205 protein-coding genes, 9 tRNA genes, 1 other RNA gene and 2 pseudogenes (2 of these 217 running past the window's edge) are annotated in these 229,426 nt (G+C 70.2%); 113 read left to right on the top strand and 104 right to left on the bottom strand.

Annotation, left to right across the window (positions count from 1 at the left end):
- From ABEA82_RS13515 to purS, 5 genes are all read right to left on the bottom strand, one after another.
- Positions 1–479, bottom strand: the 5' portion of a protein-coding gene (locus ABEA82_RS13515; protein ID WP_345661647.1) for an META domain-containing protein. The gene continues 295 nt to the left of window position 1, outside the view; the window shows 479 of its 774 coding nt (coding positions 1–479); it begins with the start codon at positions 477–479; the stop codon falls past the left edge of the window.
- 37 nt (positions 480–516) lie between these two features.
- The gene (locus ABEA82_RS13510) at positions 517–1,314 is read right to left on the bottom strand and encodes a maleylpyruvate isomerase family mycothiol-dependent enzyme (protein ID WP_345661646.1); all 798 of its coding nucleotides are present in this window, start codon (positions 1,312–1,314) and stop codon (positions 517–519) included.
- Positions 1,315–1,434: 120 nt separating this feature from the next.
- Positions 1,435–3,693, bottom strand: a complete 2,259-nt coding sequence (gene purL, locus ABEA82_RS13505; RefSeq protein WP_345661645.1) for a phosphoribosylformylglycinamidine synthase subunit PurL — start codon at positions 3,691–3,693, stop codon at positions 1,435–1,437.
- On the bottom strand, positions 3,690–4,370 hold the full coding sequence (gene purQ, locus ABEA82_RS13500; RefSeq protein ID WP_345661644.1) for a phosphoribosylformylglycinamidine synthase subunit PurQ: 681 nt from the start codon (positions 4,368–4,370) through the stop codon (positions 3,690–3,692). The genes purL and purQ overlap by 4 nt, the downstream gene beginning before the upstream one ends.
- Positions 4,367–4,630, bottom strand: coding sequence for a phosphoribosylformylglycinamidine synthase subunit PurS (purS, locus tag ABEA82_RS13495; RefSeq protein ID WP_030251612.1), 264 nt, complete (start codon positions 4,628–4,630; stop codon positions 4,367–4,369). The genes purQ and purS overlap by 4 nt, the downstream gene beginning before the upstream one ends.
- 324 nt (positions 4,631–4,954) lie before the next feature.
- Between purS and ABEA82_RS13490 the strand changes: the two genes are divergently transcribed.
- The 8 genes from ABEA82_RS13490 to ABEA82_RS13455 all read left to right on the top strand — a co-directional run bounded on the left by ABEA82_RS13490 (position 4,955) and on the right by ABEA82_RS13455 (position 9,581).
- Positions 4,955–5,272 carry a histone-like nucleoid-structuring protein Lsr2 gene (locus ABEA82_RS13490; protein WP_345661724.1) on the top strand — a complete coding sequence of 106 codons (318 nt, stop codon included), beginning with the start codon at positions 4,955–4,957 and terminating at the stop codon, positions 5,270–5,272.
- A gap of 135 nt (positions 5,273–5,407) precedes the next feature.
- A tRNA-Gly gene (locus ABEA82_RS13485) sits at positions 5,408–5,479 on the top strand.
- An 83-nt stretch (positions 5,480–5,562) separates the two neighbouring features.
- Positions 5,563–5,635, top strand: a tRNA-Gly gene (locus tag ABEA82_RS13480).
- Between the two features lie 151 nt (positions 5,636–5,786).
- A complete protein-coding gene (locus ABEA82_RS13475; RefSeq protein WP_345661643.1) occupies positions 5,787–6,758 on the top strand; it encodes an ABC transporter ATP-binding protein in 972 nt (323 codons plus the stop codon).
- The gene (locus ABEA82_RS13470; RefSeq protein ID WP_345661642.1) at positions 6,755–7,558 is read left to right on the top strand and encodes an ABC transporter permease; all 804 of its coding nucleotides are present in this window, start codon (positions 6,755–6,757) and stop codon (positions 7,556–7,558) included. The genes ABEA82_RS13475 and ABEA82_RS13470 overlap by 4 nt, the downstream gene beginning before the upstream one ends.
- A gap of 24 nt (positions 7,559–7,582) precedes the next feature.
- On the top strand, positions 7,583–8,866 hold the full coding sequence (locus ABEA82_RS13465; protein ID WP_345661641.1) for a sensor histidine kinase: 1,284 nt from the start codon (positions 7,583–7,585) through the stop codon (positions 8,864–8,866).
- The gene (locus ABEA82_RS13460) at positions 8,863–9,483 is read left to right on the top strand and encodes a response regulator (RefSeq protein WP_345661640.1); all 621 of its coding nucleotides are present in this window, start codon (positions 8,863–8,865) and stop codon (positions 9,481–9,483) included. The genes ABEA82_RS13465 and ABEA82_RS13460 overlap by 4 nt, the downstream gene beginning before the upstream one ends.
- Before the next feature lie 22 nt (positions 9,484–9,505).
- Positions 9,506–9,581, top strand: a tRNA-Gly gene (locus ABEA82_RS13455).
- A 46-nt stretch (positions 9,582–9,627) separates the two neighbouring features.
- Here ABEA82_RS13455 and ABEA82_RS13450 read toward each other — a convergent pair.
- The 6 genes from ABEA82_RS13450 to ffs all read right to left on the bottom strand — a co-directional run bounded on the left by ABEA82_RS13450 (position 9,628) and on the right by ffs (position 18,666).
- On the bottom strand, positions 9,628–10,527 hold the full coding sequence (locus ABEA82_RS13450) for a phosphoribosylaminoimidazolesuccinocarboxamide synthase (protein ID WP_345661639.1): 900 nt from the start codon (positions 10,525–10,527) through the stop codon (positions 9,628–9,630).
- A 78-nt stretch (positions 10,528–10,605) separates the two neighbouring features.
- Positions 10,606–12,084 carry a N,N-dimethylformamidase beta subunit family domain-containing protein gene (locus ABEA82_RS13445; RefSeq protein WP_345661638.1) on the bottom strand — a complete coding sequence of 493 codons (1,479 nt, stop codon included), beginning with the start codon at positions 12,082–12,084 and terminating at the stop codon, positions 10,606–10,608.
- Between the two features lie 302 nt (positions 12,085–12,386).
- Entirely contained in the window at positions 12,387–14,267 is a 1,881-nt protein-coding gene (locus ABEA82_RS13440; RefSeq protein WP_345661723.1) for a hypothetical protein, read from the bottom strand.
- A gap of 416 nt (positions 14,268–14,683) precedes the next feature.
- On the bottom strand, positions 14,684–15,934 hold the full coding sequence (gene purD / locus ABEA82_RS13435) for a phosphoribosylamine--glycine ligase (protein ID WP_345661637.1): 1,251 nt from the start codon (positions 15,932–15,934) through the stop codon (positions 14,684–14,686).
- Positions 15,935–16,056: 122 nt separating this feature from the next.
- Complete coding sequence (locus ABEA82_RS13430; RefSeq protein WP_345661636.1) at positions 16,057–18,498, bottom strand: DNA polymerase III subunit gamma and tau; 2,442 nt, start codon at positions 18,496–18,498, stop codon at positions 16,057–16,059.
- 73 nt (positions 18,499–18,571) lie between these two features.
- An RNA gene (gene ffs / locus ABEA82_RS13425) (signal recognition particle sRNA small type) lies at positions 18,572–18,666 on the bottom strand.
- A 73-nt stretch (positions 18,667–18,739) separates the two neighbouring features.
- Between ffs and ABEA82_RS13420 the strand changes: the two genes are divergently transcribed.
- Positions 18,740–18,827 (top strand) — tRNA-Ser (locus ABEA82_RS13420).
- 79 nt (positions 18,828–18,906) lie between these two features.
- Here ABEA82_RS13420 and ABEA82_RS13415 read toward each other — a convergent pair.
- From ABEA82_RS13415 to ABEA82_RS13370, 10 genes are all read right to left on the bottom strand, one after another.
- The gene (locus ABEA82_RS13415) at positions 18,907–20,145 is read right to left on the bottom strand and encodes a tyrosine-type recombinase/integrase (protein ID WP_345661635.1); all 1,239 of its coding nucleotides are present in this window, start codon (positions 20,143–20,145) and stop codon (positions 18,907–18,909) included.
- Positions 20,146–20,155: 10 nt separating this feature from the next.
- Entirely contained in the window at positions 20,156–20,389 is a 234-nt protein-coding gene (locus tag ABEA82_RS13410) for an excisionase family DNA-binding protein (protein WP_345661634.1), read from the bottom strand.
- On the bottom strand, positions 20,382–21,683 hold the full coding sequence (locus ABEA82_RS13405; protein WP_345661722.1) for a replication initiator: 1,302 nt from the start codon (positions 21,681–21,683) through the stop codon (positions 20,382–20,384). Before ABEA82_RS13405 ends, ABEA82_RS13410 begins: the two co-directional genes overlap by 8 nt.
- A gap of 139 nt (positions 21,684–21,822) precedes the next feature.
- Complete coding sequence (locus tag ABEA82_RS13400; protein ID WP_345661633.1) at positions 21,823–22,071, bottom strand: SpdD protein; 249 nt, start codon at positions 22,069–22,071, stop codon at positions 21,823–21,825.
- Between the two features lie 24 nt (positions 22,072–22,095).
- Complete coding sequence (locus tag ABEA82_RS13395; protein ID WP_184598030.1) at positions 22,096–22,290, bottom strand: hypothetical protein; 195 nt, start codon at positions 22,288–22,290, stop codon at positions 22,096–22,098.
- Between the two features lie 14 nt (positions 22,291–22,304).
- Positions 22,305–22,496, bottom strand: coding sequence for a mobile element transfer protein (locus ABEA82_RS13390; RefSeq protein WP_345661632.1), 192 nt, complete (start codon positions 22,494–22,496; stop codon positions 22,305–22,307).
- 14 nt (positions 22,497–22,510) lie between these two features.
- Positions 22,511–23,137, bottom strand: a complete 627-nt coding sequence (locus ABEA82_RS13385) for a DUF2637 domain-containing protein (protein ID WP_345661631.1) — start codon at positions 23,135–23,137, stop codon at positions 22,511–22,513.
- Between the two features lie 84 nt (positions 23,138–23,221).
- Positions 23,222–24,598, bottom strand: a complete 1,377-nt coding sequence (locus tag ABEA82_RS13380) for an FtsK/SpoIIIE domain-containing protein (RefSeq protein ID WP_345661630.1) — start codon at positions 24,596–24,598, stop codon at positions 23,222–23,224.
- Complete coding sequence (locus tag ABEA82_RS13375) at positions 24,598–24,954, bottom strand: SCO3933 family regulatory protein (RefSeq protein ID WP_345661629.1); 357 nt, start codon at positions 24,952–24,954, stop codon at positions 24,598–24,600. The genes ABEA82_RS13380 and ABEA82_RS13375 overlap by 1 nt, the downstream gene beginning before the upstream one ends.
- Positions 24,955–25,119: 165 nt before the next feature.
- Positions 25,120–25,911 carry a GntR family transcriptional regulator gene (locus ABEA82_RS13370; RefSeq protein ID WP_345661628.1) on the bottom strand — a complete coding sequence of 264 codons (792 nt, stop codon included), beginning with the start codon at positions 25,909–25,911 and terminating at the stop codon, positions 25,120–25,122.
- Between the two features lie 109 nt (positions 25,912–26,020).
- Here ABEA82_RS13370 and ABEA82_RS13365 point away from each other — a divergent pair.
- From ABEA82_RS13365 to ABEA82_RS13345, 5 genes and pseudogenes are all read left to right on the top strand, one after another.
- Positions 26,021–26,425 (top strand): annotated as a pseudogene (locus ABEA82_RS13365) (NUDIX hydrolase); the annotation flags it as partial.
- Positions 26,426–26,473: 48 nt separating this feature from the next.
- Positions 26,474–26,899 (top strand): ATP-binding protein, encoded by a 426-nt coding sequence (locus ABEA82_RS13360; RefSeq protein ID WP_345661721.1) that lies wholly within the window; start codon positions 26,474–26,476, stop codon positions 26,897–26,899.
- Complete coding sequence (locus ABEA82_RS13355; protein ID WP_345661720.1) at positions 26,899–27,279, top strand: hypothetical protein; 381 nt, start codon at positions 26,899–26,901, stop codon at positions 27,277–27,279. Before ABEA82_RS13360 ends, ABEA82_RS13355 begins: the two co-directional genes overlap by 1 nt.
- Before the next feature lie 551 nt (positions 27,280–27,830).
- Positions 27,831–32,414: a tetratricopeptide repeat protein gene (locus tag ABEA82_RS13350; protein ID WP_345661626.1), complete on the top strand. Its 4,584-nt coding sequence runs from the start codon at positions 27,831–27,833 to the stop codon at positions 32,412–32,414.
- Between the two features lie 344 nt (positions 32,415–32,758).
- The gene (locus ABEA82_RS13345; protein ID WP_345661625.1) at positions 32,759–33,151 is read left to right on the top strand and encodes a hypothetical protein; all 393 of its coding nucleotides are present in this window, start codon (positions 32,759–32,761) and stop codon (positions 33,149–33,151) included.
- Between the two features lie 371 nt (positions 33,152–33,522).
- Here the strand turns inward: ABEA82_RS13345 and ABEA82_RS13340 are convergent, their stop codons facing one another.
- The 3 genes and pseudogenes from ABEA82_RS13340 to ABEA82_RS38660 form a co-directional block, all read right to left on the bottom strand.
- A complete protein-coding gene (locus tag ABEA82_RS13340) occupies positions 33,523–34,212 on the bottom strand; it encodes a formylglycine-generating enzyme family protein (protein ID WP_345661624.1) in 690 nt (229 codons plus the stop codon).
- A gap of 542 nt (positions 34,213–34,754) precedes the next feature.
- Complete coding sequence (locus tag ABEA82_RS13335) at positions 34,755–35,570, bottom strand: hypothetical protein (RefSeq protein ID WP_345661623.1); 816 nt, start codon at positions 35,568–35,570, stop codon at positions 34,755–34,757.
- A 505-nt stretch (positions 35,571–36,075) separates the two neighbouring features.
- A pseudogene (locus ABEA82_RS38660) lies at positions 36,076–36,392 on the bottom strand (DUF6415 family natural product biosynthesis protein).
- Between the two features lie 401 nt (positions 36,393–36,793).
- Between ABEA82_RS38660 and ABEA82_RS13325 the strand changes: the two are divergent.
- Both ABEA82_RS13325 and ABEA82_RS13320 read left to right on the top strand, forming a co-directional pair.
- Complete coding sequence (locus tag ABEA82_RS13325; protein ID WP_345661620.1) at positions 36,794–38,017, top strand: NsdA family TPR-like regulatory protein; 1,224 nt, start codon at positions 36,794–36,796, stop codon at positions 38,015–38,017.
- Positions 38,018–38,337: 320 nt separating this feature from the next.
- Positions 38,338–38,529, top strand: a complete 192-nt coding sequence (locus tag ABEA82_RS13320; RefSeq protein WP_345661619.1) for a hypothetical protein — start codon at positions 38,338–38,340, stop codon at positions 38,527–38,529.
- A 249-nt stretch (positions 38,530–38,778) separates the two neighbouring features.
- On the opposite strand, the gene ABEA82_RS13315 is transcribed toward ABEA82_RS13320, so the two are convergent.
- Positions 38,779–39,495, bottom strand: coding sequence for a tectonin domain-containing protein (locus ABEA82_RS13315; RefSeq protein WP_345661618.1), 717 nt, complete (start codon positions 39,493–39,495; stop codon positions 38,779–38,781).
- Positions 39,496–40,001: 506 nt separating this feature from the next.
- On the opposite strand from ABEA82_RS13315, the gene ABEA82_RS13310 reads away from it, so the two are divergent.
- Positions 40,002–40,463, top strand: a complete 462-nt coding sequence (locus tag ABEA82_RS13310; protein WP_345661617.1) for a DUF4231 domain-containing protein — start codon at positions 40,002–40,004, stop codon at positions 40,461–40,463.
- A gap of 282 nt (positions 40,464–40,745) precedes the next feature.
- Here the strand turns inward: ABEA82_RS13310 and ABEA82_RS13305 are convergent, their stop codons facing one another.
- Genes ABEA82_RS13305 through ABEA82_RS13295 form a run of 3 tightly spaced genes read right to left on the bottom strand, consistent with a single transcriptional unit; the run spans position 40,746 to position 42,662 of the window.
- A complete protein-coding gene (locus tag ABEA82_RS13305; RefSeq protein WP_345661616.1) occupies positions 40,746–41,165 on the bottom strand; it encodes an arsenate reductase ArsC in 420 nt (139 codons plus the stop codon).
- Positions 41,158–42,258 (bottom strand): ACR3 family arsenite efflux transporter, encoded by a 1,101-nt coding sequence (gene arsB, locus ABEA82_RS13300; protein ID WP_425588514.1) that lies wholly within the window; start codon positions 42,256–42,258, stop codon positions 41,158–41,160. The genes ABEA82_RS13305 and arsB overlap by 8 nt, the downstream gene beginning before the upstream one ends.
- Positions 42,255–42,662 (bottom strand): ArsR/SmtB family transcription factor, encoded by a 408-nt coding sequence (locus tag ABEA82_RS13295; RefSeq protein WP_345661614.1) that lies wholly within the window; start codon positions 42,660–42,662, stop codon positions 42,255–42,257. Before ABEA82_RS13295 ends, arsB begins: the two co-directional genes overlap by 4 nt.
- Before the next feature lie 79 nt (positions 42,663–42,741).
- Between ABEA82_RS13295 and ABEA82_RS13290 the strand changes: the two genes are divergently transcribed.
- The 3 genes from ABEA82_RS13290 to ABEA82_RS13280 all read left to right on the top strand — a co-directional run bounded on the left by ABEA82_RS13290 (position 42,742) and on the right by ABEA82_RS13280 (position 44,217).
- The gene (locus ABEA82_RS13290) at positions 42,742–43,194 is read left to right on the top strand and encodes an ArsI/CadI family heavy metal resistance metalloenzyme (protein WP_345661613.1); all 453 of its coding nucleotides are present in this window, start codon (positions 42,742–42,744) and stop codon (positions 43,192–43,194) included.
- 166 nt (positions 43,195–43,360) lie between these two features.
- Positions 43,361–43,582 carry a hypothetical protein gene (locus tag ABEA82_RS13285; RefSeq protein WP_345661612.1) on the top strand — a complete coding sequence of 74 codons (222 nt, stop codon included), beginning with the start codon at positions 43,361–43,363 and terminating at the stop codon, positions 43,580–43,582.
- 374 nt (positions 43,583–43,956) lie between these two features.
- Positions 43,957–44,217, top strand: a complete 261-nt coding sequence (locus tag ABEA82_RS13280; RefSeq protein WP_345661611.1) for a hypothetical protein — start codon at positions 43,957–43,959, stop codon at positions 44,215–44,217.
- Here ABEA82_RS13280 and ABEA82_RS13275 read toward each other — a convergent pair.
- The 4 genes from ABEA82_RS13275 to ABEA82_RS13260 form a co-directional block, all read right to left on the bottom strand.
- Entirely contained in the window at positions 44,206–45,828 is a 1,623-nt protein-coding gene (locus tag ABEA82_RS13275; protein ID WP_345661610.1) for an ABC transporter substrate-binding protein, read from the bottom strand. The two genes, ABEA82_RS13280 and ABEA82_RS13275, sit on opposite strands and share 12 nt — an antisense overlap.
- Before the next feature lie 5 nt (positions 45,829–45,833).
- Positions 45,834–48,059, bottom strand: a complete 2,226-nt coding sequence (locus tag ABEA82_RS13270; RefSeq protein ID WP_345661609.1) for a hypothetical protein — start codon at positions 48,057–48,059, stop codon at positions 45,834–45,836.
- 214 nt (positions 48,060–48,273) lie between these two features.
- Complete coding sequence (locus ABEA82_RS13265) at positions 48,274–48,741, bottom strand: MSMEG_6728 family protein (protein ID WP_345661608.1); 468 nt, start codon at positions 48,739–48,741, stop codon at positions 48,274–48,276.
- A gap of 15 nt (positions 48,742–48,756) precedes the next feature.
- The gene (locus ABEA82_RS13260; RefSeq protein WP_345661719.1) at positions 48,757–51,417 is read right to left on the bottom strand and encodes a SpoIIE family protein phosphatase; all 2,661 of its coding nucleotides are present in this window, start codon (positions 51,415–51,417) and stop codon (positions 48,757–48,759) included.
- Positions 51,418–51,588: 171 nt separating this feature from the next.
- Here ABEA82_RS13260 and ABEA82_RS13255 point away from each other — a divergent pair, with 171 nt between their 5' ends.
- The gene (locus ABEA82_RS13255; RefSeq protein ID WP_345661607.1) at positions 51,589–52,596 is read left to right on the top strand and encodes a DUF72 domain-containing protein; all 1,008 of its coding nucleotides are present in this window, start codon (positions 51,589–51,591) and stop codon (positions 52,594–52,596) included.
- Here ABEA82_RS13255 and ABEA82_RS13250 read toward each other — a convergent pair.
- The 4 genes from ABEA82_RS13250 to ABEA82_RS13235 form a co-directional block, all read right to left on the bottom strand.
- Complete coding sequence (locus ABEA82_RS13250; RefSeq protein WP_345661718.1) at positions 52,496–54,418, bottom strand: copper resistance CopC/CopD family protein; 1,923 nt, start codon at positions 54,416–54,418, stop codon at positions 52,496–52,498. The genes ABEA82_RS13255 and ABEA82_RS13250 overlap by 101 nt on opposite strands.
- A 147-nt stretch (positions 54,419–54,565) precedes the next feature.
- A complete protein-coding gene (locus ABEA82_RS13245; RefSeq protein WP_345661606.1) occupies positions 54,566–55,045 on the bottom strand; it encodes a cupin domain-containing protein in 480 nt (159 codons plus the stop codon).
- Positions 55,042–55,653, bottom strand: a complete 612-nt coding sequence (locus tag ABEA82_RS13240) for a GNAT family N-acetyltransferase (protein WP_345661605.1) — start codon at positions 55,651–55,653, stop codon at positions 55,042–55,044. Before ABEA82_RS13240 ends, ABEA82_RS13245 begins: the two co-directional genes overlap by 4 nt.
- On the bottom strand, positions 55,646–57,988 hold the full coding sequence (locus ABEA82_RS13235; RefSeq protein ID WP_345661604.1) for a penicillin acylase family protein: 2,343 nt from the start codon (positions 57,986–57,988) through the stop codon (positions 55,646–55,648). The genes ABEA82_RS13240 and ABEA82_RS13235 overlap by 8 nt, the downstream gene beginning before the upstream one ends.
- A gap of 81 nt (positions 57,989–58,069) precedes the next feature.
- On the opposite strand from ABEA82_RS13235, the gene ABEA82_RS13230 reads away from it, so the two are divergent.
- The 5 genes from ABEA82_RS13230 (at position 58,070) to ABEA82_RS13210 (ending at position 60,482) form a co-directional block, all read left to right on the top strand.
- Positions 58,070–58,792, top strand: coding sequence for a siderophore-interacting protein (locus ABEA82_RS13230; RefSeq protein WP_345661603.1), 723 nt, complete (start codon positions 58,070–58,072; stop codon positions 58,790–58,792).
- Positions 58,793–58,843: 51 nt separating this feature from the next.
- Positions 58,844–59,437, top strand: a complete 594-nt coding sequence (locus tag ABEA82_RS13225) for an HhH-GPD-type base excision DNA repair protein (RefSeq protein WP_345661602.1) — start codon at positions 58,844–58,846, stop codon at positions 59,435–59,437.
- A gap of 208 nt (positions 59,438–59,645) precedes the next feature.
- A complete protein-coding gene (locus ABEA82_RS13220; RefSeq protein WP_345661601.1) occupies positions 59,646–59,954 on the top strand; it encodes a hypothetical protein in 309 nt (102 codons plus the stop codon).
- Positions 59,954–60,295, top strand: coding sequence for a hypothetical protein (locus tag ABEA82_RS13215; protein WP_345661600.1), 342 nt, complete (start codon positions 59,954–59,956; stop codon positions 60,293–60,295). The genes ABEA82_RS13220 and ABEA82_RS13215 overlap by 1 nt, the downstream gene beginning before the upstream one ends.
- A gap of 55 nt (positions 60,296–60,350) precedes the next feature.
- Positions 60,351–60,482 carry a hypothetical protein gene (locus tag ABEA82_RS13210; protein ID WP_345661599.1) on the top strand — a complete coding sequence of 44 codons (132 nt, stop codon included), beginning with the start codon at positions 60,351–60,353 and terminating at the stop codon, positions 60,480–60,482.
- A gap of 94 nt (positions 60,483–60,576) precedes the next feature.
- Here ABEA82_RS13210 and ABEA82_RS13205 read toward each other — a convergent pair whose 3' ends face one another.
- Complete coding sequence (locus tag ABEA82_RS13205; RefSeq protein ID WP_345661598.1) at positions 60,577–62,187, bottom strand: helicase HerA-like domain-containing protein; 1,611 nt, start codon at positions 62,185–62,187, stop codon at positions 60,577–60,579.
- 105 nt (positions 62,188–62,292) lie between these two features.
- On the opposite strand from ABEA82_RS13205, the gene ABEA82_RS13200 reads away from it, so the two are divergent.
- Both ABEA82_RS13200 and ABEA82_RS13195 read left to right on the top strand, forming a co-directional pair.
- Positions 62,293–62,589 (top strand): type II toxin-antitoxin system VapB family antitoxin, encoded by a 297-nt coding sequence (locus ABEA82_RS13200; protein ID WP_003991361.1) that lies wholly within the window; start codon positions 62,293–62,295, stop codon positions 62,587–62,589.
- A 121-nt stretch (positions 62,590–62,710) separates the two neighbouring features.
- Complete coding sequence (locus ABEA82_RS13195; RefSeq protein ID WP_345661717.1) at positions 62,711–63,334, top strand: LytR C-terminal domain-containing protein; 624 nt, start codon at positions 62,711–62,713, stop codon at positions 63,332–63,334.
- Positions 63,335–63,358: 24 nt separating this feature from the next.
- On the opposite strand, the gene upp is transcribed toward ABEA82_RS13195, so the two are convergent.
- Positions 63,359–63,994: a uracil phosphoribosyltransferase gene (upp, locus tag ABEA82_RS13190; protein ID WP_345661597.1), complete on the bottom strand. Its 636-nt coding sequence runs from the start codon at positions 63,992–63,994 to the stop codon at positions 63,359–63,361.
- A 264-nt stretch (positions 63,995–64,258) separates the two neighbouring features.
- Between upp and ABEA82_RS13185 the strand changes: the two genes are divergently transcribed.
- From ABEA82_RS13185 to ABEA82_RS13150, 8 genes are all read left to right on the top strand, one after another.
- A complete protein-coding gene (locus ABEA82_RS13185) occupies positions 64,259–64,456 on the top strand; it encodes a hypothetical protein (protein WP_345661716.1) in 198 nt (65 codons plus the stop codon).
- A gap of 287 nt (positions 64,457–64,743) precedes the next feature.
- Complete coding sequence (locus ABEA82_RS13180; RefSeq protein ID WP_345661715.1) at positions 64,744–65,283, top strand: tRNA adenosine deaminase-associated protein; 540 nt, start codon at positions 64,744–64,746, stop codon at positions 65,281–65,283.
- A gap of 56 nt (positions 65,284–65,339) precedes the next feature.
- Positions 65,340–65,771: a tRNA adenosine(34) deaminase TadA gene (gene tadA / locus ABEA82_RS13175; RefSeq protein WP_345661714.1), complete on the top strand. Its 432-nt coding sequence runs from the start codon at positions 65,340–65,342 to the stop codon at positions 65,769–65,771.
- A 45-nt stretch (positions 65,772–65,816) separates the two neighbouring features.
- Positions 65,817–65,901, top strand: a tRNA-Ser gene (locus ABEA82_RS13170).
- Between the two features lie 116 nt (positions 65,902–66,017).
- On the top strand, positions 66,018–66,194 hold the full coding sequence (locus ABEA82_RS13165) for a hypothetical protein (protein WP_039933072.1): 177 nt from the start codon (positions 66,018–66,020) through the stop codon (positions 66,192–66,194).
- Complete coding sequence (locus ABEA82_RS13160) at positions 66,194–66,487, top strand: Dabb family protein (RefSeq protein WP_345661596.1); 294 nt, start codon at positions 66,194–66,196, stop codon at positions 66,485–66,487. The genes ABEA82_RS13165 and ABEA82_RS13160 overlap by 1 nt, the downstream gene beginning before the upstream one ends.
- Positions 66,488–66,651: 164 nt before the next feature.
- A complete protein-coding gene (locus tag ABEA82_RS13155; RefSeq protein ID WP_345661595.1) occupies positions 66,652–67,584 on the top strand; it encodes an RNA polymerase sigma factor SigF in 933 nt (310 codons plus the stop codon).
- Between the two features lie 268 nt (positions 67,585–67,852).
- Complete coding sequence (locus ABEA82_RS13150; RefSeq protein WP_345661594.1) at positions 67,853–68,758, top strand: RNA polymerase sigma factor SigF; 906 nt, start codon at positions 67,853–67,855, stop codon at positions 68,756–68,758.
- 352 nt (positions 68,759–69,110) lie between these two features.
- Here the strand turns inward: ABEA82_RS13150 and ABEA82_RS13145 are convergent, their stop codons facing one another.
- Entirely contained in the window at positions 69,111–69,308 is a 198-nt protein-coding gene (locus ABEA82_RS13145; RefSeq protein ID WP_345661593.1) for a hypothetical protein, read from the bottom strand.
- 215 nt (positions 69,309–69,523) lie between these two features.
- Between ABEA82_RS13145 and ABEA82_RS13140 the strand changes: the two genes are divergently transcribed.
- The 3 genes from ABEA82_RS13140 (at position 69,524) to ABEA82_RS13130 (ending at position 73,494) form a co-directional block, all read left to right on the top strand.
- On the top strand, positions 69,524–70,012 hold the full coding sequence (locus tag ABEA82_RS13140) for a MarR family winged helix-turn-helix transcriptional regulator (RefSeq protein WP_003991372.1): 489 nt from the start codon (positions 69,524–69,526) through the stop codon (positions 70,010–70,012).
- A gap of 97 nt (positions 70,013–70,109) precedes the next feature.
- Entirely contained in the window at positions 70,110–72,584 is a 2,475-nt protein-coding gene (locus ABEA82_RS13135; RefSeq protein WP_486389419.1) for an MFS transporter, read from the top strand.
- An 88-nt stretch (positions 72,585–72,672) separates the two neighbouring features.
- Positions 72,673–73,494 (top strand): YceI family protein, encoded by an 822-nt coding sequence (locus ABEA82_RS13130; protein ID WP_345661591.1) that lies wholly within the window; start codon positions 72,673–72,675, stop codon positions 73,492–73,494.
- Here ABEA82_RS13130 and ABEA82_RS13125 read toward each other — a convergent pair.
- Together ABEA82_RS13125 and ABEA82_RS13120 are read right to left on the bottom strand one after the other, a co-directional pair.
- Entirely contained in the window at positions 73,477–74,178 is a 702-nt protein-coding gene (locus tag ABEA82_RS13125) for a GAF and ANTAR domain-containing protein (RefSeq protein ID WP_345661590.1), read from the bottom strand. The two genes, ABEA82_RS13130 and ABEA82_RS13125, sit on opposite strands and share 18 nt — an antisense overlap.
- Positions 74,179–74,235: 57 nt before the next feature.
- Positions 74,236–74,958, bottom strand: coding sequence for an ANTAR domain-containing protein (locus tag ABEA82_RS13120; RefSeq protein WP_345661589.1), 723 nt, complete (start codon positions 74,956–74,958; stop codon positions 74,236–74,238).
- Between the two features lie 214 nt (positions 74,959–75,172).
- Here ABEA82_RS13120 and ABEA82_RS13115 point away from each other — a divergent pair, with 214 nt between their 5' ends.
- A complete protein-coding gene (locus ABEA82_RS13115; RefSeq protein ID WP_425588516.1) occupies positions 75,173–75,526 on the top strand; it encodes an STAS domain-containing protein in 354 nt (117 codons plus the stop codon).
- A 9-nt stretch (positions 75,527–75,535) separates the two neighbouring features.
- Positions 75,536–76,006 (top strand): PPOX class F420-dependent oxidoreductase, encoded by a 471-nt coding sequence (locus tag ABEA82_RS13110; protein ID WP_345661587.1) that lies wholly within the window; start codon positions 75,536–75,538, stop codon positions 76,004–76,006.
- A 25-nt stretch (positions 76,007–76,031) separates the two neighbouring features.
- On the opposite strand, the gene ABEA82_RS13105 is transcribed toward ABEA82_RS13110, so the two are convergent.
- The 8 genes from ABEA82_RS13105 to ABEA82_RS13070 form a co-directional block, all read right to left on the bottom strand.
- Complete coding sequence (locus tag ABEA82_RS13105) at positions 76,032–76,790, bottom strand: TetR/AcrR family transcriptional regulator (RefSeq protein WP_345661586.1); 759 nt, start codon at positions 76,788–76,790, stop codon at positions 76,032–76,034.
- Between the two features lie 144 nt (positions 76,791–76,934).
- Positions 76,935–78,431, bottom strand: coding sequence for an MFS transporter (locus tag ABEA82_RS13100; protein WP_345661585.1), 1,497 nt, complete (start codon positions 78,429–78,431; stop codon positions 76,935–76,937).
- 110 nt (positions 78,432–78,541) lie between these two features.
- Positions 78,542–80,776 (bottom strand): ArnT family glycosyltransferase, encoded by a 2,235-nt coding sequence (locus ABEA82_RS13095; RefSeq protein ID WP_345661584.1) that lies wholly within the window; start codon positions 80,774–80,776, stop codon positions 78,542–78,544.
- On the bottom strand, positions 80,773–82,152 hold the full coding sequence (locus tag ABEA82_RS13090; protein WP_345661583.1) for a bifunctional glycosyltransferase family 2/GtrA family protein: 1,380 nt from the start codon (positions 82,150–82,152) through the stop codon (positions 80,773–80,775). Before ABEA82_RS13090 ends, ABEA82_RS13095 begins: the two co-directional genes overlap by 4 nt.
- 14 nt (positions 82,153–82,166) lie before the next feature.
- Positions 82,167–83,771: a sensor histidine kinase gene (locus ABEA82_RS13085; RefSeq protein ID WP_345661582.1), complete on the bottom strand. Its 1,605-nt coding sequence runs from the start codon at positions 83,769–83,771 to the stop codon at positions 82,167–82,169.
- Complete coding sequence (locus ABEA82_RS13080; protein ID WP_039933088.1) at positions 83,768–84,508, bottom strand: response regulator transcription factor; 741 nt, start codon at positions 84,506–84,508, stop codon at positions 83,768–83,770. The genes ABEA82_RS13085 and ABEA82_RS13080 overlap by 4 nt, the downstream gene beginning before the upstream one ends.
- A gap of 130 nt (positions 84,509–84,638) precedes the next feature.
- Complete coding sequence (locus ABEA82_RS13075; RefSeq protein WP_345661581.1) at positions 84,639–85,511, bottom strand: DUF2797 domain-containing protein; 873 nt, start codon at positions 85,509–85,511, stop codon at positions 84,639–84,641.
- A gap of 61 nt (positions 85,512–85,572) precedes the next feature.
- Complete coding sequence (locus tag ABEA82_RS13070) at positions 85,573–86,010, bottom strand: HGxxPAAW family protein (protein WP_345661580.1); 438 nt, start codon at positions 86,008–86,010, stop codon at positions 85,573–85,575.
- A 102-nt stretch (positions 86,011–86,112) separates the two neighbouring features.
- Between ABEA82_RS13070 and ABEA82_RS13065 the strand changes: the two genes are divergently transcribed.
- The 4 genes from ABEA82_RS13065 (at position 86,113) to ABEA82_RS13050 (ending at position 91,055) form a co-directional block, all read left to right on the top strand.
- Complete coding sequence (locus ABEA82_RS13065; RefSeq protein WP_345661579.1) at positions 86,113–86,589, top strand: MarR family winged helix-turn-helix transcriptional regulator; 477 nt, start codon at positions 86,113–86,115, stop codon at positions 86,587–86,589.
- Between the two features lie 497 nt (positions 86,590–87,086).
- Entirely contained in the window at positions 87,087–88,034 is a 948-nt protein-coding gene (locus ABEA82_RS13060) for an MIP/aquaporin family protein (protein ID WP_345661578.1), read from the top strand.
- Between the two features lie 1,256 nt (positions 88,035–89,290).
- Complete coding sequence (locus tag ABEA82_RS13055; RefSeq protein ID WP_345661577.1) at positions 89,291–89,860, top strand: hypothetical protein; 570 nt, start codon at positions 89,291–89,293, stop codon at positions 89,858–89,860.
- Between the two features lie 217 nt (positions 89,861–90,077).
- Positions 90,078–91,055: a hypothetical protein gene (locus tag ABEA82_RS13050; protein ID WP_345661576.1), complete on the top strand. Its 978-nt coding sequence runs from the start codon at positions 90,078–90,080 to the stop codon at positions 91,053–91,055.
- Positions 91,056–91,350: 295 nt separating this feature from the next.
- On the opposite strand, the gene ABEA82_RS13045 is transcribed toward ABEA82_RS13050, so the two are convergent.
- On the bottom strand, positions 91,351–92,736 hold the full coding sequence (locus ABEA82_RS13045) for a hypothetical protein (RefSeq protein WP_345661575.1): 1,386 nt from the start codon (positions 92,734–92,736) through the stop codon (positions 91,351–91,353).
- A gap of 9 nt (positions 92,737–92,745) precedes the next feature.
- Positions 92,746–94,779: an HNH endonuclease gene (locus ABEA82_RS13040; RefSeq protein WP_345661574.1), complete on the bottom strand. Its 2,034-nt coding sequence runs from the start codon at positions 94,777–94,779 to the stop codon at positions 92,746–92,748.
- Positions 94,780–95,058: 279 nt separating this feature from the next.
- On the opposite strand from ABEA82_RS13040, the gene ABEA82_RS13035 reads away from it, so the two are divergent.
- Complete coding sequence (locus tag ABEA82_RS13035) at positions 95,059–95,592, top strand: NUDIX hydrolase (RefSeq protein WP_345661573.1); 534 nt, start codon at positions 95,059–95,061, stop codon at positions 95,590–95,592.
- Here ABEA82_RS13035 and ABEA82_RS13030 read toward each other — a convergent pair.
- Positions 95,570–96,910: an NsdA family TPR-like regulatory protein gene (locus ABEA82_RS13030; RefSeq protein WP_345661572.1), complete on the bottom strand. Its 1,341-nt coding sequence runs from the start codon at positions 96,908–96,910 to the stop codon at positions 95,570–95,572. The two genes, ABEA82_RS13035 and ABEA82_RS13030, sit on opposite strands and share 23 nt — an antisense overlap.
- Positions 96,911–97,023: 113 nt before the next feature.
- On the opposite strand from ABEA82_RS13030, the gene ABEA82_RS13025 reads away from it, so the two are divergent.
- The 3 genes from ABEA82_RS13025 to ABEA82_RS13015 all read left to right on the top strand — a co-directional run bounded on the left by ABEA82_RS13025 (position 97,024) and on the right by ABEA82_RS13015 (position 98,827).
- On the top strand, positions 97,024–97,266 hold the full coding sequence (locus ABEA82_RS13025; protein WP_345661571.1) for a hypothetical protein: 243 nt from the start codon (positions 97,024–97,026) through the stop codon (positions 97,264–97,266).
- Between the two features lie 204 nt (positions 97,267–97,470).
- A complete protein-coding gene (locus tag ABEA82_RS13020) occupies positions 97,471–97,914 on the top strand; it encodes a glycine-rich domain-containing protein (protein WP_345661570.1) in 444 nt (147 codons plus the stop codon).
- A gap of 70 nt (positions 97,915–97,984) precedes the next feature.
- Entirely contained in the window at positions 97,985–98,827 is an 843-nt protein-coding gene (locus tag ABEA82_RS13015; RefSeq protein ID WP_345661569.1) for a protein kinase domain-containing protein, read from the top strand.
- An 893-nt stretch (positions 98,828–99,720) separates the two neighbouring features.
- On the opposite strand, the gene ABEA82_RS13010 is transcribed toward ABEA82_RS13015, so the two are convergent.
- Positions 99,721–100,206, bottom strand: coding sequence for a GntR family transcriptional regulator (locus ABEA82_RS13010; RefSeq protein WP_345661568.1), 486 nt, complete (start codon positions 100,204–100,206; stop codon positions 99,721–99,723).
- A 170-nt stretch (positions 100,207–100,376) separates the two neighbouring features.
- Here ABEA82_RS13010 and ABEA82_RS13005 point away from each other — a divergent pair, with 170 nt between their 5' ends.
- The 7 genes from ABEA82_RS13005 to ABEA82_RS12975 all read left to right on the top strand — a co-directional run bounded on the left by ABEA82_RS13005 (position 100,377) and on the right by ABEA82_RS12975 (position 106,197).
- Positions 100,377–100,727, top strand: a complete 351-nt coding sequence (locus ABEA82_RS13005; protein ID WP_031104037.1) for an SCO3933 family regulatory protein — start codon at positions 100,377–100,379, stop codon at positions 100,725–100,727.
- An 83-nt stretch (positions 100,728–100,810) separates the two neighbouring features.
- Entirely contained in the window at positions 100,811–100,936 is a 126-nt protein-coding gene (locus ABEA82_RS13000; protein ID WP_345661567.1) for a hypothetical protein, read from the top strand.
- On the top strand, positions 100,933–102,354 hold the full coding sequence (locus ABEA82_RS12995) for a cell division protein FtsK (protein ID WP_345661566.1): 1,422 nt from the start codon (positions 100,933–100,935) through the stop codon (positions 102,352–102,354). The genes ABEA82_RS13000 and ABEA82_RS12995 overlap by 4 nt, the downstream gene beginning before the upstream one ends.
- A 47-nt stretch (positions 102,355–102,401) precedes the next feature.
- Complete coding sequence (locus tag ABEA82_RS12990; RefSeq protein WP_345661565.1) at positions 102,402–103,130, top strand: DUF2637 domain-containing protein; 729 nt, start codon at positions 102,402–102,404, stop codon at positions 103,128–103,130.
- Positions 103,131–103,274: 144 nt separating this feature from the next.
- Positions 103,275–104,735, top strand: coding sequence for a replication initiator (locus ABEA82_RS12985; RefSeq protein ID WP_345661564.1), 1,461 nt, complete (start codon positions 103,275–103,277; stop codon positions 104,733–104,735).
- The gene (locus ABEA82_RS12980; protein WP_345661563.1) at positions 104,732–104,914 is read left to right on the top strand and encodes a helix-turn-helix domain-containing protein; all 183 of its coding nucleotides are present in this window, start codon (positions 104,732–104,734) and stop codon (positions 104,912–104,914) included. The genes ABEA82_RS12985 and ABEA82_RS12980 overlap by 4 nt, the downstream gene beginning before the upstream one ends.
- Complete coding sequence (locus tag ABEA82_RS12975) at positions 104,914–106,197, top strand: site-specific integrase (protein ID WP_345661562.1); 1,284 nt, start codon at positions 104,914–104,916, stop codon at positions 106,195–106,197. Before ABEA82_RS12980 ends, ABEA82_RS12975 begins: the two co-directional genes overlap by 1 nt.
- Positions 106,198–106,288: 91 nt before the next feature.
- Here the strand turns inward: ABEA82_RS12975 and ABEA82_RS12970 are convergent.
- Both ABEA82_RS12970 and ABEA82_RS12965 read right to left on the bottom strand, forming a co-directional pair.
- Positions 106,289–106,361 (bottom strand) — tRNA-Arg (locus ABEA82_RS12970).
- A 175-nt stretch (positions 106,362–106,536) separates the two neighbouring features.
- Positions 106,537–106,627 (bottom strand) — tRNA-Ser (locus ABEA82_RS12965).
- A gap of 328 nt (positions 106,628–106,955) precedes the next feature.
- Here ABEA82_RS12965 and ABEA82_RS12960 point away from each other — a divergent pair.
- Both ABEA82_RS12960 and ABEA82_RS12955 read left to right on the top strand, forming a co-directional pair.
- Positions 106,956–107,438 (top strand): SSI family serine proteinase inhibitor, encoded by a 483-nt coding sequence (locus tag ABEA82_RS12960; protein WP_425588515.1) that lies wholly within the window; start codon positions 106,956–106,958, stop codon positions 107,436–107,438.
- Positions 107,439–107,737: 299 nt separating this feature from the next.
- Positions 107,738–112,597 (top strand): hybrid sensor histidine kinase/response regulator, encoded by a 4,860-nt coding sequence (locus ABEA82_RS12955; protein ID WP_345661561.1) that lies wholly within the window; start codon positions 107,738–107,740, stop codon positions 112,595–112,597.
- 15 nt (positions 112,598–112,612) lie between these two features.
- Here the strand turns inward: ABEA82_RS12955 and ABEA82_RS12950 are convergent, their stop codons facing one another.
- The gene (locus ABEA82_RS12950) at positions 112,613–113,191 is read right to left on the bottom strand and encodes a TetR/AcrR family transcriptional regulator (RefSeq protein ID WP_345661560.1); all 579 of its coding nucleotides are present in this window, start codon (positions 113,189–113,191) and stop codon (positions 112,613–112,615) included.
- Between the two features lie 129 nt (positions 113,192–113,320).
- On the opposite strand from ABEA82_RS12950, the gene ABEA82_RS12945 reads away from it, so the two are divergent.
- Positions 113,321–114,520, top strand: a complete 1,200-nt coding sequence (locus ABEA82_RS12945; RefSeq protein WP_345661559.1) for an MFS transporter — start codon at positions 113,321–113,323, stop codon at positions 114,518–114,520.
- A gap of 34 nt (positions 114,521–114,554) precedes the next feature.
- Here the strand turns inward: ABEA82_RS12945 and ABEA82_RS12940 are convergent, their stop codons facing one another.
- The 7 genes from ABEA82_RS12940 to ABEA82_RS12910 form a co-directional block, all read right to left on the bottom strand.
- Positions 114,555–115,442: a hypothetical protein gene (locus ABEA82_RS12940; protein WP_345661558.1), complete on the bottom strand. Its 888-nt coding sequence runs from the start codon at positions 115,440–115,442 to the stop codon at positions 114,555–114,557.
- A 99-nt stretch (positions 115,443–115,541) separates the two neighbouring features.
- A complete protein-coding gene (locus ABEA82_RS12935; RefSeq protein ID WP_345661557.1) occupies positions 115,542–117,221 on the bottom strand; it encodes a long-chain fatty acid--CoA ligase in 1,680 nt (559 codons plus the stop codon).
- Positions 117,222–117,346: 125 nt separating this feature from the next.
- Positions 117,347–117,907, bottom strand: a complete 561-nt coding sequence (locus ABEA82_RS12930) for a SigE family RNA polymerase sigma factor (RefSeq protein ID WP_345661556.1) — start codon at positions 117,905–117,907, stop codon at positions 117,347–117,349.
- 133 nt (positions 117,908–118,040) lie between these two features.
- A complete protein-coding gene (locus ABEA82_RS12925) occupies positions 118,041–119,213 on the bottom strand; it encodes a lipid-transfer protein (RefSeq protein WP_345661555.1) in 1,173 nt (390 codons plus the stop codon).
- On the bottom strand, positions 119,210–119,605 hold the full coding sequence (locus ABEA82_RS12920; protein WP_345661554.1) for a MaoC family dehydratase: 396 nt from the start codon (positions 119,603–119,605) through the stop codon (positions 119,210–119,212). Before ABEA82_RS12920 ends, ABEA82_RS12925 begins: the two co-directional genes overlap by 4 nt.
- Positions 119,602–120,516: a bifunctional MaoC family dehydratase N-terminal/OB-fold nucleic acid binding domain-containing protein gene (locus ABEA82_RS12915; protein ID WP_345661553.1), complete on the bottom strand. Its 915-nt coding sequence runs from the start codon at positions 120,514–120,516 to the stop codon at positions 119,602–119,604. The genes ABEA82_RS12920 and ABEA82_RS12915 overlap by 4 nt, the downstream gene beginning before the upstream one ends.
- A 167-nt stretch (positions 120,517–120,683) precedes the next feature.
- The gene (locus ABEA82_RS12910; protein WP_345661552.1) at positions 120,684–121,010 is read right to left on the bottom strand and encodes a hypothetical protein; all 327 of its coding nucleotides are present in this window, start codon (positions 121,008–121,010) and stop codon (positions 120,684–120,686) included.
- A 337-nt stretch (positions 121,011–121,347) separates the two neighbouring features.
- Here ABEA82_RS12910 and ABEA82_RS12905 point away from each other — a divergent pair, with 337 nt between their 5' ends.
- The 4 genes from ABEA82_RS12905 to ABEA82_RS12890 all read left to right on the top strand — a co-directional run bounded on the left by ABEA82_RS12905 (position 121,348) and on the right by ABEA82_RS12890 (position 124,064).
- On the top strand, positions 121,348–122,214 hold the full coding sequence (locus ABEA82_RS12905; RefSeq protein WP_345661551.1) for a bifunctional DNA primase/polymerase: 867 nt from the start codon (positions 121,348–121,350) through the stop codon (positions 122,212–122,214).
- A 100-nt stretch (positions 122,215–122,314) separates the two neighbouring features.
- Positions 122,315–122,779, top strand: a complete 465-nt coding sequence (locus tag ABEA82_RS12900) for a hypothetical protein (protein WP_345661550.1) — start codon at positions 122,315–122,317, stop codon at positions 122,777–122,779.
- Between the two features lie 9 nt (positions 122,780–122,788).
- Positions 122,789–123,334: a DinB family protein gene (locus ABEA82_RS12895; protein ID WP_345661549.1), complete on the top strand. Its 546-nt coding sequence runs from the start codon at positions 122,789–122,791 to the stop codon at positions 123,332–123,334.
- Positions 123,335–123,491: 157 nt separating this feature from the next.
- Positions 123,492–124,064, top strand: coding sequence for a GNAT family N-acetyltransferase (locus tag ABEA82_RS12890; protein ID WP_345661548.1), 573 nt, complete (start codon positions 123,492–123,494; stop codon positions 124,062–124,064).
- Positions 124,065–124,230: 166 nt separating this feature from the next.
- On the opposite strand, the gene ABEA82_RS12885 is transcribed toward ABEA82_RS12890, so the two are convergent.
- Positions 124,231–128,904 (bottom strand): nSTAND1 domain-containing NTPase, encoded by a 4,674-nt coding sequence (locus tag ABEA82_RS12885; protein WP_345661547.1) that lies wholly within the window; start codon positions 128,902–128,904, stop codon positions 124,231–124,233.
- 386 nt (positions 128,905–129,290) lie between these two features.
- Between ABEA82_RS12885 and ABEA82_RS12880 the strand changes: the two genes are divergently transcribed.
- Complete coding sequence (locus tag ABEA82_RS12880; RefSeq protein ID WP_345661546.1) at positions 129,291–129,758, top strand: hypothetical protein; 468 nt, start codon at positions 129,291–129,293, stop codon at positions 129,756–129,758.
- 54 nt (positions 129,759–129,812) lie between these two features.
- Positions 129,813–130,574: a PIG-L deacetylase family protein gene (locus ABEA82_RS12875; RefSeq protein WP_345661545.1), complete on the top strand. Its 762-nt coding sequence runs from the start codon at positions 129,813–129,815 to the stop codon at positions 130,572–130,574.
- Here the strand turns inward: ABEA82_RS12875 and ABEA82_RS12870 are convergent.
- Positions 130,569–131,363: a glycosyltransferase family 2 protein gene (locus tag ABEA82_RS12870; protein ID WP_345661544.1), complete on the bottom strand. Its 795-nt coding sequence runs from the start codon at positions 131,361–131,363 to the stop codon at positions 130,569–130,571. The genes ABEA82_RS12875 and ABEA82_RS12870 overlap by 6 nt on opposite strands.
- Positions 131,364–131,534: 171 nt before the next feature.
- On the opposite strand from ABEA82_RS12870, the gene ABEA82_RS12865 reads away from it, so the two are divergent.
- Positions 131,535–131,870, top strand: coding sequence for a hypothetical protein (locus ABEA82_RS12865; protein WP_345661543.1), 336 nt, complete (start codon positions 131,535–131,537; stop codon positions 131,868–131,870).
- Between the two features lie 394 nt (positions 131,871–132,264).
- Here the strand turns inward: ABEA82_RS12865 and ABEA82_RS12860 are convergent, their stop codons facing one another.
- Together ABEA82_RS12860 and ABEA82_RS12855 are read right to left on the bottom strand one after the other, a co-directional pair.
- Positions 132,265–133,170 carry a diacylglycerol/lipid kinase family protein gene (locus tag ABEA82_RS12860; RefSeq protein ID WP_345661542.1) on the bottom strand — a complete coding sequence of 302 codons (906 nt, stop codon included), beginning with the start codon at positions 133,168–133,170 and terminating at the stop codon, positions 132,265–132,267.
- Positions 133,171–133,419: 249 nt separating this feature from the next.
- Entirely contained in the window at positions 133,420–134,106 is a 687-nt protein-coding gene (locus ABEA82_RS12855) for an HdeD family acid-resistance protein (protein ID WP_345661540.1), read from the bottom strand.
- A 260-nt stretch (positions 134,107–134,366) separates the two neighbouring features.
- Here ABEA82_RS12855 and ABEA82_RS12850 point away from each other — a divergent pair, with 260 nt between their 5' ends.
- Positions 134,367–135,599 (top strand): SpoIIE family protein phosphatase, encoded by a 1,233-nt coding sequence (locus ABEA82_RS12850; RefSeq protein ID WP_345661538.1) that lies wholly within the window; start codon positions 134,367–134,369, stop codon positions 135,597–135,599.
- Positions 135,600–135,886: 287 nt separating this feature from the next.
- Here the strand turns inward: ABEA82_RS12850 and ABEA82_RS12845 are convergent.
- A tRNA-Ser gene (locus tag ABEA82_RS12845) sits at positions 135,887–135,973 on the bottom strand.
- 63 nt (positions 135,974–136,036) lie between these two features.
- A complete protein-coding gene (locus tag ABEA82_RS12840) occupies positions 136,037–137,425 on the bottom strand; it encodes a S1C family serine protease (protein WP_345661536.1) in 1,389 nt (462 codons plus the stop codon).
- 305 nt (positions 137,426–137,730) lie between these two features.
- Here ABEA82_RS12840 and ABEA82_RS12835 point away from each other — a divergent pair, with 305 nt between their 5' ends.
- The 3 genes from ABEA82_RS12835 to ABEA82_RS12825 all read left to right on the top strand — a co-directional run bounded on the left by ABEA82_RS12835 (position 137,731) and on the right by ABEA82_RS12825 (position 140,442).
- On the top strand, positions 137,731–138,558 hold the full coding sequence (locus tag ABEA82_RS12835) for a glycerophosphodiester phosphodiesterase (protein ID WP_345661534.1): 828 nt from the start codon (positions 137,731–137,733) through the stop codon (positions 138,556–138,558).
- Positions 138,559–138,727: 169 nt separating this feature from the next.
- Positions 138,728–139,366, top strand: coding sequence for an ATP-binding protein (locus ABEA82_RS12830; protein ID WP_345661532.1), 639 nt, complete (start codon positions 138,728–138,730; stop codon positions 139,364–139,366).
- A 110-nt stretch (positions 139,367–139,476) separates the two neighbouring features.
- Complete coding sequence (locus tag ABEA82_RS12825) at positions 139,477–140,442, top strand: DUF5926 family protein (RefSeq protein ID WP_345661530.1); 966 nt, start codon at positions 139,477–139,479, stop codon at positions 140,440–140,442.
- Between the two features lie 237 nt (positions 140,443–140,679).
- Here ABEA82_RS12825 and ABEA82_RS12820 read toward each other — a convergent pair whose 3' ends face one another.
- Both ABEA82_RS12820 and ABEA82_RS12815 read right to left on the bottom strand, forming a co-directional pair.
- A complete protein-coding gene (locus ABEA82_RS12820; RefSeq protein ID WP_345661529.1) occupies positions 140,680–141,321 on the bottom strand; it encodes a hypothetical protein in 642 nt (213 codons plus the stop codon).
- A 55-nt stretch (positions 141,322–141,376) separates the two neighbouring features.
- Positions 141,377–142,042: a bifunctional DNA primase/polymerase gene (locus ABEA82_RS12815; RefSeq protein ID WP_345661528.1), complete on the bottom strand. Its 666-nt coding sequence runs from the start codon at positions 142,040–142,042 to the stop codon at positions 141,377–141,379.
- 502 nt (positions 142,043–142,544) lie between these two features.
- Between ABEA82_RS12815 and ABEA82_RS12810 the strand changes: the two genes are divergently transcribed.
- Both ABEA82_RS12810 and ABEA82_RS12805 read left to right on the top strand, forming a co-directional pair.
- Positions 142,545–144,059, top strand: coding sequence for a PP2C family protein-serine/threonine phosphatase (locus ABEA82_RS12810; protein WP_345661527.1), 1,515 nt, complete (start codon positions 142,545–142,547; stop codon positions 144,057–144,059).
- Positions 144,060–144,134: 75 nt separating this feature from the next.
- The gene (locus ABEA82_RS12805; RefSeq protein WP_345661526.1) at positions 144,135–145,634 is read left to right on the top strand and encodes an aminopeptidase P family protein; all 1,500 of its coding nucleotides are present in this window, start codon (positions 144,135–144,137) and stop codon (positions 145,632–145,634) included.
- Here ABEA82_RS12805 and ABEA82_RS12800 read toward each other — a convergent pair.
- Positions 145,624–146,496, bottom strand: a complete 873-nt coding sequence (locus ABEA82_RS12800) for a triphosphoribosyl-dephospho-CoA synthase (protein ID WP_345661525.1) — start codon at positions 146,494–146,496, stop codon at positions 145,624–145,626. The two genes, ABEA82_RS12805 and ABEA82_RS12800, sit on opposite strands and share 11 nt — an antisense overlap.
- Complete coding sequence (locus tag ABEA82_RS12795) at positions 146,483–146,737, bottom strand: hypothetical protein (RefSeq protein WP_486389418.1); 255 nt, start codon at positions 146,735–146,737, stop codon at positions 146,483–146,485. Before ABEA82_RS12795 ends, ABEA82_RS12800 begins: the two co-directional genes overlap by 14 nt.
- 139 nt (positions 146,738–146,876) lie before the next feature.
- Here ABEA82_RS12795 and ABEA82_RS12790 point away from each other — a divergent pair, with 139 nt between their 5' ends.
- Positions 146,877–149,906 (top strand): glycine--tRNA ligase, encoded by a 3,030-nt coding sequence (locus tag ABEA82_RS12790; RefSeq protein WP_345661524.1) that lies wholly within the window; start codon positions 146,877–146,879, stop codon positions 149,904–149,906.
- A 74-nt stretch (positions 149,907–149,980) separates the two neighbouring features.
- On the opposite strand, the gene ABEA82_RS12785 is transcribed toward ABEA82_RS12790, so the two are convergent.
- On the bottom strand, positions 149,981–150,451 hold the full coding sequence (locus ABEA82_RS12785) for an ATP-binding protein (protein WP_345661523.1): 471 nt from the start codon (positions 150,449–150,451) through the stop codon (positions 149,981–149,983).
- A 246-nt stretch (positions 150,452–150,697) separates the two neighbouring features.
- On the opposite strand from ABEA82_RS12785, the gene ABEA82_RS12780 reads away from it, so the two are divergent.
- From ABEA82_RS12780 to ABEA82_RS12740, 9 genes are all read left to right on the top strand, one after another.
- Positions 150,698–151,510: a hypothetical protein gene (locus ABEA82_RS12780; RefSeq protein ID WP_345661522.1), complete on the top strand. Its 813-nt coding sequence runs from the start codon at positions 150,698–150,700 to the stop codon at positions 151,508–151,510.
- Between the two features lie 145 nt (positions 151,511–151,655).
- Entirely contained in the window at positions 151,656–152,396 is a 741-nt protein-coding gene (locus tag ABEA82_RS12775; RefSeq protein ID WP_345661521.1) for a YcnI family copper-binding membrane protein, read from the top strand.
- Between the two features lie 95 nt (positions 152,397–152,491).
- Positions 152,492–153,145: an SCO family protein gene (locus ABEA82_RS12770; protein WP_345661520.1), complete on the top strand. Its 654-nt coding sequence runs from the start codon at positions 152,492–152,494 to the stop codon at positions 153,143–153,145.
- Positions 153,142–153,621 carry a copper chaperone PCu(A)C gene (locus ABEA82_RS12765; RefSeq protein WP_345661519.1) on the top strand — a complete coding sequence of 160 codons (480 nt, stop codon included), beginning with the start codon at positions 153,142–153,144 and terminating at the stop codon, positions 153,619–153,621. Before ABEA82_RS12770 ends, ABEA82_RS12765 begins: the two co-directional genes overlap by 4 nt.
- 13 nt (positions 153,622–153,634) lie before the next feature.
- Complete coding sequence (locus ABEA82_RS12760) at positions 153,635–155,746, top strand: copper resistance CopC/CopD family protein (RefSeq protein WP_345661518.1); 2,112 nt, start codon at positions 153,635–153,637, stop codon at positions 155,744–155,746.
- A gap of 6 nt (positions 155,747–155,752) precedes the next feature.
- Complete coding sequence (efeB, locus tag ABEA82_RS12755) at positions 155,753–157,045, top strand: iron uptake transporter deferrochelatase/peroxidase subunit (protein WP_345661517.1); 1,293 nt, start codon at positions 155,753–155,755, stop codon at positions 157,043–157,045.
- Between the two features lie 61 nt (positions 157,046–157,106).
- Positions 157,107–158,039, top strand: a complete 933-nt coding sequence (gene pheA, locus ABEA82_RS12750) for a prephenate dehydratase (RefSeq protein WP_345661516.1) — start codon at positions 157,107–157,109, stop codon at positions 158,037–158,039.
- A gap of 517 nt (positions 158,040–158,556) precedes the next feature.
- Positions 158,557–159,834, top strand: coding sequence for a serine--tRNA ligase (serS, locus tag ABEA82_RS12745; protein ID WP_345661515.1), 1,278 nt, complete (start codon positions 158,557–158,559; stop codon positions 159,832–159,834).
- Positions 159,831–160,649: an HAD family hydrolase gene (locus tag ABEA82_RS12740; RefSeq protein ID WP_345661514.1), complete on the top strand. Its 819-nt coding sequence runs from the start codon at positions 159,831–159,833 to the stop codon at positions 160,647–160,649. The genes serS and ABEA82_RS12740 overlap by 4 nt, the downstream gene beginning before the upstream one ends.
- 93 nt (positions 160,650–160,742) lie before the next feature.
- Here ABEA82_RS12740 and ABEA82_RS12735 read toward each other — a convergent pair.
- The 6 genes from ABEA82_RS12735 to ABEA82_RS12710 form a co-directional block, all read right to left on the bottom strand.
- Positions 160,743–160,847, bottom strand: a tRNA-OTHER gene (locus ABEA82_RS12735).
- Between the two features lie 268 nt (positions 160,848–161,115).
- Positions 161,116–161,352, bottom strand: coding sequence for an SGM_3592 family protein (locus ABEA82_RS12730; protein WP_345661513.1), 237 nt, complete (start codon positions 161,350–161,352; stop codon positions 161,116–161,118).
- Positions 161,353–161,474: 122 nt separating this feature from the next.
- The gene (locus ABEA82_RS12725) at positions 161,475–162,194 is read right to left on the bottom strand and encodes an ABC transporter permease subunit (RefSeq protein WP_345661512.1); all 720 of its coding nucleotides are present in this window, start codon (positions 162,192–162,194) and stop codon (positions 161,475–161,477) included.
- A gap of 9 nt (positions 162,195–162,203) precedes the next feature.
- Positions 162,204–163,115 carry an ABC transporter ATP-binding protein gene (locus ABEA82_RS12720; RefSeq protein WP_345661511.1) on the bottom strand — a complete coding sequence of 304 codons (912 nt, stop codon included), beginning with the start codon at positions 163,113–163,115 and terminating at the stop codon, positions 162,204–162,206.
- Positions 163,112–164,029, bottom strand: a complete 918-nt coding sequence (locus ABEA82_RS12715; RefSeq protein WP_345661510.1) for an ABC transporter permease — start codon at positions 164,027–164,029, stop codon at positions 163,112–163,114. Before ABEA82_RS12715 ends, ABEA82_RS12720 begins: the two co-directional genes overlap by 4 nt.
- Positions 164,019–164,987 carry an ABC transporter ATP-binding protein gene (locus tag ABEA82_RS12710; protein WP_345661712.1) on the bottom strand — a complete coding sequence of 323 codons (969 nt, stop codon included), beginning with the start codon at positions 164,985–164,987 and terminating at the stop codon, positions 164,019–164,021. The genes ABEA82_RS12715 and ABEA82_RS12710 overlap by 11 nt, the downstream gene beginning before the upstream one ends.
- Positions 164,988–165,168: 181 nt before the next feature.
- Between ABEA82_RS12710 and ABEA82_RS12705 the strand changes: the two genes are divergently transcribed.
- The 4 genes from ABEA82_RS12705 to ABEA82_RS12690 all read left to right on the top strand — a co-directional run bounded on the left by ABEA82_RS12705 (position 165,169) and on the right by ABEA82_RS12690 (position 169,575).
- Positions 165,169–166,926 (top strand): SDR family oxidoreductase, encoded by a 1,758-nt coding sequence (locus tag ABEA82_RS12705; RefSeq protein ID WP_345661509.1) that lies wholly within the window; start codon positions 165,169–165,171, stop codon positions 166,924–166,926.
- 139 nt (positions 166,927–167,065) lie between these two features.
- Positions 167,066–167,614 (top strand): RNA 2'-phosphotransferase, encoded by a 549-nt coding sequence (locus tag ABEA82_RS12700; protein WP_345661508.1) that lies wholly within the window; start codon positions 167,066–167,068, stop codon positions 167,612–167,614.
- 84 nt (positions 167,615–167,698) lie between these two features.
- The gene (locus tag ABEA82_RS12695) at positions 167,699–168,601 is read left to right on the top strand and encodes an LLM class flavin-dependent oxidoreductase (RefSeq protein WP_345661507.1); all 903 of its coding nucleotides are present in this window, start codon (positions 167,699–167,701) and stop codon (positions 168,599–168,601) included.
- A gap of 86 nt (positions 168,602–168,687) precedes the next feature.
- Positions 168,688–169,575 (top strand): HAD family hydrolase, encoded by an 888-nt coding sequence (locus ABEA82_RS12690; RefSeq protein ID WP_345661506.1) that lies wholly within the window; start codon positions 168,688–168,690, stop codon positions 169,573–169,575.
- 26 nt (positions 169,576–169,601) lie between these two features.
- On the opposite strand, the gene ABEA82_RS12685 is transcribed toward ABEA82_RS12690, so the two are convergent.
- From ABEA82_RS12685 to hisC, 5 genes are all read right to left on the bottom strand, one after another.
- A complete protein-coding gene (locus ABEA82_RS12685) occupies positions 169,602–170,660 on the bottom strand; it encodes a M23 family metallopeptidase (protein ID WP_345661505.1) in 1,059 nt (352 codons plus the stop codon).
- A 164-nt stretch (positions 170,661–170,824) separates the two neighbouring features.
- Positions 170,825–174,316, bottom strand: a complete 3,492-nt coding sequence (gene cydD / locus ABEA82_RS12680) for a thiol reductant ABC exporter subunit CydD (protein ID WP_345661504.1) — start codon at positions 174,314–174,316, stop codon at positions 170,825–170,827.
- A gap of 12 nt (positions 174,317–174,328) precedes the next feature.
- Positions 174,329–175,333: a cytochrome d ubiquinol oxidase subunit II gene (gene cydB / locus ABEA82_RS12675; protein WP_345661503.1), complete on the bottom strand. Its 1,005-nt coding sequence runs from the start codon at positions 175,331–175,333 to the stop codon at positions 174,329–174,331.
- 20 nt (positions 175,334–175,353) lie between these two features.
- A complete protein-coding gene (locus ABEA82_RS12670; protein WP_345661502.1) occupies positions 175,354–176,862 on the bottom strand; it encodes a cytochrome ubiquinol oxidase subunit I in 1,509 nt (502 codons plus the stop codon).
- Positions 176,863–177,061: 199 nt separating this feature from the next.
- Complete coding sequence (hisC, locus tag ABEA82_RS12665) at positions 177,062–178,141, bottom strand: histidinol-phosphate transaminase (RefSeq protein WP_345661501.1); 1,080 nt, start codon at positions 178,139–178,141, stop codon at positions 177,062–177,064.
- Between the two features lie 431 nt (positions 178,142–178,572).
- On the opposite strand from hisC, the gene ABEA82_RS12660 reads away from it, so the two are divergent.
- The 3 genes from ABEA82_RS12660 to ABEA82_RS12650 all read left to right on the top strand — a co-directional run bounded on the left by ABEA82_RS12660 (position 178,573) and on the right by ABEA82_RS12650 (position 182,107).
- Complete coding sequence (locus ABEA82_RS12660; protein WP_345661500.1) at positions 178,573–179,685, top strand: LacI family DNA-binding transcriptional regulator; 1,113 nt, start codon at positions 178,573–178,575, stop codon at positions 179,683–179,685.
- A 277-nt stretch (positions 179,686–179,962) separates the two neighbouring features.
- Positions 179,963–181,054, top strand: coding sequence for a metallophosphoesterase family protein (locus tag ABEA82_RS12655; protein ID WP_345661711.1), 1,092 nt, complete (start codon positions 179,963–179,965; stop codon positions 181,052–181,054).
- Positions 181,055–181,237: 183 nt separating this feature from the next.
- Positions 181,238–182,107, top strand: a complete 870-nt coding sequence (locus ABEA82_RS12650; protein WP_345661499.1) for a hypothetical protein — start codon at positions 181,238–181,240, stop codon at positions 182,105–182,107.
- Between the two features lie 41 nt (positions 182,108–182,148).
- On the opposite strand, the gene thiC is transcribed toward ABEA82_RS12650, so the two are convergent.
- Positions 182,149–183,933 (bottom strand): phosphomethylpyrimidine synthase ThiC, encoded by a 1,785-nt coding sequence (gene thiC, locus ABEA82_RS12645; RefSeq protein ID WP_345661498.1) that lies wholly within the window; start codon positions 183,931–183,933, stop codon positions 182,149–182,151.
- 254 nt (positions 183,934–184,187) lie between these two features.
- On the opposite strand from thiC, the gene ABEA82_RS12640 reads away from it, so the two are divergent.
- Positions 184,188–185,843, top strand: a complete 1,656-nt coding sequence (locus ABEA82_RS12640; protein ID WP_345661497.1) for a YibE/F family protein — start codon at positions 184,188–184,190, stop codon at positions 185,841–185,843.
- Positions 185,844–186,011: 168 nt separating this feature from the next.
- On the opposite strand, the gene ABEA82_RS12635 is transcribed toward ABEA82_RS12640, so the two are convergent.
- From ABEA82_RS12635 to ABEA82_RS12620, 4 genes are all read right to left on the bottom strand, one after another.
- A complete protein-coding gene (locus ABEA82_RS12635) occupies positions 186,012–186,446 on the bottom strand; it encodes an SsgA family sporulation/cell division regulator (RefSeq protein ID WP_345661496.1) in 435 nt (144 codons plus the stop codon).
- Between the two features lie 99 nt (positions 186,447–186,545).
- Positions 186,546–187,280: an IclR family transcriptional regulator gene (locus ABEA82_RS12630; protein ID WP_345661710.1), complete on the bottom strand. Its 735-nt coding sequence runs from the start codon at positions 187,278–187,280 to the stop codon at positions 186,546–186,548.
- 317 nt (positions 187,281–187,597) lie between these two features.
- Positions 187,598–187,810, bottom strand: a complete 213-nt coding sequence (locus tag ABEA82_RS12625; RefSeq protein ID WP_003991465.1) for a DUF5326 family protein — start codon at positions 187,808–187,810, stop codon at positions 187,598–187,600.
- A 154-nt stretch (positions 187,811–187,964) separates the two neighbouring features.
- Positions 187,965–188,282 (bottom strand): cupin domain-containing protein, encoded by a 318-nt coding sequence (locus tag ABEA82_RS12620; protein ID WP_031115217.1) that lies wholly within the window; start codon positions 188,280–188,282, stop codon positions 187,965–187,967.
- Between the two features lie 60 nt (positions 188,283–188,342).
- Between ABEA82_RS12620 and ABEA82_RS12615 the strand changes: the two genes are divergently transcribed.
- The 5 genes from ABEA82_RS12615 (at position 188,343) to ABEA82_RS12595 (ending at position 192,142) form a co-directional block, all read left to right on the top strand.
- Positions 188,343–188,720 carry a phage holin family protein gene (locus ABEA82_RS12615; RefSeq protein WP_345661495.1) on the top strand — a complete coding sequence of 126 codons (378 nt, stop codon included), beginning with the start codon at positions 188,343–188,345 and terminating at the stop codon, positions 188,718–188,720.
- Between the two features lie 6 nt (positions 188,721–188,726).
- Positions 188,727–189,218, top strand: coding sequence for a low molecular weight protein-tyrosine-phosphatase (locus ABEA82_RS12610; RefSeq protein WP_345661494.1), 492 nt, complete (start codon positions 188,727–188,729; stop codon positions 189,216–189,218).
- Complete coding sequence (locus tag ABEA82_RS12605; protein WP_345661493.1) at positions 189,215–190,435, top strand: cystathionine gamma-lyase; 1,221 nt, start codon at positions 189,215–189,217, stop codon at positions 190,433–190,435. The genes ABEA82_RS12610 and ABEA82_RS12605 overlap by 4 nt, the downstream gene beginning before the upstream one ends.
- A 196-nt stretch (positions 190,436–190,631) precedes the next feature.
- The gene (locus ABEA82_RS12600) at positions 190,632–191,537 is read left to right on the top strand and encodes a LysR family transcriptional regulator (protein WP_345661492.1); all 906 of its coding nucleotides are present in this window, start codon (positions 190,632–190,634) and stop codon (positions 191,535–191,537) included.
- 122 nt (positions 191,538–191,659) lie between these two features.
- Positions 191,660–192,142, top strand: a complete 483-nt coding sequence (locus ABEA82_RS12595; RefSeq protein WP_003991471.1) for an NUDIX domain-containing protein — start codon at positions 191,660–191,662, stop codon at positions 192,140–192,142.
- A gap of 14 nt (positions 192,143–192,156) precedes the next feature.
- Here the strand turns inward: ABEA82_RS12595 and ABEA82_RS12590 are convergent, their stop codons facing one another.
- Positions 192,157–193,671, bottom strand: coding sequence for a globin domain-containing protein (locus ABEA82_RS12590; RefSeq protein WP_345661491.1), 1,515 nt, complete (start codon positions 193,669–193,671; stop codon positions 192,157–192,159).
- A 533-nt stretch (positions 193,672–194,204) separates the two neighbouring features.
- On the opposite strand from ABEA82_RS12590, the gene ABEA82_RS12585 reads away from it, so the two are divergent.
- Positions 194,205–195,071, top strand: a complete 867-nt coding sequence (locus tag ABEA82_RS12585) for a GNAT family N-acetyltransferase (RefSeq protein WP_345661490.1) — start codon at positions 194,205–194,207, stop codon at positions 195,069–195,071.
- 71 nt (positions 195,072–195,142) lie between these two features.
- Here the strand turns inward: ABEA82_RS12585 and ABEA82_RS12580 are convergent, their stop codons facing one another.
- Positions 195,143–195,562 (bottom strand): GlcG/HbpS family heme-binding protein, encoded by a 420-nt coding sequence (locus tag ABEA82_RS12580; RefSeq protein WP_345661489.1) that lies wholly within the window; start codon positions 195,560–195,562, stop codon positions 195,143–195,145.
- Between the two features lie 77 nt (positions 195,563–195,639).
- A complete protein-coding gene (locus tag ABEA82_RS12575) occupies positions 195,640–196,848 on the bottom strand; it encodes an MFS transporter (RefSeq protein ID WP_345661488.1) in 1,209 nt (402 codons plus the stop codon).
- 143 nt (positions 196,849–196,991) lie between these two features.
- Between ABEA82_RS12575 and ABEA82_RS12570 the strand changes: the two genes are divergently transcribed.
- On the top strand, positions 196,992–197,456 hold the full coding sequence (locus tag ABEA82_RS12570) for a MarR family winged helix-turn-helix transcriptional regulator (RefSeq protein WP_345661487.1): 465 nt from the start codon (positions 196,992–196,994) through the stop codon (positions 197,454–197,456).
- Between the two features lie 54 nt (positions 197,457–197,510).
- Positions 197,511–197,963 (top strand): GNAT family N-acetyltransferase, encoded by a 453-nt coding sequence (locus ABEA82_RS12565; RefSeq protein WP_345661486.1) that lies wholly within the window; start codon positions 197,511–197,513, stop codon positions 197,961–197,963.
- 57 nt (positions 197,964–198,020) lie between these two features.
- On the opposite strand, the gene ABEA82_RS12560 is transcribed toward ABEA82_RS12565, so the two are convergent.
- Complete coding sequence (locus ABEA82_RS12560; protein ID WP_345661485.1) at positions 198,021–199,406, bottom strand: serine hydrolase domain-containing protein; 1,386 nt, start codon at positions 199,404–199,406, stop codon at positions 198,021–198,023.
- A gap of 71 nt (positions 199,407–199,477) precedes the next feature.
- Positions 199,478–200,959 carry a replicative DNA helicase gene (dnaB, locus tag ABEA82_RS12555; RefSeq protein ID WP_345661484.1) on the bottom strand — a complete coding sequence of 494 codons (1,482 nt, stop codon included), beginning with the start codon at positions 200,957–200,959 and terminating at the stop codon, positions 199,478–199,480.
- A gap of 460 nt (positions 200,960–201,419) precedes the next feature.
- On the opposite strand from dnaB, the gene ABEA82_RS12550 reads away from it, so the two are divergent.
- Positions 201,420–202,757, top strand: a complete 1,338-nt coding sequence (locus ABEA82_RS12550) for an MATE family efflux transporter (protein WP_345661483.1) — start codon at positions 201,420–201,422, stop codon at positions 202,755–202,757.
- 122 nt (positions 202,758–202,879) lie between these two features.
- On the opposite strand, the gene rplI is transcribed toward ABEA82_RS12550, so the two are convergent.
- The 4 genes from rplI to rpsF form a co-directional block, all read right to left on the bottom strand.
- Positions 202,880–203,326: a 50S ribosomal protein L9 gene (gene rplI / locus ABEA82_RS12545; protein ID WP_003991484.1), complete on the bottom strand. Its 447-nt coding sequence runs from the start codon at positions 203,324–203,326 to the stop codon at positions 202,880–202,882.
- A gap of 18 nt (positions 203,327–203,344) precedes the next feature.
- Complete coding sequence (gene rpsR, locus ABEA82_RS12540; protein ID WP_003949403.1) at positions 203,345–203,581, bottom strand: 30S ribosomal protein S18; 237 nt, start codon at positions 203,579–203,581, stop codon at positions 203,345–203,347.
- Positions 203,582–203,626: 45 nt separating this feature from the next.
- Complete coding sequence (locus tag ABEA82_RS12535; protein WP_345661482.1) at positions 203,627–204,217, bottom strand: single-stranded DNA-binding protein; 591 nt, start codon at positions 204,215–204,217, stop codon at positions 203,627–203,629.
- A gap of 78 nt (positions 204,218–204,295) precedes the next feature.
- On the bottom strand, positions 204,296–204,586 hold the full coding sequence (rpsF, locus tag ABEA82_RS12530; RefSeq protein ID WP_003991486.1) for a 30S ribosomal protein S6: 291 nt from the start codon (positions 204,584–204,586) through the stop codon (positions 204,296–204,298).
- A 263-nt stretch (positions 204,587–204,849) separates the two neighbouring features.
- On the opposite strand from rpsF, the gene ABEA82_RS12525 reads away from it, so the two are divergent.
- From ABEA82_RS12525 to ABEA82_RS12515, 3 genes are all read left to right on the top strand, one after another.
- A complete protein-coding gene (locus ABEA82_RS12525; protein WP_345661481.1) occupies positions 204,850–205,167 on the top strand; it encodes a hypothetical protein in 318 nt (105 codons plus the stop codon).
- A gap of 167 nt (positions 205,168–205,334) precedes the next feature.
- On the top strand, positions 205,335–206,456 hold the full coding sequence (gene femX, locus ABEA82_RS12520) for a peptidoglycan bridge formation glycyltransferase FemX (RefSeq protein ID WP_345661480.1): 1,122 nt from the start codon (positions 205,335–205,337) through the stop codon (positions 206,454–206,456).
- 97 nt (positions 206,457–206,553) lie between these two features.
- On the top strand, positions 206,554–207,585 hold the full coding sequence (locus ABEA82_RS12515) for an alanine racemase (RefSeq protein WP_345661479.1): 1,032 nt from the start codon (positions 206,554–206,556) through the stop codon (positions 207,583–207,585).
- Positions 207,586–207,687: 102 nt separating this feature from the next.
- On the opposite strand, the gene ABEA82_RS12510 is transcribed toward ABEA82_RS12515, so the two are convergent.
- Together ABEA82_RS12510 and ABEA82_RS12505 are read right to left on the bottom strand one after the other, a co-directional pair.
- The gene (locus tag ABEA82_RS12510; protein WP_345661709.1) at positions 207,688–209,196 is read right to left on the bottom strand and encodes a glycosyltransferase family 87 protein; all 1,509 of its coding nucleotides are present in this window, start codon (positions 209,194–209,196) and stop codon (positions 207,688–207,690) included.
- A 120-nt stretch (positions 209,197–209,316) separates the two neighbouring features.
- Positions 209,317–211,962: a transglycosylase domain-containing protein gene (locus tag ABEA82_RS12505; RefSeq protein ID WP_345661478.1), complete on the bottom strand. Its 2,646-nt coding sequence runs from the start codon at positions 211,960–211,962 to the stop codon at positions 209,317–209,319.
- A 403-nt stretch (positions 211,963–212,365) separates the two neighbouring features.
- Between ABEA82_RS12505 and ABEA82_RS12500 the strand changes: the two genes are divergently transcribed.
- The 4 genes from ABEA82_RS12500 (at position 212,366) to ABEA82_RS12485 (ending at position 216,156) form a co-directional block, all read left to right on the top strand.
- The gene (locus ABEA82_RS12500) at positions 212,366–213,040 is read left to right on the top strand and encodes a PadR family transcriptional regulator (protein WP_345661477.1); all 675 of its coding nucleotides are present in this window, start codon (positions 212,366–212,368) and stop codon (positions 213,038–213,040) included.
- A 44-nt stretch (positions 213,041–213,084) separates the two neighbouring features.
- Positions 213,085–214,167, top strand: a complete 1,083-nt coding sequence (locus ABEA82_RS12495) for an inositol-3-phosphate synthase (protein ID WP_003991493.1) — start codon at positions 213,085–213,087, stop codon at positions 214,165–214,167.
- Positions 214,168–214,256: 89 nt separating this feature from the next.
- Complete coding sequence (locus tag ABEA82_RS12490; RefSeq protein WP_345661476.1) at positions 214,257–215,519, top strand: MFS transporter; 1,263 nt, start codon at positions 214,257–214,259, stop codon at positions 215,517–215,519.
- Positions 215,520–215,643: 124 nt separating this feature from the next.
- Positions 215,644–216,156 carry an LppU/SCO3897 family protein gene (locus ABEA82_RS12485; protein ID WP_345661475.1) on the top strand — a complete coding sequence of 171 codons (513 nt, stop codon included), beginning with the start codon at positions 215,644–215,646 and terminating at the stop codon, positions 216,154–216,156.
- Positions 216,157–216,269: 113 nt separating this feature from the next.
- Here ABEA82_RS12485 and ABEA82_RS12480 read toward each other — a convergent pair whose 3' ends face one another.
- Complete coding sequence (locus ABEA82_RS12480; protein WP_345661474.1) at positions 216,270–217,715, bottom strand: CCA tRNA nucleotidyltransferase; 1,446 nt, start codon at positions 217,713–217,715, stop codon at positions 216,270–216,272.
- A gap of 258 nt (positions 217,716–217,973) precedes the next feature.
- Between ABEA82_RS12480 and ABEA82_RS12475 the strand changes: the two genes are divergently transcribed.
- The 7 genes from ABEA82_RS12475 to trxA all read left to right on the top strand — a co-directional run bounded on the left by ABEA82_RS12475 (position 217,974) and on the right by trxA (position 227,713).
- Complete coding sequence (locus tag ABEA82_RS12475; RefSeq protein ID WP_345661473.1) at positions 217,974–220,370, top strand: DUF6049 family protein; 2,397 nt, start codon at positions 217,974–217,976, stop codon at positions 220,368–220,370.
- Positions 220,371–220,413: 43 nt separating this feature from the next.
- Complete coding sequence (gene murJ, locus ABEA82_RS12470) at positions 220,414–222,711, top strand: murein biosynthesis integral membrane protein MurJ (protein ID WP_345661472.1); 2,298 nt, start codon at positions 220,414–220,416, stop codon at positions 222,709–222,711.
- Between the two features lie 119 nt (positions 222,712–222,830).
- Positions 222,831–224,531 carry a protein kinase family protein gene (locus ABEA82_RS12465; protein ID WP_345661471.1) on the top strand — a complete coding sequence of 567 codons (1,701 nt, stop codon included), beginning with the start codon at positions 222,831–222,833 and terminating at the stop codon, positions 224,529–224,531.
- 27 nt (positions 224,532–224,558) lie between these two features.
- A complete protein-coding gene (sigM, locus tag ABEA82_RS12460; RefSeq protein WP_345661470.1) occupies positions 224,559–225,284 on the top strand; it encodes an RNA polymerase sigma factor SigM in 726 nt (241 codons plus the stop codon).
- Positions 225,281–226,198 carry an anti-sigma factor family protein gene (locus tag ABEA82_RS12455; RefSeq protein WP_345661469.1) on the top strand — a complete coding sequence of 306 codons (918 nt, stop codon included), beginning with the start codon at positions 225,281–225,283 and terminating at the stop codon, positions 226,196–226,198. The genes sigM and ABEA82_RS12455 overlap by 4 nt, the downstream gene beginning before the upstream one ends.
- 167 nt (positions 226,199–226,365) lie before the next feature.
- Positions 226,366–227,334: a thioredoxin-disulfide reductase gene (gene trxB, locus ABEA82_RS12450; RefSeq protein WP_345661468.1), complete on the top strand. Its 969-nt coding sequence runs from the start codon at positions 226,366–226,368 to the stop codon at positions 227,332–227,334.
- Between the two features lie 46 nt (positions 227,335–227,380).
- On the top strand, positions 227,381–227,713 hold the full coding sequence (trxA, locus tag ABEA82_RS12445) for a thioredoxin (protein ID WP_003991504.1): 333 nt from the start codon (positions 227,381–227,383) through the stop codon (positions 227,711–227,713).
- A gap of 94 nt (positions 227,714–227,807) precedes the next feature.
- Here trxA and ABEA82_RS12440 read toward each other — a convergent pair whose 3' ends face one another.
- Together ABEA82_RS12440 and ABEA82_RS12435 are read right to left on the bottom strand one after the other, a co-directional pair.
- Positions 227,808–228,425 carry a GNAT family N-acetyltransferase gene (locus tag ABEA82_RS12440; protein WP_345661467.1) on the bottom strand — a complete coding sequence of 206 codons (618 nt, stop codon included), beginning with the start codon at positions 228,423–228,425 and terminating at the stop codon, positions 227,808–227,810.
- Positions 228,426–228,746: 321 nt separating this feature from the next.
- Positions 228,747–229,426 carry the 3' portion of a ParB/RepB/Spo0J family partition protein gene (locus ABEA82_RS12435; RefSeq protein WP_345661466.1) on the bottom strand. It continues 427 nt past the right edge of the window, so the window shows 680 of its 1,107 coding nt (coding positions 428–1,107); the start codon falls outside the window, past its right edge; the stop codon is at positions 228,747–228,749.

The following is a 229,426-nucleotide window of genomic DNA, read 5'->3' as shown; positions in this document are numbered from 1 at the left end:
GTCCACCTGGTGCCGCTCAGCGGGGTGTCCCCGGCCTTGGTCAGGCGGACGGTGTCGCCGCGCTCGGTGGTGAGGGTGAGGCGGTCGCCGGCCACCCGGGCCCTGAACTCCTGGTCGGAGAGCGTGCGCGCGAGGGTCTGCTCGAACTCCATGGGCTTGTTCTCGCAGGCCATCTCCGTGGCCCGGGTCTTGCTGAGCCTTACGCGGTCGCCGTCGACGGTGGCCTCGGCGCCGAAGTTGTTGCAGCCGAAGCTGCCCTCGGCCCGGCCCTTGTCGATGGTCACGTGGGCGCCGGTCGGGGCCTTCTGGGTCCTGCCGTCGGCGGTGACGCTGTCCACGTTCCACCGCACGCCGGTCACCGGCTTCCCGGCACCGACCGAGGTGCTTCCGCCGTCCGCCTTCTCACTGCCGCAGGCCGCCACGACCGGGACGAGCATGGCGGCGGCCGTCAGGGTGATGCGCTGCTTCTGCCTGTCCATGCCGCTTCGACGGGGCACCCGGGGGGATCGGTTCCCCTTATGTCATCAGCGGCAGGTAGGCCGACAGGTCCGCGCGCTCGCCGCTCGCGCTGACCTCGGCGTCCTGGAGCGCCTGCTGCCAGGTCAGCCGCCCGGTCGCCAGCCGGATCCAGGTGAGCGGGTCCGTCTCGACGACGCTGGGCGGGGTGCCGCGGGTGTGCCTCGGCCCCGCCACGCACTGCACCACCGCGTACGGCGGCACCCGCACCTCGGTGGAGCCGCCGGGCGCCTTCGCGGCCAGCGCGTCGGCGAGCAGCCGGGTGCAGGCGGCCAGGGCCTGACGGTCGTAGCCGATGTCCAGGCCGGGGACGGCGGCGTCGAGGTCGTCGGTGTGGACGACGAGTTCGACGGTCCGGGTGACGACGTAGTCGGCGAGGGGGAGGGCGCCGGCGCTGGTGGGGAGCAGCCGGCCCGCTGGGTGCGCGTCGAGGTTCGCCGTGAAGCGGTGCTCGGCGCCGGTGAGGTGGGCGTCGAGGTCCTGGTGTTCCTCGGCCAGGCGGCGGGCCGTGTCGGCGATGGCGGGGGCGTCGGCGGCGATGGCGAACGGCCAGTCGAGCAGGCGGGCGTCCTGCGCCGCGGGTTCCGGCTCCTCGAGCAGCCGGTCCACGGCGTCCAGGGCCATGGCGCAGTGCGCGGCCAGGTCTCGCACGGTCCAGTCGCCGAGGCGCGTGGGCAGGGCGAGCTGCTCGGGCGTCAGGGTGGCCACGGCGGCCCGTATGTTCCCGAACTGGGCGAGCACGGCCGCGCGGATCTTGGCGGGGTCGTAACTACGGGTGCGCTTCTTGGCCGGTGGCATGGGGTCAGCCTAGGACGGCGGCTCCGGAGGGCTTCTCGAAGGTCTCCTCGTGAGGGCGACCTGCACGGACAGGCCCCGCACGTCACCGTGCGGGGCCTCGTCGTCGAACTGCCTCGGCGGCTACGCCAGCAGCGCCGGGATCGTCGCCTCGTGCTTCTCACGCAGCTCGGCCAGGGAGAGCGCGAACTCGCCCTGGACGTCCACGGAGTCACCGTCCACGACACCGATACGGGTGGCCGGGAGGCCCCGCGCCCCGCACATGTCGTTGAAGCGGACCTCCTCCGACCGCGGCACGGCGACGACCGCACGGCCCGCCGACTCGGAGAAGAGGAAGGTGAAGGCGTCCAGACCGTCCGGGACGATCAGGCGGGCGCCCTTCTCCCCGAGCAGCGCCGACTCGACCACGGCCTGGATCAGACCGCCGTCGGACAGGTCGTGCGCGGAGTCGATCATGCCGTCGCGGGAGGCGGAGATCAGGATCTCGGCGAGCAGCCGCTCACGCTCCAGGTCCACCTGCGGCGGCATCCCGCCCAGATGGTCGTGGACGACCTGGGACCAGGCCGAACCGCCGAACTCCTCACGCGTGTCGCCGAGGAGGTAGAGCAGCTGGCCCTCCTCCTGGAAGGCGACCGGGGTGCGGCGGGCCACGTCGTCGATGACGCCGAGGACCGCGACCACCGGGGTCGGGTGGATGGCCGCCTCGCCCGTCTGGTTGTAGAGCGAGACGTTGCCGCCGGTCACCGGGGTGCCCAGCTGCTGACACGCGTCCGCCAGACCGCGCACGGCCTCCGCGAACTGCCACATCACCGCGGGGTCCTCGGGCGAGCCGAAGTTCAGGCAGTCGGACACGGCGAGCGGCTTGGCGCCGGTGGTGGCGACGTTGCGGTACGCCTCCGCCAGGGCCAGCTGGGCGCCGTGGTACGGGTCCAGCTTCGCGTACCGGCCGTTGCCGTCCGTCGCGATGGCCACGCCGAGGCCGGTCTCCTCGTCGATCCGGATCATGCCGGAGTCCTCGGGCTGGGCGAGGACCGTGTTGCCCTGCACGAAGTGGTCGTACTGGGAGGTGATCCAGGACTTGGAGGCCTGGTTCGGGGAGCCGACCAGCTTCAGGACCTGGTCCTTCAGCTCCTCGGACGTCTGCGGGCGCGGCAGCTTGTTCGCGTCGTCGGCCTGGAGGGTGTCCTGCCAGTCGGGACGGGCGTACGGGCGCTCGTAGACCGGGCCCTCGTGGGCGACCGTGCGCGGGTCGACGTCGACGATCTTGCCGCCGTGCCAGTAGATCTCCAGGCGGTCGCCGTCGGTCACCTCACCGATGACGGTGGCGATGACGTCCCACTTCTCGCAGATCTCCAGGAAGCGGTCGACCTTCTCCGGCTCGACGACAGCGCACATGCGCTCCTGCGACTCGCTCATGAGGATCTCCTCGGGCGAGAGCGTGGAGTCGCGCAGGGGGACGTCGTCCAGGGTGACGCGCATGCCGCCGGAGCCGTTGGAGGCGAGCTCGGAGGTGGCGCAGGACAGACCGGCGGCGCCGAGGTCCTGGATGCCGACGACGAGCTTCTCGGCGAAGGCCTCCAGGGTGCACTCGATGAGGAGCTTCTCCTGGAAGGGGTCGCCGACCTGCACGGCCGGGCGCTTCGACGGCTTGGCGTCGTCGAAGGTCTCCGAGGCGAGGATCGACGCGCCGCCGATGCCGTCGCCGCCGGTCCGGGCCCCGTACAGGATGACCTTGTTGCCCGCGCCGGACGCCTTCGCGAGGTGGATGTCCTCGTGCCGCATGACACCGATGGCACCGGCGTTGACCAGCGGGTTGCCCTGGTAGCAGGCGTCGAAGACGACCTCGCCGCCGATGTTGGGCAGGCCCAGGCAGTTGCCGTAGCCGCCGATGCCGGCGACGACACCCGGGAGGACGCGCTTGGTGTCGGGGTGGTCGGCCGCGCCGAACCGCAGTGGGTCGACGACCGCGACCGGGCGGGCGCCCATGGCGATGATGTCGCGGACGATGCCGCCGACACCGGTGGCCGCGCCCTGGTAGGGCTCGACGTACGACGGGTGGTTGTGCGACTCGACCTTGAAGGTGACCGCATAGCCCTGGCCGACGTCCACGACACCGGCGTTCTCGCCGATGCCGACGAGCATCGCGTCGGACTGGGGGGCCTTCTCGCCGAACTGGCGCAGGTGGACCTTGCTGCTCTTGTACGAGCAGTGCTCCGACCACATCACCGAGTACATGGCGAGCTCGGCGCCCGTGGGGCGGCGGCCGAGGATCTCGACCACGCGCTCGTACTCGTCCTTCTTCAGGCCCAGTTCGGCCCAGGGCAGCTCGACGTCGGGGGTCGCGGCCGCGTGTTCGACCGTGTCCAGAGGCGTCCGGCTCATGCGTTGACCAGCTTCTTGAGGATCGAGGTGAAGAACGGGAGACCGTCGGTGCGGCCGGTGCCGATCAGCGGCTCCACGGCGTGCTCGGGGTGCGGCATGAGGCCGACCACGTTGCCGGCCGCGTTGGTGACGCCGGCGATGTCCCGCTGCGAACCGTTGGGGTTGAAGTCCAGGTACCGGAAGGCGACCCGGCCCTCGGCCTCCAGCTCGTCGAGCGTGTACGCGTCGGCCACGTACTGCCCGTCGTTGTTCTTCAGCGGGATGTGGATCTCCTGGCCGGCCGCGTAGTCGGTGGTCCAGGCGGTCTCGGCGTTCTCCACCCGCAGCTTCTGGTCACGGCAGATGAAGTGCAGGTGGTCGTTGCGCAGCATCGTGCCGGGCAGCAGGTGGGCCTCGGTGAGGATCTGGAAGCCGTTGCAGATGCCGAGCACCGGCAGACCGGCCTTCGCCTGCTCCAGCAGGGGCTCCATCACCGGCGAGAAACGGGCGATGGCGCCGGCGCGCAGATAGTCGCCGTAGGAGAAACCACCGCACAGCACCACGGCGTCGACCTGCTTGAGGTCCTTGTCCTTGTGCCACAGGGCGACCGGTTCGGCGCCCGCGACGCGGATCGCGCGCTGCGTGTCGCGGTCGTCCAGACTGCCGGGGAAAGTGACGACGCCAATACGAGCGGTCACTTCACGGCCTCCGCGACTTCCTCGACCCGGACGGTGAAGTCCTCGATGACGGTGTTCGCGAGGAAGGACTCCGCAAGATCATGAATGCGGGCGAGGGCGGCCTCGTCGACCGGCCCGTCAACTTCCAGTTCGAAACGCTTTCCCTGGCGGACGTCCGAGATCCCGTCGAAACCCAGCCGCGGCAGTGCGCGCTGCACCGCCTGGCCCTGGGGGTCGAGGATCTCCGGCTTGAGCATGACGTCGACTACGACGCGTGCCACTGGCACTCCCGGTGTGTGGTGCTGAGCAGGTCCCTTCAGACTACCCGCACAAAATTTCTACGCGCGTCGACTTGTAGGAATCTACGTGACCGTCATCACGATCCGGCATCGACGGGCGCACACACGAGAATTTCCGGGAAAGATTCCGACTCGATACCCGAAACCTATTGCGCCCACCCGTCTCCCGCCACCACGCTTCCAACGAAGTCGCTCCGCTCGCCCCTTGATTTTGGACACGCGGAAGGATTTAGTCGGGCTTCACAATGCATTGCCGGGCACTGTACAAACTAATTGGCAAAGTGCCGCATGAAGGGACCGATATTCGTGGCGCAGAAGGTCGTGGTCACTCTCTTTGACGACATCGACGGCTCGGAAGCGACGGAAACGATCGCCTTCGGACTGGACGGCAGGTCGTACGAGATCGACCTGAGCGAAGTCAACGCCGGAGAACTGCGGAAGGCGCTCGCGCCCTACGTGGAGGCCGGCCGCAAGCGGTCCCGCTCGGGCCGGGCGTACCGGCAGACGGAGGTCGCCCCCGACCCGTCGGCCGTACGGGCCTGGGCCCAGGCCAACAAGATGGAGGTCCCCGCGCGCGGGCGCATCCCCAAGAAGGTCTACGAGGCGTTCACCGCCGCGCAGTGACGGCCCGGTGAGCCCGGGCCCCACGGCCGGTCACCCGCCCCTCGCGGCAACCGACTTGCGCAGCACCCCTGCTGATCAGTTAGAGTCTGGAGCACGCCGAGGGGCGAAGCCGAAAGGCCCAGCTCACGGAAACATGCGGGTGTAGTTCAGTAGTAGAACATCCCCCTTCCAGGGGGAAGGCGCAGTGTGCGATTCCTGTCACCCGCTCTGCACCGCCGTACCGACCACGCTTGTGGATCAGGTAGGCTGGTGCTCGCACCGGCCAGTGAAAGCTGGTCGGGGGCAAAAATGCGGACGTAGCTCAGTTGGTAGAGCGCAACCTTGCCAAGGTTGAGGTCGCGAGTTCGAACCTCGTCGTCCGCTCGGGAATGAGACCCCGGTCCTGATGGACCGGGGTCTTTTCGTGTCCGCCGAGCGTCCCTCGGATGTCTTCGGGCGTCCGTCTGACATTTGTCATGCCGAGTGATGACAGCGCGCACTGCAACCGGCCCCGGCGGGCCGGGACGCTGAAGGCATGGAGACGAACGAACACGAACACGTGATTGAGGTCACTGACCTGCGACGTGTCTACGGGGGCGGGTTCGAGGCGGTACGCGGAATCGACTTCTCCGTACGGCGCGGAGAGATCTTCGCCCTGCTGGGCACCAACGGCGCGGGAAAGACGTCGACCGTCGAACTGCTGGAGGGCCTCGCGGCACCCGCGGACGGCCGGGTGCGGGTCCTCGGGCACGACCCGTACACCGAGCGGGCCCTCGTACGGCCCCGCACCGGCGTGATGCTCCAGGAAGGCGGCTTTCCGTCCGAGCTGACCGTCGCGGAGACCGCGCGCATGTGGGCGGGCTGTGTGAGCGGGGCCCGGCCTCCGGCCGAGGTGCTGGCACTGGTCGGCCTGGAGTCGAAGGCCCGCGTCCGGGTGAAGCAGCTGTCCGGCGGCCAGAAGCGCCGCCTGGACCTGGCGCTCGCGCTGCTCGGCGACCCCGAGGTGCTCTTCCTCGACGAACCGTCCACCGGCCTGGACGCCGAAGGCCGCCGGGACACCTGGGAGTTGGTGAGCGCACTGCGCGACGGCGGTACGACGGTGCTGCTGACCACGCACTACCTGGAGGAGGCGGAGTACCTCGCCGACCGCCTCGCGATCATGCACGAGGGCCGGATCGCCGCCACCGGCACACCGGCCGAGGTGACCGCCGCACAGCCGTCGCGGATCTCCTTCGAGCTCCCCGAGGGCTACTTCGTCGGCGACCTCCCGCCGCTCGACGAGCTGGGCGTGGGCGGGCACGACACCGACGGCCGGATCGTCCGGCTGCGCACCCGCGAACTGCAGCGGACGGCCACCGGACTGCTGACGTGGGCCGCACAGGCCCGGGTCGAACTGCGCCGCCTGGACGTGCGGTCGGCCTCCCTGGAGGAGGCGTTCCTCGGGATCGCCAAGGAGGTCTCCGCCGAGCGGACCACCGGCACGAACGCGAAGGAGTACGCGGCATGAGCGCCACCCACACGACAGCCCGCCCGGCATCGGCGGCGACCACTGCGCTGAGCCGGATGACGGCTCTGGCGCGCGCCGAACTGACCCTCCTCGGACGGACCAAGGGCGCGCTGGTCGCCGCCGTGTTCGTGCCGCTGGTGATGCCGGTCAGCGTGCGGGCGGCGGCCAAGGACATGGACCTCGCCGGAGCCGGGCTGAACACCGGCACCCTGGTGCTCCCCGCCTCGATCGGCTTCTCCCTGCTCTTCGCCGTCTACTCGGTGCTCGTCGGCAGCTACGTCGTCCGGCGCGAGGAACTCGTCCTCAAGCGGCTGCGCACCGGTGAGCTGCGGGACTTCGAGATCCTGGCCGGTTCCGCGCTGCCCGCCGTCCTCACCGGGCTCGTGCAGTGCCTGGTGCTGACGGCGGCCTGCACCACGCTGCTGGACCTGTCCGCGCCGTCGGCGCCCCACATGGTCGTCGCCGGCGTGCTGTTGGGGCTGGTGCTGTGTGCCGCCCTCGCCGCGGCCACCGCGGCCTTCACCCGGACCGGCGAGAGCGCCCAGGCCACACCGATGCCCCTGATGCTCGTCTCGATGATGGGCTCCGGCATGTTCATCCCGCTGGAGCTGCTGCCGGACAAGCTGGCCTCCGTCTGCGAACTGCTGCCGCTGACGCCCGTCGTCAGCCTGGTGCGCGGCGGCTGGACCGGAGACCTGTCCGCCTCCGACGCACTGGGCGCCGTCGCCACCGCGGTGGCCTGGATCGCCATCGCCGTGTTTGCTGTACAGCGGCGGTTCCGCTGGGAACCGCGGCGCTGAGACCGGAGGGGGAGGGGCGGGCTGATGCGCGGGCCGGGCAGGTGGTGGCGGCGGAAGACCACGCCGGAGAAGGTCGAGACGTACACGCGGTGGTCGTTCCACCTCTTCGGAGTGATGGAGTTCCTCTCCGCCGGGGTCACGTCCTTCGCTCCCCTGGGGCCACGGCTGGGCGGCTGGGTCCTGCTGATGGTGGGCGTGCACGCCGCGGTGTGCTTCGCCACCGTGTCCCGCGCGCTGGACTGGACGCGTGGCCGCAGGCCCCAGCCCGTGGGACTGCTGTGCACCCTGGCGGCCGTCACCGCCGCGATATCGGCCGCCGCGCTCGGCATCGCCGAGCACGGACCGGACCGTGAGGGTGTCGACACCGCCGCGGGTGGTGTCTTCGGCGTCGTCCTGATCTTCGGTCCGGGCATCATCGCGCTCGGCGTCCGCAACCGGCGGCGCGCTTTCGGGATCGCGGGCGGCTTCGCGGCGGGCGCCTGGGCCGTGGCCGTCGCATTCGGTGCCTCCCCGTTCGCCGCGCTCGTCACCGCGTTGATCGTGCTGCTCGGCGGCACGTTCATCGCCTTCGTAGCCGTCTTCTCCGTGTGGTTGCTCGACGCCGTCTACGAACTCGACGAGGCCCGCGAGACCCGGGCCCGGCTCGCCGTCGCCGAGGAACGGCTCAGGTTCGGGCGGGATCTGCACGACGTCATGGGACGCAACCTCGCCGTGATCGCGCTCAAGAGCGAACTGGCCGTGCAGCTCGCCCAGCGGGGACGGCCGGAGGCCGTGGCGCAGATGGTCGAGGTGCAGCGGCTCGCGCACGAGTCGCAGCGGGAGGTACGGGAGGTCGTCCGCGGCTATCGCGAGGTCGACCTCGGGGCGGAACTCGCCGGGGCGCAGGGTGTGCTGACCGCGGCCGGCATCGACTGCACGGTGACCGGACGGCCCCCGGCGGGGCTGCCGGCCGGGGTGCAGTCCGCCCTGGGGTGGGTCGTCCGGGAGGCGGCCACGAATGTGCTGCGGCACGGGGATCCGCGACGGTGCGGGATACGGCTGCGGGTGTCGGAGGAGCGGGTGGTGTTGTCCGTGGAGAACGACGGGGTGCTCCCGGAGGCTGAGGCCGGGGTGTCCGGATCTTCCGGCTCGGGACTCGCCGGGCTGCGGGAGCGGCTGGCGGAGATCGACGGGACGTTGGAGGCGGGGCCTGCGGGAAAGGGGATCTTCCGGCTGACGGCGGAGATTCCCCTGCCGTCCGTGCCTGCCCCCTCCGGCCTCGTCCCGTCCAACGCCGCCGTGCGATCCGTGAGTGAGGTCACTCCATGACGGCCGTGGAGCCCGTACGGCTGCTGCTCGCCGACGACGAGCACCTCATCCGTGGGGCGCTCGCCGCGCTGCTGGCGCTGGAGGACGACCTCATGATCGTCGCCGAGGCGGCCACCGGGCCGGAGGCGATGGCGATGGCCCGGGCGCACAAGCCCGACGTCGCGGTACTGGATCTCCAGATGCCCGGCGCCGACGGTGTGAAGGTCGCCACATCCCTGCGCGCCGAACTGCCCGCCTGCAAGGTACTCATCGTCACCAGCCACGGGAGGCCCGGGCATCTGAAGCGGGCGCTGGCGGCCGGGGTGCGGGGGTTCGTGCCGAAGACCGTGAGCGCGCAGCGGCTCGCGGAGATCATCCGCACGGTGCACGCGGGTAACCGGTACGTCGACCCGGAGTTGGCCGCCGACGCGATCGCCGCCGGGGACTCGCCGCTGACCGTGCGGGAGGCCGAGGTGCTGGAACTGGCCGCCGACGGTGCGCCCGTGGCGGAGATCGCGGAGCGGGCCGCGCTGTCGCAGGGGACCGTGCGGAACTACCTGTCGTCGGCGGTGTCGAAGCTCGGGGCGGAGAACCGGCATGCGGCGGTGCGGCTCGCGCGGGAGCGAGGTTGGGTATAGTGGGTCTCGCGCCACGGCGCATGCGAACGTAGCTCAGTTGGTAGAGCGCAACCTTGCCAAGGTTGAGGTCGCGAGTTCGAACCTCGTCGTTCGCTCCAGTGAGAAGCCCCCCGGTTCCGGCCGGGGGGCTTCCGCGTTTCCTGCCTACGTCCAGGTCGTGCCGGTCAGGCGCTCGTACGCCTCCACGTACTTGGCGCGGGTGGCGTCGACGACCTGCTGGGGCAGCGGGGGCGGCGGCTGCTCGCTCTTCCGGTCCCAGCCGGACTCCGCCGAGGTCAGCCAGTCCCGCACGAACTGCTTGTCGTACGACGGCTGCGCACGGCCCGGCTGCCACTGGTCGGCCGGCCAGAAGCGGGAGGAGTCCGCCGTGAGGACCTCGTCCGCGAGGATCAGATCGTCGCCGTCGAAGCCGAACTCGAACTTGGTGTCCGCGAGGATGATGCCCCGCTCCCGGGCGATGTCCCGGCCCCGCGAGTAGACGGCGAGGGTCGCCTGGCGCAGCCGGGCCGCGGTGTCCGCGCCGACCTGGCGGGCGACCTCCTCGTAGGAGACGTTCTCGTCGTGCTCGCCGACGGCGGCCTTGGTGGCCGGGGTGAAGATCGGGGCGGGCAGTTCGCTGCCGTCGACCAGGCCCTCGGGGAGGGCGAGGCCGCAGACCGTCCGGGTCTCGTTGTACTCGACGAGGCCCGAGCCGGTGAGGTAGCCGCGGGCCACGCATTCCACGGGGACCATCTGGAGTGACTTGCAGACCAGCGTGCGGCCCGCCCAGTCGGCCGGGGCTCCCGCGGGCAGCTCGGTGCTCAGGACGTGGTTCGGGATCAGGTCGGCGAGCTGGTCGAACCACCACAGGGAGAGCTGAGTGAGGACCCGGCCCTTGTCGGGGATCTCGGTCGGCAGCACCCAGTCGTACGCGGACATGCGGTCGCTGGCGACCATCACGAGGTCGCCCGCCTCGTTCTGGTACAGCTCGCGCACCTTGCCGGTGTGCAGGTGCACCAGACCCGGAACCTGGAGCGGCTCGGGCTTTTCTACGAATCCGGACACGGTTCCTCCCCGTGGTTCTGTCCAATGTGCTGATTCTCCCGTATGCGGGCTTGATCACGGACAGTGGGGCGGTCGAGGTCAGTCGCGTTTGCAGATGCGGTCCAGCAGGTTCGCGGTGGCGCGCTGGATGCGGGCGTCGACGTGGCCGGGGCGGTCCAGGGCGGGTGTCCAGGCGAAAGTCCCGGATGCGAAGACCCAGGCGCCGGAGGGCGCGCGGTAGAGGGACGTCTCCTGGTGGCGGGTGGCGCCCTCCCTGTCGGTGTACGGGGAGTGGGCGAGCAGCACGCGCTCCTCGTGCTCGGGCAGCGGGGTGCGCGGGAAGTAGCGGTCGGCCTCGCCCGCCACCAGACCCTCGATCTCGTCCCCCTCCTCCGCACCGGTCGCCTCCCACAGCCAGTGGCCGGCGTTGCGCACGATCAGCGGGTGCGGCTGGGGGACCTGTCCGGCGTACTGGATGCCGATCAGCTGCTGCTCCGCCCGGTCGATCTCCCGCCACAACACCGGCTTGCCCGGGCCTTTGCGCTTGCGGCAGGTCAGCAGCCGGTCGGGCACGCCGGAGGGGGACGGGCCCAGTTCCACCTGCCAGTACATGGAGTTGGCGGAGAGGAAGACGAGCGAGGTGCCGGCGTCGCGTGCGAGCTCCGCGGTGGCGCGCATCGCGGCCGACCAGTACTCGTCGTGGCCCGGGAAGACCAGGCCGCGGTAGTGGGTGGGGTCGACACGGCCCGCGTGCAGGTCGCCGGCGGTGGCGTAGGCGACGTCGTAGCCGTAGCGCTCGGCCCAGCGGACGAAGTCGTAGGCGTGGCCGACGTGCAGGGGGAGGCCCGCGCCCGCGTACGGGCGGTCGAAGGAGACCGTGGTCGCCGCGTCGGCCTCGCTCAGCAGCCGCCCCTTCTCGTCCCAGGCGTGGTAGAGGCTGGCGCCGGTGCGGCCGTCCTCCGGGTAGAGGTTGTACGCCTGCCAGGTGATGTCGGGCAGGACGAGGAGCAGGTCCGCGGGCTGGTCGTGGCGGACCGTGAAGGGGACGTGGGAGCGGTAGCCGTCGGCGGTGGTGAGGACGGCGACGTACGCGCCGATGTTCCAGTACGAGGGGATCTGGAGCCGCCAGGACAGCCACCAGTGGTGGCAGGAGACCGTACGGTCCGCGGTGAGCGGCGTGGGCTGCACGATGCCGGACAGGCGCGGGCTGGTGGTGATCTTCGCGGCGCCGTCACCGCCGTAGTGGCCGATGCGGTAGATGTCGACGCCGAACTCCTGGGGCGGGTCGACGGTGATGTGGAAGTCGATGGCCTCGCCGGGGGCGACCGCGCCGGTCGAGGTGAAGCCCTTGATCTGACGGTGGATGTCGTCGGCCGCGCGGGGGCCGCCGGAGCGGGTGCCCTTCTTCGACGCGTGGGGCTGGTCCTGGTCCACGTACCAGGGGACGACCTGGCCGGTGTCGTCGAAGTACGTCACATTGCCGCGCAGCCACGGGACGGGGCCCTGTCCGAAGGGATCTGTCACGGCGTGCGCCTGCGCTCCCGACTCCCAGCGGCGGGTGGTCTGCTCCGAACCCATGGTTGCTTCCCCTCCCCTTCGCCCCCGTGGTGGTGCGTACTCGTGTGGTGTGGTGCGTACTCGTGTGGTGTGCGCACTCATGTGGTGGGTGCGCTGTATGCGCTGTGTGCGGTGCCTGCGTGCCTTGCGGTCCGAGCGGTAGTGGCGCGCTTATGTGTTTGTCGTATGTCGCACGCCTTTGCCATGCACGAGAACGGTCCAAGCACATCACATAACGCGCGCACTTCGTTACTGTTCGTTTCGAATTGGCCAGAAGCGGAAGCTGTAGCTCCGGGCTGGGTGGCTCGGCCGGGGGAGGCGGGTCAGGCGAGCCGGACCGGCTTCTCCGGCCGTATCCCCAGCTCGGCGAGCCAGGCACGCAACGGGGTGGGGTCGCCCTCCTCGATCAGGGTGAGCACCTTGGGTGTCAGATCGGCGGTGCGTTCGCCGTTGTGGAGGAGGGTCGGGCCGTCCAGCCAGTCCAGGCCCGGCGTCGCGTCGGCGGTGTCCATCGCGGCACAGCAGACCATCGCGGTGAGGTGGTCGGCGAGCAGTTCGCGGGCCGTGCGCGGGGGCTGGAGCGGGAAGAGGGGGAGGTCCCGGTCGTCCCAGAGGGCGGGGTCCGCGTGGGTCTGGGAGCCGACGGGCGATGAGGGGCCGGGCGATGAGGGGGCGGAGGGGTCGGAGGCTGTGGACCGGCCGGTGGTCGCGGCGGCCTCCTCGCGGGCCAGCTCGGCGCTGAGTCCGGCGGCCAGGGCGGCGCTGTGGGGGGTGGTGCCGGAGAGGTCTTCCTCGTCGTCGGGGGGTGGCTCCGGGGATCTGGCGGGGAAGGGGGTGGTGGTCGGGGTGTGGTTGGTGTGGTCGGACGGGTCCGTCAGGTGGTCGGTCTGTTCCGCCAGGTGATCAATCCGGCCCGTCAGACGGTCGGTCCGGTCCGTCAAGTGGTCGAGGACGCGGGACAGGGTCGGGCCGCCGGTGTCCGACGCCGCGCCCCCCGGGGCCGGGCGGACGCCCATCGCGTCCAGGACGCGGTGGAGGCGGGCCGCGTCGATGCGCCACTTGCGGTCCACCACCTCGTCCGGATACTCGCTCCAGCCCACCGGCGACCAGTCGGGTCCGGGCCCGGCCGGGCCCCCGTGGAAGAGGCGGGCGGCGAGCAGGGAGGCGGCCTCGTCGATCGTGCCCGGCTCCTCCAGCAGATCGCAGGCGGGACGCTCCCCGAGCCGGGACGCGAACCCCTCGGCCAGGCGGTCGCGCCGGGACAGCTCCGTCAACGCCGCGACGACACCCGCGTCCAGCCGGGAGGGCCAGCGGCCCATCCGCCAGGCGGGCAGCGCGACCCGGGTCAGCAGCCGGTCCCAGCCCGCGTACGCCAGGCCCACCTGCTCCTGGGCGACGATCCGCAGTCCGTAATCCACAGCCTGTGCACGCTCCGCGGCCGCGGCCGCGACCCCCCGTTCCATCTCGCCGGCAGGAACGCGGCAGCCCCGCAGCAGCAGCCGCGCCGCCCAGCCGACCCCCGCCAGCACACCCCGCGACACCGGCCCGCGCTGGGGCGCCGAGGCCACGGCGACCGCGGCGTCCAGCCCCCGGAGGAAGCGCCGGGCGGCGGCTATGTCCGGGTGGGCCGCAGGGCCCGTGCCGGCCACGACCGGGGCCAGGACCGCGCGCAGTTCGCCGACCCGCATCCACCACAGGAACGGGGAGCCGATGACCAGGACCGGCGCGACAGGGTGCCGGCGGTGCGGGTGTCTCCCCGCGCCCGCTATCTCGTCGTGCTGCTCGGCGGGGGGCGGTCCGTGGGCCCGGTGGGTGCGGTCCTCCAGCCAGCTGTCGCAGTCCGGGGTGAGCGCTATCGCGGAGGGCGCGGGGACCTCGAGGCGGTCGGCGAGGTCGCGCACCATCCGGTACAGGTCGGGAGCCGCCTCCTCGGCGATCGCGACCGTCGGACTCATGGCGGGACGGGCTCGGGCGATGACCAGCGCGACACCGGCGGCGGCGAGCAGCACCAGCGCGGCGAGCGGCGTCACGACCCAGCGGGCGGCCTCCCAGCCGGGGCCGACGAGACGGTCGGTGGCGGCGCCCGCGAGCAGGATCACCGCCACGGCGGCGGGCAGCAGGGCGACGGCCAGCGCGCGGCTGCGGATGCGCAGCACCATCAGCGCACGTGCCCGCGCGATCTGCGCGCCTGCCTCCACACCCATACCGGTCACGACCGACCTCACCCCCTCCCCGTTGACCTGACCCTTGCCTTGCTCACTCCCCCACTGTGGCACCCGTCACTGACATCGCAATGCCGATGGGCCAAGTGCCGGAACGCTTGCGCGGCACCCTAGTTGGGGCCTCGCTCCCCGTCAGCCGGATAGGACATCGGTCACTCGATGGAATGGCTTTGGGGAGAGGTGAATGACAGACAGCGAAGGTCAGGCCCACGAATACCGAAAACTTCAGGCCTCGGATCCTGAGACGGATCCGAGGCCTGTGAGGTTCACCGAACGGGGGCGTTTACCCCCTTCGGGCGACGGGCGAACTACCGCGCGAATGGCCGGTTACGCGCCTTCCTGTTGGGCGCCTGCCGCCCTGTTCGCGCCTGCCGCCCTCTTACGCACCTGCTGCCCTGTTACGCGCCTGCCGCCTTCGCGGCGATGTCCGTGCGGTGCTGGGAGCCGTCGAGGTGGATGCGGCCGACGGCGGTGTAGGCGCGGTCACGGGCCTCGGCGAGGTCCTGGCCGGTGGCCGTGACGGACAGGACGCGGCCGCCCGCGCTGACGATCGCGTCACCGGACCGCTTGGTCCCGGCGTGCAGCACGTACGCGTGCGGGGCGTCCTGCGCGGCGACCTCGTCGAGACCGGTGATCGGGTCGCCGGTGCGGGGAGCACCCGGGTAGTTGTGCGAGGCGACGACGACCGTCACGGCCGCGTCGTCGCTCCAGCGCAGGGGCTCGAGGTGGGCGAGGTTGCCGGTGGCGGCGGCCATCAGGACACCGGCCAGCGGCGTCTTCAGCCGGGCCAGGACCACCTGGGTCTCCGGGTCTCCGAACCGGGCGTTGAACTCGATCACACGGACCCCGCGCGAGGTGATCGCGAGTCCCGCGTAGAGCAGACCGGAGAACGGCGTGCCGCGGCGGTTCATCTCGTCCACGGTCGGCTGCAAAACGGTCTGGAGGACCTCGTCGACCAGCTTCGGGTCGGCCCAGGGCAGCGGGGAGTACGCGCCCATGCCGCCGGTGTTCGGGCCCGCGTCGCCGTCCAGCGCGCGCTTGAAGTCCTGGGCGGGCTGGAGCGGCACGACCGTCTCGCCGTCGGTGACGGCGAACAGGGAGACCTCGGGGCCGTCCAGGTACTCCTCGATGACCACGCGCTCGCACGCGGCGGCATGCGCCTTGGCGGCTTCGAGGTCGTCGGTGACGACGACGCCCTTGCCGGCGGCGAGTCCGTCATCCTTCACGACGTACGGGGCGCCGAAGGCGTCGAGGGCCGTGGCGACCTCTTCCGGGGTGGTGCAGACGTACGACCGTGCCGTGGGCACCTCGGCCGCCGCCATGACGTCCTTGGCGAAGGCCTTGGAGCCCTCGAGCTGCGCGGCCCGGCCGGACGGCCCGAAGACCGGGATGCCCGCCTCGCGTACGGCGTCGGCGACACCGGCGACCAGCGGCGCCTCCGGGCCGACGATCACGAGGTCCACGCCGAGCTTCGTGGCCAGCGCGGTGACGGCCGTGCCGTCCAGGGCGTCGACCGGGTGCAGCTCGGCGACCTCGGCGATGCCGGCGTTGCCGGGGGCGCAGTACAGCGCGGTGACGTCGGGGTCGTGGGACAGGGAGTGGCACAGGGCGTGTTCGCGGGCGCCGGTGCCGATGACGAGGACCTTCACGGGGTCAGCCTAACGGGAGGCGCCGGGTTTCCTTTGTGCGGGCTTCCGAGGGGGGTGGGGGTGTGGGCTTGGAGGTTTCTCCAAGAGAGGGTGGCCGAGCTGGGCTGCTCGCTGGCTCCGGGCTACTCGTTCGAGAATTCCTCGACGACCGTCGCGCCCAGTTCCCGGACGATCAGCTCCTGGCCGGAGAGGGCCGACTCGTCGAGGTCGGGGTCGTCGTCCTCGGGGATGTCGTCCTCGACGGACACGTGCCGTGGCTTCGGGGCGGCGGGCTGGGCAACGGGTGGTGCGGTCGGGGCGGGAGCGGGTCTGCTCGACTCCTGGGCGGGGGCGGACGGGGCCGTCGACTGGGCCGGGGCCGGGCGCTGGGCGGTCGCCGTACCGCCGCCGGTGCCACTGCCACCGCCGGTGTCGTAGCCACCCCCGCCGGCGTTGTAGCCGCCACCGCCCCCGCTGCCGCCGCCGGTGTAGCCGCCACCGCCGCCGTAGCCGCCGTTGCCTCCGCCCTGGCCGCCGCCGAAACCGGAGGGGCCGGCGCCCTGGGCCGGGGCGGGCGCGGAGCCGCCGGAGGGGTCGACGACCGCCTCGATCTTCCACTGCACGTTGAACTGCTCGCCCAGCGCCTGCCGCAGCACGTCCTCGCTGCCGCTGCTCAGGAAGTTGTCCCGCGCGCCCGCGTTGACGAAGCCGATCTGGAGGGTCGTGCCGTCGAAGCCGGCCACCTGCGCGTTCTGGCTGAGCAGGATCCAGGTGAAACGACGGCGGTTCTTGACGGCTTCCAGGATGTTCGGCCACAGCTGGCGGGGGTCGAGACCGCCGGTGGGGGCCCGGGCGGCCGGGGGTGAGGGCGGGGCGGCGGCCGGTGGGGTGCTGGGTGCGGAGGCGCTCGGGGCGGACGGGGCCGGGGCGTTCGCCGCCGGTGCATTCGCCGCCGGGGCGCTCGCGCCGGGTGCGCCCGGGGCCGCCGTGGGCCAGCCGCCGGGGCGACGGCCGCTGCCTGCGGAGGCCGCGGTGGGCCAGGCGCCCGGGGCCGGGGCGGACGGGGCCGACGGGGCGCCGGGAGCGGACGCCGGCTGAGACGGCTGGGAGGGCTGGGCAGGCTGGGAGGGCTGGTTTGCCGCGCTGGTGGCGGGGTCGGAGGCGGCCGGGGCGTCGGCGGAAGCACCGGGACCGCCCGGGCTCCCGGAAACACCCGGGGCGTGTCCCGCAGGTGTGCCCGGCACCGACGGCGTCGCACCCGGCCCTGGCGCGGCGGGGCCACGGACGGCCGCCCGGGCCGCGGCCGGGCCGCCACCCGGCGGAACGGGCGCGCCCCCCGGAGCGGCGGCGGCTGCCGCACCATGTCCCTCGGGCCCCGGCACGTACCCCATGGAGGGCATACCGGCAGGACCCTGGGCGGAGAAGCTCACACCGCGCTCGATGCGATCCAGACGCGCCATGACGGACCGCTCGTCGCCGTAAGCGGCGGGGAGCAGGACGCGGGCGCAGATCAGCTCCAGCTGGAGACGGGGCGAGTTGGCGCCGCGCATCTCCGTCAGCCCCTCGTTGACGAGGTCGGCGGCCCGGCTCAGCTCGGCGGCGCCGAAGGTGCCCGCCTGGGCCTGCATGCGCTCTACGACGTCGGCGGGGGCGTCGATGAGCCCCTTCTCGGCGGCGTCCGGCACGGCGGCGAGGATCACCAGGTCGCGCAGTCGCTCCAGCAGGTCGGCGACGAACCTACGGGGGTCGTTGCCGCCCTCGATGACGCGGTCGACGACCTCGAAGGCGGCGGCTCCGTCTCCGGTGGCGAAGGCCTCGACGACGGAGTCGAGGAGGGAGCCGTCGGTGTACCCGAGGAGGGCGGTGGCCATGGCGTATGTCACACCGTCCGCCGTGGCACCGGCGAGCAGCTGGTCCATGACGGACATGGAGTCACGCACGGATCCGCCGCCGGCCCGCACGACGAGCGGGAGCACGCCGTCCTCGACCGGGTTGTTCTCCTTCTGGCACACCTCGGCGAGGTAGTCCCGCAGGGTCCCGGGCGGGACGAGCCGGAACGGGTAGTGATGGGTCCGCGACCGGATCGTCCCGATGACCTTCTCGGGCTCGGTGGTCGCGAAGATGAACTTGAGATGCTCCGGCGGCTCCTCGACGACCTTCAGCAACGCGTTGAAGCCGGCCGACGTGACCATGTGGGCCTCGTCGATGATGTAGATCTTGTACCGGCTGCGGGCGGGCCCGAAGAAGGCCTTCTCGCGCAGGTCACGGGCGTCGTCCACGCCACCGTGGGAAGCGGCGTCGATCTCGATGACGTCGATGGAACCGGGTCCGTTGCGCGCGAGGTCCTGACACGACTGGCACTCACCGCACGGCGTGGGCGTGGGCCCCTGCTCGCAGTTCAGGCACCGGGCCAGGATCCGCGCGCTGGTCGTCTTGCCACAGCCACGGGGCCCGCTGAACAGGTACGCGTGGTTGACCCGGTTGTTCCGCAGCGCCTGCTGCAACGGGTCGGTGACATGCTCCTGCCCGATGACCTCGGCGAAGGTCTCCGGGCGGTAGCGGCGGTACAGAGCGAGAGACGACACGCTTACGAGGTTATAGGCGCCCACTGACAACGGAACCCGCCCGAGGTACCCGGCCCGGCCGAGTCCCTGGAACGCAGACGCCCCCCACGCACCCGCCAGAGCCAACCTACCCTTGCTGCCTTCCGGCCCTGGGGGAGTTCAGTCAGATAGCGCCGCGTGAGGGGCTGCGCCAAGGCTACCTGATGTCAGGGGCGGGGAACGAGTTCGCGAGCACTCCTCTCGGTCATGTAATGTTTCCGGCGGAGGATTCGCCTAGAGGCCTAGGGCGCACGCTTGGAAAGCGTGTTGGGGGCAACCCCTCACGAGTTCGAATCTCGTATCCTCCGCCAGTGCCTCACCGGGCACGATGTCGAAGGGCCCCACCGTTCGCGGTGGGGCCCTTCGACGTTGTCCGTCTCAGTTTCCGTCTCAGTTGGTTTCCGGGAGCTCCCACAGCGCGTCGCCGACCTGCTGCGCGACCTTGCGGAGCATGGTCCCCGTCACGTGCATGTAGCGGGCGCGCATCCGAGCCGCTCCCCCAGGCTCCCAACCCATAATCGAGTCGATCACGACGTCCGGGACGCCGAGGATCAGGAGCACGGTCGCCGCAGTGTGACGAGCGTCATGGAGACGGCCGTCCCGCACGCCAGCGTCCCGCAGGAGCCGCTTCCAGGTGTGGAAGTCGGTGTTGGGGCTCAGCGGCCCGCCGGTCGGGGAGGCGAACACGTAGCCCTTACCCTCCCAGTCGGCACCGGCCGCGATCCGTTCCCGTTCTTGCGTCTCCTGGTGCTGGCGGAGAATCTTGATCAGCGGGTCGGGCAGACCGATGGTGCGCCGCCCAGCACGCGACTTGGTGGACTTGTGCTCGCGGCGGGTCTGCTGCTTCTGAGGGCAGTAGCCAGCCTTCCGACCGCAGGGATCGTCCCCACAACCGTGGGCGTACTTGGGGCGTAGACGGTTCTTGCGGATGCGGACGTATCCCGCGTCCAGGTCGACGTCTTCCCAGTGGAGCCCGAGCGCCTCCCCTTGCCGGAGGCCGAGCGCCAGGGCGACGACCCAACGCGCGCTGTTGCGGAGTTTGGCGGCCTCGACCAGGACGCTCTGAACCTCTTCGATCGTGAACGGCTCGATGTCCTCTTCTTCGAGTCTCGGAGCCTTGGCGATCTCAGCGGCGTTGGTGGCGACATGCCCGCGCCTCTTGGCCTCACCGAGGGCGACCCGGATCGTCCGGTGAGCGTGGTGAGCGGTGCCGGCGGAACTCCCGGCTTCCTGCATCCGCTGGTAGAAGCGCTCCAGATGTTCCGGCTCCAGGCGGTCGAGCTTGTGAGCACCGAGGCCGGGGACCAGGTGCACGCGTACGTCGACCTCGTAGCCGTCGTACGTGTTCTCGGAGACGTACGGCTTGGCGATGTTCTCGACCCAGTGCTCAAGCCAGGCCTGGACGGTCCAGCTCTGCCCCGGCTTCCGGAGCTTCTTCTCGTCCCGCGCCCGCTCCATCTCGCGGACGGCCTTGGTCACGGCGGCCTTGGTCTTGCGCTCGATGTGACGACGGTCCGGCTTGCCGTCATCGCGGAGGCCGACCGTCACTCGTCCGTGCCATTTCCCGTCCTTGCCGAAGTAGATCGACGAAGCGCCGTTGGGCTGTCGTGTGCGCTTCTTCTCTGCCATGACTTCCCCCTCAGGCCGCTTGGGCGGGTCGGTGGCGCAGCTTGGCCACGTAGGCGGGTACGGCGTCAGCAGGGATACGGCGAAGCCGCCCGACCGTCACCGACTCGATCTCTCCGGCCAGGACCAGCCGGAAGCACGTCGTACGGCCGATGCGGAGCCGCCGGGCCGCCTCCTCGACGGTCAGCAGGACCAAGGCAGGATCGTGGCGCTCAAGGGCGGTGGCAGGGGTGCGGGGCTCATCCATGGGTCGGTTCTCCTTCCGTGCCGGGGGCGGGTTCGAGGGATGCGGCCAGCCAGGCTTCGGTCTCCGAGAGGCCAGTACCGGCGAAGACCCAGTGCGCGAGGACGTACGTCGTGTCGAGCTCGGGGCCGGTGGCTGCGGCGGCTTGGGCGCGGCGCCATTCGGCGCGGGCGTCGCGGAGGGCGCCGAGGGTGGTGGAGTAGCGGCGGGACTTGGTGGAGAAGTGGCCGCGGAATCCGAGCATGTGGGCCCAGGCCCGCAGGCGGAGGTGTTCGAGGTCCTTGCGTGCGCCGAGGAACCAGGCGGTGCGGATCATGCGGCGGGCGTGGTTGTTGATGTCGAACTGGGCCAGCTCGGCAGCGAACTTGAGCGGTCGGTCGAGAGCTCCCGTGGCAGTCTCGGCGCCCTTGGTGGCGTACTTGGCGATGTACGCCGCTACGGCCCGCTCGGTCAGCTCCTGGCCGCCGTCGAAGTCGGCCGAGCGGATGGTGCGTACGTCGAGTTGGCGGCCGAAGGTGAAGGCGTGGGCGCGGCCGTCGATGATCGGGCCGTCCACGTGAACCTTGGCTGCCGCAGCGCGGATGGCGTCGGTGAGCAGCTCGGCCGTGGCCCAGGGCGGGGGCGGGGTGTCGCCGCCGCTGGGGCCGTCGATGCGGATGACGGCGTGGAAGTGGACGGCACCGCGCTTCTGGTACTCGGCGACCTTGGCGAAGGACACGCGGGCGTGCTCGCGGAAGCGCCGCTGGGAGAGGCCGGCGCGCTTGGCGACCTCTCGGCGCAGGTAGGTGGAGAAGCGCCGCCAGAGTGGACCGGCGTGGGCGTTCCAGAGGACGGCGGCTTCGTAGTCGTAGGTGTCCGGGTCGAGCGCGGTGCCGAGTGCCTCGTCGTCCTGGTCGTGGTGCGTGCCGCAGCGGCAGGGGCGCCCGCTGGAGGGGCGGTTGTGGACCGGGCCGAAGCTCGGTGCGGTGAAGGTGGCGAAGACGCGAGGGTGGGCGGCGACATGTTCCGGGATGCCCTTGCCACCGCGCAGGCCGGAGGCGATCAGGTGGAAGGTGTCGCGGCGGTAGACCTCGGCGCAGGCGGCGCAGCGGGTCGTGCGGCGGTTGTTGCAGCGGACGAGGAGCTGCCCGGCCGGGAGGCTTGACGAGTCGAGGCGGTGGAGGACGTTGCCGATCTCGCCGGTGCGGGTGTCGACGTCGTACTCAGTGCGGTGGCCGTCGAGGCGGATCGGGTGGGTGCAGCCGCCGAGTCCGGAGAGCTGGCGGAGGATACCCGGCAGTGTGCCCTGCGCGGCCAGGTTCACGAGTTCCGGAAGTGGGGCCGGAGTGGTGCGGGTGAAGATGACGATTCCCCTTCTGACTGGCTCGGTCTGGAGGAGCGGCCCCGGGGCGGCGTAATGCTTGGTCGTGTGCCGCCGCCCCGGAGGCCAGCGCGTTTCAGCCGCGGTGGTGGTCGCGGAGCATGGAGCGCAGGACGACGGCGGCCACGGCAACGGAGATGGCCGTGACGGCTACGGCGGCCAGGAGCGCGGTGAAGACGACCCCGCCAACGACCAGGGCGACGACGGTCTTCTGATCGATGGAGACCGACGGGAGCGAGCGCCGTACGGGCACAGGTGTGTCGGTCGGGGTGTGGGTGTGTGCGGGCGGCGGGGTCGGGCTGTCGGGGTACTTGGGCAGGAACACGGCCGGGACTCCTTATCTACTCGTCTAGGTGTGTGAGCCGTTTATGACGGTCACGCCGGAGCGCGTGCCGGACTCGATGGCGGGGGCGAGGAAGGTCTGCGAGAGCCAGAAGCCGAAGAGCGCGATAAGCACGACGACCCAGGTCCGGACGCCGAGGAACTTGATCGCTCCCCAGGCGAAGAAGCCGAGGACGACGACGAGCGGCAGGCTGACGGTCACGAGGGCGGGTCCTTTCAGCGGACGGGGCAGCGGTGGGTGCGGGCGGCCAGTTCGGCGGCGGCGCGACTGTCGTAGTCGGCGGAGAAGCCGCAGCGAGGGGCCGTGCAGGCGGCGGTGTGCTTCTCATGGCCTCGGCCGTCGAAGGAGGTGCCGACCTGGACAGGGCCGATGCGGTTGATGTCGCGGAAGCGGCGGTTGGCTGCCATGAGCTGGTCTCCCATCAGAGGTGTGCGGCGATGGCTTCCGCCATGGGCGCGGGTACGCCGAGGCGGGCGCGGAGAGTCGGTGCGTCGATCGGGGCGCCGGTACGGGTGTGGTGTTCCGCGGCGACCTTGCGGGCGTGCTCGACGAGGGCGGCAGGGACAGGGACGGCAGGCCGTTCGGGCGGCGGCTCGATGGCCGGTTGCGTGGGCGGTTCGGGTTCGGGGACGTCCTCTTGGTCCTTGAACTCCCTCGGCTCTTCCACGTCGTTGACGGTCGCTGTGGGCGTGGAGTGGGCAAGGAGGGTGCCTCCGAGGAAGGCAACCGCAGGCCAGCCCGCGACGAGGATGCGTAGCCAGGCCGGAACCTGGCCCAGGTCGAGCAGGCCGGCGGTGGCCACGTTCGCGCCCAGGGAGGCTGCGAGCGCGATGACGAACCAGCACCACCCAGCCGCTTTCGCCTCCCCCGAGCGCAGCCGACGCCAGGCAGCGACAAGCAGCAGGTCGACCGAGATCGGGTAGGCCCACGCTTTCCATCCGTCCTGCCCGGCGGCCGAGGCGACGTCGTGCAGGTGGGCGAAGGACAGCGCGGCAGCGATGACGGCCTGGATGAGCACCGCGTCAACACGGGCCAGTTGGGCACGCACGAAGCGACTCCTTCCGGATTCGGGCTGGCGGGGGTAGGGACTTGGCGCGAGACGGTCACGCCGACCGGGGTTGGTGGAAGAGGGTCAGCCCGTGGCGGGACGCGGCTCGTCGATCAGCGCCGGACCTTCGACCGGACGGGCGGCCACGTCGGGCCGGAAGGGCTTGAGCGCGGGCATGTCGGGGACCAGGTGCGCGGACTCGCGGCAGGTCTCGGCGGCATTGCCGAGGGACAGGTACGGCGTACGGATGCGGGACCAGCCACCGGAGGTATCGCCCGCCACGGCCAGACCGGGCCGTTCCGGAGCGATGGCACAGGCGGCCGAGACCGCTTCGGGTGCGATGTCGCCGAGCGCCATCTTCGCGGAGGCTTCATCGTTCACTCGGTGGCAGACGCGGCCGGTCAACTGGGCTCGCAGCATGGTCGCGCCCTTGCCCAGCTCGGCGCCGAAGCGCTGTCCGCAGACCTCCAGGTAGATCCCGGCAGCCCGGCCGAGTTGGGCGAGCCGGATGAGTTGGGTGACCATCTCGTCCCGCCGTTCCTCGTCCTTCCTGGTGGCGACTAGGAAGAGTTCGGCCACCTCGTCGACGAACAGCACGACCGGCATCGGGCGTTCGTGCTCGGGCAGCCCCCAGATGTCTGAGGTGATCTCCTCGTCCGGGGTGTCGGGGGCGATGCCTTGCCGGGCCTTGATCAGGTCGTATCGGTCCTCCATTTCCTTCACGAGTACGGGCAGCAGCTCGGCAGCCTGTTCCGGATCGGTCGCCAGCGCGGAGAGACGGGAGGCGAAGGGCGCCAGCTCCACACCGCGCTTGCAGTCGATGCCGACCAGGGCAACCGGCTGAGGGGCGAGTCCGGCGATCAGGTGCCGGAGGTACATGGACTTGCCCGACAGGGTCGCGCCGAGGGTGAGTTGGTGAGGGACGGTTCGGTAGTCGCGTACAAACGGCATGGCGTCTTCCCCCAGCGCCACAGGCACCCGAAGGAACCCGGCGTCCGCCTTGCGAGGCATCCGCACCCGCCGCAGCACGTCGAAGCCGACCAGCCTCAGTTCGACCACACCAGGCTTGACCGTCGAGACGTACACGGCGTGAACGCCCCAGGCATGCCGCAGCCGTTCCGCCGAGGCGGCGACGTCTGCCGGTTCCTGCCCCGGCGCGAGCCGCAGACGGAGCCGCAGCCCGGTCGAGGTGGGCCGGATGATGCCCCGACGCGGCGGTACGGGCCGGACCTCACGGCGAGTGGTGGCCTTGACCGCCAGCATCCGCAGCCGGGACGGAGCCACCGTCAGCCCGCAGGCCTCCATGACCGAGCCGTACGAGCTGAGGAGCCGGGCCGTGGATATCGGCAAGCCGACCGTGGACCAGTACACCCCGGGATGCTTGGCCCGGGCGTAGGCGGCCCCGCCGCCGAGCGCGGCGACAGGACCACCCACCTCCAGGAACGTCGTCAGATCGGACATCAGGCAGCGGCCCCGGAGGCGGCCGGGAACGCGGCCGGAGTCACGGCAGCGGCGCGGAACGCGATGCCGTGACGCTGCTGCCCGTTGAACACGCTCTCCCACGGACGGGCCACCAGACCCGGCAGCGAGACCGGAGCACCGAGCGTCAGCCCTTCCGCCACTCCGCTCTCAGGGACAGTGACCTTGATCAGCGACGACTCGCCGTCCTCCAGGTAGACGACGCCCATCGTCATCAGGGCTTCACCGCTCATGGCGTCCTTGGCGATCTCGCCCGTCTGCCGGTCACGGACCTTGGGCTCGGGCGCCTCGGTCAGCAGGATCGTTGCGGCCGAGGTCTCCACACGGATGGTGCGCAAGATTCTTTCCCATCTACTCGTCTATACAAGATGCGGCGTTCGAACCCGATCTCCGGGAACGATGACCACCTTGCCACACCACTTGCCCACTCGTCTATACGAGTATGCCTGTGGAGGTGTACGAGTTCGGAGAAGCGTCCCCGCGCACCACCTCTGACCATGCGATCAGGTCGCCGGGAGCTGATACGACAGCACGTACGCGTCGGCCGCCATGACCGTGTCGCAGACCTCCACGGGCCGCCCCTCGGCGTCGAAAGCAGTCCGGATCAGGTGAATGACCGGCACGCCGGAAGCCAGCCGGAGCGTCTTGACCTCGTCGGGCGAGGGCATCCGGGCGCGGATCTCCTCCTCAAAGTGGTCCAGGCGGTGGCCCAGTTCTTCGAGGCGGGCGTAGATGCCGCCGGGGCCGGGGTTGGGTTCGGCGATCTGCGTACCACGTGCGATGTCGAGCGGGAGGTAGGAGGTCGCGAACTCGACCGGCCGACCGTCGAGCAGGTACCGCCGCCGACGGGCCAGGACCCGGCGCACGGACCCGAGCCGAGTGGAGATGTCCGGGCTGGCCTTCTCTTCCTTGACTTCCAGGCTGTCGACCTGAGGGTGCCCGCCGGCCGCGTCGGCCTCGACGATGAACGCGGACTTGCCCTGCTCGCGATGGCGTCGGGCGAAGCGGTAGGATGCGAGCCGCCGCACAGGCGGCCGTGGTCGCACGAACACCCCCTTGCCGTGCTCGGCGTGTACCAGGCCCTCGCCCTGGAGGATGGAGAAGGAGTTTCGAACCGTCATACGGGAAACCCCGTAATGCTCGACAAGCTCCGCCTCCGAGGGCAGCTTCTCACCCTCACGAAATCGCCCACGGTCGATGGCTTCGCGCAGCTGGTCGGCGATCTGCCGGAAGACCGCACGATCGCTCGTGGGGTCGAGATCACCGAGGATGCCCGAAGGAAGAGAAGGGCTCACGCGTGTACTCCTTTAGGTATCTAGACGAGTGGGCGAGCGTTGTTGCTACGGTGGAGAGCCTAGCTATCCGAGAGGGCCGAGGTACGTGAGCACAGAACGCCCGCACTCCGTGAGCGTCGCCGGGGTCGTCGTCGACGACCAAGGCCGTGCCCTCTTGATCCAGCGCCGTGACAACGGCCACTGGGAACCCCCGGGCGGAGTCCTCGAACGAGAGGAAACCGTCCCCGAAGCCCTGCAACGCGAAGTCCTCGAAGAGACCGGAATCAAGATCGCGCTTCCCGCGACCCTGACCGGCGTCTACAAGAACATGACGGGCCTGATCGTCTCCCTGGTTTTCCGATGCCAGGCAGCCGACGGCACGCCTACCACCGGGGACGAGACCCGTGCTCTGCGCTGGGCCACCCGTGAAGAGGTCTCCGAGCTTGCCGACGAGGCGTACGCGATTCGCGTTCTGGACGCGCTCGACGCGACGTCCCCGCCGGCCATCCGCGCCCACGACGGCGTGAAACTCGTCTACCCGAACCCGCTGCACATGGCGGCCTACCTGCATAAAGGAACTTGTATGCACGAGTATACGAGTACAGCCCGGGTCTGGGGGCTCAGTTGCCCAGGTTTTCCGGAAGAGGTGAGCCGGGCCCGCCGCTGGACGCGAGACATCCTGCGCGGATGTCCCCTGGCCGACGACGCCGAACTGATCGTGAGCGAGCTGAGCGCGAACGCGATCCTCCACACGGCGAGCGGTGGGGCAGGCAGCTTCCATCTGGCCCTGGCGGTCTCCCCCAAGGTGGTCGCCCTGTCGGTCACCGATGAGGGAGGGACGGGCACGGCCCCGAAGGTCGAACAGCCGAGCATGGATGCGGTACACGGCCGCGGCTTGGGCATGGTCAGCGTCATCGCTCACCGGGTCGTCGTCCACGGCAGCCACAGCGGCTACACCGTCACCGCCGAACTCTTCACGGACACCCAGCCGGGAGGACACCCGTGCTGATGGACAAGCCCCAGCGGGGCTTCTGGTGCGAGTGCTGGACGCAAGACGTCAACGACGATGCAGGGTGGCCGGCACTCCGGGGATCCTTCGACGCCTACTCGGCACCACAGGCCGACAGATGGGTAGCGGTCGCCCTGCGCACCATTTCACCGGCACTCGACCCGGACGCCTCTGACGAGGCTTGGGCCTGGCTCTATGACGGCCGCATCGGTACCCGACGAGCCCTCTTACGCATGGAACCCTGCACGGTCTCTGTGACCCATGCCAGCACCCGCATCACATGGACGATCCGGCCAGTGGTCTTCCTGCCGTTGGCTCACCGCCAAGGTGCCGATCTCCCAGCCTGTGCGTACGACTTCAAGCCCCACGCCACAGACTGAGTTACAACTTTCTCTACTGGTTCAAGGCGGCTCGCTCCGCTCACCGCGCGCGGCCCGGCCCCCGGCCGGGCCTGCGCTCCTGTCTCCGCCCCGCTCCAGCCCGGCCGGCGCCCGTGCCGCGCTCAGAGCAATCGGCCGCCTGATGCCAGAGAGAGGGGTTCGTCGTGGCTGGGGCGGTCGGCTCCACGGCTTTACGGAGCCACTTTGGCGCGAGCCTCGAAGATCATGGCCCCAAACGTCGTGCTTTACCGGGCAGGTCCACAGACTGCCCGACTCGCCGGAAGCTTACGGGGCCATGATCACTCGCGCCAAAGCAGCGCCACCCCAAAGCCGCTGCACCGACCTTGCGCAGGACCGCCCAGCAGCCCGTCGCGTCCGGTTCGCGCGGTTTTGCGAGGTTGTGGTTCGTATCGCGGGCCGCCGATGGGTAGAGGGCAATGAGGCCATTCCAGGCGTAGGGGTCCTTGGAGTCCTCTAGCGTGTGGTCGGCGTGAAGACCAGTTGCCGTGGCGCTCATCTGGTGCAGGGGCGCCCGGTTCGGGGGGTGCAGTGTGGCTGAGGTCGGCCGATTCGACGCGTTCGTGTCGTATGCGTATGAGGATGAGCCGCTGGCGAAGACCCTGGCGGAGAATCTGCATCGACTGGGTCTTGATGTGTGGCTGGATCAGTGGGAACTAGCCGGGGGCCAGCGGGTCGCGTCGCGATTGCAGGACGGGCTGGCGAGAGCTGGGGCCGTGGTCACTGTCGTCAGCCGGCACTGGGTGGAGTCCGGGTGGTGCGGTGAGGAGTTCGATGCCGCCGTGGCCGCCGCAGTGAAGCGAGGACAGCGCCTGATCCCGATCCTGGTGGGCGAGGTGGAGCTGCCACCTTTCATCGCATCGCGGCTGTACATCGACTTCCGTTACGTGGCTTCCCCGGAACAGTACGTGGAGCGTGTGAGGCAGGTGGAGCGGGCGGTGCGGGGGCTGTCGTCGGCGCAGCGCCCGGAGCGGGGTGGGGCACTGGTGGTGCCCGATGCGGTTGGCTACCGGCCGGACGGGCCCACGCATGCGGAGTTACGTGTAGCCACGGGGGCGGTGACGTTCTCCGCCGCGGGCAGTGAGGTGTCCTGTGTGCCGCGTGGGGTGGATCGTAGTCTCGAGCAGCGGCTGTGGATGCTGCAGAGGGCCCGTACCCGGGCCACGAGTGGCCTGGTCACGCGACGATTGCCCTCCCTGGAGGAGGCAGCCGCTTCCGGGGGTTTGACGGGGGCGCTGGTTGCCGTGGGTGGGGAGCTGGGTAAACGGTTCGTGTGCGGTGACGTGGCGGCGGCTCTGACCCAGGAGGAGCAGCTGGCCCAGGCGCGTCATGCCTCGTTGCGGATCGGGTTGAGGGTGGATGACCCGGGGTGGGTGGATCTGCCGTGGGAGACCCTGACCGTTCCGGGTGCAGTACGGCCACTGGTTCTGTCGGAGCAGGTGGAGCTGTACCGCACAGTGCGGCGAGAGAGTGCGCCGGTCGCGGTGCAGGTGCCGGGTCCGTTGCGGATTTTGGCGGTGGTGGCCAGCCCGGAATCCAGCGGGGGTGAACTCCTTGACTACGAGCGGGAGCTGGGCCGGATCCTGGATGCGGTCGACCCGGCGCGGTCCGGGCAGGGCACGTATGTGCGGGTACTGAACTGGGGCAGTCTTGCCGAGATCCGCGCGGCTCTGGAGCAGGAGCGCTTCCATGTCCTGCACCTGTCGTGCCATGCCGAGCCGGGTGTCCTGTTGCTGGAAGGCGAGCAGGGCCAGGTCGACGAGGTCGATGCGCAGCGGTTCATCGCAGAGGGCCTGCCAACAGATCGGGGGGTTCCGTTGGTGGTGCTGGCTGGCTGTTCCACCGCCCGCACCCCCGTGACACAAGATGCGGAGAAACCGGAAGCGCTGCCCTCAGGTGACGAGGGGGGCTCGGACTCCGACGCTGAAGGGCCTGGCGCTGATGCTGTGAGTGCGGTGGGGCGGGTCCGGGCCGGTCTGGCGCGCGCGTTGCTGGAGCGCGGGGTGCCAGCGGTGCTGGCGATGAGCGAGGCTGTCACGGACCACTACGCCACCGAACTGGCTGCAGAGATGTACGAGGCGCTGGCGCGGGCCGAGCACCCCAACCCCCTGACCGCTCTCTCCCAGGCCCGCCGCACCCTGGAGACCCGGCGCCGACAACTGCCGGACAACGATCCGCGCGCCGCGTGGCCGGAGTGGGCGACCCCGGCGCTGTTCCTGGCGGGCCCCCCGCTGCCCTTGTTCGACCGCGCCACCGGCGCCGACCGGGTGCCAGTCGTGCCGGAGATAACGCTGGATGAGGCCATGGTGGTGCGCAAGGTCGGCGAGTTCGTCGGCCGACGCGCCGAGTTGCGCCGGCTGCTGTCCGCTCTGCGGGATCCCCAACGGGCGGGGGTGCTGGTGCATGGCATCGGCGGGGTCGGCAAATCCACGCTGGCTGCCGAGCTCCTGCACCACTACGGCGCCCAGGACCGGCTGATCGTGCCAGTTGCGGCCAGCACGACCCGTACCGTTGACGACCTCCTGGAAACCCTGCGGCAGCGCCTGAACACCCACTGCGTGACCGAGGATCTGGCGGAGAGAGACCCGTTGCGACGCGTTGTGGCGGTCTTGGCGGACGCCAGTTCACCGTGGCGGGAGCGATGGCAGCTGGTCCGCCAGACCGTGCTGCCGCGGCTTCCTGTCCTGATGGTCGTGGACAATGCCGAAGATCTGCTCGTTCGGGCAGGCGATGGTTGGGAGCTGTCCGACCCAGCGTTGGCGGCTTTCCTGGCAGCGTGGGCGGCGGCGAGTCCGCGTACCGGGCTGCTGGTCACCAGCCGGTACCCTTTCAGCCTCCCCCAGCGCGCACACAAACGACTCACCACCCATCACCTGGGGCCGCTGTCGCTGGCCGAGACCCGCAAACTCATCTGGCGGCTGCCCGGCCTCGACGCCCTCACCCCCGCCGAGCGGCAGCGTGCGTACACCGACGTCGGGGGCCACCCCAGGGCCCTGGAATACCTCGACGCCCTGTTGCGCGGCGGCCACGCTCGTTTCCCCGACATCGCCGACCGCATGGAAGCCGCCCTGGAGGACCGCGGCATTCCCGATCCCGAGCGCTGGCTGGCAGAGGTTGCGGGCGACCTGGACACGGGACTGGCCGAGACCATCACCCTCGCAGTCGACGACGTCCTCCTCGACACCCTCCTCGACCAGCTCGAAGACGTGCCCGGCGCACGGCGGCTGCTGGACGGGATGGCCATCTACCGCACCCCGGTCGACTCCACCGGGGCCGCCTGGCAGCTGTCACAGCTGACCACACCCCCCGAACCCGACCTCGCCCTCCACCAGCGCCTCCAAACGATGAATGCGCGCATCGCCGAGGCCCGCGCGGCTGGAGCAGGACCTGACAACAACTATGGCCTGACACCCGAAGCGATCACCGAATACGAAACCCTCTGGAGGGAGCTTCAGCGGCCGCCTGTCGACCTGAACGGCCAAGGCGGGAACGCGTTGCAGCGGCTGCTCGATCTCGGGCTGGTCTCCCCGGCCCCCGCACCCCAGGACGAACCGGGCAGTCCGCCCAGCGGCTTAGCAGTGCACCACTGGACCGCCGACGCCCTCCGCGGGCGCGCCCACCACGACACCCTCAAAGCCGCTCACCAACGTGCCGCTGCCTACTGGCAATGGCGCGTTAACCTCCGGGCCCAGCCTCCCACCGACGACATCAAACAACTCATCGAGGCACGCCATCATCACCACCAGGCCAGCGACCTCGACCAAGCCAACGCTGTCACAGCGTGGGTGTGCACCCAACTGCACACCTGGGGAGCCTGGGACTGGGAACAACACCTGGTAGAGGAATCCCTCACCTGGGTCCCCGACCGCTCCGGCTCTGCTGCCTCCTACATTCACCAGCTCGGCATCATCGCGCAGGAGCGGGGGGACTACCAGCAGGCCGAGGAACACTACCGCGCCTCCCTCACCATCAGCGAGGAGCTCGGCGACCGCTCCGGCATCGCCGACAGCTACCACCAGTTCGGCATCATCGCGCAGGAGCGGGGGGACTACCAGCAGGCCGAGGGACACTACCGCGCCTCCCTCACCATCAGCGAGGAGCTCGGCGACCGCTCCGGCATCGCCACCAGCTACCACCAGCTCGGCATCATCGCGCAGCTGCGGGGGGACTACCAGCAGGCCGAGGAACACTGCCGCGCTTCCCTCACCATCAGCGAGGAGCTCGGCCACCGCTTCGTCATCGCCAACAGCTACGGTCAGCTCGGCATCATCGCGCAGCGGCGGGGGGACTACCAGCAGGCCGAGGAACACTGCCGCGCCTCCCTCACCATCAGCGAGGAGCTCGGCAACCGGCCCGGCGTCGCCACCAGCTACCACCAGCTCGGCATCATCGCGCAGGCGCGGGGGCACCACCAGCAGGCCGAGGAACACTACCGCGCCTCCCTCACCATCAGCGAGGAGCTCGGCCACCGCTCCGGCATCGCCAACAGCTACGGTCAGCTCGGCATCATCGCGCAGCTGCGGGGGGACTACCAGCAGGCCGAGGAACACTACCGCGCCTCCCTCACCATCTGCGAGGAGCTCGGCGACCGCTCCGGCATCGCCACCAGCTACCACCAGCTCGGCATCATCGCGCAGGCGCGGGGGCACCACCAGCAGGCCGAGGAACACTACCGCGCCTCCCTCACCATCAAGGAGGAGCTCGGCAACCGACCCGGCATCGCCAACAGCTACGGTCAGCTCGGCAACATCGCGCACGAGCGAGGGGACTACCAGCAGGCCGAGGAACACTACCGCGCCTCCCTCACCATCAGCGAGGAGCTCGGCAACCGGGCCGGCATCGCCAACAGCTACGCTCAGCTGGGCATGCTCCGCACTGAGCGGCAGCGCCCCGCCGAAGGCGTGCCATACACGCTCGAGGCACTGGTCCTTCAACTGAAGATCGGAAGTCCGCCCGATACGACCCTTTACTGGCTCGGCCGGCAAAGGGCTCTCCTCGGCGACGACGCCTTCCAATCCATCCTCGACGCCCTTGTGCCGGACGATGTAGCGGCATCGATCATGAACGCCACACCACCCCAAAACGAGCCTCCGCCACATGAAGAGTCAACCAGATGAAGCCCCACAAAGCACAGATCAGTCGTCGACCGTGGTGCAGTACTTCGCCGGACGATCCGCAGATTCTTCGGCGTGACAGCCGATGATCGGCCACGGTGCCGCAGCATCTCGAGCCTGCCAAACCTAGCTGACTGATCTTCCCTAGTAACTTGAGTCAACGAGACCACGAGGACAGGACATTCCGTCAGAAGCCGAGGGGAACGGTCATGGTGCGCGCGCCCAAGAGTGTGGACGTGAAACTGAACCTGCACGTGTTGGAGATCTCCGGCACCTGGGAGCCGAACGATGCGGAACGGCGTGCAGCCTGGGAAGTCTACGTAGAGCTCGTAACCCGAGTCTCGGTCGTGCCCCTGCGAGCCGACGAGGGCCTCCTACGGGAGGCCCTGACCAGCCTGTACTCGCTATTCGCGACGACCCGCGATGTCCTACGCCAGCACGGCCCGGACGTGGCCGAGCCCAAACGCAACGGGCAGTACAACTTCGGCTACCTCGCCGTCGCCATGCTCAACTTCGGAATCCGTCCCATGGTCGCCCGCTGGCACCCCGCCCTGGAGGACTGGGAAGACCTGCGCCCCGCCGACCGCTCCCGCCGCGACCACGAACAACTCTGGTCCCACGCCGAGGAGCTCCGAACAGCCCTCAACGACACCCGCCGTATCCTCACCGCCTACGCCGACCTCCTCGCCGCCGCGTGCGGCGTCCCCAACCTCCTGCAAGCCGTACCAGCCGGCGACTAACTACCCCCCGGGACGCTTTGGCGCGAACTCGTCATGCCCCTACGCGACCAAAGAGGAGGACCACGGAGGTCTGTGGTGGTGCAGCGAGGCATACGCGCGCCTGGTCGTCGGCGCGCCCGCCGTCGTGGCTGACTGTCGTCGGCTGAGGTGTGCCACAACCGTGCCAAAAGCAGGGGTCAGCAACGGTCAACACCGGTGCCCTGCGGAGGAGTAGCTGGCCGCTTCCTCGGCGGATGAAGCCGCAGCTCAGCCCGCAAATCACCCACCCTCTCTCCTAAAGCGGGTGTCGCAGGTCCGAATCCTGCCGAGGGCACCAGCCGAAAGGCCCCGGACCGATCATGGTCCGGGGCCTTTGACATGTACTTCTGGCATCAACGAGGGCAGTCACTCTCGGATGCGGCACTGGTTGGCACACGTGCTGCCGGGCGGATCGCGGTGAAGTCCTGGACCTCGTCGCGGGTAGCGGAGAGCAACAGCAGCCACTCGTCGCAGCCCTGCCACGGATGGAGGTCGCCGCCGCCTCCGCGCGCCACCCGCGGTCCGTCCCCGGTGCGGGGGCGTGCGTCCGCAGGTGCGTCCGTGAGATGAGGGACCCACACGTCGGCGCAGATTTCGTTCGCCGATCCCATCGCCGCCAGCCCGAAAGCGTTCTCCGCTGCGGCCGTGCGCTCCTCGTCGGCGAAGTCACCGAGCACCTGATCCTTGTCCGGCCTCCCGTCCCCGCCGAAGGTCAGGGTCGTCGTGCCCGCCCGGGCCGCATACTCCCACTCCGCCTCGCTGGGCAGCCGGAACGGCAATGCTCCGAGCAGGTCGTCCAATTCGTCCTCAATCCGGGCCGTATTCGAAGCCGATTCGGCGAAGCTGTCCTCGTACTCGGGCAGCCAATGCCGTACTTGCGCCACCGTGAGCGGATGCCGGGCGATCAGAAACGGCTCGACCCGCACTTCTCGCACCGGCCGGGCCCGGACGGCACCGGCGAAGAATGCTTCGAGGTCGTCATCGGCGCCGTCGGCCCGCTCGATGGCACGAACCGCCTCCAGTTCCGCGTCGGACAAGCCCATCCGGAACGTCCCACCGGGAACGGCCCGGAAGACCACACTGGAAGGGACGTGCCGCCAAGCCGGTCGGCCAGCCACGATCTCTTGAGCCCACATGGTGCCGGACGCTAGCAGTCGGGCACCCCGGACGGACCCGGGAAGGGATCGTGGTCAACGATCACCTCCTGGGCGCCGCAGCTCTGCACCACTACCGCACCAGATCGAGCGGGGACCAGCGGGGAACCACGGTGAAGACGGTCGAGCCCAGAAAGGGCGCGGACTGTACGTTCGCCCAGATCAGCGCCCGAACCGTCCGCAAGTGCCCGCAGTTTCCCAGGCTGAGGGCTTCCAAAAGGAGACCGTCCGCGTCGTACATACGGTCCGGCCGCCGCACCTTGCTTTGGTCGACAGCATGGCCAGCGCGACTGACGCCGGCGGGGTGCAGCGAGGCATACGCGTGCGCCGCCTGTCGGCAAACCCGCCGTCGTGGCGGGCTGTCGCTGGCTGAGGGTTCGGGCAGGGTGCGTCGAAGGTTGCTGCTGGAAGGTGACCGGCGGGGGGCAGGATCAACTCCGTGCAGTCCCTGGGTCGTGCGAGTCGTTCGGGCCGACGGTGAGGCCGAAGACGTAAGGCGAACCCTTGGTGTTGCCTACGCGAGCGAGGTATTCAGCCTCCACATCCTGAAGAATGGTGAGCATTTCAACATATAGATTTTCACCCGGGTTGGTCGCATCGAAAATCAAATTCGTCCATAGATTGTTGCGAGCCGACCACAATGTGAGGTGTCCTGGCACCCAAAGCACCCAAATACTATCTAGGTCTTGAACGTCGTCCAGGGGGTCCAAGTGGTGAGCGATGATGTACTCCTGTAGGCATTCAACGGTCGGATGCTCCAGCAGATGCACCACGAGGAAGATGTTCCGAGACGTCCCCTCTTCTGTCTTGCGAAGCAGTTGCGCTCTGGCATGTTCGATCTGTGGGCGAGCCTGCTGGAGTACATTGTTCACCGAGGTGATGACGGCACCGTGCTGGTCGCCTGGCTTCGCTCTCGCGTTGAACTCGCGGAATCCGCCTGGGAGCGACTTCACCTCGAAGGCCGCGCGGCCATCCCCGTTTACCCCGTAAGGCTCCATGGAGTTCTTCTGCCGAGTGCCGTGGGGGATCCGGAACAGGAGATCTGTTCCGCCCGAGAAGTCGACCTCTTCCGGGGCCACATGCAAGAAGGCGGTCGTGATTATGGCGGCCAGGTGTTCACCAGAGCCGACCTTGAGCTTACTCAGTTGGCTCGGGCTTAACTGCCGCACGATCTCGTCAACAGCCCATGCAAGCGTGCGGTGCCCCGTCGCGAGCACGTGACTGCCGATGGGTCCAGGGTCTGTCATGGTCCAAGTGTGACCGGGGTGCCCACAAGGTGGAAGGGTCCAGGACACTGCCTGGCAGTAGGTCGGCGTACGGCGAGCCCATTCCCACCGTCCGTCTCAGTTTCCGTCTCATTCAGCGCCGTTCACGGCCGTTCAGATGAGACCGAAGGCGGTAGCCGCTCCCACGACCGACCGCGCATGAACCAAGGTGAACGGCCCCGTTCAATGCCCCTGAGGTCACCACCACAGTTGGAAAGCGTGTTGGGGGCAACCCCTCACGAGTTCGAATCTCGTATCCTCCGCCAGTGCCTCACCGGGCACGATGTCGAAGGGCCCCACCGCTTGCGGTGGGGCCCTTCGACGTTGTCCGTCTCACTTCCCGTCTCGGCCGGCCCGCCGTCCTACGACGGACGGCGCCGTGCCTGCCGGTATTCCTCGTAGAGCCGGCCCCCGGCCGCGCATGTGCCGAGAGCCCTTCCCTTGTCGTCCTTGGCCCGGCACCCTCGGCATGCCGGGTAGTGCTGCATCATGCGCAGGTACGCGGCTCGCTCGGGCGCGCTCGGGCACTGGGGTCGCTGCGCGCGTAGTGATCGCAGAGGACACGGACGGACCGGGCGAGGCGACGCGCGTACGCGACCCGGGGAAGGTGGCTGGGTCCGGGCTCGGCGCTCAGCCGCAGGCGCGCCTCCGCGATGCAGAAGAGGCCACAGTTCGCGGCACCGCGTCCTCGGGCAGGGCCCGTACGGCCGCCTCGACCTCGGGAAAGGCCACAAGGATGTGTCCTCGTAGCTGAAGCGTGAGCGTCCCGAGTTCCGCTAGCGAGGGCTCCACGGCGTCCCGCATGAGGAGACGTTCGGCACAGGCCCGCATCGTCTCCAGGTCCAGCGGCGCAGCCTGGCCTGTTGCCGTGGTCATGCCTCGGCCTCGCTTTCGAGCGAGCGCCCCGCCGAGGCCAGAGCCAGGACGTCGGCTGCCGTGCACAGCCGTCCCGGGCGGACCAGGGGCACCGCCCAGTGCGACGCTCGTGTCCTTTCATCGAACTCGGTGCGGTCACCTCGGGGCACACCGAGATACGTGCCCTCGCCCAGGCACTGGGCGACCGGCTCTCACCATGTCTGTGCGGTGCCGGGCGGCACGAGGACGTAGTAGCGGCGGAAGCCGGGATCATGGAAGACAGGGGCGCCGGCAAGGCAGCGGGCCAGCCGATCGCTCACCGTGTAAGGATCAGCGTCGGCCACTGCCCGATGGACAATCCGCTCGGGCAGGCGAACCGCCTCGAAAAAGACTGGGGCCAGGCCCTCCGTACCTTCCGGAAGCTCACCGACCTGAGCCAGACCAAGCTCGGCGAACTCGTCGGCCTGGTACGGCCCGACGTCTCCGACATCGAACGAGGCCGGCGCCGAGTGACCTCGCTCGAGGTGCGGCAGCGCATCGCAACCGGGCTGGGTATCCCACCGTCCCTGCGCTCTCCAAGAGAGCGACCGACGACGACACCGGTCCCAGCGCTCGCCGTCGCCGGTGCCGGCCCCGACGAGGACCTCTTGGCCCGTGTCACGAGTGTCGTCGGCACGACGCATCGCGTCGACGCCCCCACGCTGGACTGGCTGGACCGCCTGCTCGCCGAACACCGCCGCGCGGAGGACGTGATCGGCTCCCGCCCTCTCGTCGAGGTCATGCGCCGACAACTCAACACCGTTGTCGACCTCTACGCGGCCGCCCGTGGCCCGCTCGCCGACCGTGTCGTCCGCCTCGCCTCCGAACACGCCCAGTTCCTGGCCTGGATGGCCCAGGACCAAGGCCAGACGGCGGCCGCGCTGGCTTGGTACGACCGGAGCCACGAATGGGCCCTGGAAGCGGGCGACCTCAACATGGCCGCGACCACACTCAGCATGAAGGCCCACATGGCCTGGTCCGGCGGACGCGGCACCAGATGCGTACGACTCGCCGAAGCCGCCCGCTGGTCGGCACCCGGCACATCCCTCGGCGTGCAGGGCATGGCCGCACAGATGGCCGCCCGCGGCCACGCCCTGGGCGGCAACGCCGACGACGCCGAACGCCTCCTGGACGAAGCGCAGAACTTGATCGGCCGAGCCGCCGAACGCCCGGAGGACGAGCCCCCGTGGATGTACTTCTACGGAGAAGACTGGTTCACCCTGCAACGCGGCATGGCCGCACTGCACTTACGGAACTGGCAGACAGCCATCGATCACCTCACGACCGGCCTGAACGCCTTGCCGGAGGAGTACCGGCGCGACAGAACCTGGTACCGGTCCTGCCTCGCACACGCCCTCGCCGCAGCCGGTGAAGCGCCCCAAGCCCTCTCGGTGGCCGTGACAGCAGTCCCGGACGCCTCCGCCATCGGTCGTCCCCACTCCTGGAACGAACTCCACACCACGGCAGCAGTTCTCCTGCGACACGGAGCCAACGAGGGACACCAACTGGTCGCCGCACTGAGAGAACACGACTGAACGGACTCCCATAGGGACTGAGTTACAACTTTCTCTACGGGTTTCAAGCCCCGGCTCCGCTCCGGGCGCCGCTCCTGCCTCCGGCGGGGGCGCTCAGGCTCCGAGATTGCGGGGGCGCCCCTTGCGAGTGCCGGCCGGAGAGTGGCGTGCGCGGGGAGCTCCCATCCCGCCTGCCATCGACCCAGGCAGAGCCGAGCAGACGCGGCCCCTGGCCGCTCCACGGTGTGTGGGTCGACGGCAGACGGGATGGGAGCTGGGGTGAGTGGTGGGCTGAGGAAAGAGCTTCGACCGCGCCTTCTATGCTTCGGGGCAGGGGTGCCATGACCAATCGAGACTGGTACGACGACAGCGACTACGAGAACGCGGTCGAGCGGGCCGAGCGGATGACCCGGATCGGTTGGAAGGCGATCACGGGCGTGACGGGGCTGATGGTTGTAACTGCGATTACGGCCGCCGTTTTCTGCATGGTCGTTGTCGTCGGCATGGTGTACATCGTGGCTGTCGCGCTCTAGCAAGCCGTTGAGCTTGTCAAGGGCGTCCCGAGGCCCTGACATCATCACCTGACATCAACAAGTGCGGACAGCGGCGATCGGTGCCGGATTCTGGCGACCGATAACGAAGGGCCAGCTCGGGAAGGTTTCCTTCCCAGGCTGGCCCTTCGGCGTTTCAGAGGTCGCGTCACACGCGGGCCACTACGGCCCCCGCAGGGTGACGAGGTGCCGTGCCCTCTGGCGGCGTTGCATGGCGCCCGAGGAGGGGGGTCAGCCGGGCAGGTCGCCGGTGTAGCGGTAGATCTGGTTGGCCGCGTTCACACCCCAGACAGTGCCGTCGGCGCCTACGCCGATGTCGGACAGCGACCCGGGGATGTTGAGCCACGGATTGGCCGGAGTGGTGTCGCTGTAGGAGTAGTGGTAGATCGCGTCGCCGGGGTCGCAGCCCCACACGGCGGTGCGGGAGCCGACGTCGATCGCTTTGAGCGTCCCGTTGAGGCCCTTCCAGTTGTTGGCGTCCCAGTCGCCGGTGTAGCGGTAAATCTGGTTGGCCGCGTTCACACCCCAGACAGTGCCGTCGGCGCCAGCGCCGATGTCGGACAGCGACCCGGGAATGTTGATCCAGGGATTGGCGGGGTTGGCGTCGCTGTTGCTGTAGCGGTAGATCGCACCCGCAGGGTCGACGCCCCAGACGTTGGTCCTGGACCCCACTGTGATCCGCTTCAGCGAGCCGTTGATCTGCTTCCAGTTGTTGGTGTCCTGGTCGCCGGTATAGCGGTAGACCTGGTTGGCTGCGTTGCATCCCCAGACGGTGCCGTCGGCGGCCGCGCCGATGTCGGACAGCGACCCGGGGATGTTGATCCAGGGGTTGTCGTCGTTGTTGGTGTAGCGGTAGATCGCACCGGCGGCGTTGACGCCCCAGACGTTGGTCCTGGATCCCACCGCGATCCGGACCAGTGATCCCTTGATGTGCTTCCAGTCGGCCATGCTGGCGACACCCTCTCAGTCGGGGTTGCTTCGCCTTCACGCTGCCCTAGCGGAACGATTCGCCATTGAAAGGGATTTGAGCGGTGATCGGAGTTATTGGCTTAATAAAGCGGTTTGTCCGAAGAGTCGCCGCTTCCGGGCTGGCCTTACACAGGTCGCCCCAGCCGTCGAGATGACGCGATCATGGCCACTCGTGCAAGTGATTGACAAAAGTGGACCGCCCCCACCAGTGCCTCCAGGCGTGATGTGCGCACCATGGCCGCACCACAAGCGCACCAGAACGAGCGGGGAACGGCGCGGAACCACGGTGAACGCGAAGTGGCCCGGCAAGCCCCCTCCGGGACCGTTCACACAGGTCAGCACCCGCACCGTCATAGAGGGGTTACCCCACGAGAGGGAACACACCGCGTGTTGCGGAGGCACGTGGGCTTCGCTCTGGTGTGATGTCGCGCCAAGCCGCAGGTTGAACGCCTCGGTCCGTAGGGGCGTGCGGAAGGTAGACCTCGTTGGGATCACGAGCCTGGTGGGAGGACCTGCCCAAGGTCGAGTGGCCCGACGTTCCGCCGAGCGTTGTCACGCGCGGGACGTGGTACCGGCAGAACATGCACAATGCCCGCTGGAAGGCCAAGCTCCTGGATCTGACGATCCTGGTTCTAGCTGCGGGGGTGCCCTTCGCCGTCGCGATCAAGGCTAACAACTGGATTGTTGCGCTTCTAGGGTCCCTTACCTCGCTCCTGACAGGGATGCGCCATGTCTTCGACCCGCAAGGAGACTGGATCTCGTTCAGCCGGGCGAACGTGCAGATCGAAACCGAGGTAGTCCGCTACAAGCAAGCCTTGGATGAGTACGGGGACCCGGCTGCCGCTCCAGGGATTCTTGCCGCCCGCGTTGAAGAGATCTGCGCCGAGGAGACGGGCGCCTGGGCTCAGCGCCTCCCTCGTCCCGCCATCCCGGGAACGAACCACTAGCTGGCTGCTGAGCAGCACGAGTGAGAGGGGCGACCCGTCTCAGTTTCCGTCTCATTCAGCGCCGTTCACGGCCGTTCAAACGAGACCAAGGGCTGTGGCTACCCCTTCAACCGGACTTCCCTGAACGTGGCTGAACGGCCCCGTCCGAGACCGCTGAGCCCACCAGCTACTCAGGGGTCCCCTCGCTCGCCGACTGCGTGGTCCGAGTCGGTCAAGAAGGTCGGCCGGATCGCCGGCAAGTCCATCCTCTACTTCGAGCGCTGCGAACTGCGCCCGCGGCACTCACGCTCGGCTCGCCGGGGTGATCTCGGCGACCAGGCCGCGGATGCGCTTCTCGATCTCGTCGCGGATCGGACGAACCGCTTCAACGCCCTGCCCGGCCGGATCGGGGAGCTCCCAGTCGAGGTAGCGCTTCCCGGGGAAGACGGGGCAGGTGTCCCCGCAGCCCATCGTGATGACGACGTCGGACGCCTGGACCGCCTCCACCGTGAGCACCTTGGGCACCTCGGCGGTGATGTCGATCCCCACCTCCGCCATGGCTTCGACGACGGCCGGGTTGACGGTGTCGGCGGGGGCGGAGCCGGCGGAGCGGACCTGGACGCGGTCGCCCGCGAGGTGGGTGAGGAAGGCGGCGGCCATCTGTGAGCGTCCTGCGTTGTGGACGCAGACGAAGAGGACGGACGGGGTGGCTGTGTCAGGCATGGGCTGCGTTTTCCTGAGGTGCGGGGACGGCGGCTGGGGCGGTGAAGTAGCGGCGTGCGTACAGGGCGACGTACACCAGGCCGATGAGTGCGGGCACTTCGATGAGCGGGCCCACGACGCCGGCGAGTGCCTGGCCGGAGGTGGCTCCGAAGGTGGCGATGGCGACGGCGATGGCCAGCTCGAAGTTGTTGCCCGCAGCGGTGAAGGCCAGCGTCGTGGCGCGTGAGTAGTCCAGACCGACGGCGCGGCCCAGGGCCATGGACCCGGCCCACATGACGGCGAAGTAGACCAGCAGCGGCAGGGCGATGCGGGCGACGTCCAGCGGCTGTGAGGTGATCGCGTCGCCTTGCAGGGCGAAGAGGATGACGATGGTGAAGAGCAGCCCGTAGAGGGCGAAGGGGCCGACGCGCGGAATGAGCTTGGCTTCGTACCAGGTGCGGCCCTTGGTCTTCTCGCCGATGCGGCGGGTGAGGTAGCCGGCCGCGAGCGGGATGCCGAGGAAGATGAGCACGCTGCGGGCGATCTCCCACACCGACACGTCCAGGCCGGTCTGTTCCAGGCCGAGCCAGCCGGGCAGGACTGAGAGGTAGAACCAGCCCAGCGCCGAGAAGGCGATCACCTGGAAGACGGAGTTCAGGGCGACCAGGACGGCGGCGGCTTCGCGGTGGCCGCAGGCCAGGTCGTTCCAGATGATGACCATGGCGATGCAGCGGGCCAGGCCGACGATGATCAGGCCCGTGCGGTAAGCGGGCAGGTCCGACAGGAACAGCCAGGCCAGCACGAACATCAGCGCCGGGCCGACGACCCAGTTCAGCAGCAGGGACGGCAGCAGCAGGCGGCGGTCGCGGGTGACGGTGTCCAGGCGGTCGTAGCGGACCTTGGCCAGCACCGGGTACATCATCACGAGCAGGCCCAGGGCGATCGGCAGGGACACGCCCGTCACCGTCACCTTGGCCAGCGCGTCACCCAGCCCCGGGACCAGACGCCCCAGACCGAGCCCCACGGCCATGGCCGCGAGGATCCAGACAGCCAGGTAGCGATCCACGAAGGACAAGCGTCCCGCCACGTTCCCCTCAGCAGCCGCAGTGCTCACGAGGTGGCCCCGGCAGGCGCCGTGCGGTCGGGCAGTGGTTCTCCTGCCGGGCGGGTCAGGATCGCGGCAAGTCGGTCGGTCATCTCCGGGACCAGCCAGTAGTAGACCCAGGTGCCGCGCCGCTCGCAGTCGATCAGACCTGCCTGCCGGAGCAGCTTGAGGTGGTGCGAGATCGTCGGCTGGGACAGCTCGAAGGCCGGGGTCAGGTCACACACGCAGACCTCGCCGCCCGCGCGTGAGGCGATCATCGACAGCAGACGCAGCCGCACCGGATCACCCAGTGCCTTGAACACCTTGGCCAGCTCTACCGCCTGGCCCTCGTCCAAGGGGGTCGTCAGCAGCTCTGGGCAGCAGCCGCCGGCCGCATCGTCCTGACCCAGCACCACGAACTCTTGATTCGACATCTTTCTATGTTGACATTCTTCGATTCAGGGCGCAACGTTGAATCGACAGACATCAATGCAACCTGTTGGGAGTCGTGCCATGTCTCGCGCTCAGCTCGCCCTCCGTGTCAGCGACCTGGAAGCGTCGATCACCTTCTACTCGAAGCTGTTCGGCACCGAACCGGCCAAGCGTCGCGAGGGCTACGCCAACTTCGCCATCGCAGAGCCCCCGCTCAAGCTCGTCCTGATCGAGGGGCAGCCGGGCGAGGAAACGCGCTTGGACCATCTCGGCGTCGAGGTCGAGTCCACCGACCAGGTCAACGCCGCCGCCTCTCGCCTCAAGGACGCCGGCCTGGCCACCTTCGAGGAGAACGACACCTCCTGCTGCTACGCCCTCCAGGACAAGGTGTGGGTCCACGGCCCCGGCAAGGAGCCCTGGGAGGTCTACGTGGTGAAGGCCGACGCCGACAACCTCGGCAAGAGCGCCGATCCCCACACCACCGGGGACGCCTGTTGCGCCAGTCGGGCGACCGAGAGGGTGAGTGGAGCGTGAGCGGGGACCGAGCACTGGCTGCGGCGGTTGCCGGTCTGATCCGGGGGAACTCGTGACGAGTTCGAATCCCGTGTCTTCCCAGGTCACGGGTGTGCAGTGGGTGCTGCCGTCCCGGTATGTGCCGACGGCCACAGCGGGCAGGGTGCCTGGAGGCGCATACTGAGCCATGACAAAGCCTGCGGCACCCAAGCGTCATCTGCCCACCAGCCCCTTCAAGGCCCCCGTCACACCGGCCCCCAAGCACTTCGCCATGGGCGACCAGGTCACCCACGATGTCTACGGCCTCGGCCGGGTGATCGGTATCGAGGACGGGATCGCGGCGCTCGTCGATTTCGGCTCGGCGCAGATGCGGATCTTGAGCCCGTACGCCAAGATGACCAAGTTGTAGAACCGTCGTGCCCGGTCACGGCACGCCGGGTCCCATCGGGGACCTGTAACGAAAGGCAGACCTCTCATCGAACCGACTTCGCTGTTCTCCGCCCTGGAAGGGCAACCCCGCCGTTCCAGCGCAGCGTCGCCGCCTCCGGCGACCAACCCCTTCCAGGCCCCGGACTTCGGAGAGGACGAGATCTTCCGGTCCGGGAACGCTTCCGGGGACGTCTCCGAGGGCGCGCAGGTGCCCGCCCGCGGCACGCGTGCCGCTCGGTCCAAGGCTGCCTAGCGGCTGCTCGCGCATGGCGCGGGTGGCGAGGGTGGCGCGGGTGGCGCGTCACCTGGGGAGAGAGGACGCTGGGTGCGGGGGCAACATGAGGGAGACGCCCCATGGCACAGACCACCCCGCACCACAGAGCACGTACGCCGTTCCTTTCCCGCCCCGGCGTCCGCCGCGCCCTACCGTTCGTCCTGATCACCGCGGTCGCTCTGATCTTCATCTTCGAGAACCGCGCACATGTGGAGATCCGCCTCCTCATTCCGCTGGTGACCATGCCGCTGTGGGGCGCCCTCCTGATCGCCTGGGGGCTCGGCATGCTCGCCTGTGTCGTCACCGTGCGCCGACGGTCGCACCGGCATTCACGGCAGTGAGTTGCTCGGGATCACGCAGTTCTTCGGCTGCGGCTTGCCCGTCGGCCAGCCCAGACCCACGAACTTGAGGGTGCCGGGGCCCTGGCGGCCCGGGTCGAGTTCGACGATCGCGGCCGGTTTGTCGTAGGCGTTGCCGCCTGTGGTGAGGCAGATCAGGCCGCTGGTGGCCTGGACACGGTGGCGGGACTGGAGGAGGGACCACTGACGGCCCACGTCCTCGCGGCTGGGGACCGTTTCGGAGTCGCCCTTCTGCGCCTGGTGGAGGGCCTTGCCGATGGTGAGCAGGCCGTCGTGGACCAGCATCGTGCGGGAGTCGTCCAGGGCGGGGACGGAGCCCAGTTTCGTGCCCTCGTTCGTCGTCGTCTCGATCAGCTTCCTGAGGGTGTCCAGGGCCGCCTTCGGCTCCGTGAGGTACTGGGGGAGGTCCCGTTCGGCTGGTTTCCTGTGGTGGGCCGCCGTCCAGCGCTTCGTCCAGGCCCTCAGTTCCGTCGTCCAGGCGTCGGGGTGGGCGGGGGCGGCGTACTGCACCGTCACCTTCGGCCTGCCGCCGTCGCCGCGGAGCCGGGCCCAGTCCTTGTCCGTCATGTCCTGGCGCAGGGACGCGGCGTCGGAGCCGCTGACGATGGTGTAGTGGCGGTCCTTGCAGCCGACCTGGGCCAGCTTGAGGGCGAAGATGCGCAGGTGGAGGGTGCGGCCGGCGAAGTAGACCGTGTCGGCCTCGGAGTCGCAGATGTTGTTGGCCGTCTGGGTGAACTGGTTGCCGGTCGAACCCGCCTCGTCGATCGACGGGGACTCGAACGACATCGCCGCCGGACCGGCCGGGCCCTTCTCCTCGATCCTGCTGAACGCCTTCGCCAGTGACTCGTTGTAGCCGTCGGGGCGTTTGTCGTAGACCAGGACCGTCCTGAGGTTCTGCCGGCCCCGTTCGCCGTTGAAGTTGGCCAGGGCCTGGGCCGCGTCGTAGTTCGTGGGGAGGATGCGCGCCAGGCCGGGGAAGCGGAGCTTGGCCATGCCGTCCGGCCGGTCCTCGTTCGCGATCCGGTCGCCGCTGATGCGGGCGGCCAGCACCGGGATCCTGTTCTCCGTCAGGCGTTGGACCGCCGCCTCCGTGGCCGCGAGGCTCAGATTGAAGCCGGTGACCGCGCGCAGCCGGTCCTCGGGCGAGGCGGCCATCCGCAGCAGCATGTCGACGACCTTCTCCTGACGGCCGTAGTCCTGCCCGGGGTTGGCCAGCACCAGGCGGATCTTGGGCGGTTCGCCCTCGCCCTCGTTGGCCTGCCGCTGCCCCAGGTACGCGCCCTGGAGGTCGCTGCGCATCTGCCGGCGCAGGGCCTCCCGGTCCGACTGGAGCGGCAGCATCATCGCCACCGTCACATGCGGCTGCTTCGCGATCCGTTCGTTCTCGCGCGCGATGGCCCGGGCCACGTCGGCTATCTCCTTGGTGCCGAAGTCGTAGCCCTCGCCGTTGACGCCGACGCACTCGCCGTCGATCCGCTCCACACCGTCGGCGCAGGTGTCCGGCTTGCGGATGAGGGAGGTGGTGAGCGCCACGCCCGCGACGATCGCCACCGCGGCCAGCAGTGAGAAGAGGATCTTCCGCCATCTGGGCATGCCCGTTATCTCCTTCGCCGGAGCTGTTCGGTGCAGGTGCAGCGCAACAGGGGCTGTTCGTTCTCCGCGAGGCCGCTCCAGTCGGTCGCCGTCCTGCTGAGCCGGCCCGCGCCCTCGAAGTCCATGATCGAGAGGAGGTCCAGCAGCTTGGCCAGCGTGCGGGCCGTCTCCTTGCCGGTGGGCCGGGTGCGTTCCTCGCACAGCCATACGGCGTGCAGCAGCTGGTCGACGGTGCGGCGCAGGGGCGGGCCGTCCGCGGTGACCAGGCCCTGGGCGCGGTCCCGCCGGGCGTCCACGCCGCCCGGGTAAGGGGCCTGGGCGATCTCCAGGAGGTCGGCGCACCACTCGCGCGGGCGGCCGGGCAGGGTCGCGGCGAGGTGGCTGACGACGTCGTCGGCGCCGCCCGAGACCAGGTGGTGGTTCATCCGGTGTGCGGTGAGGGAGCGGAAGGCCCCCTCGTCCGGGCCTCCGTTGTCCGAGAGGCCGTGGTCCGGGCCTCCGTCGCCCTGGACGCCTTGCTCCCCCGCCGCCCGCCGGGCGTAGTGGTCGCGCAGCAGGTGGTGGTCGGCGTACCAGGCGGCGCCGCCGGGGCGTAGTCCGTACAGCCGGTGCACCAGCAGCTGGCGGAGGCCGAAGTCGCCTATGAAGTGGCGTTCGCAGGTGGGCCAGCCGGTGTCGGTGAGGAGCTGGGAGACGTGATGGGCGGTCAGGTGGTGGACGTGGCCCGACTGGTGATGGCGGAGCAGGACGTCCGCGCACTCCGTGTCGTGGGCCACCGACAGGTGGGTGAGGAGGTCGAGCCAGTGGGCGTGGTGCTCGGTCGGGAGCCGTACCGGTAACTGGTCCAGGATCAGTTCCCGCAGGAGCACGTCCGCGACCGGGTGTTCGGGGGCGTCGTCGCCGGGGAGTCCCGGCAGCCGTAACGGGGCGTCGAGGATGTCCCGGTCATTGGCGTCCGCCGGCATGCGGAAGGCGGCCGCTGCCGCGGCCAGCCGGATCACCGTGTGCGGCCGGCCGCCGCTCAGCCGGGCCACGGCGGCGTCGATACGGCGGCGGTTCGTGCCGCCCTCCGGCTCGGCGCGCTGCTGTCTTCGCACGGTCTCCCGTCGGAGCTGGTCGCCCGTGAGCAACGGCATCCGCAGCAGCAGCACGCCGTCGGCCAGCGGGGCCCGGTCCGCGCCCGCGTCGGTACGGCGGGACCAGGCGGGCGGGGCGCCGTCGGCGGGACGGTACTCCGCCGGTGGTGTCACCTCCTGCGACGGCAGGCCGCCGTGCAGGAAGGCGCCGCCGTCACGGCGGCGTGCCGTGCCGACGATCACCACGCGGTCGCGCTGCCCGGCCCGGCGGTCGGTGAGCACGGCCCGCAGCACCTGCTCGCCCAGGGACGACTCGGCGTGGTCCAGCAGCAGACCGGGGCGGCCGACCCGGCGCAGCCAGCCGGAGGGCGACGCGTACGCAGCCTCGAGGTCCTCGCGCAGGGCCCGGAAGAGAAAGCTCTCCGCCACCTCCCGGGCCTCGCCGCCGGCCCGGAAGTCGGCGGCGAGGATGCGCAGGCCGATCCGGGGCTGGCCGGCCGCGCCCGGGTACGCGCCGTAGATCCGTTCCAGTTCCGCCCTGCCCCGGGGCGCCAGACGCTCGAAGAGGGCGTCCAGGAGGGCGTTGCTCACGGCCGCCGAGTACGGGTCGAAGGCCTGCCCGGACAGGGTGGTCAGCAGGTTGCGGATGGTGCCGCGCAGCACGCCGCGCCAGAAGTCGCCGGTGCCCAGGCCGCGCAGGCGCTGCCGCTGGGCGAGGCCCTCGTAGCGTTCGGCCTCCGTCGCGACCGCCTCGGGCGTGCCCTCCGCGACACCGGTGGCGATCATGGCCACGCCCGCGAAGAAACGCGGAAAGGCGAACGAGCCGCCCGTGCCCTGCCAGGTGCACAGCCGCCGCGCCACCTCCACCAGGGCCTCGGTCGTGGCCGAGCGGGCGCCGGGCTCCGGGTCGGCACGGTCCGCGTACACCGGGGAGGCGCAGTCCAGGTGGATCAACGGCACCTTGGCGGCGAAACGGTCCCGCACGGCCCGCAGCAGCCGTCCCTTGCCCATGCCCGGGCCGCCGGTGAGCAGCACGACGGGCAGGTCGGGGCCGTACAGCGGCTCCCGGCCGGCACCCGACGGTGACCGGCCGAGCAGACGGGCGAAGAAGCCGTCCTCGTCGAGGAGTCTCTCGAACCCCAGTTCTTCACACACGGACCCCCCATGGTGTGCCTGCCCGCCCGGGGCGGGTGACCGTGACCGATGTGCCAGAAAAGATCCAGTGGAACACGGAATCATCCGGTCGGACAACGGGGGTTACATGGAAGGAAGTTGCGAAAAATTCCCGGGCCGATCCCGGCGACGACCGCCCGCTCCGGTCCGGCCGATCCCGGCTACGCCCGCCCGCTCCGGTGCCCGCCGACCCGGGCTACGTCTGCCGGTCCGAGGCGGGCCAGACGTAGGGGAGGTCGTCGGGGACCTCCGGGAAGTGCCGCGTGTAGGTCGTCGGGTCCTTGCGGACCAGGGCCGAGCGGTGGCTGCGGTGGAAGGAGTCGTCGCCCAGCCAGGGCGGCAGCTCGCCCTCGGCCGCCAGTGCCGGCTGGTCCCGGACCGGCGCGTGGGGTCGGGCCGTCGCGAGGTCGGCGACCAGCGTGGCCGCGCAGCTGTCCTGGTGGCCCAGTTCGCACCAGACGCGGCAGATCTCCAGGCCGTAGCGGGCCAGGGCCTCCTCGTACCCGGCCCACATCCGTACGGCCGGGTGCCTGCGCCACCCGTAGTCCGGCACGACCAGACCGCGCAGGACCTGGAGGGCCTCGACGCGCTGTTTGCCGAGCCGGCGGCGGTCCAGGACCAGGGCCGACTCCCGGAAGCCGGGGTAGGGGAGGAACGTCTGCACGCCGTCGTCCCCGGGTCAGCGGGCCACGCCCGTGGGGAGGGCCTGTTCCGCCCAGATGGTCTTGCCCGTGGCGCTCTGGCGGGTGCCCCAGCGGTCCGTCAGCTGGGCCACGAGGAGCAGGCCCCGGCCGCCCTCGTCGTAGGTGCGTGCGCGCCGCAGGTGGGGTGCGGTGTTGCCGCCGTCGGAGACCTCGCAGATCAGGGTGGTGTCGTGGATCAGGCGGAGCTGGATCGGCGGCTCGGCGTGGCGGATGGCGTTGGTGACGAGTTCGCTGACGACCAGTTCGGTGACGAAGACCGCGTCGGACAGCCCCCACCTCTCCATCTGCTCCACCACGTCCTTGCGGGTCTGGGCGACCGCCGACGGTTCGGCCGGCACCGACCAGGTGGCGAACTGGCTCGCGTCGAGCGCCCGGGTGCGGGCGATGAGCAGGGCCACGTCGTCGGCCGGGCGCTGTGGCAGCAGGTCGGCCAGCACCGTGTCGCACAGGGCGTCCAGCGAGGGCGCCGGGCGGGACAGGGCCTCCCGCAGCCGGTGCACCCCGGTGTCGAGGTCCCGGTCCCGGGTCTCCACCAGGCCGTTGGTGTAGAGCGCGAGGAGGCTGCCCTCGGGGATGTCCACCTCGGTGGCCTCGTACGGCAGGCCGCCCACGCCGAGCGGGGTCGCGGCCGGCAGGCCGACGAGGTCGACGCTGCCGTCGGGGCTCACGACGGCCGGCACGGGATGCCCGGCTCCGGAGAAGCAGCAGCGGCGCGTCACGGGGTCGTAGACGGCGTACAGGCAGGTCGCGCCCACGTCCCCGGAGGTTTCGGCAGGCCCGGTGGGGCCCAGGTGACCGGTTGGGTCCAAGTGACCAGTGGGGTTCAGGTGACCGGTGGGGTTCAGGTGACCGGTGGCCACCGTGCTCCCCCCGGCTGTTCCGGCCTCTCCGGCCTCTCCGGCCACCCCGGCCTCCCCGGCCACTCCCGCCGCCCTCGCCTCCGAGGGCCCGGTCCGCTCCTCGCCCTCCTCCTCCAGGTTCAGGCGGGCGACCAGGTCGTCCAGGTGGGTGAGGAGTTCGTCGCAGGGCAGGTCGATGTCGGCGAGGGTGCGGACGGCCGTCCGCAGCCGGCCCATGGTCGCGGAGGCGTGCAGACCGTGGCCGACGACGTCGCCGACGACCAGCGCCACCCGCGCCCCGGAGAGGGGGATGACGTCGAACCAGTCCCCGCCGACACCCGCGTGCCCGCCCGCCGGGAGATAGCGCGACGCGACCTCCACCGCCGCCTGCCGGGGCAGTCGCTGCGGCAGCAGGCTGCGCTGGAGCGTGACCGCAGTGGCGCGTTCCCGGCTGTAGCGGCGGGCGTTGTCGATGCTGACGGCGGCCCGGGCGGCCAGTTCACCCGCGAGGACCAGGTCGTCGTGGCGGAAGACGTCGGCGGTGGCGTACCTGACGAAGAAGGCGACGCCCAGGGTGGTGCCGCGGGCGGCGAGCGGCACGGTCATCACCGAGTGGATGCCGAACGCCCGGACCCGGGCGGCGCGGGCCGGGTCGCGCGCGAGCCAGGCGGTGAACGCCGGGTCGGTCGTCTCGTGCAGGGTGGCCCGTCCGGCGCGCAGGCTCTCGAAGGGCGTCGAGCCCTCCGGGTAGGACGCCACCTGGCCGGCCGCGACGGCGGCCTCCGGCGCGCCCGGGGTCACGGATCGCATCGCGACCCGCCGGAGCAGCAGCGGCCCGTCCGCGGGGAGGGCATGCGCGGGCGGTTCGTGCAGATCGTCCAGCGCGGCGAGCAGGTCTACGCTGACGAAGTCGGCCAGGGCCGGGACGGTCACGTCCGTGAGCTCCTGGGCCGTGCGGGTCACGTCGAGCGTGCTGCCGATGCGGCGGCCGGCCTCACCGATCAGCTGGAGCCGTTTGCGGGCCCAGAACTGTTCCGTCATGTCGTGCGCGGAGAGGCAGATGCCCTGGATCGTGCCCTCGGCGTCCCGCAGCGCGGAGGTGAAGACCGACCAGGCGCGCTCGCGGGTCTCCCCGGGGGCGAGCAGGAAGTTCTCCTGGTACTGCGGTTCGCCGGTGCGCAGTACCCGGACCATGCTGCGTTCCGCCCGCTCGCCGGCCTCGTCGTCGACGATCTCGGACACCCGCAGGCCCAGCATCTCCGCCTCGGTGAGCGCCGCGGCCCGTTCCATGTCCGCGTTGGCCCGCACCAGCCGGAGCCGGGTGTCGTAGATCGCCAGGGCACAGCACGGGGACTGGGCGAAACTCCAGGTCACGAGGGATTCGTCGAGGCCCGGCCGGGGCTGTCGGGGGCTCAGGGCAGAGAGGACGAGCCAAGCGGGGGCGTCGGTGCCGGGCGGCCTGTGGTGCGCGAGGACCCGGACGGTCAGCTTCCGGCCGTCACGGTGCCTGAGCGCGATGTCGCCGCTCCACCGGGGCAGCCCGGCGAGGGTGGGCAGACCGCCCCGCACCGGGATCGGCTCGGCCAGCAGGTCCCCGGCACGGCGGCCGGTCATCTCCGCGGCCGAGTACCCGAGCAGGCGCTCGGCGCCCGCGTTCCAGCCGGTCACCCTGCCCTGTTCGTCGAGGGCGACGCGGGCCGTGAGGGCTTCGCCGACCAGGTCGGCGAGTGCTTCCAGGGCTTCGGGTCCCCCTCCGCCCGACCGGGTGGCCCGGCCGACGGTGACGGGCTGCTCCATGATGGTCATCTCGCTCTCGTGGAGGTTTCAGCCATGACCCGGAAAATGTGCACTATCTCCCTGATTACCCCGATTGAGTGAAGTGTCAACTCCAGGCGGCGGGGGGCGGCGCGTGTCACCGTCGGCCGGGAGGTGAGCCTGCCGGGGCCCGGCCCGGGTAACCGGTCCCCCATGGGCGAGATCCTGGTGGGCACGTGCTCGTGGACCGACCGGGCGCTGGTCGGCAGCGGCTGGTATCCGGTGGGGCGGCGGGACGCCGAGGGGCGGTTACGGCACTACTCCGAGCGGTTCCCGGTAGTCGAGGTCGACGCGTCGTACTACGCGCTGCCGGGCGAGCGGAACAGCCTGCTGTGGGCCGAGCGGACACCGGACGGGTTCGTGTTCGACGTGAAGGCGTTCTCGCTGCTCACCGGGCATCCCACCAGGGAGTCGGCGATGCCGGAGGGGCTGCCGGCCGACCACCGGGACCCGGCGGTGCTGGACGAGGTGTGGGACCGGTTCCGCGCGGGGATCGAGCCGCTGCGGCGGGCCGGGCGGCTCGGGAGCGTGCTGTTCCAGTTCCCTCCGTGGTTCCGGCCCGGGGAGCGGGCGGAGTCGTTCCTGCGGGAGTGTGCCGAGCGGACGGACGGTTGGCCCCTCGCCGTGGAGTTCCGGCATCCCTCGTGGTGGGAGCCGGGCCGGGCCGGGGCGACGTGTTCGCTGCTCGCCCGGTACGGCATGGCCGCGGTCGCCGTCGACATGATTCAGACGCTGCCCTCCTCCGTCCCGCCGGTCACGCCCGTCACCTCGCCCCGGCTGTCCGTCGTGCGGTTCCACGGACGCAGCAGCGCGTGGGGAACCGGGAGCAAGGAGGACCGGTTCCGGTGGGAGTACGGCGAGGACGAACTCGCCGAGTGGCTCCCCCGGGTGCGGCGGCTGGCCGAGCGGACCGAGCGGGTGCACGTGCTGTTCAACAACTGCTGCGGTGACGCGGCCGTACGCGCCGCCGAGCGCATGACACGGCTTCTCGACGGCGACGCGCCGGCGGCGGACCGGGCGGACCCGGGCGGCCTGGAGGGCCTGGAGGGTCCCGGGGTGCCTAGGGCACGATCCGCACCTGCTTCGACACCGTCACCTGATCGACGTCCGACACCCGCACGGTCGTCTTCATCGTCCAGTTCCCGGCGAGGGGCAGGTTGACGGAGTTGGTGCTCCAGTAGCCGCCCACGTCGGTGAGTTCGGCGTCGATCGGGCCGATCTTCCGGGACGGGAGGGTGAAGGTGATGCGGACCTCGGGGACCACGATCAGGCCCGTGTCGCCGCCGAAGACCACGGCCTGGACACCGTTCTCGCCCACGCGGGCCGGATCCAGGGTGACCTCCACCTTGCCGCGGCCGGACAGCGTGGTACCGGTGCTTCCCCCCGTGTCGAAGGGCACCGAGATGAGGGTCGTGGGCGGCAGCGCGCCCGCCGGGGCCTGCTGGGCCGCCTCGGCCTGCGCGCGGCCGGGCAGCGTGGTGGTGAGCAGGGTGGTGATCAGCAACACCACGGCTGCCACGGCGACTTCGACGAGGACGGAGCGGCGCAGTCCGCGACGCTCGGCGTCCGCGTCACCTCCCTCGGACGCCGAGGTCGTCGCCGAGGTCGACGCCGAGGTCGACGCAGATGCCGACGACTCGTCCGGCTCGTCCGGCATCCCCGGCTCCCCCTGGTTTTCCGACGCCCTCGTGTTCTCCGGCTCCCCCGTGTTCTCCGGCTCCCCGTCCTCCCCGGGCGCCGGTGCGCCCACCGGCTGCGGTACCCGTTCCCGTACGGCGGCCGTCCGGGTGGCGGCGGCCGTACGGGCGGCGGCCGCCGGTATCGCGAGGCGAGCCGTCCAGCGCCGCGAGTAGCCGGCCGCCAGCACCAGCACGGTCACCGCGGCCAGCTTGGCCAGCAGCAGCCGCCCGTACGACGTGCCCGTCAGCGCGTCGAGGGAGCCGAGGCCGCGCCAGGACTGGTAGAGGCCGGTCACCGCCAGGACGGTCACCGAGACGAAGGCGATCCGGGAGAAGCGGGGCACGACCTCCCGCAGGGCCTCGCCGGACGCCCTGCGGATGGTCAGGAGCAGCGCCACCAGACCACCGAGCCAGACCCCGGTCGCCACCAGGTGCAGCACCGACGACGTCATCGCCAGCGGCACCTGGATCCCGGCGGAGGCGTGCTCGGCCGCCGCCCAGGTCAGCGCGAGTGCGACGGCCAGGGTCGTACCGGCCACGAGCACGGCCGGGGTCGGCTGCCGGGGCTCTTCCCGCTTGGCCAGCCGTAGCAGGAACACGGCGGTCAGGAGCAGGACGGCCAGCCGGGCGAGCAGGGCGAGGCCCGGGCCGCTGGTCAGGGTGCGTTCGACGGCCGAGACGTCGAACGCCGCCGCGGGGCCCTCGCCCGTCTCGTACGGGGCGCGCAGCAGGAGCAGGACGACCGTCGAGCCCAGCAGCGTCCACCAGGCCGCCACCAGTGGCCTGCGCAGCGGGGACGTGTCCGCCGGCCGGCACAGCAGCGCGAACGCCACCGTGCCGACGAGCAGCGCGGCGGCGAGGTAGGCGAGGTAGCGGGCGGCGTCGTGGAGGCCGTCGGTGAGCGGGTCCTCGGCGGGGCCGGTGTCGATCTGTGCGCTGGTCGCGGACCGTTCGCCGACGGAGAAGGTGAACGCGCCGGAGACCGGGTGGCTGTCGGCGGACACCACCCGCCAGGCCACCGTGTACGTGCCCCGGGCGAGCTTCCCGGGCAGGCCGACCCGGGCCGTGTCGGAGCGGCCGTCCGCGTGCCGCGCCTCGCCGGTGTGGACGCGGCGCTGGTCCGGGCCGAAGACGCGGAAGGAGTCGTCGAGCAGGCCGACGGACTCCGTGAAGGTCAGGGTGACGTTGCGGGGAGCCCGCTGGACGACTGATCCGTCGTCGGGGTCGGTGCTGCGGAGGGCGGCGTGGGCCGAGGCGGGGGTTGCTCCGCCGAGGAGCAGTACCAGCAGGGTGCCGAGCAGCACCAGGGCTTGTATGCGCCGGGGGTGTCCGACATTGGGCTCCTCGTTCCGCCGTTGGTCCACGTGGGTCTCCGGGGTCGGGCTGTACGGCTCCGGGTTATGTACGGATGGGATCGGTGTAGCGCTCACCGGCGGACGGGCCCCGCGCCCCTAAGAAGAAGGCCGGGACAGTTCTGCGATCTTGTCTGCCTCCGCTGTATAGCTTGCCGTCAGCTCTGCCGCGTCTCCGTGTTCGTAGCCCTGGAACGTGAAGCCGGGTGCCATCGTGCAGCCGAACAGGGTCCATGAGCCGCCCCCGTGGACTCTGCCGCCCATCCAGGTGCCTGCCGGCACGGTGAACTGCACGTGCTGGCCGCCGAGGACGTCCGGGCCCAGTACGACCGTCCGGGTGCTGCCGTCCGGGGCGAGCAGGAGGAGCTCCAGCGGATCCCCCAGGTAGAAGTGCCAGATCTCGTCCGTGGGCAGGCGGTGCAGGGCGGAGAAGTCGTCCGCTGTCAGGAGGGCGACGATCGCCGTGCCCTCCGGTCTGCCGTCGGGGCGTTCGGGGCCCGCCCAGGTCTGGCGGAACAGGCCGCCCTCGCGGGGGATGGGCTCCAGGCCGTAGTGCGCGATGAGGTCGTCGGGCGTCACCCGGGGAAGAGTATCTCCCGGTCCAGGAAGGCGAGCTGGGCCTTCTTCTCGGGCAGGTACACGTCCGGGAGGTCGATCTCCGGCAGGACGACCACCGGCCCTTGTGCGAAGCCCAGGGCGAGGAAACGGGTGACCGCCTTCTCGTTGCGTACGTCCGGGTCGACCACGACCCGCCGGCGGTCCAGGCCCAGCAGCACGTACCCGGCGATGACCGCCACCAGCTGGGCGGTCCAGCCGGAGCGCGCGCCGCCCGGGCCGGGGGGTGCCAGCAGCAGGTGGACGCCGATGTCGCCGGGCTGGACGTCGTAGCACTCGCTGACGCGGTCGGCGCCGGGTTCGTAGGTCTGGAGGAGCGCGACCGGTTCGTCGTCCCGGACGAGGAGGAAGGCGTGGTGCGTGGTGAGCGTGGCCATGTGGGCGTAGATCTCGGCCACCTGCTGCTCGGTCAGGTCGTTCATGCCCCAGAAGACGGCACGGTCCTCGCTCACCCAGCGGTGGATCACCCCGGCGTCGGCCTCCGGGTCCAGCGGCAGGACACGGACGGTGCCGAAGCCGTCGGTCGCCTGCTCGTGGACGGCCGTGCGGGAGGCGTACGGGTGGTCAGACATCGGTCTCCTTCTTCAGCCGGTCCCAGTCGGTGACGACCGGGACGAGGTCTCCGGCCAGCCACAGGGGGAGCTGGTCGCGGTGGTGGGGCGAGCCGGGGACGCCCGAGGCGCCGAGGGGGACGATCCAGCGGCTGTCGTCGCGGCGGGCCAGGTCCCAGACGTAGCGGGCCGCCGGGCCGCGCGCCGCCCGGTCGGTGAGGCCGGGCACGCCCGAGGTGCACAGCACACAGTCGTGGTCGCCGGAGAGGCCCGGCTCGTCGTACGGCGTCTCGGGCTCCAGCGAACGCCAGGGGGCGAGCCGGTGGGTGTCGCCCCAGACCCCGGTGGGGAGATGGGCGGCCACCTCCTCGATCGCCGCGCGGACGGCCGACGGGCGGTCGACGCCGTACAGTTCCTCGGCCCGCAACAGGTGTTCGAGGGCGAAGCCGACGCGGGGGAGGAGGGCCAGCCAGGGCTGGAACACCTCCGGGTACAGCGGTGGGGTGGCGAGGGCGGCGAAGGCCTGGTGCGCCGCCAACTGCCGTACGAGCGCGCCGCGCACCGCCGCGTAGTGGGCCGCGTCGGTGCTGTCCGCGTCCATCCGGCGGTCCCAGGCGAGGAGACGGTCCCTCAGGGCGGCGGCCTTCGGGGTGAGGCCGTCGAGGGAGCGGAGGTGGTCCAGGAGGGCGGAGGCCGAGGCGAGGTGGGTGTCCGTGTGGATGGCGGGCATGTCGGCGGCGGACCAGCGCTCCTTGCCGGCGAGCAGCGCGGTGATGCGCTCGGCGCGGTGCGGCGGGGCGAACTCGACGCCGAGAGGTTCGGCCGGGCCGCGCTGGTTGGCCATGACGGCGACGCCGTCGGTGAGTCCGGCCCGGGGCGTCTCCTGGCGGCCGTGCCACTCGTGGCCGGGCTCCCAGGCGGGCACCAGGCGCAGGCGGTTGGCCTCGGCGCGCAGCGGCACCCACCCGGCCACGCGGTGCAGGACACCGCCCTCGGTGTCGGCGGCCTGGACGACGTTGACCGGCTCGGCCCACCGGTCGAACGCCCGGTCCACGTCACCGACCCGGCGGGCCCGCAGCAGCGGCAGCAGCGCGCCGAAGCCGAGGTCGCCGGTGACGCGGGGCGGGTAGCGGAGGCTGATCGCCACGGGCGGGGCGACGGGGTCGGCCGGGCCGTCCGGATACTCCGGGTCTGACAGGCCATGCGGATTCGCCGGGTCGGCCGGACCACCCGCGTATCTCCCGTCCGCCGGGCCATGCGGGTACGCCGGGTCTGACAGGCCACCCGGACGCACCGGGTCACCCGAACCACCCGCACACCCCCCGTCCACCGAGCCACCCGGATACGCCGGCTCGCCCGAACCACCCGCATGCCTCGGACCCGCCCGGCCACCACTCCCCGACGCCGGCAGGTCCGCCGGATCGCCGTCGATCCCCTCGGGCCCCCCGATGACCACCGGCCCCCGCTCGGTCTCGATCACCTCGATCTCGACGGGCTCCTCGCCCGCCACCTCGACGACCTCCGTGTGCCGGGATGCCCGGTGCCAGACCCCGTCCGGGCCGAGGGCCTCCACTCCGGCCCCGGTGCGCCGCAGCCGCTCCCGGTACAGGTCCTGGTAGTCGGCCATGGCGTTGGTGATGGCCCAGGCGACCGTGCCGGTGTGGCCGAAGTGGGCGATGCCGGGGACGCCCGGCACGGCGAGGCCCACGACGTCGAACTCCGGGCAGGACAGGTGGATCTGCTGGTAGACGCCCGGGTCCTCGATCCAGCGGTGCGGGTCACCGGCGATGACCGCCTCGCCGGTGACGGTCCGCTCCCCGCTCACCAGCCAGCCGTTGCTGCCGGAGGTGCCCGGCCCGTCGGCGGCGAACAGCCCGACGGCGTCCGCGCCCAGGTGGGCCACGACCTGCTCCCGCCAGAGCTTGGCCGGGAACCCGGCGAAGAGGATGTGCGTGGCGAGCCAGACGCCGAGGGGGGTCCAGGGATGCCAGGTGCCGGGGGTGAGGCCGGTGCGGCGGAACTCGGGGGCGTCCTCGGCGCCCCGCGCCAGCCCCGCGTTCACCCCGGCCACATACGCCCGCACCCAGTCCGCCGTCTCCGGGTCCCGTCTCTCCAGGTCCGTGAAGCAGCGTCTGGCCGTGTCGTCGAGTCTCGCGCGTCGGGCGAAACCGTCCCAGGCCAGGGCGCTCGCGCCGAGGAAGGACGCCGAGGTGCCCTCGGCCCGGTGCCGCTCGGTCTCCAGCTGCCAGGCCCGGTCGCGGGCCGTGACAAGGCCCTGCGCGTGGGCGAGTTCGGCCGCGCCGCCCGCGCGCAGATGGGGGATGCCCCAGGCGTCGCGGTAGATCTCGATGGCCACCCTGTGCCCCCACTTCCTTTTAGGTTAGCCTTGCCTAAGTCAAAGCTGTGGCCGGAATCGTACGCGAAGGACTGAAACGTGATGGGGCAGGGGCGGGGTTGGGAGGGCGCGGTCCTCAGACTGCTGCGCGCGAAGGATTTCGAGTTCACCGTGACCGACGCGCAGGACGTCACCCCGGACTACCGCAGGCTGCGCTTCACCGACGGCGGCCTGCTCGCGGCGACCGGTGTCCATCCCACCATGTGGGTACGCCTGTGGTTCGACAACGCGGGCAAGCCTCACCAGCGGGCTTACACCCTGGTCGACCCGGACCCGGCGGCCGGGACCTTCAGCCTGGAGTTCGCCCTGCACGAGGGCCGCGCCAGCGACTGGGCCAGGGCGGCGAAGCCGGGCGACACCGTCGAGGCGACCGTGCAGGGCACCGGTTTCGAACACCCCAGCCCCGCGCCCTCCCACGTCTTCGCCGTCGGCGACCCGGCCTCGCTGCCCGCCATCAACTCCCTGCTGGACGCGCTGGGGCCCGCCCCGGCCACGGTCTGGTTCGAGGGCGGCGACGACGACCTGCCGTTCCGCACGGACCCGGACCGGCACGAGGTGCGCAAGGTGCCGCGCCAGGACTCCGGCGCCCGTCTCGTCGGCCAGGTGCGCGAGGACCTGCCCGGCCTGCTCCAGGGCACCTCCGACCCGTACGTCTGGATCGCCTGCGACACGGCGACGACCCGGACCCTGTCGGCGTACGTCCGCAGGGAACTGGGCCTGCCCAAGCAGCGGGTGCACGCGCTGGGGTACTGGCGGGCCACGTGACCGGGCCGGGCTCCGGACGCGGCCGGGCCCGCCCCGGGGGATGATCGGGGCATGGACGTCACTCTTCACCTCGCCCAGGACCCCGAGGCCGACGCGCTGCTCGGCCGCAGTCCGCTCGCCGCGCTGGTCGGGATGCTGCTGGACCAGCAAGTCCCGATGGAGTGGGCGTTCAAGGGTCCGGCGACGATCGCCCAGCGGCTCGGCGCGGACGACCTGGACGCGCACGAGATCGCCCTGCACGAACCCGAGGCCTTCGCCGCGCTGCTCTCCCAGAAGCCCGCGGTGCACCGCTACCCGGGCTCCATGGCCAAGCGGATCCAGCAGCTGTGCCAGTACCTCGTCGAGCACTACGACGGTGACGCCGAGGCCGTCTGGAAGGACGTCGGCACCGGCAAGGAGCTGCTGAAGCGGCTGTCGGAGCTGCCGGGCTTCGGCAAGCAGAAGGCACAGATCTTCCTCGCCCTGCTCGGCAAGCAGCTCGGAGTGCAGCCAACCGGATGGCGGGAGGCCGCGGGCTCGTACGGCGAGCCGGGCTCCTTCCGCTCGGTCGCCGACATCACCGGCCCCGAGTCGCTGACCAAGGTACGGGCGCACAAGCAGGAGATGAAGGCGGCGGCCAAGGCCGCGAAGGCCGGCGGGAGGTAGGGGGACTCCGGCGGCGGCAGGTAGCGGGACCCCTGCCGGCGGCAGGTAACAGGACCCCGGCCGGCAAGCAGGGCACCGGCACACACAGGCCCCTGGCAGGGCCCCGGCAGGACCCTCGCAGGACCCCGCCAGCACCCCGGCACACAGGCGTCAGCCACCTGGCCCGCCCCGGGTGGCGGGCCCGTCCGGCCCGGTCCGAGCATGGACCATGACCGAGCCACCGAGCGGCTCCCTCCGGGGCCGGAGCGAGCCCCCTCCCACGGCCCCGCTCCGCGTCCTCGCCGTCAGCGGCGGCGCGCATCCGCTCCTGCTCGGCCTCCGGCCCCTCAGCGGCCGGCCGTCCCGCGGCACTGCCCGCCCCCTGGCCGTCGTCCACGACCCGGCGCCGCCCGTCCTCAGGCGGCGGATCGGGCTCCCCGGCCCCGGACCCGAGCGTCCGGGGCCGCCCTGCGCCGACCGGGCGGATCTCGCGGCACCGGGGATGAACGGCCCGCGCGCGACGGGAATCGACCTCTAGTGAGCCCCGCACGACAGCAGCCGGTCCCCCGCGGCACACGCCCGAACGCGTGGCTGCGGGTGCTCGTCCTGCTGCTCGCCCTGCTCGTGCCCGGCGCGCACGCCGAGGCGCACACGGGGACGGTGGCCGCCGTCTCCGGGGAGAGCACGGCCGTCGAGTGCGACGTCCTCGACACCGTCCTGCGTCCGTCGGCCCGGGGCTTCCGGCGCACCGCCGTCCCGCCGCGCCCCGCCCCGCTCCCGTCTCCCGGGCCCGCGTACACCGCCCGGCACGCCGTGCCCGTACCGCCGGACACGCCGCACGCCCCGCGCCCCCCGCGTTCCGAGGTCCTGCGCTGCTGACCGGACCCGCCACCGGTCCATCACCCCCGCACGGAACCAGAAGGAACGACACGCCATGCTTCAAGACCCGTACGCGGTCCTGCGCGCCCTCCTGCGTGCCGAGGCCGTTCGCAGCGCCCCCAAGCCGCCCCGGCCCGAACGGGACACACGCGAGCAGCAGCCCGCCAGGAAACGGGAACGCGACTGACCCACCCACGGCGACGGAGGCGCCGGGCCCAGGACCTGCCCGGACGACCAGGACCTGTCCGGACGACCAGGACCTGCTCGGACGACGACAGCCCCTAGCGCCTCCGCCGCCCCGGACGCCGCGCGGTCCCGAACAAGGAGCGCGTGATCTCCCGCCCGATCTGCGTCCCCACCGGCCGGGCCGGCGACGTGAAGACCCCGCTGCCGACCACCTGCTCGACCGCGGACGGCTGCTCCCGCGCGGGCTCCCCGGGCGTCTCGCGCCGCGCGGCGTCCCGCATCTCGTCCGGCCCCTTCGCTCCCCGGCCACCACCCGCCGGCCGCTCGTACGCCGACTCCCGGTCCACGGCCCGCGCGTACCGCCCGCACAGCGGCGAGTCGGCCACCGCCCGCTCCAGGGCCTCCTGCCCGACCGGCCCCATCAGGGACTCGGGCGCCCGCAGCCGGGTCACGGCGACCGGCGTCGGGACGCCCTTCTCGTTGAGCACCGTCACCACCGCCTCGCCCGTCCCCAGGTTCGTCAGCACCTCCCCGAGGTCGTAGGGCGCCCTCGGGAAGGTCCTCACCGTGGCGTTCAGGGCCTTCCGGTCGTCCGGCGTGAAGGCGCGCAGCGCGTGCTGGACGCGGTTGCCGAGCTGCGCGAGGACATCGGCGGGCACGTCCTTCGGAGTCTGCGTCACGAAGAAGACGCCGACCCCTTTCGAGCGAATCAGCCGCACGGTCCGCGTGATCGACTCCAGGAACACCTCGGAGGCGTCGTCGAAGAGCAGGTGGGCCTCGTCGAGGAAGAAGACGAGCCGGGGCTTGTCGACGTCGCCGACCTCGGGCAGATCGTGGAAGAGGTCGGCGAGCAGCCACATCAGGAACGTCGAGAACAACCGCGGCCGGTCCTGTACGGCGTTCAGCTCCAGGACCGAGACGATGCCGCGTCCGTCCTCACCCCTCCGCAGCAACTCGGCCGTGTCGAACTCCGGCTCCCCGAAGAAACCGGACGCGCCCTGCGCCTCGAAGGCCGTGAGGGACCGCAGGATCACCCCGGCCGTGGCGACCGACAGACCGCCGACCGTCTTCAGCTCCTGCCGGCCCTCGTCCGAGGTCAGGAAGGTCACCACCGCCCTGAGGTCCTTGAGGTCGACCAGCTCCAGGCCGTTGGCGTCGGCGTAGTGGAAGATCAGGGCGAGGGACTGCTCCTGGGTCCGGTTCAGCCGCAGCACCCTGGCCAGCAGCACCGGGCCGAACCCGGTCACCGTGGCCCGGATCGGGATGCCCCGGCCGATGCCGCCGAGGGCGTAGTACTCGGCCGGGAACCCGGTCCCCGTCCAGCCCTGGTCGACGTCCCGCGCCCGGCCCTCGACCCGGGCGTCGGCGCGGCCCGGCGCGCCGATCCCGGAGAGGTCACCCTTGATGTCGGCGAGGAAGACCGGCACGCCCTGGGCGGACAGTTGCTCGGCGATCAGCTGGAGCGTCGTGGTCTTGCCGCTGCCCGTGGCGCCCGCGACCAGTCCGTGGCGGTTGAGCATCGCCAGCGGCACCCGGATCCGCGCGTCCGGCAGGCACCGCCCGCCCCACAGCAGGGCGCCCAGATGCAGGGCCGGGCCGGAGAAGGCGTAGCCCGAGGCGATCCCCAGAGCCTCCCGGGGGAGGGCGGCCGCGCGGGCGGACACCTGGGGCGCGGGGGCCTGCGACGTGGTCTCGCGGTCAGGCATGTCACGCCCCTGTTCCCGGTTCGTACCGCCTTGCGGGTATTTTTTCAGCGTCGCACTCCGTCGCCACGGCTGCGCCCGGAAGGTCCCGCCCGGTAGGCTTTCCGTGTGATCTTCAAGCGCATCGGAAACGGCCGGCCGTACCCCGACCACGGCCGGGACAGCACCCGGCAGTGGGCGGACGTCGCGCCGCGCCCGGTCCGCCTCGATCAGCTGGTGACGACGAAGCAGCAGCTCGACCTGGAGACCCTGCTCGCCGAGGACTCGACGTTCTACGGCGACCTCTTCGCGCACGTCGTGAAGTGGCAGGGCGACCTGTACCTGGAGGACGGCCTGCACCGCGCGGTGCGGGCGGCGTTGCAGCAGCGCCAGGTACTGCACGCGCGCGTGCTCGAGCTCGACTGACCCTCACCGGTGACGGGTTGGCCCTTTCGGGTTCTGCTGGGCGACGTCGAATGATCATCTAGTAGGCATCGTCGCCCGGGCGCACTACGCTGCGCTCATGAGCATGCTGACTCCCCCCGGCATGGGCGGCAAGTACCGCATCACGGGCAACAAGTACCCCCGGATGCGCAGGCCCCGGCGGCACGGCAGGCTCGTCGTCCTGGTCGTCTCCTCCGCTGCTGTGCTCGGCGTGGGCGGCTGGGGCACCTTGCAGCTCATCGACGTCTTCACCGGGGGCGGCAGAAAGGCTTCGGCGGCCGCCGACGGCACGGACTGCGCGCCCACGACCAAGGCGAGCCCGAGCCCCTCGCCCAGCGCGAAGCCCCTGCCCGAGCCGCGCACGATCACCGTCAACGTCCTCAACGCCACCACCCGCAGCGGTCTGGCGAAGAAGACCGCCGACGAGCTGAAGAAGCGCGGCTTCAAGATCGGCGACGTGGGCAACGCGCCCAAGGAGTACGACAAGAAGGTGAAGGGCGCCGGCATGCTGCTCGGCCCCGCCGCCGCCCTCGACACCTCACTGCCCGTCCTCGGCACCCAGCTCCCCGGCGCCGAGCGCCGCACCGAGGCGGCCCGCGAGGGCGACGCCGTCGACCTCGTCATCGGGGACACCTTCAAGACGCTGGCCAAACAGCCGGACGCCGACCGGGCCCTGACCAAGCTGGCCAGTCCCGAGCCGGCGCCCACGTCGAAGAAGGGGTGCTAGGGCCCGACATCGGGCCCCGGGGGCTTACTCGGCCGCCCCGTACATCCGGTCACCCGCGTCGCCGAGGCCCGGGACGATGTAGCCGTGCTCGTTCAGGCGCTCGTCGACCGAGGCGGTCACGACCGTCACCGGCGTGCCGGCCAGCTCGCGCTCCATGACCTCGACGCCCTCCGGCGCGGCCAGCAGCACCACGGCGGTCACGTCGTCGGCGCCGCGCCGGATCAGCTCCTGGATCGCCGCGACCAGCGTGCCGCCGGTGGCGAGCATCGGGTCCAGCACGTACACCTGACGGCCCGACAGGTCCTCCGGCATACGCGTGGCGTACGTGGACGCCTCGAGCGTCTCCTCGTTGCGGATCATGCCGAGGAAGCCCACCTCGGCGGTCGGCAGCAGCCGGACCATGCCGTCCAGCATGCCGAGGCCGGCCCGCAGGATCGGCACCACCAGCGGACGCGGGTGGGACAGCTTGACGCCCGTGGTCACGGCCACCGGCGTCTGGATGTCGACCTGTTCGGTGCGTACGTCGCGCGTGGCCTCGTAGGCGAGCAGGGTGACCAGCTCGTCGGCGAGACGACGGAAGGTCGCGGAGTCGGTGCGCTGGTCGCGCAGCGTGGTGAGCTTGTGGGCGACCAGGGGGTGGTCGACGACGTGGAGACGCATGTCCACAACAGTAACCGGGCCGGATGACGCCGGCCGCACGGTGAGCCCCCCGCCCGGCCGCCACCCGTTCGCCTGCGTCAACCGCCCGTCCGGGGGAAAACGAGAAGGACGCGCACTGGGGTGGTGAGACTGATGCCCGACCGGGCTTACCGAGACGATCCGTCGCCGCGCGCACGGCGCGGGACGGACCTGGCGGCCGACAAGGCCGACAACAGGGGCCGGAGCGGGGAGACCGCCCGGACCGACGAGAGCATCCGGAGCTCGCTGACCGGGCTCACCGGACGGCCGGGACGGGCCGGGCCGGACGGCACCGGCGAGACCGACGCCGAGCGCCGCAGGCGCCGCGCCCGGTTCCTGCGCGACCTCGCGGAGGCCCGGGAGCTGCGCGACCGCGTCCAGCCGCGCCGCGTCAAGGTGGCCCGGCTGCGGCACGCCATGCGCATGCGCACGTTCCGCTGGTAGGAAAGCTGGTAGGAAACGAGTGAGGAAACCCCCGGGGAAGATCACGAACCGCGTGGACGTTGTCGGGGTGACCGTGCGTGGAGCAGGGGAAAGCCGCGTACGATCCGCTGGTGGCGGCAACGAGCGTGCGGGCAGAACTGCCGGACACAGGGTGCCGAAGACGTCCCCTGAACGCCTTGTTTCTGCCACGATTCCGAGTGGGCGGGGCTCGGAGCAGCACTCCCCGCCCGCAACCTCCGCCGGGGGGACCTCCAACCGGCACGCCTATGACCAGTGGGAGAGTCACGGTGTACTTCGCCGCACTGCTCGCGCGCACCGAAGACGGGTGGGAAGCGAGCGACACAGAGCTGGACGATGTGGAGACCCTGTCGGATCTGGCCGACCTGGCCCGTGAAGCCTCCCCCGACGAGGACACGGTGCTCGTGCTCATCGAGCAGGAGGACGCCTGGTTCGGCGTCGTCCGCGTGGACGGCGAGGACGACCCTCGCATCTACGTCTCGGACGCCGCCGCGGCTGCCCGCAGCAGCTACGGCGAGATCCTGCTCACCGACGAGCTGCTCGGCCGGGACCCGGACGACGGGGACGACCTGGACGCCCTCGACCTCGACGGCACCGAGGACGGTGAAGCCGACGGGGACGACGAGTCCGACGACGGTGACGGGGCCGCCGGTGCCGCCGAGCTCGTGCCGCACGGCCCGGTCGGCGACGCCCAGGTCCTCGACGACCTCGGCGTGAGCGAGAAGGAGCTGCGTTCGATGTCCACGGACGCCGTCACCGAGATCGCCGAGTCCCTCGGCGCCTCGGAGACCCTGGAGACCGTCCGCTGACCGCTCGCACCACTCCAGGACCGCCGGACCCGGTGCGGGACCCCTGGCGGCCCGCGATGCGGCTCGCCCTGGAGGAGGCCGCCAGGGCCGTCCAGGGCGGGGACGTCCCCGTCGGAGCCGTCGTACTCGCCCCGGACGGCACCACGGTGCTCACGTCCGGGCACAACGAACGCGAGGCCGGCGGCGACCCGACGGCCCACGCGGAACTCCTCGCCCTCCGGCGGGCCGCCGCCGAGCTCGGCGCGTGGCGACTCGCCGGCTGCACCCTCGTGGTGACGCTGGAGCCCTGCACCATGTGCGCGGGCGCGATCCAGCAGTCCCGCGTCGACCGGCTCGTCTACGGGGCCCGCGACGAGAAGGCCGGTGCGGTCGGCTCCCTGTGGGACCTCGTGCGCGACCGGCGGCTCAACCACCGGCCCGAAGTGATCGAGGGCGTCCTCGCCGAGGACTGCGCACGGCTGCTCACGGAGTTCTTCCGGGCCCGCTGAATACCGATTTCAAAGCACGCGGCACCTTGCTGTAAGGTCTCCCTCGGTAGCGTGTCCGAGCGGCCGAAGGAGCTCGCCTCGAAAGCGAGTGTGGCGCAAGTCACCGAGGGTTCAAATCCCTCCGCTACCGCTTGAGAAGGGCCCCGTCCTAGGACGGGGCCCTTCGTGCGATCTGCCCCTTCGTGTCCTCGGACCTTCGTGCGATCATGTGCGCTGTTTGAGACAACAGTGACAGGGGAGGCCGCGATGGCGGTGAACGCGAAGAAGGTCGCCGTCTACGTGCTCGTGGTCTTCGCGCTGTACGTGATCGTGACGGACCCGGCCAAGGCCGCCGACTACGTCCAGATAGGGTTCCAGGGCGTATCGGACGCCGCCCAGGCCCTCGGCGACTTCGCCACGTGGGTCGCCAACGGAGGAAAGTGATGATCCGCCACCTGGTCCTCTTCAAGCTCAACGAGGGCGTCGAGCGCGACGACCCGCGGGTCCTGGCGGGCGTCGAGGCCTTCCGTGCGCTCGACGGCAAGATCCCCGAGCTCCGCTTCTGGGAGCTCGGCTGGAACGTCAGCGACCGCCCCATCGCCTACGACTTCGCCATCAACTCGGCCTTCGACGACGCGGAGGCGCTGCGCCGGTACGTGGAGCACCCCGACCATCAGGCGGGTGTCGCGCTGTGGCGGGAGTTCGCCACCTGGGTGATCGCCGACTACGAGTTCTGACGCGTTCCGGCGCATACCGGTGCTTTCCGGCGCGTTCCGGCGCGTTCCGGCGCCCGGAGTCCCGAAGCGCTTCGAGCCCCCGTCATTCCGACGGGGGCTCTGTGCTTGCCCCTCAACACGTAGTTATGAGGTGCTTGCACACAGTGCACATCTCTTGTGATGCTATGACCGCTTTTAGTAGAAGCGTGGACGGTGAGTTGTCGGATGACGAGGTGGAGTTGACCGTGCTGGCCAGTACCGCACCTCAGGCACCGTCCTCGCCTCAGGCACCGCCCTCGCCACAGGAGCAGCCCTCACCTCAGGAGCAGCCCTCGGAAGCGGCTCCACGGAGGAGCCGGGGGGCCGACACCCGTGCCCTTACGCAGGTGCTGTTCGGGCAGCTCAAGGAGCTCCAGCCGGGCACGCCGGAGCACGACCGGGTGCGTGGGGCGCTCATCGAGGCCAATCTGCCGCTGGTGCGCTACGCGGCCGCTCGTTTCCGCTCCCGCAACGAGCCGATGGAGGACGTCGTCCAGGTCGGCACGATCGGGCTCATCAACGCCATCGACCGCTTCGACCCCGACCGGGGCGTGCAGTTCCCGACGTTCGCGATGCCGACGGTCGTCGGAGAGATCAAGCGGTACTTCCGCGACAACGTCCGTACCGTCCACGTGCCGCGCCGGCTCCACGAGCTGTGGGTACAGGTCAACAGCGCGACCGAGGACCTGACCACCTCGTTCGGGCGGTCCCCGACGACCGCGGAGATCGCCGAGCGGCTGCGGATCACCGAGGACGAGGTGCTGTCCTGCATCGAGGCCGGGCGGTCGTACCACGCGACCTCGCTGGAGGCCGCGCAGGAGGGCGACGGGCTGCCGGGGCTGCTGGACCGGCTCGGCTACGAGGATCCCGCGCTGGACGGGGTGGAGCACCGGGATCTCGTACGGCATCTGCTCGTGCAGCTGCCCGAACGGGAGCAGCGGATCCTGCTGCTGCGGTACTACAGCAATCTCACGCAGTCTCAGATCAGCGCGGAACTCGGTGTCTCGCAGATGCATGTGTCGCGGCTACTCGCGCGTAGCTTCCAGCGGTTGCGGTCTGCCAACCGGATCGACGCGTAATCGGAAACCCGCTCGAAGGGTCACCGGGGCGGGGGAATCGCAGGTCAGCGTGGTTCCCGGCAGTTTTGGCCCGACGCGGCGTCAGACCCCTTGTTTGCAGGGCGGATTCGCGTCTCAGATGTCGACATGTCACTACAGCGTGTTGCCGACATGTGACATTCTGCGGGAAGCGCGTTTGCCGGGGCTTCGGCGCCGGTATTCAGGTGAAGGCTGCGTTCCTCGCACGAGGGGCGTCGCCGCGACCGTCCCGCGACCCAAAGGGGGTGGCATGTCCGCAGAACAGGGCAGCTCGAAGGTGCTCACGCTCGCGGAGAGCGAGTCAGCTCCCCATGCTCTCGACTCACTCGGCCCCATCGACGATGTTCCGGCCGAGCTCGCGACCGAGCCCGCCCCGGTGCTTCCGGCCGCGGGCGCCATCGACACCCGCACCCTGTCCCGCTCCCTGTTCCTGCGGCTGGCCGCGCTGGATGAGGACAGCCCCGAGCGTGCCTACGTTCGGGACACGCTGATCGAGCTCAATCTGCCGCTGGTGCGGTACGCGGCGGCGCGGTTCCGGTCCCGCAACGAGCCGATGGAGGACATCGTCCAGGTCGGCACGATCGGGCTGATCAAGGCGATCGACCGGTTCGACTGCGAACGGGGTGTCGAGTTCCCGACGTTCGCGATGCCAACCGTGGTCGGTGAGATCAAGCGGTTCTTCCGCGACACGTCGTGGTCGGTGCGGGTGCCGCGCCGGCTTCAGGAACTGCGGCTCGCGCTGACCAAGGCGAGTGACGAGCTGTCGCAGAAGCTGGACCGCTCTCCGACCGTGACCGAACTCGCCTCCGTGCTCGGGGTGTCCGAGGAGGACGTGGTCGACGGGCTGGCGGTGGGGAACGCGTACACGGCGTCCTCGCTGGACTCTCCGGCGCCGGAGGACGACGGTGGCGAGGGGTCGCTGGCGGACCGGCTGGGGTACGAGGACACCGCCCTGGAGGGTGTCGAGTACCGGGAGTCGCTGAAGCCGCTGCTGGCCAAGCTGCCGCCTCGGGAGCGGCGGATCATCATGCTGCGCTTCTTCGCGAACATGACGCAGTCGCAGATCGGCGAGGAGGTGGGCATCTCGCAGATGCACGTCTCCCGTCTTCTGACGCGGACGCTGGCGCAGCTGCGGGAAGGTCTCATCTCGGACTGAGCCGCACCACCGGCCGCGCGTGCCGGTTGGGGGGGTGGGTCGGGGCCGCGCCGGGGGGTGTCCGTCCTCGGAACGGCGCGACCAAGTGGGTGACCGACAAACTGGCGTCACACGCGCCGCCCACTGCGGGCGAACACCCCCCGACACGGCCCCTCACGCGCGTCGGCGCCTGCGGGTGCATCCGCCCCCGCTGCGGGCAGTCGTGCCCCTAGCTGCGGGCAGTCGTGCCGCTGGGGCGGCACGGGTGGGCGCAGCGGCACCCCGCCACGCCGGGCTGCGCAACACCCCTCCCCGGTCACCAACGCCGAGCACCCGGCACCGACGCCAGGTTCCGGAGAACCCGCCGTACGGGTTACGCCAGCGCCAGCCAAGCCACCGCCGCGACAATCGCGACGGCGACGACGACGCCGAGGATGAGACCGACACGCGGACCACTGCTGCCGGTCGCCGCGGCCTGCCGCCCCCGCGGCTCCTCGTCGACGAACGCGCGGAACATCTGGGTGCTGCCGGCGGGGTCGTGATTGCCCTGCGGGGCCTGGTTGTTAGCCATGGCCCGAGACCCTAGCGAAAACGCCGGGGCTCCCCAAGTGGGGGTTGGCGTTCCGTTTGGTCCCACCTGACCCGTACCGCCAGGCTCGCCACCAGCACATTTACTGTCGCAATACTTGCCTTTGCCAAGTTTTTATGCCGCACCCTCCCCTTTTATTTGCCTTCAGCAACCAACAGCTTCTATGGTTGCCCTAAGCAACGAAAGCGGGAGGTGTCATGGCCGAGAGGGCGCAGTACGAAGAACTGGTCCGCCAGTTCAGTGCCTTCGGCGCCGTGAAGCGGGAACTCGGCCGCATCATGCCGGCCGAGTGCCCCGGCGGGTCGGCGGCCGTGCTGACCCTGCTGGGCCGCCATGGCGACATGCGCATGAGCAAGCTCGCCGAGCTGCTCGCGGTGGACATGTCGGTCACCAGCCGCCATGTCGCGCACGTCGTGGCGCGCGGCTGGATCGAACGCTCGCCCGACCCCGCGGACAAGCGCTCGCGCATCCTGCGCCTCACCCCCGCGGGCCACGCGCAGCTCGACGAGCTGTCCCGGCGGACCACCGAGGTGCTCGAAGAGCGCCTGAGCGACTGGTCCGACGAAGACGTCCGTCGGCTCACGCAGCTGATGGCACGGCTGCGGGAGAGCTTCGACTGCCGGCCCGCGGCCCGGGCGGCACCACCCGCTGTCGAACAGACCACCCGTACACCCGCAAGCACGTAAGAAAAGGAAGCCCATGGCAACGACCACACCAGCCGGTGTGCGGGCTCATGCCAAGCACGGAGGAGGCTCCCACGGCCCCTCCGGCGGCGGCGCTCCGATGACGCACCGGCAGATCATGGAGGCCCTCACCGGCCTCCTGCTCGGCATGTTCGTCGCGATCCTGTCGTCGACGATCGTCTCCAACGCCCTGCCCCGGATCATCGGCGACCTCGGCGGCGGCCAGAGCGCCTACACCTGGGTCGTCACCGCGTCCCTGCTGACGATGACCGCGTCCACGCCGCTGTGGGGCAAGCTCGCCGACCTGTTCTCCAAGAAGCTGCTGATCCAGCTCGCGCTGGTCGTCTTCGTACTGGGCTCGGCGGCGGCCGGCATGTCGCAGAACCCCGGCATGCTCATCACCTTCCGCGCGGTCCAGGGCATCGGCATGGGCGGCCTGTCCGCGCTGGCCCAGATCATCATGGCGGCGATGATCTCGCCGCGTGAGCGCGGCCGTTACAACGGCTACCTCGGTGCCGTCTTCGCCACGGCCATGGTCGGCGGTCCGCTGGTCGGCGGTGTCATCACCGACACCGACTGGCTCGGCTGGCGCTGGTGCTTCTACGTCGGCGTGCCCTTCGCCGTGATCGCCCTGATCGTGCTGCAGAAGACCCTGCACCTGCCCGTGGTGAAGCGGAAGGTCAAGGTCGACTGGGCCGGCGCCTTCTTCATCACCGCGGCCGTCTGCCTGCTGCTGATCTGGGTCACCTTCGCCGGTGACAAGTACGACTGGGTCTCCTGGCAGACCTACGCGATGGTCGGCGGCTCGGTCGCGCTGCTGGCGCTGTTCGTCCTCGTCGAGGCGAAGGCCAGCGAGCCGATCATCCCGCTGCGGCTGTTCCGCAACCGCACCATCACGCTGGCCTCCGTGGCCTCGCTGTTCGTCGGCGTCGCGATGTTCTCCGGCACCGTCTTCTTCAGCCAGTACTTCCAGCTGGCGCGGGACAAGTCGCCGACGATGTCCGGTGTCATGACGATCCCGATGATCGCGGGCCTGTTCGTCTCCTCCACCGTCTCCGGCCAGGTCATCACCCGGACCGGACGCTGGAAGGGATGGCTGCTCGGCGGCGGTGTGCTGGTGACGGCCGGACTCGGGCTGCTCGGCACGATCCGCTACGACACCGAGTACTGGCACATAGCGATCTTCATGGCGCTGATGGGTCTCGGCATCGGCATGATGATGCAGAACCTGGTGCTCTGCACGCAGAACCAGGTGGAGCCGGGTGACCTGGGTGCCGCCAGCTCCACGGTGACCTTCTTCCGGTCCCTGGGCGGTGCCGTCGGCGTCTCGGCGCTGGGCGCGGTCCTGGGCAACAAGATCACCGACTACGTCAAGGACGGCCTCGCCGGCCTCGGGGCGAAGGGCGCGGCCATGGGCCACGCCGGCACGGGCGGGGGCGGCATCCCCGACCTGGACGCGATGCCCGCGCCGATCCGCACCGTCGTGGAGAGCGCCTACGGCCACGGTGTCGCGGACGTGTTCCTCTACTCGGCTCCGCTGGCGCTGCTCGCCCTGCTCGTGTCGCTCTTCATCAAGGAGGTCCCGTTGAAGACGAAGGGTGGGCTGGCCCAGGCGGCGGAGACGGGCGCCCCCGCGGACGCCCCCGCAGAGGTTCCCGCCGAGGTCGCGGCCGAGGCTCCCGCCGGTGAGAAGGCCGTGCCGAGCTGGGCCGTGTCGGAGACCGGGGCCGCGGGCGAGACCGGGCCCGAGGGGACGCAGCGGCTCGCCGCCGTCGCGACCGTGGCCCGGGCCGAGGGGTCCGCGTCCGGTGGGGGCGGTGTGCCGGTCCGCGGCTTCGTGCGCGGCGCCGAGTCCGCGCCCGTGCCGCAGGCCGCCGTCACCCTGATCTCCCTGGCAGGCCGGCAGTTGGGCCGGTCCGTGGCCCAGGCCGACGGGTCCTACACCCTCGACGCGCCGGGCGCCGGGTCGTACGTCCTGATCGCCTCGGCGGACGGCTTCCAGCCGCAGGCGTCGACGGTCGTGGTGAACGACGAGCCGGTCGCCTACGACATCCTGCTCAGCGGCACCAGCGGGCTCACCGGCCTGGTGCGGGCCGCCGGGAGCGGGCAGCCGGTCAAGGACGCGATGGTCATCGTGACCGATGTGCGCGGGGACCTGCTGGCCACCGGGACCACCGGTGAGCAGGGCGAGTTCTCCTTCGCCGAACTGGTGCCGGGTGCCGTGACCGTCGCGGTGAACGCCGCCGGCTACCGGCCGCGCGCCCTGCCCGTCGAGGTGGGCGGCACCGGGGTCACCCGGGTCGAGATCGACCTGGACGCGGGCGCCAGCGTCCAGGGCGTCGTCCGCGCCCCGCACGGGCCGCTGGCCGACGCCCGGGTGACGCTGGTCGACCAGGCCGGCAACGTCGTCGGCTCGGCCACGACCGGGACGGACGGGGCGTACGCCTTCACCGACCTGGACGGCGGCGAGTACACGGTCATCGCCACGGGCTACCCGCCGGTGGCCACCGCCCTGACGGTGACGGGCCGCGGCACCGACGCGCACGACATCGAACTCGCCCATCCCGGCGAGTAGTCCGACCCCGGCCCGTGGCAGGTGGGCGCGCTCTGAGCGGAGGTGCGCCCCCTGTCGCGGGCCGGTTTTCTTATCGAGGAGTTGTGAGATGGGACTGACCGCGAGGATCCGCACCCGGGACGGATGGGCCGTGTCGCACGCGGTCGTCACGGTGGCGGACATGACCGGCGCGCAGGCGCTGCGTGCCGAGGCCGACGCGGAGGGCGCCGTGCGGGACGCGACGCCGCTGGAGCCGGGGGCGTACACCGTCATCGTCACGGCCGTCGGCTACGCGCCCGCGGCGTCCAGTGTGATCGTCACGGCGAGCGGCCGGGCCGAGGTCGGCACGGTGACGCTGGCCCGGCAGGGCGGCACCGAGCTGCCGCCGCCGGGACCCTGGACCGTCGACCCGGTGCACTCCAGCGTGGCCGCCGTGGCACAGCACCTGGGCATCTCCAGCGTGCACGGCCGGTTCACCGAGTTCTCCGGCTCGATCGAGATCGCCCCGGACGACATCACCAAGTCCCGCGTGGAGGCGGTGATCAGGGCCGCGTCCGTGGACACGGGCAACGGCATGCGGGACGGGCACCTGAAGTCGCCGGACTTTCTCGATGTCGAGCGGTTTCCCGAGATCACTTACCGGTCCACGGGACTGACGGCGACCGGGTCCGACCGGTGGACGGTCCACGGCGAGCTGGGCATGCACGGCGTCGTACGGCCGGTCGATCTGGACCTGGCCTACCTCGGCACCGGCCCGGACCCGTGGGGCGGCACCCGCGCGGCGTTCCGCGCCACGACCGAACTGCACCGCGAGGACTTCGCGATGAACTACAACCAGGTCCTCCAGGCGGGCATCGCCGCCATCGGCACGACCCTCAAGGTGGAGCTGGACATCCAGGCCGTGCAGGGCGAGTCACTTCCGGCGGTCTGAGTCCGGGTCGGAGATCCGCGCCACCAACTGTCCGCACAGGTCACGGAGCTTGACGTTGCGGTTCTGCGAAGCGCGGCGCAGCCGCTCCAGCGCGAGGCCCGCGTCGATCCGTTCCCGGGCCATGAGGATGCCGATCGCCTGGTCGATGACGCTGCGGGAGAGCAGGGCGGTGCGCACGTCCGCCGCCGACTGCCGCTGCCGCTCGATGTGCAGGGCCACGTCGATCGCGTCCCTCGCCCGGGCGGCGAAGACACGGGCCGCGTCCCGGCCGGTCCCGAGGGCGTCGGCCCGCACGCCGTAGAAGTTGATCGCCGCGCCGGTCTCGCCCTCGACGGCCAGCGGCACGGCCAGCACGCACCGGACGCCCTCGGACAGCGCGTACGACGTGTACGAGGGCCAGCGGGAGTCCTCCACCAGGTCCGGGGCGTACTGCTCCTCACCGGTCTCGGCGGCCTCGACGCAGGGCCCCGAGTCGTTCTCGTACTGCCGCTGGTCCAGGCCGCTGGGCAGGCCGTCGCTGCCGGCCAGGGTGAGCAGCCGGCCCGCCCGGCGCACCGTGATGCTGCACGCGGCGGCCCCGGGCACCTCCCGCACCGCCCGGTCGGTCAGATCGCGCAGCAGGGTGTCGAGACCACTGCTGCGCACCATCGCCTGGTCCAGCGTGTCGGACGTCTCGGAGCTCATGACCGTACGGGTATCCCGTCGCTCCCCGAACACGCCCCTGGCGTGAAGCGGCCCGCCTCAGGTGGTGTTGTGGGTGTCGACGATCCGGCGGGCGATGTCGCGCAGTTTGACGTTCTCCCGCTGGGAGGCCCGCACCAGGCTCTCGAAGGCGGCGGCCGCGTCGATGCCCTGACGCTCCATGAGGATGCCGGTGGCCTGGCCGATCAGGTCCCGGGTGTGCATGGCCTCGGTGAGCTGCTCGCGCACGGTCACGGAGTCCAGGGCGAGGCTGACGTGCGCCGTGAACAGCCGGCCGATGCGCGTCGCGGCCTCGTCGAAGACGCCCGGTTTGCGCGCGTAGGCCGTGAGCACGGTCAGCCGGCGGCGGTCGGCGCGCAGCCGCAGGGACAGCGCCGAGCGCAGCCCCAGGGCCGACAGCACGTCCCAGCCGCCGTCGGCCTCGCTGTCCGTTATCCGCGCCACCGGGCTCTGCCACAACTGTTCCCAGTGCCCGTGCTGTTCGCGGCCGCCGTACCGGGCCTCGGCGGAACGCACGACCTCGTCGGTCCAGGCGAGCGTGCGGAGCTTGTTGCCGCGGTCGATCTCGGAGACGCCGGCGTGTTCGGCCCCCGGCATGATGTGGACGGCCAGCCGGGCCGCCGTGCGTAGCGTGCCGTGCGGCGTGGGTGCCTCGTGGAGCTGCTGAGACGCCACCGTCAGGGCTTCACCCAGCTCGAAGCCGACTGGAAAACGGGGCAAATCAGGAAAGTCGGACGCAGCCACCACGAACCTCTTCGGCATGCACGGCCATGACCGTGCGCAGGAGAGCTCCGCAGCACATTCCCGACTGCGAGCACAGGACGGACAGCACTCTAACTGCTCGGTTGCCTCGAAGTGACGTCCGGCCGACGGGCGCGTCAGGCGCTTCCGTCCACGCCCCCGGCCGTGATGGAATGGCCGTGGGTCAGGAAGCGGCCTTACCGGAATCCGGACGAACGTCTGCCAGGTGAGCGCTGTGACCTTCCTCCCGAATCCCACCGAATCGCAGGACCTGCCGGGCCGCGTCCACCTCACCATGCCGGGGGAGATCGACTTCTGCAACGCGGCGGACCTGCTTCCGCTCGTACTGTCCGAAGTACGGGCCCGCGGTGACCGGCTGGAGGTGCTCGTCCTCGACCTGACCGAGACCTCCTTCATGGACTCCCAGGGCATCCGCCTCGTCAACGACATACGCCACCGGCTGCGCCCCGGGGCCCGGGTGCGCCTGGTGGCCCGGACAGAGGGTGTCGTGAGCCGCGTCCTGGAACTGACCGGGCTGCGCCGCGACGTCCCCGTGTACGACGATCTCGCGGAGGCCCTGGCGTCGTAGGCTGGCGCCATGGCACCGAACATCGCGACGAACACCCGCGTCTCCCTCGACGAGTTGCTCGACTTCGTGCGCCCCCGCCACCACGCGATCCTGCTGACCCGACGCGCCGACGGCGGCCCCCAGGGCTCCCCCCTGACCTGCGGCGTCGACGACTCCGGCCGGATCGTGGTCTCCACCTACCCGGAGCGCGCCAAGACCCGCAACGCCAAGCGGGACCCCCGGGTGAGCCTGATCGTGCTCAGCGACGACTGGAACGGCCCCTGGGTCCAGATCGACGGCACGGCCGAGGTCGTCGACACCCCGGACTCCGTCGAACCGCTCGTGGAGTACTACCGGAACATCGCCGGGGAGCACCCCGACTGGGACGAGTACCGCGCGGCCATGGCCAAGCAGGGCAAGTCGATCATCCGGATCACGCCGGAGCGGTGGGGCCCGGTGGCCACGGGCGGGTTCCCGGCGCGGCTGGTCGAAGGGGAGTAGCCCGGGGCGGACCCCGGCGCGTGGCTCACTTCCGGGCGACCATCGCCTCGATCCCGGCGATCAGCAGTTCTACCGCGAACTCGAAGTCCCGCTCCAGCATCTCCTGCACGGTCTCCCCGCCGCGTGCCTCCATGAGCGCCCGCGACTCCCGCATGACGTCGGCGGCCTGCGGGGCCTCGGTCACCGTGCTGACGGCGTCCTGGAAGTACTCGTCCATGGTCATGCCGGCGGCGGCGGCCCGGGTGGAGAGATGTCCCTCGAGCGTGCCGTAGCCGTAGACGAACTGGAAGACGGCCGAGATCCCACTCGTGAGCCGCTTCGCGGGCAGCCCCGTCCTGCGCATGACGCGCTGCACGACCCGCGAGAACGCCAGGTTGTTGGGGCCGATGTTGAGAAAGGTGCCGACCAGCGCGGACACCCAGGGGTGGCGCACCAGCAGGGTCCGGTACTCCCGGGCGAGCGACCGCACCTGGTCGCGCCAGTCCGCGTCGGCGGCCTCCGGGTCGGGCAGGACCATCTCGCCCATGACCGCGTCCAGGGCGAGCTCGAGAAGGTCGTCCTTGGTGTCGACGTACCAGTAGACGGACATCGCGGTGACGTTCAGCTCACCGGCCAGCCGTCGCATCGAGAACTTCGCCAGCCCCTCGGCGTCCAGCAGCCGGACGGTCACCTCGGTGATCCGCTCCCGGTCCAGCCCCGACGGCTGCCCGCCTCCCCGACGCCGGTGCGCCTTGCCTTCCAGCCAGACACTGGTCCGCGGCGGACGCTCAGCCGCTTTCCCCATGGCGCACCTTCCTCAGCCTTGCAATGCGTTCATGCTAGACGCGCTTCTTGGGGGCGCGGGCCGTGTCGACCTGCGGCTCCGCCGCGTGCGCGCGACCAGCCAAAACGATCCCGCAGACGCCGCACCACCCAGCAGCCCGAGCTCCTAGGCGGACTCTGCCCGCTCAGCCCGCCGAAGCAACGCCGCCGCGACCAACCCCCCGGCCAACACAGCCACCGCCCCCACCAACTGACTGGTCTCCAGCCCAGAGGCGAACGCATCAGAGATCCGCGTCCTCTCCGCGGCCGAGTCCGCCCCCGCCAGCGCCGCCGGCAACGACGCCGCCGAGACGGCGACCAGGGACGCGAATCGGGAGTTGAGCACGGCCCCCAGGACGGCGACGCCCAGCCCGTTCCCGAACTCCGCGAGCGTCCCGTTGATCCCCGCTCCCACGCCCGCCTTCTCCGGCGGAATCGCCCCCATGATCGCGTTGGCCATGGCCGGCATGGACAACGCCACACCCGCGCCCATCACGACGAGGCCGAGCAGCATCCCCTCGTACCCGTGCCCACCGAGCAGCGCGATCGCCGCCAGCCCGGCCGACACCAGGGTCATGCCGAGGGCGATGGCCCCGGGCGTGCCGACCTTGAGCACCAGCTTCGCCCCGAGCCCGGTGAAGTTGAGCACGACGACGGTCAGCGCCAGCGGCGCCGTCCGCAGCCCGGCGTCCAGCGGCTCGTAGCCGAGCACGAACTGAAGGTGCTGGGTGAGCAGGAACAGCGAACCCGTCATGCCGAACGCCACGAGGATCGCGCCCGCGACCGCGCCCACGAACTTCTGGTTGCGGAAGAAGTGCATGTCGAGCATCGGGTGCTCGGTGCGCAGCTCCCACGTCACGAACACAGCGAGGACGACCACGCCGGCCAGGGCCGAGACCAGCACCCGCGCGGAGGTCCAGCCGTGTTCGGGGCCGGTGATGATCGCGTACACCACGGCCGTCATGCCTATGGTCGACAGCACCGCGCCGACCAGGTCGGGCCGGTCACCGGCCTTGTGCTTCGACTCCGGTACGAGCGCGGCGACCGCGATCAGGCCGAGCAGGGCGACCGGCAGGTTGATCAGGAAGATCGCGCCCCACCAGAAGTGGTTCAGCATCACACCGCCGATCAGCGGGCCGGCCGCGAACCCGAGCGAACTGACCGTGGACCAGAGCGCGATGGCCTTCACGCGCTCCTTGTCGTCGAAGATCTGCACGACGACGGCGAGGATCGTGGTCATCAGCAGGGCACCGCCGACGCCCATGCCCGCACGCGCCGCGATCAGCTGGGCCGGGCTCTGGGAGAGTCCGGCGGCGAGTGAGCCCACGCCGAAGACGGCCAGGCCCGACATCAGCATCAGCTTGCGGCCGTAGCGGTCGGCGGCGTTGCCCGCCGTGAGCAGCAGGCCGGACTGCACCAGCGAGTAGGCGTTCATCATCCACTGGACGTCGGCGGTCGTCGCGTCCATCTCGCGGGTGAGCGAGGGGATCGCCACGTTGAGGATCGTGTTGTCGAGCAGCACGGTGAGCTGCGCGAGACAGATGACACCGAGGATCAGCCAGCGCTGGGGATGACCGCGGGGGGCTGTCTCGGACAGAGCCGTTTCCTGTGGGGACGTCGTCATGTTGTACACCGTAGAACGGTTCCCATACGGTGTACAACCGAGCTTCCCGGGACATGACGAAGGGCGGCGGCTCTCGGCCACCGCCCTTCCCCGCTTCAATCGATCGACCGTCAGCCGCTCGCCTTCTGTGTGAGGTCGTAGAAGGTGGCCGAACCGGCCGTGACCTTCTTGAAGTTGGCCTCGACCCAGGAGGTGATCCGGGAGGACGTGCCGTCGCTGCTGCCGCCCATACCGCCGCCCGAGCCGGACGCGATGAAGTAGTGGATCTTCCCGTCGGCCACGTACTGCTTGAACTGGGCCAACGTGGGGGACGGGTCCGTGCCGTTGAAGCCGCCGATGGCCATCACCGGGTCGCCGGTCGACAGCTGGTAACTCGCGGCGTTCTGGGCGCCGATGGCCGCCGCGGCCCAGGTATACCGGTCGGCGTCGGTCTCCAGCAGCTTCCTGGCCTCGGAGCTGACGCTGGCGCCGTTGAGCAGACCGCCCATACCGCCACCGCCGCCCATACCGCCCATACCGCCCGCACGGCCACCGTCACCGTTCGGCTGATTCCGGCCCTGCTGGCCCTGCTGGTTCTGCTGGCCCTGCTGGCCCTGCTGGTTCTGCTGGCCTTGCTGGTTCTGGCCGCCGCCCGGGAAGCCCCCACCGGGGAAGCCGTTGCCCTGGCCGTTGCCATTGCCGTTCTGCTGGTTCTGGCCGCCGCCGGGGAAGCCGCCACCGCCGGGCCCACCGCCACCGGGGCCGCCACCGCCGCCCGGTCCGCCGCGACCGCCGGCGACCGCCGGACCCGCGGTGACGATGGAGCCGCTGTGGCCCTCGTTCACCGTGGTGAGGGTGTACGCCGCCGGGCCGGCCAGCGCGGCGACGAGGCCCAGCCCTGCCGCGCCCAGAGCCAGCCGGCGTCCCAGCCGGCCGGCGAAGATCAGGCCGAGGGCCGCGGTCAGGCCGCCGACCAGGACCAGCCACTTCAGCCAGGGCAGGTAGTCGGAGGAACGGTTGAGCAGGACGTAACCCCAGGCCGCGGTGGCGGTCATCGCCGCCGCCAGGGTCAGCGACGCCCATGCCTTGTCGCGCTTCTCCCAGAGCAGCACCGAGCCCATGCCGACCAGCGGTGCGACGTAGGGGGCGAGGGCGACCGTGTAGTACTCGTGGAAGATGCCCTGCATGTAGCTGAAGACCAGCATGGTCGTGATCAGCGCGCCGCCCCAGACGAGGAACGCGCCGCGGGTCACGGACGTACGCCGTGCCCTGCGAGTGGCCACCAGGCCGGCGGCGAACAGGATCAGCGCGGCCGGGATCAGCCAGGAGATCTGGCCGCCGATGCCGGAGCCGAACAGCCGGTCCCAGCCGGTCTCGCCCCAGGCACCGCCGCCGTTGCCGCCACCGCCGCCGCCTCCGACGCTGCCGGTCTCGTCCCCGTTGAGACGGCCAAGGCCGTTGTAGCCGAAGGTCAGCTCCAGGAAGCTGTTGTTCTGCGAGCCGCCGATGTACGGGCGCGAGGACGCGGGCCACAGTTCGACGATCGCGACCCACCAGCCGCCGGAGACGACGATCGCGGCCAGTCCGGCGGCGAGTTGGCCGATCCGCCTCTTCACCGGGACCGGCGCGCACACCGCGTACACGAGGGCCAGCGGCGGCAGGATCAGGAACGCCTGGAGGGTCTTGGCGAGGAAGGCGAAGCCGATCGCGGCCCCGGCCCACACCAGCCACTTCGTCCGGCCGTCCTCCAGCCCCCGGATGACGAGGTAGCCGGCGACGGCCATCAGCAGCGCCAGCATCGCGTCCGGGTTGTTGAAGCGGAACATCAGCGCCGCGACGGGGGTGAGCGCGAGCACCGCGCCCGCGATCAGACCGGCCGCGGGGCTGAACCGGCGGCGTACGGCCGCGTAGACGACGGCCACCGTGCCGACGCCCATGAGGACCTCGGGGGCCAGGATCGCCCACGAGCTGAGGCCGAAGAGCCGCACCGACAGGGCCATCGGCCACAGCGCGGCCGGGGGCTTGTCGACGGTGATGGCGTTGGCGGCGTCCAGCGAGCCGAAGAAGAACGCCTTCCAGGACTGGCTGCCGGCCTGGACGGCCGCCGAGTAGAAGGAGTTGGCGTAGCCGGAGGCGCTCAGGTCGTAGAGGTACAGGACGAGGGTGGCGAGCAGCAGGCCGAGGAGGGCCGGGCGGGCCCAGCGGGGGTCCTCGGGGCGGCCGCGCCACAGCCGCAGCGGAAGGGGCCGCTTGGGGTCGCCCGCGTCGAGGGAGGGCGGGGGTGCCGGGGGACGACGGGTCCAGGCCTCGGGACTCGACGCTCTGTCGGAGGTGTCGTAGGTCTGCTGGTCGTAGTGGACGGTCATCGGAAGTCCCTCGAATCGGTGTCGTGCGGGCGCACCGGCAGCAGCTGCACGGTCGCGTCCCGCCAGGAGCCGTCCGCGACTTCACCGGCGCGGAACCGGGTGGTGTCGTACGAGGCGAGCGCCGGCGAGTCGTCCTCGCGCCGGTCCGGGAACACCCACGCCCGGAAGAGCAGGAAGCGCAGCACGGTGGCCGCGAGGTTGGCGGCGATGAGGACGGCCAGTTCGGTGGAGTGCGCGGGCTCGGAGGTGGCCGCGCCCAGCGCGGCGAGCGAACCACTCGTCAGGGCGAGCCCGATACCGAAGACGACCAGGCCCTGTGCCTGGTGCCGCACCGCGCCGCCGCGCCCGCGCACCCCGAAGGTGAGCCGCCGGTTCGCGGCCGTGTTGGCGATCGCCGCGACCAGCAGGGCGAGGGCGTTGGCGACCTGGGAGCCGGAGAAGACCCGGAAGCCGCTGTAGAGGAGCAGGTAGAAGAGGGTGGACAGGCCGCCGACCACGCAGAAGCCGACCAGCTGCCGGGCCAGGCCCCGCGGGACGTCCTTGATCTCGCGGTCGCGCGGGTCGTCGCCGAACGGCCGGGTGAGCCGGTCCAGCGGCAGCGAACCCGTGGCCAGGGCCCTGCCCACCCGCCACACGCCCTTCAGGTCGTCGGTCGCCGTCCTGACGATGTGCACGGTCGAGTCGGGGTCGTCGACCCAGTCGACCGGCACCTCGTGGATACGGAGCCCGGCGCGCTCGGCGAGCACCAGCATCTCGGTGTCGAAGAACCAGCCGGTGTCCTCGATCAGCGGCAGCAGCACCTGCGCCACGTCACGGCGGATCGCCTTGAACCCGCACTGGGCGTCGGTGAAGCGGGCCTGGAGCGAGCCGCGCAGGATGAGGTTGTAGGCCCGGCTGATGAACTCCCGCTTGGGACCGCGCACCACGCGCGAGCTGCGGGCGAGCCGGGAGCCGATCGCCAGGTCCGAGTGGCCGGAGATCAGCGGCGCCACCAGCGGGAGCAGGGCGTTGAGGTCGGTGGACAGGTCCACGTCCATGTAGGCGAGGACCGGGGCGTCCGAGGCCGACCAGACGGCCCGCAGGGCCCGGCCGCGGCCCTTCTGCTCCAGCCGGAAGGTGGTGACCTCGGGGAGCTCCGCCGCCAGCCACGCCGCCACCTGCGGGGTGGCGTCCGTGGAGGCGTTGTCCGCGATCGTGATGCGGAACGCGTAGGGGAACGTCCTCACGAGGTGCTCGTGCAGTCTGCGGACGCACGGCTGGAGGTCCTTCTCCTCGTTGTAGACGGGGATCACTACGTCCAGGACAGGCGTACCGGCTGGTGCGGCCGGGAGGTGCTCCCGCGCCGGCAGGGTGCCGGGAGAAGAGTCGGTTCGCATGGAACCGACTTTCGTCAGGCGCCCTGTTGTGCCCATGTGGTGACGCTGTGGCGTGCCTGTGAGTGCTGCTGCCAGCTCATTTCCGGCTGCGGCTGGGGCGGCGACGCGGGCAGGTGCACCGTGAAGACGGTCCGCCCGGGCACGCTGTCGACGGTCACGGCACCGCCGTGCGCGGACGCCACGGCCTGCACGATGGCGAGGCCGAGACCGGTCGAGCCGGTGGCGCGGGACCGCGCGGAGTCGCCGCGCGCGAAGCGTTCGAAGACGTGCGGGAGCAACTCGGCGGGAATGCCCTGCCCGTTGTCCTCGACGTCCACGCAGAGCCACGTCCCGCGCCGCTGGACGCGGGCGGTGACGGTCGTGCCGGGCGGGGTGTGGGTGCGCGCGTTGCCGAGCAGGTTGACGAGGACCTGCTGGAGCCGGGCCGCGTCCGCCGACACGAGCGCGGGCTCGTCGGGCAGGTCGAGGCGCCAGTTGTGGTCCTGTCCCGCGGCCCGGGCATCGCTGATGGTGTCGACGACGAGCGGTACGAGGTCGGTCTGCTCGAACTGCAGCGGCCGTCCGGCGTCCAGCCGGGCGAGCAGCAGCAGGTCCTCGACCAGCAGGGTCATGCGCCCCGCCTCGGACTCGATCCGCCGGAGGGCGTGCCGGGTGTCGGGCCCGATGTCCTCTCGCCCTCGTCTGGTCAGTTCGGCGTACCCGCGGATGGAGGCCAGCGGGGTCCTGAGCTCGTGACTGGCGTCGGCGACGAACTGCCTGACCCGCGTCTCGCTCTGCTGCCGTGCGTGCAGCGCGCCGTGGACGTGGTCGAGCATCCGGTTGAGCGCGGCACCGACCTGCCCGACCTCGGTGTGCGGGTCGGTCTCGGAGTCGGGGACGCGCTCGCTGAGGTTCACCTCGCCGGTGTGCAGGGGGAGTTCGGAGACGCGGGTGGCGGTGGCGGCCACCCGGCGGAGGGGGCGGGTGGCGACGCCGATGAGGACGGATCCGGCGATGGCGGCGGCGACCAGTCCGGCGCCGGTGACACTCACCTCGACGAGGATGAGGGTGTTGATGGTCTTGTTGACGGACTCGGTGGGCAGGGCGACGTAGTAGCGGCCGCCGTCTTTCCCGTTGACGTACTGCACCCGGTACTCGCCGAGTCCGGGGATGTCGACGGTGTGCATGCCCGTGGTCGGCACCTCGGCGAGGGCGGCCTTCTGCTCGTCGGTGAGGTCGACGGGGATGTTCTTCTGGAAGGGGCCGTTCACGTTGGACGCCTGCTTGGCGAAGGCCGCCCGGGTGATCGTCCCGTCGGCGCCGAGCTCGGCGGCGATGGTCTCCGGCTGCGCCGGGCCACTGAGATAGCCCGTGATCCTGTCCTTCACCTCGACGTCTTTCTCGCCACCGGGTTTCATGGGCCCGGACAGACGCTTGCCGGTGTCGTCGACCTGGTCGTTCAACTGCTCGTACAGATGGGACCTGAGGGCGAGGGTCGTCACGGTTCCGATCACCGCGCACACCACGGCGATCAGCACCACGGACGCGACGACGAGCCGCGTCCGCAGAGTGCGGGGCTTGCCCGCTCGCGCCTGCTTGCCCGCTCTCTGCTGCGTACGCGGCCGTCGTCGTCCGCTCATGACACCGCGGGCTTGATCAGATAACCGGCACCCCGGCGGGTGTGGATCATCGGCTCACGGCCGGCGTCGATCTTCCGTCGCAGGTAGGAGATGTACAGCTCGACGACGTTGGCCTGGCCGCCGAAGTCGTACGACCACACGCGGTCGAGGATCTGCGCCTTGCTGAGCACGCGCCGCGGATTGCGCATCAGGAACCGCAGCAGCTCGAACTCGGTCGCGGTCAGGTGGATGTTGTCCCCGGCCCGGGTCACCTCGTGGCTGTCCTCGTCGAGGGTGAGGTCACCGACGACCAGCATCGACTCGGAGCGCCGGTCGGCGGCGCCGGAGCGGCGTATCAGCCCGCGCAACCGCGCGACGACCTCTTCGAGGCTGAACGGCTTGGTGACGTAGTCGTCCCCGCCGGCGGTGAGTCCGGCGATCCGGTCCTCGACGGCGTCCTTGGCGGTGAGGAAGAGCACCGGCACGTCCGGCAGTTCCCGGCGCAGCCGCCCGAGCACCGCCAGCCCGTCCATGTCCGGCAGCATCATGTCGAGCACGACGGCGTCGGGCCGGAAGTCGCGCGCGCTCTGGATGGCGCCCTGGCCGTCTCCCGCGCTCCGGATCTGCCATCCCTCGTAACGGAGGGCCATGGACAGCAGTTCGGTGATCGACAGTTCGTCGTCCACCACCAGCACTCGGACGGGGCTCCCGTCCGGCCTCAGCAGTTCGGTGCGCCCCTGGGGCGAGGTCGTGGTCATGTGAACACGATGTCGAGGCCCTCTGAGAGCGCGCTTTCGGCAACCTGTGAATTCCCTGAGAAACACACAGGTGCTTCTCAGGGAACACCTGGGAACGCGCGGGACCCGCCGCAGGTCCTCATGGGACGGCTCAGAACAGCCCGTCCTGCACGCCCGCGGCCTCCCTGAACTCCCTCACCGGCACGGTCAGTTCACCACCCGCCGCGGGCACCAGCCCCCACCCCGTCAGCAGCCGCGTGTCCAGCACGACCACCCCGCCCCCGGTCGCCAGGTGCAGATCCGGCCCGGCGGCAGCCACCAGGTCCCCGCTGACGGACCCACCGGCGACGAGCTCGCTCACCTCCCCGACGGCGGCGGGCACCCCGGCGAGCCCGAACACCTCGACATGATCGACGACGCGCAGCGGCTCCCGCACGAGCGACTCCGGCCACCCGCCGAGCTTCACCGCCCGGGCATGCAGCTCGGCCACCTCTCCGGCACGGTCAGCGGGCGCCTCGGGCAACGCGGCCCGCACGGCCCGCTTCTCGGCGTAGGGGATCCGGTCGGGCACCCGCAGCGCGGCCCGCAACAGCTCCTCGGTGCGCCGCGCGGCCATGAGCGGCCCGACGCCGAGCCAGGTGAAGCAGACGGCACCCTGCTCGAGCAGCCGGGCCGATCCCCGCTCCTCCGCCGTGATGCCCACCTTGGTCATGCCGGGCCCGAACCACGCCAGATACACGTGGTACGGCCGTGGATCGTCCGCGATGGTGTCGGCCGCCACCGAGTGCGCCCGGTCCAGCCGCGCGCACTCCTCGCACCGCGCCCCCGTACTGCGCCCCGGCACGGCCGCCCCGACCGGACACGCATGCCCCCGAGCCCCCAGGCAGGTCCGCCCACCCCCTTCGGCGACCTCGAAGGCCACCCGTTTCCCCCAGGTCAGCGCACTGCGCCGGCCGCCGTCCCACACCAGCACGGGACCGTCCGCCGACCACCGCAGCCCCGTGCACTTCCATGTGCGTGCCATCTCTGCCGAGAGTAGAGGGCGCCACTGACAACGGCGTCCCGGTGGGTCGACGCCAACGCCGTCAGCGCCCGGACTCGGCCCCCACGGCGGCGGCCTCGGACTCCCCGCCGAGGCTCACCTCTCCGCGCGCGGAACCGCCCACGGAACCGCGCACGGAGCCACCCCCGGCCACCTCCGCCGTACGGGACGAGGCCGCCGTACGCCCCCGCCCGGCGAGCCGGCACCCGAGGCACTCGGCGTGCCCGGCCGACGCGCCCGACTCCCGCACCCGCCACGACCACTCGTCCCGGGGCCGGGGCCCCGGCCCCTTCCCCCAGCCGGCGAGGTGCAGCGCCCAGGTGACGAGCAGAGCGACCACACCGACCCCGAGCCCACCGGCGATCAGCGGGCCCGAGACGAAGCACACCCCCGCCCCCACCAGACCCGCCCCGACGCTCGCGATCCCGAATCCGACCCAGCCGGCGACCGTGTGCCCGTGGTCATACGGATGTGCGCTCATGTGCTACCCCCTTGCACGGGGTTCAGGGAGACTGGGACTCCGAACCCCTCACTCACTAAGACGTTTACAGCCCAAACATCTCACGAACTAAGGAACCTGGGAATGCAAGGCAAGCCGCGTCCGGCCGCCACCGCGGAGCAGGCGCTGTCCGCGATGGACCACCTCATCGCCACTCACCTGGTCGGACAGCACGAGATCGCCCAGCAGGTGGGCCTGAGTGTGACCGACCTCACCTGCTTCGCCTACGTCATCGAGGCCGGTGACGACCTGCCCACGGCCGGCGACCTGGCGGCCCGTGTCCACGTCACCACCGGCGCGGTCACCGGCATCCTCAACCGCCTGGAACGCGCCGGCTACATCACCCGCCGCCCCGACCCGACCGACCGCCGCCGCATCCGGGTGGCCGCCCAGCCGGACGCGGTCGCCCGCGTCCGAGAGGTCTACGAGCCGTACTACGCCCGCCTCACCGAACTCTTCGCGGACTACTCCCCCGCCGAGATCGCGGTTCTGACCGATTGGTTCACCCGGGCGAGCACCCTGGCAGCGAACTACCTGGAGGAACACTGCGGAGCCGGCTGAACCCCGAGCCCCGCGTCCCGTACCAGAAAGAAAAAGGCCCCTGACGTACACAAAGCAAGCAAATGCATGCCGGGGCCATTGACCATTTCAACAATACCTTCCGCATTCGAGGCCGATCCCGAATTTCCGGCCGCCCCGGGCACCGACACCATGGCCTTCGCCCCCGCGGTGGGTGCCGGGGCGACGGCACAGCCGTGGGGTCGGCGCTCGGGGAGCGAAGGTCGTGACGCCCCCCGTGGCCACGGGACGTGCGTGGGCGCCGCCTGAGCAGCGTCCTCCATGATCAGGCCGGGGATTCGCCCGCTCCGACAGGGCCCCGCCCTGGCCACACCGGTGCCGACTCGCGGTAGCCGCAGAGCGGACTTACGGTAGCGACACGGAATGACGCTCGACAGCGCGGCAGGAAAGCGGAACCCCAGGCGTCTCGTTTTCCCCGCTGCATCAAGGCACGGGCAGCCGCGCTCGGACGCGGCCACACGAGTGTCTGGGAGGATCACATGGCCGTCGAGATCCAGCCCCTTCTGAAGCCCTCACGGCTCAGGCGCCGCGGAGGCTTGCTGGGCGAATGCATTGCGGAATTCATGGGGACCTTCGTCCTCATTTCCTTCGGTTGCGGCGTGGTGGCCATGGCGGTCGCAGCGCTGCCCGGGTCGGGGCGTACCGAGGGGCCCACCGTCATCTTCCTCGCCGCCGGAGACTGGCTGCTGATCACCTTTGGATGGGCCTTCGCCGTGATGCTCGGCATCTACGTGGCCGGCGGTGTGAGCGGAGCCCACATCAACCCCGCGGTGACCCTGGCCTTCGCCGTGCGCCGTAAATTCCCGTGGGTCAAGGTGCTCCCCTATTGGTTCGCCCAGGTCGCCGGCGCCCTGGCCGGGGCGGCTCTGGTCTACTGGGTGTACCACGACGCCATCAACGCCTTCGACGACGCGTCGAAGGGACCGAAGACGAACGGGAAAACCCTCGCCTCGTTCTCGATCTTCGCCACCTTCCCGGCGCCGTACTTCCACGGCGGCATCTGGGGCCCGCTGATCGACCAGATCGTCGGCACATTCTTCCTCGTCATGCTGGTGGTGGCGATCATCGACCTGCGCAACACCGCCGTGAAGGCGAACCTCGGCCCGCTCGTGATCGGCTTCGTCGTGGCGGCCATCGGCATGTCCTACGGGGCGAACGCGGGGTATGCCATCAACCCGGCCCGTGACTTCGGTCCGCGCCTGTTCACCTGGGCGGAGGGATGGGAGAGTCTGGCCTTCCCAGGCAGCTTGTCAGGGGCGTTCAGCGGCTACTGGTGGATCCCGATCGTCGGGCCGCTCATCGGCGGTGTGATCGGTGTGCTGGCGTACGACCTGTTCATCGGCGACGTGCTCCACGTCCGCGCGCAGCTGCACGAGCTCCCGGAGCCCGGCCGAACGCGCCCGACCACCGACGAGGAGGACTTGTAGATCCCGGAAACGCCAGAGGCCCCGGATCTCTCCGGGGCCTCTGCTCTGTGTGCACTCGGCAGGATTCGAACCTGCAACCTTCTGATCCGTAGGATCGGGCAGGCGCTTGGGCTGAGGCTCAGCCTCCCTCCCTGCTGATCCCTGGCGGTCGTCATCACCAGCCTCAGTGTGCCGTCGTTGCCGTCAGGGTTGCCGTCACCCTCCCAACCGTGGCACCGCCTCTTGCAACCGTTTAAGACGCCTGACGGCCGCTCGGGCACACCTACTCGCGCGTTTATTTGGCCCAGCGTGGATTCGAGTTACGTCTTTGTCTCCGATTCGAGGCGGCTCGTTACCCTCCTCGCAGAATCAGCGACAGTGGCTGAGCCGCAGCCACCGATGCGGACTCGAAAGTTTCTGTGGTCAATCGGGGCTTACCGGTGCGCCACGCTCAGCCTTCGGCCGTTCGTGTGATCTCAGGAGTATCAACAGGGTCAACCATAGGCGGTTCACGCGCGTCAAAGCTCCTCAAAACAGCTGATCTGATACGTCAAGTGCCTGCGGTTCGGATCGATTCGGCGACACAGCCTAGGAGGTGAGAAGGTGGCGCAGGTAACTGACCCAGCGCTTGCAGAATCACAAGGGATGGTTTCGCATTTCTGCGGAACAGCAGTCGGCGTTGCGGCGCTTGCGTCTACACTTATGGGTTTGAGTGGCGCTGAAACACCTCTCGTTGTTGCCACAGGAGTCTTGGCGCTTGTCATCTGCCTTTTCTGGGCAAGTGGATACCTCTGGGATAAACTCGCTTCTGCTGACGAGCGAACTCAAGGCGCGGCCCCACAGCAGCCTCCAGACCAAGGCGCGGCCCCACAGCAGCCTCCAGACCAAGGCGCGGCCCCACAGCAGCCTCCAGACCAAGGCGCGGCCCCACAGCAGCCTCCAGACCGCGATCAACCTTCTCTAAGACAAGCAGTCACCTCGGGAGTGCAACTCGCAATCACCGTCCAGGGAGTGGTGCTCGGCCTTATTTTCTCTTTCGTATCAGAAGGCGAAATTACAGTTACTGCGAAAGTGGCAGTAATTTCCCTTGGCGTCGGCGTCATCCTAGGGCTACTACTTATTACAGTGTCAGGAATCGATATTCCCGGCCCGCGTACACACGCCCTCGTGATTCTTTTTTTCTATCTCACGCTTTGGGGGTTGGCGTACGGCCTTCTATGCATTGTTTCTACAGTAACTGCCAGATAGGCGTGACACCCCGAAACGGAAGGCTAAGAATGAACGGTCTGGAGCACGCGCTAGAGGTCCACTCTCTCGTGAAATTCCATTACGACTCCAGTAATGCAATTTCTGAATTCATTAAGGACATCGAAGGATCCCCTCAAACGTCGAGCCAGCTCCATCTGGCAGCTGCCGAATACGCAATCGCTGCAAGCGTGGGGCATGGATACGACACCGTTAACGTTCGCCCAGAGTTCGCACATCTCGCAATCTTGCACTATAACTGTAGGACGCAAATCCGCATCTGCCACGCTGCAGAGCACGGTGCTTCCATCGGCTACCAAGACATGACTGTTTTCTCGGCAGATGCCTTTCGAATGGCGTCAATCATCGGTGAATTTGAGAACCTTCAGAACGACCCGGAGCTGCTAGGGCGTGCCGCTCGCGAGCTAGTACAAAGCTACGTCGAGTCGACTCTCACCCGCATGGCCCAAGCTGTTGGCACACCCGGAAAACAGGCGCTCATCTGGTATCTGCAATTGAGTGCCGCTAATTATCCAGGATATCTACATGACAGTCCAGATGATGCAATCCATGCGGGCCAGGAGGTAATTGGCTTGACTTAATGCAGTTCCTCTTCGCAAGAAGCGGAGGATCGACATCCCGGGAATCTCCCAGGCCAAGTGACAGCTTCCTGGGCAAGCCATAGATGGCGTCTGTCGCATGCCTCGTCGCCCAATACCCCAGGGTGGGCCTTACCGGGTATTCTCCCTGGGATACACGGCACCTACCGCAGGCGGAGACGATCAGGGTGACGAATGACGAGGCATGTGAGGTGCGCCAGTGACCGGCGCAGGTCAGCAATCGGAGGACTTCCACTTCCCGGCCCTCGTCAACGGCCTCGACTTCTTGGTGAGTGCCGTCGGATCGCTGTCCGGTGACAACGGGCAGCCGGGGCCGCGCGACGTGAAGTACGCGGTCCTGCACCTCCAAGCCGCGGTCGAGACGCTACTGAAGGCCCGACTGGAGATGCACGATCCTGCGCTGGTATGGACAAAGGTGGGGGCGTTCGACCAGCGCAAGCACGAGGCCGGCGACTTCAGCAGTTGTGGTGTGAAGATAGCCATTGAGCGCCTGCGCGACACCGTACAGATCGAGAGCAAGATCGACCCGGAGGACGTTAGCCTCAGGGCACTCGGCAGCCTGCGCAACCGCATCATGCACTTCGGGTGGAAGGACACTGTAGTCGCCGTACAGGCACGGACCGTCCCTGTGTTGGATCTGTTGGTGGGCTTTATCAACACCGATGTCCTCCCTCACGTCGACCAGCCCGACGAGGCGTGGTCGGCTGAGCGACAAATGGAACAGCTCCGGGCCGGCTTCAAGCACCTCACCGACTTCATCGTGCTGCGCATGCAGGCCCTGCGCAGCCAACTGGACCGCTACGAACACTCGACTGCCGCATGCCGGTCCTGCGGTCAGTTCGCTGTCGTGCTCGACGGCGGAGCCCACGATCTCGCCTGTCTCCTGTGCGGCAAGCAATACGGCACCGGTGCAGAAGCGGCCTGGGAGTTCATCGGCTCCAGCAGGTACGTCAGCGTCACACAAGGAGGTGGTGACCTCAACGGCTGCGGCAGCTGCGGCACCTACTCCGTGATCAGCACGCCGCTGGCCAACTCCCCGGAAGAGGACTCCTGGATCTGCTTCGACTGCGGATCGACCCACGAAGGCGTCTGCACCTTCTGCGACCAGGCCGCCGACCTCGTCCCAGAGATGGACATGTGCAGCGACTGCTACGAGATCCGCCTCGACAACTTCTGAGAGCTCACCGATGAGCAGCCCGGACGCGCACACGGAAATGAACGCTCGACTCGCCGCGTTGCCCGCCTTCCTGCGGGCAGGGGCGGCGGAGTTGCTCGACCTGGGCGGCCTCCCTTGTCAGCCTCACGGCCTGACCGGCGCGCCGTGATCGTCGGTGATCTCACACGAGCGGCTCGGGCGGACGGGATGGCTGGCCGTGGCCCATGTACTACCGAATCAACTTACTGTCCGCGGCAAAGACGGGACGGCTAGGTGTGGTTTCAATACCTAGCCGCCCCGCCCGCAGGGAAGCATCTCAAGCGCCGCGAACGGCGCGTAGGGTAGGACCTTGCGCAGCCTCTTTTAGATTTTGCAGGCACGTCGTGACGAACTCCTGCAGCTTCTCCAAGCTTTCTACCAATTCTTCGTCATACAGCTCGCTGACTTCATCGAGGCTCAGCTGCTCAAACGCCTTGGATGCGTTCTTGACCCGACCGTGCAACTTAGCTCGACGCTCTTGAATTTTGAGTTGAGGGTCTTCATCAACCGACTGCATCACGTACTGATGTAGGACGTTATATGCGGCCGCCGCCTCTTCTGGGCTACTTTGCCCCACGCCGCCAGAGGGAGTCAGCCGTTGCTCAGCTTCCGCTTTGACGCCTTCTGGAATCTCAATGAGCTGTCCGGATGGCGTCTTTACGCTTCCCTCAGTAACGGCCGCGCGCACATACTCGATCTGGTCAGCCCGCTTTGTCTCTGCTGCCACGGCTTTTCTCAGGGTGTCCGTGTCTGTGATGTGCCTTGCCATGGCGGCTTGGAGGGCGATATCGTCCTCCATTCGGTCCATTAGCGCACTTCTGGCCGCCTCTGCTGTGCTGGAATCCGCCAGAATGGCGGCCCGCAGCGCTGTAGGATTCTCCGCGACTTCGAGTGCTTTCGTCGGTCGAATACCCTCGGCCTCGGCGGCAGCGGTGATCAGAGATCCTCGTTCGCTTTCCCCACTTGAACGGGTCGTGTAGTAGGCGTTCCAGGTTTCGGCATCCGGAAGTTCGACATCCACGCCCGGTTGCAGCTGTTCGAACTGGGGGACCAGCCCATCGTCAGCCGCCCGAGCCCATGCCCGGTAGAAACGCATCACTCGGTTTGATGATGAGCCTGCCCTTCGACCGAATTCGCTCGCAGAAACCTTCGCGGTCTCGTCACGTCCACCACGAGGGGACGGAACGGACTTTTCACCTTGATTCGATCCTGGCTGTACGCAACGGGCGACCTTCAGCGCGAAGAGCCACCCACCCGCTTTCGCGTAGGCTCCGAACTCATGAGCATCTTGGGTGACCGGATCCTCGCTGAGAGATGGACCGAGAAGCTTGGAGACCTCAGCTCGCATCCGGTCCATTTGCAGCCGAATGTGACTGACGCCTTCGTGAGGGTGCTTGATCTGCAGCAAGAGCCGCACGTCCTTCACCTTGGCCCCCAGGCCGAAAGGCGGCTTAGCCTCGATGAACGCGGCGAAGTCTTCGAAGGGTTCTTCGCTGTTTACACCGGATGGGACCTTCCTCCAGGTCTCATCCTCGACTACCGCGGCAAGCAGTTCCAGGAAGCCGGAAGGTGTCCCGCCATTCCTTTCAAGAGCCTCCCGCAGGGTGTAGACGCGATGCTGTTCATCCGTCAGATAGCTGTTTGACTCAACACGCACTGTCATGGGTGGCTCCTATTTGAGGGCGCTCAGCACGGCTCGCAGCCTTCGGTTGGCCTTCTCGAGCGTGTTGGCCTGCTGTGCGTTGTAGCCGGCGGCATCGTTGACTCGCTTGGTTGCCTGCATCATCGCCTCCTGGTAACCGGCCGATTCGGGCGTGACGCCCCGCTGGTACAAATGCTGCTTGATCGCTTCCGCAGTCTGGGCCTTGATCTCGGCGATCTGCTCCCTGTCAGTCTTAGGTGGTTCGTAGGTAGGCGGTGCGTCCGGTTCCGTCCGCTGTTCGGGGACACTTGGCGCCGCCTTCAGCATGATGCCTGCAAGCTCAACTACATCCTTGAGCTTGAGCGGCGTTTCGGCGGAGTCGACAGCAGCCTTGATGTACTCCACCAGCTGAAGTTCGTCGGCGTCCATGTCGCTCTCGTTGCCTGCCGCTCTAGTGGTGGTGGCTACGGCGGCCTCCACGAAGGACAGGCTCTCCTGTACCGGCTCGACGCCCTCCTCCTGCTCAGGGCCCTCTCGCTCCTCCAAGAGTTTGAGACCCTGCTCGTTTTCGTCCCGCAGCAGTGAGAGGAAGCCCTGCATCTTAGGGTCGTCGGGCGCAACGATCACGCAGGACTGTTCGCGCGGCGGCATCTTGTCCCATACTCGCAAGCCACGTCCGACCAACTGCATCAGATGCCCACCGTCGCGGTAGTGGGTGAGGATGCCCACAACAGTGATCTCTGGGCAGTCGTAGCCGATGAAGGCCATCCGGACTGTGACGAGGATGTCCATCGGCTTGTGCTTGAAGTTCGCCAGTTCCTGTGGAGCGCCAGCATCAGAGGAGATGGCGAGACCCACTCGGAGGTCGGAGTAGCGCTCGTTCAGATACCGCTGTACCTTCTTTGCCTCGTTCTGACCCATACAGGAGATCAGGCCCCGGTATGCCCGGTTGAACTTCTGCTTGTCCTTCACTGCTCTGACGACGCGGTCGACCAACGGCTGCCAGGTCTTCTCGTCTCGCAGCACTGGGACAAGCTCACTGCCGTCATCGGACAGGTTGTACTCGAGGATGCTGTCCCCATTCGGAGCAGAGGGGTCACCCAGAGTACGGCGCGTCACGCGCGCCTCCGTGAGATGCATCTCGAAGCGTCGCAGGTAGCCCTCGGCGATGCCGTCGGCGTACGTAGCTTCTGCGTCCCGAACGAGCGTCATCCGCCGTGGGTCCGACGGATTGGGCTCATAATCGGCGAGGATCAGCGGCTGATTGTCGGCCCGGTACGGAGTACCCGTCAGCAGGAGGGTATGGCGAGCGAAGGAGTGAACGCGCTCGACAAGGCCGCCGGCCTTGGTCCCGCCTCCGTCTTCCTTGTCTCCGGCAGCTCCACAGAACTGGGCTTCATCGGCGATCAAGAGGAAGCGACCCTCATGCTTTCGCGCCCACTCCACAAACAGCCGCTCGCTGCTGACCAGTGCACTGTAGGTGGCCACGAAGCCGCTTCCAGGCTCGTTAGGGTGCGTCAGCGGCGGGTCGCTGATCTTGTGCCGGATCATGCCCAGCCTCTTCGTGCTGTCGAAGAGCAAGCACAGGCCGCCGAGGGCACCGCTGTGGCTCTTGTGCATCCAACTGATCTCACACTGCTGAGCCAGAGCAACGCGTGGCACGAAGACGGCGACGTAGTCGATCAACCCTTCGCGGATCAAACGGGTTGCCAGCGACTGGTACGCGAGGGTCTTCCCGGACCCGGGGGATGCGAGAACGATGGTGCGGTCCTTCTCAGCCCTGATCCGTTCGAGGACGACCGTACTCACTTCCCGCTGGAAGGGGCGGGGCACGAAGTTGTCCGTGTACTGCATCTGCTGTCCCTTTCGCAGGTTGCAGCCCTCGCACAGGGCCTGTCCGTTGTCGACGGTTGTCGGGCCACCCTCGGCCCAAGGAATGCGGTGATCTGCGTGCCAGCTCTCGCCCAGCGGTATGTCGCAGCGCTGACAGAGACCCTCAGCTTGCTCGTAGATCAACTGACGCTGCCGCGAAGTGAAAAACCGCTGCGTAGCAAAACCGGACACAGACCGCCCCCTAGTCGTCTGCGGACATAACGATCCCGTGGGGTAGCACAGTAGCCGCAGGCACTGACAACGGGTCCTGGAATGGCGTTACTTCGGCTTCACTAGGGAATGACGAGTCCGAACCCGAGATCTAGCCTCCGCCTTGGACAGGCTGGCTCGTCGTCACCGCGACCGCGTCGAACGCGCAGCGACATCACAACATTTTCGTCATGATGACGTTAATCTTCGGAGTGTGGCGTGCTCTGAGATGCTGGAGTCCGATCGAGAGGGGCCGCAGGTATGGAGTGGAAGACCCACGGTGAGCGACAGGTCTACACCAACCCTTGGGTGAATCTGTGTCTGGTCGACGTCCAACAGCCGGACGGACGTAGGTGGGAGTACCACGTCGTCCGCCTCCGGCACTTGGCCGTTGCTGCTGTGGTCAACGACCGCCAAGAAGTCCTGATGATGTGGCGGCACCGCTTCATCACGGACTCGTGGGCTTGGGAACTGCCCATGGGCCTGGTCGAGGACGGCGAGACTCCGGAAGAAGCTGCTGCCCGCGAGGTCCTGGAAGAGACCGGCTGGCGCCCCGGCCCCATCAAGCCTCTGATCTATGCCGAGCCGGCGAACGGGATCACCGACTCGCAGCACCATGTCTTCCGCATCGACGGCGCCACGTACGCCGGTCCTCCCACGGAGAAGAACGAGTCTGACCGCATCGAGTGGATCCCCCTCTCAGAGGTGCGCGGGATGATAGACCGCCGCGAGATCGTGAGCAGCGGCTCACTCGTGGGTCTGCTCTACCTGCTCATGGATGAAGCGATCCGCTGACCGGCGGGAGGAGTTCCCGTAGCCGTGCCTCAAAGGCCAGGGCTACGGGCTCCTGCCTGTGTGGGGCCAACTGGTCGTAGAACTCCCTGAGGTGTCCAGACACTCGCTCTGAGGCCACCGCCGACGCGGGCTCAAGGGCTTGCGTGGCGGTGTGGCACGCCTGATCAAGCTTGCCCTGGTCCAACTGTGTACGGGCCAGCCAGAACGAGTGGAACGCACGGCCTCGCTGGTTGGTGTGGTGCTCCCGCCGCAGGGCATCTGCGATCAAGGGTTCGGCGGTTGCCGCTTCGCCCAGACGGCCGTGGGCGATGCCCGTGTCCACGATGAGCTTCGGCTCGTCGAAGTAGGTCACCCATGAGGGGTCCGGATCGCTCGCCCCGATTTGCTCGAATTGGCTGTGCGCTTCCCCGATCGCCCGGTGCGTGTCATCACGGTTGCCGAGGGTGGCGTGGGCGAATGCTTCCCGTATGGCCAGCATCGACATGACGCGCGGCGTGCTGCCGAGTGCTGACCGGGCCTGATCCTGAGCTGCGGTCACGAGTGCCAACGAGTCCGCGGGCTTGTCCTGGTAGGTCGCCTGCAAGCTCATGCAGGCGAGGACGTTGGCCATGAACTGCCGGTCGTCGATCTCCTTCGCCAGTTGCAGGGCCTCAGTGAAGTAGGCGCGGGCCTGGTTGTACTGGCGGGCGTCGAAGTAGGTCCAGCCCGTAAGGCGTGCCAGCTCGGCCGCGATGCCGTACAGACCATTCTGGATGGACGGCGGTCGGCTCTCCTTCAAGAGCCCGACAACATGACGGAGCTGGCCAACAATGGCGGGCCGCAGTGCCTCACCGCCGTGCTGATCGTCTCGTCGCCAGTAGTCCTCGATCGAAGAGCGGAAAGCCTCAAGCGTGGCCTTGTTCAAGCTGGTTCGCGTGGCCAGGGCCAAGATGCTGTCCACGTCGGGCCCTGGCAGAGACGCGGGGGCCTGCTGCTCCTGCTCCGGCATCAGGGGCGCCTCGCGCTCGTCGACTACCAGCGCCTGGGGCGTCTCCCACGCTCGGCGGGCAAGCCCGAGCATGTCCCCTGGGATGCGCAAGCCGTCTGAGATTCGCTCGATGACATCCATGTGCAACAAGTGCCGTCGGCCTGCGATGACTTCGCCTACGCGGCTCGGCGTCAGGTCGCAACGCCGGGCGATCATCGACGGGTAGATCCCCGCCCTGACCTTCACCAACCGGAAGACTCTGGCGAAGTCCCGGACCCGACACGCATCGATCATCGCGGGATCGGTGAGCAGCCTAGCCGGCAGTTCCTGCGGCCGGTCCGGGTCGGGCATCGGCAAGCTCCCACACTGCGAGGGCTACGCAACGTCGCTGGTTCTCTACTTCCGGCGATGTTACCCAAGTTGGGTAATCAGCCTGACCTTTTAGTGGCGGCCCTCCGATCGCGATGCTCTCTTGCATGGCGAGCAACCAGCAGACCAGACCAGGCATCGGTGAACTTGCGAAGGACACCGCCAAGGGGCGTATCGGCATCGTCATGGGTGAGCTCGGCGGCCGAGTGCAGATACGGCCCGTCGGTGGTGGCCGGGAGTGGGATGCCATGCCGGACAAGGTGGTGCAGCCGAGTGCTCGGGAGGAACTGAGCGCCCGCCTGGCCATCAAGAACGGCAACAGCAGGGAAGGCCTGTGATGCGCGCCATCGGCCGATACGCGGGAGTCCTCTTCATCATCGTGATCAGCGGGTCATGCGGCCTGGTGATCGGCATGGCTCTCGCTGTCGGCCAGTAGACCGGCCGCCCCGCACGGGGGTTCATTCCCGGTTCCCCCCGCCCCGAGCGGGGCGGCCTCCCAAACCCGTAAGTGCCACGCTCCACTATCCAGAAGGAGTACTCGCATGACGGCAACGGCGAACGACCAGAGGACCGGCCGCGCGGTGGCTGGCGAGGAACTGTTCCAAAGCCTCACCCACTTCGTGGTCGTCCACAACGGGCAGTCACCCGAGCGTGCCGAACGGATCGCGGACCAGGCGGTCGCCTTCGTGGTCACCGCAGCCACCGCGATCGTCCCCATGGTCCCGTCGGACGACGTGGACCTCGGTCTGCACGCGCTCATCCTGCACACGAAGGAGTACGCCGGCCTGTGCGAGCGGTACGCGGGCCGCTTCCTGCACCACAACCCGAAGCCCGGTGGCGGGGCCCGCGACCCGAAGCAGGTCGCCGCTTCGGCACGCGCCATGAAGACGGCGGGCTTCTTGGTCTTCGACGACCTGTGGACCGTGGACGGCACCAACCTTGCCCAGTGCGACGCCGACTGCGGCCGCCCGTACGGCCAGGCGTAACACAAGACACCAGCGGCGCGGCCGGCCTCGACTCGTGGTCGGCCGCGTTCGCCCGGAAGGAGAAGAGACGTTGTCCGGCTCACCCTCTGAACTGCCGATCGTGGTGCTCGACGCCCTGATGCCCACGTCTCAGCGCCTGGTCCTGAACCGCCGGGGCTCCATGGTCTGGGAGGTGCAGAGCCATCGAGGCCACTACGCCGTCAAGGTCGGCTACCCGATCGAGGCTACGGCCGACTGGCCCGCCCAGCCCTGGACCGCCCTCGCGCCCGCACGCGAGGGTGCCGTGCTGCATCGCCTCGGATGCGACGACTTCGCGTACGGGGAATGGGAGCGCGGGACGTGGAACTTCCAGCCGTGGCACGAAGGGCCGGACCTGCACCAGCTGTGGGAGCCCTGCCGTAGTGAAGGCTCGTCCGTCGCACCGCACGCCAGCGTGGCGCTGGGCTGTGTCGAGGCGCTGGCCGAACTGCACGCCAAGGGCTGGGCCCACGGCGACGTACAACCCGCCCACTTCATCATCGGCCCGGAGCGGACGCATCTCATCGACCTGGCTCTGGCCCGCGGTGGGCACGTCCCAGAGGGGTACGACTTCCCGTTCCGCGGCTGCCTCGTCCACTACGAAGCACCGGAGATCGCGCGCAGCGTACTCGCCACGGGCCAGGCCGAGCCCACGCCAGAAGCCGACATCTACGCCCTCGGCGCCTCGCTGCTCATCTCGGCCACCGGCTGGCGGGCTGTCGAGTACCCGGACGACGCGCCACGCCCCGTCCAGAGAGAGGCCGTAGCCAACGGCAGACGTCGCCCCGTCAAGGCCTCTGGTGAGGTAGGCGAGTTGATCGAAGCGATGCTCAGCCATGCTCCCGAGGACCGACCGGCCATCTACGAGGTGGGTAAGGCCCTGAGCCGCCTCTAGAGCCGGTTCGCCCGGCGGCGCTCGCACAACGAAGACCAACAACGAAAGACCGGACCACCCCTCAGCCTGGACAGCATTCCGGGTGGTCCGGTCGCGGAAGCCCTGATCAGGACCCCGGTGCCGATGGTAGCCGGGGCAGTCGGCGTGCTCGGATGCGGGTGCGGGCCCTCGGCTTCATGTTGTCCAACGAGGAAGGGGTTTGACCTGAGCCACCGAAAGTCAGCCATGACGGCGGGCGAGACGAACGAGCACCCGCCACGTGTGCTTCCAGCAACCACTCACCGGCCTCAGCCACGCTTCTTCCAAACGTCACGGCCGGGTCCTCGAACTTGCATGAGCGTTGCCGACGTGCCCTGCGACTCCACCGGCCGTGCGGATCGGAACTGTGGGCGGTCTGGTGGCGCGGTCACTCCTGGCTCGTCCCGGCCTGGTCCTGGTGCTCGGTGGTGGACGCGTTGCTCGCTGGTCTGGTTATCCGCCCTGGCGGTTGTGCGCGCTGAGCGGCGGGGGGCCGCCGGAGCGGTGGCGGAGACAAGGAGCGGCGGCGGCCACGGGCCGCCAGCGCGCGCGGCCCGCCGTAGGCGGGCCGCCTTGATCCAGTAAAGAAACTCTGAACAGCTCCGCAGGGCAGGGCGATGGCGGATCAGCGAAGGAGCCGCTCAACGTCGTGGAGGCGCTCAGCGGCTGGGAGGAAGCGCGGCAGCGCGAAACGCATCGACGGCACGGGCGGCAAGCGGGAGACATGGCCGAGCACATAGCGGACTACGAGATGGGGTTGACCAGCATTCACGTCGAAGACGCGGATCAAGTGGCCGCGCTGATCGAAGAGATGCGGGCCATGGTCGGTCGCCTCAGCAAGGAGACCAGAGCACTGCGTGAGGAAGTGGCTCAGCTCAGGACTGCGACTTCGATTGCTGAGACTTCAGCTCCTCGACCTCACGCCGCAGTTCCTGATGATCAGCGCTGAGGGAACGGAGCTCGTCACGTAGAGCAGTGAGCATCTCAGTGAGGGTGGCCCCGGTGGCTTCGGAACCGTCGGGGCTTCCCTCCGTCTGTTCAGCCTGAGGGGGCGTCTTGTCCCTGTTGGCGAGGTACCAGGCTGGCGGGGTGTAGCCCGCCGAGAACTCGCCGGCGGCGTCATGGTCAGCTACGAAGCTGCCTCGCCCGTGAATCGTGTAGATCAAGCCTTCGTCGCGCAGAACGTTGAGCGCGCCCCTTGCGGTCATGTTGGCCACGCCGAAGCGTTCCTGTAGCTCGCGAATGGACGGCATCTGCTCGCCCGGCTTGATCCGTCCCTGCAAGATGTCGCGCCGAAGTTCGTCGGCAGCGTGCTGATACGGCGGCCGACGGTCCTGCTTGCTCTCTGGCGCGGGGCTCATGGCCCAAGAGTAGCGATCCATAGCACCCCTAGCACACCCCACTGACATAGGTGGCCTATGTCAGTTGATACCTAGCTCACCCCACACACTTGACAGTGCTAGGTCAGCTATGTTCAATGGTGATCACGCCCCGCCGCCTGGCGGAGCGCAACCGAAAGGAAGCAACTCCCATGGCACGCATCCGTGTTGGCCTGCTCCCCACCTCGTCGTTCATGGTCGGAACCCTGCCGGTGCCGAAGTACGCGGACCAGGAGAAGACGCAGTTCGCCACCGACCGTGAGACCGGCGCGAAGCTCTACACGATCACCCTCTTCTTCATGGAGGAGGGCCGCGCCGAGGCTCTGAAGATCACCGTCCCGGAGACCGGTCTCCCTGACGGTCTCAAGCCCGGTGTCCCGGTCATGCCGGTGGAGCTGTTCGCCACCCCGTGGGCGCGAATCTTCAACGGCTCGCTCTCGGACGGCATCGCCTACCGCGCGGACCGGCTGGACCTGATGGCCCCGGCTGCTGAAGCGGCGTGAGCGGCGCGGCTCCCCGGTCCGGCGCTGAGCGCAACTACCCGTTGCCTCACGCCGGGCCGGATGCCCGGTTCACCAAATCCCTCGTGACCTCGGTGGCGGGCGTGCTCGTCGGTTACGGCTATCCCCGCCTCGACGCATCGGCCGACCGGGCGGCCCTCGAATCGGCCCTCGCGGCCTTCCTCTACACCCCTCTGGAGCGCAGCAAATGAACGGTCCGAACGGCCCAACAGAAGGGGCCTTCCCTTACGGCTCCCTGGTGGTCGACATGGCGCTGGTGCTCCTCGTCGGTTGGGCGGTGTGGTGGATAGTCCGCTACCTGCGCGCCGACGCCATGACCCGCCAGTCCATCCGGCAAGCCGTTCGGGTGCGGTGGGGCTGGAAGCGGCTCGCGCCGATGCTCAAGCTGGCGGCCACGGACAAGACTCCGACTGCGCTTGCGTCGCTGGCGAACACCGACGGCAAGCCGATCAAGCCTCGCGTCCTCATCCCGGCTCTCAAGGTCACTCACGACGCATACGGCGTCATTGCACGGGCGAGTTGCCTGCCCGGCGTAGGCCTGGCGCAGTTCCAGAAGGCGGCCCCGCATCTGGCCGACGCCTGGAAGTGCACGCGGGTCGCGATCACGCAGGACAAGCCCGGACAGGTCGTCATCCGGGGCGTGCGGCTCGATCCGCTGAAGCTCCCCACTGAGCACCGACCCACGGGTGGCGTGCCGGACGAGGCGGCCCGGTGGGACTTGGGCTTGGACGAGTACGCACAGCCGGTCTCGGTAGACCTCACGCAGGTGCCCGGAGTGACCGTGGCCGGCCTTCCCGGCTTCGGCAAGACGAGCCTGATCAACCGGCTTCTCTCGGACTGGGCGCCTTCCCCCTGCGTGCAATTCGCCTGCGCGGACGGCAAGGTGGCCGCCGCACACGAAGGTGACTATGCCGACTGGGTACAGCGCATGTTCGCCTTCGTCGGAGATGACCTGGAAGAGGCCAACAAACTGTTCCGGGACCTGGTGGAACTGCGGCGCCTCCGGTCGGCCTGGGCGCGCAAGGTGCTCGGCGTGAAGTCCATGTGGGATGTGGGTCCGTCGGAGAATTGGCCGCTGGTCGTGCTGGTCATCGACGAAGCACATACGTACTTCCGCGACCACAAGGGCAGCGACCCGAAGACCAAGAAACTAGCCGCCCTCGCTGCGGAGAACGCCCGGCTTGTCGAGGACTTGGTGAAGAAGGGCCGTTCGGTAGGGATGCTCGTCATCCTCGCCACACAGAAGTCCACCGGTGATGCGATCCCGACCTTCATCCGTGACGTGTGCCCCGTGGGCCTGAGCTTCGCTCAGAAGACCGCTGAGGCCGCTGTCGCCGCGCTGGGCGAGGAGATCCGGGAGTGGCCGGACGCCAACCCGATCAACCTCCAGGATCCGACCTATGTCGGCGTCGCCTCCATGAACCACCAGTCGCAGCCCGGCTTCACCCGCATCCGCACCCCGTACGTCTCCGACGCCGACGCAGCCCGAATCGCCGACAGCACCGCTCACCTGACCGCCGACCCCTCCGCGCTCCTGGAAGCCTTCCTGGGCCCGCGCATGTGGGATAAGGACGTGGACCTGGAGAAACCCGCCGTCGACGCCGCTTGACCCCTGATCTCCGCCCCGTGACGCAGCACCGAAGGGAGGTGAATTCCTTGACAGAGGACAGGATCACTCAGCGCACCATCACCGCCGTGATGATCGTCATCGCTGTGCTGGCGTTCGTCTTCTCCTTTGGCAACGTCTGGTCTCTCGCCCTCCGCCTTGGCGTCCCCTCACCGATCGCACCGCTCATCGCTCCGATGGTGGATCTCTCCGTGGTCGGCCTCCTGGTCGCCCTGCGCTACCTCTCTTTGCGCGGCCTGCCCGCCGAACAGATGACGGCCGCCACCCGGCTGATGCACTTCTCCGGGCTGCTGACGCTGGCCCTCAACGTCGCCGAACCTATCGCTGCCGGACACTACGGCCGGGCAGCCGTGGACGCCGTGGCTCCCCTGCTCCTGCTCGGCTGGGGCGCGGTCGGCCCGCAACTCCTGCGCGCCTTCCACACCGTCACCCGCCCCACCGACCCGGCCCCCGAAGCAGAAGAGAACGAACCGGCGCCCGAAACGACCATGTCCCATGCCCCCGCTGCCGCACCGCTCACCGATCCGGCCCCGCCCGTCGCGCCGGACCCAGTCCCGACCCCGGCCCCGCTAGCTCGGCGCGTCACCCCGGCTCCCGCGCCGCCCGCGTTCAAGGTGCCTGAGCCGCTGCTGACCGAAGCGCGTTCCATCGCCGCGTCCCACCACGCCGAACACGGAACAGCGATTACTCCGGCCCAGCTGAAGACGCGACTCGGCATCGGTCTGCCCATGGCCACCGCCCTCCACGCCGCCCTGTAGGGCCGCACCCCCGCCGGCCTTTCCGGCACCTCCCACCCTCGCCCGCCCTGGGCCCGACCTGTCATGCCTGCGGGCAGCCGCCCAGCGCTAATCGCTGCTGCCCGCAGGCCTCACCCTCACGCCAGAAAGGATCCCCGCCCCCTCATGCACCGCCCCCTCGACCTGCGGCACGTCGTCAGCCCCGGCCTGCGGGACCTGATCGAGCTGGCCAACACCCACAACTTCGACCGCGTCACCGAACAGGTTCGCAACCTGCGCGGCTGCACCAGCCCCGTCAACCTCCACGGCTGGACCGTCACCACCGACTCGACGACCAAGGAAGTAGTCCGCTCCTACCGCTCCGAGGACGAGCCCTCCGGACGCCTCCTGACCACCTGCGGCAACCGCCGCGCCTCCCGCTGCCCAGCCTGCTCCCGCGTCTACGCCGCCGACACCTACCACCTGATCAAGGCCGGACTATCCGGTGGCAAGAACGTCGCCGAAACCGTCCGCGACCACCCCCGCGCCTTCGTCACCCTCACCGCCCCCTCCTTCGGTCCCGTCCACAACCGCCCCACCACCGACGCGGGTAAGCCCCGCCCCTGTGCCTGCGGCCAGACCCACGCCGAAGATGCGCCGGAACTCGGCACCCCGCTGGACCCGGCTACGTACGACTACACGGCCGCCGTGCTGTGGAACGCCCACGCCGGGCAGCTGTGGGCACGCTTCACCACCTACCTGCGCCGCGCCCTGGCCGAACACCTCGGCATGACACAGAAGGCACTGAACGCCGCTCTCCGCGTCTCCTTCGCCAAGGTCGCCGAGTACCAGAAGCGCGGCCTGGTCCACTTCCACGCCGTGATCCGCTTCGACGGACCCGACGGCCACACCGCCCCACCCCCACCCTGGGCCACCTTGGACGCCCTCCAGATCGCCGTGGGCCTGGCGGTCGAGCGGGCCCGGCTCACCGTCGAGTCCGACGCCATCGGCGAGCGCGTGCTCACGTGGGGCGACCGGTTCAAGGTCGATCAGATCTCCGCCCTGGGCGACGGCGAACTCACCGACGCCAAGGTCGCCGGATACGTCGCCAAGTACGCCACCAAGAACGCCGAGGGCGCGGGCACTGTAGACCGCACCCTTATGTGCCGCCCCTGCCATGGACGCGGCTATGTACGAGGTCCAGACGGCTTCCGCGACCTGTGCGACGACTGCGAAGGCACCGGACAGGCCGAACCCATCAAGGCCCTGCCCGTGCAACGGCACGTCCGCCAGATGATCCGGACCGCCTGGGACCTCGGGAGCCTGCCGGAGTTCGCCGACCTCAAGCTCTGGAAGTGGGCCCACATGCTCGGCTTCCGCGGCCACTTCTCCAGCAAGTCCCGCGCCTACTCCACCACCCTCGGCGCCCTCCGCGACGTACGCCGCGCCTGGCGTCTCGCCCAGGCCGCAGCGGCCCGCGCCCGCGCCGGCCTTCCTACCACCGACGAGACCACCCTCGTCACCGCCTCCTCATGGACCTACCTCAGCAGCGGCTACCGCCCTGGCGAGGAACTGCTCGCCGCCCAGGTCCGCCACGACGTAGCCCACACCCGACGCCTCAAGCAGGAAGGACTGCTGCCCGCATGACGACGGCCGTACTCACCGTGGACCAGGTCGCCGAGCGTCTCGGCATCAGCCGCTGGAAGGTCCACGACCTGATCCGCTCCCACGAACTCGCCTCCTTCAAGATCGGCCGCTGCCGCCGCATCAGCGAAGCCGCCGTGGACGCCTACGTTTCCCTCCGCATCGAACAGGAAGCCGCCTGATGGCCAAGCCGAAGAAGAACGCCAACAACGAGGGCACCATCTACCAGCGCAAGGACGGTCGCTGGGAGGGCAGTGCCTACGTCCTGACGACGGACGGCACGTACAAGCGGCGGAGCGTCTACGGCAAGACCTGGGACGAGGCGCACGAGAAGCTGACCAGGCTGAAGGCCGACTCCCTGAACGGCTTGCCGGTCTCCACCAGCAAGATGACCATCGCCGAGTACCTGACGTACTGGCTCACGAACGTCGCCCAGGGCAAGGTCCGCAGGACCACGTACGTCAACTACGAATCGCTAGTCCGCAACTACGTCACGCCCGAGTTCGGCAGGAAGAAGCTGGCCCGGCTTACCGCCCGCGACATCCGGGCCTTCCTGACCAAGACGGCGGCCACCTGCCAGTGCTGCGCGCAGGGCAAGGACAAGAACCGGCCCGAGCACAAGCGACGCTGCTGCGCCCTCGGCAAGTGCTGCACGAAGCTCCCCTCGGACCGAACCGTGCGCTTCCTGCTGGTGATCTTGCGGGCCGCCCTCCAGCACGCCGTACGCGAGGACGAGCTGCCCCGCAATGTGGCCCGGAACGTGGAGCTGAGCATGGGGACGAAGCGTGAAATAGAACCGCTCACGGTCAAGGAAGGGCGTCAGCTCCTGGCGGCGGCCCGAGACAACCGAATGTGGGCCGCGTACGAGCTGGCGGTCCGCATCGGCCTGCGGCGCGGTGAGCTGCTAGGGCTGCGCTGGTCGGACGTGGATCTCCACGAAGGCGTCCTCACCGTCCGGCAGGCCCTACAGCGGGTCGGCGGCGAACTGCTGATCGTCGCGCCGAAGACTCAGCGCTCGGCCCGTCGCGTGGCCCTGCCGTCCGAGTGCGTGACCGCGCTCCGCGCTCAGCGCGCCCAGCAGCTCGCCGACCGGAAAGCCGCTGGCTCGAACTGGAAGGGGACGGCCCAGGGCCTTGTCTTCACCACGAAGAACGGCACCCCCATCGAGCCGCGCAACCTGAACCGCTCCTTCGAGGCTCTGTGCGTCCGCGCCGGCGTCCGCAAGGTCCGCTTCCACGACCTGCGCCACACGTGCGCCTCACTGCTCCACGAACAGGGCGCCGACGCCCGCATGATCATGGAAGTCCTCGGCCACAGCTCCATCCGCGTGACCATGGACATCTACACCTTCGTACGGCTCGACTCCCAGCGGTCCGCCTTCGACCGGGTCGGGGACGCGCTGAGGGGTGACGGCAACGAGCCGGACGATGACGACGGCGCGGCCGGTGTCCCGGTAGCCATCTGATCGACTCGCAGAAACGGTTGCCGTCAAACACTGCCGTCAAGACAAAAGCCAGAGGCCCTGTGGATCACTCCACAGGGCCTCTGACGTGCTGTGCACTCGGCAGGATTCGAACCTGCAACCTTCTGATCCGTAGTCAGATGCTCTATCCGTTAAGCTACGAGTGCTTGTTCTGTTTTATCGCCGCTCCCGGGCCTTCCGGCTCGCTCGCGGCGACAGGAAGAACATTACATGACTGCCGCCGCCATGTGAAATCCGTTCCCCGCACCCCTTGTGGCCTGCGGAAACAGGCCCAACGACAGCGAAGCCCCGGTCGGATGACCGGGGCTTCGTGATCGGGTGCGGAGGCGGAGGGATTTGAACCCTCGATGGGCTTTAAGGCCCAAACCGCATTAGCAGTGCGGCGCCATAGACCGGACTAGGCGACGCCTCCAGTGCACATACCCCGCGCGAGCGCGAGTCGGTGCCTGCCGATGATGACACAGTCGAGCGTGCTGTCACCAATCGACCCCCACGGTACTAGGCGGGAAGGTCGCAGGGCAAAGGCCTTGCCGGCCGGTGGCGGGGCGTGCGCGGGAGTCGTACGGCGCCCGGGTGCCGGCGCGCAACGTAGCGGGCCGCGCCGCGTTAGTCAGGGCATGCTGATCACCATTCGCCGGGGTGCGCCCCGGACCGCACTCCGGAACGCCCCTCGTCCCGGTCTGCGGCGTCTTGTCGTCGGAGCCGCCGCCTCCGTCGCCGCCCTCGGTTCACTGGCCGCGGTGTCCCCGGTCGCCTACGCCCAGGCAGGGCAGTCCGGTGCCGGACGGTCCGGTGCGGGTCAGTCCGGTGCGGGCCAGTCGGGCGCCCGGCTCGACGCGACTCTGAGGCAGGGGCAGCGCGTGGGCCTCGGTCCGGGCGAGGAGCGGAACCATCTCACCGTGACCGTGCGGAACGCCGGCGGCGGGGCCGACGGGACGTTCGAGCTGTACTGCGGGCCCGAGGGCGGCAACCACCCCGATCCGCAGGGCGCCTGCGCCGCCGTGGAGCGCGACACGCGGTGGGGGACGGACGTCTTCGCGCCCGCGCCAGAAGGCGGCTTCTGCACCATGCAGTACGGCGGACCGGCCACCGCGCACGTCACCGGGACCTGGGACGGGCGCCCCGTCGACGCCCGGTACGACCGTCGTGACGGCTGCCAGATCTCCCGCTGGGACCGGCTCGTGCCCCTGCTGCCGGCCGTGGGGTCCGGGAATCGTCACTGAGTACGTCACTGAGTTCTATCCGGCCACCGGCGGCACCATCCGGCCACTCGGGCGAAAAGGTACAGAAACCCTGCCCTCGTAAAGGTCCCGCGAAGGTCCCGCGACGTCCTTGCAGGAGGGCGGGCGTTTGGCGGTTACTCGGTCGTCAGTTCGAGGTCACTTGCTCGTGCGACCTCGTCCGCATCCGGCGTCGCGAGCGCAACCGCAGCCCTTAGACTCCCTCGCGTGACACGCCGCGGGCCGGTTGGCAAGATGGCCCGAGCGGTCGGCAAGGTGCGGTAACAGGGAGGAAGCGTCTCGTGAGCAGCAGGCCATCCCGGGGCGCTGCTCGCCTCGCAGCCATACTGGACGCCCTTCCCGACGCGTTGGTGCTGGTCAACGCCAACGGGACGGTCGTCAACGCCAACACCATCGCCCTGGAGGCGTTCGAGACTCCGGGCACCGCTCTGGTGGGGCGCGGACTGCTCGACCTGCTGCCGCAGTTCGACTCCAAGCTCATCCCGGGCTCCATGCGGCGGCCGGAGCACCTCGATCCGCATGCCCGGACCAAGCCGACCCGGATGATCGCGCGCAGGACGGACGGGACCGAGTTCCCCGTCGAGGTCACCAGTGCGAATCTCGAGAACGGGCAGCAGGCCTACGACGGTTACGGCTACACGGGCGACGAGCTGCTCATGCTCGTCGTACGCGACCTGTCCGGGACCGTCGACACCGAGGCGGAGCTGGCGCGGTCGCAGCGGCAGACCGAGATGATCCTGCGGGCCGCGTCCGAGGGCGTCGTCGGCACCGACACCGACGGACGGATCGTGCTCGTCAACCCGGCCGCCGCTCAGATACTGGGTTTCCGGGCCAGCGATCTCGGCGGGCGGGAACTGCACGACCTCGTGCTGCACTCGCGTGCCGACGGATCGCCCTTCCCGTACGAGGAGTCGCCGCTCGCCGACACCCTGCGCTCCGGGCGCAAGCACCGGGTGCGCGGGCAGGTGCTGTACGCCAAGGACGGCGGCAAGGTGCCGGTCGATCTGACGACCGCTCCCGTGCGCGACGGCGACCAGCTCGTCGGCGCCGTGATGACCTTCACCGACCGGCGGCCGTACGACGCCGTCGTCGAGGAGAAGGAGGCGGCGGCGAAGCGCCACGAGGAGGAGCTGGAGCGGGTCGCCGAGGAACACGCCTCCGAGCTCACCGCACTGCGCCAGCAGCACGTCACCGAACTGGAGGAGCTGCGCGAGCGGCACGCCGAGGAACTCGGCGCGAACGAGGACCGGTACGCAGCCCTCGGGGAGCGCGAGAAGGACCGCTACGAGGCGCTCGCCGCCCGGCACGAGCAGTTGCTGACCCTGCTCGGGCGGTCGCTGCGCGGGCCGCTGGAGGAGCTGCGCCGCGAGCTGGCCGCGCTGGCCGCGGACGACGCCGGGCAGCTGTGGCCCGAGGCCAACCAGGTGCTGCACCACCTGTCCGCCGGCTACTCCCGCATCACGACGCTCATCGACAACGTCCTCGGGTACCAGCGGCTCGACACCGGCGGGGAGAACGTCTCCCGTACGAAGGTGATGCTGGACGCCGTCGTCGCCGCCGGGGTCGACGGGGCCGTCGAGCTCATCGGGCCCGGGCGGGTGCAGTTCGCCGTGCACGCGCCGCCCATCGAGGCCGAGGTCGACGCCCGGCTGCTCGCCACCGCCCTCGCGCATCTGGTCGCCGACGTGGCGGGGGTCGACGCGACCGGCAACACGCCCGTGTCGGCGGGCGGTTACCTGGACAACACCGTCGTGGTGGCGGCGGCGCAGCGCGGCGAGGTCGTACGCATCGAGGTGCGCGGTCCGTACGCCGGCGGCGACACCGTGCACGAGCCGATCGTGCGCGGGATCGTCCGGGCGCACGGCGGTGTGCTGCAGACGCACGAAGTGCCGGGGATGAGCGGCAACGCGTATGTCCTCGAGGTGCCGATCGGCGGTGGGGCCGGGGCCGTCGCCGCGGACGCCGCTGTTCCGGCGGTCGTCGAGGGTGCTGACGCCGCCTCCGGTGAGCAGGCCTCCGGGCCGGCTTCCGGGCAGACCTCCGGTGGGGGGCGCCGGCGGGCCCGGCGGGCCACCACCGACGCCTTCCTCGACGGTGACGTCGCGGGTGAGGCCGCGGACGGGGCCGGTACCGGTGACTCCGGGGCCGGTGAGCCCGGTGTCGAGGGGGCCGTGCCCACCGGGCGGCGCAGGCGACGGGCCGCCGGGCAGCCGGCCGCCCTGCCCGCCCAGGCCTCCGGTGAGGGTACGGCCGTCTCGGGCGGCACCGGGCGGCGGCGCGGACGTGCGGCCGAGGACGCCGGAGCGCCTGCGGCCCTGCCCGTCGGCGGTGCCGTCCAGGGTGTCGCCGAGGGGGCCGTCGTCACGGCCGCCGAGCACGCGGCGGGGACCGCCGCCTCGGGTACGGGGCTGGGCGGGACGGTGCCGCCGCAGGGCGTGCCCGTGGGCGCCGCGGGGCTGGCCCGGCCCGAACCCGCCGCGCAGCACGCGCTGCCGCCGGCGCTGCCCGCGCCGTCCGGCGAGGCCGGTGCCGGTGCCGGTGCCGGTGCCGGAGAGGCTCCGCAGCCGACGGGGCGTCGGCGGCGGGCGCTGGCCGCCGCTCAGGAGCGGGCGGCGGCGCAGGAGGCGGCGGGGCCGCGTTCGGTGTTCGCCCTGCCGCCGGCCGAGGCCGATCAGACACCCAGGGCCGCTCAGGCGCCCGGCGTTGGGCAGAACCCGCAGGCCGACCCGAGCGTGCCTGGCGCGCAGAGCGTGCCTGGCGCGCAGGGCCTACCGGGGCAGGGGGCCGTAGCCGTTCCCGGTTCGGCTTCCCCCGGTGACCCGGTGGTCGAGGAGGGGCGGCACGACGCCGTTCCGCACAACCAGTCCGCCGATCACACTCCACCGCAGCCGCACCCCACGAGCGCTCCTACCGGGCGTCGGCGGCGGGCCGTGGCGGCGCCTCAGCCTGCCGAAGAGGCCGCGGCGCAGGTGCCCGGACAACAGGCTCCCGTGCCGGGCGCGCCTTCCGGCGCCGTCCCCACGGGGGCCGGGCCCGTGGCGCCCGGGCAGCACGAGGCCGCTGGTCAGGTCCCCGTGGGCCAGAGCGGTGTCCCGGGGCAGGGCGCGCCCGTCCCGCCCGGCACTGCCGTGCCGCCGCAGGGCGTGGCCGTTCCGGCGCAGGGCAACGCCGTTCCTCCCCAGCAGAACGCCCCGCAGGGGAACGTCCCTCAGCCGCAGGCCGCCGCCGTCGTACCCCCGCAAGGGGTCGCTGTCCCGCCCCAGGGTGCCGCCGTACCCCCGCAGGGCACCGCTGTCCCGCCGCAGGGCACGGCCGTGCCCCCGCAGGGTGTGTCCGTGCCCGCCCCGGGTGGTCTCGGGGACAGCGTGCAGGCCTTCGTACCCGCTCAGGCCGTGCACCCCGCGCCCGCGTCCCCGGCCCAGCAACCGCAGCCCCAGGCCGCGCAGCCCCAGCCGCAGCAGCCTTCCGCCGGCCTGCCGCTGCCCGCCGAGGCAGCCCCCGGGCAGGGCACCCCGGCCCAGGGAACACCGGCTCCCGGCACCCCGGCGCACATGACCCCGGCCCAGGGCACCCCCATCCCCCGGCCCCAGCCCTGGCCCGCTGCCGACGACAGCTCGGGGGCCGGTGTCGCCATGCCGCCCAACGGTGCGGCGCAGTCGGTGCCTCCCCACGGCACCGGGCACCACCCCGCTCCCGCGAGCGGCACACCGGCGCAGGCCGCCCCGCAGACGAACACCCCGGCTCCGGGCACCGCGCTGCCGCCGGAGGGCACGGCGCCGGCCCAGCGGGCGGCTCAGCCGTTGCCCGCGGAGGCCGCCGCGCCCGTCGATCCGAACTCGACGCAGGGGCGGGCGATCAGCGTGCGGACGCTGGGCCAGGGCGTGCCGTTCAACCGGCAGGCGGCCCAGGTCCAGCAGCCGTCGGGCCTGCCCGGCGCGCACCCCTCCGCCGGACCCCAGGGCCCGGCGACGCCTCCCCCGCACCAGCCGGGCGGCTCCGGCCGGCGCCGCAAGCTCGGCACGCCGCCCGACCCGGCCGCGCGGAGCGAACAGCCCTCGCCGCCCGAACAGCCCTCCCGCCAGGGCCAGGCGCCCCGTCCGCAGCAGGCACCCGGCCCGCAGCAGGCCGCCCGCCCGGAGCAGACCGCACGGCAGCACCCGGCGGCCGAGCCGACACCCCCGCAGGGTGCCCCGGCCCCCGCGCCCGCTCCCACGCCCGGGCCCGTTCCCGCGCCGGTCCCCGCGCAGCCGTCCCTGGCCGGCCAGTCGCGGCTGGCGCAGATGACCGAGGGCAGCGGGCGGTCGTACGCCATAGGCGCGCCGGACGTGAACGCGGCCGAGGGGCCCGAGCCGCTCGACGGGCCCGGCGGTGCCGTCGAGGTGGCCGATCCGCCGCGACCGCAGCCGATGGACGACGAGTTGCCGCCGGAGCCGCTGGACAACCCGCGGCGGCTGCTGGTGTGGCCGGCGCCGGACGTCAGCACGCAGCAGGCGCTGAGCGACCGCGGCTACCGGCCGGTGATCGTGAACTCGCGCGAGGAGGTCGACGCGCAGATCGCGGCCTTCCCCGCCGCGCTGTTCGTGGACCCGCTGACCGGGCCGATCACGCGTACGGCGTTGCAGTCGCTGCGGCAGGCCGCCGTCGCCGCCGAGGTTCCCGTGCTGGTCACGGCCGGGCTCGGGCAGGCCTCGCGGGACGCGGCCTACGGTGCCGACCCCGCCGTCCTGCTGAAGGCGCTGGCGCCGCGCGACACCGAGCAGCACCCGCCGCGGGTGCTGCTGATCGAGGAGCACGCGGAGATCGCGCTGGCGCTGACGGCGACGCTGGAGCGGCGCGGGATGCAGGTCGCGCGGGCCGCGAGCGACACCGACGCGGTGACGCTGGCGAGCGACTTCCGGCCGAACCTGGTCGTGATGGACCTGACGCAGGTGCACCGGCGGCAGGCCGGGATCGTGGACTGGCTGCGGGCGAACGGGCAGCTGAACCGCACCCCGCTCGTCGTCTACACCGCCGCCGTCGACCAGGCCGACCTGCCGCGGCTGGCGTCCGGGGAGACGGTGCTCTTCCTCGCGGAGCGGTCCACCAGCGCCGAGGTGCAGACCCGGATCGTCGAACTGCTCAGCCGGATCGGAACCAACTGACGCGACCGGCCGGCCCTAGCGTGCCGTCAGCCTGCGCGCCGCCTCCTTGACCGAGGCGCGCAGGCGGTCCCGTTCGGGCTCGCCGGTGCCGACCAGGATGCGCCGCATCTGCGGGACGACGGTGGTCCAGTTGGCCAGGGCGGTCAGCAGGAACAGCAGGTCCGCCGCCGGGATGGCGTCGGTGACGACGCCCCGGTCCTGGCCGTCCTGGAGGGCGGCGACCTTGCGGGCGTAGTGCTCCTGGCGGTCGGACTCGTGGGGCAGTTCGGCGCTGCCGTACTCCAGGCCCTCCCAGAAGAGCAGGCGCAGCAGCTCCGGATGGGCGGCGTGGTAGTCCATCAGGCGGTCGATCCAGGCCTCGATGTCGTCCGGGTCGATGGGGACGGCCTCGGCGAGGTGGAGCATCTTCTTCTCGAGGACGATCGCGAACAGCTCCGCCTTGTTGCCGAAGTAGGCGTAGATCAGCTGCTTGTTGGCCTTCGCCTCGGCGGCGATGCGGTCGATGCGGGCGCCGGCGATCCCGTGCCGGGCGAACTCGGCGACCGCCGCCTCGAAAATCCGTGCCTTGGTGGCCTCGGGGTCCCTTGGTGCCATGGGGGAGAGGGTAGCGCGCCGGGTAACCAACTGTTTGGTTGACAGGGAATGGCAGGGCGACTCAGACTGTTCCCCCATCAGCCAACCAACCAGTTAGTTGTTAGAGTCGACTCCAAGGAGTCCCTTCCCATGCCGTCAGCGACCACCACCACCGTCCGGGCCACGCCCCCCGTGCGGCAGACCCGTACACCCGCCCCGGGCCTCTTCCTCACCCTGCTCGCGGTATGCAGCGCGGTCACGGCTGCCAACATCTACCTCGCCGCACCGCTGCTCTCGCTCATGGCCCGCGACTTCGGCTCGGCCCCCTCGGCCCTCGCCTGGATCGCCTCGGTGGCCCAGCTCGGCTACGCCGTCGGCCTGCTCTTCTTCGCCCCGCTCGGCGACAGCGCGAACCGGCGCCGCCTGGTCGCCGGGCTGACGCTGGTCACCGCTCTCGGGCTGGCCGCCAGTGCGGCCGCCCCCGGTGCCGCCGTCCTCGCGGTCGCCATGTTCGTCGCCTCGGCTGCGACCGTGATCCCGCAGCTGCTCGTCCCGCTGGTCGCCGAACGCGCCCCCGCCGAGCGGCGGGCCCGGCATGTCGCGGCCGTCATCGCGGGCCTGTTCACCGGCATCGTCGCGGCCCGGGTGCTGGGCGGTCTGGCCGGTCAGGCCTTCGGCTGGCGGTGGGTGTTCGGGGGCGCGGCCGTGCTCACCCTCGTGCTCGGCCTCGCGACCGCCCTCGTCCTGCCGTCGCGGCGGCGGCGGGAAGGCCCGCTCTTCGCCGGCCTCGTCGCACTGCCCTCGGTGCTGCGGCACTCGCCCGACCTGTGGCGGGCGTGCGTGCGGCAGGCCGGGATGTTCGGCGCCTGGAGCGCGCTGTGGACCTCGCTCGCACTGCTGCTGACCGGTCCGGAGTACGGCCTTTCCACCGCGACCGCCGGGCTGTTCGGGCTCTTCGGGCTGACGGCGAGCGCGGTGGCGCCGCTGGCCGGCGGGCTCGTGGACCGGTTCGGCGCGGCGCGGGTCGTGCGGTCCGCGTATCTGCTCGCCGCCGTGTCCGTGCCGCTGTTCTGGCTGGGCGGGCACGTGCTGGGCGCGCTGTTCGCCGCCGCGGTCGCGATCCACGCGGCACTCGTCGCGTCCCACGTCGCCAACCAGACCCTGGCTCTGACGGCCACGTCCGCCCCGGCCACCGCCAACACCGCCTACGTGGTGGCGGGCTTCGCGGGCGGCGCGACCGCCTCGGCCCTCGCCGGGTTCGCCTACAGCCACTTCGGCTGGGGCGGGGTGTGCGGGGTGGCCGGGGTGTGGCTGGTGCTGGGGTGGGGGATGACGGCCGTACGCCGGTGACGGCCGAGGCCAACCGGGCGGGGCCGCTCGGGCGTCAGGACGGCTGGTGAGGCACGTGGCGCGGCACTTCGGAGGAAGCCGAGCTGCGGTCGCCGATCGCGAACGTGGACGAGTCGACCGACCCGATGTGGATGCCGGCCTGGGGCGGCTCCGGCCTGGTGAGGAAGTCCCGCAGGGTGCGGCCCACGGGGGCGAGGTGCGGGGCGACGCTGATCAGGAGGGCGACGCCGAGCACCACGGCGGCCAGCTGCCCGACATAGCCGAGCAGGGCGGCCAGGGGCGGGACGGTGAACGTCAGGAACGCCAGCGCGAAGAAGGTGGGGACGTGTTCCCGGTCCTCCTTCCTGCGGGCGGCCGTGCGTTCATGGAAGTCGACGTCCCCCTCCTCGTTGTGATCCACGACCTCCCAGCCGGTGATGTCCCGGGCGGCGACGGAGAGCCGCAGCGTCACCGACCGGCCCCGCTCGAGATGGCCGATGACGAAAACGGCCTCGCTCGCGTCCTGCTCGAGATCCGGGCGTCTGGCCACCCCCATCTCGCGTTCGGGCTGCGAGGTCGGCACCGCTTCGATGACCTGTGCGCCGCGCGGGAAGGAGAAGCGGAGTCGCTCGTTCTTGACGACCCGGTTGCCGCTGTTCTCGACCCGGAACTCGACCGAACTCAGGCCCTCGATGGGGTAGTCGTTGTAGCTCAGCCGGAGCAGGCGGCGAAGCGTGTCGTCCGTGGACACCATGGCGTTGTGGACCTCGGCGTCCCAGGAGAGCCGCTTGGTCGGTTCGCGGCGGAGCTTCATCCGCTCGATGCCGACGGTTCCCAGGATGCCGAGGATCACGCCCACGACGGCGACGACGAGGTTCTGCTGGAACTCGGACAGCACGCCTTCGGCCGCCGTCACCACGGCAAGAGCCGCCCCCGACTGCATGACTGTCCCCCCGTCCCCGGCCCGGCGCCCGGTCCCCCAATCCAACCAGACACGACGTGTCGAGGCAGGTGAGTCGTCCGATCGCCGGGCCCCGCCGGGTCAGCCCAGGGACGTCACGTCCAGCTCCCCTTCCGCGTACTGCCTGCGCAGCACCTTCTTGTCGAACTTGCCGACGCTCGTCTTCGGGACCGCCTCGATGATCGTCCAGCGCTCCGGGAGCTGCCACTTGGCGATCTTGCCCTCGTCGGCGAGGAAGGCGCGCAGGGACTCGAAGGTGGCGCCGGCGCCCTCCTTGAGGACGACCGTGGCCAGGGGGCGCTCGCCCCACTTCTCGTCGGGGACGGCGACGACGGCCGCCTCGGCGATGTCGGGGTGGGACATGAGCGCGTTCTCCAGCTCCACCGACGAGATCCACTCGCCGCCGGACTTGATGACGTCCTTGGCCCGGTCGGTGAGGGTGAGGTAGCCGTCGGGGGAGATGGTCCCCACGTCACCGGTCTTGAGCCAGCCGTCCTCGCTGAACTTGTCGGCGGGGCGCAGGGGCTCGCCGTCCGGGCCGTTGTAGTAGGCCCCGGCGATCCACGTGCCGCGCACCTCCAGCTCGCCGGCCGACTCGCCGTCCCAGGGGAGGCGCTCCCCGCCGGGTCCGGTCAGGCGGGCCTCGACGCCGGCCGGGAAGCGGCCCTGGGTGAGGCGGTAGGCGAACTCCTCCTCGGTGCCGACCACATGGGCCGGCGGGCGGGCGACCGTGCCGAGCGGGGAGGTCTCCGTCATGCCCCAGGCGTGACAGACCCGCATGCCGAGCTTGTCGAAGGCCTCCATGAGGGAGGGCGGACAGGCCGAGCCGCCGATGGTCACCTGGGTGAGGGACGAGACGTCCCGCAGGTGTGCGGTCAGCTCCGCGAGCAGGCCCTGCCAGATGGTGGGGACGGCCGCCGCGTGGGTCGGCCTCTCGCCCTCGATCATCGCGGCGAGGGGCGCCGGCTGGAGGAACCGGTCCGGCATCAGCAGGTTGACGCCGGTCATGAAGGTGGCGTGCGGCAGACCCCAGGCGTTCACGTGGAACTGGGGGACGACGACCAGCGAGGTGTCCTGGTCGGTCAGGCCCATCGACTGGGCCATGTTGACCTGCATGGAGTGCAGGTAGATGGAGCGGTGGCTGTAGACCACGCCCTTGGGGTCGCCGGTGGTGCCGGAGGTGTAGCACATGGCGGCGGCCCGGCGTTCGTCCAGCTGCGGCCAGTCGTACGACGTCGGCTTCCCCGCGATCAGGTCCTCGTACTCGTGCACCGGGACGGTGGCGTCCGCGAGCAGGGAGCGGTCCCCGGGGCCGCTCACGACCACGTGCTCGACCGTCTTCAGCTGCGGGAGCAGCGGGGCGAGCAGGGGGAGCAGCGAACCGTTGACGATGATCACCCGGTCGGCCGCGTGGTCGACGATCCAGACCAGCTGCTCGGGTGGGAGGCGGAGGTTCAGGGTGTGCAGCACCGCGCCCATGGACGGGATCGCGAAGTAGGCCTCCGTGTGCTCCGCGTTGTTCCACATCAGGGTGGCGACCCGGTCGTCGTCGGTGACCCCGAACTCCTCGCGCAGGGCGTGCGCCAGCTGGGCCGCGCGGGCGCCGATCTCGGCGAAGGAGCGGCGGTGCGGTTCGTCCTCACCGGTCCAGGTGGTCACCTGCGAGGTCCCGTGGATCGTGGACCCGTGGGTCAGGATCCTAGAGATCAGCAGCGGTACGTCCTGCATGGTGCTCAGCACGGCGTCCTCCCGGGGCGACATTGCCTACGCGGTGGTAAGGGTTGCGCTGATTCTGCGCACATACCGCGCGGTATGTCACTAGGACCGGGCGATCGATCAGTCCACGTCGCACGACGCGACCGCTCACCGGACACCGACACATTCGCTCACTTGCGGACAAGTCCCAGCTCAGAGTCCTCGCGGAGCTTGCCCAGCGCGCGGGAGACGGCCGACTTCACGGTGCCCACCGAGACGCCGAGCACCTCGGCCGTCTGGACCTCACTGAGGTCCTCGTAGTACCTGAGGACCACCATCGCCCGCTGCCGGGCGGGCAGCCGCATGATCGCCCGCCACATCGCGTCGCGCAGCGCCTGCTGCTCGGCCGGGTCGTCGGCGCCGGCCAGCGGCTCCGGCTCGGGCAGCTCGTCGCAGGCGAACTCGTCGACCTTGCGCTTGCGCCACTGCGAGGTCCGCGTGTTCAGCAGCGCCCGGCGCACATAGCCGTCGAGGGCGCGGTGGTCCTCGATGCGCTCCCAGGCGACGTAGGTCTTGGTGAGCGCGGTCTGCAACAGGTCCTCGGCGTCGCTCTGGTTGCCGGTGAGCGAGCGGGCGGTACGCAGCAGCACCGGCTGGCGGGCCTTGACGTACGACGAGAACGACGGGTAGGGAAGGGTCTGCGCCGCTGGTGCAGCGGCCTTCGACGCGCTGGTGCAGACGAGTGTGGTCATGGCTCAACGCTATGAGCGGCGCCGCCACCTGCGGATCGGCCGCAGGTCCCGAAGCGGGGTCCCCCTCAGGTTGTAGGGGTAGGGGTTACCGCACCTCCTGAAGGTGGAGCGGCGGGCCCGGGGTACTGCGGGTTCACCCCTGCGGGTCGGCCGTCAGTACGAGACCCGACGTCGGCACGCCCGTCCCCGCCGTCACCAGGACCCGCCGCGCCCCCGGTATCCGGTTCACCGCCGTGCCCCTGATCTGCCGGACGGCCTCCGCCACCCCGTTCATCCCGTGCAGGTACGCCTCCCCCAGCTGCCCGCCGTGCGTGTTGAGCGGCAGGCGCCCCTCGGCCACGAAGTCCGCCGCCTCGCCGGGGCCGCAGAAGCCGAACTCCTCCAGCTGCATCAGCACGAACGGGGTGAAGTGGTCGTAGAGGATCCCCACGTCGATGTCGGCGGGCGCGAGCCCCGAGGTGCGCCACAGCTGCCGGGCCACGACCGCGCTCTCGGGCAGGCCGGTCAGGTCGTCCCGGTAGAAGCTGGTCATCTGCTCCTGCGCGCGGCCCGCGCCCTGGGCGGCCGCCGCGATCACGGCGGGCGGGTGGGGCAGGTCGCGGGCCCGCTCGGCGGAGGTGACGACGAGCGCCTGGCCGCCGTCCGTCTCCTGGCAGCAGTCCAGCAGCCGCAGCGGCTCCACGATCCAGCGGGACGCGGCGTGGTCGGCCAGGGTGATGGGCCTGCCGTGGAAGTACGCCGCCGGGTTGGTCGCCGCGTACCCGCGGTCGACGACGGCCACGTGCCCGAACGCCTCCGGCGTCAGCCCGTAGGTGTGGAGGTACCGCTGGGCCGCCATCGCCACCCACGAGGCCGGGGTGAGCAGGCCGAACGGCAGCGGCCAGCCGAGTGCCGCGCCCTCCGCCGACGGCTCCCGGTGCCGCACCCCGGAGCCGAAGCGGCGGCCCGAGCGCTCGTTGAAGGCCCGGTAGCAGACGACGACGTCCGCGACGCCCGCGGCGATCGCCAGGGCCGCCTGCTGGACGGTGGCGCAGGCCGCGCCACCGCCGTAGTGGATCCGGGAGAAGAAGGAGAGCTCGCCGATGCCGGCCGCCTGGGCCACGGTGATCTCGGGGCTGGTGTCCATGGTGAACGTGACCATGCCGTCCACGTCGGCGGGGGCGAGTCCGGCGTCGTCCAGGGCCGCGCGCACCGCCTCGACGGCCAGGCGCAGTTCGCTGCGGCCCGAGTCCTTGGAGAACTCGGTGGCCCCGATGCCGGCGATGGCCGCCCGGCCGCCGAGGGTGTCGCGCCGGCGCAGACTCATACCGGGCCTCCTGAGGGCACGGTGACCGTCACCGTCCCGGTGACATGCTTGCCGATGCCGTTCGCGCCGACGACCCGGACCGTCGCCGTGTCGCCGTCGACCTCCTCGACCGTGCCGGTCAGCACCAGCGTGTCGCCGGGGTGGTTGGGGGCGCCGAGCCGGATGGCCACCCGGCGCAGCACCGCCCGCGGACCGAAGTGGTCGGTGATGTACCGGCCGACCAGGCCGTTGGTGGTCAGGATGTTCATGAAGATGTCGGGGGAGCCCTTCTGCCGGGCGAGCTCCGGGTCGTGGTGGACGTCCTGGTAGTCACGGGAGGCGATCGCCCCGGCGACGATCAGCGTGCGGGTGACGGGGATCTCCAGGGGTGGGAGGCGGTCACCGGCGTTCATTCCGGCACCCCCTCGAACACCGGCAGCACCAGCTCCTCGTCGTACCGCCGGAACTCCAGCCGCACGGGCATGCCGATCCTGACCTTGTCGTACGGCACCCCGACCACGTTGCTGACGATCCGCACGCCCTCCGCGAGCTCGATCAGCCCGACGGCGTAGGGCGGATCGAAGGCGGGGAAGGGCGGGTGGTGCATGACGACGTACGAGCAGACCGTGCCCTCGCCGCTCGCCGCCACGGTGTCCCACTGCGCGGAGCCGCAGCTGTTGCAGCCCGGCAGCCAGGGGAAACGCAGGGTGTGGCAGTCGGTGCAGCGCTGGATCAGCAGCTCGTGGCGGGTCACGCCCTCCCAGAAGCCGGCGTTGTCGCGGTTGATGACCGGCCGGGGGCGGCGTTCCCCCGGCCGGCCCGGCCGGCGTGCGGGGGCGTACTTGAGGATGCGGAAGCGGTGGGTGCCGGCGAGTTCGCCGCCCGCCCGGACGTCGGTGCGGGTGGTGACGAAGTAGCCCGCGCCCAGCTTCGTGGTCTTGCGCCGCGACACCGACTCGATGACCGAGTCGAAGGTGATCGCGTCCCCGGGGCGCAGGGGGCGGAGGTACTCCTGCTCGCAGTCGGTGGCGACGACCGCGTGGTGGCCCGACTCGTCGAGCAGGCGCAGCAGTTCGTCGTAGGCCGCGGCGCGTTCCGGGCGGCCGGTGAGGCCTGCCATGGTCCACGCCTGGAGCATCGTGGGCGGAGCGATGGCGTCCGGTCCGGTGTACGCCGGGTTGGTGTCGCCCATGGCCTCGCACCAGTGCCTGATCATCGGCTCGTTGACGGGGTCCCGGCCGACCCCGGTGGCGGCGGCGGGCCGGCCCTCGTAGGTCTTCAGCCGCGCCTCGAACTCCTCGTGGACCTCCGGCTCACCACTCACGGTTTCTGACTGTCCGTCAGATCTGTGCCCCCGTCAAGACATCGAGTCCCTCAGACGCGAAAACGCCTGTGCGGCGGTACCGGAGTACCGCCGCCCAGACGCTTGTCACCCCACGAAGCACACCCCCACGGAAGGCGGGCCGATGCCGGTGCACCGGCCCGCTCAGCTCACCACCACAGCGGGGTGAAGTTGACGGCGGTGTCGTCGTTGTCCTGGTAGACGACCGCGAACTCCGAGCCGTTGACCTGGGCGGTGTTGCTCTGGTTCGAGGCACCCTCGCCGACCGCCTGCTGGTTGGTGGTGGCCACCGTGCCGAAGTTGTCGCCGCCGACGCCGCTGCCGAGGACACCCGACTCGGCCTCCGTCACGGACGCGATCGATCCGTTGTCCGCGATGGCGCCGTTGTCCGCCGCCGCGACACCGGTGAAGAGGGCGGCTGCGAGCGGAAGGGCGGAGACGGCCGCGAGGACGCGGGCGGTACGGATGCTTGCCATGTGTTGTCCCTCCAGGACTACGGATCACGATCAAGTACTGCTGTCACCAGGGAAGTTGGCCGGCCGCCCTGGTCCGTCGCTCGACGTCGCGAGTCCAGAGTTGCCCACCGGACCCCCGGCGAACCACACGGAAGCCGCTATTCGCACGCAAGCGTGATGACAAGTCGATAAACCCCTTCACGACACTTCCGTACCCGACCGGGACACAAGGGGTGGTTCACATCCAAGTGCCGCAAGGGACGAAGCGTTCCAGCACTTTTCCCCTGAAACCCTCCCGCCCGGCGCGTCACACCCGTTCCCTCTTTCTTTTTTCGAACGTACGTACGAAAATGGAGTCATGGCCACCACCGACCGGCAGGCCACGACGCTGGCCCTCGCACACGCCCTGTCAGCCGCCGAACGCGGACTGGCCGTCATCCCCCTGTCCCGCACCAAGCTCCCGGCACTGCGCTCCCCGCACCGCGACGACCCCGTCCCCGCCCCCTGCCACGGCGAGTGCGGCCGCCTCGGCCACGGGGTCCACGACGCCTCCAGCGACCCCGACCGCATCCGCGAACTGTTCGCCGCCGCACCCTGGGCGACCGGGTACGGCATCGCCTGCGGACTGCCCCCGCACCATCTGATCGGCGTCGACCTGGACGTGAAGACCGGCACGGACGCCTCGGCCGCCCTGCGCGAGCTGGCCCTGCGGCACCTGTTCACCATCCCGCCGACCGTGGTCGTCGTGACCCCGTCCGGCGGACGGCACCTCTGGCTGAGCGGCCCGCCCGAGGTGGTCGTCCCCAACTCGGCGGGCCGGCTCGCCCCCGGCATCGACATCCGGGGCGCCGGCGGCTACCTCGTCGGGCCCGGCTCCCGCACCGGCCGGGGCGTGTACGCCGCGGCCCCGGGAACCGCCCACCTGGCCCCCGCCCCCTGCCCCCGCTCCCTCCTGCGCCTGCTGGTCCCGCCGCCCCGCGCCCACCACTCCGTGCCCCCATCGACGGGCGGACACGGCCAGGGCCTGATCCAGTTCGTCCTCGCCGCGCACGAGGGCCAGCGCAACACCCGGCTGTTCTGGGCGGCCTGCCGGGCCTACGAGGACGGCATCGGCCCCACCCTGGTGGACGCCCTGGTCGACGCCGCGATCGACACCGGCCTGTCCGCACGCGAGGCCCGGGCGACGATCGCGTCGGCGGCACGGATGACGGGCCACCGGCCGTGACCGCCGCGGGGCGGCCCGGCCCCTGAAGGAACAACCGGCCAGGACGGGAACCTCCGACGAGCAGGGCCGGGAAACCGCCCGCGAACACCGAAAGACCCCGATGCCACACCGCCTCAAGGCGCCGGCCCTGGCGCTCGCCCGCCTCGTCCTGGCCTCCGGCCGCTCGGTGGACCTCGCCGACCTGCGGTTCTCGTCCACGTACGGCGACCTGCCGGCGGGCTATCCCTGCAAACCGGTCAACGACCTGCGGATCCGTGGTCTGCTGCGCGCCGCCGAGCGGGACCGTCCCGGCACACCCGTCCACCTCGTGCCACCGCCGCGCGAGTACCCCGACCAGTACGCGGGCGGCCTCGGCCCCGTCGAGGTCCTGCCCGCCGTGGCCTGCCTCGGACTGTTCCACTCCACGGCCCTCGACCCGGTCCACGACCCGGTGCTGTACCGCTCGCGGCTCGCGGTCCTCTGGTTCCAGCCCACACCCCGCCTGCCGTCCGGCTGCGACGCGGAGCCCGGGCTGCGGGACCTCGACTGGACGGGACTGGCCCGGGACGCGCGGGTGCTTGCGTAGGGTCGGGCGATGAGCGTTTCGCGCACGGAACTGCTGCGCTGGCAGTTCGAGTTGACCTGGTCCCTGTTCGAGTACCACCTGGAGCGGGTGGAGCCGGCGGACTTCCTCTGGGAGCCCGCCCCGCACTGCTGGACGATGCGCGAAGGGCCCGACGGCACCTGGGTGCCGGACTGGGCCGAGACCGAACCCGACCCGGTGCCCGTGCCCACCCTCGCCTGGGTGAGCTGGCACATCGGCTGGTGGTGGAGCGTCGCCCTGGACCACGCTCAGGGGCGTCCGCCCCGCGACCGCACGGACGTCCTGTGGCCCGGCGAGGGCGAGCCGACCGTCCAGTGGCTGCGGGGCCTGCGCACCGAGTGGCTGGCGGTCCTGGACGGCCTCACCGACACCGGCCTGGACGCCACGGCACCGTTCCCGTGGCCGGACGACCCCCAGTACACGGTCGCGCACATGGCGGCCTGGGTGAACGCCGAGCTGATGAAGAACGCCAGCGAGATCGGCCAACTACGGCTGTTGCGGGCCGCGTCGGTCCCTCAGTCCGGCGTGCAGCGGTAGACCCTCGACGGGCGAGCCCGGAAACCGAGCCGCTCGTAGAGGCGGTTCGGGCCATACGGCACCACGCGCGCCCCGGGCCATACGACACCCCCGCGCGCCCCGGGCCCTGCGGCGCCTCCGTGCGGCGGGGCAGCGGGCGGCGTGCCATCGTGGTGGCATGACCGTCGACGTGCGTCCGGCCGCGGACTTCGCGGACGTCCGCGCCGTGCTCGGGCCGAAGTCGCCCGGGGCGCATGTCTGCTGGTGTCTGAGCCACCGGATTCCCTCCCGGCTCAACAACGAGCTGCGCGGACCGGCCCGCGGCGAGTACGTCGCCGAGCTGTGCCGTGCGGACCCCGCCCCGGGCGTGCTCGCCTACGACGGTGACGAACCGGTCGGCTGGGCCGCCGTCGCGCCGCGCTCGGACACCTCGTACGCCCGCAACCGCAAGATCCCGCACGTCGACGACCTGCCCGTCTGGTCCCTGTGGTGCGTCCGGGTACGCCCCGGTCACCGGAAGCAGGGCATCTCGCACGCGTTGATCGCGGGAGCGGTCGAGTTCGCCCGCGCCCACGGCGCACCGGCCGTCGAGGCCTACCCGCTGGACAACGGCGACGCCAAGGTCGACCTGACGATGGCCTACGCCGGTCTCCGGAAGAACTTCGAACGCGCCGGCTTCACCTTCGCGGCGTCGACCACCTCGGTCCTGGCCGGCCATCCCCGGATCCTGATGCGCCTCGATCTGCGATGAGAAAAACCCGACCGCTGGCGACGGGGGATGCACCAGCGGTCGGGCTATGGCCAAGGGTAACAAGCGCTTGCGCGGGGAACCTCGACACTCCGTCAGTATCGGCGATGTTGTGACTCGTATCACTCAACTGGCCTGCCAGAACGCCCTGTTGGGCGAGCCGGTTCCGTCAGGCGTCGCACGGCGGGTCGTACGAGAGCCGGGACAGGTACTCGTTCCAGGTGTCCTGCGTCAGAACGCCCCGGGTCATCGAGCAGATGCGCGCCACCGCCCGGTCGACGTCCAGGTCCCAGAGCCGGATCGTGTCGGTGCCGCTCGACACCCCGAGCAGGCGGCTGTTCGGGCTGAACGCCAGGAAGCCACCGCTCTTGGCGTCGGGGCTCATCGACTGGCCGATCGCGGTGGCCCTGGCGGGATCGGAGACGTTCCAGAGCCGGACGGTGCCGTCGTTGCCGCCGCTGGCCAGGGTGCGGCCGTCCCGGTTGAACGTCAGTGACACCACCGCTTCCGTGTGGCCCTTGAGGCTCGCGGTGCCGGAGGCCTTCGCGGGGTCCGTGATGTCCCAGAGGCGGACCGAGTTGTCGTCGCCGCCGCTGGCCAGCGTGTGGCCGTCGGGGCTGTAGGCGAGGGTGTTGACCGCGCCGAGGTGGCCCTTCAGAGGTGCGCCGAGCAGGTCGGCACGGCCGGGGTCGGCCACGTTCCACAGGCGGACGGTGCCGTCCGCGCTGCCGCTGGCCAGCGTGCGGCCGTCCGGGCTGAAGACGAGAGAGTTGACGTATCCCTTGTGACCGCTGAGGGGGCCGCCGAGCCGGCGGGGGCGGGACGGGTCGGCCACGTTCCACAGCTGGATGGTGCGGTCGTCGTAGGTGGTCGCCAGGACCTTCCCGTCCGGGCTGTAGGCCACCGCGTCGGCGAACCGGAAGCGCAGGGCGACGGGCGTCCCGTACCGCACGGGGTGCTCCGGATCGTCGAGGTTCCACAGCTGCACGGCCCGGCCGCCGGTCACCACCACGAGGGTGCGGCCGTCCGCGGAGAACGCCAGGGAACGCACGTCTCCCTTCCCCGGCCGGAACGGTTCGCCCATCGGCACGGGCCGCCTGGGCGTACGCACGTCCCACAGCCGGATCCGTTCGTCACGCCCCGCCGTCGCGAGGACCCGCCCGTCCGGCCGGAAGACTCCTATCCGGCCGGTCATGTCCGACGTCGGCAGCGACCACAGGCGGACCGTGTTGTCGCCCGCGCCGGTGGCGAGGGTGCGTCCGTCGGGGCTGAAGCCCAGCGCGTACATCTCGCCGCTGCTTCCGGCCAGGGGGCCGCCGACCTGCGACGCGTGCTCCGGGTCGCCGACCTTCCACAGGCTCGCGGTGCTGTCCGCGCTGGCGGCGGCGAGCCTGCTCCCGTCGGGGCTGAAGGCCACGGACCACACCGCGCCGGTGTGGCCGGTGAGGGGTGCCCCGACCGGTGCCGGGTGACGTGGGTCGGCCGTCTTCCAGAGCCGGATGGTGTTGTCGGCGCTGCCGCTGGCGAGCGTACGGCCGTCCGGGCTGAAGGCCACCGAGTGCACCGTGGCGCTGTGGCCGGTCAGCGGCGCACCGGCCCGTACGGGGTGCCGGGGGTCGGTCACGTCCCACAGTCGGATCGTGCCGTCGTCGCCACCGGCCGCCAGGGTCCGGCCGTCCGGGCTGAACGCCACGGAGCGCACGGCGGTGGTGTGCCCGGTCAGGGGCTCGCCGAGCGCGCGGGGGCGGGACGGGTCGGCCACGTCCCACAGCCGCACGGTGTGGTCGTCGCCGACGGAGGCCAGCGTGCGTCCGTCCGGGCTGAAGGCGATCAGGTAGATCGTGCCGTCATGGCCGGTCAGCGACCGGGCGAGCCGCCGCGGATGGCCGGGGTCGGTCACGTCCCACAGCCGGATCGTGCCGTCGTCGCCCGCGCTGGCGAGCGTACGGCCGTCCGGGCTGAAGACCGCGCTGCTCACCCAGCTGGTGTGACCGGTGAGCGGCTTGCCCAGGGGCTTCGGGCGCCGCGGATCGGCCACGTTCCACAGGCGTACGGTCCGGTCGTAGCTGGCGGTGGCCAGGGTCCGGCCGTCCGGGCTGAACGTCGTGAGGTAGACGGCGCCCGTGTGCCCGACCAGCGGTGTGGCCAGCGGGGCGTTCACGATGGAGATCAGGCGGCTGTTCGCGCCCTCGTCGTCCGACCGGAGCCGGTGCGCCACGAGGTCGAGCTGCGCGGACAGCGACGGGTCCGTGGACCGGAGGCGATCGGCCTGGGCGAGCACCTGTTGAAAGACGGCCTCGTCGCGCTGCTTCCAGGCGACCACGGCCGACCCGACGGCCAGGATCGCCAGGGCGACCAGCGCCGCGACCGCGCCCCGGCTGATCCAGATGATGCGCCGGCGCAGCCTGACCGACGCGGCCAGGAACTCCACCGCGCTGCGGGTCAGGAACGTGTCCCCGGCCGACTTCGCCCACCCGTGGGCCTGTTCCAGCCGGGAGCCCCGGTAGAGCAGGGACGTGTCGCGGTCCGACTCCTCCCAGGCCCTGCCGTCCTCCTCCAGGCGCTGGCGCAGGAGGTTGCCCTGCCTGTCCTCGTCGATCCAGTCGCGCAGGCGCGGCCAGGCGTGCAGCAGCGCCTCGTGGGTGATCTCCACGGTCTCCGCGTCCAGCGTCACCAGACGGGCGCGGACCAGCGCCTCCAGGGACTCCTCGGTCTTCCCCGGGTCGGTGGCCTCCGCCGCCAGCTGGCGGCGGGTGCCGCGCCTGCGGGTGGCCTGGGTGTCCTCGCCCAGCCGGACCAGCCGGAGCAGGAGCAGCCGGGCCGCCGTGCGCGCCGCCGGGTCGAGGCCGGACCAGGCCCGCTCGGCGGTCGCCGCGACGGCGCCCTGGATGCCGCCGGCCGCGCGGTAGCCGGCGAGCGTCAGCCGGCCGGCCTTCCTGCGCTGCCAGGTGGCGAGCAGGGCGTGCGAGAGCAGCGGCAGCACCCCCGCGTTGTGCGCTCCGCGCGGGCCGTCGGCACTGACCTCCCGGACGATCAGCTCCGCCAGGCCGGGCTCCAGCTCCAGGCCGACGGCCTTGGCCGGGCCGGTGACGGCCTCGCGCAGCTCCGCGGTGGTCAGCGGCCCGAGCACCATGTGCCGGTGCTGAAGCGCGTCGGCCAGTTCGGGGTACCTCAGGCACTGCTCGTAGAAGTCGGCCCGGATGCCGAGCACCACGACCGCCGGAGCCGGGTCATCGGGCCCGGCCGGTGAGCACACGGCGTGCAGCACCTCGACGAAGGCACGCCGCTCCGCCTCGTCCGGGCAGAGGGTGAACATCTCCTCGAACTGATCGACGATGAGCACCGGCCGCCCACCGGAGCCCACCTCCCTCCCCGCCCAGACGGAGACAGCGCGGCGGGCCGCTTCTGGGGTGAGGGCGAGGGTGAGGGCGTGGGCAGAGCCGGGTGCCGGGGTGGCGGAGCCTGCCGGGGTGGCGGAGCCGGGTGCCGGGGTGGCGGAGCCGAAGGCCCGGGTGGGGGCGGAGCCGGACTCGGAGGTGGAAGCAGCACCGGATTCGGGGGCGGGTGCGGCGTCCGAGTCCCGGGCGGGTGCGGCGTCCGAGTCACGGGCGGGTGCGGCGTCCGAGTCACGGGCGGGTGCAGCGTCCAAGTACCGGGCAGGTGCAGCGCCCGAGTCCTGGACGGGGGCCCCGCCGGGCTCCTCGGCGGAGGCACCACCGAGTCCCCCGGCGGGGGCAGCGTCTGGCCCCGGAGTGGAGGCGCGACCCGGTCCCGGGGTGGAGGCTTCACCGAAACCCCGGCCGGAGGCGGCACCGGGCCTCGGACCGGAAGCAGCACCGAAACCCCGGCCGGAGGCGGCACCAGACCCTGGGCCGGAGGCGGCACCACCCCCCGGACCGGAAACAGCACCAGACCCCGCAGCGGGATCACCCGGTGGGTCCGCAGCAGTTGGGGCGGAGTCGAGCCCGTCCGGATCCGGGGCGTCGGCAGGCCGCTCGCCGGCCCCTCGGGGCCCCGGTTCCGCCGCGGGGGAGCCGTCCGGGCGCTCCCCCCGCGGTCCCTCCGTGGCCGAGCCGCCCGCTTTTCCCCCTCCCCTTCCGGCCATGGCCGAGACGACAGGCCCGAGTTCGGGTATGCACCGGGCCAGCTCCGCCAGCGGATCACTGCCCGGTACGAGCTGCACGACCTTCCTCGCCGGGCCCTTCGCGGCACCGTCGTCTCCGCCCAGGGCGCCGTCCCGCAGCGCGGGCACCAGTCCGGCGTTCAGCAGCGAGGACTTCCCCGCCCCCGACGCGCCTACGAGCATGACCAGACCACCCGTGTCCGCCACGGCCCGGAGCTGGGCCACGAGCGCGTCCGTGCTCCGCTCCCGGCCGAAGAACCAGTTGGCGTCCTCCCGGCGGTAGGAGGCCAACCCCCGGTACGGGCACACCCCGCCGGGCGCGGACGGGGCGTCACCCGAGGGCCCCTCCTCCGCGGGGGAGGCCGCGCCACGCTCCCCGACCGGGTCGGCCACCGCGCTCTCCCACAGCCGCTGCCACTGCGCGAGGTCGTACAGCCCCGAGGACACCGGAATGGGCCGCGCGCGGCGCGCTTCGGGTATCAGCACGTGCAGCACCGCCGCGAGGGCGGTGAACTGAGCGGGCACGTTCCGGGCCCGCCGCCAGTCGCTGATGCGCTGGGCGGACACCCGCACGGGACGCCCGCGTTCGTCGATCCGCTGTAGCCGGACGACCGATTCGGACACCCGTTTGAGTGGAGGATTACCGGCTTCCTTGTACAGCAGCGCGAGGCGTTCCGCGAAGGCGGTGCGTGCCCCCGAGTCGGAGCCCAAGGTCTCCACTCCCTAACTTCCCCCGCCTGGACGTCCGGACCGGAAAACTCACTCTATACGCCTGACCTGCGGCGATGGCGTACGACCGGAACCGGAAACTCCTCGTCGGGTGCCGTAACTGGCAGGATCCCGACCCAGCAGCGCATCCATCCGGTCGGCCTCCATCGGAGGCGGACGACGGTAGCTCCACCGTTCGGTACCGGTCCCCACGAGGGGAGGGACCGGTGCCGGACGACGTGGTGATCCTCCCCTGGACGGCGTTTTCCAACCCTGGATAACTGACGAGCCGTCAGCTATGGTCGCTCCGCCGTGTCCCGGCCCGGCCCGCCTTACCGCTTCCGGAGCGACGTACAGACGACGTACGGACGACGTACAGACGTACAGGGGTGAGCGCAGTGGAGAAACGTCCCGAGAGCCCGCGACCGCAGGGCACCCCACGCTGGGTGGCGATGGTCCACCGCCCGGCCGACGGCTCCTGGCGGACGGCCGCGGAGTCGCCCCACCGCTCGCCCGTGCTGTACGCGCTCGGCGAGATGGCCCACACTCTGCGCGCGCGTGGGGAGGACGTGACCTTCGCCCTGTGGGGCCCGAAAGACGGCGAGTGGCACCTCCACGACACCCCGCAGCGGCCGGCCACGGCACCTCGGCCGAGCACGGACGCCGCCCCCACGGGCGAACCGGCCGGCCTGACCGAGCGCATGACGGGCCGTCGCCACCAGGTCCTGATGGCCGGACTGACCAAGGCGGGCCTCTACGAGCTCACCCCCGAGGACGAGACGACCGTCCAGACACTCGTGCAACGGCTTGACGAGTCCACCGTCCGCCACCTCGCCCACTGGCTCGCCACGGCCGGCACCCGCTGAAACGGACCGGTTTCGACGCCTGAACTCACCGAGCCCCGCTCCTAGGGTGGGTCCATGTCCACGCCTAGCCTGCTCGCGGTCTTCGCCCACCCCGACGACGAGTCCCTGTCGGCCGGCGGCGTACTCGCCCGGCACGCCGCCGCGGGCGCGCGTACGGCCGTCGTCACGGCGACCTGGGCCCGGGACACCCCGCGCGCCGCGGAACTGGCCGACGCACTCCACATCCTCGGCGCCGGCAAGCCACGCCTCCTCGGCTACGCCGACTCCCGCGTCCCGAGTTCGTCCCCCGGCGGACCGCGCTTCCTGGACGTCCCGCTGGACGAGGCGGTACGCGAACTGGTCGGGCACATCCGGGACGTCCGCCCGGAGATCGTCGTCACGCACGACGCCTACGGAGGTCTCACGGGCCACGAGGACCATGTGCACACCCACCGCGTGACCCTGCTCGCGGTCCACGCGGCCGGACTCGAACGCCGCTACCCGGACACCGGCGAGCCCTGGCAGCCGAGCGCCCTGTATCTGGCCACGCACCCGCACTCCGCCGTCCGTACCTGGAGCGGGCAACTGGCCCCCACGGGCAAGGCCATGCACACGGTCCCGGACGAGAACGTCACCGCCACGGTCGATGTCACGCCCTGGCTGGAGCGGAAGGTCGCGGCGATCCTGGCCCACCGGACGGAGGTCCGGCGCGGAGCCGTGCCCGGGCTGATCGCCGCACTCACCGTTTCCGAGCGGGAGCGGCTGCTCGGCACCGAGTGGTACGTCCGCCACGACCCGGTCACCAGGGCATCGCCCCAGACGGAGCTGCTCTCATAGGGCGGTCGGAGAGCCCCACCGCAGCCGCGCCAAGGCCCTGGCCCTCGCCTCCACCACAGCCATCCGCGCGTCCCGCTCGACCTGGTCCACGTGGGCCGCCTGGCCGGTCACCTGCCCCTCCCACTTCCGGTACAGCAGGCCCACCTCCCCCGAGAACCACCCGCGGCTGACGGCGTTCAGCGCGAGCAGCAGCCCCGTGTCCTCCGACGCGGGCAGCGCCATCCACCCGCCGAGGGCGAGGAGCAACTCCCGCCGCACGAACAGGGACGCCGGGTGGACGGGGGCGAGGAAACCGTTCGCCTTCCAGTGGTCGAGCACGGCGCCGCGCTCGATCGGCCCATGGTCGGGGTCCCCCGGGAAACCGGCCGTCGACCCGTCGGGCAGGAGGTCCAGCGCGCGCGACGTCGCCCACCCGAGGCCACGGTCGCCTTCCAGCGCCGCCAGATCCCGCGCGAGAGCGCCCGGCGCCAACTGGTCATCGGCGTCCAGGACCTTCACGTACGCACCCTCGGCATGCGCCAGCGCGATGGTCCGGGCCACCCCGGGCCCACCGGCCCTGCCCTGCCGGAACGTCACCCGCCCGTCGTCCGGCACGTACGGCCGTACGTCCTCGCTCTCCCCGTCCTCCTGGATCACCCAGTGCCACTCCCAGCCCTCGGGCAGCGACTGCTCCCGCAGGGACGAGTAGGCCTCCGGCAGAAACCGGGCCGACGGGCCGTGCACAGCGGTGACGACGATGATGCGCTTGACGCTCGTCACCCCCGTGACCTGCACAGATGCCAAAGTCACCGAACGATCATAGCCCTGCGGAAACCCACAGCGCCGCCCGGCCGTACCGCCGATGCCAGAGTGACGACACCTCTAACCAATGCCTCAAATAAGGATATTAGGAATATAAAGTGCCGACGAGGGGCGGCTCCAGCCCTGCACCCCACAACACTCAACGTCGGGAGGAAGTGGATGGCCAACAACTATCCGGAATCGAACGTGGTGAAGCTGGCAGGCCCAGGCGTGCCCGGGATGGAGGGTGACGCGCCGCTCTACCACTACGACGTTCCGCCGGAGGACCTGACGACACTGCTCGCCAACCCGGTCAAGTACCTGGAGCAACGCGGAATGGGGCGCGAGCAGGGCATCGCTCCCGACGGAAGGATGGACATCGTCTTCACCTCTCCCGATCGCGTCTGGGACGGCTCCCAGTGGATCGAGGACGAAGGCGGGATCGAGCCGAGGCACTGTTGCTGCTACGTCACCGACAGCCAGTCGGTGTGCACGCCTCACCACCACAAGCAGTAGGCGCGGGACACCCGCATCCGGAAGGGGTGCCACTCCGCTGAGCGGAACCCCTTCCGACCCGCCTGAACGGCGGTGTCGTCACTCAGCGCGGCGCGGGCGGCCGACGCCCGACGCCTCAGAGGCCGAGCAGCCCGCCGAGCGACTCACAGCCGAAGTAGCCCTTGCCGTACTCGTCCTTGCCGTGCCCGTCCTCGCCGCCGTGGCGTTTGCTGCCCTTGTCGTCGGCGTAGCCCTTGGAGCAGGTGCGCTCCGCGTCGACGGCGCCACCTACGCCGGGCCGCCCTCTGAACAGCTCCGCTGCGCTGGGGCCCAGGCTCGAACATATCCGGAGAGGGGGTGCTACTCCTGCGGAAGCGCCATGACCGCGGGCATGGCCGTAGTGGGGAATCCGCGTTCAATGGCGCACTGAGTGCTCCGGCGGGATCCTCGGCCGGCCCTTCGGCAGCAGCACACGCAGGGCGCCTGGCCGGATTCCGCACACGACGGGAAGCGGAAGCCGCACCGCTTCGCCGTCGACCCCCGCATCCAGGTGCCGCACGTCACCGTGCAGCGTGATGCCAGGAGCCGACCAGACGACCAACCCGTCATCTGGCAGGCTCGCACCACGCTTGTGCTGTCGCAGTTCGCCGTGCAGGTGCCGCAGGAGGTCCGGGGGCGCCTGTGCCGGGCGCTTGAGGACGATAGCGCCCAGCTCTCCCGTGGTGAGTGAGAAGCGACGTCCCAGCCAGCGCGGTGTGGCCAGGTGGTAGGGGTTGTTGGAGACCAGCACCACCTGCGGGAACTCGACGGTCCCCATGGGAGTGTCGACGCGGGCCTCGACCCACTGCTTGCCCTTGAGATAGTCGGGCGCCACCGTGGCGAACGCGCGCGGCTTGTCCTCCCGGTAGCCGGGCTCCAGCAGAGCGTCGGCGTACATGCCGAAAGAGACGTTGTTGACGAAGACACGTGAGCCGAGCACCCCCAGGTCCACCTGTGCGGGCTCACCGTCGACCAGGGCGTCCAGCGCCCGCCCCGGATCGCGGAGGTCGAGGCCGAGGTCCCGGGCGAAGTGGTTCCGGGTGCCCGCCGGGACCACGACCAGCGGCCGCCCCTCGTCGGCGGCCACCGCGGCGACGGCCGATACGGTGCCGTCACCGCCCGCCACCCCCAACACCTGCGCCCCCTCCTCGACGGCGTTCCGGGCGAGCGACGCCGCGTCCCGCTCCGCGCTGGTCATCCAGACCTGGGCTCCCATGTCCTCGGCCCGCCGCACCAGGCTGTGACGAGCGGTCTTGCCGCCGCCCGAGCGTGGGTTCGTCACGATCACCACCTGGGCACGTGTCCGAGCGCCGGCCATCACCGCACCCATTCTGGACCTACAGGCCGGCCTGCGGCGGCCGACCGGTTGACGTAGGGCATCGCTGCCTCCTGACGGCGTGGCGGCGGTACTGAGCAGCGCCGGTTGGCGGCGCGTTCGTGCGCCGCGGGCAGATGGGCAGATGCTGTCTGCCGCAGACGTCCGGTACGGCGGACGTCTGCGGCAGCGAGGCGGCCGGAGTCTGTGCCGCGCTCAGTGCTGAGGGTGCGGCTGGGAGCGGAACGCAGGCCGCCGCTCGGCACTGGTCCCGGGAGCGAGACGGCCGACTTCGATGCGCATCCTGATGGCGTGGAACACCTCGATCACGCCGAGGACGATGGCCATGATGCCCGCCGCCAGGGTGAGCGCGCCGATCGAGGTGAAGGGCGAGACGATCAGCACGATGCCCGCCAGCATGCCGATGATCCCGGTGAAGAGCATCCAGCCGCGCACCGGCGTGTCCGGGGCGGAGACGGCCGTGGCTGTGACCATGGTCCCGCGCAGCAGCCAGCTGAAGCCGATCCACAGGGCGAGCAGCAGGATCGACTGCAGGGTGCCGCGGAAGCAGATCAGCCCGAGCAGGACGGATAGCGCGCCCGTGAGGAAATGCAGTGCCCGAAGATGCCCGGGCACATGCGTGCCGAAGGCGGCGACCAGCTGGAAGACACCGATGACCAGCAGATAGATACCGAAGAGCACGCCGACGACCCGCAGCGTCTCCTCCGGCCAGGCAAGGACCACGACGCCGAGGGCGATGGCAGCCAGGCCCGTGGTGAGAAGGATCTGCCAGCTCATGTTCGCCAAGGCCGCCAGGCTTCCGCCGCGGGAGGCGTCCGGTGGCTCGGTGCCGTGCTGGGGTGCAGTGCCGGTGCCTGATGGGGAATCGGAGGGAGGTGTCATGCCAGCTCACCCTTCCGAGAACAGAGCGGACGGATCGGTTCCCCTCCATCGTCACCCCGCCCGGCCCCCTATCGCCTGGCGAGGACGGAGATGGCCAAGTGTGATCCGGTGCGCGGGTGCGGTCGCCCGGGATGCCGCACCGCGCGATCACCGTGCGTTGCTTGCAGTGCACTCGAATGAAAGCGGGCGAGCACGGACACTGGATCGCTCGTAGATTGACAGGGCAGGCAGTCGCGCTCGCAAGCAAGGGGGAGCGCGTGATGACAGCGGACATCGACTTCACGGCGTTCTTCGACGCGACACCGAGCCCGTACCTGGTACTGGACGCGGACCTGGTGATCCGCTACGTCAACCCTGCATGTCTGAGGACCGCCGGCCGGACCAAGGACGAGTTGATCGGCAAGTACTTCTTCGAGGTCCTGCCGGAAAATCCCGGCATCCGCCACGACGCAGAACGGAACCTGAAAGCGTCCCTGCACCGGCTTCTGGACACCGGGAAGCCGGAGACCGTGGTGCTGCGGTACGACATTCCCCGCCCCGACCAGCCGGGCGGGTTCGAGGAGCGATGGTGGTCCGTGATCCACACCCCGCTCTCCGGGCCGGACGGCAAAGTGAAGTGGATCATCGAGCACGTAGAGGACGTCACGGCCTTCGTCCGCTCCCCCCAGGAACGTCAGCTCGGCGAGGAGTTGACCGACCGGTCGAAGGACATGGCAACCGAGCTGTACGCGCGGGCCGGCGAGCTGGACCGACTGAACCTGGAATTGCGTCAGGCCCATGCCCGCGAACGGCAGGTCGCCGTCACCCTGCAGGAAGCCATGCTCTCCGTCCCCGACCTGGACCGGCACGACAACATCGCCGTGCGCTACCTGCCGGCGACTGCGTCACTGAATGTGTGCGGCGACTGGTACGACGTCGTCGACCTGCCACCCGACCGCTACGCCGTGGCGGTCGGAGACGTCGTCGGCCACGGGCTGCCCGCCGCAGCCGTCATGGGCATGCTTCGCAGCGCCCTGAGCGCCGTCATCCGCGCCATCCCCAGCCCCGCCCAGGCCCTGGAGGTCCTCGGCCTGTACGCCCGCTCCGTGGACGGCGCGATGGCCGCAACCGCGGTCAAAGTCCTCATCGACACCCGTAGCAAGCTGATCATCTACAGCAACGCCGGGCACCCCCCGCCGATCCTGCTCCACACCGACGGGACATGCGAACTGCTGGACAAGGCCACGGATCCGCCACTGGGCGCACGCGAGCACCACGTTCCCCGCCCCCAGGCCGGCCTCGCCTACACCCCGGGAGACACCCTCGTGATGTACACCGACGGTCTCATCGAACGGCGCGACGAGGACATCGACACCGGCCTGCAACGCCTGAGCACAGCCCTGGCCCAAGACCCGACCCTCTCCCCCGACCTCCTGGCCGACGCACTCCTGGACCGCCTCGACGTCGCTGGGGGCGCACCTGACGACATCGCCTTTGTCGTCATCCGCCTTTGACCTGTGCGCCTTCTGGGCAGTTCCCGGCGGCACTCCGGCCGCGTTCAGGAACGGGCGCTCAGGCTCAGCTTGTCCTGCCTTCCCGGCGGTGAGCTGAGCTGGTCATTCGTAGGATCGGCGGGACGACCGCCCGACCGTCGAGCAGGCCCAGCTGACTCCCGCCGGCCCATGGTCCACACGCAGCGATCCACAACACGACAGGGCCGGGGCAAGGTGAGACAGGTGTCATGCAGAAGGAGCGCCCCTCATCGAGGGACACCCCTTCTGACCAGCACGTCTCTGACCTGCGGAGGCGGTGGGATTTGAACCCACGGTGACATCGCTGCCACGACGGTTTTCAAGACCGTTCCCTTCGGCCGCTCGGGCACGCCTCCCCGCGCCTGCCGTGATCGGCGGCGCGGGGACAAGGGTAACGGGTCGGTGCGGGCGGGTGGGGGTCAGCTGTCGCCGACGCGGGAGCCCAGGGTGACGTCGACGGTGTGCTGCTTGCCGCCGCGCTCGTAGGTGATCGTGACCTTGTCGCCGGGCTTGTGGGTCCAGATCTCGCCGATCAGGGTGGGCCCGGAGTCGATCACCCGGTCGTCCAGCTTGGTGATGACGTCGCCGGGCTTGAGGCCCGCCTTGGCGGCCGGGCCGCCGGGCTCGACCGGTGCCGCGCCGCCCGCGCCCTGTTCGGTGATCTGGGCGCCCTTCGAGCTGTCGTCGAGGGAGACCGAGGCGCCGATCTTCGCGTACACCGGCTTGCCGGTCTCGATCAGCTCCTGGGCGACGTACTTGGCCTGGTTGATCGGGATGGCGAAGCCCAGGCCGATCGAGCCGGACTGGCCGGTGCCGAAGCCGCCGTTGCCGGTGGACTGGATCGCGGAGTTGATGCCGATGACATTGCCCTGCGCGTCCAGCAGCGGGCCGCCGGAGTTGCCCGGGTTGATCGAGGCGTCGGTCTGCAGGGCGCTCATGTACGAGGCCTGGCTGCCGCTGCCGTCGCTGGAGGCCACCGGGCGGTTCTTGGCGCTGATGATGCCCGTCGTCACCGTGTCGGACAGGCCGAAGGGGGCGCCGATGGCGATGGTCGAGTCGCCGACGGCCACCTTGTCCGAGTTGCCGAGGGTGAGGGGCTTCAGGTCGCCGGGGGCGTTCTTGAGTTTGACGACCGCCACGTCGTAGCCCTGCGCGTGGCCGACGACCTCGGCGTCGTACTTCTTGCCGTTCGGGAAGGTCGCGGTGAGCTTGCCGCCGTCCACCGCGTCCGCCACCACATGGTTGTTGGTGACGATGTGGCCCTGCTTGTCGAAGACGAAGCCCGTGCCCGTGCCGCCCTCGCCGCTCGTGCTCTCGGCCTCGATCGTGACCGTGCTCGGCAGGGCCTTGGCGGCCACGCCCGCGACCGTGCCCGCGTCGCGCTTGACGTCGCCGCCGCTGGTGGAGGCGGAGACCGTGGTCGAACCGGTGCTCTCGTCGTTGTCCTTCGCCAGCGTGTAGCCGAGGCCGCCGCCCACGCCGCCCGCGACCAGCGCGGCGATCAGGACGGCCGCGGCCAGCCCCCCGCGCCTGCGCTTCGGAGCCGGCTGCTGGTACGAGGAGCCCCAGGCGCCCGGGCCCGCACCGGAACCGTCACCGCCGCCGTACGACGGGCCGGCCGGCGGCGGGGGCGGGGGCCAGGAAGGGTCGGGAGCGGAGGAGGAGACGCCCTGCTGCGCGGCGTCACCGGGCGCACCCTGCCCGTGCGCGGACTCCCCCTGGGGCGCCTGAGCAGCGGGAGCGTCCACCGGCACGGGGGGTGCGGACGGGGCGGGGGGTACCGCGGTGCCCTCGTTCTCGGTGCTCACAGCTTCTCTCCTCGATCCACGGCTGTTTCTTGGGTCGCACTCGGTCACGCTTTTCACGCTGGTCGACGGTTCCGGCGCGATTCAGCTGTGCTTGTCCCTCTGTATGCCGTCAGCTTTTTGTATGCCGTCAGCTTTTCCCACCGGCCGTCAGAGCACCATAAGCGGTGGCTGTGGGTCCGGGGCCATTCTTTATATAGGTCATTACCGGCTAAAAGGATGCAATCCCAATGCCTCCGTCCGGACCTGTGCATCCGTCGAGTCCGTCCGACCGGACGCGTACCCGCGCTCGGTGGCACCATGACGCGGTGACCCACGCACGGCAGCATGTCATTCAAGTCGTCGCCCACCGAGGGGCCTCCGAGGACGCCCCGGAGCACACCCTGGCCGCGTACACCAAGGCGATCGAGGACGGCGCGGACGCCCTCGAGTGCGATGTGCGCCTCACCGCCGACGGCCACCTGGTGTGCGTGCACGACCGCCGGATCAACCGTACGTCCAACGGTCGCGGCGCGGTCTCCGCGCTGGAGCTCGCCGACCTCGCCGCCCTGGACTTCGGCTCCTGGAAGACGCGTGAGGCCTGGAGGGGACGCGACGAGGAACCCGACTGGGAGCACCGCCCGGAGGACCGTGAGGCCACCTCCGTCCTCACCCTGGAGCGGCTGCTCGAACTCGTCTCCGACGCCGGCCGCCGGGTGGAGCTGGCCGTCGAGACCAAGCACCCCACGCGCTGGGCGGGGCAGGTCGAGGACCGGCTGCTGGCGCTGCTGAAGCGGTTCGGCCTGGACGCCCCGGCCTCCGCCGAAGAGTCCCGGGTGCGGGTCATGAGCTTCTCGGCCCGCTCGCTGCACCGCGTGCGTGCCGCCTCGCCGACACTGCCCACGGTCTATCTGACCCAGTTCGTCTCGCCCCGGCTGCGCGACGGCCGGCTGCCCCCGGGTGTGGGGATCGCGGGTCCCTCCATCCGGATCGTGCGCAACCATCCCGCCCACATCGAGCGCCTGAAGCGGGCCGGCCACCAGGTGCACGTGTGGACCGTGAACGAGCCCGAGGACGTGGACCTCTGCGTCGGCCTGGGCGTCGACGCCATCATCACCAACCGCCCGCGCGCGGTGCTGGACCAGCTCGGCCGCTGAGGGCCCCGACCCCAGGCGCCCACCACATAAGTCCCATCAGACCCACGCACACCCCTTGACCTCACGCCGCCCCTACCGGGATCCTCGCGTCCCGGCCACATCGATGAAATCCAGCCACACGCTCACAGGGAGTGCTCCGGCGCGTTCGGTCCGTATTCGGTCGTGGTGAGTGCGTCACCGGACGTGGATTGGCCGGTTTCCGGTACAGGCCAATGGGGCATCCACACCGTGGCGTGGGGCGAAGGAGGTCTCGGGGGTGGCGTTGGTGGTGGCACAGGAGGTGCCCACGTCGTCGAGCATGGCCGTACCCCATGGCCCTGAGGGCGTGGGCGAAGCGAGACACCGTATGCGGACGCAGTTGCGCAGCGGTGGTGTCGCGGAATCGGTCATCGACGACGCCGTTCTGATTCTTTCCGAACTCTTGAGCAACGCGTGCAAACACGGCAGACCCCTGGGTGACGCCCTCTCCGGCGACGGGGACGTCCGCGCCGCCTGGCGTGTGGACCCGTCCGGCCGGCTCGTGGTCGAGGTCACGGACGGCGGCGGCCCGACCCGCCCCGCCCCGGCGACCCCGTCGGTCACGGCGCACGGCGGGCGCGGGCTGAACATCATCACCGCGCTGGCCGACGACTGGGGTGTCCGGGACGACATCCGCGGCGAGGTCACGGTGTGGGTCGTCGTCCACGACGACGTGCACGATCCGGACGCCGGTCACCGCCGCGACGACTTCGCGGCACGGATCACCGCCCCTGCGGTCTCCCGGATACCCGGGCTGGACTTCGCGGACGCCTTCGACGACATGGACTGAGCGCCGTACGCCGCGAAGAACCGAGTGTTGTCCACAGGTTCCCGTCGCCCGAGGTCGGAACGGCTAGGCTCGCGACCGTACGAGACGAGCCGTAACCGGGAGACCCATCGATGGCCAAGAAGCGACCCCAGACGAAGGCCAAGCGCCCGCAGATCACGGACGGAGAGATCCCGGTTGTCGGCGCTCGCGAGCCCTGCCCCTGCGGCAGCGGACGCCGCTACAAGGCCTGTCACGGCCGGGCCGCCGCGCACGCCGCGACCGAGCTCGTGCACCGCCCCTTCGAGGGCCTGCCGGGCGAGTGCGACTGGGTGGCGCTGCGTGAACTGGTCCCGGCGGCCACGGTCGGGCTGACCCTCAAGGGCGGCCTCCCCGAAGGCGTCCCGGCGGTCACGCTGGCCACGGTGCTGCCGATGGCCTGGCCCGCCCTGCGCCGCGACGACGGCTCGGTCCTGCTCGGCCTGCAGAACGACACCTCCTCGGGCGACATCAGCCGCGACCTCGCCGACACCCTCCAGCGCGCCCTGGAAGCGGAACCCGGCACGCCCGTCCAGGGCCGTCGCGCCCCGGCCGACGGTCCGCGGCTCCAGGATCTGCTCGACCCGGAGGGCGCCTTCGAGCCAGAAGTGCACAGCGGCTTCGAGTTCTGGGTCCCGGACCCGGAGAACGCCACGCCGGACGTGACCGCCTCCCTGGAGCGGGCCAACGCCGCGGCCATCCCGACCGTCAAGCTCCAGGGCGTGGACGCCGCCTACTGGTGCGAGACGCCGGAGAAGAACCATCTGCGGTGGGTCATGCCGCACGCGGAGGAGCAGCTTCTGGACGCCCTCGCGCGACTGCACGCCGCGGGCCGCTCCAGCCTCGGCGACGGCACCCGGCTGGTGGGCTCCTTCCGCGCTCACGGCCTCACCGTGCCGGTCTGGGACCTGCCGAGCGGGGTCACGGCCGAGGACGTGGAGAAGCCTGCGGCGGAGTTCGCCGAGCGCCTCGCCGCGGCCCTGGCGACGGACGCGCCGCTCACGGCGGACGAACGCCGCGCGCGGGGCGGCCTCACCAACCGGCAGGTCACGCTCAACTGACCACGGGGCACAGGGTCCGGCCGCCGGCCGGCCGGGCCCGCACCCCCGGGACGGGGTGACTCCCCTCACAACAACTCCCGGCCGGGACAAGCCAGTCGGTGACTGGAAAGGCGAGATCGAATTTGCGAACAGCCGATCTCTTGTTACCGTTCCTATAGCCCGGTTGCTGGTGCATCCCCCGTCGCCAGCAACCGGGTCTTTTCATGCGCGCATCCGTTCACGGAACACAGGCGCTTCTCAACTACCCGCTTCCACAGGGGAGTTGCTTCCCGAGCGCAGCAACAGCGGCCCTTCCCCCGCCCGCCGGGCGAACTCCGCGACCGCCGTGTGGGCCGCCAGGTCGCCCCGCGCTGGCTCCCGTGGTGTCTCGCACGTCCGCGGCTCGTCCTCCGGCCCCACGGCGCACGTCATCCGCACGGTCCGGGCTCCGGGACCCATGAGGCTCAGTACGGCGTCCAGCGCACGGCCGGTCGCATTGCGGTAGTAGGTCCGCGCCCAGGTGTCCGCGCCCTGCGTCACGACACAGGTCTGCGCCTCGATGCCGTCGGGGGAGGAGAGTTCGGGACCGCAGCGCACCGCGGTCGCCAGGCCCTGGCCGAGCGTGGGGAGGCCGGTGACGGCGGACGGCGCCTTGCCGTCGGCGGGCGACGGGGAGGGCCGGGAGGGACGTACGCCCTCCCGTACGGAACCGGACACGGGGCCGCCGCCTGCCCCGACCTCGCCGGCCGGTCTCTCGGAGTGCACCCGGCTCCCTGAGTCCACGGACCCGGACGCCACCGCCAGCGGCAGTGCGATCGCGCACACCGCCACGGTGCCCGCGAGGGCGAGCAGACGGACCTTTCGGGGGTCCCGGGAACGGCCCCGGGCATGACGCGGCATGGCCCCGGAACATAACGCGCCGGGGCGAAAGCCGGGCTCGGCGCGCCCTACGTCGCTAGAACTCGGGCGCGCTCACACCCGTACGAGTGAGGGCCTCGACCACGGCGTCCACCACGGCCTCGACATCGGGCACCCACGGCGAGGCGGAGCCGGGCAGCGGCGCCCGCTCCCAGCGGATCTCGCCCTGGCCCGCCTCGGACGGGGGCAGGGCCAGGTAGCCGCCGTCCCCGTGGAAGCGGAGGGAGCCGGGCACGAAGTCCTTGGCGTACAGCAGCTCGCCGAGCTGCTCCATGGAGTACGGCTTCACGAGGATCGCCCAGCGGGTGGGGGAGGCCACGACCGGGCCGAGCCGCATGCCCGTGCGGTCGAGCGCTTCGAGGGCGCGGGCGGCCGGCAGCGCGGGCAGCGAGACCGCGCAGGGGGCCTTGCCGCCGGTGGCCAGGATGATCGGCGCCGCGGGCCGGTTGCCCCACCACCAGCGCAGCATGCGCTCGTCGGTGGTGGCCGCGAGGAGGCCGGGGTCGAAGGGGTGCGCACCGGGCACGGTGCACTCCGGGTCGGGGCAGGCGCAGCCGCCCGTCCCCTGCGGGTCCGCCGCCACTCCCGGGAGTACGGGCCACTGCCATTGGGTCGCGTAGGTCAGGGCCGCGCCGATCAGCTCAGGCGTCCCGTCGTTGCGCTGGGACAGGAGCCTGCGTCGCCTTCCGAGGATCTCGCGCATGAGCGCTCGTTCCTTTCCGTTGCACGCCGGCAACACCGTGGTCCACATCACACCATGTGTCGATCACTTCACTGTGCGTACCTATGGGCGCATCACACCCCTGCTGGAAGCACGGGGAACCCCTATGGGTCGAGCTTTGGCTGCCTCCGCGGCCGTCGCGCCCATACTGCGTCGGTCAAAAGCACGGGCGTGGCGTAGGGGTGGCGAAGTATGGCGTTTGCCGTCGCGCGTATTTCTCTCCGCCTCCGCCACGGGAGGATGGGGCACGGTCGTCGGTGGATAGGACGCCCGGGTCCGTCACCAGGTTCCGGGTGGTTCCCGACCACCCCTGGCCTTCACCGAGTACGTACCCATCACGACCGTCGTGACGCTCCGTCGAGCAAGCCCAGTCGACCGCAATAAGCCGTCCACTGCGGCAGTTTTAAGCCAACTTTGCTTTTACGCAAGAGGAAGGAACATTTCCCCCTCAGCCCTCTCGGACACCAGGAATCCCAGCAGGACAATGCTGGACATCCCCTCACGAGTGCGTGTACATGTGGAGACACTGCTAGCGGCGCAGAATGACATGGGGGTTTGCGATGCTTTTGAGCAGTACGCACCGGTCGGAAAGCCGGATGCCATGAACGCCCCGCACCCTCCGAAAGTGGCTGGAATCGATTCAACGGTTCCTTCGCCCGCACACACTGTCGCGCCCATCGCGGCTACTTCCTCCCCGACCGCCCCGCCACCTCCCCCCGGCCCACCCGGCGCCGTACTCCAGGACCGACTCGCCGGCTGGGTCTCCGACCTCACCACCCTGCACGAGCTCACCGAGCGCCTGGCCCGCACGACCGGGCTCGACGAGGCGCTCCAGGAACTGCTGCGGGCCGGGGCCGCTCTCGTGGGCGCGCGGCGCGGCCTCGTCGTCCTCGAACCCGGTGACGGCTTCGGCCCGGACACCACCATCGGCCTGGGCCTGGCGCGCGCCGATCTCGGCCACATCGAGACCGTGCCCCGCAGCGCCCTGTCCTACGGCCGGATCCTCGACGGACTGCCCGGCGGCGAGGACGGCATCGCCGAGCCCGACCTGTTCGCCGCGGAGGGGCTCGACCCCCGCCACCGCCAGGTCGCGGCGCACCTCGGTTACGCCGCCAGCTACGCCCTCCCCCTGGCCACCGAGACCGCCGGCCGCCTCGGTGCCGCCGTCTGGCTCTACGACGAACCCGCCGAGCCCGGCGAACGCCGGCGCCACCTCATCGGCCTGTACGCTCGGTACGCCGCCGAGCACCTCGCGCGGCTCCTCGAACTGGAGCGCACCCGCGCGGCCATGGCGACCATGTCGGACGAGCTGCTGCCCGCGCGGCTGCCGCGCGTGGCCGGTGTCCAGCTCGCCGCCCGGCACCGCACCGGCCCGCGCGGCGGCGGTGACTGGTACGACGCGCTGCCGCTGCCCGACGCCGCCCTCGGCCTCGCCGTCGGCTCGGTCACCGGGTCGGGACCCAGCGCGGTCGCGGCGATGGGACGGCTGCGGGCATCGCTGCGCGCGTACGCCGTGATGGAGGGGGAGGACCCGGTCGCCGTCCTGTCGGACCTGGAGCTGCTGCTGCGGCTGACCGAGCCGGCCCGCTCGGCCACCGCCCTGTTCGGCTACTGCGAACCGGCCGCCCGCAAGATCACGCTGGCCGGTGCCGGGCACAGCCCGCCGCTGCTGGTCGGGGAGCGCCGCACCGAGTTCGTGGAGACGTCGGTCTCGGCCCCGCTGGGCATGCTCGCCTGCTGGGAGGCGCCGAGCGTGGAGATCCTCGCCGACCGTGGAGAGACGGTTCTGCTGTACACCGACGGGCTGCTGCACCGCACCGGCGAGACCACCGACCGCGCCTTCGCCCGGCTGCACGCGGCGGCCGCCGGGGTCCCCAGGACGCTGCGGCGCGACCCCGGCGCGGTCGCCGACCACGTTCTGCGCAGCGTGCTGCCGGACGGACCGGACGCGGCGGAGGGTACGGAGGACGTCGTCCTGCTGGCGGTGCGTTTCGAGTAACGCTCCTCGTCATCGCCCTGGGACCGTTTCCGCGTCGCCGTACAGTGGAGGCGGTCCAGCGCCGTATCGAGGAGGATGACCGTGGCGGAGGAGCTCAACCCGGCAGTGCCTGATGCTGCTGCTGACGCAGCGGGCCCGGACGAGAGCGAAGAGCCCATCAAGCAGCGGAAGAACGGACTGTACCCCGGCGTGTCCGACGAGCTTGCCGAGAACATGAAGAGCGGCTGGGCCGACACCGAGCTGCGTGACCTCGAGCCCGTCCCCCAGGCCGCCGAGACCGCCGCCCGCCGGGCCGCGCTGTCCGCGCGCTTCCCGGGCGAGCGGCTGGTGATCCCCGCGGGCAACCTGAAGACCCGCTCCAACGACACCGAGTACGCCTTCCGGGCCTCCGTCGAGTACGCCTACCTCACCGGCGGCCGGCCCGACGAGAGCGCAGACGGCGTCCTGGTCCTGGAGCCCAAGGACGAGGGCCACGAGGCGACGATCTACCTCCTGCCCCGTTCCGACCGTGAGAACGGCGAGTTCTGGCTGGACGGCCAGGGCGAGCTGTGGGTCGGCCGCCGCCACTCCCTCACCGAGGCGGAGCGGCTGTACGGCATCCCCGCCTCCGACGTGCGTGAGCTGGCCGGGGCCCTGCGCGAGGCCACCGGCCCGGTGCGCGTCGTGCGCGGGTACGACGCCGGTATCGAGGCCGCGCTGACCGACAAGGTCACCGCCGAGCGGGACGAGGAGCTGCGGGTCTTCCTCTCCGAGGCGCGACTGGTCAAGGACGACTTCGAGGTCGGCGAGCTGCAGAAGGCGGTCGACTCGACCGTGCGCGGCTTCGAGGACGTGGTGAAGGTCCTCGACAAGGCCCGGGCGACCTCCGAGCGGTACATCGAGGGCACGTTCTTCCTCCGCGCGCGCGTGGAGGGCAACGACGTCGGCTACGGCACGATCGCCGCGGCCGGGCCGCACGCCTGCACGCTGCACTGGGTGCGCAACGACGGGCCCGTGCGCTCCGGCGATCTGCTGCTGCTCGACGCGGGTGTGGAGACGCACACGTACTACACGGCCGACGTGACGCGGACACTGCCGATCAACGGCCGGTTCAGCGAGATCCAGCGGAAGATCTACGACGCGGTGTACGAGGCCCAGGAGGCCGGCATCGCGGCGGTGAAGCCCGGGGCGAAGTACCGGGACTTCCACGACGCCGCACAGCGGGTGCTCGCCGAGAAGCTCGTCGAGTGGGGGCTCGTCGAGGGGCCGGTGCAGCGCGTGCTGGAGCTGGGGCTCCAGCGGCGGTGGACGCTGCACGGCACCGGGCACATGCTCGGCATGGACGTGCACGACTGCGCAGCCGCGCGGACCGAGACGTACGTCGACGGTGTGCTGGAGCCGGGGATGTGTCTGACCGTCGAGCCCGGGTTGTACTTCCAGGCCGACGATCTGACCGTGCCGGAGGAGTACCGGGGGATCGGGGTGCGGATCGAGGACGACATCCTCGTGACCGAGAGCGGCAACCGGAATCTGAGTGCCGCGTTGCCGCGGCGGTCGGACGAGGTCGAGCAGTGGATGGCCTCTGTCAGGGGTTGATCGTCGTCCGCGGGTGCGTGGGGGCTGGTCGCGCAGTTCGCCGCGCCCCTGAAGATCCAAGGGCGTCGAGGAACAGTGCGCCCGCGAGCAACGGGGCGCTGCCCCGGGGGATCCAGGCTCGGCTGCTGAGGTCGGTGTCCAGGGCTCGCAGAGCCACGGCACCCGGCTCCGTTGCCGTTCCGCCCGCCTCCAGGACGCCGCGGGCCTCCGCCTGCACATGACGCAGGCCCAGGGGCCCCGCCGTGTACAGCAGTTCCGTGTCCTGGAGTGTGGACATCACCGTGAGCAGGGCGTCCAGGCGGGCCTGGGGTTCACAGGCGCCCTGCTTGCGGGCGGTCGTGAGGGCGGTCAGGGCGCGGCGGACATGCGGGAAGCCCGCTCTGGCCTCGCCCCGGGCACCGGCCGCGCCGTAGCGGGCCGACACCGTGGAGCCGCGTGAGGGGCGGCGGGGGGCGCGGCGGTCCGGGTGGGCGGCCAGTTGCTTGGCCAGGGCTGTGGTGTCCGCCGGCTCGGCGTCCGGGCGGAGTGCCGCTGCTGCCACGAGCAGGCCCAATGTCCACAGGGCGCCTCGGTGGCCACCGCCCGCGAGGCCCACCGTGTGTTCCGTCGAGCGTCCGATCGCGCCCAGTTCCGCCCGGAGCCGGGCACTGGGCTCGCCCGTGCGGCGGGCCGCGGCGGCCATCGCCGTGAGGCCGGGGAGCAGTGCCCTGGCCGACCAGCGCAGGGCGCTGTGGTCCCGGCGAGTGGCCCGGGCGGTCAGGTCGCGCGGATCGGGCAGGCCCGGCTTGGGTGCCAGGGCCAGCTGGCCGACCAGCGCGTCGACGGCGGCCTGTGCCAGTGCCTCGTCCTCACGGTTGTGCAACGCCGCCTCCCCCACCGCCCGCGCCCGTGTTCTCCGCGTCCGGGTCTCTACCCAAAGTCAGGGAGCCCTTGTACCCCTTGGCCGGATCCTTCTTGTGCACCGGCTCCAGGGCGAAGACCGACTCGGCGATCGTGTCGTCGAAGAAGAGCTGGCCGGTGAAGTTGACCTTGCCGCCCTCGTAGGTACCGTCCTCCTTCTGGCCGCCGGTGTCGGTCGCCGTGTCCCTGTGGTTTCCCGTCATGAGCGGGGAATCTAGGGACGTCGCCCGTCAGGGGCGTGGGGCTGGGCTGAGAGACTGCTGTGAACTCACCGCAAGCATCCGGCCAGGGGCCAAAAAACCGCAGGTCAGCGCTAGTTGACGTATGAGATCATGGCGCACCTTGCCGAGCCGACTCCGGGAACAGGCGACGATCACCATGAAGAACGTCAAGACGGCGCTGACCATGCAGGACGCCATCCTCACCCTGCAGAAGTACTGGAGCGACAACGGCTGCATGATCACGCAGCCGTTGAACACGGAGGTCGGAGCCGGTACGGCCAACCCGGCCACGGCACTGCGGGTGCTCGGCCCCGAGCCGTGGAGCGTGGCCTACGTCGAGCCCAGCGTCCGGCCGGACGACTCGCGCTACGGCGAGAACCCCAACCGGCTCCAGACCCACACCCAGTTCCAGGTCATCCTCAAGCCCGATCCGGGCAATCCGCAGGAGCTGTACCTGGGCAGCCTGCGGGCGCTCGGTGTCGATCTGAACGCGCACGACGTGCGGTTCGTCGAGGACAACTGGGCCTCCCCCGCGCTCGGCGCCTGGGGGCTGGGCTGGGAGGTCTGGCTGGACGGCATGGAGATCACCCAGTTCACCTACTTCCAGCAGGTCGGCGGCGTCGCGCTGGACCCGGTGTCGGTGGAGATCACGTACGGCCTCGAACGCATCCTGATGAACCTTCAGGGCGTGTCCCACTTCAAGGACATCGTCTACGCGCCGGGCATCACCTACGGCGAGGTGTTCGGGCAGAACGAGTACGAGATGAGCCGCTACTACCTCGACGACGCCGATCTCGACACCAACCACCGGCTCTTCGAGTCGTACGCGGCCGAGGCCCGGCGCCTGCTCGACCTGGAACTGCCGGTTCCCGCGTACATGTACGTCCTCAAGTGCAGCCACACCTTCAACGTGCTCGACGCGCGCGGCGCCATCAGCACCACCGAGCGGGCCAAGGCGTTCTCGCTGATGCGCGGTCTGACGCACGAGACGGCCACGTTGTGGGAGCGACGGCGGGCCGCGCTGGAGCATCCCCTGGGGGTGGCGGCCGCCCCGGCCCCGGCACAGCGCCCCGCGCTGCCCAAGGTGCCCGGCGTCGAGACCCTGTTGTTCGAGATCGGAGTGGAGGAACTGCCGTACGCCGACGTTCCCGCCACCACCGAGGCGGTGCGCGAGTCGGTCACGGCCAAACTGGCCGACACCCGGCTGGGGCACGGCGCGATCACCGTGATGGCCACGCCGCGCCGGATCGTGATCACGGTCGAGAACGTGCAGCCGCGTGAGCGGGACACCGTGCGGACCGTGCGTGGGCCCAAGGTCGCCGCGGCCTACAAGGACGGCGCCCCCACCGCCGCGCTGCTGGGCTTCGCCCGCAGTCAGGGCGCCGATCCGGCGGATGTGCGGGTCGTCGACGTGAAGGGTGTCGCGTACGTCTCGGTCACCCGGCACGAGGAGGGGCGTCCGGCCGTCGAGGTGCTCAGCGATCTGCTGGCCGAGGTCGTGTCCGGGTTGCGGGCCGGCCGCAACATGCGGTGGAGCGACCCGGGCCTGTCGTTCTCACGTCCCGTGCGCTGGCTGCTCGCGCTGCTCGGCCGGACTCCGCTTCCGGTGGTGGTCTCCTCGCTGACCGCGGGCGACACGACGCGCGTGCACCGCCAGGCCCCCTACCCGGAGGTCCGGGTGACCGCCGCCGAGGGCTACCCGCACTTCCTGCACATGCACGGCATCCTGCTCGACCGGGACGCCCGGCGCGGCGCGGTGGTGCGCGGCGCCCTGGAGGCGGCGGCCGAGGTGGGCGGGCGGATCGACGTGGAGGACCAGGCCGGTCTGATCGACGAGATCACCGACATCCTGGAGTTCCCCTACGCCGTGCGGGGGTCGTTCGACGAGCGCTACCTGGAGCTGCCCGCGAGCGTCCTGACCACCGTCATGCGCAAGCACCAGCGCTATCTGCCCGTGATGGACGGCGAGCGCCTCATGCCGTACTTCGTCACCTTCGCCAACGCCCTGTGCGACGACGACGTGGTGCGGGCGGGCAACGAGGCGGTGCTGCGGGCCCGTTACGAGGACGCCGCGTTCTTCTGGCGGGCCGACCTCAAGGTGCCGCCGGCCGAGTTCCGCCGGCGACTGGACAAGCTGACCTTCGAGGACCGGCTCGGTACGGTCGCCGACCGCGCCGAGCGCATCGCCGTCCTCGCCCTCGACCTGACCAGGCGCGCCGGACTCGCCGAGGAGACGATGGACGTCGTCCGGCGGGCCGGTGCGCTGGCGAAGTTCGATCTGGCCTCCCAGATGGTCATCGAGTTCTCCGGCCTCGCCGGGGTGATGGCCGAGGAGTACGCCCGCCGGGCGGGTGAGTCGCCGGAGGTCGCCCAGGCTCTCGCCGAGATGGAGCTGCCCCGCTCCGCCGGTGGCGCGCTGCCGACCGGGGACGCCGGGGCCGTGATGTCGCTCGCCGACCGGTTCGACCTGGTGACCGGCATGTTCCTGATCGGCGCCGAGCCGACCGGCAGCTCCGATCCGTACGGGGTGCGCCGGGCGGCGATCGGGCTGCTCAACGTGCTGCGGACCGCGCCCGCCGTGGCCGGTCTCCGGGTGAGCGACGGCTTGCGCGCGGCGGCCGTACGGTACGCCGCACAGGGCGTCGAGGTACCCGCCGAGCGGGTGGCCGCGGCCGCCGAGCTGGTCACCCGGCGCTACGAGCAGCAGCTCACGGACGCCGGGCACGAGCACCGGCTGGTGCAGGCCGTTCTGGGGTGGGCCGACCGGCCCGCCCACGGGGACCGCACGCTGGCCACGCTGGAGCGGCACATCGGCACGGAGGCTTTCGAGGCCCTTGCCGCCGCCTTCCAGCGGGTGGTGCGCATCCTCCCCGAGGGCGGCGTCGAGGCGGCGGACCCGTCCCTGCTGACCGCGCCCGCCGAGCTGCGTCTCGCCGAGAGTGCGGAGACCGTACGTCAGGCGCTGCAGGGCCGGGAGGACGACCTCGCCGCGCTGATCGAGGTCTCCGGCCCGCTGGTCGAGGCGATCGGCGTCTTCTTCGACGAGGTGCTGGTGATGGACCCCGACCCGGCGGTCCGCGCGGCCCGGCTGGCGCTGCTCACGGAGGTGGCAGGGCTGGCGCGTACGACGCTGGACTGGGGCGCGCTGTAACCGGGAGCACGTCGAAGGGGCGGTGTTTCACGTGAAACACCGCCCCCGGATCGAACAGCGTCGACGCTGAGGCGCTAGACCGCCATCAGCGGTGCGGCACCCTCGCGCCACTTGAGGACCTTGTCGAAGCTCACCACGGCACCGCCCCGGCCCGGCTTGTTGTTGATGTGGACGTGGTCGGCGAGCTCCTGGATCAGGCACAGTCCCCGGCCGTGCTCCGCGTCGGCGTGCGCGGGACGGATCTGCGGGCGGGAGCGGCCAGCGGACGCCCCGGGGAACCCCGGACCCGCGTCGGCCACCTCGATGCGGCACTTCTCGCCGTCGAGGTAGGCGGTGACGCGGTAGGCCTCCGAACCCGGACCGCCGCGTGCCCTGTCCCCACCGTGCTCCACGGCGTTCGCGCAGGCCTCGCTGAGGGCGACGGAGAGGTCGTAGGAGATGTCGGGATCGACGCCCGCGGTCTCCATGGTGCCGATCAGCAGGCGCCTGGCGAGTGGCACGCTGGCAGCCTCACGCCGCAGATGGAGTGACCACCAGATGCTCATGCTCCAGCCTCCTGGCCGCGGCTCGACATACCGTTACGTATTGCCCCGAGCCCCCGCATGTAAGCGTGAAGTTGACGTGACGCCGCCCATACGGCGGATGCGCACTGGTCCTGATCGGTGTATTGGGGGAGGGTGGTGCCGGTGTATGGGGGGGCGGTCCGGGCCAGACGGTGACGTTCCGGTCGTTCGGCATCTTGCGGACCTGCCGTACGGGGCCTACGGGGCCAGTGCGATGATGAGCCCGCCATGACTGCCCCCCACGCGCCCACGACGCGCCCCGGACACACACTCCGGATCTTCCGGGCCGCGGTGTTCGCCGCGGTCTGTGTCGTGCTGGCCGGGGCAGGTCACGCGCTCGCCTCCTGCGACAGCATCCCGCTGTGGACGCTGGGCGCCGGGTTCCTCGGCGTGGTCGCGGTCGCGGCACCGCTCGCCGGGCGCGTGCGCTCGCTGCCGGTGATCACCGCGGCGCTCGCCGCCGGTCAGACCGTGCTGCACACGCTGTTCGGACTCGGCCAGCACGGCACGGCCGCCGCCGCGTCCTCGACGTCGACGGGCACGAGCGACACCGCGCTGGTCCAGCAGGCCGCGCGGCTCGTGTGCGGCACCACGGCGGCGGCGATCAGTCCGGCACAGGCCCACAAGATCCTCACCGACGCCCGGGTCCAGCCGGACGCGGGAGCGCACACGCACATGGCGGACGCCGGGGCGTCGGCCGCGCTCTGGCCGTCCCTGCCGATGCTGCTCGGCCACGTCCTCGCGGCGATCGCCGCCGGCTGGCTGCTGCGCCACGGCGATCTGGCTCTGCTGCGGCTCACCGAACTGTCGGCGCAGGGCGTCACCGAAGGGGCGCTCGTGCGCTCCCTGCGGGCCGCGCTCGCACTGGTCCGTGCCCTGCGCGCCGGTCTCCCCGGCGCGCCCGACACATCTGCGCGCCCCGCGCACGCCGTGCACCCCGCGCCCGAGATGCCGCGCACGACCGCACTCCAGCACACGGTGATCCGGCGCGGCCCGCCGGCCGCCGCGGCCACCGCTTCCGCACTCGCTCTCGCCGCCTGACACGACGCGAACACCACTCCGTCTCTCCGCGTACCTCTTCGGACGACTCGGAGGAGGGACCGCCGTCGTGCGGCACGCGCGCGTGCGCGGATCCCTCTTCTCTCTCGTCCATCGAAAAAACGACTCACAGCGGAGTGCCCCTTCCATGAAGGCTTCCCGTATCGCCGCGGCCGGTGCCGCCGCCGGCATCACCGTGCTCGCCCTGTCCGCCCCCGCCTTCGCGCACGTCAGCGTGCAGCCCGAGGGCGAGGCCGCCAAGGGCGGTTACGCGGTCGTCGACTTCAAGGTCCCCAACGAGCGCGACGACGCCTCGACGACCAAGCTCGAAGTCAACTTCCCCACCGACCACCCGCTGGCCTCCGTCATGCCGGAGCCGGTCCCGGGCTGGAAGATCGAGGTCACCAAGTCCAAGCTGGACAAGCCGCTGGAGATGCACGGCGAGAAGATCTCCGAGGCCGTCACCAAGGTCACCTGGACCGCCGACGGCGACGGCATCGAGGCGGGCTTCTTCCAGAAGTTCCCGGTCTCCGTCGGCACCCTGCCCGAGGACACCGACCAGCTGGTCTTCAAGGCCCTCCAGACGTACTCCAACAAGGAGGTCGTCCGCTGGATCGAGGTGCCGCAGAAGGGCCAGGAGGAGCCCGACAACCCGGCGCCGGTGCTGGAGCTGTCCGCCGCCTCCGAGGACGGGCACCACGGCTCCTCCGGCGACGATGCCTCTGACGCCGAGTCGGCCGAGAAGGCCTCCGCCGAGACCGCCGCCGACTCCGGCTCCGCCGACGGCACCGACACCACCGCCCGTGTCCTGGGCGTCGTCGGCATCGTGGTCGGCGCGGCCGGCGTCGCCTACGGCGTACTCGCCGGGCGTCGGCGCACCAACGCCTGAGGCTGCTTCCGTTGCACGGCGCGCACCGGGCCCCCGCCCCCGCACAGGGGGCACCCCGGTGCGCGCCGGGTCACCGACGACTGGGACATTTTTCTATGCGCACCAAGACCTTCGCCGCGGCCGCACTGCTCGCCGCCGCCTCCCTCACCCTGACCGCCTGCGGCAGTGGCGGCGACAACGACAAGCCCGTCGCCGTGGTGTCGGAGGAGCCCGGCAGCGACAAGGCCGCCACCGTCCTCGACCAGCCCTTCGAGAAGCCGGACCTGGTCCTCACCGACTCGCGGGGCGAGAAGTACGACCTCCGCAAGGAGACTCAGGGCAAGCCCACGCTGATCTACTTCGGCTACACCCACTGCCCCGACGTCTGCCCGTCGACCATGAGCAACATCGCCGTGGCCAAGAAGCAGCTGCCCAAGGCCGAACAGGACGACCTGCGCGTCGTGTTCGTCACCACCGACCCGGACCGTGACACCCCGGCCGAACTCGGCAAGTGGCTCAAGGGCATCGACCCTCAGTTCGTCGGTCTCACCGGCGACTTCTCGACCATCCAGGCCGGAGCCCGCACCCTCGGCATCGCCTTCGACCCGCCGAAGAAGGACAAGAACGGCAAGCTCATCTCCGAGCACGGCACACAGGTCATCGCGTTCTCGCCGAAGACCGACGGCGGTTATGTGCTCTACGGCGAGGACGCCACCGTCGACGACTACACCAAGGACCTGCCCAAGCTCGTCAAGGGACAGAAGCCGTGACGCGGCGGCTCGGCCCGGCGGCCCTCGTCCTCACCGGAGCGCTGGCACTGGCGGGCTGCGGCGGCTCGGACCCGGACTCCGGGAGCTCCGGTTCCGGCGGCAAGGCGGAACTCTCCGTCGGCTCCGCCTACATGCCGCAGCCGGTCTCCGACGAGATGGCGGCCGGCTTCTTCACCGTCACCAACAAGGGCGGTGCCGCCGACGAGCTGACCTCGGTCACCAGCGACGTCGCCGGGCAGGTCACCGTGCACGAGACAACCGGCGGAGCCATGCGGGAGGTCAAGAGCCTGAAGGTCCCCGCACACGGTGCACTGGTCCTCGAGAGCGGCGGGAACCACCTGATGTTCGAGCAGCTGAAGCGCGAGCCGAAGGAAGGCCAGACCGTCTCCGTCGAGCTGCGCTTCGCCCACTCCGGCCCCGTCGAGGTGGAGATACCGGTGAAGTCGGCGACCTACACCCCGAAGACCGGACACTGAGGGAGGGACCCCTGTGACGCAGACCATCGCCCCCCGCGTCCGGACCGTGGTGCTGCTGCTCCTGGCCGCGGCCTGCGCACTCCTCGCCGGAGCCGGACCGGCCTCCGCGCACGCCGCGGTGACCGGCAGCGACCCCGCGCAGGGGGCGGTGGTCCAGGAGGCCCCCGCCCGGATCTCGCTCACCTTCTCCGAGCAGGTCGCGCTGTCCGACGACTCACTGCGCGTGCTCGACCCCGAGGGCAAGCGCGTCGACTCGGGAGAGCCGTCCAACGTCAGCGGCACGACGTACGCCGTGCGGCTCCAGCCGGATCTGCCCGACGGCACGTACACCGTGGCCTACCAGGTCGTGTCGGCGGACAGCCATCCCGTCACCGGCGCCTACACCTTCTCCATCGGCGCCCCCTCCAAGACCTCCGCGGCGGTATCCGGGCAGACGACCGACGACGGCATCGTCGGCTGGCTGTACGGAATCGGGCGGTACGTGTCCTATGCCGGGTTCATCGTGATGGCCGGCGGCGCCGCCTTCGTGCTCGCCTGCTGGCAGCGCGGCTCCGGGGTACGGCCCGTGCAGCGGTTCGTCGTCTCCGGATGGCTCGCGCTCACCGCGGCCACCCTCGCCCTGCTGCTCCTGCGCGGCTCCTTCACCGGCTCCGGCAAGGTCGCCGACGTCTTCGACCTGTCCCTGCTCGGACAGGTGCTCCAGACCAAGACCGGCGCCGCCCTGGTCTCCCGGCTGCTGCTGCTCGCCGCGGCGGCGCTCTTCATCGCCGTGCTGTTCGGGGCGTATGCCCGCCCGTCTCCCACCACCCCCCTGACCGACGGCGCTTCGCGCCGGCAGCCTGACCCAAGGGAGGACGACCAGGAGAAGCGGGACCTGACCTTCGGGCTCGCGATCGGCGGCGTCGTCGTCGCGGCCGGAATCGCCGCGAGCTGGGCCATGTCCGAGCACGCCTCGGTCGGCCTCCAGGCGAGCATCGCCATGCCGGTCGACATCATCCATCTGCTGGCCGTCGCCGCCTGGCTCGGCGGGCTGGGAGCGCTCCTCGTCGCCCTGTACCGGGCCCCCGCGGACGTGCCGGTCGACTCCACGGCCGTACGCCGCTTCTCCGCCGTCGCCTTCGGCAGCGTCCTCGCCCTCGTCGCGACCGGCACGTACCAGTCCTGGCGCCAGCTCGGCTCCTGGTCGGCCTTCACGGACACGCGGTACGGGCAACTGCTCCTCGCCAAGATCGCCCTCGTCGTCGTACTGGTCGGTGTCGCGTGGATCTCACGCCGGTGGACGGGGCGGCTGGCGCAGACGGTGGCGGTGCCGGCCGAACGGGAGAAGGAGCGGGTGGGCGCGGGGGCAGGTGCACCGGCCGTCGGCCACACCGAGGCGGACGCCGCAGAGGACACGGATGCCGACACCGCCGCTGCCGCTGCCGAGATCGACGCGGACGCCGACGACGACGCCCGCCACGGCTCCGGCCCCGACGACGAACTCGGCACCGCCCCGGACCTCGACTCCGACGAGCAGCGTGCAGCCGACCCCGCCGACGCCGAGCGCGCCGCCCAACTCGCCCGGCAGCGGGCCGCTCGCGACGCCGCCCGGCAGAAGCGGCTGCGGGACGCCGACCCGGACCGTTTCGGCCTGCGCCGCTCCGTGCTGGCCGAGGCCGGCATCGCCGTCGTCCTGCTCGCCGTCACCACCGTGCTGACGCAGACCGAGCCGGGACGTACGGAACAGGAGGCCAAGGCGGCCACCTCGGCCGCCGCAGCCGCCCAGGCCGACACCGGCGCGTCCGGGGCGCTGACCCTGGACATGCCCTTCGACACCGGCGGCGAGGACGGCAAGGGCGTCGTCACGATCGACCTCGACCCCGCACGCGTGGGCGACAACGAGATGCACGTCTACGTGGAGCGGCCCAACGGCCGGGCCTTCGACATCCCCGAGGTGAAGGTCGACTTCACCCTGGAAGCCAAGGACATCGGGCCCCTGCCCGTCGCCCCCGACCACATCGCTACCGGACACTGGTCGGCGAACGGAGTGCAGATCCCCATGGCCGGCGACTGGAAGATCGCCGTGACCGTGCGGACCTCCGACATCGACGAGGTGACCGTCACCAAGAACGCGCAGATCGGCTGAACCACCATGGCTGACCAGTCCATCCCGAAGGCCCGCACCGCCCCCGGCACGACCCCGGGGGAGACCGCGGAGGCCTCCGCCGCGCAGGGCATCTCCCGGCGGAGGCTGCTCGGCACCGCCGGTGCCACCGGGCTCGTGCTCGGCACGGCGGGCGCGGCCGTCGGATACGCCGCCGCACCCTCCGGGGCCTCCGCTCCGCTCGCCTCACTCGGCGCCGACCGGGCGATGTTTCACGGGAAACATCAGCCCGGCATCACCGACGGCCTCCAGGCGCACGGCCACCTCGTCGCCTTCGACCTCGCGGCGGGCGCCGGCCGCAAGGAAGCCGCCGCCCTGCTGCGCCGCTGGTCGGAGACGGCTCGGCGGCTCATGGCCGGCGAGCCGAGCGCGCACGACGACACGGGTGTGGCCCGGGACGCCGGACCCTCCTCGCTGACCGTCACCTTCGGCTTCGGGCACAGCTTCTTCGCCAGGACGGGTCTGGAGAAGCAGCGCCCGGCCTCCCTGGACCCGCTGCCCGAGTTCTCCTCCGATCACCTCGACAAGAACCGCAGCAACGGTGACCTGTGGGTGCAGATCGGCGCCAACGACGCCCTCGTCGCCTTCCACGCCCTGCGCGCCGTCCAGAAGGACGCGGGCTCGGCGGCCCGGGTCCGCTGGCAGATGAACGGCTTCAACCGCTCGCCGGGCGCCACCGCCCACCCCATAACGGCCCGCAACCTGATGGGCCAGATCGACGGCACCCGCAACCCCAAGCCGGCCGAATCAGACTTCGACCAGCGCGTCTTCGTCCCCGCGCACGGCGAACCGGCCTGGATGGCGAACGGCTCCTACGCCGTCGTACGCCGTATCCGCATGCTCCTCGACGACTGGGAGAAGCTCTCCGTCAAGGCGCAGGAGAACGTGATCGGACGCCGCAAGTCGGACGGTGCGGCGCTGTCCGGGGGCACCGAGACGACCGCGATGGACCTGGAGAAGACCGACTCCCAGGGCAACCTGGTCGTCCCGATCAACGCCCACGCCCGCATCACCCGGCCCGACCAGAACGGTGGCGCGGCGATGCTCCGCCGCCCGTTCTCCTTCCACGACGGCATCGACGCGGACGGTGTGCCCGACGCGGGCCTGCTCTTCATCTGCTGGCAGGCCGATCCGCTCCGCGGCTTCGTGCCGGTGCAACGCAAACTCGACCGCGGTGACGCCCTGTCGAAGTTCATCCGGCACGAGTCGAGCGGGCTGTTCGCGGTGCCGGGCGGGGCCGCGGAAGGCGAATATGTGGGACAGAAGTTGCTGGAGGGGTGAAAAGTTCATCCCTGTGGGCTTGTGGGCGATGTCGTTTCCGCGAGCCCATTAGGGTGAGGTCATGCCAGCGAGCTATGCGTATCTCGGCCCCGAGGGCACTTTCACCGAAGTCGCCCTGCGTACTCTTCCTGAGGCCGCCACCCGGGAACTCATTCCGTACGTGTCCGTCCAGTCCGCGCTCGACGCGGTACGAGCCGGCGAGGCCGAGGCCGCGTTCGTGCCGATCGAGAACTCCGTCGAGGGCGGCATCACCACCACTCTCGACGAGCTGGTCGCCGGCGCGCCGCTGATGATCTACCGCGAGGTGCTGCTGTCGATCACCTTCGCGCTGCTGGTCCGCCCGGGCACCGAGCTGTCCGACATCAAGACGGTCTCCGCCCACCCGGCCGCCCAGCCGCAGGTGCGCAACTGGCTGCAGAAGAACCTCCCCGACGCGCACTGGGAGTCGGCCGCCTCGAACGCGGACGCCGCCCGGCTGGTCCAGGAGGGCCAGTACGACGCCGCCTTCGCGGGAGAGTTCGCCGCCGCCCGCTACGGCCTCGAGGCCCTGGAGACGGGGATCCACGACGCGGAGAACGCCCAGACGCGGTTCGTGCTGGTCGGCCGGCCCGCCCGGCCCGCGGCGCCGACCGGCGCGGACAAGACCTCCGTCGTGCTGTGGCAGCGCGACGACCACCCCGGCGCCCTGCGCGACCTGCTGGGCGAGTTCGCCACGCGCGGCATCAACCTCATGCTGCTCCAGTCCCGGCCCACCGGTGCGGGCATCGGCAACTACTGCTTCTGCATCGACGCCGAGGGCCACATCTCCGACCGCCGGGTGGCCGAGGCCCTGATGGGCCTCAAGCGGATCTGCCTCCAGGTGCGCTACCTCGGGTCGTATCCGCGTGCGGACATGCAGCCGGAGGAGGTCCAGCCGCCCCGCCTGGGGACGTCGGACGAGGCGTTCGTGGCGGCCTCGGACTGGGTGGCGCGGTGCCAGGACGGGCGCTTCTAGGCGGTCGTACCTGCTGATTTTCGTTATCCACAGAAGTTATCCACAGGTCAGCTTCTCGACCTGGGGACAAGTCGACATCACAGCATGATTCAGTCGACAAATCGCCCTACGGGGCCTTGAGGGTCCACCGGCACGCGGATCGGCCTTCGTCCACCGTTTTCCCTTGTGTAACTCTTCAGGGGGACCCAATGCCACTCGAAAGTGAGGATAGGGCAGGTTTGTACTGGGAATTCCGAGGGGTGGCCCGGCCTTCCGGAGTGATCAATTCCGAAGTCCACAGATCTTCCACACAGCCTGTGGATAACTCTTCGCCGGGTGTGGATTCCTGTGGACAACCGAACCCCAAGTCCCGTTCCCCGCAAGGAAGTCGAGTCAATGCGGCGCCCTGCGGATGCCTCGTACCGGGGAGAGTGCCATCTTTTATTGACACTGAGTGCAATTCGCCCATAACGGTACGTAATGCGCGACCCGAATAGTGAGTCGTGAGCGGTCACCCCACACCGGTAGCCTTGACCGCGTGATTGACCTTCGCCTGCTCCGTGAGGACCCCGACCGTGTGCGCGCGTCGCAGCGCGCCCGTGGAGAGGACGTCGCGCTCGTCGACTCCCTCCTCTCTGCCGACGAGCGGCGCAGGTCGTCCGGCGTGCGCTTCGACGAGCTGCGCGCCGAGCAGAAGGCGCTCGGCAAGCTGATCCCCAAGGCGTCCGGGGACGAGAAGGCCGACCTGCTGAAGAGGGCGAGCCAGCTCGCCGCCGACGTCAAGGCCGCCGACGCGGAACGCGACGCGGCCGCCACCGAGACCCAGGAGCTGCTCCAGCGGCTCGGCAACCTCGTCCACCCGGACGTGCCCGTGGGCGGCGAGGAGGACTTCGTCACGCTGGAGACCCACGGCACGATCCGCGACTTCGGGGCCGAGGGCTTCGAGCCCAAGGACCACCTGGAGCTCGGTCAGATCCTCGGTGCGATCGACGTCGAGCGCGGCGCCAAGGTCTCCGGCTCGCGCTTCTACTTCCTGACGGGCGTGGGCGCCCTGCTGGAGTTCGCCCTGGTCAACGCGGCGATGGCCCAGGCCACCGCGGCCGGCTTCACGCCGATGCTGACCCCGGCCCTGGTCCGCCCCCAGTCCATGGCGGGTACGGGCTTCCTCGGCCAGGCCGCCCAGGACGTCTACCACCTCGCCGACGACGACCTGTACCTGGTCGGCACCTCCGAGGTCGCGCTCGCGGCGTACCACATGGACGAGATCCTCGACGCGGACCGCCTCCCCCTGCGCTACGCGGGCTTCTCGCCCTGCTTCCGCCGCGAGGCCGGTTCGCACGGCAAGGACACCCGGGGCATCTTCCGCGTGCACCAGTTCGACAAGGTCGAGATGTTCTCCTACGTCACTCCGGAGGACTCGCAGGCCGAGCACCAGCGGCTGCTGGAGTGGGAGAAGCAGTGGCTGACCTCGCTGGAGCTGCCGTTCCGGGTCATCGACGTCGCCTCCGCCGACCTCGGCTCCTCGGCCGCCCGCAAGTTCGACTGCGAGGCCTGGATCCCGACCCAGGGCAAGTACCGCGAGCTGACCTCGACCTCGGACTGCACCGAGTTCCAGTCCCGCCGGCTGTCGATCCGGGTCCGTGACGGCAAGCAGGTCCGCCCGCTGGCCACGCTCAACGGCACGCTGTGCGCCGTACCGCGCACGATCGTGGCGATCCTGGAGAACCACCAGCAGGCCGACGGCTCGGTGCGCGTGCCCGAGGTGCTGCGTCCGTACCTGGGCGGCCGGGAGGTCCTGGAGCCGGTGGCCAAGTGAGCGACACGGCCCCCTCGGGCGGCTTCCCGTACAAGCTGATCGCGACCGACCTCGACGGGACGCTGCTGCGTTCCGACGATTCGGTGTCGTCCCGCACTCGTGACGCACTCGCCGCGGCCACCGCGGCGGGCGCCGCGCACATCGTCGTCACCGGCCGCGCGGTCCCCTGGACCCGGCCCATCCTCGACGAGCTCGGCTACCAGGGGCTGGCCGTCTGCGGCCAGGGCGCGCAGGTGTACGACGCCGGTGCCCACCGCCTGCTGACGTCGGTGACGCTGGACCGGCAGCTGGCCGGGGTGGCGCTGGCGAAGATCGAGGCGGAGGTCGGCCCGCTGTACCTGGCGGCGAGCCGCGACGGCCTGGACGGCGAGGTCCTGGTGGGCCCCGGCTACGCGGTCCAGGGGGCGCTCCCCGCGACCCCGTTCACGGACGCGTCGGACCTGTGGACCGCGCCCCTGAACAAGCTCTACATCCAGCACCCGACGCTGTCGGACGACGAGCTGTGCGAGGTGGCGACCCGGACCGCCGGTGGTTTCGTCACCGTCGTCATGGCGGGCGAGGGCATAGTCGAACTCCTCCCCCTGGGCCTGTCCAAGGCGACGGGCCTCTCCCTGGCGGCCCGTCGGCTCAAGGTGAAGGCGGCGGACACGATCGCCTTCGGCGACATGCCCAACGACCTGCCGATGTTCGCCTGGTCCTCCTACGGTGTCGCCATGGCGGGCGCCCACGAGGAGTTGAAGGCGGTGGCTGACGAGGTCACGTCCTCGAACGACGAGGACGGGATCGCGGTGGTCCTGGAGCGGTTGCTGGGCTGAGCTCTCGGGTCTTGCGTGCTCGGGGCTGGCGCATTCGGTCTTGCGCTTGAGTCTTGCGCACTCAGGTCTTGCGCATTCGGGTCTTGCGTGCGGCGGAGGATGCACGGATCGAACGTGCGCGGGCTGTTACAGCCCGACCACGGCTGCTTCTGATCAGACGCAGGGCAAACCGGTGCCTTACCACTCGGCCAATCCTCCGGGTGGGCGGCCCACGCGAGTGCGATGTCGCGTGCTCGAAGCGGCCGCCCCGGGCAGCTCCCCGTGTGGGGCGAGCTCTACGGAGCCGGTAGCGACTACTCCGGAGCCCGCCGCGGGCTGCCCTGAAGGGAGCTGGACGTACTGCCGTGCATGGACATCGTCCCGCTCCTCTCCCAGAACTCGGCGCCGGGCTTCCTCGTCCGGCGGGGTGAACACAACCACTCTGCCCGTCGGGCGAATTGGACGCCACCGATTAAATCGCCCGGCCTCAGCGCCTGCGCCACCTGCGTCGGCGGGACTTGCTGAAGAACCAGCCCGCGGGCGGTTCGTCGGAGCGCCAGGGCTGGGGCTCCGGCTCCTCGCGGCGCCAGCGCTCGGCGAGCATCCGGGCACGGGCGGACGGCTCGGAGGTCCCGGCGGAGCGTATGAAGTCCTCGTCCAGAACGAGGTCGTCCCAGGCGTCGTCCTGACCGCCGTCCTCGTACTGAGCCTTCTCGCTCGCCATCCCCGTCTCCTCCCGGCCGCCGTCCAACTCCCGTGTGGTGCCCCTCCATCCGGTTTGCCCAGTGTGCCCTGACGGAGGTGAAGCCCCCGTCAAGGCCCGGGCACGTCACTGTCCGCCGTCCGTCACTCCTCACCGGCCAGCGTCAGCGAGCGCAGCTTCTGCCCGGCGTACCAGGTGGCCAGCACCGTCACGGCCACCAGCAGCACCGTCGCCGTGGTCAGGCCCACGTCGGAGCTCACCAGGTCACCGCCGGACACCTTCTGGGCCACGGCCAGCGACCACTGCTGGACGCTCAGCGTGCGGGCGCCCGGCACCAGGGAGCCGAACAGGGCCTCCCAGACCAGCGCGTAGACCAACCCGAACACCACCGCGTGCCGGGAGACCGTGCCGAGCAGCAGGAACAGCGCCGCGTACGCGATGGACGCGACCAGGGCGGCGACCGTGTAGGCGACGGCGATCTGCTGGCCGTTGCCGTTCAGGATGAAGCCGGCGACGAGCGTCGGCACCGCCGAGAACACCATCGTCACGGCGATCGCGACGATCAGCTTGGTGAAGATGATCGTCGGCCGTTTGATCGGCTTGGAGAGCAGATACACCACCGAGCCGTCGTCGATCTCCGGCCCGATCGCGCCGGTCCCGGCGATGACGCCGATGAGGGGCACCATCGTCGCGAGGGCGAGGCCGCCCAGCAGGTCCGACGCCGTCTGGTCGTCCGCTCCTGCCAGTCCGCGCACCGCTATGGAGATCACGATCAGCAGCAGCGGCAGGGCACCGAGGATGAGGGCCCGGCGTCGGCCGAGCAGGGCCCGGTACGTGAGCCGGGCGACTGTGGGGTCGTACATCAGGGCCTCCTACGCCGCGACCAGGTACGAGAAGACGGACTCGAGGGACTCGTCGGACGGCGAGACCGTGAGCAGCCGGATGCCGTGGTCCCTGGCGACCTTGGGCAGCAGCGCGGTGAAGCGGCCGAAGTCGACGGCCTGGATGCGCAGTGCGCCCTCGGCGAGGTCGACCTCGATGCCGGACGTCGACGGGTCGGCGATCAGGGCGGCCGCGAGGGCGCGGTCGTCACTGGAGCGCACCAGGTAGCGGTGCGGGCGGTCGGTCATCAGACGGCGGATCTTGCGGAAGTCACCGCTCGCCGCGTGCCGGCCGGCGACGACGACCTCGATGTGCCAGGCGAGTTGCTCGACCTCTTCGAGGATGTGCGACGAGAACAGCACCGTGCGGCCCTCGTCGCCCATGCGGCGCAGCAGGTCCATCAGCTGCATGCGCTGGCGCGGGTCCATGCCGTTGAAGGGTTCGTCCAGCAGGAGCAGGGACGGGTCGTGGACCAGGGCGGAGGCCATCTTCACGCGCTGGCGCATGCCCTTGGAGTACGTCTGGATCTTGCGGTCCTGCGCGTACTCCATCTCGACCGTGGCGAGCGCCTTCTGGGCCGCCTTGGCGCCGAGGCCGTGCAGCTCGGCGTTGGCGAGGACGAACTCCTTCCCGGTGAGGAAGTCGTACATCGCCTCGCGCTCGGGGACGACCCCGATGTGCCGGTAGATCTGCTCGTTGCGCCACACCGGTTGTCCGTCGAGCGTGACCGTGCCGGTGGAGGGGGCGAGGAAGCCGCCCATCATGTTGATGAGGGTGGACTTTCCGGCGCCGTTGGGGCCGAGCAGGCCCGTGACGCCGGGGCCGACGGTCATGGTGATGTCGTTGACGGCGACCACGTTGCCGAACCAGCGGGAGACGTGGTCGATGGAGAGCGTGGTCACAGTCCCACCTTCTTGTAGCGGCGCATCAGGAGGCCGTAGCTCGCGGCGATCAGGCCCACGGCGACCAGCACGTAGACGACGCCCTCGGAGCTGCTGGGGCCCACACCGCCGGGGAAGGCGGAGGTCGCGCCGAGGAACGCGGACTGCACCCCGTCGACGATCGTGATCGGCGAGAACAGCCCGATCCACGGCACGGCGTCGCTGCTGCCCTGCGCGTCGGCGATGGCCTGGAGGGTGGAGACGGCGCCGTAGGTGATGGTCAGCACGGCGATCACGGCCGCGATGCCGAAGCCGCGGCGCGGGGTGAAGGACGCGATGACCAGGCCGATGCCGGCGAACAGCAGTGAGAGCAGTGCCACGGAAACCAGTCCCTGCGCGAATCCCTTGGTCTGGTCGGCGAAGTCGAGCTTGGCCAGCAGTGCGCCCACGTAGAGCACGAGCAGGGGCGCCGCGGTCAGGATGAACAGCGCCGAGGCCAGCGCCGCGAACTTGGCGCGGACGTAGTCAGCGGTCTCGATGGGCCGCGAGAAGTACAGCGGCACGGTCTTGAAGCGCAGGTCGCGCGAGACGGACTGGGGTGCCTGCGAGGCGACGTACAGGCTGATGACCGCCTGCATGACGATCGCGTTGCGCGTGTAGTCCAGCGGCAGGGCGTTGGCCTTGGTGGCGACCGCGACGGCGACGATGATGGCCGCGGGCACGCACATCACCACGAACAGCAGCATCGGCAGCACCTTGGACTTGACCGAGCGGCCGAGGCCGTAGGAGCCGCGCAGGGACTGCGAGTACAGGGAGCGGCGGGCGTAGGCGCGGCCGAGGCGCGGGCCGTCGTAGTTGCGGTAGCCGATGTTGTGGATGCGGGTCTGGTCACCCGGTGCCGGGGCGGGTGTCCCCGTGGAGTGCTCAACCGCCATGGCCGACCGCCTCCTTCCGCTGTTCGCGCTCGTCGCTGCTGGTGAAGACCTCGGAGATGTGGTGCCGACGCTGCTCCATGCGCACCAGGCCGAGTCCGAGATCGGCGATCACGTCCCGGACCAGGTCGTAGGTCTCCTCGCCCTGGGCGGTGAGCAGCAGGATGTGGCCGGCGCCCGGCAGACCGCTGCCGTCCTCGACGCTCACCCCGCGCGCGTGCAGCGCGTCACGCACCGCGCGGGTGCCGTCCGGGTGTTCGTCGGTGTCGGTGACCTCGATCGCGAGGGTCGTGGTGGTCTGGGTGAAGTCGGTGGTGGAGCTGGAGCGCAGGAGCTTGCCGCCGTCGATGACGACGACGTGGTCGCAGGTGCGCTCCAGTTCGCCCAGCAGGTGCGAGGTGACCAGGACCGAGATGCCGAAGTCGGTGTGGATCCGGCGGATCAGGCCGAGCATCTCGTCGCGGCCGACCGGGTCGAGGCCGTTGGTCGGCTCGTCCAGGAAGACCAGCTGCGGGTCGTGCACGAGGGCCTGCGCGAGTTTCACGCGCTGCTTCATGCCGGTCGAATAGCCGCCGATGGGGCGGTAGCGCTCCTCGTACAGGCCGACGTGGCGCAGGGTGTCGGCGGTGCGTTCGCGCGCGGCGGTGGGCGGGAGGCCGGACATACGCGCCATGTGGACGACGAACTCGGTGGCCGAGACGTCCGGCGGCAGGCAGTCGTGCTCGGGCATGTAGCCGACCCGCTCGCGGATGTCGGCGCCCTTGGTGGCGACATCGAGTCCGAGCACTTCGGCGCGGCCCTCGGTGGCGGGGGACAGACCCAGCAGGATCTTGATCAGTGTGGACTTGCCGGCCCCGTTGGCTCCGACGAGTCCGGTCACACCGGGCCCGACGTCCACGGAGAGCCGGTCAAGCGCGGTCACCCGGGGGAACCGCTTGCTCAGGCTTTCGGTCGCGATCACAGTCACCCTTCGACGGTAGGGGCCGTGAACGTGGCGGTCGTCACTCCGCAGAGCTGTCTTCACATCAGCCTGGAGTATTACGGGCCCTTAGGGGAGCTGGTTCTCGGGGGTTACCACGGCCGTGGTAACCCCCGAGAGCCTCCCTATTGACGACTTCTCTAACAACTGCCAGATTCGCCGGATGACGTTGCTCAGGGGGGCGCGGGAGCGCCGGGTGCGGACCGGTGAAGTCGATGTGTGCGTGGCCGAGTTGGGGGACCCCCAGCGGCCGACGGTCGTGCTGGTGCACGGCTACCCCGACAGCAAGGAGGTGTGGTCCGAGGTGGCCGCGCGGCTCGCCGGTCACTTCCACGTGGTGGCGTACGACGTCCGCGGTCACGGCCGGTCCACGGCACCGCGCCCGCTGCGGGGCGGGTTCACGCTGGAGAAGCTGACGGACGACTTCCTGGCCGTTGTGGACGCGGTCAGCCCGGACCGGCCGGTGCACCTGGTCGGTCACGACTGGGGCTCGGTGCAGGCCTGGGAGTTCACCACCGTCAAGCGCACCGAGGGCCGTATCGCCTCCTTCACCTCGATGTCCGGGCCGTCCCTCGACCACTTCGGCCACTGGATCAACAGCCGCGTGCGACGTCCCACCCCGCGCCGGGTCGGCCAGCTCCTCGGGCAGGGCGCGCGGTCCTGGTACGTGTACCTGCTGCACACGCCCGTGCTGCCCGAGCTCGCCTGGCGCGGTCCGCTCGGCAGGCGCTGGCCGAGGATGCTGGAGCGCCTGGAGAAGGTGCCGGGCGACGGCTACCCGACCCCTTCGCTGCCCTCGGACGCGGCGCACGGGGCCTGGCTGTACCGGGACAACGTCCGGCCCCGGCTGCGCAGGCCACGTCCGGACGCGTACGCCCACGTGCCGGTGCAGATCATCACGCCTCTGGAGGACCGTTTCCTTTCGGAGCGGCTCGACGAGGGACTGGAGCGGTGGGTCCCGCACCTGAGCCGGCGGACGCTTCCGGCGGGGCACTGGATTCCGCGCACCCGCCCTGACCAGCTGGGGAACTGGATCACCGAGTTCGTGACGTCGGTCGAGGAGGGGCGGGCTCCGGTCGCGGCGAGCGGCAGGCACGCCGAGCGGTTCGGCGGGCGGCTCGTGCTGGTCACCGGGGCCGGGAGCGGCATCGGACGGGCGACGGCGCTCGCGTTCGCCCAGGCCGGAGCGCGCGTGGTGGCCGTCGACCGGAACGCCGAGGCGGCGGTGCGCACCGCCGAGTCCGCCCTCCGGGCGGGCGCCCCGGCGGCCTGGGCGGAGCCTGCCGACGTCTCCGACGAGCAGGCCATGGAGAAGCTCGCCGAGAAGGTCGGCAGCGAGTACGGCGTGGTGGACGTCCTCGTGAACAACGCCGGGATCGGACTGTCCGGTTCCTTCTTCGACACCACGCCCGAGGACTGGCAGAAGGTCCTCGACGTCAACCTGTGGGGCGTGATCCACGGCTGCCGGCTCTTCGGCCGGCGGATGGCCGAGCGCGGGCAGGGCGGCCACATCGTCAACGTGGCGTCGGCGGCGGCGTACCAGCCGTCCCGGGCTCTGCCCGCCTACAGCACCTCCAAGGCGGCCGTGCTGATGCTCAGCGAGTGCCTGCGCGCGGAGCTCGCCGGTCAGGGCATCGGTGTGACGGCGGTGTGCCCCGGCATCGTCAACACCGCCATCGCGTCCACGGCGCACTTCGCCGGGGTCGACGCCGGTGAGGAGAAGCGCCGCCGGCAGCGCGCCGCTCGTCTGTACGGGCTGCGGAACTACCCTCCGGAGAAGGTCGCCGCGGCGATTCTGCGGGCGGTGGCACGCAACGATGCGGTGGTGCCGGTGACGCCGGAGGCGCGGAGTGCGCGGGTGCTGGCGCGGTTCGCACCGGGGCTGCTGCGGGGCATCGCGCGGATGAAGCCTCCGGTCTGACGGCCCAAGGCCCCTGAAGTGAAGGCCAGTTGTCCACAGAATCGCCAATTCCCCTGTGGATAACACCACTTGGTTGTGGATCAAACCTCCGCACTGAAACTCGATCGCGTGATTCACGTCTCTCCCGCACCCTGGGGGCATGGACGAGAGACGCACCGTCAAGGTGTCGAAGTACCTGTCGAAACATCTGCGTCACCAGCCGGAACGGATCGGACTGGCCCTCGACGAAGGCGGCTGGGTCGAGATCGGCACCCTGATCGCCGCGGCCGCCATGCACGGTTTCCGGTTCACCCGCGAGGAGCTGGACCATGTCGTCGCCACCAACGACAAGCGGCGATTCGCCGTCGAGGGCACCCGGATCCGCGCCAGTCAGGGCCACAGTGTCGAGGTCGACCTGGGCCTGCCGCCGGCCACCCCGCCCGCGTACCTGTACCACGGCACCGTCGCCCGTCACCTGGACGCGATCCGGGCCGAGGGGCTCAGGCCGATGGACCGGCATGCCGTGCACCTCTCGCCCGACCGCGAGACGGCGACCCGGGTCGGTGCCCGCCGCGGCCGGCCGATCGTGCTGGCGGTGGACGCGACCGCCATGCATCGCGACGGCCATGTCTTCCATGTGAGCGCTAACGGCGTATGGCTGACCCAGGCCGTGCCGCCGCCGTATCTGCGCCTTCCCGAGCCGCGCTGACCTGCTGCGCACGATCCGCGACTCACAGTGAGTGTTTCACGTGAAACACGGGTGACCCCCGGGGGCTCCCTTACGCTCGATGCCATGAGTCTGCGTCTGAGCACCGTGATCCTCCCCTACCGCCGTTGGCACGAAGGCGGCCGTGCGGCCTGGACCCGTGCCGAGCAGCTCGGCTTCCACACCGCGTACACCTATGACCACCTGTCCTGGCGTACCTTCCGGGACGGCCCGTGGTTCGGCGCCGTGCCGACGCTCGCCGCCGCCGCGGCCACCACGGACCGGCTGAGGCTGGGCACACTGGTGACCTCGCCGAACTTCCGGCACCCGGTGACGCTCGCCAAGGAACTGATCTCCCTCGACGACATCTCCGGTGGACGGGTCACGCTGGGTATAGGCGCGGGCGGCACCGGATTCGACGCCACCGCGCTCGGCCAGGATCCGTGGACGCCGCGCGAGCGGGCCGACCGCTTCGCGGAGTTCGTCCCGCTGCTCGACCGGCTGCTCAGCGAGGACTCCGTGTCGTACGAGGGCGACTTCTACTCGGCCCACGAGGCACGGAACATCCCCGGCTGTGTGCAGCGCCCCAGGCTGCCGTTCGCGGTGGCCGCGACCGGGCCGCGCGGGCTGCGGCTGGCCGCCCGGCACGGTCAGGCGTGGGTGACCACCGGCGACCCCAAGCTGTTCGAGAACGGCACCCCTGAGCAGTCGCTTCAGGCCATTCGCGGGCAAGCGGAGAGGCTCGCCGACATCTGCGCCGAGATCGGCCGGGACATGACCGGCCTCGACAAGGTCCTGCTCACCGGTTTCACCCCGGACCGCAGCGCCCCGCTCCAGTCCCTGGACGCCTTCGTCGACTTCGCCGGGCGGCACGCCGAGCTCGGCTTCACGGAGCTCGTGGTCCACTGGCCCATTCCCGACTCGAACTTCGCGGCGGACGACAAGGTCTTCGAGCAGATCGCCATGGAGGCCCCGGCGCAACTGCGCTGAGGACCTGCGGGCGGCTTCCCCGGGAGAGCCCAGGTGAGGGCGGTATCCACTCACCTGGGCGGACTCCCGCACGGCCGTGCAGGCATATGCGGGACAATGGCCCGGTGACCTCAGCGACCCGAGAGCCCGAGACCGCGGCCGAGACCCTCCCGCCGCGGCTGATCGCCACCGACCTCGACGGCACCCTGCTGCGCGACGACAAGTCGGTGTCCCCCCGTACGGTCGCCGCGCTGGCCGCCGCCGAGGAGGCGGGCATCGAGGTCTTCTTCGTCACCGGCCGCCCGGCCCGCTGGATGGACGTCGTCAGCGACCACGTCCACGGGCACGGCCTGGCGATCTGCGGCAACGGCGCGGCCGTGGTCGACCTGCACGGCGGCCCCGGCGCCCACCGGTTCGTCAAGGTGCGCGAGCTGGCACGGAAAAACGCCCTGGACGCCGTACGGCTGCTGCGCGAGGCGGCGCCGGGCACGGTGTACGCGGTGGAGCAGACGTACGGCTTCTACCAGGAGCCGGCCTATCCGAAGCTGCACATGGAGATCCCCGACAGCCTCGCTCCGGCCGAGGAGCTGCTGTCGGCGGACCACCGGGCGGCCGGCGAGCCGGTGCTGAAGATCCTCGCCTACCACCCCGACCTGGATCCCGACGCCTTCCTGACCCTGGCCCGGCTCGCCATCGGCGACCGTGCCGGCGTGACCCGCTCCAGCCCCAGCGCACTGCTGGAGATCAGCGGTCCCGGGGTGTCCAAGGCCAGCACGCTCGCCCTGTGCTGTGCCGAGCGCGGCATCTCGCACGAGCAGGTCGTCGCCTTCGGTGACATGCCCAACGACGTGGAGATGCTGACCTGGGCGGGCCGGTCGTACGCGATGGGCAACGCCCACCCGGACGTGATCGCCGCGGCCTCGGGGCAGACGGTCGCGAACAACGAGGACGGCGTGGCGATCGTGATCGAGCGGCTGCTGGAGGAGCTTCCCTAGCCTTCGCAAGCCGTCGCACGGCTGCCTCAGAGGGTCACCCCTCGTTCCTCCAGCCACGACACCGGGTTCACCGCGGAGCCCATCTCCGGGGTGATCCGGGTCTCGAAGTGCAGGTGCGGGCCGGTGGAGTTGGCGGTGGTGCCCGACTGGCCGATCCACCGGCCGGGGGTGACGTACTCGCCCTGGTCGACCGCGACGGACGCGAGATGGGCGTACTGCGTGTAGTAGCCGCCCGGGTGCTTGAGCACGATCTCGATGCCGAAGGCCCCGCCGCAGGACACCCTCTCGACCCGGCCCGTGCCCACGGCCCGCACCGGTGTGCCGATCGGCACCGCGAAGTCCTGCCCCGTGTGCCGGCTCGCCCAGCGCGACCCGCCGCTGCCGTACGACGCGGACAGCTCGTACGTCTCCACCGGCGTGACCCACGCGGTGGTGAACCTCGTCTCCGGCTGGTCGAGCCGGACCGCACCTCGGCATGCCCCGGCTGCGACCGAGGCGTCCGCCTGCCTCTGGAGCCGTGTGCGTGCCGTCTCGAGTTTTCGCTCGATGCCCGCCTTCAGACGGGCGAGTTGGCTGTTCCGCCGGTCCAGCGCCTGCCACTGGGCCGCGGCCCTGGCCTCGTCCGCGGCGAGCCGGGTCTCGGCGCGACGGCTCTTGGCGATCGCGTTGTTCACGGCGAGGTCCGCCTGGGAAAAGGCGTGCTGACCGCGCATCAGGTCCTCGGGGCTGTCGGCGAGGATCATCTGCGCGGCCACCGGCAGCCCACCGCTGCCGCGGTACTGGGCGCGGGCGATCCGGCCGAGGTCCTCGTGCAGGCCGGCGATGTGCCGCCGCTGGCGGTCCAGCAGCTTCTCCGCCCGCTGGGCCCGGGCCCGTTGCCCCTCGGCCTCCTTGCGCCCCTTCTCGTACTGCCGCGTCGCGACCGCGGCCTCCTCGTACAGCCGCGCCACCTCGGCGCTGAGCCCCGAGCCCCCCGCACCGCCGCTCCCGGGCCGCCTCTCCGCCGCGGTGGGCCGGGCCGCCAGGACGGCCAGGGCGCACAGCAGAACCGGAACGAGCAGCCGATGACGGCGGTATGAGCGCATGTCAGTGATCGTCGCCCGGCCCCGGCGACCCGGTCCTGTTCACGTCGTACGGCTGGGGGACCGGGGTGCCCCGAATGGATCAGTGCGCGCGAGCCGCCCCGGCGGGGGCTTCGGCGCGAGGTGCTCCCGCACCGCCACCGGACCGACGCCGGGATTTCGGACCGCTACCGCGCTCCCGCCAGTTCCTCCGACGCCGCCTCCCGCGCCGCCATCTCCCGAAGCGGCCCGTCCGCCGCCACGAGCTCCGCGTACGCCCCGCGCTGCGCCACACGTCCCTGGTCCAGCACGATCACCTCGTCGACCGCGTCCAGACCCGCCAGCCGGTGCGTGATGAGCAGCGTCGTACGGCCCTCGGTGGCGGCCAGCAGGTCGGCGGTGAGCGCGTCGGCGGTCGGCAGGTCGAGGTGCTCGGCGGGCTCGTCGAGCACCAGGACGGGAAAGTCGGCGAGCAGCGCGCGGGCCAGCGCGAGCCGCTGCCGCTGCCCTCCGGACAGCCGGGCCCCGTGCTCACCGACGAGCGTGTCGAGCCCGTCGGGCAGACTGTCTGCCCAGTCCAGCAGCCGGGCCCGGCCCAGCGCGGCACGCAGCGCGTCCTCGGTGGCGTCCTTCCTCGCGAGCAGCAGGTTCTCGCGTAGCGAGCTGTCGAAGAGGTGCGCGTCCTGCGCGCACAGCCCGACGAGCCTGCGTACGTCGTCACCGTCCAGCGCGTACGCGTCCACACCGGCCAGCGTGTACGAGCCCGCGTCCGTGTCGAGGAAGCGCAGCAGCACCTGCGCCAGGGTCGTCTTGCCGGAGCCGGAGGGCCCGACCACGGCGACCCGGCGACCCTCCTCGAGGGTCAGGTCCAGTCCGGCGAGTGCGTCCCGGTCCTGCCCGGCGTACCGGGCGGCCAGTCCCTTGAGCGCCACCGGGAACGGCGACACGGGCGCCTGCCGGGGCCGCTCCGGCTCCCGCACCGGCTCCGGGGCGTCCAGCACCTCGTACACCCGCTCGGCGCTCCGGCGTACTCGCTGCCGGTACCGCACGGCGAGCGGCAGCCCGAGCACGGCCTCGAAGGCGGCCAGCGGGGTGAGGACGACCACGGCCATGGCCACGCCGTCCAGCCGCCCGGCGGCGACCGCCTGCGCGCCGACCAGGGCGGCGGCGGTGACCGTCAGGCCGGAGATCAGCGCAGTGAGCCCGTCGCCGAGCGCCGTGGCGGTGGCCGCCCGCGAGGCGATCCGGGTGAGCGCTCCGTCGGCCTCGCGGGCCTGGGCGGTCCGCGCGGGCAGGGCACCGGCGACGGTCAGTTCCGCGGTGCCGGTGAGCAGATCGGCCACCCGCGTCGCGAGCACACCTCGGGCGGGTGCCAGCCTGTGTTCGGCCCGGCGGGCGATCGCACCGGTGACCAGGGGCACGCCCAAACCCGCCGCCAGCAGTCCGGCCGCGAGCACGGCACCGGCCTCCGGCAGCAGCCACGCCGTGAAGCCGACCGACGCGGCCGACACGACGACCGCCGCCCCGGCCGGCAGCAGCCACCGCAGCCAGTAGTCCTGCAACGCGTCCACGTCCGCGACCAGCCGGGAGAGCAGGTCGCCCCGGCGGGCCCGGCGCAGACCGGCGGGCGCCAGCCGCTCCAGCCTGCGGAACACGGCGACCCTGGTGTCCGCCAGCATCCGCAGCACGGCGTCGTGCGAGACGAGCCGCTCGGCGTACCGGAACACGGCCCGTCCGATCCCGAAGGCCCGCGTGGCCGTCACGGCCACCATCAGATACAGCACGGGCGGCTGCTGCGAGGCCCGCGAGATCAGCCACCCGGACGTGGCCATGAGCCCGACGGCACTCCCGAGCGCGAGACTGCCGAGCAGCAGCGCGAGTCCCAGGCGCCCCCGCCGGGGGCCGGACATGGCGCGAACCCGGGCGAGAACGCCCCCTGAGGCAGGCTGCTGGAGCGAGCCGGCCGGAGCGGGCTGCTCGGCCTCGGCAGAAGCGGTCCCGGCCTCCGTCCCTTGGACGGCAGGGCGCGCCACAGGCGCGGCCGTGGGCTCGGGCTCCGTCAGCCGCACCACCCGGTCCGCCACCCCCAGCAGCGCCGGCCGGTGCACCACCAGGAGCACGGTCCGACCGGCCGCCAGCCGCCGCACCGCCGCCACGACCTCCGCCTCGGTGGCCCCGTCCAGCGCGGCCGTCGGCTCGTCGAGCAGCAGCACCGGCCGGTCCGCGAGGAAGGCCCGGGCCAGCGCGAGCCGCTGCCGCTGTCCGGCGGACAGTCCGGCCCCGTCCTCGCCGAGCACGGTGTCCAGGCCCTCGGGCAGAGCGTCGACGAACTCCAGCGCCCCGGCGTCGCGCAGCGCCCGGCGTACGGTGTCGTCGGCGGCGTCGGGCCGCGCCAGTCGTACGTTCTCGGCGATCGTCCCGGCGTACAGGTGGGGCCGCTGCGGCACCCACGCGACCCGGGAACGCCACTGCTCCAGGTCGGCGTCGGCGAGGTCGACTCCCCCGACCCGCACCCGTCCCTCGGCGGGGGGCACGAACCCGAGCAGGAGGTGCAGCAGCGTCGACTTGCCAGCACCGCTCGGCCCGACCAGCGCGACCGTCTCCCCGGGAGCCACGGCGAAGGACACGTCCGACACGGCGTCCGCGGACCGCCCCGGGTACCGGACGGTCACGCCCTCGAAGGCCACCCCAGCCGCCGGCACGGCCCGGGAGCCGGACACCGGCAGGGGCGTCTCCAGGACGCCGAAGATCTCCTCGGCGGCGGCGAGCCCCTCCGCCGCCGCGTGGTACTGCGCCCCGACCTGCCGCAACGGCAGATACGCCTCCGGCGCCAGGATCAGGATGACCAGGCCGATGTACAGATCCATCTCACCGTGCACCAGCCGCATGCCGATCGTCACGGCGACCAGCGCCACCGAGATCGTCGCGAGCAGCTCCAGCGCGAACGACGAGATGAACGCGATCCGCAGCGTCCGCATTGTCGCCCGCCGGTACTCGCCGGTGATCCGCCGGATCGACTCGGCCTGCGCCTTGGCACGGCCGAAGACCTTGAGCGTCGGCAGCCCCGCGACGACGTCCAGGAAGTGACCGGAGAGCCGGGAGAGCAGCCGCCACTGCCGGTCCATCCGAGACTGGGTGGCCCAGCCGATCAGCACCATGAAGACCGGGATGAGCGGCAGGGTGCCGATGATGATGGCCGCGGAGACCCAGTCCTCGGTGACGATCCGAGCCAGCACCGCGACCGGCACGACCACCGCGAGACCCAGCTGCGGCAGATACCGCGAGAAGTAGTCGTCGAGGGCGTCGACACCCCGGGTGGCGAGGGCGACCAGCGAACCCGTCCGCTGACCGCTCAGCCACCCGGGCCCCAGCCGCACGGAACGCTCCAGCAGCCGGCCCCGCAGTTCGGACTTCACCGCCGCGCTCGCCCGGTGCGCGGCGAGCTCGGTGAGCCAGCCGACCAGCGCCCGCCCGGCCGCGACGGCGGCCAACCACAGCAGGGGAGTGCCGAGGTCGGCCACCGACATGCGGTGCTGGAACGCGCCGACCACCACGTCGGCGATGAGCATCGCCTGTGCGATGACCAGTCCCGCCCCGACGGCGCCCAGGGCGACGACCGCCACCAGGAAGAGCCGGGTGGCACGGGCGTACCGGAGCAGACGCGGATCGATCGGTTTCACGTGAAACACACCTCAGTGCACGGGCTCGGCGATGTGCTGCGTACCGATGCGCTTACGGAACACCCAGTACGTCCAGCCCTGGTAGAGCATCACGACCGGAGTGGCGATCGCCGCGCACCACGTCATGATCTTCAGCGTGTACGGGCTGGACGAGGCGTTGGTGACCGTCAGGCTCCAGTCCGGGTTCAGCGTCGACGGCATGACGTTCGGGAACAGCGTCAGGAAGAGCATCGCCACCGTGGCCACGATGGTGAGCCCCGACAGGGCGAACGCCCAGCCCTCACGCCCCGCCCGGGCCGCGACGAGCGCGACGACGAGCGACGCCACGGCCACGACCACCGCGACGAGCGACGCCCCGTCGCCCCGATCGGCCTGGGTCCACAGCAGGAAGGCGAGGGCCAGCACAGCGGTCAGCGCTCCGACGCGCAGTGCCAGCTTCCGCGCCCGCTCCCGGATGTCCCCCACGGTCTTGAGCCCGACGAACACCGTCCCGTGGAAGGTGAACAGCGCCAGGGTGACCAGACCGCCCAGCAGCGCGTACGGGTTGAGCAGGTCCAGGACGCCACCGGCGTAGTTGAAGTCCCTGTCGATCTTCACGCCTCGCACGATGTTGCCGAAGGCCACACCCCACAGGAACGCGGGGATCAGCGAGGTCCAGAAGATCGCCGTCTCCCAGTTGCGCTGCCAGCTCTCCTCGGGCCGCTTGGCGCGGTACTCGAAGGCCACACCCCGGACGATCAGGCAGACCAGGATGAGCAGCAGGGGCAGGTAGAAGCCGGAGAAGAGCGTCGCGTACCACTCGGGGAAGGCGGCGAAGGTGGCACCGCCCGCCGACAGCAGCCACACCTCGTTGCCGTCCCAGACGGGGCCGATGGTGTTGATCAGTACCCGCTTCTCGGGCCGGTTGCGGGCGAGTAGCTTCGTGAGCACACCGACCCCGAAGTCGAAGCCCTCCAGGAAGAAGTAGCCGGTCCACAGGACGGCGATCAGGACGAACCAGACGTCGTGCAGTTCCATGACTGTGCAGCTCCCTCGGCCTAGTAGGAGAAGGCCATCGGCTTGTCGGCGTCACGGGAGTCGCCGCCGATCTTCGTGGGCGGGTTGAGGTCGGCCTCGGTGAGCTCGGGCGGGCCCGCCTTGACGTACTTGACCAGCAACTTGACCTCGACGACGGCGAGGATCGCGTACAGCGTGGTGAAGACGATCATCGACGTGAGGACCTCGGCCTGGGAGACACCGGGGGAGACCGCGTCACGCGTCTGGAACAGCCCGTAGACGACCCACGGCTGGCGGCCCATCTCGGTGAAGATCCAGCCCCAGGAGTTGGCGATCAGCGGGAAGCCCAGCGTCAGGATCGCCATGCGCCAGTACCACTTGGTGAGGGTCGGACCGAGCGCCTTCTTCGGCAGCAGCACGAGATGCGGCACCTCGTCGTCGCCCACCCGCAGATGCTGCGGCAGCATGAACTTCTTGCGGGTCAGCCAGAGCCCGGCCATGCCGAGGGCGAAGGACGTCATACCGAAGCCGATCATCCACCGGAAGCCCCAGTAGGCGACGGGGATGTTGGGCCGGTAGTCGCCGGGCCCGTACTTCTCCTGCTCGGCCTTGTTGACGTCGTTGATGCCGGGCACGTACGAGGTGAAGTCGTCCTTGGCGAGGAAGGACAGCAGGCCGGGGATCTCGATGGCGACCTTGTTGTGTCCCTTGTCGACGTCACCGACGGCGAAGACCGAGAAGGGCGCCGGCTTCTCGCCGTCCCACAGCGCCTCGGCCGCGGCCATCTTCATGGGCTGCTGCTCGTACATGATCTTGCCGAGCACGTCGCCGCTGATCGCGGTGAGCATGCCGCCGATGACGACGGTGACCAGGCCGAGCCGCAGTGAGGTCTTCATCACCGGCACGTGCTTCTTGCGGACCAGGTGGAAGGCGGCGATGCCGACCATGAAGGCGCCGCCGGTCAGGAAGGCCGCGGAGAGCGTGTGGAAGGCCTGGGCCAGGGCGGTGTTCTGGGTGAGTACCAGCCAGAAGTCGGTGAGCTCGGCCCGCCCCTTGGCCCCGTTGATCCGGTAGCCGACCGGGTGCTGCATCCAGGAGTTGGCCGCGAGGATGAAGTACGCCGACAGGATCGTGCCGATCGAGACCATCCATATGCAGGCCAGGTGGATCTTCTTGGGCAGCTTGTCCCAGCCGAAGATCCACAGGCCGATGAAGGTGGACTCGAAGAAGAAGGCGATCAGAGCTTCGAACGCGAGCGGCGCCCCGAAGACGTCACCGACGAAGCGCGAGTAGTCCGACCAGTTCATGCCGAACTGGAACTCCTGCACGATGCCGGTGACCACACCCATCGCGATGTTGATCAGGAAGAGCTTGCCCCAGAACTTCGTCGCCCGGAGGTACTTCTCCTTCTCCGTCCGCACCCAGGCGGTCTGCAGTCCGGCCGTGATCGCGGCCAGCGAGATCGTCAGGGGGACGAACAGAAAGTGATAGACGGTGGTGATGCCGAACTGCCATCGCGCCAGCGTCTCCGGCGCCAAAGCCAGGTCCACGTCGCCGCTCCTTACAACCGCTTGTGAAAGCGTTCACATTCACAAGCCATTATGCAGCACGCACTTTCGAGCGCGTAAGGGGGTCCCCCGTCCCAGTCAACCCCTCGGCCCGAACTTCAACACATCGTTGAGTGCACGTGCCCGCGCGGCGCCGAACTCGTCCGGCGCCCGACCTGGCGTGCAGAGCCCTCGCGAAGCTCTACAGCTCCTTGCGGAACCCTTCCGCCACCTTCAGGAAGATGTCGTTCGCCTCGGTCTCCCCGACCGTCACCCGCACACCCTCGCCCGGGAACGGCCGGATCACCACGCCCGCCTGCTCGCACGCCTGCGCGAACGCGACCGTACTCTCCCCCAGCCTCAGCCACACGAAGTTGGCCTGGGTCTCGGGCACCGTCCAGCCCTGAGCGCGCAGCCCGTCGACCACGCGCGTGCGCTCGCACACCAGTGATCCGACCCGCCCGAACAGTTCGTCCTCGGCACGCAGCGAGGCGATCGCCGCCTCCTGCGCGAGCTGGCTCACACCGAACGGCACCGCCGTCTTGCGCAGCGCCGCGGCCACCGGCTCATGGGCGATGGCGAACCCCACGCGCAGACCGGCGAGGCCGTACGCCTTGGAGAAGGTCCGCAGGACGCAGACGTTGGGACGGTCGCGGTAGAGCTCCACACCGTCCGGCACCTCGAGGTCGCGGATGAACTCGCGGTAGGCCTCGTCGAGCACCACCAGCACGTCTCCGGGCACCCGGTCGAGGAAGCGCTCCAGCTCCGCCCGCCGCACCACCGTGCCGGTCGGGTTGTTGGGGTTGCAGACGAAGATCAGCCGGGTCCGGTCGGTGATCGCGTCGGCCATCGCGTCGAGGTCGTGCACATCACCGGACGTCAGCGGCACCTGCACCGACGTCGCGCCACTGATCTGCGTGATGATCGGGTACGCCTCGAAGGACCGCCAGGCGTAGATCACCTCGTCGCCGGGACCGGAGGTGGCCTGGATCAGCTGCTGGGCGACCCCGACCGAACCGGTGCCGGTGGCCAGGTGGGCGAGGGGCACCCCGAACCGCTCGGACAGCTCGTCCATCAGCGCCGTACAGGCCATGTCCGGGTAGCGGTTGAAGTTGCAGGCCGTCGCCGTCACGGTCTCCATCACACCCGGTAGCGGCGGATAGGGGTTCTCGTTGGAGGACAGCTTGTAGGCCACCGGCCCGCCGGCCGCTGCGGGCTTGCCCGGCTTGTAGGTGGGGATACCCTCCAGCTCGGCACGCAGCTTCGGGCTCGTCTCGCTCACCGCAGTCCTCCTCGCGAAGACCGGCGGCCCATGACCGCCGCCGACATCCAATACTCCTCACCTTATGAGGATTCGGCGCCGCTGCGTATAGCCGCAGCGGACCCGCGAGCACCGGCCTCCCGTATCCCCTGGGCATCAGGGGCATCGCTGCACGAAGGCGTACGAATACGGGGGCGCGCCTCACATATATCTACGCGCCGGTGGTGTACGCCGTGGCGCGCATCCCCCGTGCAGGTGAGTTGAGACCTCTTCGCAACATCGACCCCTTGGCAGGCCCGCACGCGCCGACACGTCACGTACTGCCATGGGAGCGCTCAACCCCCTTGGTTTCCAAAGCAATTGGGGTTAAATGATCATGCAGAAACGTGCCTGTCAACGCGTGCATATGCGTCCGCACTACCCCACCGCATGAGCCCTACTATCGGCTCGCCATGACAGCAGCAGGGAAGCACCAGGTGAGCCGCGCGGAAACCTCACGCCGAGGCAGCAGGCCGGGTCGGGCGGGTATCAGAGACGTGGCCGCCGCCGCCGGAGTCTCCATCACGACCGTCTCCGACGCCCTCAACGGCAAGGGCCGGCTCCCGGACGCCACCCGGCGCCATGTCCGCGAGGTCGCCGACCGGCTGGGCTACCGCCCCTCGGCCGCCGCCCGGACCCTCCGTACCGGCAAGTCGGGACTCATCGGCCTGACCGTGACCACGTACGGGGATGAACCTTTCACCTTCACCGAGTTCGCGTACTTCGCCGAGATGGCGCGAGCCGCCACCTCCGCCGCGCTGGCCCGCGGCTACGCCCTGGTCATCCTCCCCGCGACCTCGCGCCACGACGTGTGGTCGAACGTCGCCCTGGACGGCACGGTCGTCATCGACCCCTCCGACCAGGACCCGGTCGTCAGCGAACTCGTCCGCCAAGGGCTGCCCGTCGTCTCCGACGGCCGCCCGGCCGGCTCGCTGCCGGTCACGGCCTGGGTCGACAACGACCACGAGGCCGCCGTCCTCGGCATCCTCGACCACCTGGCCGCCGCCGGCGCCCGCCGCATCGGCCTGCTCACCGGCACGACCACGGACACCTACACCCACCTGTCGACCACCGCGTACCTGCGCTGGTGCGAGCGCGTCGGCCAGGACCCGGTGTACGAGGCCTACCCGGCACACGATCCGTGCGCAGGCGCCGTCGCCGCCGACCGGCTCCTCGCCCGCCCCGACCGGCCCGACGCCGTCTACGGGCTGTTCGACCCGAACGGCACCGACCTGCTCGCCGCCGCCCGCCGCTACGGCCTGCGCGTACCGGACGACCTGCTGCTGGTCTGTTGCAGCGAGTCCACCGTGTACGCCAACACCGAGCCGCCCATCACCACGCTCTCCCTTAAGCCCCGCCGCATCGGCACGGCGGTGGTGCAGCTCCTGATCGACGCCATCGAGGGAGTGGAGTCGGACCACCCGGTCGAGCAGGTGATACCGACGGAGCTGATCGTGCGCACCTCGTCCCAGCGACGCTCGCCGCGCACGACGGTCAGCCCGCCGCGGTCACCCGAGCAGACGTAGGCCCCCTCCCGGGGCCGGGGGACAGGCGTCCCCTGGGGAGAAACGGGGCCGGTCCCCCGCAGAGAAGGGATCGTTCTCGCGAAGAGAAGGAGAGCGAGGACGGTCACACGGTGGTCAAAGCCCGGTCCAATCGGGGCGAAAGCCGCGGTGAACTGGACTCTTGCTCTGATTCACCACCCCTGGGTCATCACATGGCGCGATCCGCATTCCTATGATGGGCCCACGACACCCACGGGCCGCTACGACCAGGCAGTCCGATGCGGTGCAGATGCGGCTGATGGTGGAGGGGTCGATGACTCAGGGGGCCGGTCAGGGACCCGAGGCGGAGCGGACGGCGACGTTGCGCGACTTCCGGGTGCCCGCGTACGTCCACGAGACCGGTCCGTACGTCCAGAGCGCCCACCCCGGCGACGTCGCGCCGCCGCCCGCGGAGACCTACCCGGAGGGGTACACGCCGACCGAGCGTGACCTCCCCGTCATCAACCGGGGTGACACTGTCCAGGTGACCGTAGACCCCGAGACCACCGCCGCCCCGCAGCCGAACACCGGCCAGGGACCGCTGTACGTCGTGGGCGACGTGCACGGCTACCTCGACGAGCTGGTGGCCGCCCTCCAGGAGAAGGGCCTGCTCGACGCCGCCGGCAACTGGTGCGCGGGCACCGCCCGGCTGTGGTTCCTCGGCGACTTCACCGACCGCGGCCCGGACGGCATCGGCGTCATCGACCTGGTGATGCGGCTGTCCGCCGAGGCCGCCGCGGCCGGCGGCTACTGCAAGGCCCTCATGGGCAACCACGAGCTGCTGCTGATCGGCGCCAAGCGGTTCGGCGACACCCCGGTCAACTCCGGCGCGGGCACCGCGACCTTCCAGGCGGCCTGGCTGCTCAACGGCGGCCAGAAGACCGACATGGACCGCCTCCAGGACCACCACCTGCAGTGGATGTCCCGCCTCGACGCCGTCGAGGAGGTCGACGGCCACCTGCTCGTGCACTCCGACACCACCGCCTACCTCGACTACGGCCGCTCCATCGAAGAGGTCAACGACACCGTCCGCGAGACGATCACCCGTAACGACGCGGACGAGGTCTGGGACCTGTTCCGCAAGTTCACCAAGCGGTTCTCCTTCCGCGACGAAGGCGGCGCGGACGCCGTCCGCTCCCTGCTCGATACGTACGGGGGCACCCGCATCGTTCACGGGCACAGCCCGATCCCCTATCTGCTGGGCGAGGTCGGCTCCGAGGACGACGAGGACAGCAGCGACCCGGTCATCGAGGGGCCGCACGTCTACGCCGACGGACTCGCCATCGCCATGGACGGCGGCGTGACCATGGCCGGAAAGCTGCTGGTCCAGCAACTCCCGCTGGCTACGTGAACGTTCACCGGGCAGGCGTTCCCCGTCACAGGACCGGACCTGTGAGGGGCCAATTTCGGTAAACCCCCTGTCACCGCCCACCTCCACGGCTCTACCATCGGCTTATCCGTAGCAGGCTCCCCTCCGTTTCTGCCCGACGGCTCGTCAGCATGCCGAGCCCCAAGCCCTACGGAGCATCGGGGGATGCACATGAACAGCGTTCCGCAGCACCTGCTGAGCGAGGACCGCCAGGAATACGAGCGGATCCTCGATGAGGCGCTGCGCTCCGCACCACAGCGTCCGGAACTCGCCGCCGCCGGACAGCGGCTCAACTCCGAACAACTGCGCACCATGGCGCTGAACGCCACCGCGATCATCACGGCGGCCGCGTCGACCGAGTACCAGCACTACGTCAAGGTCCGCGACGAACTGCGCCAGCCGGTGCGGACCGGCCAACCGGCCGTGCGCGAGCCCGGCTCCTCCCAGCCGGACACGGGCGCCGCGGGATTCGCCGCGACCATGGGAGAGGTGGCCGCCGAGACCGCCGGCGCGGGCGCCGTCGCCGTCGTCGCCGTACTCGCGCCCGTCCTGGCCGGCACCGCCGCCGCGATCTTCCTGCTCGTCGGCTACATCCTGCGGATACTCAACCCCGAGCAGGCGTTCGCCCGGACCATGCTCACCACGGGCTGGGTGTTCGGTGCCGTGACCGCGATCGCGATCCTCGTCGCCGCCGTGGGTCTGCTGCTCACCGCCCTGCGCAACAAGCCGACGGCCGAGAGCGGTCCGTACGTCGAGCTGCAGGGGGAGGTGGACAGGGCCAGGGAGGCCTGGCGGGAGGCACTGCTGGAGCGGGGCGTCCTGCCCTTCTTCCGGGAAGCCCTCATCGACCCGGACGGGGCGGCCGCCCTGCACCACCCGTCCTCGTCCACACCGGTCAGCCGTATGCCGCACCTCGGATACGACCGCCCGGGTTTCACCAGCCCGGAGGAGGGCCGGCGCGGCTCGCGGCCCAGCTTCAGCAGCCCGGACTACAGCAGCCCGGACTTCGGAGGACCGGAGCACCAGCCGGAGTAGCCGGGGGCCACCGGCCCCCGGCCCCGGTGTGTGCGCCGGCGTCAGTCCGCGATCGGCAGGTACACGCGGTTCCCGCTCGCCGCGAACTCCTTCGACTTCTGGGCCATGCCCTCCTCGATCTCGCTCCGGCTGCCGCCGTGTTCACGGCGGATGTCCTGCGAGATCTTCATGCTGCAGAACTTGGGCCCGCACATCGAGCAGAAGTGAGCCGTCTTGGCGGGCTCCGCGGGCAGGGTCTCGTCGTGGAACTCCCGTGCCGTGTCCGGGTCGAGGGCGAGGTTGAACTGGTCCTCCCACCGGAACTCGAAGCGGGCGTCGGACAGCGCGTCGTCCCATTCCTGGGCGCCCGGGTGTCCCTTGGCGAGGTCGGCCGCGTGAGCGGCGATCTTGTAGGTGATGACGCCGGTCTTGACGTCGTCACGGTTCGGCAGGCCCAGGTGCTCCTTGGGCGTGACGTAACACAGCATCGCCGTGCCCCACCAGGCGATCATCGCGGCGCCGATGCCGGAGGTGATGTGGTCGTACGCCGGTGCGACGTCGGTGGTCAGCGGGCCGAGCGTATAGAACGGAGCTTCATCGCAGATCTCCTGCTGAAGGTCGATGTTCTCCTTGATCTTGTGCATCGGGACGTGGCCCGGGCCCTCGATCATGGTCTGTACGTTGAAACGCTTGGCGATCGTGTTGAGTTCCCCGAGCGTCCTCAACTCCGCGAACTGCGCCTCGTCGTTGGCGTCCGCGATCGAGCCGGGCCGCAGGCCGTCACCGAGCGAGTAGGTGACGTCGTACGCGGCGAGGATCTCGCAGAGCTCCTCGAAGTTCTCGTACAGGAACGACTCCTTGTGGTGCGCGAGGCACCAGGCGGCCATGATCGAGCCGCCGCGCGAGACGATGCCGGTCTTGCGGTTCGCCGTCAGCGGCACGTATGCCAGACGCACACCCGCGTGGACCGTCATGTAGTCCACGCCCTGCTCGGCCTGCTCGATGACCGTGTCCTTGTAGATGTCCCAGGTCAGCTCTTCGGCGCGGCCGTCGACCTTCTCCAGGGCCTGGTAGAGCGGCACGGTGCCGATGGGGACGGGGGAGTTGCGCAGCACCCACTCACGCGTGGTGTGGATGTTGCGGCCGGTGGACAGGTCCATGACCGTGTCGGCGCCCCAGCGGGTCGCCCAGGTCATCTTCTCGACCTCCTCCTCGATGGAGGACGTCACCGCCGAATTGCCGATGTTGGCGTTGACCTTCACCAGGAACCGCTTGCCGATGATCATCGGCTCGATCTCCGGGTGGTTGACGTTGGCCGGCAGCACGGCCCGGCCCGCGGCGATCTCGTCGCGGACCACTTCGGGCGAAACGTTCTCCCGGATGGCCACATACTCCATCTCGGGCGTGATCTCGCCCCGGCGGGCGTACGCGAGCTGCGTGACCGCCTTGCCGTCCCTGCTGCGGCGCGGCAGGCGTGGCCGACCGGGGAAGACCGCGTCGAGGTTGCGGAGGCCGCCGCGCGGCGCAGTGTGCTTGATGCCGTCGTCCTCGGGACGGACGGGGCGGCCCGCGTACTCCTCGGTGTCGCCGCGGGCGATGATCCAGTTCTCGCGCAGCGGCGACAGGCCCCTGCGGACGTCGGTGTCGACGAGTGGATCGGTGTACGGGCCCGACGTGTCGTACAGCGTGACCGACTGGCCGTTGGTGAGATGCACCTGACGGACCGGCACCCGCAGGTCGGGGCGGGTGCCCTCGACGTACGCCTTGTGCCAGCCGATGGACTTCCCGGCCTCCTCGGACTGTGCGTCCTGAACGGAGGCAGGCGTGCGTGCGTCCTCGTTGGTCATGAGACCTACTCCCTACGCCGGCATTACCCGGTAACAGGTTCGGCGGTCGACGCAGCGGCTTCCGTCTGCCGACGTTTCGTGTGCAACATCACTCGACTTCGGTGATGTTTCATGTGAAACATCGCTGGGACGGAGGTCAGCGCCCTCTCAGCCCGGTGCTCCGAGCTCCCGCGTGTACAAAAGGTGCCTCCACGCTAGCGGCAATTCTGGCGCGGTGAACAGAGGGCCCCCCTGGTTCTTGCGATGATCGGTCGGTGACCACGACGCAGCGTCCCCCGTACCCACCGCCCGAGCCGCCCCGCGGATCCGGCGCCGGCTTCGGCAACGGCCGTGGAGGCGACCGCGATTTCCCGGCCGGGGCCGGCGCCTGGCAAGGTGCCGGCGGCGGCGAGGGCTACGGCGCGGGTGACGGTCCCGGCGGAGGACACGGGCCGGGGCACGGCCACGCCCAGGGTCACGGCCACGCCCCGGGTCACGGTCACGGTCACGGTCACGGTGGGAACGACGGACCGGGGAGCAACGAGCCCGGCGGAGGTGACGGTCACGGCCGGGGCGGAGGCGACGGGCACGGTCATGGGTCCGGCTCCGCGCCCGGTGGCGGACACGGGCACTCGCACAACCACGGCCCGGCCACGCCCGTCTCCATGCATCTACGCAAGATCATCGCGGCGGTACTGATCCCGTTCGGCGCGGCGGTGCTGATCGGTCTCGCCGTGCTGTGGCCGGGTGGCGCTCCCCCGCACGACGAGCGTACCGGCGTCGGCTTCGACCGGCAGACCCAGGACGCCTCGGTCACCAAGGTCGTGGAGATCAGCTGCAAGGCGGCCGGCGCCACGGGAGTCCCGCCGACCGGCGACACCTCCACCGCCGAGGGTTCCTCCGCGGTGCAGCAGGAGAAGGGCACCTGCAAGCGGGCCACGATCCGGGTCGACAGCGGCAAGGACAAGGGCCGCACCTTCACCGAGATCATCCAGCCCGACCAGTCCCGGCAGTTGCACGAGGGCCAGAAGGTCGTGGTCGCCTACGAGCCCTCCGCGCCGAAGGACCTCCAGTACTCGGTGACCGACGTCAACCGAGGGGTGCCCATGGCGCTGCTGGCGGGCATCTTCGCACTCGCCGTCGTGGTCGTCGGTCGGCTGCGGGGTGTCATGGCCCTCGTCGCGCTGGCCATAAGCTTCCTGGTGCTGAACCTCTTCATCCTGCCCGCGATCCTGCAGGGTTCGAACCCGCTGGTCGTGGCGGTGGTGGGTGCGAGCGCCATCATGCTCATCGCGCTGTACCTGTGCCATGGCCTGTCCGCCCGGACATCCGTGGCGGTGCTCGGCACCCTCGTCTCGCTGCTGCTGATCGGCGTTCTCGGCTCGGTGTTCATCGACTGGGCCGCGCTCACCGGCAACACCGACGACAACACCGGCCTGATCCACGGCCTCTACCCGACGATCGACATGAGCGGTCTGCTGCTCGCCGGCGTCATCATCGGTTCGCTGGGTGTGCTCGACGACGTGACGGTCACCCAGACGTCCGCGGTCTGGGAGCTGCACGACGCCAACCCCTCGATGGGCTGGCGCGGGCTGTACCGAGCGGGCATCCGGATCGGCCGCGACCACATCGCCTCGGTCGTCAACACGCTCGTGCTCGCCTACGCGGGTGCCGCGCTGCCGCTGCTGCTGCTCTTCTCCATCGCGCAGAGCAGTGTGGGGACGGTCGCCAACAGCGAGATCGTCGCGGAGGAGATCGTGCGCACGCTGATCGGTTCGATCGGTCTGGTCGCCTCGGTGCCGGTCACCACGGCGCTCGCGGCGCTCGTGGTCTCGGCCGACCGCCCGGGAGCTGAGCCCGCCGCGTCGCCCGCGGCGGAGTCCGTCACGGCCCCGGCGCGCGGGGGGAGGGGGCGGCGGCGTAAGCGCTGACGCCTTCGGGCCGAAGGCGAGCGAGGGGCCGAAGGCGACCGAGAGGTTTCTGAGCCCTCCGGAGCTTCCGGCGCCGAGAGCCATCTGCCCGTCGTAGGGAGAAGCGTTCCTGCGCGGCTCGGCGGCATCCGGTGAAGCGTTACTCCACCGCGCCGCCCCAAGGCTGTCTCACCCGGCGCCCTGTTCCGCGAGGATGCGGTCCAAGGCCTCGTCGAGATGGGCGTCGAAGTCGGCGAGCGAACCCTCCTGGCCCAGCGGTACCAGCTTGTCGGTGCGGTCCAGAAAAGCGATGAGCGGTGCCGTCGACGACCGGAACACGGCCTGGTCGCTGCCCACCTGAAGCCGGATCAGCACCTCACCCAGCGAGTCCGGGTCGACGGGCGTGACCCGCACATCGCCCTCGCCGCACGGCCGGCCGACGCCGTCGATCAGCAGCTCCCGGCCGAAAGCCCACGTCACAGGGGCATCACCCGGCAGGTGGAACGTCAGCCGGACGGCATAGGGATCACTCGTCTCATAGCGCAGCTCCACCGGAATGCGGAAGGAGAGCTCATCGGAGACGAGAAAGCTCATCATGACCTCTGCCTGTACGGACTCGCGCATCGATAACCCCGTCATTCGCCGTGGACTGGCCGGGAACGAACCTCTGACACTTGGTGGAATCTTGCTGAACGTACACAGCAGATCACAAGGAGTGAGTTTTCACATACTGATAGAGAGCGCCAGCGATCCGAGTCGCCGCCCGATCTCGTCCTGCAACTGCCGGGCCGCGCCCATCAGCCGGTCCGCCTGGTGGGCGGGCAGGGAGATGGCCATCGTCGCGGCCGTGGTGCCGAAGGTGAGCGGAACCGCCGCGCAGACCGTGCCCAGCGCGTACTCCTGACGCTCGGTCACCGGTTCCATTCGCCGCACCCGTTCGAGCCGGCGGAGCAGGCTGTGGTCGTCGCGCACCGTGTACGGCGTGAGCGGCTGCACCGGATAGCGGTCGAGGTGGTCCCCGCGGGCGGCTTCGTCCAACTGGGACAGCAGGCACTGCCCGACGGCATGGGCGTGCCCCGTCTCCCGGAAGTCGGCCCACTCCTCGACCGCCGGGCTGGCCGGACTGTCGGAAACACACACCAGCTCGATCTCGCCCTCGCGGTACACCGCGTAGTACACGGGGAGGCCGAGGGCGTCCCGCCAGTGCGCGAGCGTGTCGACGATCGTGCTGCGACGTTTCTGCCGCGCCCCACTGCTGCTCAGCCGCTCGGCCGCCTCACCGAGGAAGAACAGGCCCTTGTCACGGCGCAGATAGCCCTCGTGCACGAGGGTGCGCAGCAGGTGGTACGTCGTGGGCAGCGCGAGTCCGGTCTCACGGGCCAGTTGTTTGGCGGGGGCGCCGTACTCGTGGCCTGCGACGGTCTCCAGCAGGCGCATCGCGCGCTGGACGGATCCGATAAGGGTCGCCGGGGGTGATGGCGCGGCGGGAGACGGTTGTTCGGGGCGTGCCGCCGAGCGGGGTTGCGCGGGAACGGTGTGCAGGTGGACGGATGCGGTGTCAGCCGGGGCCAAGGGTCACTCCCGAAGCGCGAGATGGCAGCCCGTGCCGATGAACACGGGTGGGGGTAGCCGCTCGCGGGGATGTCCCCGCGTCGAGTTCCGGACTCTATTCGTCTGCCACCGCGCACGGACGGCCCGGACGCGAAACTTCCCCCGGCCGAGGGAACCGGTGATTCCAGGCGTTTCCCGCTACCCCCACCGGTTTCCCACCGGTCTCACCAGTCGCTGCGCGACGAGGAGCTCGAAGTGAACTTCCGTACGACGTAGATCAGTCCACCGACCAGCGCCACGAAGACCAGCACCTTGAAGAGCAGACCGATGACGAAGCCGACCACACTGGCTATCAGCCCGCCGAACACGACCAGGGCGATGACCGGCACCGCGACCCACTTCACCCACCACGGCAGTCCCGCGAAGATCTCTCGCATCGCCCTCGTCCTTACCTCTCCGCCCGTCCGAGTGCCGGGTCCTGTCAGTTCTGATGTCCTGCACTCGATGCTAGGTCCGGGACGGGGTCGAACGGGGGCCTCGCATCCCTTGTCCTCCCCTGACCGATCCCCTAGGGAACCCCGAGACGCGTCGTCAGCTCTCGGGCGGAGAGAAGACCACCAGCACCCTGAGGTCCTCGGTGATGTGGTGGAACTTGTGGGCCACGCCCGCCGGAACGTAGACCACGCTGCCCCGCGCCACCTGCGTCGTCTCCAGGCCCACGGTGATCGCGGCACGGCCGCTCACAACGAAGTAGACCTCGTCCTGATTGTGCGGCTTCTGTGGATCCTGCTCGCCCGCATCGAGGGCGTACAGCCCGACCGACATGTTCTGCTCCCGCAGAAACTGCAGGTAGGCGCCCTCGTTGGCGGCGCGCTCCGCCTCCAGTTCGTCCAGCCGGAATGCCTTCATCGCCTAGTCCGCCCCTGCCTCTAGTGCCCGTGCCCGATCAGGTCTGCAACGATCAGACACATGAAGAATTTCGTAGTCAAGACGATTGCCAATGCGGGCGCCCTGGCGGTCGCCGTATGGCTGCTCGACAAGATCACCCTGACCGGTGACAGCAAGGGCAAGGAGTTCGCCACTCTGATCATCGTGGCGCTGCTCTTCGGCCTGGTGAACTTCCTGGTCAAGCCGTTCGTCAAGCTCCTCAGCCTGCCGCTGCTGATATTGACGCTGGGCCTCTTCACCCTGGTCGTCAACGCACTGATGCTGCTGCTCACCTCGTGGCTGGCGGACCAGCTCGACCTGAGCTTCCACGTGGAGGGCTTCTGGACGGCCGTCCTGGGTGCTCTGATCATCTCGGTCGTCTCCTGGGCGCTGCACGTCGTCCTGCCCGACGGGGACTGAGCACCCATGACGTACCGCGTCTGTTTCGTCTGCACGGGCAACATCTGCCGCTCTCCGATGGCCGAGGTCGTCTTCCGCGCCCGCGTGGCGGAGGCCGGGCTCGACGGTCTGGTCGAGGTCGACAGCGCCGGCACGGGCGGCTGGCACGAGGGGGACGGCGCCGATCCACGCACGGTGGCCGTCCTGGAGGAGAACGGCTATGCCGTCGGCCACACGGCCCGGCAGTTCCAGCCGTCGTGGTTCTCCCGTCTGGACCTGGTCGTCGCCCTCGACGCCGGTCACCTCAGGGCCCTGCGCCGTATCGCGCCGACGGAACAGGACGCGCGGAAGGTGCGGCTCCTTCGTTCGTACGACCCCGCCGCCGGCGACGACCTCGACGTACCGGATCCCTACTACGGGGGCTCGGACGGCTTCGAGGAGTGCCTTGAGATGGTGGAGGGGGCGAGCGCCGGTCTGCTCGCCGCAGTGCGTGAGGATGTGGAGGGAAAGGTGGCATGAGCGAATCCGCGACGGGCGACGGGAACCGGACGCCGGGCGAGGCCGCCCCGGGAACGGGCGAAGCGGGCCGGGTGACACGTGTCGCCCACGCGGCGGAAACCGGTGACGGCACACGAGCGGTGCGGGCCGGGCTGCCCGAGCCGGTCAAGTACGAGCCCACCCTGCCCGGACCGGTGTTCGCCGCCCACTTCCACCTGCCCGGCGACCCCACCGGCCCCTACACCTACGGCCGGGACGAGAACCCCACCTGGACGCTCCTGGAGCGCGCCATAGGCGAGCTGGAGGCACCCGGCCGGGCCGGTGCCGAGACGCTCGTGTTCGCCTCGGGCATGGCCGCCATCTCGGCGGTGCTCTTCTCCCAGCTGCGCACCGGCGACGTGTGCGTCCTGCCCGACGACGGCTACCAGGCGCTGCCTCTGGTGCGCGCCCAGCTGGAGGCGTACGGCATCGAGGTACGCACCGCGCCGACCGGCGGCGACGCCCAGCTCGACGTCCTCGACGGCGCAAAGCTGCTGTGGATCGAGTCCCCGTCGAACCCCGGGCTCGACGTGTGCGACATCAGGCGGCTCGCCGAGGCGGCCCACGCGCGCGGTGCCCTGGTGGCCGTCGACAACACCCTCGCGACACCGCTGGGCCAGCGCCCCCTGGAGCTCGGCGCCGACTTCGCGGTGGCCAGTGGCACCAAGCAGCTCACCGGTCACGGCGATGTCCTGCTGGGCTATGTCGTCGGCCGCGACAGCGAGGCCATGGCCGCCGTACGCCGCTGGCGCAAGATCGTCGGTGCGATCCCCGGACCCATGGAAGCCTGGCTCGCACACCGTTCGATCGCGACCCTTCAGATGCGCGTCGACCGGCAGTGCGCGACCGCCCTCGCGGTCGCCGAGGCTCTGCGCGAGCGGCCCGAGGTGACCGGGCTGCGCTACCCCGGACTCCCCGACGACCCCTCGCACAAGATCGCCGCGCAGCAGATGCGACGCTTCGGTTGTGTGGTGTCGTTCACGCTGCCCACGCGCGCGCGTGCCGACCGTTTCCTCGACGCGCTGCGGCTCGTGGACGACGCGACGAGCTTCGGCGGAGTGCGGTCCACGGCCGAACGGCGCGGACGCTGGGGTGGAGACGCGGTGCCGGAGGGCTTCATCCGCCTCTCGGTCGGCGCCGAGGACCCGGTGGATCTCGTGGCGGACGTGCTGCGCGCGCTGGACGCGTCGGCTGCCTGACCATCCTTCTGCGGACGGTCCGAGCCTCCCCCCTCATGGCTCGGACCGCCCTCCGGTTCCGCGCGCCAGAACCGCGCGACCAAGGCTAGTTGACTCTCTGTCAGTGTCCAATCACAGTAGCGACAGAGACCTATCGACTTATTTATAGTTAACGCGGTCGGGGGGCCGGGAGCATGACCGGAGAGGGGAGTGCGCGGTGGATCTGGCCTTGCTGCGGACCTTCGTGACCGTGCACCGGGCCGGTTCCTTCACCCGCGCCGCCGCCCTGCTGGGCCTTTCGCAGCCGGCCGTCACCTCGCAGATCAGGACGCTGGAGCAGCAGCTGGGCCGCCCCCTGTTCCTCCGGCAGGCCCGCGGCGTGACCCCGACGAGCATCGGCGACGAACTCGCCCACAAGGCCGCACCGCATCTCGACGCGCTGGTCGAGATAACCGAGACCGGCCTCGACGACGACTCCTCCTTACGGACGCTGCACCTCGCCGGTCCCCCGGAGTTCACCGCTGAACGAGCCCTGCCCGCGCTCACCGCACTGATCGGTGAGGACGGTCCGGGCTTCGCCCTGCGTGCCTCCTTCGGGAACGCCGAGGAAACACTGGAAGGGCTTTCCGCGGGGCATCACGATCTGGCCATCAGCACGGCCCGGCCGCGCGGTGCGCTGCTCACGGCGACTGCGCTCTGCGACGAGGAGCACGTCCTGGTCGCCGCCCCGCACTGGGCCGAGATGACCGGCGCCGGGCAGCCGGATCCCAAGCCGGAACCGGCCCTGGAACAGGTGCCCGTGGTGGAGGTGCACGAGTCGCTGCCGTTCGTCTCCCGCTACTGGGCCTCCGTCTTCGACTCTCACCCGGCCGCCCCGGGCACAGTCATCGTCCCCGACCTGCGTGCCGTGCTGGCGTGTGCGGTCGCGGGCGCGGGCCTGGCGGTGCTGCCGCGCTATCTGTGCACCGGCGCATTGGAGCTGGGGGAGATCGTCGCCCTGCACGAGCCGGCGGTGCCGCCGTTGCGCACGTACTTCCTGGTGGTCCGGACCGGGACACTCGCGATGCCCCACATCGCACGGGCCCACGAGTGGTTGCAGCGGGCGTCGGCCGACTGGTGCTGAGGCGCCCGGACACGGTGCTGGACGGCACCAGCTCGGCGGTGCGGACAGTGTCTCACCCTGGGGGCTCGTCCGGTCACATTTCGCGATGTTTCACGTGGAACCAGCCGGGCCACATTTCCTCCATGACCGTCCGACCTGTGGTCAAGCGCACCGCCCGCGCCGTTCTGCTGGACGGTGACGACCTGATCCTGATCAAGCGCACCAAGCCGGGCGTGGATCCCTACTGGCTCACTCCCGGCGGCGGGGTCGAACCCGACGACCCGACCGTCGTCGACGCCCTGCACCGCGAGGTGTACGAGGAGCTCGGCGCGAAGATCACCGATGTGGTGCCCTGCTTCGTGGACACCGTCGAGCACATCGGGGACGACGGCGGTGCGACCGGCGTGAAGGTGCAGCACTTCTTCGTCTGCCGCCTGGAGTCCATGGACCCGTCCCTCCGTCATGGCCCCGAGGTGGACGAGCCCGTCGGCGAGTACGAGATCGTGCGGGTGCCGTTCACCCGGGTCGGCATCGCCTCCGTCCACCTCGTCCCGCTGTCGCTGCGGCACTACCTGGACGGCAACATCGAGGGCGTACGCGCCATGCACGCTCCCGACCTGGGCTGATACAGGTTTCCTGGTTACAGCTCCACCGCGACGAGCTCCTCCACGGAGTCGTGCCGTATGCGCTCCGACGGGATGCCGATGTCCCGCAGGGCATGCACACCGCTGCGGATCATGCCGGGCGGGCCCGAGAGGTAGGCGTCGTACTCGTTCCACGGACCGTAGGCCCGTACCGCGTCCGGGAGCTGCTGGTGCGCCAGCTGGTCGATGATCGCGCGGACCGAGAGCCACGGGTGGGACTGCTGGAGGCGGAGCATGGTGTCGATGTCGTACAGATCGTGGTCGGTGCGGGCACCGTAGAAGACCTCGACCGGACGGCGCTCCCCGTGCTCGGCGAGGTCCTCGACCATCGCCTTGATGGGCGCGATGCCGGTTCCGCCGCCCAGGCAGAGCAGCCCGCTGTCCGTGGTGTGGTCCACGGTCATGGAACCGGCGGGCGGACCGAGCCGGATGATGTCACCGGGGCGGGCACGGTGGACCAGGGCGTTGGAGACCCAGCCCGCCGGGACGGCCTTCACATGGAACGACAGCAGGCCGTCGGAGCGGGGAGCCGAGGCGAAGGAGTAGTGCCGCCAGATCCGGGGCCACCACGGGGTCTCCAGGCTCGTGTACTGGCCCGCGAGGAAGGGGTACGGCTGGTCGGGGCGGACGGTGACGACGGCGACGTCCGGGGTTCTCAGCTCGTGCGTGACGATCTCGGCGTACCACCAGGGCGGGGCCCTCAGCTCGTCCGCGGCCGCCGCGTCGATCATGACCTGGGAGATCGTGGTGTACGTCCGCACCCAGGCCGCCTCCATCTCCTCGTTCCAGACCCCGGCGGCGTACTTGCTCAGCGCGGCGATGAGGCACTCGCCGACGGCCGGGTAGTGCTCGGGCCGTGTTCCGTACTTCCGGTGGCCCCTGCCGAGGTTCCGCAGGTAGTCGACGAGGACGTCGGTGTTGTCGATGTGCTCGGCCGCCGTGAGCAGCGCCCTGAGCAGCCGGTCCCGCTGGGTGTCCATGGCGGGCGGGAACAGCGGCCTCAGGTCGGGGTGGCGGACGAAGAGCAGGGCGTAGAAGTACGACGTGACCTTGTCGGCCACGGGGGTGACCTCGCTCATGGTCCGGCGGATCAGGAGGGCGTCCGGGGACGCTTCCGCGGCCGGCGGTGCGGAGACGGACGGCGTCGAGGGTGACGGCGTCGGTGCCTCCCGCTGATCGGGAACACGGGGCTCAGCGGGAGGAGCCACGGAGGTGAGCGTGGATATCCCGTGCGGGGACTCGCGCTCCTGTTCCGCCAAGCCGGTGCTCGCGCTGCCGGCCGCTGAGGGGGGCGGCACCGGCGTGCCCTCTGTTCGCGCTTCCGGGCCGGTCGTAGGCCGGCCCTCCGGTCCCGTCGCGTCCGGTCGGTGCCCTTCGTTCGGGCCGGGCTCACTGCCCGGGGTCGACGTCGGCTTGTTGCGGGGGGTGAACCAGCCGCCTCCGCCGCCAGAAGTGCCGTTGTCGGCCGACGTGGTGGTCGGAGCGTCCATGGTGTGCCTCGCCTCGAGCATCTTTCGGTCGGTCTGCGCACTTCCCGGGTCGGAAGGTGCCTGCTTTCCCCCGTGGATGGACTGCGTTCCCATCCGTGTCGCGGCCAATGCGGCCACATTCAACCCTTGTTTCGGCTCTGTACGGACAAGTAAGGCGAGAGTGTGACATTGGCCGCAGTACTCTCGCCTGAGCTTCCCACCCGCCAGGACGGCTCGGTCGCATATCCGGAAACGTAGGTCTTCGATCTCTCCGTCCGGTTAGGCTGCATTGCCCTGCACACGGCCGATGCGGAACGGGTCACCCGCCCCGAAAGCGAACCGGAGTCGACCCTACCGGCCACCGCTGTGCACACAAGTCCCCCCTTCCCCCCTCACGAATGAGGGCACGGCGCGAAACGTCAGCACTGTCATTCACCGGGCAGCGCGCCCGTGTTTCACGTGAAACGTCCGGCGTCTGTCCCTCGCTGTGCGCTCGGCCACGACTGGCCAAAAGCTCGTGTGCGTCCCGGGAAAGAGGTGGACGTCAAGGGCCCTAGTCGGACAGCCTGAGCTGCGTGCCGACTCCTTCCCTTGCCTCTTTGCCCGTCCGCCGTCTGACGCTCCGCGATCTCGCCGCCTGCGCCGACTTGTCCGAGGACCGGGGGTGGCCACGGGAGGAGCACAAGTGGGGCTTTCTCCTCACGGCCGGGAGGGGCTACGGCATCGATGACCCCGACGGCGGACTCGTGACCGCCTGTGTGGTCACCGAGTACGGACCCCGGGAACACCCCGCGCTCGCGGCCATCGGCATGGTCCTGGTCGCCGAACGGCACGCTCGACAGGGCGTGGGACGCCGGCTGATGCGCCACGTCGTCGCCGCCATGGGCCCCACACCCGTCACCCTGCACGCGACGCCGTACGGCCGCCCCCTCTACGAGGAGCTCGGCTTCAAGGTCACCGGACGGGCGGAGATGGTGTGTGGGCCCTTCACTCCTGGTGGGCCGCGGCCGACGGTGGCCACCCGCGCCGCGACCGCGGAGGACCTCGCCGCGATCCTCCGCCTCGACGAGCAGGCGTTCGGGACCGACCGCACGCACATCGTCACCCGACTGCCCGCCTTCGCCGACCAGTTGCGCGTGGCCGAGGAGGACGGCCGGATCATCGGGTATGCCGCCGCCTGGCCGAACATGGACACCCAGGTCGTCGGCCCGCTCATCGCGCGTGACACCTCGGTGGCCCAGGCGCTCATCGCCTCCCTGGCCGACCACACCGACCGCCCGCTGCGCACCGACATCGACGTGCGGCACACCGAGCTGCTCACGTGGGTGAAGGAGCGCGGTCTGGCGTCCGTCGCCTTCAACTCGGTGATGGCGTACGGGATCACCGAACTGCCCGGCGACTGGAGCCGCCGGTTCGCCCCGGTCACGGTCGCCGCGGGCTGAAGGCCGCCCAGACATGAAGACGCCGGCTCCCCGGAATCGGGGAGCCGGCGTCGTCTCGTGGAAGAGGCCGCTCAGCCCAGTGCCTCCACTGCGGCCGTGGCGAAGGTGTGGTCCTGCTCCGGCGCACCCCCGCCCACACCGATCGAGCCGATCAGGCGGCCGTCGCGGTGCACCGGCACCCCGCCCGCGATGAACAGCAGCGGCCGGTCGAGCGCGGTCGGCAGGGTGTGGAACGGGCCTCCGGGCTGTACGGCGTCCACGAGATCGGCGGTGGGGGCGTTCAGCTGGAGAGCGGTATAGGCCTTGCGGGTGCTGGTCTCGCCGGAGATCAGCACGGCACGGTCGTCACGACGGAAGGCCAGCAGATGGCCACCCGCGTCCAGAACGGTGACGCTGACGGTGACACCTGCGGCCTCGGCGGCACGGCGGGCCGCACTGACGAGGACCTCGGCGTCCTGGGTGGTCAGCGGGGCGACTGCGGTGGTGTTCATCTGAACTCTCCTGAAGGACTTGCCGGGTGATCTGAACCGGGCCGTGGAGGGCGGTGAGCCCCGGGCGGCTCGATTGCTCAGTGGTGGACGGTGGTCCGCTGCTCGGAGGGCGCGGATCCCGTGACGACGGTGCCGGCGCCACCGGCGCGGCGCTCCAGGCCGGCCGACAGGAAGGCCAGCACCAGGGCTCCCCCGGCGAGGGCGGCACCGACCCAGTTGGGGGCGGTGTAGCCGAAGTCCGCCGCGATCACGAGGCCGCCGAGCCAGGCGGACAGTGCGTTGCCGAGGTTGAAGGCGCCGATGTTCACGGCGGAGGCCAGCGTCGGGGCGCCGTGCGCCTGGTCGAGGACCCGCTTCTGCAGCGGCGGGACCGTGGCGAAGCCCAGGGCACCGATCAGCGCGATCGTGACGGCCGACAGCACCTTGTTGTGCGCGGTGAGGGTGAACAGCGCCAGGACGACGGCCAGAGCGCCCAGGGAGACGTACAGCATGGGCATCAGGGCGCGGTCGGCGAACTTGCCGCCGACGAGGTTGCCGCCGACCATGCCGAGGCCGAAGAGGACCAGCAGCCAGGTGACGGAGCCGTCGGCGAAGCCGGCGACGTGGGTCATCATCGGCGCGATGTAGGTGATGGCCGCGAAGACGCCGCCGAAGCCGAGGACCGTCATCGCCATCGCGAGCAGCACCTGCACGTTCTTGAAGGCGGCCAGCTCGTGCCGCAGGCGCACGCCCTCCGGCTTGGGCATGTCCGGGACGAGCCGGGCGATGCCGATCAGGCCGATCACGCCGAGGGCCGCGACGATGCCGAAGGTCACACGCCAGCCGACGGACTGCCCGACGAGGGTGCCCAGCGGGACACCGACGACGTTCGCGACGGTCAGGCCGGTGAACATCATCGCGATCGCTCCGGCCTTCTTGTCCGGGGCGACGAGATCGGCCGCGACGACCGAGCCGATGCCGAAGAAGGCGCCGTGGGCCAGTGAGGCCACGACCCGGCCGATCAGCATCACGGCGAAAGCGGGGGCGAGGGCCGAGAGCAGGTTGCCGACGATGAACAGGCCCATCAGCAGCATCAGCATCCGCTTGCGGGAGACCTTGGTGCCCAGAACGGTCATCAGCGGGGCGCCGAACATGACACCGAGCGCATAGCCGGTCACCAGGTATCCGGCGGTCGGGATGGAGACCCCGTAGTCGTTCGCGACCTCGGGCAGCAAGCCCATGATCACGAACTCGGTCGTTCCGATTCCGAAGGCCCCGATCGCGAGGGCCAGAAGCGCGAGAGGCATGGAGGGATACACCTTCCCAAACGATTGCAGGAGCGCTTTGCGTGCGCCCACAATAGTTGCACACGCGGGCTATATGCAACCGCCGTCTATTGCGGTCCTGCTCTATCCTGGATGTCAGCCGCTCCGGGACGGAGGAAACGCCAATGACAGCGACGGACCCCGCACTCACCGCTCTCGCCCAGGGCTGGTGCGCCCTCTCCCTGTTGCACGGGAAGATCGAGGCCCACATCGAGCGCGCTCTGCAGGGCCGGCACGACCTGAGCGTGCGCGAGTACTCGCTGCTGGACGTGCTCAGCCGCCAGCACGAAGGAGACGGAGGCCATCTGCAGATGAAGCAGGTCGCCGACGCTGTCGTCCTCAGCCAGAGCGCCACCACGCGTCTCGTCACCCGGCTCGAGGACCGCGGGCTCCTGGAGCGCTACCTGTGCCCCACCGACCGCAGGGGCATCTACACGAACGTCACCGAGGCAGGCCTCAAGTTGCTTCAAGAGGCGCGGCCGACCAATGACGCCGCCCTGCGCGAGGCCCTCGACGAGGCGGCGAAGAACCCTGAGATGGCACCGCTGGTCCGGGTGGTGGAGACGCTGAAGGCGCCGGTCCCGGCGTAGGGCTGATCGGCTCGGGGCGCGTACACCACGGCGGCATCTGCGTAAGGTGCGGCCATGGGAGATCTTGAGATACGACCCGCACTCGCCGACGACGTCCCGGCGATCGTCGCCATGCTCGCGGACGACCCCCTGGGCGCACAGCGCGAGTCACCGGACGACCTGAGCCCCTACCTGGCCGCCCTGGAACGGCTCAGCGCCGACCCGAACCAGCGCCTGGTCGTTGCGGTCCGGGACGGCCGCGCCGTCGGCACGCTCCAGCTCACGATCATCCCCGGACTGTCCCGCCGCGGTGCCACCAGGTCGATCATCGAAGCCGTACGCATCCATGCCGATGAGCGCGGCAGTGGCCTCGGCACACAGCTCGTCGAGTGGGCGATCGACGAGTCCCAGGGTCTGGGCTGTCAGTTGGTCCAGCTGACCTCCGACGCATCACGCACCGACGCCCACCGCTTCTACGAACGGCTCGGTTTCACGGCCTCCCACGTGGGATTCAAGCTCCCGCTGTGACCGACGTGCGAGGGGGGCCTGTTTCACGTGAAACAGGCCCCCCTCGCACGTCACCGACTAACCGACACCGCGCCATCCCTCCGGGTCGACCCCACCCGGCACAGGAGCACCCTCGTCGTACGGCTGGCGCGTGAACACGAACGAGCCGAGGTCCAGGTGGCTCACGGATCCGTCCGGCCGCCGTACGGCCTTCAGGAGCTCGTCGGCGTAGTAGCCCTCCACCCCTGTCCACGTGCCGTCACCGTTCGGGCGGAAGCGCGAGCGCCGACCGCTGCCGGACAGCGGACCCAGCGAGAGGAGCCCGTCGGCGATCAGCCGCAGGGCGAAGACATGTGTCCCCCAGTACCACTGCCCCGTCAACTCCAACAGCGACGGGTCGACATCCTTCACGGGCTTCCACGGGGCGGGGATACGCGGTTCCGCCTCGGCGACGATGCGGACCAGATCGGCGGCCACCGGGAACAGCAGTGGCCCGGAGGTGCTGTTGGCCAGGGCGACCGCCGCCACGTCGTCCTCGACGCTGATCATGAGGCACGCGAGGAAGCCGGGCAGGGAACCGGTGTGGCCGACGAGGGACCGACCGTTCCGCCGCCGGATCTCCATGCCCAGGCAGTAGGCGTAGCCACTCGCCACGTCCCCCGCTTCATGGGGCGCGGCCGGCGTCCTCATCTCCCGCAGTGACTCGGTGCTCAGCACCCGCTCGTCGCCGTTGACCAGAAAGGCCGCGAACGTCGTCAAGTCCCCTGCAGTCGACCACAGTTGGCCGGCCGGAGCCATCCGCCCCAGATCCTCGATGGGCTCGGGGAGCATCACATCGGCCCACGGGTGTACCGCCCAGCCTCCGGCATGCGGCATCTGCGGCCGCACGCTCGTGCGGCGCAGCCCCAGCGGTTCGAGCACTTCGCGCCGAAGGACCTCCTCCCAGGAGGCACCACGCAGCTTCTCGATGAGCGCGCCGAGCAACGCGTAACCCGGGTTCGAATAGTGGAACCGGCGGCCGGGCGGGTTCAGCAGGGGCCGATCGCCCAGCACGTCGTCGAGTTCGGGCCGCAGAGACCCGGGGGTCCGCTCCCACCACGGCCCCGGCGTCTCGGCCGCCAGCCCTCCTGTGTGCGCGAGCAGTTCGGCCACCGTCGCCTCCCCCACGCCCGTGCCCGGCAGATGCTTCTCCAGGGGATCACCGAGATCCAGCGCACCCTCGTCGCGCAGTCGCAGGACCAGAACAGCCGTGAAGGTCTTGGTGATCGAGCCGATCCTGTACTGCACGTTCTCGTCCGGCGCATGCCCCTCCACGGAGGTCCGCGCGCCCGTCCACACCGTTTTCCCGCCCCGTACGACCGCCGCGACGAGCGACGGCGCCCGCCCTTCGGCCTGCGCGACGGCGATCCGGTGCAGCAGCGCCCGACGCGTACCGGGGAGCAGCTCTTCCTGAGGTGTCGTCATGGGCCCCAGTCCACCCGGCCAGACAGCTCCGCGTCGAGCACATTCGGAGCGGGCGTCGCACCGCCGACGGATCAGGTCTGCGCCATGTCCACGAATCGGGAGTAGTGGCCCTGGAAGGCGACCGTGATCGTCGCCGTCGGGCCGTTTCGGTGCTTGGCCACGATCAGGTCGGCCTCGCCGGCCCGCGGCGACTCCTTCTCGTAGGCGTCCTCGCGGTGCAGCAGGATGACCATGTCGGCGTCCTGCTCGATGGAACCCGACTCACGCAGGTCGGAGACCATCGGCTTCTTGTCCGTGCGCTGTTCGGGGCCACGGTTCAGCTGAGAGAGCGCGATGACCGGGATCTCCAGCTCCTTGGCCAGCAGCTTGAGGTTACGGGACATGTCCGAGACCTCCTGCTGACGGCTCTCGGCTCGTTTGGACCCACCGGACTGCATCAGCTGGAGGTAGTCGATGACCACCAGTCTGAGGTCGTTGCGCTGCTTGAGGCGGCGGCACTTGGCGCGGATCTCCATCATCGACAGGTTCGGGGAGTCGTCGATGTAGAGCGGGGCCGCCGAGACGTCCGGCATCCGCCGGGCCAGACGCGTCCAGTCCTCGTCCGTCATCGTGCCGGACCGCATGTGGTGCAGGGCGACACGGGCCTCGGCGGACAGCAGACGCATCGCGATCTCGTTGCGCCCCATCTCGAGCGAGAAGATCACGCTCGGCAGGTTGTTCTTGATCGAACAGGCCCGCGCGAAGTCGAGCGCGAGTGTGGACTTACCCATGGCCGGACGCGCGGCGATGACGATCATCTGGCCCGGGTGCAGGCCGTTGGTGAGCGAGTCGAAGTCCGTGAACCCCGTGGGCACGCCGGTCATCTCACCGCTGCGCGAGCCGATCGCCTCGATCTCGTCGAGCGCGCCCTCCATGATGTCGCCGAGCGGCAGGTAGTCCTCACTGGTGCGCTGCTCGGTGACCGCGTAGACCTCAGCCTGGGCGCGGTTGACGATCTCGTCGACGTCGTCGTCGGCCGCGTATCCCATCTGGGTGATGCGCGTACCGGCCTCGACCAGGCGGCGCAGGACGGCGCGCTCGTGGACGATCTCCGCGTAGTAGGCGGCGTTGGCGGCCGTGGGAACCGTCTGGACGAGGGTGTGCAGATACGAGGCTCCGCCGACCTTGTTGATCTCGCCGCGCTTGGTGAGTTCGGCGGCGATCGTGATGGGGTCGGCCGGCTCACCCTTGGCGTAGACGTCGAGGACGGCCTGGTAGATCGTCTCGTGGGCCGGCTTGTAGAAGTCGTGGCCCTTGAGGATCTCCACGACGTCGGCGATGGCGTCCTTGGACAGAAGCATGCCACCGAGGACGGACTGCTCGGCATCGATGTCCTGCGGCGGTACCCGCTCGAACGCCGGGCTGCCCCCACCGTCCCACGTCCCGTCGTCCCTGCCGCGCTCATGCTGCTCGTCACGGCCCCGGGCCCTGTCGCCATGCCGACGGGAGGCGGGCAGACGATCACTGGGTCCGCTGTCGGCCCACGGGTCGTCCAAGGGCTCGGAAATGCTCACCGAGCCACCTCCTCCCGTCCGCCGCAGCAGACCTCGCCGTGCCCCTCTTTTCTACGGCACGGCACTGACAAATGAGAGGCCCAACTCCGGTGGATGGGCGCCGGTTTTGTGACGCTTTGAAAGCCGGCGGACGGAGCGGGCGCCGGACCACGTTAGGCCCGTCGGCACCGTCAGCCAATCTGGTTATCCACAGGCCATGTGGACGACGGCCCCAATGCTGTGGAGAACTCCTCGAAACCTGTGCACGAGCCGGTGGACAGCCCTGTGAACAAGCACCCAGCCCACGCAAGGAAACCGCACTGACCTGCGACTTTGCCGTCCACCGGCTGTGCAGAAGAAAAACTTCCCCACCCGGCCCAAGATCGCTTCGAATGGTGCACAGCAGTACGCACTCCAGGATGCGAAGTAAGGGACGCAAAGGCTTTGCATCTCTTACCTGTGGACGATTAGATTGGTGCACATGACACAGGCCCCCGCGCGCCGCCCAGTTGGCCGGAGACAGCACGACCGAGAGATCGTCTCGTTGGCCGTGCCGGCCTTCGGCGCCCTCGTCGCCGAACCTCTCTTCCTCATGGCCGACACCGCCATCGTCGGCCATCTGGGCACGGCCCAGCTCGCCGGTCTCGGCGTCGCCTCGGCCCTGCTGATGACTGCCGTCAGCGTCTTCGTCTTCCTCGCCTACGCCACGACGGCGGCGGTGGCTCGTCGTGTCGGCGCCGGCGATCTCCAGGCCGCCATCCGCCAGGGCATGGACGGTATCTGGCTGGCGCTGCTCCTCGGCGCCGCCGTCGTCGCCGTCGCCCTGCCGACGGCGCCCGCCCTCGTGAATCTGTTCGGCGCTTCGGAGGCGGCGGCCCCCTACGCGACCACGTATCTGCGCATCTCCGTACTCGGCATACCGGCCATGCTCGTCGTCCTGGCGGCGACCGGCCTGCTGCGCGGTCTCCAGGACACGAAGACTCCGCTCTACGTCGCCGTCGCCGGCTTCGTCGCCAACGGCGCCCTCAACGCAGGGCTCGTCTACGGCGCCGGCCTCGGCATCGCCGGCTCGGCCTGGGGCACCGTCATCGCGCAGTGCGGCATGGCCGCGGTCTACCTCGTGGTGGTGCTGCGCGGAGCGCGCAAGCACGGTGCCTCCCTGCGTCCGGACGCCGCCGGGATCAGGGCCTCCGCGCAGGCCGGTGTGCCCCTGCTGGTACGCACCCTCTCCCTACGAGCGGTCCTGTTGATCGCCACAGCGGTCGCCGCCCGTCTCGGGGATGCCGACATCGCCGCTCACCAGATCATCTTGTCGCTGTGGAGCTTGCTCGCCTTCGCTCTCGACGCCATCGCCATCGCGGGACAGGCCATCATCGGGCGCTACCTCGGAGCCGGTGACACTCAGGGCGCTCGGGACGCGTGTCGTCGCATGGTGGAGTGGGGTGTCGCCGTCGGCGTCGTCCTCGGCGTCCTGGTGGTCCTCACCCGACCTGCGTTCCTCCCGCTGTTCACCAGCGATTCCGCGGTCAAGGACGCGGCGCTGCCCGCCCTTGTGATCGTCGCCCTCTCGCAGCCGATCTCCGGCATTGTCTTCGTCCTGGACGGAGTACTGATGGGCGCCGGTGACGGCCCCTATCTGGCGTGGGCGATGCTGCTCACCCTGGCGGTCTTCACCCCGGTCGCCCTGCTGGTGCCGGTGCTGGGCGGTGGGCTCACCGCCCTTTGGGCCACCATGACGCTGATGATGACGGTGCGGATGCTGACCTTGTGGACCAGGACCCGCTCGGGCCGCTGGATCGTGACGGGCGCGACCCGCTGACCGCCTGGCTCGGCCAGAGCGTTTCACGTGAAACACCGTGTTTCACGTGAAACACAAACGACGGTGGGGCCGCATCCCGAAGGATGCGGCCCCATCACTCACTGCTTGAGCGAGCGCGGCACTCAGGCCGCGACGACCTCGATGCTGACCTTGGCGTCAACCTCGGGGTGCAGACGCACGGACGTCTGGTGGGCGCCGAGCGACTTGATCGGCGTACCGACCTCGATGCGGCGCTTGTCGACCTCGGGGCCACCGGCAGCCTTGATCGCCGAAGCGATGTCGGCCGGGGTGACGGAACCGAAGAGGCGACCGGCGTCGCCGGCGCGGACGGCCAGGCGGACCTTGACGCCCTCGAGCTGGGCCTTCACCTGGTTGGCCTGCTCGATGGTCTGGATCTCGTGGATCTTGCGAGCACGACGGATCTGCTCGACGTCCTTCTCGCCACCCTTGGTCCAGCGGATCGCGAACTTCCGCGGGATGAGGTAGTTGCGAGCGTAGCCGTCCTTGACGTCGACGACATCGCCCGCGGCGCCGAGGCCGGAGACCTCGTGGGTAAGGATGATCTTCATGAGTCGGTCACCCTTTCCTTAGCGCGCGGTGGACGTGTAGGGCAGCAGCGCCATCTCACGGCTGTTCTTGACGGCCGTGGCGACGTCACGCTGGTGCTGCGTGCAGTTGCCGGTCACGCGGCGGGCACGGATCTTGCCGCGGTCGGAAATGAACTTCCGCAGCATGTTCGTGTCCTTGTAGTCCACGTACGTGACCTTGTCCTTGCAGAAAGCGCAGACCTTCTTCTTAGGCTTGCGCACAGGCGGCTTCGCCATGGTGTTTCTCCTGTGTGATCAAGAAGTGTGGGTGCGAACCCGCCCTTAGAAGGGGGGCTCGTCCGAGTAGCCGCCGCCACTGCCGCCGCCGGAGTTTCCACCCCAGCCGCCGCCACCGCCCTGCTGGCCACCGGCGGGAGCGCCGGTCGCCCACGGGTCGTCGGCGGGAGCGCCGCCCTGCTGGCCGCCACCGGGGCCGCCGCCCCAGCCGCCGCCACCCTGGCCACCGCCCTGGCCGCCACCGCCGCCGTAACCGCCCTGGCCACCGCGGCCCGTGGTCTTGGTGACCTTGGCCGTGGCGTTGCGCAGGCTGGCGCCGACTTCCTCGACGTCCAGCTCGTAGACCGTGCGCTTGACACCCTCACGGTCCTCGTAGGACCGCTGCTTCAGCCGGCCCTGCACGATGACGCGCATGCCTCGCTGGAGCGACTCGGCGACGTTCTCCGCCGCCTGACGCCAGACCGAGCAGGTCAGGAAGAGGCTCTCGCCGTCCTTCCATTCGTTCGTCTGGCGGTCGAAGGTGCGGGGAGTGGACGCGACACGGAACTTCGCGACCGCCGCACCGGAAGGGGTGAAGCGCAGCTCGGGGTCGTCGACAAGATTGCCGACGACCGTGATGACGGTCTCGCCTGCCATGGGGGAACCTCTCGGCGGGTTTGCTGCTGGCTGCTTGTTGCTGCTACTCGAATCCCGGGATCAGCTGAGCGGGAGAGCTCAGTGGGTCTCGGGACGGAGGACCTTGGTCCGGAGGACCGACTCGTTCAGGTTCATCTGGCGGTCGAGCTCCTTGACGACCGCAGGCTCGGCCTGCAGGTCGATGACCGAGTAGATGCCCTCGGGCTTCTTCTTGATCTCGTACGCGAGACGACGACGGCCCCAGGTGTCGACCTTCTCGACCTTGCCGCCGCCATCACGGACGACGGAAAGGAAGTTCTCGATCAGCGGAGAGACAGCGCGCTCCTCGACATCGGGGTCGAGGATGACCATCACCTCGTAGTGACGCATGTGGAACCCACCTCCTTTGGACTCAGCGGCCACGGTCGTTCCGTGGCAGGAGGGTTGTGATGCGTAGGCAACGGTATCGGCCACCACTGACAGTCGGGGTTCCGTCGAGAACGCCTCTGCCGTGACATGGGGAGACACCGGTGCGACGGTACAGAGTACCCGCACAGCGGCTTGCGGTTGAAATCCGGCCGCCAGGGCAGCCAATCTGTACACATCGGGTGTGTATGGCGCTACAGTGCGCCGACTTTCGCAGGAGGTGCCCTATGGCACAGGCATTGCGACCCAACACCGCCGGCGGCCTCTTCGCCACGGACGGAAAGCCCCACCCCCTCCAGGACACCCTGCTCGCGGTGACTCTGGTGCTGGGCGTCACGTCGTTCATCTCGGCACTCGTCGACGACGACCTGCACCTGCTCAGCTCCTGGACCGGCCTGGTGGGCATTCTCATCGGGGCATACGGCCAGTGGATCTCGGAGACGACCCGTGAGCGCTTCGGGCTGATCCTCGGCCTCGGCGCGGCGGGCGTCGGGTTCTTCCTGGGCATGGCGCACGGCGGCCTGTTCGGCGGTCTCATCGACTGACGCCAGGGACACCTCCTCCTGAACATCGTGTGACGCCCCGGCCGCCCACGGGCCGGGGCGAAGGTGGCGTACGCCCAACCGGCGCGCTCCCGAGGCGCAGTAGGCTTCGCGCGAGAGCCGGAGCCCCTGACCCCATGGGGACACACCAGCCCGAGGAGCGCCCCGAAATGAGCCTGACCCTGAGGACCATCAGCCGCGAGCAGCATCTGGCCTACATCCAGAGCCTGCCGTCCGCGAGCCACATGCAGGTCCCGGCCTGGGCTGATGTCAAGGCGGAATGGCGTTCCGAGAACCTCGGCTGGTTCGACGACAGGACCGGCGAGATGGTCGGCGCCGGCCTGGTCCTCTACCGGCAGCTGCCCAAGATCAAGCGCTACCTCGCCTACCTGCCCGAGGGCCCGGTCATCAACTGGTTCGCGCCGAATCTGCAGGAATGGATCGAGCCGATGCTGGCGCACCTGAAGCAGCAGGGTGCCTTCTCCGTGAAGATGGGCCCGCCGGTGATCATCCGGCGCTGGGAGGCCTCCTCCATCAAGCAGGGCATCCAGAACCCGGACGTCAAGCGCCTGCGCGACATCGAGGCCGATCACATCGAGCCGCGTGCTTTCGAGGTCGCCGACAAGCTGCGCCGCATGGGGTGGCAGCAGGGCGAGGACGGCGGGGCCGGCTTCGGCGACGTCCAGCCCCGCTATGTCTTCCAGGTGCCGCTGGCCAACCGCTCCCTGGAAGAGGTCCACAAGAACTTCAACCAGCTGTGGCGCCGCAACATCAAGAAGGCCGAGAAGGCCGGTGTCGAGGTCGTCCAGGGCGGCTACCAGGACCTCGAGGAATGGCAGCGGCTGTACGAGATCACGGCCGTGCGCGACCACTTCCGGCCGCGTCCGCTGTCGTACTTCCAGCGCATGTGGACGGCCCTCAACACCGAGGACCCCAACCGCATGCGGCTGTACTTCGCCCGTCACAACGGCGTGAACCTGTCGGCGGCGACGATGCTGATCGTCGGCGGGCACGTCTGGTACTCCTACGGCGCCTCCGACAACATCGGCCGTGAGGTGCGGCCCTCGAACGCGATGCAGTGGCGGATGCTGCGCGACGCCTACGCGCTCGGCGCCACCGCCTACGACCTGCGCGGTATCTCCGACTCGCTGGACGAGACCGACCACCTCTTCGGCCTGATCCAGTTCAAGGTGGGCACGGGCGGCCAGGCCGCCGAGTACCTCGGCGAGTGGGACTTCCCGCTGAACAAGCTGCTGCACAAGGCGCTCGACATCTACATGTCGCGCCGCTGACGTCACGTTCAGTGCTTCTATACCTCTGACACGGCAACCCCTGACACACCGCAACCGCTGACACACCGCAACCACGAGAAAGGTTCCAGGTCCGGCCATGGCGCTCACGCTCTACGTCGACACCGCGCGCTGGCGGGCGCACCACAAGCACGTGCAGGAGCAGTTCCCCGGTCTCGTGCCGGTCTGCAAGGGCAACGGCTACGGCTTCGGGCACGAGCGGCTGGCGGAGGAGGCCACGCGGCTGGGCTCGGACGTCCTCGCCGTCGGCACCACGTACGAGGCCGCCCGGATCAAGGACTGGTTCGGCGGTGACCTGCTGGTGCTGACGCCGTACCGGCGCGGCGAGGAACCGGTGCCGCTGCCGGACCGGGTCATCCGTTCGGTCTCGTCGATAGACGGCGTGTACGGCCTCGTCGGTGCGCGTGTGGTGATCGAGGTGATGTCCTCGATGAAGCGGCACGGCATCAGCGAGCAGGACCTGCCCCAGCTGCACGCCGCCATCGAGAACGTCCGCCTGGAGGGCTTCGCCATCCACCTGCCGCTGGACCGCACCGACGGCTCGGACGCGGTCGAGGAGGTCATCGGCTGGATGGACCGGCTGCGTGCGGCCCGGCTGCCGCTGCACACCATGTTCGTCAGCCACCTCAAGGCCGATGAACTCGCCCGGCTCCAGCAGCAGTTCCCGCAGACCCGGTTCCGTGCCCGCATCGGCACCCGGCTGTGGCTGGGGGACCACGACGCCACCGAGTACCGCGGCGCGGTCCTTGACGTCTCGCGCGTCGCCAAGGGGGAGCGCTTCGGCTACCGGCAGCAGAAGGCGGCCTCCGACGGCTTCCTGGTGGTCGTGGCGGGCGGTACGTCGCACGGGGTGGGTCTGGAGGCCCCCAAGGCGCTGCACGGCGTCATGCCGCGTGCCAAGGGCGTCGCCCGGGCCGGCCTCGCGACGGTCAACCGGAACCTCTCCCCGTTCGTCTGGGGCGGCAAGCAGCGCTGGTTCGCCGAGCCGCCGCACATGCAGGTGTCGATCCTGTTCGTGCCCTCGGACGCGCCGGAGCCGAAGGTCGGCGAGGAGCTGGTGGCCCATCTGCGGCACACCACCACGCAGTTCGATCGCATCGTGGACCGCTGAGCACCCGCCACAGCGCCTAGGCGCGGCACAGCGAAAAGGCCGTACACGGTTCTCCGTGTACGGCCTTTCGCGTCCCTTGGACGACCTCTCGGCGTCGTTCGCTCAGAGCGAAGCGCCTGTCGCACCCTGCTTGCCCCACTCGACGGGCGGTCCGTCGAACTGGGCCGCCTCGCGCCGCCGACGGGCCGCGGGGCCGAGAACGAAGACGTCCTCGGCGCCGTCGAGCACTCCGCCCGAGGGATCGTCGTCCCCGGACCTGCGAACCGGATCCCGCTCCGGCAGGAAGATGTCGCGCACGATCATGACGCAGAGATAGAGCGTGCCCAGCAGATGCAGGCCGATGGCCCAGTGGTAACCGTCCGTGGGCAGTCCCTTGTGGGCGTCTCCACTGGTCGTGTACGCGAGGTACAGCCAGATGCCCAGGAAGTACGCCACCTCGCAGGCCTGCCAGATCAGGAAGTCCCGCCACTTCGGCCGGGCGAGGGCGGCCAGGGGCACCAGCCACAGGACGTACTGCGGTGAGTAGACCTTGTTCGTGAGGATGAACGCCGCGACGATCAAGAAGGCGAGCTGGGCGAACCGCGGACGCCGCGGGGCGGTCAGCGCGAGCACCGCGACCACCGCGCAGCACACCAGCATCAGCAGTGTGGCGAGTGTGTTGACGGTGTCGGTGCTGAGCGGGTGGTCCGAGTTCTGGGCCAGGATCAGCCAGAAGGAACCGAAGTCCACGCCCCGCTCCTGGCTGAACGTGTAGAACTTCGACCAGCCCTCGAACGCGAACAGCATGACCGGCCCGTTCACCACGATCCAGGCGACGATGGCGCCTCCCAGAGCCGTCCCGAACTCACGCCACTTGCCCGCCCGCCAGCACAGCACGAGCAGCGGCCCGAGGATCAGGAACGGATAGAGCTTGGCAGCCGTGGCGAGTCCCAGCAGAACGCCGAACGCCAGGGAGCGGCCACGCGACCACATCAGCATCGCCACGGCCGTCAGAGCGACAGCCAGCAGGTCCCAGTTGATGGTCGCGGTCAGCGCGAAGGCGGGCGCGAGGGCGACCAGCAGCCCGTCCCAGGGACGCCGGGCATGGGTACGGGTCACGCAGACGGCGATGACCGCCGCACACGCCATGAGCATCCCGGCATTGACCATCCAGTACCACTGCTCCTGGTCCTGGATGGTGCCGCTGCCGGGCGTGAGCCAGGAGGCGACCTCCATGAAGACACCGGTCAGCACCGGATACTCCAGGTACTGCATGTCACCGGGGAGCTTGTCGAAGTACGGCACGAGCCCGTCGGCGAAACCCCGCCCCTGGTAGAGGTGCGGGATGTCCGAGTAGCACGCATGCGTGTACTGCGAGCTGGCACCGAAGAACCAGGCGCCGTTGTAGCAGGGCGCCTTCTGGACCAGTCCGAGGGCGAACATGCCGATCGCCACCAGCGCGATCACCCGCACGGGAGTCCACCAGGACGCCCCGAGCAGGGCACGCCGCCCGAGCGGGCCACCGATCAGCTCGCTGCCGGCCGCGGCGACGCCGTCCTCCTGGGTCGGCCGCACCGGGTCCGGCTCGTGGACGCTCGTCTGCGTCGATTCTGCACTGGCCATGCCGCACATCCTGCCGTACGCGTCTGTCAAAACACCGAGGGCCGCCGCACCAGGTGGTGCGGCGGCCCATGTTTCACGTGAAACATCCTCGCGTTTCACGTGAAACACCCAAGCCGGGCGATCGGTCGGCTATCCGCCGGGGCCTCCGAAGAGGCCTCCGTTGCCATTGCCTCTGCTGTTACCGCCGTCCACGTTGGTTTCGGTCGGTGTGGGCGTCGAGGTGACCCCACCGTCCGTGCCGCCGTTGTTCACGCCACCGTTCTCCGTACCACCGTCGCTCTCGCAGCCGAAGAACCCGCAGGTGTCGCTCGGCGACGGCGACGGGGAGGAGCTCTCGCTGGGGGTCGCGCTCGGCGTTTCGGTCACGGTCTCGCTGGGCGTCGGGCTCGGCGTCGGCTTCGGCGTCGGCGCGCCCACCTCGTCCTGGATCGTGCCGATCTTCTCGGCCTGCGGGAAGCCGAGGTCGGTCTCGCCCTTCAGCGCGGCCTTCATGTACTCGGTCCACACCTGGGTAGGAGTGTCACCGCCGTGGATGGACTCCTCACCCGCCGTGCCGTTCATGGAGAGCAGCTTGGCGCTCTTGGGGTCCTCACGGAACATCGCGACCGAGGTCGACAGCTGCTGGGTGTAGCCGACGAACCAGGCCGACTTGTTCTCGTCCGTCGTACCGGTCTTGCCGGCCGCCGTACGTCCCAGGGCCAGGGCGTTCTTACCCGTGCCGTTCTCGATGACATTCTCCAGAACGTTCGTGACGTTGTTCGCCACGTTCTCGGGCATCGCCTGCGTGATCCTCGGCTTCTCGAAGCCGGGAACCTCCTGCCCGTTGTACTTGACACTCGTCACCGAGTACGGGGAGGCCTGCTTACCGGCGGCGGCGAACGTCGCGTAGGCGTCGGCCATGCGGATCGCGCTGGGAGTGGACGTACCGAGCGCGAACGACGGGTTGAGCGTGGCGAAGCTGGCGTCCAGGATGCCCGCCTTCTCGGCCACGTCCCGCACGTTCCTCATCCCCACGTCCATGCCGAGCTGCACGAACGGGGTGTTGACGGACTGCTCCATCGCCTTGCGCAAGGAGATGTAGCCCCAGGGGCGGTCGCTCTCGTTCTCCTGGAAGAACGGCGTGTTGTCCTTCTTCAGGACGTAGGAGCCGTCGTTGTTCCTGACCTTGAGATGGTCGTTGCCGTTGTACTTGCTGAGCGGCGAGAGGGGGCCGTCACTCCGGTAGGTGCCGTGCTCCATGGCGGCGGCGAGGACGAACGGCTTCCAGGTCGAACCGACGGGCACACCCGCCGTGTCCGCGTTGTTGTTGAAGTGGCCGTTGTCGTAGCCGGCGCCGCCGTAGAGCGCGACGATCGCGCCGTCCTTCGGCTTCACCGACGCAGCGCCGAACTGGACGTGCTTGTCCAGCTCACGCTTCTCCGGGTCGAGCTTCTCCTTCTCGACCTTCCTGACGGCCTTGGACAGCGCTTCGACCTTGTCCTTCTGGAAGGTCGTCTTGATCTGGTAGCCGCCCTGGTCGAACTGCTTCTCCGTGATGTCGGAGTGGTTCAGGACGTACTTCTTGGCCGTGTCCGCCAGGTAGCCGATCTGGCCGCTCATGCCCTTGGACGCCTTGCGTTCCTGGGGCATGGGGTACTTCTTGATGGCGTCCTGGTACTGCTTGTCCGTGATCCTCTTGTCGTTGTGCATCTGCTCGAGGATCCAGCCCCAACGGGCCTGAGAACGCTTGCGGTTGGCCTCGGCGGTCGCCGTCGGGTCGATGCCGTCGTTGCCCGCGGGGTCGTAGTAAGTAGGGCCCTTGAGCAGCGCGGCGAGGAAAGCGCACTCGCCCGGCTTGAGGTCCTTCGCTTCCTTGCCGTAGTAGGCCTGGGCGGCTGCCTGGATGCCATAGGCGCCACGGCCGTAGTACGAGGTGTTCAGGTAGCCCTGGAGGATCTCCGGCTTGGAGAGCTTCGTGCCCACCTTGATGGAGATGAACATCTCCTTGAACTTACGGGTGACCGTCTGTTCCTGGCTCAGGTAAGTGTTCTTGACGAACTGCTGGGTGATGGTCGAACCGCCCTGCGTGTCACCGCCCCGGGCCATGTTCGCCAGAGCCCGGGCGATACCCATGGGGTCGACGCCGGAGTCCTGGTAGAAGCTCTTGTTCTCGGCCGAGATCACGGCCCACTGCATGGCCTTGGGGATCCGGTCGATCGTGACGTTCTGCCGGTTCTGGCCGCTGCCCGCCGCCACCATCTGGCTGCCGTCGGCCCAGTAGTAGACGTTGTTCTGCGACAGGGCCGCCGCGTTCTCCTCGTTGGGTACGCCCACCATGGCGTACCCGACACCCGCCACGACCACCAGGCTCCCGATGAAGCCGACGCACAGGCCGGAGACGAGCTTCCAGGACGGCATCCAGCGGCGCCAGCCGTACTTGCCGGCCCGCGGATAGTCGATCAACCGCTTCTTGTCGGGGTCGACCGTATGTCCTCTGCCCCGCCCGGGCCCGGTGGGCCCGCCGGGAGCGGCGCGTCGGCCGCCACGGCCCGGTTCGGCCGCTCTGCGGCGGCCGCCCGGATTTCTCTGCGCCGCACGCCGGGCCTCGGCACGGCCGCCGTACGCACGCTCCTCACCCCCCGAGCCGTAGGAGTCCGACCCATAGGAGTCGGACGGAGACCCGGTGGCGCCTCGCGGTGCCGCGCGGCGGCCGGAGGACGAACCGGACTGGCCGCGTCGGGCCGCGGCACGTCCGCCTTCCTGCGGCTGCGGCGGTTTGCGACGGTGCTCGCTCATCGAACGACTACTCCTCGGGCAGGCGCACCCTTGCGCGCCTGGAAACGGCGGCTGGTTTCCGGTCCCCCCGAAGTACGGATGCGGTCGGCTCCGCATTCATCGGTCCCGCGTGCACCCGTACTACACCGAAGACGACGACGCTCTCAGGCGTCACTCGGTTCCCGGCGATGGTCATGGCGCACAGACTACGCACCGCCAAAACCTCCCGAGGCCCGAAGTTCACCTCAAATCAGGCAACTCGTGTCCGATGAATCGGTGATGTGATCCCGTTCACCACACCCCCTCTTGTCGCGTCCGGGAGGCCGTTCTATCGTCGAGATGTATCGAGTCGATACATCCGCTCGACACATCAGTCCGAGACATCGGTCCGGGACATGGATACCGCGGCAGAGAGGAGGCGACGATGAGCCGGCGTTCCGGGATCCTCGAGTTCGCCGTACTCGGCCTGCTCCGCGAATCTCCGATGCACGGCTATGAGCTGCGTAAACGGCTCAACACGTCACTGGGTGTGTTCCGTGCGTTCAGCTACGGGACGCTCTACCCCTGTCTCAAGACGCTGGTCGCCAACGGCTGGCTGATCGAGGAACCGGCGCACGACGCCGAGACCGCGCCCCTCACCGGCCGCCGCGCCAAGATCGTCTACCGGCTGACGGCGGAGGGCAAGGAGCACTTCGAGCAGCTGCTCTCGCAGACCGGGCCCGACGCGTATGAGGACGAGACCTTCGCAGCCCGTTTCGCATTCTTCGGGCAAACCTCACGCGACGTCCGCATGCGCGTTCTGGAGGGCCGCCGCAGCCGGCTGGAGGAGCGCCTGGAGAAGATGCGCATCTCCCTGGCCCGGACCCGCGAGCGACTCGACGACTACACGCTTGAGCTCCAGCGCCACGGGATGGAGTCCGTGGAGCGCGAGGTGCGCTGGCTGAACGAGCTCATCGAGAGCGAGCGGGCGGGGCGGGACCTGAAGGGTTCCGCCACGGGGGAGCCCGCTTCGCGTGACACCACATCTGGAGCGTCGGGCGGCCTGCCCCGGCCGGGGGGCGACCCCCGTCCGGATACGCCCGACGACACCGCCACGTGAGACCCCCGCAAGGGCCTCACTCGTACACACAGGGAGCAACCGGAATGGGTTCGGTTCGCGTAGCCATCGTCGGTGTGGGCAACTGCGCCGCATCGCTGGTTCAGGGAGTCGAGTACTACAAGGACGCCGACCCGGCGTCCAAGGTGCCGGGCCTGATGCACGTCCAGTTCGGCGACTACCACGTCCGCGACGTCGAGTTCGTCGCCGCGTTCGACGTGGACGCCAAGAAGGTCGGCCTCGACCTCGCGGACGCCATCGGCGCCTCCGAGAACAACACCATCAAGATCTGCGACGTGCCCAGCACCGGCGTGACGGTCCAGCGCGGCCACACCCTGGACGGCCTCGGCCGGTACTACCGCGAGACCATCGAGGAGTCCGCCGAGGAGCCGGTCGACGTCGTCCAGGTCCTCAAGGACAAGCAGATCGACGTCCTGGTCTGCTACCTGCCCGTGGGCTCCGAGGACGCGGCGAAGTTCTACGCCCAGTGCGCCATCGACGCCAAGGTCGCCTTCGTCAACGCCCTTCCGGTCTTCATCGCCGGTACCAAGGAGTGGGCGGACAAGTTCACCGAGGCGGGCGTCCCGATCGTCGGCGACGACATCAAGTCGCAGGTCGGCGCCACCATCACGCACCGCGTCATGGCGAAGCTGTTCGAGGACCGGGGCGTCGTCCTGGACCGCACGATGCAGCTCAACGTCGGCGGCAACATGGACTTCAAGAACATGCTCGAGCGCGACCGCCTCGAGTCGAAGAAGATCTCCAAGACGCAGGCCGTCACCTCCCAGATCCGCGACCGCGAGCTGGGCGAGGGCAATGTCCACATCGGCCCGTCCGACTACGTGGCCTGGCTGGACGACCGCAAGTGGGCCTACGTCCGGCTCGAGGGCCGTGCCTTCGGTGACGTCCCGCTGAACCTGGAGTACAAGCTGGAGGTCTGGGACTCCCCGAACTCCGCCGGCGTCATCATCGACGCCCTGCGCGCCGCGAAGATCGCCAAGGACCGCGGCATCGGCGGTCCGATCCTCTCCGCGTCGAGCTACTTCATGAAGTCCCCGCCCGTGCAGTACTTCGACGACGAGGCCCGCGAGAACGTCGAGAAGTTCATCAAGGGCGAGGTCGAGCGCTGACGCGCCCCAACGAGTCGCTCCTGCCAGGGCTGTGAGGGTCCCCGGGTCGCATGACCCGGGGACCCTCCCCGTATGTGAGGCTGTGCCCCATGGCCGTCGTCCGTGACCTGCGCGTCCTGTTGCGTTTCCAGGGATTCCGGCGCCTGCTCGCCGTGCGGCTGATCTCCCAGGGCGCCGACGGTGTCTACCAGGTCGCACTCGCCGCGTACGTCGTCTTCTCACCGGAGAAGCAGACCTCCGCGGCCGCGGTCGCCTCCGCGATGGCGGTGCTCCTGCTCCCGTACTCCCTCGTCGGCCCCTTCGCCGGTGTCCTGCTGGACCGCTGGCGGCGCCGTCAGGTCCTGCTCTACGGCAGCCTGCTGCGCGCGCTGCTGGCTTCGGCGACAGCCCTGCTGATCCTCAGTCCGGCTCCGGACTGGCTCTTCTACGTCTCCGCCCTGTGCGTCACCGCCGTCAACCGCTTCGTGCTCGCGGGCCTGTCCGCGGCCCTACCGCGCGTGGTCGACACCGAGCGCCTCGTCATCGCCAACTCCCTGTCACCGACCGCCGGGACACTGGCGGCGACCGCGGGCGGCGGTCTCGCCTTCGTCGTCCGCCTGGTGGTGGCGGACTCCGACGCCGCGGTGGTGCTCGTAGCAGCCTGGCTGTACCTGTGCGCGGCCCTGGCGACACTGAGCATGGCCCGGGAACTCCTGGGCCCCGACCAGAACTTGGTGCGTGAGCGGATCGGGGCCGCTCTCACGGGCACCGCTCGCGACCTGCTGGCAGGCGTACGTCATCTCGCCGCGCCACAGCGCCGGGAGGCCGCCTGGGCGCTCACGGCGATGGCCCTGATGCGGTTCTGCTACGGCGCGCTGCTGGTGATGCTGCTGATGCTCTGCCGGTACGCGCTCACCTCGACGACTGACGACGGACTCGCCCTGCTGGGGCTGGCGTTGGGTGTCTCGGGCGCCGGCTTCTTCGCGGCGGCCGTGGTGACGCCCTGGTCCGCGGGCAAGCTCGGGCCGGGCCGCTGGATCGTCGTGTGCGCAGGGGCCGCCGCGCTGCTGGAGCCGGCTCTCGGGCTCCCGTTCGCCACCGTCCCTCTGCTGGCCGCGGCCTTCGTCCTGGGGTTGACCACCCAGGGCGCGAAGATCGCCACGGACACCATCGTCCAGTCCTCCGTCGAGGACGGCTTCCGTGGCCGGATCTTCTCCGTCTACGACGTCCTCTTCAACGCCACCTTCGTCGGAGCCGCAGCCGTGGCCGCCCTGATGCTGCCGCCGGACGGTCGATCGGTACCGCTGGTGATCACGATCGCCGTTATCTACGCAACGGTAGCTGTGGCTATGTTCCGGTTTGGCCGTCAGTAAGTGTCACATCAATGACACAGAGCCACTCCTGACTACTGGCTTGTCAGTGGTGACCGATAACTTACGTGGGTCTTATCTCGCGACATGTTCGCGTCACTCATCCATGTTCTAGGGGGACCCCCAAGTGACCACTCCGCCGCCCCAGGGCAATCCGTTCGCGCAGGCCCAGCCCACGGGTCAGCCTCAGGCTCCGTACCCGCCGCAGGGGGGCTACCCCCAGCAGCCCGGCCAGCCCGGCTTCCCGCCCCAGGGCGCGGCTCCGTACGCTCCGGTTCCGCCGCAGCCGTCCGGTCGCAAGCTCAGTTTCAAGACCATCAAGAACATCGTGGTCGTCATCGCCGTGGCGGGTATGGCCATCGGCGGCTACATAGCCAGCCGGGACGACGCCAACACGGCGTCCGTCGGCGACTGCATGCACCGCGGCAGCACCAACGACAGCAACCCTGACCTCGAGGTCGTCGAGTGCAGTAACGCGAAGGCCCAGTACAAGGTGCTGGCGAAGATCGAGGGCGCCTACCTCACGGAGACGCTGGCGTCGAGCAAGTGCGAGTCCGAGGCCAAGGACTTCCAGTACACGTACACCGAGAGCGGTGACGGCAAGGACTTCCTGCTCTGCCTGAAGGACTACAAGCAGTAGGACAGGCACGCGGAGGGGCGGTGTTTCACGTGAAACACCGCCCCTCCGTCGTCTTTTCGATCTGTCTCCCGCCGGGTCATGTTTCACGTGAAACATGACCCCGTTCGACAGCCTCAGCCTTCCTGCTCGGCCCACCACTCCTTGAGCGCGGTCACCGCGGCGTCAGGCTCCATCGGCCCGTTCTCCAGCCTCAGCTCCAGCATGTGCTTGTAGGCGCGCCCGATGACCGGACCGGGGCCGACACCGAGGATCTCCATGATCTGGTTGCCGTCGAGGTCCGGGCGGATCGAGTCCAGCTCCTCCTGCTCCTGAAGACTCGCGATCCGCTCCTCAAGCCCGTCGTACGCACGCGAGAGGGCCGCGGCCTTGCGCTTGTTGCGCGTGGTGCAGTCCGAGCGGGTCAGCTTGTGGAGGCGGTCGAGGAGCGGGCCGGCGTCACGGACGTAACGGCGCACCGCGGAGTCCGTCCACTCGCCTGTGCCATAGCCGTGGAAGCGCAGGTGGAGCTCGACCAGACGTGAGACGTCCCTCACCAGCTCGTTGGAGTACTTGAGCGCCGTCATACGCTTCTTGGTCATCTTGGCTCCCACCACCTCGTGGTGGTGGAACGAGACCCTGCCGTCCTTCTCGAAGCGGCGGGTGCGCGGCTTGCCGATGTCGTGCAGCAGGGCGGCCAGCCGCAGCGTCAGGTCGGGGCCGTCGTCCTCCAACGCCATCGCCTGCTCCAGGACGATCAGCGTGTGGTCGTAGACGTCCTTGTGCCGGTGGTGCTCGTCACGCTCCAGACGCAGGGCCGGCAGCTCGGGCAGGACCCGATCGGCGAGGCCGGTCTCCACCAGCAGCGTCAGCCCCTTGCGCGGGTGCGGAGACAGGATCAGCTTGTTCAGCTCGTCCCGCACCCGCTCGGCCGAGACGATCTCGATGCGTCCCGCCATCCCCTCCATCGCCGCGACGACCTCGGGGGCGACCTCGAAGTCGAGCTGAGCCGCGAAGCGCGCGGCCCGCATCATCCGCAGCGGGTCGTCCGAGAAGGACTCCTCCGGAGTGCCAGGAGTGCGCAGCACGCGCGACGCGAGGTCCTCGAGCCCGCCGTGCGGGTCGATGAACTCCTTCTCCGGCAGTGCCACGGCCATCGCGTTCACCGTGAAGTCCCGGCGGACGAGGTCCTCCTCGATGGAGTCGCCGTACGACACCTCGGGCTTGCGGGAGGTCCGGTCGTACGCCTCGGACCGGTACGTGGTCACCTCGATCTGGTAGCCGCCCTTGTGGGCACCGACCGTGCCGAAGGCGATCCCGACCTCCCAGACGGCGTCCGCCCACGGGCGCACGATCTTCAGTACGTCCTGGGGCCGGGCATCGGTCGTGAAGTCCAGGTCGTTGCCGAGCCGGCCCAGCAGCGCGTCCCGGACCGAGCCGCCGACCAGGGCGAGTGAGAACCCGGCCTCCTGGAAGCGGCGGGCGAGGTCGTCGGCGACAGGCGCGACCCGCAGCAGTTCGTTCACCGCGCGGTGCTGCACCTGGCTCAGGACGCTGGACATCTCTTCGTTGGCGTTCGGCACAACAGAAGAGGGTACGTGGCCCGGGCGGCCCGGAGCTCCCCCTATTCACGCATGCGGACACGTCCGCCGATACGCGCACAAGAGCTGCTCTTGCGATGCAAGGAACCGCCCGAGCCCATAGGGCGACATACCAGACAGCAGATTACCGGGCCGTGATCTTGTGGAACGGACCGCGGCACTTCCCCTCAGCGGGCATCGTTACCATGCGTGGACGCACATTCCGACGACCACTGACGACGACTAGGGACGGACGAGCGCGTGGCCGAGGCGGCAGACTTCCAGGGGACCAGTGCCTCACCTGCCCGCCGGTGGCTACGGCGCACCGGGGCACTGCTCGCCGGTGCGCCCCTGCTGGCCGGACTCCTCCAGCTGCCCGCCGCCGCCCCGGCGGACGCGGCCGGACAGGAGGCCCCGCAGGCTGCCTCCGGCGCGGGCTCGGTGTCCGTCGCGGTCGACTCGCTCAGTCCCAGCGCCCCCACAGAGGGTGACACGGTGACCGTGGCGGGCACGGTCACCAACAACGGCAAGCAAGCCGTCAACGACGCCCATGTCGATCTGCGGGTGGGGCCGGCGCTCGACACCCGCTCGGGCATCGACACCCTCGCCAAGAAGAGCGACGACGTCCAGGGCCCCCTCGGCGAGGCGGTCGGCGGAAAGTACACCGAGAAGTTCCCCAAGCTCACCCCCGGCGTCGCGGAGCCGTTCAACATCTCTGTGCCGGCCGACGAGCTGGACCTCGGTGCGGACGGTGTCTACCAGCTGGCCGTCGCGCTCTCCGGAGGAACCACCGCACAGCCCTACGACCGGGTCCTCGGCGTCCAGCGCACGTTCCTGCCGTGGCAGCCGGAGGAGGCCGGTACCAAGACGAAGACCACGTTCCTGTGGCCGCTCGTCTCCTCGGCGCACATGGCGGCCGAGACGGGGTCGAACGAACAGCAGACGCCGGTCTTCCGTGACGACGAGCTCGCCAAGGAGATCTCCCCGGGCGGCCGCCTCGACCAGATGGTGTCGCTGGCCAAGGAGCTCGACGTCACCTGGGTGATCGACCCGGACCTGCTGGCGTCCGTCGACGCGATGACGAAGAGCTACCAGGTCCGCGGCGCTGACGGCACCAGCACCGCCGGCACCCATCAGGCGGTCGCCAACCGCTGGCTGGCCGAGCTCCAGCAGGCGGTCACAGGCAAGGAGGTCGTCGCCCTGCCGTACGGCGACCCCGACCTCGCCTCCGTCGCCCACAACGGGACCAACGTCACCGGCACACTGAGCCACCTCAAGGAAGCCACCGACGTCATCGACAACACGATCCCGACGATCCTCCACGTGAAGCCGTCGACGGACTTCGCGTGGCCGGTGAACGGAGCCGTCGACCCGTCGATCATGAAGGTCGCGACCTCCGCGGGCGCCGACAAGGTGATCGCCCGCAGCGACAGCCTCCAGGACGACCTGTCGTACACGCCCTCCGCGGCCCGGCCCATCGGCGGCGGCACCACGGCGGTCGTCGCGGACTCCAGGATGTCCACGGCGTTCCAGGGCGACCTGACGAAGGCCTCCGCGTCCACGCTCGCCGAGCAGCGCTTCCTGGCCCAGAGCCTGGCCCTGGGCCTGCAGACCGGCAAACAGCGCAGCGTGGTCGTCGCGCCGCAGCGCATGCCCACCGTGCACCAGGCACAGGCCATGGCCGATGCGCTCAAGGCCCTCCGGCTCGGGAACTGGTCCGAGTCGCAGGACCTGGCGGCAGCCGCGAAGGCCAAGCCGGACCCGTCGGCCAACACGAAGGTGCCCTCGGCCTCCGCCTACCCGTCCTCGCTGCGCAAGCAGGAACTGCCGCGAGCCGCCTTCGAGCAGATCGCCAGGACGCAGAACAAGCTCGACAAGTTCAAGGTGGTGCTCACCCGCCAGTCCCGGGTGGTGACCCCCTTCGGGCGGGCCATGAACCGCGAGATGTCCGTCTCGTGGCGCGGCCAGGGCATCGCGGGGGTGGGGTACCGCGTCGGCATCGAGTCGTACCTCGACGGGCTCATCGACGGGGTCAAGCTGATCCAGAAGTCGGAGACCAAACTCTCCGGCCGCAGCGCCACGATCCCCGTGACCGTCCAGAACAACCTGGTCCAGGGCGTCGAGCACCTGAAACTGCGGCTCACGTCGAAGAACCCGACCCGGCTCAAGATCGGTGGCGCCGCCTACGACGAGCAGCCCGTCACCGTCAACGGCGGCCACAGCCAGTCGGTGAAGTTCACCACGTCCGCCAACGCCAACGGCCGGGCTGAAGTGGTCGCCCAGCTCTACACCGAGGACGGCCAGAAGTACGGCGGCCCCGTGACCTTCGACGTGAAGGTCACCGAGGTCACGGCCACCGTGATGCTGGTCATCGGCGGCGGCGTCCTGCTCCTGGTCCTCGCCGGCTTCCGGATGTACACACAGCGCAAGCGCGCCGCCGCCCGCGAGACCGCCGAGGACGACGCCGCCGGGGAGGACGACAACGCCGAAGGCCAGGTCGGCGCCGCGCAGAACCCGGAAGCCCCCGGCGAGCGTCTCGAGGAGGAGTCACAGGCCGGCCCAGGGGCAGAGGCCCCCGAGCAGCGGAGTGACCCGGCCCCGGACACCGCGGCGGAAAACGCAGACCCGTCCGGCCCGGGTGAGAGAGTGGACCGTTGAGATGTCGTGGCCGGTGGGCCGGGGACGATGAGGTGGGGTAACCATGAACGCGCCGTACGACGGTGACCACGGCCGTGCCGTGGGCAGCTCGGGCTACCCCGAGTCGGGCGCGCCCGAGGGCTCGCCGCCCGAGCACGGCCAGGTGCCGCCGCCCGCGGACATGTACCTCCAGGACGCCTACGACCAGGATCCCTACCGGGCACAGGACCTTGCCGCCCAGGACCCGGTCGCCGAGGCCCTCTACGACCGTGCCGCGCACCCGCCGCCCCCGCCGGGCACCTATCAGCCCCAGCAGCAGCTGTACGCACAGCCGCCGCAGTCGCCCTACGCGCCCGACCCGCAGGTGTGGGCCCAGACACCCGCTCCGGAGCCCGAGGGCCCCACACGGCACCTGCCCTACGGTGATGCCGCCCGGACCACACAGTTCGTGGGTGTGGACGACCTCGTCTCCCAGGCGGGCGAGCCGCAGCAGGAACCCGACGCGTTCGCGCATCTCTTCCGGGACCAGCAGCAGAACAGCGGTCACCCCTCGTACGAGTCGCCCTCGGTCCCCGGCCCGTCCCCGGCCTCCGGCCCGATGGCGCAGGGCCAGTACGCGGCACAGGGCGCGTACGCGCAGGGCCCGTACGCGGCACCCGGCGGGACCGCGGAGACGCCTGCGGTGGACGACACCCATGCCCCTGAGCCCGCCGCGCCCGCACCGAAGAAGGGCGGCCGCGCGGCCGGCCTGCTGAAGTCCAGCGCCGTGATGGCGGCGGGCACGCTGGTCTCCCGCCTCACCGGCTTCGTCCGCTCCGCACTGATCGTGTCGGCCATCGGCGTCGGCTTCCTGGGCGACACCTTCCAGGTCGCCTACCAGCTGCCGACCATGATCTACATCCTCACGGTCGGCGGCGGTCTCAACTCCGTCTTCGTGCCGCAGCTGGTGCGGGCCATGAAGGACGACGAGGACGGCGGCGAGGCCTACGCCAACCGACTGCTGACCCTCGTCATGGTGGCGCTCGGCGGGCTCACCGCGCTGGGAATCCTCGGCGCCCCGCTGCTGATCCGCATGATGTCCCCCTCGATCGCCGACGACCCCGCGGCGAACCAGGTCGCCATCACCTTCGTCCAGTACTTCCTGCCCTCGATCTTCTTCATGGGCGTCCACGTGGTGATGGGCCAGATCCTCAACGCCCGCGGCAAGTTCGGCGCGATGATGTGGACCCCGGTCCTGAACAACATCGTCATCATCGTGACGCTGGGCATGTTCATCTACGTCTACGGCACCGCCGCCGACTCCAGGATGAAGGTCACCACCATCCCGGCGGAGGGCCAGCGTCTCCTCGGCATCGGTGTGCTGCTGGGCCTGGTGGTCCAGTCGCTGGCGATGATCCCCTACCTGCGCGAGACCGGCTTCCGGCTGCGGCTGCGCTTCGACTGGAAGGGCCAGGGCCTCGGCAAGGCCATCACGCTCGCCAAGTGGACCGTCCTGTTCGTCCTCGCCAACCAGGCCGGCGCCATGATCGTCGTCTGGCTGTCCACCGCGGCGGGCAAGGCCTCGCCCGTCGACGGCACCGGATTCTCCGCCTACGCCAACGCACAGCTGATCTGGGGCCTGCCGCAGGCCATCATCACGGTCTCCCTCATGGCCGCCCTGCTGCCGCGCCTGTCGCGCTCGGCCGCCGAGGGCGACGGCGGCGCCGTCCGTGACGACATCTCCCAGGGCCTGCGCACCACGGCGGTCGCCATCGTGCCGATCGCGTTCGGTTTCCTCTCGATCGGCATCCCGATGTGCACGCTGATGTTCGGCTCCTCGGGCACCAGCCAAGCAACCAACATGGGCTACATGCTGATGGCGTTCGGCCTCGGTCTGATCCCGTACTCCGTGCAGTACGTGGTCCTGCGCGCCTTCTACGCCTACGAGGACACCCGGACCCCCTTCTACAACACGGTCATCGTGGCCGCGGTCAACGCGGGCGCCTCGGCGGTCTGTTACTTCGTCGTCCCGCCGCGCTGGGCCGTGGTCGGCATGGCCGCCTCCTACGGGCTGGCCTACGCGATCGGCGTCGGTGTCGCCTGGCGCCGCCTGCGCAAGCGGCTGGGCGGGGACCTCGACGGCGCCCGGGTGCTGCGGACTTACGCCCGGCTGTGCATCGCCTCGGTCCCGGCCGCCCTGCTCAGCGGAGCGGCCTGCTACGGCATCGGCCACACGCTCGGCCAGGGTGTCGCGGGCTCGCTCGCCGCGGTGCTGGCCGGTGGCGCCGTTCTCCTCGGGGTCTTCTTCGTCGCCGCCCGCCGCATGCGCATCGAGGAACTCAACTCGCTGGTCGGCATGGTCCGCGGACGCCTGGGACGCTGAGACGAGGGGTAGGCGCACAACCATCGTCAGCCACCGCGTGTCGTGCATAGCGGCGGACTGTGGGCACAATTGGTTTCGGCGTCGGACGGCGCGCAATGGATGGGGAGGCAGGAACGACGGTGGCGGAACGGAGCACGGCTGCCGTCGACGTGGCAGACAACAGCGACGAGACGTCGCTGACCGCACAAGCGGACCAGTCCACGGCCGACGGGGTGGCCAAGAACCGGGAGCGGGACACGGACAGCGACGAGGTACAGGAGAGCACCCGGGCCGACGGTTCCGGAAAAACCTCGCCGCCTGAACTGCACAGTGGTCACAAGCTCGCCAGACGCTACCGCCTCGAGGAGTGCGTCACCCGTCTGGACGGCTTCAGCAGCTGGCGTGCCGTGGACGAGAAACTCCGCCGCGCCGTCGGCGTGCACATTCTGCCCGCGGACCACTCACGGGCCCGCTCCGTCCTGGCTGCCGCCCGCTCCTCGGCCCTCCTGGGCGACCCGCGCTTCGTGCAGGTGCTGGACGCGGTGGAGGAGAACGACCTCGTCTACGTCGTCCACGAGTGGCTTCCCGACGCGACCGAACTGAGCACACTTCTCGCCTCCGGGCCACTGGAGCCGTACGACGCCTACCAGATGGTCACCCAGGTCTCCTCCGCCATGGCGGCCGCGCACCGCGAGGGCCTCGCACACCTTCGGCTGAACCCCAACGCCGTCCTGCGTGCCTCCACCGGCCAGTGGCGCATCCGCGGCCTCGCCGTGAACGCCGCCCTGCGGGGCATCTCGTCCGAGACCCCGCAGCGCACCGACACCGAGGCCATCGGCGCCCTGCTGTACGCGGCGCTCACCCAGCGCTGGCCGTACGAGAGCGACGCCTACGGCCTCTCGGGCCTGCCGAAGGACATCGGGCTGATCGCGCCCGACCAGGTGCGTGCCGGTGTGCACCGCGGTCTGTCCGAGCTGTCCATGCGCGCGCTCGCCAACGACGGCGCCACCGCGTCCCGGCACGAGTCGCCGTGCACCACGCCGGAAGAGCTGGTGAAGGCGATCGGTGAGATGCCCCGCATCCGCCCGCCGGAGCCGGCGTTCACCGCCCCGCCCGAGTACCAGCGCACGACGTACCAGCAGGGCACCTACGGCCGCCAGACCCCGCACCCCGGCGCCACCCAGCCGGTCCCGACGCCGCCGCCCCCGCTGCAGAGCCGCACGGGCAAGGCACTGAAGTGGGCCGTCTCCGCGCTCCTGATCGCCGCACTGGGCCTCGGCAGCTGGCAGCTGGCCGACGCCCTCATGGACCAAGGCGGCAAGACCGAGGACCCGGGCCGGACCCAGACGAACGACGGGAACGACAAGAGCCCGAAGAAGCCCGTGGGCGGCAAGCCCGTCGCCATCGAGGGAGTCCGCGACTTCGACCCGTTCGGCTCGGACGGATCCGAGAATCCGGAAGACATCGACAAGGTCGACGACAACGATCCCAGTTCGTACTGGCAGACGAGCTACTACGAGAGCTCCGACTTCGGCCGGCTCAAGTCGGGCGTCGGCGTGATCCTCGACCTCGGCAAGGTCCAGCAGGTCGGAAAGGTGACCGTCAAGTTCGTGGGGGACACCTCGGTCGAACTGCGCAGCGCCGGTTCCGACGCGGGCTCGGAGCCCACGTCCTTCGACGCGTACTCGAAGGTCGCCGACGGCTCGGGGACGACCGTCGCACTCAAGCCGGACAAGTCCCTCAAGACTCGGTACCTCCTCGTGTGGCTGACCGACCTTCCGGTCCAGGCGGACGACGGAAAGTGGCGCGGCAGGGTGGCGGACATCAAGGTGACCAGCTGACGGCATCTGCCTCGAGGAAGGAGGCCGATGGCAGACGGCACCGGGTATGACGGAGTGAGCGATCAGGACCTGCTCGCCCGCCATGTGGAAGGCGACCCCGACGCCTTCAGTGAGCTCGTGCGGCGGCACCGCGACCGTCTCTGGGCCGTCGCCCTGCGGACGCTGGGAGACCGCGAGGAGGCCGCTGACGCGGTGCAGGACGCCCTTGTCTCCGCCTACCGGGCCGCACACACCTTCCGGGGCCAGTCGGCCGTCACGACATGGCTGCACAGGATCACGGTGAACGCCTGTCTGGACCGCGCCCGCAAGGCGGCCTCCCGCAAGACCTCGCCCGTCGACGACACCGAGCGCCTGGAGCAGCTGCTGGAGCCGCACGAGTCGGCTTCCGCGCCCGCCGAGCGCAACGATCTCCACCGGCAGCTCATCAAGGCCCTGGGAACCCTGCCGGCCGACCAGCGTGCGGCGCTCGTCCTGGTGGACATGCAGGGCTACCCGGTCGCGGAGGCCGCCCGCATCCTCGACGTACCGACCGGCACGGTCAAGAGCCGCTGTGCGCGTGGCAGAGCCAGACTCCTGCCGCTGCTCACCCATCTGCGGCCGGACGGCAACGCTGACGGCAAGAAGCCGGGCGGAGAACGGAACCGGACGCAGGAGCCAGCCGTCCCACCCGCAGCGGGACCGCGCCAGGCGGGACCACCGGACACAGGACCGAGCGACTCAGCTGCAGTGAAGGGCGGAGGTGGACGAGCGTGACGTCGACGACAGACATGGCCGGGCACCCGGACGTCGCGGAGATCTCCGACCTCACCGAGGGCCTGCTCCCGCCGTCCCGAAGCAGCGACGTACGCCGGCACCTGGACGGGTGCGAACTCTGCGCGGACGTCCATGCCTCGTTGGAGGAGATCCGCGGACTGCTCGGTGCACTGCCCGGCCCGCCGCGTATGCCGGCCGATGTCGCAAGCCGCATCGATGCCGCTCTCGCCGCCGAAGCCCTGCTGAACGCCAGGGAACCCGAGCCCGAAGAGAGCCCGGCGCCGGTGAGTGCTTCCTCCCCCTCCGAGGACGACAGCGATCTGCGTGTTTCACGTGAAACATCGGTGACCGTCGACCGGCCCACCGGACGTCCCCGCTCCTCCACCACCGGCCCCGGCCGCAAGGGGCGCACCCGGAGCGGGCGCCGAAGGATCGCCGTCCTGGGGACCGTCTTCACCGTCGCCGCCCTGGGGCTGGGCTCCGTTCTGCTGTCGTCACTCGACGACGGCAAACCGTCGCGTGACACGGCGGGCGAGCGGCAGACCACCGCCGGGGACACCTTCTCCGAAGGAAAGCTGCAGAAGCAGGTCACCGACCTCCTGGCCGAGAACAAGAGCGAGGGACGCAGCTCCCGCACCCCGCTCGGCGCGGAGACCGCCGGGACCAACCACCCCAGGGTCTTCAGCGAGCCCACTGTGCCGGGCTGTGTCCGCGACGGTATCGGCCGCAAGGACGCCGCCCTCGCCGTCGAGAACGGCAGGTACGAGGGGAAGAAGGCGATGCTCGTACTGCTTCCCGACGCCTCCGACGCCACCCGGGTCACCGCCTACATCGTCGACGCGACCTGTGTGGATCACTCGGCGTCGGCCGCCACCGGAAAGATCCTTCTGCAGCGCTCCTACCCGTCCTCCTGAGGGAGGGCTTCTCACCCCTCCGCGTGGTTACCCGCACGGTGTCCACATCTCCGTGTGCCCGGACACAGTGGGAATGCGAGCCCCTTAGGATCCGTTGGGTGGGGTGAGAGTTCCGAGAGAAGCTCCCACCGGTCGAACGACGCAGTCCAGAGACGAGGAATCAAGCCGTGAGCGACGTCCGTAACGTGATCATCATCGGCTCCGGGCCCGCCGGCTACACGGCGGCGCTCTACACCGCGCGCGCGTCGCTGAAGCCACTGGTGTTCGAGGGCGCCGTCACCGCCGGTGGTGCGCTCATGAACACCACCGATGTGGAGAACTTCCCGGGCTTCCAGGACGGCATCATGGGCCCGGAGCTCATGGACAACATGCGCGCCCAGTCGGAGCGCTTCGGTGCCGAGCTCGTCCCGGACGACATCGTGGCCGTCGACCTGTCCGGTGAGATCAAGACCGTCACGGACACGGCCGGTACCGTCCACCGGGCCAAGGCCGTCATCGTGGCCACGGGCTCGCAGCACCGCAAGCTCGGCCTGCCGAACGAGGACGCCCTCTCCGGTCGTGGGGTGTCCTGGTGCGCCACCTGTGACGGGTTCTTCTTCAAGGACCAGGACATCGCAGTGATCGGTGGAGGCGACACCGCCATGGAGGAGGCCACCTTCCTCTCGCGGTTCGCCAAGTCCGTGACGATCGTCCACCGCCGCGACACCCTGCGGGCCTCCAAGGCCATGCAGGAGCGCGCCTTCGCCGACCCGAAGATCTCGTTCGTATGGGACAGCGAGGTCGCCGAGATCCAGGGCGACCCGAAGCTCTCGGGTCTGAAGCTGCGCAACCTCAAGACCGGCGAGCTCTCGGACCTGCCGGTGACCGGTCTCTTCATCGCCATCGGGCACGACCCGCGCACCGAGCTCTTCAAGGGCCAGCTCGACCTGGACGAAGAGGGCTACCTGAAGGTGGACGCGCCGTCGACGCGTACGAACCTGACCGGTGTCTTCGGTGCCGGTGATGTGGTCGACCACACCTACCGTCAGGCGATCACCGCGGCCGGGACCGGTTGCTCCGCCGCTCTCGACGCCGAGCGCTTCCTCGCCGCCCTCTCGGACGAGGAGCAGCCGGAGCCCGAGAAGACCGCTGTCTGACCTCCTCCCTACCCGCCCCACGCACCAACCAGTTAAGGAGCCCGCCGTGGCCGGCACCCTGAAGAATGTGACCGACGACTCCTTCGAGCAGGACGTCCTCAAGAGCGACAAGCCCGTCCTGGTGGACTTCTGGGCCGCCTGGTGCGGTCCGTGCCGCCAGATCGCGCCGTCCCTCGAAGCGATCGCCGCCGAGTACGGCGACAAGATCGAGGTCGTCAAGCTGAACATCGACGAGAACCCGGGTACGGCCGCCAAGTACGGCGTCATGTCCATCCCGACGCTGAACGTCTACCAGGGTGGCGAGGTCGCCAAGACCATCGTCGGCGCGAAGCCGAAGGCCGCGATCGTTCGCGACCTCGAGGACTTCATCGCGGAGTGACACGGCGAAGCCACCGCACCGACGGTGGATGTTTCACGTGAAACACGAATGGGCCAGCCCGGAAGGGCTGGCCCATTCGCTTGTCTGCCTGCCTCTACAGCGGTCGCAGCGCCGGTTCCTTCTGCACAGCTCCCAGCAGCCGGTCCAGCGCCATCTCGACGTCTTCCTTCCAGGAGAGCGTCGACCTCAATTCCAGCCTGAGCCTGGGATAGGTGGGGTGCTGTCGGACCGTCTTGAAGCCCACCGCCAGAAGGTGGTCGGCGGGCAGCACACAGGCCGGTTCCTTCCAGCGCGCGTCCCCGAACGCCTCGATGGCCTTGAAGCCCCGCCGCAGCAGATCCTTGGCGACCGCCTGGACCATCACCCGTCCGAGCCCCTGCCCCTGGTAGCCGGGAACGATGAACGAGGTCATCAGTTGAACCGCGTCGGGCGATACCGGGCTCGTGGGGAACGCCATGGACCGGGGTACGTAGGCGGGAGGGGCGTAGAGCACGAAGCCCACCGGCACGTCATCGACGTAGACGACCCGACCGCAGGATCCCCAGTCCAGCAGGACGGCTGAGATCCAGGCTTCCTTCTCCAGGGCGGGGGTGCCCGCCTTTACCGCGGCCTCACCGCTGACCGGATCGAGCTCCCAGAAGACACACGTGCGACAGCGCTTGGGAAGGTCCTGAAGGTTGTCCAACGTGAGCGGTACGAGCCGGCGCCCCATGAAGGCTGTTCCTCGCTTCCTTCTCCCGCCGCGTCGCGGGCGGCTGTCAGAGCGCTCCGTTCCTTGAGGAGGCTGCCGATGAACCCACCGACCGCTCCCAGTCCCAGACCGGCGCTCACCAGTCCGGTCCGGCTCATCGTTCGCATGGCCCCTGCCTCCCTCTCAGAGGAGCTACCGGGTGGGTCACGCCGTACTCGAACGCATCGTATCCACGATGTGATTCCATCGATACCACCAGAAAGGAAAGAGCGGGCCACGTTCCGGCACACACCGGACACGGCCCGCTCTGCCGGAGGCACAGGGGAGGCTCCTGTCGGAGTCTCAGGACTCGTCGTCCTCGGCGTCTCCCTCCAGGAGACTCGTCTGCAGGACGGGCCCTTCGCCAGGAGCGAGTGAGCCGAGGATCCGCTCGAGGTCCTCCATGGAGGCGAACTCGACGGTGATCTTGCCCTTCTTCTGTCCCAGGTCGACCTTCACTCGCGTCTCGAAACGATCCGAAAGCCGCGTGGCGAGTTCGGACAGGGCAGGCGAGACCCGGGCACCGGCACGGGGGCCCTTGGGCCGCTGGGCCTTCTGAGGCCGTGACCCCATCAGCGTCACGATCTCCTCGACGGCCCGCACCGAAAGCCCCTCGGCCACGATGCGGTGCGCCAGCCTGTCCTGCTCCTCCGAGTCCTCGACGGACAGCAGTGCCCTCGCGTGGCCGGCGGAGAGCACCCCGGCGGCGACCCGACGCTGCACAGCCGGCGAAAGCTTCAGCAGGCGCAGGGTGTTGGAGACCTGCGGGCGGGATCGGCCGATGCGGTCCGCCAGCTGATCGTGCGTGCAGTTGAAGTCCCTCAGCAACTGGTCGTAGGCGGCTGCCTCTTCCAGCGGGTTCAGCTGGGCGCGGTGCAGGTTCTCCAGCAGGGCGTCCAGGAGGAGCTTCTCGTCGTCCGTGGCCCGCACGATGGCCGGGATCGCCTCCAGCCCCGCCTCACGGCAGGCCCGCCAGCGGCGCT

It is taken from the genome of Streptomyces venetus (assembly GCF_039540295.1).
GTDB classification, from domain to species: Bacteria; Actinomycetota; Actinomycetes; order Streptomycetales; family Streptomycetaceae; genus Streptomyces; species Streptomyces venetus.
The sequence above is the reverse complement of the archived record's forward strand: the minus strand, read 5'-3'. Positions and strand labels throughout refer to the sequence as shown.

Coding starts and splice junctions, on each gene's coding strand:
- ABEA82_RS13510 (WP_345661646.1), bottom strand. CDS start 1,314: ATGCCACCGGCCAAGAAGCGCACCCGTAGTTACGACCCCGCCAAGATC.
- purL (WP_345661645.1), bottom strand. CDS start 3,693: ATGAGCCGGACGCCTCTGGACACGGTCGAACACGCGGCCGCGACCCCC.
- ABEA82_RS13475 (WP_345661643.1), top strand. CDS start 5,787: ATGGAGACGAACGAACACGAACACGTGATTGAGGTCACTGACCTGCGA.
- ABEA82_RS13470 (WP_345661642.1), top strand. CDS start 6,755: ATGAGCGCCACCCACACGACAGCCCGCCCGGCATCGGCGGCGACCACT.
- ABEA82_RS13465 (WP_345661641.1), top strand. CDS start 7,583: ATGCGCGGGCCGGGCAGGTGGTGGCGGCGGAAGACCACGCCGGAGAAG.
- ABEA82_RS13460 (WP_345661640.1), top strand. CDS start 8,863: ATGACGGCCGTGGAGCCCGTACGGCTGCTGCTCGCCGACGACGAGCAC.
- ABEA82_RS13445 (WP_345661638.1), bottom strand. CDS start 12,084: ATGGGTTCGGAGCAGACCACCCGCCGCTGGGAGTCGGGAGCGCAGGCG.
- ABEA82_RS13440 (WP_345661723.1), bottom strand. CDS start 14,267: ATGGGTGTGGAGGCAGGCGCGCAGATCGCGCGGGCACGTGCGCTGATG.
- ABEA82_RS13415 (WP_345661635.1), bottom strand. CDS start 20,145: ATGGCAGAGAAGAAGCGCACACGACAGCCCAACGGCGCTTCGTCGATC.
- ABEA82_RS13410 (WP_345661634.1), bottom strand. CDS start 20,389: ATGGATGAGCCCCGCACCCCTGCCACCGCCCTTGAGCGCCACGATCCT.
- ABEA82_RS13390 (WP_345661632.1), bottom strand. CDS start 22,496: ATGGCAGCCAACCGCCGCTTCCGCGACATCAACCGCATCGGCCCTGTC.
- ABEA82_RS13380 (WP_345661630.1), bottom strand. CDS start 24,598: ATGTCCGATCTGACGACGTTCCTGGAGGTGGGTGGTCCTGTCGCCGCG.
- ABEA82_RS13360 (WP_345661721.1), top strand. CDS start 26,474: ATGCACGAGTATACGAGTACAGCCCGGGTCTGGGGGCTCAGTTGCCCA.
- ABEA82_RS13355 (WP_345661720.1), top strand. CDS start 26,899: ATGGACAAGCCCCAGCGGGGCTTCTGGTGCGAGTGCTGGACGCAAGAC.
- ABEA82_RS13340 (WP_345661624.1), bottom strand. CDS start 34,212: ATGGGCTTGTCCGACGCGGAACTGGAGGCGGTTCGTGCCATCGAGCGG.
- ABEA82_RS13335 (WP_345661623.1), bottom strand. CDS start 35,570: ATGACAGACCCTGGACCCATCGGCAGTCACGTGCTCGCGACGGGGCAC.
- ABEA82_RS13325 (WP_345661620.1), top strand. CDS start 36,794: ATGGACAATCCGCTCGGGCAGGCGAACCGCCTCGAAAAAGACTGGGGC.
- ABEA82_RS13320 (WP_345661619.1), top strand. CDS start 38,338: ATGACCAATCGAGACTGGTACGACGACAGCGACTACGAGAACGCGGTC.
- ABEA82_RS13315 (WP_345661618.1), bottom strand. CDS start 39,495: ATGGCCGACTGGAAGCACATCAAGGGATCACTGGTCCGGATCGCGGTG.
- ABEA82_RS13305 (WP_345661616.1), bottom strand. CDS start 41,165: ATGCCTGACACAGCCACCCCGTCCGTCCTCTTCGTCTGCGTCCACAAC.
- ABEA82_RS13295 (WP_345661614.1), bottom strand. CDS start 42,662: ATGTCGAATCAAGAGTTCGTGGTGCTGGGTCAGGACGATGCGGCCGGC.
- ABEA82_RS13290 (WP_345661613.1), top strand. CDS start 42,742: ATGTCTCGCGCTCAGCTCGCCCTCCGTGTCAGCGACCTGGAAGCGTCG.
- ABEA82_RS13285 (WP_345661612.1), top strand. CDS start 43,361: ATGACAAAGCCTGCGGCACCCAAGCGTCATCTGCCCACCAGCCCCTTC.
- ABEA82_RS13280 (WP_345661611.1), top strand. CDS start 43,957: ATGGCACAGACCACCCCGCACCACAGAGCACGTACGCCGTTCCTTTCC.
- ABEA82_RS13275 (WP_345661610.1), bottom strand. CDS start 45,828: ATGCCCAGATGGCGGAAGATCCTCTTCTCACTGCTGGCCGCGGTGGCG.
- ABEA82_RS13260 (WP_345661719.1), bottom strand. CDS start 51,417: ATGGAGCAGCCCGTCACCGTCGGCCGGGCCACCCGGTCGGGCGGAGGG.
- ABEA82_RS13255 (WP_345661607.1), top strand. CDS start 51,589: ATGGGCGAGATCCTGGTGGGCACGTGCTCGTGGACCGACCGGGCGCTG.
- ABEA82_RS13240 (WP_345661605.1), bottom strand. CDS start 55,653: ATGTCTGACCACCCGTACGCCTCCCGCACGGCCGTCCACGAGCAGGCG.
- ABEA82_RS13230 (WP_345661603.1), top strand. CDS start 58,070: ATGGGGCAGGGGCGGGGTTGGGAGGGCGCGGTCCTCAGACTGCTGCGC.
- ABEA82_RS13225 (WP_345661602.1), top strand. CDS start 58,844: ATGGACGTCACTCTTCACCTCGCCCAGGACCCCGAGGCCGACGCGCTG.
- ABEA82_RS13220 (WP_345661601.1), top strand. CDS start 59,646: ATGACCGAGCCACCGAGCGGCTCCCTCCGGGGCCGGAGCGAGCCCCCT.
- ABEA82_RS13210 (WP_345661599.1), top strand. CDS start 60,351: ATGCTTCAAGACCCGTACGCGGTCCTGCGCGCCCTCCTGCGTGCCGAG.
- ABEA82_RS13205 (WP_345661598.1), bottom strand. CDS start 62,187: ATGCCTGACCGCGAGACCACGTCGCAGGCCCCCGCGCCCCAGGTGTCC.
- ABEA82_RS13195 (WP_345661717.1), top strand. CDS start 62,711: ATGGGCGGCAAGTACCGCATCACGGGCAACAAGTACCCCCGGATGCGC.
- upp (WP_345661597.1), bottom strand. CDS start 63,994: ATGCGTCTCCACGTCGTCGACCACCCCCTGGTCGCCCACAAGCTCACC.
- tadA (WP_345661714.1), top strand. CDS start 65,340: ATGCGGCTCGCCCTGGAGGAGGCCGCCAGGGCCGTCCAGGGCGGGGAC.
- ABEA82_RS13165 (WP_039933072.1), top strand. CDS start 66,018: ATGGCGGTGAACGCGAAGAAGGTCGCCGTCTACGTGCTCGTGGTCTTC.
- ABEA82_RS13160 (WP_345661596.1), top strand. CDS start 66,194: ATGATCCGCCACCTGGTCCTCTTCAAGCTCAACGAGGGCGTCGAGCGC.
- ABEA82_RS13155 (WP_345661595.1), top strand. CDS start 66,652: ATGACCGCTTTTAGTAGAAGCGTGGACGGTGAGTTGTCGGATGACGAG.
- ABEA82_RS13150 (WP_345661594.1), top strand. CDS start 67,853: ATGTCCGCAGAACAGGGCAGCTCGAAGGTGCTCACGCTCGCGGAGAGC.
- ABEA82_RS13145 (WP_345661593.1), bottom strand. CDS start 69,308: ATGGCTAACAACCAGGCCCCGCAGGGCAATCACGACCCCGCCGGCAGC.
- ABEA82_RS13140 (WP_003991372.1), top strand. CDS start 69,524: ATGGCCGAGAGGGCGCAGTACGAAGAACTGGTCCGCCAGTTCAGTGCC.
- ABEA82_RS13135 (WP_486389419.1), top strand. CDS start 70,110: ATGACGCACCGGCAGATCATGGAGGCCCTCACCGGCCTCCTGCTCGGC.
- ABEA82_RS13130 (WP_345661591.1), top strand. CDS start 72,673: ATGGGACTGACCGCGAGGATCCGCACCCGGGACGGATGGGCCGTGTCG.
- ABEA82_RS13125 (WP_345661590.1), bottom strand. CDS start 74,178: ATGAGCTCCGAGACGTCCGACACGCTGGACCAGGCGATGGTGCGCAGC.
- ABEA82_RS13120 (WP_345661589.1), bottom strand. CDS start 74,958: ATGCCGAAGAGGTTCGTGGTGGCTGCGTCCGACTTTCCTGATTTGCCC.
- ABEA82_RS13110 (WP_345661587.1), top strand. CDS start 75,536: ATGGCACCGAACATCGCGACGAACACCCGCGTCTCCCTCGACGAGTTG.
- ABEA82_RS13105 (WP_345661586.1), bottom strand. CDS start 76,790: ATGGGGAAAGCGGCTGAGCGTCCGCCGCGGACCAGTGTCTGGCTGGAA.
- ABEA82_RS13100 (WP_345661585.1), bottom strand. CDS start 78,431: ATGACGACGTCCCCACAGGAAACGGCTCTGTCCGAGACAGCCCCCCGC.
- ABEA82_RS13095 (WP_345661584.1), bottom strand. CDS start 80,776: ATGACCGTCCACTACGACCAGCAGACCTACGACACCTCCGACAGAGCG.
- ABEA82_RS13090 (WP_345661583.1), bottom strand. CDS start 82,152: ATGCGAACCGACTCTTCTCCCGGCACCCTGCCGGCGCGGGAGCACCTC.
- ABEA82_RS13085 (WP_345661582.1), bottom strand. CDS start 83,771: ATGAGCGGACGACGACGGCCGCGTACGCAGCAGAGAGCGGGCAAGCAG.
- ABEA82_RS13080 (WP_039933088.1), bottom strand. CDS start 84,508: ATGACCACGACCTCGCCCCAGGGGCGCACCGAACTGCTGAGGCCGGAC.
- ABEA82_RS13075 (WP_345661581.1), bottom strand. CDS start 85,511: ATGGCACGCACATGGAAGTGCACGGGGCTGCGGTGGTCGGCGGACGGT.
- ABEA82_RS13070 (WP_345661580.1), bottom strand. CDS start 86,010: ATGAGCGCACATCCGTATGACCACGGGCACACGGTCGCCGGCTGGGTC.
- ABEA82_RS13065 (WP_345661579.1), top strand. CDS start 86,113: ATGCAAGGCAAGCCGCGTCCGGCCGCCACCGCGGAGCAGGCGCTGTCC.
- ABEA82_RS13060 (WP_345661578.1), top strand. CDS start 87,087: ATGGCCGTCGAGATCCAGCCCCTTCTGAAGCCCTCACGGCTCAGGCGC.
- ABEA82_RS13055 (WP_345661577.1), top strand. CDS start 89,291: ATGAACGGTCTGGAGCACGCGCTAGAGGTCCACTCTCTCGTGAAATTC.
- ABEA82_RS13045 (WP_345661575.1), bottom strand. CDS start 92,736: ATGACAGTGCGTGTTGAGTCAAACAGCTATCTGACGGATGAACAGCAT.
- ABEA82_RS13035 (WP_345661573.1), top strand. CDS start 95,059: ATGGAGTGGAAGACCCACGGTGAGCGACAGGTCTACACCAACCCTTGG.
- ABEA82_RS13030 (WP_345661572.1), bottom strand. CDS start 96,910: ATGCCCGACCCGGACCGGCCGCAGGAACTGCCGGCTAGGCTGCTCACC.
- ABEA82_RS13025 (WP_345661571.1), top strand. CDS start 97,024: ATGCTCTCTTGCATGGCGAGCAACCAGCAGACCAGACCAGGCATCGGT.
- ABEA82_RS13020 (WP_345661570.1), top strand. CDS start 97,471: ATGACGGCAACGGCGAACGACCAGAGGACCGGCCGCGCGGTGGCTGGC.
- ABEA82_RS13010 (WP_345661568.1), bottom strand. CDS start 100,206: ATGAGCCCCGCGCCAGAGAGCAAGCAGGACCGTCGGCCGCCGTATCAG.
- ABEA82_RS13005 (WP_031104037.1), top strand. CDS start 100,377: ATGGCACGCATCCGTGTTGGCCTGCTCCCCACCTCGTCGTTCATGGTC.
- ABEA82_RS12995 (WP_345661566.1), top strand. CDS start 100,933: ATGAACGGTCCGAACGGCCCAACAGAAGGGGCCTTCCCTTACGGCTCC.
- ABEA82_RS12985 (WP_345661564.1), top strand. CDS start 103,275: ATGCACCGCCCCCTCGACCTGCGGCACGTCGTCAGCCCCGGCCTGCGG.
- ABEA82_RS12980 (WP_345661563.1), top strand. CDS start 104,732: ATGACGACGGCCGTACTCACCGTGGACCAGGTCGCCGAGCGTCTCGGC.
- ABEA82_RS12975 (WP_345661562.1), top strand. CDS start 104,914: ATGGCCAAGCCGAAGAAGAACGCCAACAACGAGGGCACCATCTACCAG.
- ABEA82_RS12950 (WP_345661560.1), bottom strand. CDS start 113,191: ATGGCACCAAGGGACCCCGAGGCCACCAAGGCACGGATTTTCGAGGCG.
- ABEA82_RS12945 (WP_345661559.1), top strand. CDS start 113,321: ATGCCGTCAGCGACCACCACCACCGTCCGGGCCACGCCCCCCGTGCGG.
- ABEA82_RS12940 (WP_345661558.1), bottom strand. CDS start 115,442: ATGCAGTCGGGGGCGGCTCTTGCCGTGGTGACGGCGGCCGAAGGCGTG.
- ABEA82_RS12935 (WP_345661557.1), bottom strand. CDS start 117,221: ATGTCGCCCCGGGAGGACGCCGTGCTGAGCACCATGCAGGACGTACCG.
- ABEA82_RS12930 (WP_345661556.1), bottom strand. CDS start 117,907: ATGACCACACTCGTCTGCACCAGCGCGTCGAAGGCCGCTGCACCAGCG.
- ABEA82_RS12925 (WP_345661555.1), bottom strand. CDS start 119,213: ATGAGTCTGCGCCGGCGCGACACCCTCGGCGGCCGGGCGGCCATCGCC.
- ABEA82_RS12920 (WP_345661554.1), bottom strand. CDS start 119,605: ATGAACGCCGGTGACCGCCTCCCACCCCTGGAGATCCCCGTCACCCGC.
- ABEA82_RS12910 (WP_345661552.1), bottom strand. CDS start 121,010: ATGGCAAGCATCCGTACCGCCCGCGTCCTCGCGGCCGTCTCCGCCCTT.
- ABEA82_RS12905 (WP_345661551.1), top strand. CDS start 121,348: ATGGCCACCACCGACCGGCAGGCCACGACGCTGGCCCTCGCACACGCC.
- ABEA82_RS12900 (WP_345661550.1), top strand. CDS start 122,315: ATGCCACACCGCCTCAAGGCGCCGGCCCTGGCGCTCGCCCGCCTCGTC.
- ABEA82_RS12895 (WP_345661549.1), top strand. CDS start 122,789: ATGAGCGTTTCGCGCACGGAACTGCTGCGCTGGCAGTTCGAGTTGACC.
- ABEA82_RS12890 (WP_345661548.1), top strand. CDS start 123,492: ATGACCGTCGACGTGCGTCCGGCCGCGGACTTCGCGGACGTCCGCGCC.
- ABEA82_RS12875 (WP_345661545.1), top strand. CDS start 129,813: ATGTCCACGCCTAGCCTGCTCGCGGTCTTCGCCCACCCCGACGACGAG.
- ABEA82_RS12865 (WP_345661543.1), top strand. CDS start 131,535: ATGGCCAACAACTATCCGGAATCGAACGTGGTGAAGCTGGCAGGCCCA.
- ABEA82_RS12855 (WP_345661540.1), bottom strand. CDS start 134,106: ATGACACCTCCCTCCGATTCCCCATCAGGCACCGGCACTGCACCCCAG.
- ABEA82_RS12850 (WP_345661538.1), top strand. CDS start 134,367: ATGACAGCGGACATCGACTTCACGGCGTTCTTCGACGCGACACCGAGC.
- ABEA82_RS12825 (WP_345661530.1), top strand. CDS start 139,477: ATGGCCAAGAAGCGACCCCAGACGAAGGCCAAGCGCCCGCAGATCACG.
- ABEA82_RS12820 (WP_345661529.1), bottom strand. CDS start 141,321: ATGCCGCGTCATGCCCGGGGCCGTTCCCGGGACCCCCGAAAGGTCCGT.
- ABEA82_RS12815 (WP_345661528.1), bottom strand. CDS start 142,042: ATGCGCGAGATCCTCGGAAGGCGACGCAGGCTCCTGTCCCAGCGCAAC.
- ABEA82_RS12810 (WP_345661527.1), top strand. CDS start 142,545: ATGCTGGACATCCCCTCACGAGTGCGTGTACATGTGGAGACACTGCTA.
- ABEA82_RS12805 (WP_345661526.1), top strand. CDS start 144,135: ATGACCGTGGCGGAGGAGCTCAACCCGGCAGTGCCTGATGCTGCTGCT.
- ABEA82_RS12795 (WP_486389418.1), bottom strand. CDS start 146,737: ATGACGGGAAACCACAGGGACACGGCGACCGACACCGGCGGCCAGAAG.
- ABEA82_RS12785 (WP_345661523.1), bottom strand. CDS start 150,451: ATGAGCATCTGGTGGTCACTCCATCTGCGGCGTGAGGCTGCCAGCGTG.
- ABEA82_RS12780 (WP_345661522.1), top strand. CDS start 150,698: ATGACTGCCCCCCACGCGCCCACGACGCGCCCCGGACACACACTCCGG.
- ABEA82_RS12775 (WP_345661521.1), top strand. CDS start 151,656: ATGAAGGCTTCCCGTATCGCCGCGGCCGGTGCCGCCGCCGGCATCACC.
- ABEA82_RS12770 (WP_345661520.1), top strand. CDS start 152,492: ATGCGCACCAAGACCTTCGCCGCGGCCGCACTGCTCGCCGCCGCCTCC.
- efeB (WP_345661517.1), top strand. CDS start 155,753: ATGGCTGACCAGTCCATCCCGAAGGCCCGCACCGCCCCCGGCACGACC.
- pheA (WP_345661516.1), top strand. CDS start 157,107: ATGCCAGCGAGCTATGCGTATCTCGGCCCCGAGGGCACTTTCACCGAA.
- ABEA82_RS12730 (WP_345661513.1), bottom strand. CDS start 161,352: ATGGCGAGCGAGAAGGCTCAGTACGAGGACGGCGGTCAGGACGACGCC.
- ABEA82_RS12725 (WP_345661512.1), bottom strand. CDS start 162,194: ATGTACGACCCCACAGTCGCCCGGCTCACGTACCGGGCCCTGCTCGGC.
- ABEA82_RS12715 (WP_345661510.1), bottom strand. CDS start 164,029: ATGGCGGTTGAGCACTCCACGGGGACACCCGCCCCGGCACCGGGTGAC.
- ABEA82_RS12705 (WP_345661509.1), top strand. CDS start 165,169: ATGACGTTGCTCAGGGGGGCGCGGGAGCGCCGGGTGCGGACCGGTGAA.
- ABEA82_RS12700 (WP_345661508.1), top strand. CDS start 167,066: ATGGACGAGAGACGCACCGTCAAGGTGTCGAAGTACCTGTCGAAACAT.
- ABEA82_RS12695 (WP_345661507.1), top strand. CDS start 167,699: ATGAGTCTGCGTCTGAGCACCGTGATCCTCCCCTACCGCCGTTGGCAC.
- ABEA82_RS12690 (WP_345661506.1), top strand. CDS start 168,688: ATGCGGGACAATGGCCCGGTGACCTCAGCGACCCGAGAGCCCGAGACC.
- ABEA82_RS12685 (WP_345661505.1), bottom strand. CDS start 170,660: ATGCGCTCATACCGCCGTCATCGGCTGCTCGTTCCGGTTCTGCTGTGC.
- cydB (WP_345661503.1), bottom strand. CDS start 175,333: ATGGAACTGCACGACGTCTGGTTCGTCCTGATCGCCGTCCTGTGGACC.
- ABEA82_RS12660 (WP_345661500.1), top strand. CDS start 178,573: ATGACAGCAGCAGGGAAGCACCAGGTGAGCCGCGCGGAAACCTCACGC.
- ABEA82_RS12655 (WP_345661711.1), top strand. CDS start 179,963: ATGGTGGAGGGGTCGATGACTCAGGGGGCCGGTCAGGGACCCGAGGCG.
- ABEA82_RS12650 (WP_345661499.1), top strand. CDS start 181,238: ATGCACATGAACAGCGTTCCGCAGCACCTGCTGAGCGAGGACCGCCAG.
- thiC (WP_345661498.1), bottom strand. CDS start 183,933: ATGACCAACGAGGACGCACGCACGCCTGCCTCCGTTCAGGACGCACAG.
- ABEA82_RS12635 (WP_345661496.1), bottom strand. CDS start 186,446: ATGCGCGAGTCCGTACAGGCAGAGGTCATGATGAGCTTTCTCGTCTCC.
- ABEA82_RS12625 (WP_003991465.1), bottom strand. CDS start 187,810: ATGCGAGAGATCTTCGCGGGACTGCCGTGGTGGGTGAAGTGGGTCGCG.
- ABEA82_RS12620 (WP_031115217.1), bottom strand. CDS start 188,282: ATGAAGGCATTCCGGCTGGACGAACTGGAGGCGGAGCGCGCCGCCAAC.
- ABEA82_RS12615 (WP_345661495.1), top strand. CDS start 188,343: ATGAAGAATTTCGTAGTCAAGACGATTGCCAATGCGGGCGCCCTGGCG.
- ABEA82_RS12610 (WP_345661494.1), top strand. CDS start 188,727: ATGACGTACCGCGTCTGTTTCGTCTGCACGGGCAACATCTGCCGCTCT.
- ABEA82_RS12605 (WP_345661493.1), top strand. CDS start 189,215: ATGAGCGAATCCGCGACGGGCGACGGGAACCGGACGCCGGGCGAGGCC.
- ABEA82_RS12595 (WP_003991471.1), top strand. CDS start 191,660: ATGACCGTCCGACCTGTGGTCAAGCGCACCGCCCGCGCCGTTCTGCTG.
- ABEA82_RS12590 (WP_345661491.1), bottom strand. CDS start 193,671: ATGCTCGAGGCGAGGCACACCATGGACGCTCCGACCACCACGTCGGCC.
- ABEA82_RS12580 (WP_345661489.1), bottom strand. CDS start 195,562: ATGAACACCACCGCAGTCGCCCCGCTGACCACCCAGGACGCCGAGGTC.
- ABEA82_RS12575 (WP_345661488.1), bottom strand. CDS start 196,848: ATGCCTCTCGCGCTTCTGGCCCTCGCGATCGGGGCCTTCGGAATCGGA.
- ABEA82_RS12570 (WP_345661487.1), top strand. CDS start 196,992: ATGACAGCGACGGACCCCGCACTCACCGCTCTCGCCCAGGGCTGGTGC.
- ABEA82_RS12565 (WP_345661486.1), top strand. CDS start 197,511: ATGGGAGATCTTGAGATACGACCCGCACTCGCCGACGACGTCCCGGCG.
- ABEA82_RS12560 (WP_345661485.1), bottom strand. CDS start 199,406: ATGACGACACCTCAGGAAGAGCTGCTCCCCGGTACGCGTCGGGCGCTG.
- ABEA82_RS12550 (WP_345661483.1), top strand. CDS start 201,420: ATGACACAGGCCCCCGCGCGCCGCCCAGTTGGCCGGAGACAGCACGAC.
- rplI (WP_003991484.1), bottom strand. CDS start 203,326: ATGAAGATCATCCTTACCCACGAGGTCTCCGGCCTCGGCGCCGCGGGC.
- rpsR (WP_003949403.1), bottom strand. CDS start 203,581: ATGGCGAAGCCGCCTGTGCGCAAGCCTAAGAAGAAGGTCTGCGCTTTC.
- ABEA82_RS12535 (WP_345661482.1), bottom strand. CDS start 204,217: ATGGCAGGCGAGACCGTCATCACGGTCGTCGGCAATCTTGTCGACGAC.
- rpsF (WP_003991486.1), bottom strand. CDS start 204,586: ATGCGTCACTACGAGGTGATGGTCATCCTCGACCCCGATGTCGAGGAG.
- ABEA82_RS12525 (WP_345661481.1), top strand. CDS start 204,850: ATGGCACAGGCATTGCGACCCAACACCGCCGGCGGCCTCTTCGCCACG.
- femX (WP_345661480.1), top strand. CDS start 205,335: ATGAGCCTGACCCTGAGGACCATCAGCCGCGAGCAGCATCTGGCCTAC.
- ABEA82_RS12515 (WP_345661479.1), top strand. CDS start 206,554: ATGGCGCTCACGCTCTACGTCGACACCGCGCGCTGGCGGGCGCACCAC.
- ABEA82_RS12510 (WP_345661709.1), bottom strand. CDS start 209,196: ATGTGCGGCATGGCCAGTGCAGAATCGACGCAGACGAGCGTCCACGAG.
- ABEA82_RS12505 (WP_345661478.1), bottom strand. CDS start 211,962: ATGAGCGAGCACCGTCGCAAACCGCCGCAGCCGCAGGAAGGCGGACGT.
- ABEA82_RS12500 (WP_345661477.1), top strand. CDS start 212,366: ATGAGCCGGCGTTCCGGGATCCTCGAGTTCGCCGTACTCGGCCTGCTC.
- ABEA82_RS12495 (WP_003991493.1), top strand. CDS start 213,085: ATGGGTTCGGTTCGCGTAGCCATCGTCGGTGTGGGCAACTGCGCCGCA.
- ABEA82_RS12490 (WP_345661476.1), top strand. CDS start 214,257: ATGGCCGTCGTCCGTGACCTGCGCGTCCTGTTGCGTTTCCAGGGATTC.
- murJ (WP_345661472.1), top strand. CDS start 220,414: ATGAACGCGCCGTACGACGGTGACCACGGCCGTGCCGTGGGCAGCTCG.
- sigM (WP_345661470.1), top strand. CDS start 224,559: ATGGCAGACGGCACCGGGTATGACGGAGTGAGCGATCAGGACCTGCTC.
- ABEA82_RS12440 (WP_345661467.1), bottom strand. CDS start 228,425: ATGGGGCGCCGGCTCGTACCGCTCACGTTGGACAACCTTCAGGACCTT.